This window comes from Aeromonas sp. 600282, from assembly GCF_049175755.1.
GTDB classification, from domain to species: Bacteria; Pseudomonadota; Gammaproteobacteria; order Enterobacterales; family Aeromonadaceae; genus Aeromonas; species Aeromonas veronii_A.
In genome coordinates this window covers 1-170,239 of the sequence record NZ_JAAKVR010000008.1, presented here as the reverse complement: position 1 = coordinate 170,239, position 170,239 = coordinate 1, and the positions used below count along the sequence as shown (strand labels likewise).

The following is a 170,239-nucleotide window of genomic DNA, read 5'->3' as shown; positions in this document are numbered from 1 at the left end:
CCGAGCGGCCAAAGGGATCAGACTGTAAATCTGACGGCTCTGCCTTCGAAGGTTCGAATCCTTCTCCCTCCACCATCATTCAGAAAACCCGGCCTAGTGCCGGGTTTTCGCATTTTTGGCCCATCGCAATTCATTCTCCCTCTGCACTGCCAACCTTTATCACGGCTTGCCCGCGGCCGATCGAGCAATACAAAACGGGAGGCCTGCGCCTCCCGTTTAGATTCATATCAGCCCTGTTACGGGATGAAGCGTTACAGAGTAAAGCGATAGAAGATATCGACCGCCTGAGCCACCCCGCTCATCGCCTGCAGATAGAGCCGTGGCAATACCTCGTAGCGCAGCTTGAACTCGGCGATGGGGCTGAAGACCCCGACCCCGTACTGGAACTGCAGGCCCGGCAGCAGATATGCAGACAGAGTCACCTGGGTGTTGTCACCACTGCCCGCCGTATCGAGGGAGACATCGCTCATCCCCAGCGACTCGCCGATGCTCGACACCACGCCGTTGGCCTGACTCACCGCGCCGGCTACCAGCAGGCCGTTGAAACCGCCATCCTCACCGCCGGTCTGCAACCCTTTGCCGCGCAGCAGATAGGAGAGCTGTTCCGACTGCGCCATCTGCGGTTCGGAGTAGACAGTGATCTCCGGCTTGCTGGCAGGGCCGGTCACCCGCACCCCGACCGTCACCTGACCTTCTATGGTATCGGGATCCCGGTTGGCCTCGATGTTGAGGAAGGGCCGATCCAGCGGACCGGAGAAGAGGATCCGCCCCTCCTTGATGATGAGGTTCTGACCATAGGCCTTGAAGCGGCCGTTGGTCAGCACCAGCTGGCCGTTGCCTGCCAGCGGTTTCTCGGGATCCTGACGGATATTGAGACCGCCGGAGACATCGGTCTTCAGTCCCATGGCATCAAGCTTCACATCGTTGCCAAGGCGGATCGCCACCTTCATCGCCAGCGGCAGACTTGCCTGCTTGGGAGCAGGGGGCAGATCGTCATAGACCACAGTCACATCGTCGGAGACCGCCACCGCCGAATCCGGCAGACTCTTGACCAGAATGCGCGCCCAGGGAATATCCACCTGACCGGTAATCCGGGTCTCCTCCCCCAGCGACACCGCGATATCGGGCGAGACTCTGACCCGGCCCATGCCCGGATATTGCGCCTCCAGATCCTTACCCTGAATGGTGAGACTGCCGCTGACCGGCATCTTGGCCCAGCTGAGCCAGCCGCCCAACGCCAGCGGCCCCTTGCCCACCAGCATGGAGCCATCGAGCTCGGCGCGGTTGCCCTCGATCTTGAGGCGGGTCACCAGCTTGGTCAGGGTCACCATGTCGGAGTGAGTCTGCACTTCACCGTCACGCAGGTTGAGCTGGCCAAACAGCAGGGGCGCCGCCAGGGTGCCGTCGAAGCGGGCATCGGCGGAGATGATCCCTTGCAGGGAGCGCACCTCAGGGATGAGCGGCGCAAAGGTATTAAGCTTGAGGTCGTCAAACTTGAGCTGACCGCCGAGCAGACCGCGACCGGCAGGCTCCCTGATCAGCAGATCGGTATCGATATTGCCGATCTGCTTGGAGGCAAAATCGAGGCGAATGGCCGCCTGCTGCCGCTCGAAATCCAGGGCCAGAGCCAGCTGCTGATAATCAGTCTTGAGACCATCTGCCACAAAAGTGCCCGGTGTGGTACGCACCACCGCATGCAGGGTCGGCTGATTGCCACGCCAGCTGGCGCGGCCATCGGCCGAGAGCATCGCCTGCCAGCGGAAGTTGTCAGGCAACCAGGGGCGCAGCCGCTTGAGATCAAACTCGCTCAGGGCAAACTCCAGAGTCCCCTGGGAAGCGGAAACCTGACTCCCCTTGACGCAGAGGCTGGCCCCCTGGGAGCCGAGGCAGAGATCCCCCATCGCCAGCCGCTGACGCGGCAGATCGAGATCCAGTGCCCAGGGGGAGCTCAAGTCCCAACGGCGCAGCGGGGTTTTCAGCCGCAACTCGGAGAGCGCCCCGCGCCAGTGATCCCCGCGCACGCCGCCACCCAGTTTGAGGTTGGCGGCAACAGGGTCACCCTTCATGGTCAGGGTCAACAGATGCTGACTGATATCGCCGCTGAGGTTCAGGGCAAGCTGGCTGAGCTTGGTATCCCCCTGTTTCAGCTGCGCCACCAACAACGCGAGCTCACCGGCCGGTTTGGCGCCGATCACCGCATTGCCCTTGAGACTAATGCCCTTCAGGTCGGTGCCGGCATAGTAGAGCCGGTCGGAGGCCAGATCCGCATCGATTTTTGGCGTCTGCTGATTGCCACTGACCTTCACCTGTCCCTTGATATCCCCTTTCAGGCCAGGATAGATGCCCCCCAGCTGGGGAGCCTGCAGGTTGGCATCGAGCCTCCACTGGGCGCTGCTGATACTGCCCTTGGCCTGCAACTGGTTGGGGCCACTTTGCAGCGAGAGCGCCGGGATCAGCCACTCCATCTTGTCGTTGCCGCTAAGCTCCCCCTTGAGGGCCAGCGGGTACTGGTTGAGTTTGCCATCCACCTTGAGCTTGGGCAGTTTCAGCTCCCAGTGGCCCGCTTCGTTCATCACGAAACGGCTCTCCAGCTCACCGGCCAGCGTCCCTTTCAGCTCGGGCAGCAGCTCGGCCGGATTGATCCCCTTGAACATGGTGGTTCCCTGCCACTCGATCCCCTTGTTCCAGGCGAGCTTGCCATCGAGCTTGAGCTCCCCCTTGAGGGCATTGAGCTGCAAGGCGATCTTGCTGAGCCGCTCCAGATCCCCCTTCCCGTCCAGCGCAAGCTTGAAGGGGGGCACATCGGTCCCCTTGCCGGAGGTATTGAGGGCAAACTGGTAGCCGGAGAGCTTGCCCTTGGCAGTCAGGCTCCCTTTGTCCAGCCGATAGCTCGGCTCATCTTTGGCAGGCTTATGAAATGGCCAGCCGAGGCTCTTCCAGTCGAGGGCCAGATCAAAAGGGAGATCCGGGTCGAGGGCGGCCAGCGAGCCCCTGAGATTGGCGGCGACCGGCCCCTTGGCCGACAACGCCAACCCCAGCTTGCCGACCGAACCGCTCAGCGCCAGCGTGGCCTGCTCCCCTTGCAGCTCGCCATCCAGCAGTCCCTTGCGGGCCTTGGCATCCAGGGTCACCGCCAGCGGGTAGTCATCACTTAGCTGAATGTGGCCATTGAGCGCCAGATCGGCCATGGCGTGGCGCAGCGAGAGCTCGCGCACCTCGATGCGATCGTCGGCAGCAGTGGCCGACAGCAGCAACCTGTCGAGCCCTTCGATCAACTCGCCCTGCTTATATTGCACCCGGGTCGCGCTGACCCCTTCCAGCTTGATGGGGAAAGGAAGATGAATGGCGGGCAGGAGAATGGGGGCAGCCTTTGCCGTATTTGCAGCTGGCGCCCCTTTGCCCTGTTTGGCTGTCTCGGCGCTGGCCTTGTCGTTGCGCGCCACCGCAGCACCGGCTTGCTTCTCGTTAGCGGCTGGCTGCTTGGCAGATTTGGCTGCGCTGGCGGGTGCCGCGTCATCCAGCGTCACCGTCAGGTTATCAAGCACCGGGCCGCGTACAATCAGCCCCTTGCGGTTGAGGGTGGCGCCGATATCGAGGGACCCCAGGGTCACGGCAACACCGGGCACCGCCAGATCGAGATCGGCCACCTTGAGGCTGTCGACCTGGATCTTGAGTGGCAGCGGGTGCCAGACAAAGGGTTCGGAAGGCTCTTCCGGCGCAGGCTCGGAGTCGGCTACCTTGACCACCGGATGGTTCACCGCCAGGGATTTTATCCAGAGCTTGCCCTGCAGCAACTTGCCCAGATCCCAGTCGAGCACGGCGCGATCCACCGTGACATCCACCAGCTCATCCTGCCAGCCGGCCCCTTCCAGGGTCCAGCCATAGCCAAGCTGACCGGCAACCAGCTCCCCCTTGAGGGAAGGCAGCGCCCCCTTGGCCTGTTGCCACAACCACTTGTTGCCCTGATGGGTAAAGCCCAGCAGGCTGACGCCGATGAGCAGCAGGAACACCAGCCCCATCAGCCAGAGAAAGATGCGTTTTAGCCAGATCACAATGCAGACCCCCGCGAAAGATACAGCCGCAGCGGCCAAAGAAAAAAGCGTTTAGACAACATCATAATTCAGGCCCCAGTGCGAAATGCAGCCGCAAGGGCTTGTCCTCCTCCGATACCCCGACCGCCAGATCCAGCCTGACCTGGCCGATGGGGGTGACCCAGCGCACACCGACGCCGGTACCTATTTTCCAAGGCTCGCTGTAATCGGTGGTTGAGGTGCCGCCATCCACAAACATGGCCCCCAGCCACTTCTCGCTGAAGCGGTAGTTGTATTCCAGACTGGCCACGCTGGTGTAGCGGCCACCGGTCAGCTTGCCATCCGGCCCGGTGGGGGAGATGCTCTCATAACCAAAGCCGCGCACTGTCTGATCGCCACCGGTAAAGAAGCGCAAGGACGGCGGCACCAGCGAGAAGCTGTCACCTATAATGGCCCCCTGCTCGGCCCGCATCAGGAATCTGTGGTTATCGCCAAGAGTTCGCAGCCACTTGCTGCGTCCCCACACCCGCATAAAGCTGATGTCGGAGCCCCATCTGGGATCGGAGAACTCCAGCGTCAGCTGCTGGCGATCCCCCCAATCGGGCACCAGAGTGCCGCGCACCCGCAGTCGGGACCAGGAGACCCCGGGGATCAGCAGCAAGCTGTTCCCCTCGTCGGCGCCCTGGGTATAGATCTCGTTCTCCAGCCGGATAAAGACGTCCCGATCCCAGCTCTCCGGCCGTCGCGTCCAGCGGTGCACACCGATGGTAGTGAGATCGGAGCGGGTATCGTTGTTGTCCTTGTACTGGTAGCCGGTCTGGATGGAGTAGTAGTCCCGCAGCGGGTTACCCACCGGGATCTGGTAGTCGAAGCTGAGCTCTGCCTCCGGCGCCGACACCTTGGCGGTGGCAAACAGACGGTGGCCATAGCGGTTGACCCAGGGCTTCTCCCAGGTGGCACTCATCCGCGGCCCTACGTCGGTGGCGTAACCGATACCTGTCTCGATTTCGTGATCGACCCGGTTATCCAGCGTCACCGCGATGGGTACCCGATAGTTGCTCGCCTCGCTCAATACCGGCTTGATATCGACCTGACGGAACAGCTTGGTGGAGGAGACATCCTGCGACATCTCGGCCAGACGGATGGCGAGATAGGGATCGCCGCTCTTGATGTTGATAAGCGGGCGAATAAGGTGAAGCGCTTCGGGAGTGGCATCGTAGCGGATCTCGCCAAAACGGTAGCGATGGCCCGATTCGAACAGAATAAAGATCTCCGCCGTCCCCTTGTCCGGGAACACCTTGACCTGACTCTTGCTCAGCTTGGCATCAAAGTAACCACGGGCCAGCCCGAGGCTGCCCAGATCCGCCTTGATGGATTCATATTTGGCGTGATTGAGGGGCTCCCCCTCTTTGAGGGGCAACTTGTCCAGCAGGGCGCTGTAAAGCTCGTCGCTGCCCGCATCCCCCTCCAGCAGAATATCGAGGCGGGAGACGATGACCGGCTCCCCCTTGTCCACCTCAATCACCACTTTGGACGGGGTTTTCTTGTCGCGACTCAGGGTGATTTTCGGCTGGTAGTAGCCATAAACCTGCAGCGCCTTTTGCACGCTCTCGGTAATTTTTGCACGGGCCGGGCGGTATTGCCGCTCCTGATAGACCGGCAGGGCATTGAGGTAGGCTTCAACGTTATCCTTGTTCTCCCCTTTCAACCCCTTGACCTGATAGGTGAGCTTGGCGGCAAACGCGGGCGAAGCCAGCAGCGACAGCAACAGGCCCACACCCAGTACCCGCAGGCCGCGGCGAAACGCAGGGCCGGACAGTGAACGCCCTGCCAGCAGGGATGAAATGCATCCTGTCAAAGGTCAATATTCCTGAATCTGTGGTGAAGGAAACCAGCGCCCTTTCGGGCCAACCCCGAATGCGGCGCAGCACGCCATGCCGTGCATGGCCGTGACACAAAAATGCGCGCCAGAAAAATGGCGAACCTTATCCTAACATAGGCATCGGCCAGCGACAGCGCGGCGCCATTGGCAAATTCACCATATCTTTTAAGAGGTTGACCACAAATCACACATTTTGCTGGCAATGACGCCGCCCGCTTTCCCGATGGAAGCGAATTGATCTGCCCTGAATAAGGCTCACCCCACCATCAGGCACCATTTGTCACCTCTCCTCCTCTCTTTGCAACCAGAAACCCACCACGACAGAGTTTGTCGGCATAGCCCCACCCTCACCGTTTAACAGGCCCGGCACACGCCAAAGCCCGCCGTAGCGGATGATTAAGAATTGCTCGTTCAGCACAATCGAATTATCCCGCTGCCTTTGCGAACGTCCCTCCCTCACACTTGAACCATCAACTGAAGGAGACACATCATGCATGCACGTAGCGAACAGATGGCTGACTATATTGCCGATCGTCTCGAGTTCATCACCTTCCTCGCCTGTTGCAGCGCCCTGCTGGCCCTGCTGACCGGCATGAGTGGCCAGCAGGCGCTGGCCTTTACCGCCCTGAACCTGCCGTTTGGCCTCGGCATTTTGCTGGCGATGGCGCTGCTGGCCCCCCTGCCCGTCCACTTGCGGCTGCCGGGCATCACCTTGCTGCTGGCAGGTTGCGCCCTGATGACCCTGCAACTGGGGGGTGAATGGCTCAATCCGCTGGCCATCTGGAGCCTCTACGCCCTGCTCGGGCTGGAGATCATCTGGCAAGCGCGCCCCCGCGCCATGCTGGCCACCCGCGCTCGCCAATAACAGGGCTGACGAGCGCCGGTAAATGGCGGGCTGTGATGGCTGACGCCGGTGGCAAATTGGGGTACTCTTGCGCCCCGATTTGCTACCACCCTTGGCGTTAACAACCTTCGCCATCACTCCCAGGAGCGCCCCGATGAAAAAAGCCTGTGCCCAGCACATTCTGGTCAAGACCGAAAAACAGTGTCTGGAGATCAAGGAGAAGATCGAGAAGGGAGCCGACTTCGGCCAGATGGCCAAGCGCTTCTCTACCTGTCCCTCAGGCAAGCGTTTTGGCGATTTGGGAGAATTTTCCAAGGGAGATATGGTGAAAGCATTTGACGATGCCGTCTTCAAGGGTGAACTGCTCAAGGTGCTGGGGCCGGTGCGCACCAAGTTCGGCTTTCATCTGATCAAAGTGCTCTATCGCAACTAAGTCATCGCAACTGACCATCTTCTCGGTGAAGCTCACCTCAGGCGGGCTTCACCGACCTCTGCATCTCCCTCGCAAAACTGACCAAAACCACGCCAAACTCTCATCAATTTACTAACGTTATCAGGTAATTAAGTTTATCCTTCTCGGCATTGTCCACATTCGACGATGGATCCCGTGCTATGCCCCGCTCTTGCTTGTGGCCCCTGCTGGCCTGGTTACTCCCGCTCGCTGGCGCCCTCGGCAGCCGCTTTCATCTCTGGCCCTGGTGGATCGGTTTTGCGATCTGTCTCGTCGGAGCCCTTGTCTCCCTGATCTTGCTGGTGCGCCTGCCCTGGAGCCGCAACCGCTTCGCCAGCGGCCTTGGCGTCTTGCCACTGCTGCTGCCGCTGACATTTGTGGCACAGGCGCTGCGCATGCCGCTGATCAACGATGTGAGCACAGATCCCTACAATCCCCCCCAGCTACGCTGGGCGGCAGAGCTCAGAACAGCGCAGGAGCTGCCAATTAATAACGCCCCGCTGAAAGCATTTGAAAGAAATCCCGGTCCTCTCTTTACCCATACCGCCCCCGAAGAGGTGGTCATCGAGGCTGAGGAGCTGATGCAGGAGCTGGGCTGGCAGGTACGACCCAGCCCGGATGGCCTGGATGCAGTGGTCACCACCGGCTGGTTCGGCTTTCAGGATGATGTGGCGCTGCGGGTCTTTGCCGGCCCCAAAGAGACTCGCATCGATATGCGATCAGCCTCCCGTCAGGGACAAAGCGATCTGGGCACCAACCGGGAGCGGATCGAGGATTTCCTGACCCGCCTGAACGAGCGGTTGGGCCAAGCCTACAAACCCAATTTGAAACCGTAAGTGTGAAACAACAAGAAGGTAACTGATGCGCGTTGAGGTCAAACCCGACCGGGAATATGCCTGGTTTATCCGCCCCTTTTTCTGGCTGCAAAAGCGCAACTATGGTCAGGTGCTTATTCCGGGCAAGTGCTGGGGCCGTTCGCCGCGCCTCTTTGCCGCCGTCGCCACCCTCTATGGCGTCATCAACCGCAAGCGCTCCCCCATCGATCCCGTGCTGCGCTCGCTGGTGACGGTGCGGGTCTCCCAGCTCAACTGGTGTCGTTTTTGCGTCGACATCAACGCCATGACCCTGGTAAAGAGAGCAGGTTCAAGCGAGAAGGTGGAGGCGCTAGCCAAGTGGCGCGAAAGCCCCTTGTTCGACGAGCGGGAGAAAGCAGTGCTCGACTACACCGAAGCGATGACTGGCCTCGATGGGGTGAGCGATGAACAGGCAGCCCGCCTCAAGCCCTGGTTCGATGACGATGCCATGGTGGAACTGACCGGCCTTATCGCCTTCCAGAACATGTCGGCCAAGTTCAACGCCGCCCTCGATATCGCGCCGCAGGGCTTCTGCCAGCTGCCGGTGCAGCCGGAACGCCCCGCCAAGCCCGACAGCAAGGACGCCTGATGAACCGGACCCGCCTGCTGCTTGCACTGGTGATGGGGGGCCTTATCGGCGCCTTTTTTGCCCTCGATCTCGGCCGTTACCTCACTCTGGACGCCTTGCAGGCCCAGCAGGCGGCAGTGGCGCAATGGGTCGACAGCCACTTTGTCTCGGCCAGCCTGCTGTTCGTGCTTATCTATGTGCTGAGCACAGCCCTCTCCCTGCCCGGCGCCAGCTTGCTCACCCTGGGTGGCAGCGCTGTGTTCGGCGTCGCCTGGGGGCTGCTGCTGGTCTCCTTCGCCAGCACCATAGGCGCGACCCTGGCCTTTCTCAGCGCCCGTTTTCTTCTGCGCGACTGGGTCACCGCCCGCTTTGGCGACAAGCTGGCCACCTTTCAGTCCGGCATGGCGAAGGAGGGGGCCTTCTATCTGCTCAGCCTGCGCCTCATCCCCATCTTCCCCTTCTTTCTGGTCAATCTGCTGATGGGGCTCACCCCCATCAGAGTCAGCACCTACTACTGGGTGAGCCAGCTTGGCATGCTGCCCGGCACCTTCGTCTATGTGCTGGCGGGCAGTGAGCTTGGCCAGTTAACCAGCACCGGCAATATCCTCTCCCCCGGCCTGATGGTCGCGTTGACCCTGCTGGGGCTGATGCCCTGGCTGGTCAAGAAATTGACCACACACCTCGCCCAACGGCGCCTGCTCGCCCCTTACCGTAAACCCGCTCGCTATGACTACAACCTGCTGGTGATCGGTGCAGGTGCAGGTGGGTTGGTCACCAGCTATATCGCGGCAGCGGTGAAGGCCAAGGTGGCGCTCATCGAGAAGCACAAGATGGGGGGCGATTGCCTCAACAGCGGCTGCGTCCCCTCCAAGGCATTGATCCGAAGCGCCCGCTTTGCCGCAGAGCAGCGTAAAGCCGACGAGCTGGGCTTTAGCCCAAGCCACTCCCGCGCCGATTTTGCCGCCGTGATGGAGCGGGTGGCTGAAGTTATCAAGGAGGTCGAGCCACACGACTCCATCGAACGCTATCAGGGGCTTGGAGTGGAGTGCATCGAAGGAGAGGCGCGGCTGGTCTCACCCTGGGAGGTAGAAGTGAACGGCCAGCGCCTTGCCAGCCGCCATATCGTCATCGCCACCGGCGCCCGGCCGCTGGTGCCCAAGCTGCCGGGGCTGGATCAGGTGCCTTACCTCACCTCGGATAGCCTCTGGCAGCTGCGCACCCCGCCGCGTCGCCTGCTGGTGCTGGGCGGTGGTCCTATCGGCTGCGAGCTGGCTCAGAGCTTCGCCCTGCTCGGCATTCCCGTGACCTTAGTGGAACTCTCGGAGCAACTGCTGCCCCGCGAAGACCGGGAGGTAGCCGACGCCCTGGCCGGCCAGATGAGCCGAGATGGCGTGCAGCTACTCACCGACTGGCGCGCCGAACGAGCCGACTATCTGCCCGCAGCCGAGGGGGATCTCCCCATCCAGCTGCAACTGCGCCGGGGCGATGAGACACAGGTGGTGGAAGGGGATCAACTGCTGCTGGCACTGGGACGGGTCGCCAATGTGAGCGGCTTCGGGCTCGAAGCGTTAGGGGTCGAGCTTGCCCCCCGCGGCACCCTAGCGGTCGATGGCTTCCTCACCACCAACTTCCCCAGCATACTGGCGGTGGGAGACGTAGCGGGCCCTTACCAGTTCACCCACTTCGCCGCCCATCAGGCCTGGTATGCGGCAGTAAATGCCCTGTTTGGCCAGTTCAAGCGCTTTCGGGCCGACTATCGGGTTATTCCGGCGGCCACCTACACCACGCCGGAGATTGCCCGGGTCGGCCTCAATCGCAAGGAAGCCGAAGCGCAGAGGATCCCCTTCGAGGCGACCCGCTTCGAGCTGGCCGAGCTGGATCGCGCCATCGCCGATGGAGAGCGCCACGGTTTTGTCGAGGTGCTGACCGTGCCGGGCAAAGATACTATCCTTGGCGCCACCATAGTAGGCACTCACGCCGGTGAACGGATCGCCGAATTTGTGCTCGCCATGCGTCACCGCCTCGGCCTAGGCAAGATCCTCGGCACCATTCACGCCTACCCCACCCTGATGGAGGGGAACAAATACGTGGCGGGTGAATGGAAACGGGCCCACCAGCCTACCCGGGGGCTGGCGTTGCTGGCCCGTTATCACCGCTGGCGCCGTGGCGCCTGACAATCAGGGAAACGTTTATGCTCAAGCCATTCTCACAACTCTGCTCACACCTCAACTCACACTGCAGATCTCGGCTCAAACAGCGGCTAAACGCCCTGCTGTGCGCCCTGCCACTGCTGGCCAGCGGCCCGCTGTTAGCCAGCCCTGATGACAACTGGCAACGGACCCTTGAGGAGGCGAAGGGACAGACCGTCTACTTCAACGCCTGGGGCGGCAGCCCGGAGATCAACGCCTATCTGGTGTGGGCCGGGCAGGAGCTGGCGCGCGACTATCAGGTCAAACTGGTGCAGGTGAAGGTGGATGACATTGCCCAGAGCGTCAGCCAGTTGCTGGCCAACAAGCAGGCGGGCAAGCAAGCTGGCGGCCCCATCGATCTGCTCTGGGTCAACGGCGAGAACTTCAAGGCGCTCAAGGAGCAGGGGCTGCTCGGCGCTCCCTTTACCGCCGAGCTGCCCAACATGGCGCATGTAGATAGCACTCTGCCGGTGAGTGAGGACTTCACCCTGCCGGTGGAAGGGCTTGAAGCCCCCTGGGGCATTGGCCAGCTCAATCTGATGGTCGACACCGAGGAGGTCGCCAGAGCGCCCACCTCGGCAACAGCCCTGCTGGCGTGGGTCAAGGCCCATCCCGGTCGCTTCACCTATCCCAAGCCGCCCCAGTTCCATGGCTCCAGTTTTCTCAAGCAGATCCTGCTGGAGTTGACGCCAGACCCGGCCCCCCTCTATCGGGAAGCGACCGAGAGCGAGTTTACCCAACTCACCGCCCCGCTCTGGGCCTGGCTCGATGAGCTGCATCCGGCACTCTGGCGCAAGGGAAAACTGTTCCCTACCAGCGCTGCCGAGACCCGCCAACTGCTCGATGATGGCGAACTGGCCATGGCTATCAGCTTCAATCCGCAGGAGGCGCAGAGCGCTGCCCAGATTGGCGCCCTGCCCCCCAGTGTGGAAGCGGTCGCCATGGAGAAAGGGGCGCTCACCAACAGCCATTTTCTCGCCATCCCCTTCAACGCCAGTGCCCGTGCGGGTGCCAAGGTGGTGGCCAACTTCCTGCTGAGCCCGGCGGCGCAGGCACGAAAAGCCAATCCGGCCTTCTGGGGTGATCCCAGCGTGCTGCGGGCCGATGCCCTGCCTGACTCCGCCAAGGGGCAACCGGCACTGCGCTTCAAAGCGGTGGCCGAGCCTCACCCCAGCTGGCAGCTCAAGCTGGAAGCGGCCTGGGCCGAGCGTTACGGCCACTGATGAGTGCCACTGGTCACCCGCTTTCCCGCTCCCGACCGTGGCGCCGGTTGACACGCCACCCCAGTATGAATGTGGGGATGGCGGTCATTTATCTGGCGATCTTCGTCATCCCATTGCTGGCGGGACTGTGGCAACTGCTGGCGGAGGGGATGACCGCCTCTCATCTTGCCTTGCTGCTGGCCCAGCCTGGCCTATGGCACTCAGCAGCGCTGAGTCTGTGGATTGGCACCGCCTCCACCCTCGGCAGCCTGCTGATGACCGCCCTGCTGCTGGCCCACAGCGACAGTCGCGCTTTCGGCCTGCTCCGCCGCCTGCTCTCGCCCATGCTGGCCATGCCCCACGTCGCCTTTGCCATCGGTTTTGCCTTTCTGCTCGCCCCCTCCGGCTGGCTGCTGCGGCTCGTCTCGCCAGCTCTGACGGGTTTTGATTTCCCCCCCGACTGGCAGACCATTCGCGACCCTCTGGGGCTTGGGCTGATTGCACTGCTCGTTTTCAAGGAGACCCCCTTTTTGCTGCTGATGGCGATGGCCGCACAGCAACCCATCCAGCTGGCACGCCAGCAGTGGCTGGGAGCAAGCCTCGGTTTCAGTGCCCCCCAGATCTGGTGGCGCCTGCTGCTGCCCGCCCTCTGGCCTGCCCTGCGCCTGCCCATCTATGCGGTGGCAGCCTATGGAGTGGCGGTGGTGGATCTCGCCCAGCTGCTCGGGCCCGATGCCCCCGCCCCGCTGGTGGTGCGGTTGTGGCTCTGGTATCAGGACCCGGACCTGCTCTGGCGCGGCGCCACCGCCAGCGGCGCCCTGCTGCTGCTCGCCATCACGGCGCTGCTCATCGCCCTGCTCAGATTACTGGAGTGGCTTCATAAAGAGGTGGGCAAAGGCTGCTGGCTCAATGGCAAACGGGCGGCGCCCCACTCCTTTGCCAACCGGCTCGCAGCAGGCTTTGCATTGACCCTGATCACCCTCAATCTGGTGGTGCTGGCGGCCCTGCTACTCTGGTCACTGGCGCGCCGATGGCCCTTTCCCGCCCTCTGGCCCAGCCAATGGAGCGGTCACTACTGGCTGGATCTGCTGCCAACCCTGCTGCCGCTGCTGACAACCAGCGCGCTGCTGGCGCTGGCGAGCGGCTTGCTGGCACTGGGAATGGCGGTGTGCAGTCTGGAGGCACAAGCCGGCCGCCGCCCCTGGCCGCTCTGGCTTATCTGCCTGCCGCTGTTGCTGCCACAGGCGAGCCTGCTGTTTGGTATCCGGCTCGGGCTGGACTGGCTTGCACATGACTCGATAAGCAGCATTGGCTGGGGCTGGGTGCTCTGGAGCCAGCTGCTGTTTGTCTTTCCCTATGTCTATCTCTGCCTGCACGGTCCCTATCGCCAGTTCGATCCTCGGATCACCCAAAGCGCTCTGCTGCTGGGGGCTACGCCATGGCGAGCCTGGTGGCAGGTGAAAGCGCCGCTGCTGGCGCGCCCGCTGCTGTTTGCCTTCGGCGTCGGGGCGGCGGTGAGTTTGGCCCAATACCTGCCGACCCTGCTGTTTGGCGCTGGCAGAGTGGTCACCATCACCACCGAAGCGGTGGCCATCGGCAGCGGCCTCAACCGGCGGCTGGCGGGGCTCTACGGCCTGCTGCAACTGCTGCTGCCGCTCGTTATCTACCTGCTGGCACTCTGGCTGCCAGCGCGGATCAATCCGGCGCTCAAGGGGGGCGGCTGACGATGAACTCTCATAATGGAAACAACCATATGCTGAGCACCACGCCTCTTCGACTTTACCTTGATGAAAATCTGCTGCTTTCGCTGCCCCCCCTGCAGGTGGCCCCCGGCGAGGTATTGACCCTGATGGGGCCAAGCGGCTGCGGCAAAAGCTCCCTGCTGGCGGGGCTGGCCGGGGTACTACCGAGCGCGCAGACAGAAAATGGCCCGATCCGGCTGGAGGGGGAGATAAGGCTCGGCGAGCGGCCACTCAACACCTTGCCTGCGCAAGCGCGGCGCATCGGCATGCTGTTTCAGGATGACCTGCTGTTCGACCATCTGACAGTGGCGGAGAACCTGATGTTCGGCATGCCTGCGATCATCAAGGGAAAACGTGCGCGGCGGGAAAAGGCGCTGACCGCATTGGCACAGGTCGCACTGGCGGATCAGGCTGACAAGCTGCCACAACTGTTGTCAGGGGGTCAGCGAGCGCGGGTCAGTCTGCTGCGGGCGCTGTTGGCGGAACCCGACGCCCTGCTGCTGGACGAGCCCTTCTCCCGCCTCGACAAGCCGCTGCGGACCGCCTTTCGCGAGCTGGTGTTCGCGCAGATCAAGGCGCTGGCCATCCCCGCCATCCTGGTGACCCACGATGCGGAAGACGCACCGGGCACCATACTCAACCTCACCGAATGCCACTGTTAACCGAGGAGTGTTCACCTTGTTTGATCGCCATCTGATCCCCGTGATCCGCAGCCCCCTCACCCAGCTTGCCAAACCGCTCTGCCGCGCCGGGCTCAGTGCCAATCAGGTGAGCCTCACCGGCTTTGCCATCGGCATGTTGGCGCTGCCGCTACTGGCCTTTGGCTGCTATCAATGGGCGCTCGCAGCCATTCTGCTCAACCGGCTGCTGGACGGGCTCGATGGCGCCGTGGCGCGGGAAACCGGCATCACCGATTGCGGTGGCTTTCTCGACATCACCCTCGACTTTATTTTCTACGCCGCCGTGGTGCTGGGCTTTGCCCTCGCCGCCCCCGCCAATGCGCTGCCCGCCGCCACCCTGCTGTTTGCCTTTATGGGCACCGGCTCGAGCTTTCTGGCGTTTGCCATCATGGCGGGCAAGCGGGGCATCGACAATCCGGTCTACCACCACAAATCCCTCTACTATCTGGGCGGCCTCACCGAGGGGAGCGAGACCATCGCCCTCTTTGTGCTGATGTGCCTGTGGCCCGCCGCCTTCGCCCCGCTCGCCTACGGCTTTGCCCTGCTCTGCGCCATCACCACCCTGACCCGACTCTGGAGCGGCTACCACACTCTACGTCCCCCCCAGCCATAAACAGCACAGCCCTCACCGGAGGGCTAATCCATCGCACGATGAATTGGCGGCAAACAAGGCACACGGAACACTTGCACGGGGATGACAATGTTTTACCATGACGGCACTTTTATCAGTCTCTTTGAGAACCCTATGCGTCGCCTTGCCTCTCTTCTCACTCTGTCGTTATTCCCCCTGCTCGGTGGCTGCAGCAGCGCCCCCGCGCCAAAGCCCGTGGTCGTCCCCCAACCCAAGAGCGCCTTTATCAATCAGGCGCCATCCAGCAAACCCGTTTATACACAAGGGGTTAGCAAGGGGGACTTCGCCAATCGCCCCAACGTGGACCGGTTCGTCCAGAAAATGGTCGAGAAGCACGGTTTTGACAACGCCCAGCTGCATCAGGTGCTGGCACAGGCAGAGCGTTACGACTGGATCATCCGCCTGATGGATGCCCAGGCACCGACCACCGCCAAGCCCACTGGCCCGACCGGCGCCTGGAACCGCTATCGCGCCAAGTTCATCACCCCCGACAACGTACAGAACGGCGTCAACTTCTGGCGTGAATACGCAAGCGAGCTGAACCGGGCGGAGCAGATCTACGGGGTGCCGCCGGAGATCATCGTCGGCATTATCGGGGTCGAGACCCGCTGGGGCCGGGTTATGGGCAAGACCCGCATTCTGGATGCACTGGCCACCCTGGCGTTTGATTACCCGCGCCGCGCCGAATTCTTCACGAGCGAATTGGAAGCCTTCCTGGTGATGACCCGCGATGAGGGGATGGATCCCACCGAACCCAAGGGCTCCTATGCAGGCGCCATGGGCTACGGCCAGTTTATGCCCTCCAGCTTCCAGCGCTATGCGGTGGACTTTGACGGCAACGGCCACACCAACCTGTGGGATCCGGTAGATGCCATCGGCAGCGTCGCCAACTACTTCAAAGCCCACGGCTGGGAGAAAGGCCAACCGGTAGCGGTGCGCGGTCAGGGCCAGCTGCCCGGCTATGAGCATGGCTTCCAGACCCGCTACCCGGTCGCCACCCTGCGCCGCGCAGGGCTCACCCCCACCAGCACCCTCGGCAACCACAGCGAAGCGAGCCTGCTGCGCCTCGATGTGGGCACCGGCTACCAATACTGGTACGGTCTGCCCAACTTCTACACCATCACCCGCTATAACCACAGCACCCACTACGCCATGGCGGTATGGCAGTTGGGGCTGGCGGTGAAGGCGGCGCGCTGACAACTCGCTGGCATAAAACAGACAATGAAAAAGGAGCCATTATGGCTCCTTTGTTATATCCAACGTTCCACCCCATTAAGGGCTCAAGGATGGCTACCTGATTTAGACACCTGCCTTGGCCAGCGCAGCAGAGACGATCTGCTGGGCTTCCTGCTGGATGAGGTCGAGGTGCGCATCGCCCTTGAAGCTCTCCATATAGATCTTGTAGATGGACTCGGTGCCGGAGGGGCGCGCCGCGAACCAGCCGTTCTCGGTGACAACCTTGAGACCACCGATGGCGGCATCGTTGCCCGGCGCCTTGGTCAGCTTGGCGATGATGGGCTCACCGGCAAGCGTTGAGGCTTCCACCAGTGCCGGATCCAGCTTGGAGAGCACCGCTTTCTGGGCGCTGTTGGCCGGGGCGTCGATACGGCGATAGCTGGAGCGGCCAAACTTGGCTTCCAGTGCATCGTAATGAGCCTGCGGGTCCTTGCCGGTCACCGCCAGAATTTCCGCCGCCAGCAGCGCCAGAATGAAACCATCCTTGTCGGTGGTCCAGACGGTACCATCTTTGCGCAGGAAGGAGGCGCCCGCGCTCTCCTCGCCGCCAAAGCCGAACTCGCCGCTGTAGAGGCCATCCACGAACCACTTGAAGCCGACCGGCACTTCTTTCAGGGTGCGGCCAATCTCGCCGGCAACCCGGTCAATCATGGACGAGGAGACCAGCGTCTTGCCGACGGCTGCATCGGCAGACCAGCCGGTGCGATGGGTAAACAGATACTGGATCGCCACCGCCAGATAGTGGTTCGGGTTCATCAGGCCGGACTTGGTGACGATGCCGTGACGGTCGTAGTCAGGATCGTTGCCAAGGGCGATGTCGAACTTGTCTTTGAGGGCAATCAGGCTCGCCATGGCGAACGGGCTGGAGCAGTCCATCCGGATCTTGCCGTCTTTATCCAGGGTCATGAAGGAGAAGGTCGGGTCGACCTTGTAGTTCACCACCTCGATGTTCAGGTCATAGGTCTTGGCGATGACGTCCCAGTAGGCGACGCCGGAGCCACCCAGCGGATCGACACCGATCTTGATGCCTGCGTTCTTGATGGCGTCCATGTCCAGCACGTTCTTCAGATCATCCACATAGGGGGTGACATAGTCGTGCAGGGCCACGAACGGGCTCTTGAGCGCCTCGGCGAACGGCATCCGTTTCACACCGGCCAGACCCGCTTCCAGAATGGCGTTGGCGCGATCCTCCACCCACTTGGTGATCTCCCCTTCGGCGGGGCCACCGTGGGGCGGGTTGTACTTGAAGCCACCATCTTCCGGCGGGTTGTGAGACGGGGTGATCACCACACCGTCAGCGCGGGCAGCAGGCTTGCTGGCCCCTTCTTTGCCAGAGTTGTAGCGCAGGATGGCGTGAGAGATGACCGGGGTCGGGGTAAAGCCGAGGCCAGCCTGAATGCGGGTTTCAACGCCGTTGGCGGCCAGCACTTCGACGGCGCTGGCAAAGGCGGATTCGGACAGGGCGTGAGTATCCATGCCCACAAACAGCGGGCCAGTGATGCCGGCCTGCTGGCGATACTCCACCAGGGCCTGAGTCACCGCCAGAATATGGGATTCGGTAAAGGCACTGTGCAGGGCGCTGCCGCGGTGGCCTGAGGTACCGAAGGCAACTCGCTGCTCGGGGCGGCTCATGTCCGGCTTGTTGAGGTAGTAGGCGCTGACCAGACGGGGAATATTGGTCAGGTCGCTTAAACGGGCCGGCTGACCGGCGTGGGAATGCTGAGCCATGGCGTTTTCCTTGCGTAATGGCGGCCTTGCCGGGCAAGGCCTGAGTCTTGAAGAATCGTTAAATTGCGCCACACACTTGCGCGATCACCTCTTCGCCATAGCCCATGCTGGCCATCAGCTGGGCCACCATGTTCTGCTTGCGGCTGGTGTTGGTGTTGGTGATCACCCAGAACGGGGTCTCCGGTACCGGCTTGGGCTTGGTGGTGCTGCCACTGGCACGCAGAGCCTCGGGATCCTGCGAGAAATAGACGCGCTTGCGCCCCTTGATTTCGGTGGCTTGGGTAAACCCGACCGGATCGTCCCGGTAGAGGGTACTGAGCACCTGCATGAAGCGGTTGATGGACTTCTCTTCCTTTTGCAGCTCACCGGAATCGAGCAGGGCTTGCAGCCCTTGTTGGGTGGCTACCGCACTGGGCTGCGCGACGGCAACGGGCTCGGCAACCGGCACACCTTGGTGAGCAGGCTGTTCCAGCAGACGGCGCAGGATATCGGAGGCACTCTCACCAATGTGCCGGGTCTGGCTGGCGATATAGAAGTAGAGATCGTCATCAAGCTCGATGGTTTTCATAGGGATGCGCTGGACTCGTCGAAATTCGGATGCGGCGATTATACATAGGCAAACCCGACAGCCCAAGCAAGGGGCTGGCAGATGTACATGAATCTCATCGAGAATACGGCATAATAGCGGGCCAAGTGTGTGATCAGCCGCACTGATAGCCGATCCGGACGGGATTTTTTAGAAAAAAAACCACATAAAATCCCAATCCATTGGACGAAATCCTTTTCTTTCCAGTGCGTTAAATAAAACAGCGATACGCACCCACGACCGACAAGGTGTCATTTTGCAACAAAACAGCATATTGAACTTCAAGGAACAGGGTCAGGGCCCGGCGGTCATTCTGATCCACGGCCTGTTTGGCAGCCTCGACAACCTCGGCCTGCTGGCCCGTGCCCTCGGCGAACACTATCGGGTGGTCAGCGTCGATCTGCGCAACCACGGAGCCTCCTTTCATAGCAGCGAGATGAGCTATCCGGCGCAAGCGGCCGACATCCTGACCCTGATGGATCGGCTGGAGATTGCCGAAGCCACCCTGATTGGCCACTCGATGGGTGGCAAGGTGGCGATGCAGGTCGCCAAGCTGGCGCCAGAGCGGGTGACCAAACTGGTGGTGGCCGACATGGCGCCGGTCGCCTATCCCCACTCCCGCCACCAGAATGTCTTTGCCGGACTCAACGCCACACGACGCACGCCGCCGCAAAGCCGCAGTGAAGCAGAAGCCATGCTGGCGCAGCATATCGAGATCGCCGGGGTACGCCAGTTCCTGCTCAAATCGTTCGCCAGAGGCGAGCATGGCTGGGGATGGCGCTTCAATGTGCCCGCCCTTGAGCAAAACTACGCCAACATCATGGGCTGGCCAGAGGATGAACGCCGCTTCGAGGGGCCGGTGCTCTTTATCAAAGGGGGGGATTCTGACTATATGCAGCCGCAATACAGCGAGACGGCACTGGCCCAATTCCCGGCGGCAAAGGTGCGTGTCATCGCGGGTACCGGCCACTGGCTGCATGCGGAAAAACCGGCTCTGTTCAACAAATTGGTTGTGGATTTCCTGTCGACAGGCGGTTAACAGTTTCAAATCCTTTGTGATATAGTGCGCCCGTCATAAGGAGTGTGCGCAATCCATGCTAAGTGAACATATCGACCTGATCGAAAGTTTGGGCCTCAAGTTATTCTTTGTGGCCATTTTCATATTGATTGGCCTGGCCATTCAGGACGTGCTCAAGCGCGGCAACGTGCCCCGTTTCGGTCGTTTTATCGTCTGGTTGGTACTGTTTCTGGGTTGTGCGGGTTTTGTCGCCAAGGGGCTGATCGAACTGGGCTGGGAAGGCTCAGGACTCGGCTAACTTATTTTCATCTGTGATGTATGGCCAAACAGCAAACTGATCGAACAACACTGGATCTGTTCGCAAATGAGAAGCGCCCCGGCAGGCCAAAGACCAATCCACTCCCCCGCGAGACCCAGCTCAAGATCAACAAGCGTAACCAGCTTAAGCGCGATCGGGAAAATGGGCTGAAGCGGGTAGAGTTAAAGGTGGAGGCCGAGTTGCTGGAGCGCCTGAACCAACTTGCGTTACAACAGAACATCAGCCGAGCCGAGCTGATCCAATCTATCCTGAAACAACAGATTGAGTCCGCCTTTGCGGTGGACATTGCAGTCTGAGCGTTGAGCATTAACACCAAATACGGGTAACTAAACACTATGGCAAGTGTAGGTCTGTTTTTTGGCAGCGATACCGGTAACACCGAAGCTGTCGCCAAGATGATCCAGAAAGAGCTGGGCAAAAACCTGATTGAAGTCCGTGACATCGCCAAGAGCAGCAAGGCCGACATCGAGAGCTTTGATCTGCTGATGTTCGGCATCCCGACTTGGTACTACGGCGAAGCCCAGGCCGACTGGGACGACTTCTTCCCCGATCTGGGCGAAATCGACTTCACCAACAAGCTGGTCGCCATCTTCGGTTGCGGTGATCAGGAAGACTATTCCGAGTACTTCCTCGACGCCATGGGCACCCTGCGCGACATCGTCGAAGCCAAAGGCGCCATCATCATCGGTCACTGGCCGACTGCCGGCTACGAGTTCGAAGCCTCCAAGGCACTGGTCGATGACAAGCACTTTGTCGGTCTGGGTATCGATGAAGATCGCCAGCCGGAGCTGACCGCCGAGCGCGTCAAGGGCTGGTGCAAGCAGCTGCACGAAGAGATGTGCCTGGGCGAGCTGGAGTAATCCGCTTCCCCTCATACCTCTGACAACAAGGGCCCCGACGGGGCCCTTGTTGTATCTGCAAGTGGCGATGCTTGCCTTTATTCTCCCTTGTTATTCACCTCTGTGCTCCGGTTTGGCTCGCACATAGAGGGTGCGCTTGACCTGCGCCACCAGCTCGCCGCTCTTGTCCTGTACCGTGACCTCGAATTCGGGGAAGTGCTTGTTGCCACCTTCAGTCGCCGCCACGATTTCGGCCAGCTTGCCCTCGGTCAGGTTGAACTCGGCCACCAGCTTGCCCTTGCCCGGCTTGATATAGTTGATGCTGCCCGCCTTGTCCCAGACGTAGTAGCGATTCTTGAAGTAGCCCATCAGCATCAGAGGATAGATGGGGTCAGTCATGGCAAACATGCTGCCGCCAAACTGGGTGCGGTTGGCATTCTTGTTCCACCAGCGGGATTTCAGGGTAACCCGACAGTAGCGAAAGTCATCGCTCAGGGTCTCTATCTTGATACCGGCGCCCCAGAAAGGGGGCCAGGCGTTGAGTGCGCGGCGCACCCAGGCCGCATTGTCAAAAAGCCAATCCATGGATCTCATCCGACCAGAATATGAAAGTTACATCTTATCAACATCTGCCATGCCAGCAAGTCGGACGACACGATTGATTATTTCAATCCAACCGGCCATTTATGGCTAAACCCCTTGAATTGCTGGGTTTATTTTTAGGGAGGCTACGACCTATAATGACAGGCCAAGCGAGTTCAAGGTTGCCATTCCTGCGGCAGTCCATCAGAATAACCCCACCTTCGAGAATGCGAATAAGTAGAATATGGCAGACAACAACCAAGCGTTAAAAAAGGCCGGGCTCAAGATCACCTTGCCCCGGGTCAAAATCCTGGAAATCCTGCAACAGCCGGACTGCCAGCACACCAGCGCCGAAGATCTCTATAAACGACTGATCGACCTGGGTGAAGAGATTGGTCTCGCTACCGTCTATCGCGTTCTCAACCAGTTTGATGATGCCGGTATCGTTACCCGTCACCACTTCGAAGGTGGCAAGTCGGTATTCGAGCTGGCCACTCAGGAGCACCACGACCACCTGGTTTGCCTTGACTGCGGCAAGGTGATCGAGTTCTCCGACGAAGTGATCGAACAGCGCCAGCGCGAGATCGCCAAGAAATTCAATATCCGTCTCACCAACCACAGCCTCTACCTCTACGGTCACTGTGCAACAGGTGAGTGCAAGCACGACGAATAAGTCGCCCGTGACTTGCAGATAACGGACAATAAAAAGCCAGCATCAGCTGGCTTTTTATTGTCCGGCGCAGGCCGTTGGCATCGCACAGGGCAGGGTCTCCCCTGCCCCATCGGCTTAGCCTTCGACTTTGCCCCAGGAGTCACGCAGGGCAACGGTGCGGTTGAACACCAGATGCTCCGGGCTGGAGAGCTTGTTGTCGGCGCAGAAGTAACCTTCACGCTCGAACTGGTAAGCCTGCTCCGGCTTGGCGTTCTTCAGGGATGCCTCGACACGGGCCCCCTCGATGATCACCAGGGATTCCGGGTTCAGCGCAGCTTCAAAGTCATCCTCGGCGCCCGGGTTCGGCACCTTGAACAGACGGTCGTAAAGACGCACTTCCGCTGGCAGGGAGTGAGTGGCGCTGACCCAGTGGATCACCCCTTTCACCTTGCGGCCATCGGCCGGATCCTTGCCCAGAGTCTCGGGGTCGTAGGAGCAGTAGATGCAGGTGACCTTGCCATCGGCATCTTTCTCGATGCGCTCGGCCTTGATCACATAGGCATTGCGCAGACGCACTTCCTTGCCCAGCACCAGACGCTTGAACTGCTTGTTCGCCTCTTCTTTGAAGTCCGCTTCATCGATGAAGATCTCGCGTGTGAAGTTCAGCTCGCGGGTACCCATCTCAGCATTGCTCGGGTGGGCCGGGGCAGTCAGCACTTCGTCGGCAACCAGATTCTCGATGACCACTTTCACCGGATGCAGCACGGCCATGGCGCGCGGCGCATGCTCGTTGAGGTCTTCACGGATGCAGGCTTCCAGCATGCTCATCTCGACGATATTGTCCTGCTTGGTGACGCCAATGCGCTTGCAGAACTCGCGGATGGAGGCCGGGGTGTAACCACGACGACGCAGACCGGAGACGGTCAGCATGCGCGGGTCATCCCAACCATCGACGTGCTTCTCGGTCACCAGCAGGTTCAGCTTGCGCTTGGACATGACGGTGTATTCGAGGTTCAGACGAGAGAACTCGTACTGACGCGGGTGGCAGTCGATGGTGATGTTGTCCAGCACCCAGTCGTACAGACGACGGTTGTCCTGGAACTCCAGGGTACAGATGGAGTGGGTGATCCCTTCCAGCGCGTCCGAGATGCAGTGAGTGAAGTCATACATCGGGTAGATGCACCACTTGTCACCGGTCTGGTGGTGGTGGGCAAACTTGATACGGTAGATAACCGGATCACGCATCACCATGAAGGGAGATGCCATGTCGATCTTGGCGCGCAGGCAGGCGGTGCCTTCGGCGAACTCGCCGTTCTTCATCTTGGCAAACAGCGCCAGGTTCTCTTCCACGCTGCGATCGCGGAACGGGCTGTTCTTGCCGGCTTCAGTCAGGGTGCCACGGTACTCGCGCATCTGCTCGGGCGTCAGCTCGTCCACATAGGCCAAACCCTTTTCAATCAGCTCGATGGCGTAGCCGTGCAGCTTGTCGAAATAGTCGGAGGAGTAGCAGATCTCGCCGTTCCACTGGAAGCCGAGCCACTGTACGTCCTGCTTGATGGACTCTACGTACTCGATATCTTCCTTCACCGGGTTGGTGTCATCGAAACGCAGGTTGCACTGGCCCTGATAGTCGCGGGCGATGCCGAAGTTCAGGCAGATGGACTTGGCGTGGCCGATATGGAGATAACCGTTCGGCTCGGGCGGAAAACGGGTATGCACGCTGCTGTGCTTACCGCTGGCCAGATCTTCATCAATGATCTGACGAATAAAGTTAGTTGGGCTGTTCGCCTGACTCATGGCTCACCTCAAAAAAGCGTCACTGGCGGAAGTTGTGCCGGCTGGCACCCTCATCCCCCCGCCGTCAAGCCGGGTATGATCCCTTATTACGGGCGCTGTCTCAACCTGAATTTGGCACTTCCGGGCCATTTCCCGACCATTGCGCCACTAAAAACGGCTTGGCTTGGCACATTGCGCACCAAATGCATAAAAAAGCCCCGCACAAGGCGGGGCTGAAAGTGATGAAAAACACAAAACAGACAATTACACACAACAAAGGCTCACACGCACAGTCAACCTTTCCCAAACCCGATGCGCCATCGCCCTTGGGAAAGGCGGGTCTTTCGACCCACCTCATGTTAACGGTTGACTGCTATCAGTTCAGTTCGGTGACGCGGCTGGTGCGCTTGCCATCGAAGCTGGTGGTACGCAGGTAGACCTTGCCATTCACGCTCGGCTTGGCCGCTGCGTCATAGGCACTCCAGTTGGTACCGTCCAGGCTGTACTGGATGGGCAGGCCCGGCAGGTCCACGTTCGCTTCCAGCACACCGTTCACTACCTTGGCGCCCGGTACGGAGAGGCGGTATTCAACACCGGCCTGATCCAGTTTCGGCAGCACGCGCTGACCCAGTACGTTGGCAAACTGGTTCCACTCTTTGTTGAGGGTGGCCTTGTTGACGAACTTGGTCTCGCCGGAGAACTCGCGACCCTTCACATAGTTCAGCTCGAAGCCACCTTTGTGCCAGGCACGCTCGGCCACGGAGAAGATACGCGGGTAGACCATGTACTCGTACTGAGCATCGGTACGCACGGTTTCACTCCACTGCTGACCGGAGATCCCCTTGAACTTGACCGGATCCTGGTCACCCTTGGCCACGAAGGCGTTGCCGTCGCGGTCAACCGAGGTCTCGGCGTTCTGCGGCAGGTTTTCCGGGGCAAAGGCGAACACCTTGCGGGTGTCGTTGAAACGGGTTGCCCAGTAGTAGCCACGCTCAGCCGGGTGTACCTCGTTCGGGAAGTCGAAGTAGAGGTAATCCGGGTTGGACAGCACCACTTGGTAACCCTTGTGCGCCCACTTCATCGCTTCGTTGAAGCCACCCCAGTAGAGGGTTTCCCAGAAGTTGACACGGGTGTTGTCGGTGGCGAAGTCCTTGGCACCGCTGGCGTACTTCAGACCATCTTCCCACGCCTGCAGGGTAGAGAAGCCGCGGTCTTTGACCATCTGGCCCACTTCCTTGGCAAAGTAAACCGGCAGCTCGCCAACTTCCTTGATCTTGCCTTCGTCGATCATCTTCTGGCACATCGGGGACTTGCCAAACGGCTTGTCCTGCTTGCTGGAGTCGACGTTGCCTTTCCAGGCGACCAGCTCTTCTTTCTTGGTGACGGCCGGATCCTGATAGCCACCGCCCTGCATGATGTTCTTCGCCTCATCACCACCGTAGTGCCATGCGGTCAGCGGCTGACCGGCGGCCTGGTGCATCTGGGCAACTTCATCCATTACCTTGGCCACGAAGGTGGCAGCACCCGGCTGGCAAGGGTTGATGAAGGACATCTTGTCGTAGAACTGGACGGAGGTGACGTTGGAGGTGTCAGCCGGATCAGTCAGACGGAACTGGTTGGCTTCCGCTTCTTTGCCTTCCGCCATCAGACGCTTGTAGCGCGCTTCCATGGAGACCACGGCAGCACGGGCGTGGGCCGGCATGTTGATCTCGGGGATCACGGTCACACCGCGGGCCTTGGCATAACGCACCAGATCCACGTAGTCAGACTTGCTGTAGAAACCGGAACCCTGGTTGTCGCTGGTCGGGCCGGAACCCAGTTGCGGCATCAGGCACTTGGTTTCGGACTCGTCGTGGCAACGCTGGCTACCGACCTGGGTCAGCTCCGGCAGACCCGGGATCTCCAGACGCCAGCCTTCATCGTTGGTCAGGCCAAGGTGCAGCACGTTGAGCTTCATGGCAGACATCTGGTCAACCAGCTTCTTCATGGTATCCAGACTGCGGAAGTGGCGGGCCACGTCGGTCTGCATGCCACGGTATTCAAAGCGCGGCGCATCCTCGACGGTCATCGGGCTCACCAGCTTGTCATCAACACCCAGCAGGGAGATCAGGGATTGTGCCCCCCAGAAGGCGCCATCGATGTCGCGACCCTGGATCACTGTGCCCTTCTGACCGATGGTCATGTCATAGCCTTCAGCCTGCTTGAGCTTGCTGCCGAGCTTGATGGTCACCGGGTAGCCGGTGTCGGAGAGGGTAACACCCAGCTTGGTCAGTTGAGCCTTCAGAGCCTCGGCGCGATCGCTCGGCAAGTCCAGGGCATTGAGTTTGATGGTGGAGAAGTCAACCTGCGGGCCAGCTTTGACTACCTGCTTCATCGGGGTCGGCAGGATCTGGTTGTCAATCTTGCCAGCAGGCAGCAGGGTGCTGGTCTGGTTGGCCGCGAAACGGGTCTCGCTGTTCATCAGGATGTTCTTGTCATCCTTGGTACGCTTCCAGCCATCAGCCGGCATCGGCTTCTCGTAGGTGCTGGCATCATTGATGTTGCTCATGCTGGCCAGTACTTTCGGCTCGGCACCTTCGCTGGCGACATACCAGTTCGGCATGATGTCAGATTCGAACAGTACCCAGTATTCCACCACCAGCGGCACTTCGACCGTGGCATCCTTGGCAAAGCCCTGGAACTTCTCGGTTGGCGTCAAACGATAGAGATCGCCGGTCAGGTGAGTGATGGTGAACTGGTCGTTATCCACACGCTGGATACGACGGATGGAGGAGACGTAGATGCTCCAGTCTTTGGAGGTGACGTCCGCACCGGTATTGGTCAGGTGCAGCTTGGCAACGCCACAGCTCGCCCACTCGGAACCCAGCGCCTGGCAATCGAGGCCGGCACCTGCACCGTCGTTGGTGACCACTTCATACTTGACCACCAGGTTGTTGGCGAGGGAGTCGACCACAGCCTGCTTGGCGGCATCGGCTGCCTGGACCTGGCTGACAAAAACGGTAGACATGGCAATGGCTAACAGAGAATGTTTCAAGTTCATAACTGCTGCTCTCATTTGAAGTAAAGGTTGGATTTTCTTGGCTTTTTTATATAGGGCCCCTGAGCGGGGCCCTTAGTTATGTCAACAATGGACTTAGACTTGAGGTGAGCGAGTCGCTCGATTAACGCAGGGCTTTCATCTCACCGGCGATGATTTCGGCCAATGGGCCCAGAATCACCTGCAGGTTCTGCTCACCGAGTTTGACCACACCGGCCGCACCCAGGGCTTTCAGCTTGCGCTCATCGACGATGCTGCGGTCTTTCAGAGTCAGACGCAGACGGGTGATGCAGGCATCGATGGAGACCAGGTTCTCTTGACCACCCAGCACTTCCAGGTATTGCTTGGCCAGCTCGGTACGGTTGGTAGATTGAGCGGCAGCCGGAGCAGTCTCTTCGTCATCTTCACGACCCGGGGTTTTCAGGTTCAGCTTGGCAATCACTACGCGGAACACTGTGTAGTAGAGGCCGAAGAAGACCAGACCCTGAGGGATCAGCATGTACCAGTTGGTCGCCAGCGGGTTACGGCTGGAGAGCACCATATCCACCAGACCGGCACTGAAGCCGAAACCGGCCATCCACTGCATGGAGGCAGCGATGAACACGGAGATACCAGTCAGTACGGCGTGAATGACATACAGTACCGGCGCCACGAACATGAAGGAGAACTCGAGCGGCTCGGTTACACCGGTGAAGAAGGAGGCAAAGGCAGCTGCGATCATGATGGAGGCAACTTTCTCTTTGTTCTCTTTCTTGGCGGAGTGGTAGATGGCCAGAGCGGCACCCGGCAGACCGAACATCATGATGGGGAAGAAGCCAGCCTGGTACATACCGACCACGCCTTTCACCTGCTCCAGGCTCTTGCCAGCGGCCAGAGCGGCATCGATGGTAGCCTGACCACCCAGGAAGTTCGGGATGTCGTTGATACCGGCCACGTTGAACCAGAACACGGAGTTCAGGGCGTGGTGCAGACCGATCGGGATCAGCAGACGGTTGAAGAAGGCGTAGATACCGGCACCGGTTGAGCCCAGGCTCACGATGGACTCACCGAAGGAGACCAGACCACCGTAGATTGCCGGCCATACGGCCATCAGGATGAAAGATACGACGATCATCACCACGGAGGTTACGATCGGTACCAGACGACGACCGGAGAAGAAGGAGAGTGCCTTGTGCAGTTCGACGCTGCTGAAGCGGTTGTACAGCTCAGCGGCGATAACACCACACAGGATACCCACGAACTGGTTGCTGATCTTGGCAAACGCGGCAGGAACCTGCTCCACCGGGATGCTCTTGATCTGGGCCACAGCGCCCGGGCTCAGCAGGGTGGTAACGACCAGGAAGCCGACCAGACCTGCCAGAGCAGCAGAACCGTCTTTATCCTTGGACATACCGTAAGCAACACCGACTGCGAACAGTACGGACATGTTATCGATAATGGCTGCGCCCGCTTTAATCAGGAAGGCAGCCAGCGCACTGTCACCACCCCAACCATTCGGGTCAATCCAGTAGCCAACCCCCATCAGGATCGCTGCGGCAGGCAATACCGCTACCGGCACCATCAGGGCACGGCCGATCTTTTGCAAATAACCGAGAATGTTCACGGTTCCTCTCCTTAGTTAATGTTTTTCTAGAAATTAAGTGCTTATCACGTTTGACGCATAAGCCAACAAGGCTTGATTGGCAGTCTAGGGCTTTTATTTCGCTGCGCAAATTAATAAACCGATAATCGTGATCGTTATCACCCAAACAAGATAAAGGTGGTGGATAGATGTGGCTTAGTTCGCAATCTTTATTTACGCTATAAAACAACTTGAATCCGTCTTAGCCAATTGCCACCGCCAAACCGGTCGCAACCCGACACAGAGGTATCCCATATGCGCCTGATCCCGTTGAAATCTGCCAGCCAAGTAGGCCTGTGGTCTGCTCGTTACATCGTTGACCGCATCAACGCGTTCAAGCCGACCAGCGATCGCCCTTTCGTACTGGGCCTGCCCACCGGTGGCACCCCGCTCAACACCTACAAGCGCCTGATCGAGTTGCACAAAGCCGGTGAAGTGAGCTTCCAGAACGTGGTCACCTTCAACATGGACGAGTACGTCGGCCTGCCGGAAGATCACCCGGAGAGCTACCACAGCTTCATGCACAACAACTTCTTCAGCCACATCGACATTCGTCCCGAGAACATCAACATCCTCAACGGCAATGCCGAGGATCTGGTGGCCGAGTGCAAGCGCTACGAAGACAAGATCAAGTCCTACGGCAAGATCCACCTGTTCATGGGTGGCGTGGGCAACGACGGCCACATCGCGTTCAACGAGCCGGCCTCTTCCCTCTCCTCCCGCACCCGGGTCAAGACCCTGACCGAAGACACCCGTATCGCCAACTCCCGCTTCTTCGGTGGCGACATGGAGCAGGTGCCCAAACTGGCCCTGACCGTGGGTGTCGGCACCCTGATGGATGCGGAAGAGATCATGATCCTGGTCACCGGTCACGGCAAGGCACTGGCCCTGCAGGCCGCCGTGGAAGGCAGCGTCAACCACATGTGGACCATCTCCACCCTGCAACTGCATCCGAAGGGAATGATGGTGTGCGACGAGCCCTCCACCATGGAGCTCAAGGTCAAGACCGTTCGTTACTTCCAGCAGCTGGAAGCCGCCAACATCGGCCGTCTGTAAGGAGTCGTCATGTACGCATTGACCAACTGCACCCTCTACACCGGCAGCTGCGTGCTGACCGGCTACGGGGTGCTTATCGAGGGCGACAAAATTGTCGCCATCTCTCACCTGGCTGAACTGCCTGCGGGCATCGAGCAGATTGATCTCAAAGGCGCCAACCTGACCGCCGGTTTTATCGATGTGCAGCTCAACGGCTGTGGCGGTGTGATGTTCAACACCGACATCACGGTCGAGACCCTGGCAACCATGCAGGCGGCCAACCTCAAATCCGGTACCACCAGCTTCCTGCCGACCCTGATCACCAGTCCGGATGCGGATATGAAGCAGGCCGTTGCGGTTACCCGCGACTACATGGCGGCACACCCCAACGAGGTGCTGGGCGTCCATCTGGAAGGGCCTTATACCAACCTCAAGCGCAAGGGGATCCACCCTGCCGCGCAAATTCGCCAGCCAGCGGACGAGATGATCGACTTCTTCTGCGCCAACGCGGATGCCATCACCAAGATCACCCTGGCACCGGAGCGCAACGAGCCGGCCCATATCCGCCGTCTGGTGGAAGCGGGCATTCTGGTCTCGGCCGGTCACACTGCCGCCAGTTATGACCAGGCTATGGCTGGTTTTGACAACGGCATTCGTTTTGCCACCCACCTCTACAACGCCATGACTCCGACCCTCAATGGTCGCGAGCCGGGCGTCGTGGGCGCCATCTACGATCGCAAAGATGTCTACGCGGGCATCATCGTCGATGGCCACCATGTGCACTGGGCCAACGTGCGTCTGGCTCACAAGGCGCTGGGGGAGCGACTGGTGCTGGTCACCGATGCCACCGCAGCAGCGGGTGCACCGGAAGGCTTTGAGAAATTTGATTTTTGTGGCACCACCGTCTTTTTACGCGATGGTCAGTGTGTCGACGAGAATGGTACACTCGGCGGTTCCTCCCTCACCATGATTGAGGGGGTGGAAAATCTGGTCAAGCAGGTCGGATTACCGCTCGATGAAGCACTGAGAATGGCCAGCCTCTACCCCGCTCGCGCCATTGGATGGGACTCACGTCTCGGTAGTATCCAGGTCGGTAAAGTAGCCAACCTCACTGTCTTCGATCAGGACTTCACGGTCCGTGGGACCGTGGTTAACGGACACTACACACAACAGTGACATCATGACTGGCGGACAAATAGCAAACGTAGATCTTATCAAGCAGGTCAACAGTGCAGCCGTGTATCGGCTCATCGACCTGCAAGGCCCCATCTCCCGGGTCAAGATTGCCGAGTTGAGTCAGCTGGCCCCGGCCAGCGTGACCAAAATAACCCGGCAACTGATCGAGCATGGCCTGATCAAGGAGACCTCTCCGCAAGCCTCAACCGGCGGGCGGCGTGCCATCTCCCTGACCACCATCAAACATCGCTTTCAGTTTGTCTCTGCCAAGCTGGGCCGCGGCTATCTGCAACTGAGTCTCTATGACCTCGATGGCAAGGAGCTCGACCAGCACGTCATTCAGGTGACCGAGATCGACCAGCAACCCGTGGTCGACATGCTGCTGCGGGAGATTGGCGCCTTTATCGATGCCAACCGCGAACGTTGTCGCAACCTCATCAGCATCGCGCTGACCATGCCGGGTCTGGTCAACCCGGAATCCGGCATGGTCATCTACACCCCCAAGTACCAGATCCGCAATCTGGGGCTGGCGAAGCTGCTTGAGAACCACTTCAACCTCCCCTGCTACGTGGGCAACGACACCCGCTCTCTGGCACTGGCCGAACACTTCTTCGGCGAGTCCCGCGACTGCATGGACTCCATTCTGGTGAGTGTCCATCAGGGGACGGGCTCCGGGATCATCACCAAGGGTCAGGTGTTCCTCGGTCAGAACCGCAACGTCGGCGAGATCGGCCATATTCAGGTCGAGCCGCTCGGCAAGCGCTGCCACTGTGGCAACTTCGGCTGCCTCGAAACCATCGCCTCCAACGAAGCGATCATCGACAAGGTGAAGGAGCTTATCAGCCGCGGTCACCAGAGCGTGCTGCAAGAGAAGCACATCACCATTCAGGAGGTGTGCAAGGCGGCGCTGGCGGGCGATGAACTGGCCCGCAGCGTCATCGAGAACGTGGGTGAGCATCTGGGACGGGCGGTGGCGATTACGGTCAACCTGTTCAACCCGCAGAAGGTGCTGATCGCCGGAGAAATCACCGCCGCCGAAGAGCTCCTCTTCCCGGCCATTCGTCGCTGTGTCGAGCATCAATCCCTGCCGAGCTTCCACCGTGGCCTGCCCATCGTGAAGGCCCGCTTCCAGAACCAGCCGACCTATGGCGGCTTTGCGCTGGTCAAGCGCGCCCTGCTGGAGGGAGATCTGCTGCAGATCATCATGGAGCAGAAGTAAGACACTGATCTTGCGAGATAACAAAACGGCAGCCAGTGGCTGCCGTTTTCTATTGTGTGCTTGCTAGCGGTTTAGCCCGCCCGACATGGCTTGAACAGATCCAGCTTGTTGTCGTAAACACTCGTCTGCACATCCATGATCCCAAGCATGGAGTGAAAGAGGTTGTCATGGGAGAAGCGCTGGCTGCTCGCCTCCGCCGCCAGGCAACCCATATCAAGCTGGCGATCGGCCTGTAACTGGGGCGAGAACCAGGTCAGCAGCGGCACCCGGGTCTGATCATCCGGCGCAAACTTGTAGGGCGTGCCGTGCAGATAGAGCCCCATAGCCCCAAGGGATTCGCCGTGATCGGAGAGATAGACCAGTCCCACATCATACTGGCTCTCCAGCGACTTGAGCTTGTCTATCAGCAGTCCCACCACCTTGTCGGTGTAGCGGATGGTGTTGTCATAGGTGTTGACCAGCTCTTCGTTGCTGCAGTTTTCAATGTCGCTACGCGGGCAGTCCGGCATAAAGACGCGCTCGCTGGCAGGGTAACGACGAAAATAGGTCGGGCCATGGCTGCCCATCAGGTGAAAAGCCACCAGCTTGTTGCCCTTCATGCCGGCAATCTGCTGATCCAGCCCCTCCAGCAGCACCTCGTCATAGCAAGACTCCCCCTGACAGAGCGCAGGATAGGATTTGGGGAGGATCTCGATGGTCGGCACATTGCGGCACACCCCTTTACAGCCGCCATCGTTCTCTTTCCACAACACCGAGACCCCGGCATGTTGCAGCACATCGAGCAGGCCGTCACGGGAGCTGGCAAGCTGGTCATCGTAACCGCGGCGAGTGAGGTTGGAGAACATGCAGGGCACCGAGACGGCGGTGGCTGTACCGCAGGAGCGCACATTCCTGAACGACACCACCCCCTGCTCTTTTGCTGTAAAGCTGTTGGTCGCCTTGCCATACCCGTTAAGGGAGTAGTTCTGGCTGCGCGCCGTCTCCCCCACCACCAGGAACATCAAAGTCGGCTTGCTTCCCCGCGCCACCACCCTGGCATCTGTCCCCAGATGCTGGTAGGGGATCGGCGTGGCAAACAGCACATCCCGCCCATATTTGTAGAGGCCGTGCACATAGTTGGCGGGCACAATCTCTTTGGCCAGCGACTTGTTGTTGCGCCCGACCGAGGCGTAATCCTGATAGTAAAGTGACGCGACGCCCCCGATAAACAGCAGAGAGATAGCCAGTGCACCAGCCCGCCACGCCAACCCCTGATACCAGCGAGCCGGATAGCGGATCCGCAGTGACCAGAGCACCAGAACAGGCAGCAGCCCGGTCAGCAGAAACCAGAGCGCAACCGAGCCATTCAAATAGGCACCCGCCTCACCACTGTTGGTCTCCACTATGTTCTGGATCATGCCGGCATCAAAGATGACACCGTATTTGAGCATGGCGTAGCTGACGATGGAGCCAGTCAGAATGAGCACGGTAAAAAAGGGCTTGAGCACAAACCGGAACGTGAAGGGAATAAACACGGCATTGAGCGCAGCGATCAGCACCAGCGGGATCGAGATGGCAAATCCGGCTTTGACATGGGTCAGGGCGCTGAGCACCGTATAGAAATGCAAAAAGATTGGCCAGTTCAGTACCAGCGCGAAAAAGAGCACCAGCAACAGATTGGTCTGCAGTACACCGAGAGTTACACGCATAAACAACTCCTACATACCGGCCTGCAGCGCAGCGGGCCGGCCAAGCCAACAAAAACGACGGGGCCAGCGTAGGAAGTAAAACTTAAGAGCAAATTAAGAACCCTCTGATGCTAGTGCGCTTTATCACAGCGCGGGGGGATCCCACTCCCCTTAATGGTTTTTTAGTTGTCTATCCATCGGATTTTGCTAGCTTGTTGAGTAGGCATTCCAGAAATGCAGGTTAACCGATGGCACTGATCCAAGCCTCCATAGAACAGTTGCGGGTAGGCCACTATATCCATCTCCCCACCGGATGGACCAACCACCCGTTTATGTTCAATGCCTTCAAAATCAAAGATCAGCAGCAGCTGGATATCATCCGCCACCTTGATCTGAGCCTGATGATGGTGGATCCGGACAAGAGCGATCTGCCTATCGAGCCACTGTTGCGTGGCGATATCCCCGATGCCGGGCCCGATCTCGAAGAGCTGGAGTCCCTGATTGATGCCGGCCCGCCCCCTTTTGACGAAAAAGCCTTTCGCCGCTCCATGCGCGCCGCCGACAAGGCCTTTGGCCAGTCCATGAGCGAGCTGCGCGATGCGCTCGGGGCACTCAACCTCAAACCGGATGAAGGGCTGGCCAATACCGCCCAGATCGTCCGCAATGCCGCCTTCACCCTCAGTCAGCACGAGGGCCCCCTCGGGCTCCACCTGATCCGCAGTCCCCACACCGATGTCCTGCTGCAGCACAGTCTCAACGTGGCTTTCATTGCCATGTTGATGGCGCGCGAACTGGGGATGAATCCCATCGAGCTGGAAGAGACCGGGCTTGCGGGACTTATCCACGATATAGGTGAACTGAAAATTCCCAGCCAGATCACCCAAAAGCGTGGTGAGCTAAACAAGGCCGAGCAGAACTTCCTCAAGATGCATCCCCAGTACGGATTTGACATGCTGAACCAACTCAATGCCTTTGAGCCCAAAATTCGTCAGGTAGCCCATCTGCACCACGAACGGCTCGACGGTAGCGGTTATCCGCTGGGGATCAAGGGGGGGGAGATCCCGCCGCTGGCGCGGCTGATCGGACTGGTCGACTTCTACGACGAGCTGCTTCATCCCCGCAACAGCGGCACGCCGGCGGCACCGAGTCAGGCCATCAGCCAGCTCTACAAGTTATCCCAGAAGAAGTTCGACCAGAATCTGGTCAAGTTGCTGGTCAAGGTGCTGGGGGTCTACCCGCCGGGATCCCTGGTGAAACTCTCCGACGAGAGCATTGCGCTGGTACTCTCTACCGAACCCACCATGCCCCTCAAGCCGAAGATCCTGCCCTATATCAAGGCCCAGCGGCCGGAAGCGGTCGCCATGATCGATCTGCGGGAAGATGAACGCACCATCAGTGCCTTTATCAAACAGGAGGAGCTGGATGAGGGACAGCGGCAGTTCTTCAATCTGACCCGCCGCTTCTGTTACTACTTTGCATTCTGAGTTATCCCCAGAAGCTGGGGATAACTCATTGGACAAACCGGAATAATTGCACGAATCCCCACCAACAGGTTGCCATCTGATCATGTATAAAAAACGCCCAGCCAGGGGGCCGGGCGGAGCATGCCACTTCCATGTGGCGTATCCGACGGATACATTCATGCTCTATCCATCAATAGCAATCTGTCGCCTCTTACACAAATATCAATTTAACATGCTGATTTAATGTAGTTTTATCCATTTGTTCTGGCAAACTGGCGGTCCGTTGCGACCCGCAGGGCCAACCGAACAAGATCTTGATCACACTTATTCACGGGCTGGTTGTTTTTTAGGCTGGCTGATGAGGCGCGTTTTTTATGCAGTTGGTTCTCTCTTTGTTACAGCAGATGAGCGTCAGCCTGGTGATCGCCTATCTCTTCTCGAAAAGCCCGCTGCTTCGCCCGCTTGCCAACTATTCAGTGAGGATTCCTCACAAGGTACTGATATACATAATATTTTCATGTTTTTGCATCCTCGGAACCTATGTGGGCCTAGATATCGACGATGCCATCGCCAACACCCGGGCTGTCGGCGCCGTCTTGGGGGGATTATTGGGGGGACCGCTGGTGGGCTTTCTGGTGGGGCTGACCGGCGGTCTGCACCGCTATACGCTGGGGGGATTTACCGATCTCGCCTGCGCCATCTCCACCACCTGCGAGGGGTTGCTCGGGGGCATAGTGCACTGGCGACTGATGCGCTCGGGGCGAACGGATGCCCTGTTTGAACCACGCATCGCCTTCTTTACCACTCTCTATGCCGAGATCATGCAGATGGTCATCATCCTGCTGGTGGCGACCCCGTTCGACAAATCCCTGCTGTTGGTACGCACCATCGCCACCCCGATGATTCTGGCCAACTCCTGTGGCGCGGCGCTCTTTATCAGCATGATCCGCGACCAGCAGCGGATGTATGAGAAGTTCTCCCGGGTCTTCTCCGCCAAGGCGCTCAATATCGCCAACCGTACAGTGGGGATCATGAGTCAGGGCTTTACCCCACAGGCAAGCAACAAGATTGCCCGCATCATTCAGGAGGAGACCGGCGTTGGGGCGGTCGCCATCACGGACACCGAGCAGATCCTCGCCTTTATCGGCACCGGCGAAGATCACCATCTGCCGGGCACCCCCATCGCGTCAGCCATCACCATGCAGGCCATCGCCCAGAACAAGGTGCTGTTTGCCGATGGCAACAGCCAGCCCTATCGCTGCAGCCTCTCCTCCGCCTGCCAGCTGGGCTCGGTGCTGGTGATCCCGCTGCAGGGGGACAAGGGGGTGATCGGCACCATCAAGCTCTACGAGCCGAAGAAGCGGCTGTTTCTCAAGATCAACCACACCCTGGGGGAAGGGATTGCCAACCTGCTGTCACAGCAGTTGCTGGCCGGTCGGCTGGAGCAGCATCAGCGGCTGCTGGTGCAGTCCGAACTCAAGCTGATCCAAGCCCAGATCAACCCCCACTTTCTGTTCAACACCCTCAACACCATCAGTGCCATCACCCGGCGCGATCCGGACAAGGCGCGGGATCTGCTGCTGCATCTGTCGCTGTTCTTTCGCAAGAACCTCAAACGCCAAAGCGGCCTTGCGACTCTGCAGGAGGAGCAGGAGCACTGCCAATCCTATCTGGAGATCGAGCTGGCCCGTTTTGGCGATCGGCTGACGGTGATAAACGAGATCCCGCCCCATCTGGCCACACTGCGACTGCCCAGCTTCACCCTGCAACCGTTGATCGAGAATGCCATCAAGCACGGCATCTCGACTCTGCTGGAGCAGGGGCGCATTCGCCTCTGGACCGATGAGCATCCCACCAGCGTCACCATCCATGTGGAAGATAATGCAGGCACCTGGCAAGCACATCCCGCTGGCGACGGTCTGGGCATGACCATCGTAGACCGGCGACTGAAAAGCGCCTTTGGCGAGCGCTATGGCGTGACTATTGCGTGCGAGCCGGAACAGTGGACCCGGGTGTCGTTCACCATCCCCAAGGAGCAACCATGATCCGCACTCTGATAGTCGATGACGAACACTACGCCCGCGAAGAGCTGAGGCAGCAGCTGGCCTGCGATCCTGCCATCGAGATCGTGGGGGAAGCGGCCAACGCCATCGAGGCGCTGCCGCTTATTCAGCGCCTCAAGCCTGATGTGGTGTTCCTCGATATCCAGATGCCCAAGCTGAGCGGTATGGAGCTGGTCGCCATGCTCGACCCCCTGCCCCGCATCGTCTTTGTCACCGCCTTTGACGAATATGCCATTCAGGCCTTTGAAGAGAACGCCTTCGACTACCTGCTCAAGCCGGTGGAGCCCGCCCGGCTCGCCAAGACGCTGACTCGCCTCAAGCAGGATATCTCCCCGCAGCCCATCGAGCGGCTGGCCCCCACCATCGCACATATTCCGGGCTATCTGCACAACCGGGTCAGGCTGCTGCCCGTCGAGCAGGTGGAGTATGCCTTCTCCGATCTGGGCGGGGTCCATGTGGCCTGTCAGGGCGAGCTGTTCCACACCCAGCTCACCCTCAAATCACTTGAGGAGAAGAGCCCGCTGCTGCGCTGCCACCGCCAATATCTGGTCTCTCCCTACGCCATCTTCGAGATCCGGCTGCTGGATAACCAGCTGGCAGAGATTGTCACTCCGAGCGGCGCCCGGGTGCCGGTCAGTCGTCGCTATCTCAAGGAGCTCAAAGATCAGCTGGGGCTGGACTGAACCGCGGAGTGTGCGCCTGATCACAGCCGCCGACCGCTCGGCGCGCCAAAGCGCCGCTCGGGGAGTTTCACCTGCCAGACAGGCGCAACCGTTTTAGACTCGCTCTGCACACTAAAAAATAACAATGCAGGAGCGTAGCAATGATCTGGTTCTTCCTCTGTGTCGGCTTACTTGTGGCCGGCTACTTCATATACGGCAAATTCATCGAACGGATATTCAGCCCGAAACCCGAGCTGAAAACCCCCGCCATCACCATGGCTGACGGGGTGGACTATGTCCCCATGTCGGACAAGAAAGTCTATCTGGTTCAACTGCTCAACATCGCAGGTGTCGGCCCCATCTTCGGCCCCATCCTGGGTGCCCTCTACGGCCCGGTCGCCATGCTGTGGATCGTCTTTGGCTGCATCTTCGCCGGTGCGGTACATGACTACTTCTCCGGCATGCTGTCGGTGCGCGCCAAGGGGGCCTCGGTGCCAACCGTGGTCGGTGAGCATCTGGGCACCGCCGCCAAGCACTTCATGAACCTGTTTGCCGTGGTGCTGCTGATGCTGGTGGGCGTGGTATTCGTGCTGAGCCCGGCAGGGCTGCTCGCCAACCTCACCTCCACCGATCTGGTCTACTGGATTGTGGCAATCTTTGCCTACTACATCCTCGCGACCATAGTCCCCATCGACAAGGTCATCGGCCGCTTCTACCCCATCTTCGGCGCCCTGCTGGTCTTCATGTCGGTCGGCCTCATCGTTGGCCTGATCGCCTCCGGCAAAGGCTTCTACAACACCGGGATGGACTTCTCCAACCTGCACCCGACCGAACTGCCGCTCTGGCCGCTGCTCTTCATCACCATCGCCTGTGGCGCGGTATCAGGCTTCCACGCCACCCAGTCACCGCTGATGGCGCGCTGCATGCAGAACGAAAAATCCGGCCGCTTCATCTTCTACGGCGCAATGATCGGTGAAGGGATCATCGCCCTTATCTGGTGCACCCTGGGTCTCTCCTTCTACGACAGCACCGAAGCGCTCAACGCTACTATGGCCAACGGCGGCCCGGCGGCCGTGGTACACGAAGTCTCCACCAGCCTGCTCGGCACAGTCGGCGGTATTCTGGCCATCCTCGGCGTGGTGATCCTGCCCATCACCTCCGGTGACACAGCGTTTCGCAGTGCTCGCCTGATCGTGGCGGACTTCCTGAAGATGACCCAGAAACCGCTGGCCAAGCGTCTGCTGATCGCCATCCCCATGTTTATCCTTGGCTTCATCATCTCCAAGGCTGAATTCGGGGTGATCTGGCGCTACTTCGGCTGGGCCAACCAGACCACCGCCGTCATCATGTTGTGGGCTGCGGCTGCCTACCTCATCAAAGAGGGCAAGCTGCACTGGATATGCACCATTCCCGCCATGTTCATGACCGCTGTGGTGATCACCTATCTGGCCAACGCCCCCATCGGGTTCGGGCTGGAGATGGGGACCTCCACCATCATCGGCCTGACTGCAACGGCGGCCATTACCGTGGCCTTCCTGATGAAGTTCCGCCAGCCCTTGGTCAGCAGTACCAGCGAAGGGTAAAACAGCAAAAAATTGCTGCGAAAGCAGTACAAAAAAGGCGCCTGATGGCGCCTTTTTTAATGACAAAAAGACTAATAAGACAACTGTCGAACGGCTTCAGCTTCAATACAGCAAATAGCTTTAAGATTCCGGGCAAACTGACGATAAATGTGTGATTCTTAATTGCTTTAGTGCTTGTTGGAACCCATGATTAAGCTGTGCGTCATGCCAGTGGAGGTTATAAATGGCCCTTGATTATTTTGCCCTTGGTCTGCTCGTCTTTGTCGGGCTGGTCATTTTTTATGGCGTCATCGTTATCCACGATATTCCTTACGAGATTGCCAAACATCGGAATCACCCTCATCAGGATGCCATTCATGTGGCAGGTTGGGTCAGCCTGTTTACCCTGCACGTGCTGTGGCCCTTCCTCTGGATCTGGGCAACCCTCTATCGGCCGGATCGCGGCTGGGGCTTTAGCCAGCGGCTGCAAGAAGATGAAGAGGAGCTGGCGGCCCTCAAGCAGGAGTTGGCGGATCTGAAGAGCCGTATCAACACTATCGAACAGAGTGAGCAACAGGGATAAACCATGGACCTGCTACTGATCCTGACCTACACGGCACTGTGTGTCGCCATATTCAAAATCTTCCGCATCCCGCTCAACAAGTGGACCGTCCCCACCGCAGCACTGGGCGGCGTGCTGCTCATCGGCACCCTCATCATGCTGATGAACTACAACCACCCCTACTCCGAGATGGCGCGCAACTACTACGTCTCCACCCCCATAGTGCCGCTGGTCAAGGGCCGGGTGGTTGAGGTGCCGGTACAGGCCAACCAGCCGGTGAAAAAAGGGGATGTGCTGTTTCGCATCGATGACGAGCCGTTCCGCCTGAAAGTGGAGAGCCTCACCGCACGGGTCGAATCCAACCGCGAACACCTCAAGTCCATCGAGGCGAGACTGCGCTCCGCCAGGCTGGATCGGGATCGCGCCAGCGACCTGATGCGCCGTGGCGTGGGCAAGCAGCGCGATCTCGACGTCACCCAGGCCAACGTGGACGACATCGTGGCCCAGATTGACCAGCAGAAAGCCACCCTGAACGATCTGCAGGCCCAGCTGATGGAAGCCAAGTACCAGCAGTCACAAACCGTGGTCTATGCCCCGAGCGATGGTCATGTGGTGCAATTGGCCCTACGCCCCGGCATGATCGCCACCCCCTTCATGTATCGTCCGGTGATGACCTTCATCCACAAGGATGACACCGCCTACGTCGGCTGGTTCTGGCAGAACAGCATGCAGAGACTGGCGGTGGGCGATGAGGCCGAAGTGGTGATCGATGGCGTACCCGGCAAGATCTTCAAAGGCAAGGTGACAGCCGTGGTTCCGGCCATTGCCGCCGGTAACGTGCAGGCCAACGCCGGTCTGCTGGATCAAACCACTGCGGTGCGCCCGGGTCGTCTGCCGGTGGTTATCTCCATCACCGACCCCGAGTGGGCCAAGTATCAGGTAATTGCAGGCTCCAGCGGGCAGGCTGCCATCTATACCCACTACTTCCACCATGTATCTGTGATGCGCAAAGTGCTGCTGCGCATGGCAAGCTGGATGAACTACATCTTCCCGTTCCATTGATCAGCACCCAAGCACCCTGCGGGCCGGCATCATGCCGGCCCGCTGTTTTTGTGACGGCAAGCACCCTATAATGGCGCCATCTTGCACCACCCCACATCGACATACCCAAGCCTGCATGTTCGTTCTCAGACCCTATCAGACCGACGCCGTCAACGCCGTTATCAGCCACTTTCGCAAACACCCGGATCCCGCCGTGGTGGTGCTGCCCACCGGGGCCGGCAAGAGTCTGGTGATCGCCGAGCTGGCCCGCAAAGCGCGCGGTCGGGTGCTGGTGCTGGCCCACGTCAAGGAGCTGGTGGAGCAGAACCACGCTAAATACGAGGCGTGGGGGCTCAAGGCCGATATTTTCGCTGCCGGCCTGGATCGCAAGGAGGCGAGCGCCCAGGTGGTGTTCGGCTCGGTGCAGTCGGTTGCCCGCAATCTGGATGCCTTTGACGGAGCGTTTTCGCTGCTGATCATCGACGAGTGCCACCGGGTCTCGCTGGATGACGACAGTCAATACCATCAGGTGATCGACCATCTCAAGGCTGCCAATCCGGCCCTCAAGATCCTCGGCCTCACCGCCACCCCCTATCGACTCGGGCTGGGCTGGATCTACCGGCGCCACTACTACGGCATGGTCAAGAGCCACGGCGAGCGCCTGTTTGGCGACTGCGTGTTCGAGCTGCCGCTGCGCTTCATGGTGAAAAACGGCTACCTGACGCCGCCGCGCATGGTGGATGCCCCCATAGTCCACTACGACTTCAGCAAGCTGGTGGCGAGGGAGAACGGCCTCTTTAGCGAGGCAGATCTCAACGGAGAGCTCAAGCGCCAGCAGCGGGTCACCCCCCATATCCTGAGTCAGGTGCTGGAGTATGCCGCCGACCGGCAGGGGGTGATGATCTTCGCCGCCACCGTCGAGCATGCCCGCGAAATTCACGGTCTGCTGGGCGCCCGAGGCCAGCAGGCAGCCCTTATCACCGGCGAGACGCCGGGGCCGGAGCGCGATGCCCTCATCAGCGCCTTCAAGGCACGCGAGCTCAAGTTTCTGGTCAACGTGGCGGTACTCACCACCGGCTTCGACGCCCCCCATGTCGATCTTATCGTGATGCTCAGGCCCACTGAGTCGGTCTCCCTCTACCAGCAGATCGTGGGGCGGGGCCTGCGCCTCTCGCCGGGCAAGAGCGATTGTCTGGTGCTCGACTATGCGGGCAACAACTTCAACCTGTTCGCCCCCGAAGTGGGGGAGCCTCGCCCCCACGCCGGTACCGAGCCGGTACAAGTACCCTGCCCCGCCTGCGGTTTTGCCAACACCTTCTGGGGCAAGACCGACGAGGATGGCAAGGTGATCGAGCACTACGGACGCCGCTGTCAGGGGCTGTTTGAAGATGACGAGGGCAACCGTGAAGAGTGCGACTACCGCTTTCGCGCCAAGATCTGCCCCGGCTGTGGCGCGGAGAACGACATCGCCGCCCGCCGCTGCCAGAGCTGCGATCAGCTGCTGGTGGACCCTGACGACAAGCTCAAAGAGGCGCTCAATCTCAAGGATTGTATGGTGATCCGCTGTGCGGGGCTAACCCTCACAGCAGGGCGCGGCAAACAGGGGGAGCGGCTGGAGGTGACCTACCACGATGAGGATGGATTGACCCTCAGTGAATACTTCGGATTTCACTCCCCGGGCGCACGGCGCTTGTTTCAACAGCACTTTGTGCGTCATCATTGGCCCGCCCCGGGGCTGGAGCCCGAATTTGCCACCCTGGCGAGCGTGCTGGCCGCGCAAAGCCAGTTCCGTCATCCCGATTTTGTCATCGCCCGCAAATCGGGTCGCTTCTGGCAGATAAAAGAGAAAATTTTTGATTATGAGGGTCGCTATCGTACCGCCAACTCGATGACATGATGGCGACCGGCATACATGGCATGAATTGCGTTATCCCGTCGATCCCGCATCGGCGGGTTGAATTATCAGGGTCGGCACCACTGCCGGGCCCTTCGTCACGTTAGAGGATGTTATGCAGCGGCTGTTGATTGGTTTTTGTGCTCTCTTTTCTTCTCTGGCGGCTCATGCCGCCCCGCTGACGCCCCCTCAGGGTGGCCAGTACGCCATCATGGTGCAGGGCAATAACGGCGTCGAGTTCGCCCGCCATGCGGATCAGATGATCGCCCCCGCCTCCACCATGAAGGTGCTCACCGCGCTGGCGGCCCGCCTCGAGCTGGGTGCCGATTTCCGCTTCGCCACTGACATTCAGGCCCAACCCGGTGCCAAACAGGGTGACACCATCAACGGCGATATCTGGATTAACTTCGTCGGCGACCCCACCCTCTCCCGCATGGATCTGCTCGCCCTGTTCAAACAGCTCGGCGTCACCAGCATCAAGGGCAATGTCTACGTCAACACCGGCGCCTACAACGGCTACGAGCGCGGCAACGGCTGGTCGTGGGGAGATCAGACCCTCTGCTTCGCAGCACCTGTCTCCTCGGTCATCATCGACAAGAACTGCGCCTACGCCACCATCACCGCCACCCAGATCGGCAAACCAGCTGTGGGCAATGTGGCCACCGGCGTCCCCATCGGGGTCGGGGCCGACAACGTGGAGGTGATGAGCTATGGCGACATGGCGCGCCAGTTCTGCGCACTGGAAGTGGACATGGCCAAGGGCAACTTCTACGAGCTCAAGGGCTGCATCACCCCGAATAAAGAGCCGCAGGGGCTGCGTTTCGCCATCCACGACGTGGAAGCCTGGGGCTGGGACAATATCCGCTGGGCGATGAACCGGGCCGGTATCAAGCATGATGGCCTGCTGCGGGTCACCCACAAGGCCCCTGAAGGGGCAGAGACGCTGGGCACCCACTACTCGGTCTCCCTGCCGGTGATGCTCGCCAAGATGCTGAAGAAATCGGACAACCTCTACGCCGATACCTTCCTCAAAACCGTGGGCCGTCACTACTACAACAAGCCGGGCAGCTATCGCAGCGGCACCATGGCGGTGCGCGCCATTCTGACCAAGAACGGTATCGATCTGGGCAACGCCACTCTGGCTGACGGCTCCGGTCTCTCCGCTCACAATCTCATCAGCGCCCGTCAGATGATGTCGGTGCTGAACTTCATCCAGAAAAATGATGCCGAGCTTGGCCTGATCAAGCTGCTGCCGAGCTCTCAGGTAGATGGCACCCTGGCGTGGCGCCGCAGTGTCACCGCCCCCATGATGAAGAACAAGGTCCACGCCAAGACCGGCACCATCACCGGCACCTCCAATCTGGTGGGCTTTATCGACACTGCGGGCGGCCAGCGCAAGGCGTTCGTGATGTTCCAGCGCGGCCTGTCCCAAGATCCGGCCACCCATGAGCGCTACCGTGCCAGCAAGGCGCCGTGGCCCTGGACTGTATTCGAGAAGGGGGTGCTGGAGAGCATCTATCAGCAGCAGCCGATCCAGATCGCCGATGAGAGCTGAGCCAATAGGCCCACTCGAATCACGGTATCGATAATTTCGGCTTCAAGTCGCCACGAGGCAGGGCTATGCTGTTGCCTGCCTCATATCAACGGCCATACATAAACGGCTTAAAAAACGGAGAGAAAATATGTTTGCAGTGATTTTTGGTCGCCCGGGTTGCCCCTACTGTGTCCGTGCCGTACAGATCGCCGAGCAGCTGACCGAACAGCGCGATGACTTCAAATTCCGCTACGTGGATATCCATGCCGAAGGGATCACCAAAGAAGATCTGGCCAAGAGCGCCGGCAAGCCGGTCAATACCGTGCCGCAGATCTTCCTGGATGAGCAGCACATCGGCGGCTGCACCGATTTCGAAGCCTACGCCAAAGCGAATCTGGGTCTCTACCAGTAATGCCTGCGGGTCATCCCGAGCGGGTTGACCGCCAGAACGTATAAAAAATCCGGCGCCATCAGGCGCCGGATTTTTTATTAGCGGAACTCGCACCATCCCTTGTCAGGAAGTCACAGACTGGGGTCAGGGAGTCACAGACTGGGCGGCAAAGCGCGCAATGATGGGGTTGTGATCCGAACTGTCGGTCGCCGGTGAGCTCACCTCGACCAAATCCAGATTGCGGTAGTAGAGGTGATCCAGCGGGCGACCGAAGGCGGTTCGGCGCAAGTCAGGCACCGGCACGGCCTCTTGCAGACCCAGCTCGTCCACCAATTTATTCAGCCAGAACTGGCGCTTGTCGCTCCAGGTGTTGAAATCACCGGCCAGGATCACCGGCCCCTGATGGCGGCGCACCAGCGCAGTCAGATCGTTGAGCTGCTCGCGGAAGGTAGCCATCCCCAGTTCGAAGTTGACCGCATGGATATTGATGACCATGACGCCATCAGGATCGCCCTGCAGCGGATAGAGGCTCACCAGCCCGGATTTGGGGATGCGCAGCAAAGGTTCGGGGGAGCGCACGCCACAGACGAACGCCTGCGGGGTCTTGGCCACCGTCATCACCCCGAACGAGACGCCGCCCTGGGTGAAGGCTTGCAGCTGTTGCCACTGGAAATCACCGGCGCGCAGCCAGTCGAGCATATCGGGACGGGTGGCCGACTCTTGCAGCAGCACCAGATCCTGCCCCTTGGCATAACTGTCCATCCCTTCGCGCCAGTTTTTGCGCTGGCCCTTGTAGAGATTCCACACCGTCACCCCGAATTCACGGGGCAGCGCCGTGGTCGCCAACGCTACCAGCGGCGGACGCTGGCAGTCGAGTCCCGGCACAATCCCTTGAGCTGTGACCAGATGGTTCTGATCCGGCACCTCAAAACAGCCTACCAACCCCAGGGTCAGCAGGGAGGTGCCAAGAATGCGATAACTATTTTTCATTGGCTAACAACCGCCCGCCTTTGCTTTTTGTTGCGACCATCACAAACGTCATTCACGCCGACTAAGCTGATAGTCCCTGTTCCACCCAACCAGAAGGAGCTTGTCTCATGGCGAAAGAACTTCGGTACAACGTGACGTTTTATGATCAACAAGGAAATTGTCATCAAGTGGAGCTGGCCACCGTCTATCAGATAAGACGGGACCCTCAATGCGATCTCTGCCTGTTTGACACCCTGCAATATGTGGGCTCGGAAGAGATGCTGGAACGCATGATACGGCAAAAAACCGGGCTTGAGCAGGAAATATCCATCATCAATGCCCGGCTGATTTAATCAGGCACTCACCGGAACCGGACGGGATTTGCCCTGTTCGTCGATGGCGACATAGGTGAAGATCCCCTCGGTCACACAGTAACGCTGGGCGTCGTTTTCCCGCAGTACCGGCTTGACCCACACCTCCAGTTTGAGCTTCATGGAGCTGCGGCCGATCTTCATGCAGCGGCCGTAGCAGCAGACCACATCGCCCACCTTGACCGGACTGTGAAAGGTCATGCCTTCGACGGATACGGTACAAATACGTCCTTTTGCCAGCTCCTTGGCCATAATGCCCCCACCTATATCCATCTGGGACATGATCCAGCCACCAAAGATGTCGCCATTGGGGTTGGTATCGGCTGGCATTGCCAGGGTTCTCAGCAACAACTCCCCATCGGGGTGACGTTTTGTATCTACCATCATTACCGCCTCTCTCTCATGGATGGCGGCATGATAGGGGGCGATCACCCCCTTGGCAAACCTCAATTACCCGAGGCGGCGAGCTCGGCAAACCAGTGGGCCGGATCGGGCCAGCGATAGTTGAATCCCATCTGCTGGCAAATCAGCTGACCGTCGATGGGCTGAAATTCACCGGCAGGCTCGATAAAGACCGGCACGGGCAGCCCCTGCTGGCGCGCCGCAAAGGGGTAGAACTGCTCGCGGCGCGGATGCACAGGCGCACTCAGATTGAAAACATTCCCGTCCTTGCCCCGCTCCAGCAGCAGCATGCAAGCCGCCACCACATCGTCCAGATGAACCAGATTGACCGACTGGGCGCCGCCATCGAGAGTCTTGCCCGCGAGGAAACGGCCGGGATGGCGATCCGGGCCATAAAGGCCGGAGGGGCGCACTATCATCACCGTCTCGAAACCGGCCGCCAGCACCGCCTGCTCCGCTGCCAGCATCCGCTCGCCACGGGCATGGCGCGGTTTGGGCTGCTCACCCTCTTCTTGACCCGCCCCCCATACCGAGGTGGCGCTGACAAACAGCACCCGCCGGGTGCCATTCGCTTTGGCCAACGCGCAGGCCTTTGCCACCGCTTGCGGGTAGTCATCGGTCTTGCTGGGTGGTACGCAGATCACCAGACTCTCGCAGGGGATGGGCCATGCATCCGACATATGGGCAGAAATCGTCAGCGGATAGGCAGCGATCCCCTCCCCCTGCAGACGGGCCGCCTTCTCGGCGCTGCTGACTGTCACCGCCACCGACTTGCCTGCCGCCAGCAGGGCCCGCGCCAGCGGCAGCCCCAGCCACCCCGCTCCCAGAATGCCGATCGTCCCGGCGAAATGTTGTTCTGTCATCATCCCTTCTCCTGCTTGACACTATTTGCCCCGCAGCTTACCTGCCTTGGCATAAAAAGAAAGCTTTGACCTGCTAATAGATAAATATTGTTGAGTAAGTAATATTTGTTATTCGGATATTTCACCAAATCACTTTCGCTGTCACACCATTCTATTGTCATTCATCAATAACATATATTTATGTGGCAATATCGGCAAAGGAACACTTTACCATCAATAGAATGACCATATCTTGTACAGCTAGCTAGTGCTATTTATTAAAGCGTTTTGTATATTCAGTAAACACCCAGCCTTCTAACGCTTCACCTTGTTTTTGAGGTATTGCAACTTTTATCCAACTACGATTCTTTTCAATAACGTATACAGATTGCCCAAAATTTAGAGTCGTAATTACCTCTGATTTTATAGATGGTGAAGCTCTCAATCTAACCTCATCTCCGCTAATAAATCTGTTTAGAGGTGTCACATCTAAACCAATACTTTTAGGGATTTTTTTAATCGTATTAGACTGAACCCTGCGAGATTCATCATTGTTCCTAAGAAACTCTTCAATAGCAGGTTTAACATATATATCAAGACTTATCGGAATCATTACTTCAGTTATAAACAACAGTATGATAAATCTAAAAGCAACCGGAAGTTTCTGAAATGCCTCTAATAATGAATTTAGAGATAAATTACTTTCCCTAAGTGTTTCGTTTACCTCAGATAATACACTGGAAATATCAGAGACATCTTCATATTCAACTGATTCGGTTGAGCAAGCATCAAAATCAATACTTTGAACCAAAGCCAGATGTTGTTTTAACAAGTTTAATGTCAAAATAAACTCGTTAGGGAGGTGCGGGAAATTATTGAACGCTGGAAAATTTCGCTCAATAGACCTCAAGTGTTTTTGTATTCCCAATTGGGAAAATCCATCCAACCAAGTCAGATTAGAGCTGTATGTATTTATGGTTTGATAAAGCTGTGCAACTTCAGGCCTAAGAATCGACTTTTGAATAGCATTAATACGTTCAAGTTCCGTCATCCATGCAGGATTTAGAATCGATTGAATTCTGTCCATATGTTTCATCCACGGTTGATTCGATAACGAATAAACCTTTTCGACACCCTCCATATACTTGCTCACTTTTCAGGTTTCCTTTAATTTTACTTGCACGTAGATTATCCATAAATTTCATTTTTATCAATACGCTATCACTGATGTCTCTCTACATGAAACTAAAATTTTATTTCGGAAAAATGTATATGTTTACTCAACAGAGAACTCACTTTTTATACACACAAAAAGCGGGCCACCGGCCCGCTTCTTCATACTGATTTCCCCCCATCCTCACACCGGCGGATGGAAATGGCTGGCCTCGCGGGTGGCCATCTCCTCGTAGGTGGCCCACTTCTGCCACGCCACTTTTTGCGCTACCTGCATCAGCCGCTCGGCCTCCTCCGGATGGCTCTGGGCCAGCACCCGATAACGGGTCTCCTCCTGCCGATATTCAGCAAGGGGGATCGATGGGCGCAGGCTGTCGAGGCTGAAGGGGTTCTGCCCCGATCTGCGCAATACCGGGTTGTAGCGCATCAACGGCCAGTGACCGGAGGCCACGGCGCGTTTTTGCTGGGTCAGGCCAAACTCCATATCGATGCCATGGGCGATGCAGTGGCTGTAGGCGATGATAAGCGACGGGCCCGGATAGGCTTCGGCTTCACGCAAGGCCTGCAGCGCCTGCTGCGGGTTGGCACCAAAGGCGATGCGGGCAACATAGACGTTGCCGTAGGAGATGGCTTGCAACGCCACATCCTTCTTGGCCAGCGTCTTGCCCCCCGCCGCGAATTTGGCGACGGCACCGAGCGGGGTCGATTTCGACATCTGGCCGCCGGTGTTGGAGTAGACCTCGGTATCCATCACCAGCACGTTCACATCGCGCCCGGAGGCGAGCACATGATCGAGCCCCGCCGAGCCGATGTCATAGGCCCAGCCATCGCCGCCGATGATCCAGACCGAGCGGCGCACCAGCTGATCAATCAAGGAGAGCAGCTCGCGAGCCTTGCCGGATTTCACCTCTTCCAGCCGCTCGCGCACTTGCGCCACCCGGGTCCGCTGGGCACGGATCTCCGACTCCAGCCGTTGCGGGGCGTTGATAAGCGACTCGACCAATGCCTCACCCAACTCCCCCTTCATCGCTTCGAGGGCCGCCACCGCCTGACCGTGATGCTGATCGGCAGTGAGACGAAAACCAAAGCCAAACTCGGCGTTGTCCTCAAACAGGGAGTTCGACCAGGCTGGCCCCTTCCCTTCGCCGTTCTTGGCCCACGGCGTAGTCGGCAGGTTGCCGCCGTAGATGGAGGAGCATCCGGTGGCGTTGGCCACCAGCATGCGATCGCCAAACAGCTGGGTCAGCAGCTTGAGGTACGGGGTCTCACCACAACCGGCGCAGGCGCCGGAGAACTCGAACAGGGGTTCGAGGAACTGGGCACCGCGCACCGTAGAGAAGTCCACCCGCTCGCGGGCAGGCCACGGCAGACTCTCGAACCAGCGCAGCGCCTGTTTCTGGCCAGCCAGATGCGGCGCCTTGTCCATCATGGTGATGGCGCGCTCGCCTTCAAAGTTTTCATCGGCCCCGGCCCGCACCGGACAGGCCTGCACGCACTGGCCGCAGCCGGTGCAATCTTCCGGATAGAGCTGCAATGTGTAGCGGCTGTCGGGGAAGCCCTTGGCGGTGACGGGCACCGATTGGGCCGCCTCGGGGGCGGTCGCCAGCCAGTCCTGATGGTAGAACTTGGCCCGCAGCGCCGCGTGGGGGCAGACAAAGACGCAGTTGCCGCACTGGATGCAGATATCCGAATGCCAGATCGGGATCTCGCGGGCGATATCCCGCTTCTCGAAACGGCTGGTGGCGGTGGGGTAAGTGCCATCCACCGGCAGCATGGAGACGGGGATCAGATCGCCGCGCCCCGCCAGCATCTCGCCAGTGACCCGCTGGACAAACTCGCTGCCACCCGGTGCCAGCGGCAGCGGATAGTCGCTGATCTGCTCGTCACCGGCCGGGATGGCCACCTGATGGAGATGAGCCAGGGTGTCATCCACCGCCGCGAAGTTGCGCTCGACCACTTCGGGCCCCTTGCGGGCATAGCTCTTCTCGATGCTCTCCTTGATCAGCGCGATCGCTTCGCCCCGCGGCAAGATGCCAGCCAACGCGAAGAAGCAGGTCTGCATAATGGTGTTGATGCGATTGCCCATACCGTTGCGCTCGGCCACCCGATCCCCATCGATGCAGTAGAGGCGGATATCGAGGGCGCGAATACGGGCGCGCAGCCGCTCGGGCAGCTGGCCCCACACCTTGTCCGCCTCATAGGGAGCATTAAGCAGCAGGGTCGCCCCTTCGGCGGCGTGCTCCAGCAGATCGACCGACTCGACAAAACCCCACTGGTGGCAGCCGATAAAGCTCGCCTGCTCGATGAGCCAGGGGGCGTCGATGGGCTCGGGGCCAAAGCGCAGGTGGGAGACAGTGCGCGAGCCCGACTTCTTGGAGTCGTAGACGAAGTAGCCCTGAGCGTGGAACCCCTCCAGCTCGCCGATGATCTTGATGCTGTTCTTGTTGGCGCCGACTGTGCCGTCGGCACCAAGGCCGAAGAAGAGCGCCCGTACCCGACTGGCGGGCTCCAGATCGCCGATAGGGTGCCAGGCCAGACTGAGGCCCGACACATCATCGACGATCCCCACGGTAAAGCGGGGGCGCGGCGCATCGGATGCCAGCTCCTCGAATACCGCCGCGCACATGGCGGGGGTGAACTCTTTGGAAGAGAGGCCATAGCGACCGCCACTGAGCCACGGCAGCCGCTTGATAAGGCCGCGCTGCAAGCCATCGATCAGCGCGCTCTGCACATCCAGCAGCAGCGGCTCGCCACCGGCGCCCGGCTCCTTGGTGCGATCCAGCACCGCCATGCGCCGCACGCTCTGCGGTAGCGCATCGAGCAGCGCCTGTACCGGGAAGGGACGATAGAGGCGAATGACCAGCACCCCGGTCTTGCGATCCTGCCGGTTGAGCCAATCCACGGTGGTGCGGGCGGTGGCCGCCCCCGAGCCCATCAGCACGATGACGTCGGTGGCATCAGGCGCGCCGTGGTACTCCACCAGCCGGTAGTGGCGGCCGGTCAGCTCGCCCAAGTTATCCATGCACTGCTGCACCCGCGCTGGCACCGCTTCGTAGAAGGGGTTGACGCTCTCGCGGGACTGGAAGTAGGTATCCGGGTTCTGGGCGGTGCCGCGCATCACCGGATGATCCGGGTTGAGCGCCCGCGCACGGTGGGCGCGCACCCAGTCGTTGTCGATAAGAGCGCGAATTTCATCCCGATGTAGGGCGGTGATCTTGTTCACCTCGTGGGAGGTGCGAAAGCCGTCGAAGAAGTGGATAAAGGGCACCCGGCACTGCAGGGTGACGCTATGGGCAACCAAGGCCAGGTCCTGCGCCTCCTGCACCGAGCCGGAGGCAAGCATGGCAAAACCGGTGCTGCGCGCCGCCATCACGTCCTGATGGTCGCCAAAAATCGACAGCCCCTGCGCCGCGAGCGATCTGGCCGCCACATGGAACACCGCCGAGGTCAATTCACCGGCGATCTTGTACATGTTGGGCAGCATCAGCATCAGCCCCTGACTGGCGGTGAAGGTGGTGGCGAGCGCCCCCGCCTGCAGGGCGCCGTGTACCGTACCGGCTGCTCCTCCTTCACTCTGCATCTCCACCACGGTGGGGATGTTGCCCCACAGGTTGGTCTGCCCCTCCGCCGCCCAGGCGTCGGCCAGTTCGGCCATGGTCGAGCTCGGGGTAATGGGATAGATGGCACACACTTCACTCAGCTGGTACGCCACCCGGGCCGCGGCTTCGTTGCCATCGACCATGATCAGTTCATGTTTCATTGGGACTCCTCCGGTTGGCGCAGCTCGATGGCGTGACAAGGGCACTGGTCGTGACAGGCACCGCAGCCGGTGCAGCGCTCGGCATCCACCTGATAGCCTTTGCCCGGCCCCAGCTTGGCGATGGCCTGCTCGGGGCAACTGCCATAGCAGCCGTCGCACTCGAAGCAATTGCCGCAGGAGTAACAACGCGCCGCCTCGTAACGGGCGGCCACCTCATCCAGCCCGCCGATGATCTCGCCAAAGTCATCCCGCGCCCACGCCGGTTTGACCGGCTGACTGCTGGCTGGGGCGTGGGTCTGGAACCAGAGTTGCAACTGCTCCGGCCCCACCAGCGGGTAGGAGAGCGGCTTGTGGTAGTGGCGACCGCGCAGCCAGGCATCCATATGGCGCGCCGCCTTCTTGCCGTGGCCGGTGGCGATGGTGACGGTGCGCTCGGAGGGCACCATATCGCCGCCCGCAAACAGACCCGGCACATCCGTCATCAGGTTGCCCGCCACCTGTACGACCCCCTCCTTGTTGACCCGCACGCCGGGGATGCTCTCCAGCACCGAAAGGTCTACCTCCTGACCGAGCGCCAGAATAAGGGAGTCCGCTTCGAGAGTTTCAAACTTGCCGGTGGGCACCGGCTTGCCCTCGGCATCCAGCGCCATCACCTCCACTTCGATATTGGTGCTATCGAGCTGGCGGATGCTGCGCAGCCAGTTGATCTTGATCCCCTCCTCCTCGGCCTCATCGGCTTCAAAGGCGTGGGCCGGCATATGGTCCCGGTCGCGGCGGTAGATAATCATTGCCTCTTCAACGCCCAAACGGCGGGCGGTACGGGCCGCATCCATGGCGGTATTGCCGCCGCCGTAGATGGCCACCCGCCGTCCCAGTTTGGGGGGCGGCAAGCCCTGCTCTTCGGCCAGACTGGCCTGTTCGAGGAAGCTCACCGCATCGAGGATCTTGCCCGCTTCCCGGGCCGGAATATCGACCCGCTTGGCCAGATGGGCGCCGATGGCCATAAAGACGGCATCAAAGCCCCCCTCGTCGCGCTCGCGCAGCACATCCTCCACCTTGTGGTTGAGGGTCAGGGTGACACCAGCCGCCACGATGCGGGCCACCTCCCGATCCAGCACGTCGCGGGGCAAGCGGTAAGCGGGAATGCCAAAACGCAGCATGCCGCCGGCAAGCGGCCCCGCTTCGCGGATCTCCACCTGATGGCCAAGCCGGTTGAGGTGCCAGGCGCAGGAGAGGCCGGAGGGACCGGCACCGATCACCAGCACCTTCTTGCCGCTGGCTGGGGCCGGTGGCGCAGGCAGCCAACCACGGGCCAGCGCCTCGTCGCCGAGGAAGCGCTCGATGGCATGGATGGAGACGGATTCATCCACCTGCCCGCGGTTGCAGGCACTCTCGCAGGGGTGATAGCAGACCCGGCCATGAATGGCGGGCAAGGGGTTCTCTTCGATCAGGGTCTGCCAGGCCGCCTCAAAACGGCCGGCCTGCGCTAAAGAGAGCCAGGCTTGGATATTTTCTCCGGCCGGGCAGGCGTGATTGCAGGGTGGCAGGGCCGGCCGCCAAACGGGTAGCCGGGTACGCACCGGGCCTGTTCCCGTTTTCAGGGAGAGATCCGGCAATGGGGTCATGTCCAGTTGTTTGCTCATACATTGCTTTCTTCTTTTTGTGTGACAGGCCCCACCCGATGGCGCTTGATACCGTGTAGCCGAGGCGGACGGTGGCCGGATGGGGAAGAAGCGAAAGCGTTAGAAACTGGGAACTGAGTCGATAATGGCCGCTTTTTTGTACTGATTAGCGAATCAGGATCAAAAAATGTTGCACTTTATGGTTCATAGAGACCAGAACGTGACTCAAGTAACATCTTCTCCAGCTGACCGCTGGCTTTCAGTTTGGCGAGGCCCCGATTGAAGGTTTTGATCAGCTCGTCAGCGTTGGCACGCTTGCGGCTGATCAACAGGTGACCTTCAACTTTCATCACGGGTTTTGAATGGGTTGCAAAGAGATCGACCGTGCTGGCCGGGTAGAACTGACGCAGGGAGTAGTAGCCGACATCTATGTTCTCCAGGGTCAGGTCGGCGCGGCCGGAGAGCAGCAGATCAAAGCTCTGGCGCAGCCGGGTGACGAACTGCACCTGCAGCGGAACCTGTGCGATGGCTGCAAAAAAATCTGCATTGTAGGTATAGCCACTGACCGCAGCCAGCTTGCGATCCGCCAGATCCTGATAGCCACGCCATTCCAGCGGATCTGACTTGAGATAGAACCAGACGTAGGTTTCGCTCAGGATGGGATCGCTGTAGAGATGGGTTTTGCGCCGCTCGCTCGACTCATACCAGTGGACTGTGCCATCCACCACTCCCTCCTCCGACAAGCGAAAGGCCCGTTTCCAGGGAAGAAACTGGAACTTGACGCTCACCCCTTCACTCTTGAATGCCTCGCTCACCACATGAGGGATCAGCCCCTGATATTTGAGCGTCTCGGAACAGTAAGGAGGATACTCTCCCGTGGTCAGGGTCAGCTCCTGCGCCCAGAGCCCGTGGCAAAAAAGGCTCCCCGCCAGCAACCAGCTTATTTTCATCCCGATGCCCTCTTGTTCTGTTTTCCCAACTATAGACCGCCCCCTTGAAAGGATTGCCGGATCGTCGGGGAACCGTTATGTTCCCCTTTTTCCAGGCGATCGCGCCGCGTCACAAGGATATGAAGATGCCCAGGCTAGACAGCATTCACCTCTACCCCATCAAATCGACTGCAGGTATGCCGCTGGCTCGCGCCCGGGTGACCGAAGAGGGACTGGCAGGGGATCGCCGCTACATGGTGGTCAAACCGGACGGCACCTTTATCACCGCCCGTACCCATCCCCAGCTGCAACAGGTCGTGGCCACCCCCATCGAAGGAGGCTTGCAACTGCGCTATCCGGGCTTTGAACCCCTCACCCTGCAAGAGGTCGACTTCAGCCGCACCCCGCAAGCTACCGGAGTCTGGAGCGACCGCTTTACCGCCCTGCACACCGACACCAAAGCCGATGGGTGGCTGAGCCGGGTGGCAGGGGAACCAGTGCAGCTGCTCTGGCTGGGTGAAACCTCTGATCGCTTTCGCGAGAAGACCGGCACCCGGGTCAGCTTTGCCGACGGTTATCCGCTGCTGCTGATAAGCCAGGCCTCCCTTGAGGATCTCAATCTGCGCTCCGATGCGCTGCACCAGATGAGCCAGTTCCGCACCAATCTGGTGGCAAGCAATACCCAGCCCTTCGAGGAGGACAGCTGGGTGCGTATCCGCATCGGCGAGGTGGAATTCAAGGTGGTCAAGCCCTGCAGCCGCTGCATCATGACCACGGTGGAAGCGGGCACCGATCGTTTCAACGCCCTGAAAGAGCCGCTGGCCACCCTTACCCGCTACCGCCGTGGCGAGGATGGCGAGGTCTACTTCGGCCAGAACCTGATCGCCCTGAACGAGGGATGGATTGAGGCAGGCAGCGAGATAGAAGTGCTGGAGCGCACCCGTCCGGTGGTCTATCCCGCCGCCGCTCCGAAGAAGCGGGAGCTGGTCTGCGTGGCCCGCGAACCGCTGGCGCGGGATCTGGAGACCTTCTGGTTCGAAGCCGCCGATGGCGAGCCTCTGCCCGACTACCTGCCGGGCCAGCATCTGCCCATCAGCCTCGATATCAAAAATGAACGGATCCAGCGCCGCTATACCCTGAGCTCTACGCCGGATCACCCGGAGCGTTACAGCATCAGCGTCAAAAAGGTGGAGGGGGGTCGCATCTCCCACTGGCTGCACCAGCAGTTGCAGGTGGGTGATCGGCTGCTGGCCGCCAACCCCGCTGGCGAGTTTCACTTAGGGGCCGAGCGCAACCTCCTGTTGCTCTCCGCAGGCTCCGGCGTCACCCCCATGCTGGCGATAGCCCGCACCCTGGCCCTTCGCGGGGAGCTGGAAGAGGTTCACTTTATGCACCTGTGCCGCAGCGAAGCGGACATTCCCGCCGCCAGCGAACTGCATGCCATGGCGCAGCAGGGCATGACCCTCACCATTATCCTGAGCCAGCCGGGCAATCACTGGCAGGGGCTGCAAGGGCGACTCAATGATGAGCATCTGCGACTGGTCAAAGGGTTGGCCGAAAAAGAGGTCTTTATCTGCGGCCCCCACGGTTTTATGGCCGACGCGGCGTCGAAAGTAGCGGCCCTCGGCGTTCCGGCCGCACGGATCAAACAGGAGAGTTTTGGCGGCGCCATTCTCTCGGTGGCCCGCCCCCATCAGGCGGTACAACTGCGTATCGGCGCCCAAGCCTTTACCGGCAACAATCAGGGCACTGTGCTGGATCAGGCCAACAAGCAAGGCGTAGAGCTGCCCTGGAGCTGCCGCGCCGGGATCTGCGGCAGTTGCAAACAGACGCTGATCTCGGGCGAGGTGGATCACCCCGACGCCCCCGCCATCAGTGCCGCCGAGCGGGCAGAGGGCAAAATCCTCACCTGCTGCGCCGTACCGCTCACAGACATCGTCATCAAATAAGGTGATCGAGCCACGAAAAGGCTGGCTGGGCCCCGATCCTGGCCGACCTTTTCCCCCCTGTCGACCCGCGGTTCCTCCATTCTCGTCTCTTTCTCGCCCCGCCTGCGCAACCATGCCGACGATGACTTCTATACTCACAGCAATAACAACAAAACCCCTCCGACGTAGCGGCCTTTGCCGTCTGACCAAGGGGGTTACCCGGTGAGAATAAGGACGCTCAAACCATGGAACAGAACAAACCCGCCTTTCAACTCAACCTCTTGCTCTCCGTGATCACCCTGATCCTGCTGTCACTGGTGTTTTTCGCCTACAGCTGGGCGGGTAAACAACTGGAAGAGAGTTATCGACAACAATATCTCTCCTACCTGCTGGCCGACGAGCTGCGCCAATCCTCCGATGACCTGACCCGACTCGGTCGCACCTACGTCATCACCAAGGATCCAGCCTACGAGCAGCAGTACATGCGGATACTGGCCATTCGCAACGGCGAACAGCCGAGACCGGATGGCTACAACCGTATCTATTGGGATTTTGTCGCGGCCAACGGCCAGAATCCTCGCCCCGACAGCAATGTTCGCCGCGGCCTGATCGATCTGATGAAGGATGCTGGTTTCACCGATGCTGAACTCGCCAAGCTCAACGAGGCCAAGAACAACTCGGATGCACTGGTCAACACCGAGGTGGCTGCCTTCAAACTGGTGCAGCAGACGGACGGTGATGTGGCCGCCAACCAGCAGAAGGCCATCGCCATGATGCATGACAAGGCCTATCACCAGAACAAGGGTCGCATCATGTCACCCATCGACGATTTCTACGTGATGATGGAGGGGCGCAACCAGGAGGCGGTCGAGAGTGCCACCGCCAATACCGACATGCTGCGCTACCTTTTTATCGCTCTGGGCCTGGTATTGATGTTCTTCCTCTGGCGCACCTATCGCTCCCTGCTCGATCTGGTGGGCACCTCGGTCGAACAGCTCAAGACCGATCTCCATCTGCTGGCGGAAGGGGATTTCTCCCGCCCCATCAAGGTGCCCCAAGGCTCGAAAGAGAGTCTTATCGGCCTGCTTGGCACCACACAGAGCACCCTCAAGGGGATCATCGGCAAGGTATCCCACTCCACCGAGGAGTTGTCCAATTCGGCCGACAGCATCGCCCAGATAGCGGAGCAGACCGCCCAGTTCGCCACCGATCAGCAAACCAGTACCCAGACCATGGCCGCCGCCATCGAAGAGCTGGTGGTGAGCATCAGCCACCTCTCCGACAATGCCAGCCATGCAGACGAGCTCAGCAAGGTCTCAGCCGACACGCTGGAGGAGGGCTCCGGGGTCATCAAGGAGACGCTTGGCAGCATCGAGAATATCTCCACCACGGTCGGTGAAGCAGCCAGCACCATCGCAGAACTCAACAGCCATACCCAGCAGATCTCGGAGATCATCGGCGTGATCCGCGGCATCGCCGATCAGACCAACCTGCTGGCCCTCAACGCGGCTATCGAGGCGGCGCGGGCCGGTGAGCAGGGACGTGGCTTTGCGGTGGTTGCCGACGAAGTACGCAATCTGGCCAGCCGCTCGGCGGCCTCGACCCAGCAGATCACCGGGATGATCAGCAAGATCCAGAGCGGGGCGGATGCCTCTATCCGCAGCATGGAGAACACGGTCAACAACGTCTCCCGCGGGGTCACACTGGCCAACCAGACCGGGCAGGCAATCGCCAGCATCCAGAGCCACGCCTCCAATCTCACCGGTCTGATGGGAGAGATCAGCCACACCCTGCGCGAGCAGTCCACCGCCGCCAACGAGGTGGTCTCTACCGTCGGCAACATCACCTCCCTCTCGGAACAATCGGGGGATGCCGCCCGCCACGTGTCCCAAGAGGCAGCCAAGCTCAAGCAGCTGTCACGGGTGCTGCGCCAGGAGATGGGGCACTTCAAGCTTTAAAGAAGGCTGCAAAACAAAACGGCTGCCCCAAGGCAGCCGTTTTTTATTCGGGGTTATCCCCTGTCATTCAGTATCTATCAACCACGCAGGGCGGCGATACGCTGCTCAATGGGCGGGTGGCTCATGAACAGTTCGCTCATGGAGCGCTTGCCGTTGATGCCAAAGGCCATCATGGAGCCTTCCAGCTGCGGCTCGGCACCACGGGAGAGGCGCTCAAGGGCGGCAATCATCTTGTCGCGACCTGCCAGCTTGGCGGCACCGGCATCGGCACGGAACTCGCGCTGACGGCTGAACCACATGACGATGATGGAGGCCAGAATGCCGAACAACATCTCCAGCACAAACACGGTGATCATGTAGGCAAAACCACCGGTGCTGCTGCTCTCTTCCTCGTTGTTGGAACTGAAGAAGTTGCTGATGACGCCAGCCACGATGCGGGCGAAGAACATCACGAAGGTGTTCACCACCCCCTGGATCAGGGTCAGGGTCACCATGTCGCCGTTGGCAACGTGGCTCACCTCGTGGGCCAGTACCGCTTCCGCCTCGTCACGGCTCATGCTGTAGAGCAGGCCGGAGGAGACCGCCACCAGCGAATCATCTCGGCGGGCGCCGGTCGCAAAGGCGTTCATCTCGGGAGAGTCGTAGATCCCCACTTCCGGCATCTTGATACCCGCTTCGCGGGCCTGACGGGCAACAGTGCTCACCAGCCAGTGCTCGGTCTCGTTACGGGGTTGCTCGATGACCTGGACGCCATAGCTGCGCTTGGCCATCCACTTGGACATCAGCAAGGAGATAAAGGAACCCCCAAAACCGAACACGGCACAGAACATCAACAGCCCGGAAATGCTGGACTTGTTGATCCCCAGAACCGAGAACAGGATATTGAGTACCACCCCCAGCACCAGCATGACGGCCAGGTTGGTCACCAGGAATAGCATAATTCGCTTCATATAGACTCCTTGTGAGAATTAAAGACACGGAGAGAGATCACTCGACCTCCCTATCTCCATGTTATGGATGAATTTTAGGGAGACTCGATGAATGTTCGCTGAATGTGACGTCACAAGAGCGGAGAGATATCAAGCCGCCCCTGCAAATCAGCCTCAAATGGATTGTTTATAAAGGGAATTTCCCCCAGAAACGGGGCCGGTAACATCCCCCTCAGGGTGTCTAGATTTTCCTGATAGTGGCTCATGGCACTGTGAAGGCGATTAATAACCCATCCCGCCACTGGCAACCGATCGTTGCGAATGGCAGCAAAGGTGAGCAGTGCATGGTTGAGACAGCCCAGCTTGGCCCCCACCACCAAAATCACCGGCATGTTCTCCTGCTTCACCCAATCCGACAGCAGATGCTTGCGATCCAGCGGCAGATACCAGCCCCCCGCCCCTTCCACTACTGCAAGCTCGGCCCCTGCCTGTTCAATCTTGCGCAGCCCCTCGCTCAGCCCCTGCATGGTAATGGGCTGGCGCGCCTCGCTGGCAGCGATATGGGGCGCAATCGGCGGCTCATAGGCAAAGGGATTGACCACCTCATAAGGCAGCTGAACACTCGCCGCCTCCTGCAACAGAACAGCGTCGAGGTTGCGCAATCCATCGGGTGTTCGGGCACACCCTGCCGAGATAGGCTTGTAGCCGGCACAGCGGATCCCCTGTGCGCTGAATTCGCGCAGCAGAGTGCGTGCCACCAGCGTCTTGCCCACATCGGTATCTGTGCCGGTGATAAAGAATGATTTCATACGGTTCTCTCCTTGGCAGGGCCCGTTGACTACCCTGCACACAATACGATTCCCGGCGCTCAGCGAGGCTTGCTGAGGCGACCGAGGCACACCCGATAACTGGCGACCAGCCTGCCATCGGGCTGGCGAAACGCCTCATATGCCTGCGCCAGCTGCTGCAATCTGGCGCGACCGCTCAGACCAGCCGGGGCGGCGCGCCCCTGATTGTCATTGACCTGATTGGCCCCAATCCCCTTGAGATCGCGCAACAGCTGCGGCAATTCAAGATAGGCGAGATCCCAGGTGATACAACGCAGCTCGGGAGCAGATACCCCGGCGCTAGCCAGCGCCTGCTCCAATTGTGGCAGGCTGAGGAAGCGATTGACATGGGCGCGACCATCAAGCTGCTGCCAGGCGGCTCGCAACTGCCAGAGCGACTCATCGAGCAGGGTCGAGAAAAAGATCTGGCCGCCCGGTTTGACCACCCGCAGCAGCTCGCCGAAAGCCTGGGCCGGACGCTCGCACCACTGCAGCGCCAGACTGGAGAAAACCCAGTCGAACGCGTTATCGGCGAAAGGAAGCTGCTCCGCATCGCCGCAGAGCAGGCGAGCACCGCTGTCACGCAAGGCGGCCTGCGCCAGCATGCCGGGGGCGAGATCAAGCCCCACCAGCTGGTGACAACGGTTCGCCAGTTGGGGCAAGAAAAAGCCGGTACCGCAGCCCAGATCCAGCCCGCTCACCGTCAGATCAGTGCCAACCGGCCTGCTCGGCATCCATTCCAGCAACGCCTGCCCCACCTCCTGCTGAAAGCGGGCATGGGCATCGTAATGACGAGCGGCGGCGCCGAAACGGCGAGCAAGCTGCGCCTTGTCAACCGTTTGAAAACGCTCAGCCATGGTGAGCCTCCCCAACCGTTATCGCTGCAGGGCAGACCCCCAAGACATCGAGCAGGCGATCCACATCCTGCTCGCGGTGAGCCGCGCTCAGGGTAATACGCAGCCGGGCCGTACCGACTGGCACAGTGGGCGGGCGAATGGCGCTCACCCAGACGCCGCGATCCCGCAGCCGTTCAGCCAGTTGCAGGGCAACACTGCTCTCCCCCACCAGCAGCGGCTGGATCGGGGTGTCGCTCGCCCTCAGTTGCCAACCCAGCGCCTGCGCCCCTTGCCGGAAGCGGGCGATCAGCTGACCAAGATGAGCACGAGCATCATCGGCGGCACGCACCAGCTCGATACTCTTGCTCACCGCACCAGCCTGCGCGGCGGGCATATGGGTGCTGTAGACATAGTGGCGAGCGAAGTTGACCAGATACTCCACCAGCTCGCGGCTGCCGCCGACAAAGGCCCCTGCGACGCCAAGCGCCTTGCCAAAAGTGCCCATCTGGATATGCACGTTGGCAGGATTTACTCCCTGCGCCGCCAGGGTGCCGCGCCCCTCAGGCCCCAGCACACCGAGGCCGTGGGCATCGTCGATCATCAGCCAGTTGCCGCTCCGGGCGGCGAGGATTGCGAGCTCACCCCAGGGGGCCTGATCCCCGTCCATGCTGAACACCCCTTCCGAAACAATCAGTCCGCGATTGGGCTCAAGCTGTCGTTCAAGGGCCGCCATATCGTTGTGGGCAAAACGCTTCATCTTGCAAGGGAGCTGGCTGCCCATCTCCTGCAAAGAGGCGTGGTTGAGTTTGTCCTGCCACAGCAGATGCTCCTTGCCGAGCAGGGCTCTCAGCACCGCCTGATTGGCGGAAAAACCGCAGTTGAACAGCAACACCGCCTCCACCCCGAGCCACTCGGCCAGGGTCTCCTCAAGCTGTTGGTGGGCATGACTGTAACCGGTCACCAGCGGCGAGGCGCCGGAGCCCGCACCATAGCGCTCAATCCCCGCGTTGAAGGCGGTCTTGATGGCGCCGTGTTCTGCCAGTCCCAGATAGTCGTTGGCGGAAAAGTTGAGGTAGTCGCGCCCTGCAACCCTGAGCTGCCCGCCACTCGCCCCGTCGGTCGCGATGCGGTTGCGCAGCAGACCCACCTGCTCGCGCTCGGCCAGCGCCGCGCCCAATGCAAAGGGGCCTGTTACTGCTGGGCCAGTCATGACCGCACGACCCCTGCTCGGGGACGGGTGGCGTCATAAAACATTTCGGCAGGTTCGCTCTGGCGGCTCACCTCGGCCAGCAGCTCCTCTTCTTGAACCTGATCTGGCTTCTGGGCGCGCTGGGCGGGACGAATACCGAGTCGCTTGAACAGCTGCATATCGCTGTTCTCGTCCGGGTTGGGGGTGGTCAGCAACTTGCAGCCATAGAAAATGGAGTTGGCCCCGGCCATAAAGCACATCGCCTGCATCTGCTCGTTCATCTTCTCCCGCCCGGCGGAGAGACGCACATGGGAGGCGGGCATCATGATCCGCGCTACCGCGATGGTGCGGATAAATTCGAACGGATCGAGGTTCTCCTGATCCTCCAGCGGCGTTCCCTTCACCTTGACCAGCATATTGATGGGCACACTTTCGGGGTGACGCGGCAGGTTGGCGAGCGCCATCAAGAGGCCCGCCCGATCTTTCGCCTGCTCGCCCATGCCGACGATGCCGCCGGAGCAGACCTTCATGCCGGCGCTGCGCACATGCTCCAGGGTATCGAGCCGATCCTGATAGGTGCGGGTGGAGATGATCTCGCCGTAGAACTCCGGCGAGGTGTCGAGGTTGTGGTTGTAGTAATCGAGCCCCGCAGCGCCAAGACGGGCCGCCTGATCGGCGGTGAGCATCCCTAGCGTCATGCAGGTCTCCATCCCCAGCCCGCGCACCTCCTCGATCATCCGGATGATGTAGGGCATGTCCTTCTCTTTGGGGTTGCGCCAGGCGGCCCCCATGCAGAACCGGGACGAGCCGTTGGCCTTGGCTTCGCGGGCCCGCTCCAGCACCTTCTCCACCTCCATCAGCCGCTCGGCTTCGAGCCCGGTGTGGTAACGGGCGCTCTGGGGGCAGTATTTGCAATCTTCCGGGCAGGCGCCGGTCTTGATGGAGAGCAAGGTGCTCACCTGCACTTCATTCGGGTCAAAGTGGGCGCGGTGGACGGTCTGGGCCTGAAACAGCAGATCGTTGAACGGCAGGGCAAACAGGGCCTGAACCTCGGCGAAGGTCCAGTCATAACGAAGGGCGTGACCGCCCGCGGTGAGAGCATTCATACATGGCTTCCGGTTGTTATTAGTGGGATCCTCCGCCCGCCATCTTGGGATGGACGGCCACAGAACCCGCCGCCGGGCCTGCGCGCTCAGGGTGATGCGCAGTGCCAAGTGGCTGAAATTGTTGGCTAGTGTAGAGAGCACGCGTAGACTGTCAACACCGACCAGATCAAACCAATTGACAACAGAACAACAAATGACCAATCAAGAATTCGACCTGCACCACATCTGGCACCCCTATACCTCCCTCACTCACCCCCTACCCTGCTATGAAGTGGCCAGCGCCAAAGGGGTGACCATCACCCTCAGCGATGGCCGCAAACTGGTGGATGGCATGAGCTCCTGGTGGGCTTGCGTGCACGGCTATCAGGTGCCGGAGTTGGACGCCGCCGCCACCGCCCAGCTCGGCAAGATGTCCCACGTGATGTTTGGCGGCCTCACCCACGCCCCGGCGGTCGAGCTCTGCCGCAAGCTGGTGGAGATCACTCCGAAGGGGCTTGATCGGGTATTTCTGGCCGATTCCGGCTCGGTGGCAGTGGAAGTGGCGCTCAAGATGGCGCAGCAGTACTGGCACGCCAAGGGGACGCCCAGAGCCAAATTTGTCGCCCTGCGCAGCGGCTATCACGGCGACACCTTTGGCGCCATGAGCGTCTGCGATCCCGATGGCGGCATGCATGAGCTCTACAAGGGATTCCTGCCGGAACACTATTTTGTCGAAGCACCCAGCTGTCGCTTCCACGCCGAGTGGGACGAGCAGTGCGTGGTGGAGCTGGCCACACTCATGGCGGATCATCACGAAGAGATCGCCGCCATCGTGCTTGAGCCCATAGTGCAGGGCGCTGGCGGCATGCGCTTCTATCACCCCCGCTACCTGCAGTGGGTGCGCGCCCTGTGCGACGAGTTCGGCGTGCTGCTGATTGCCGACGAGATCGCCACCGGCTTTGGCCGTACCGGTCAGCTGTTTGCCTGCGACTGGGCGGGGATCAGCCCCGACATCATGTGTCTGGGCAAGGCGCTCACCGGCGGCTACCTCACCCTCTCGGCGACCCTGACCACCGAGCATGTCGCCCGCACCATCTGTGACGGCAAGGCGGGCGTCTTTATGCACGGCCCCACCTTTATGGGCAATCCCCTCGCCTGCGCGGTGGCCAACGCCTCCATCGATCTGCTGCTGGCCTCACCGTGGCAGGAGCGGGTGCGCGCCATCGAGCATCAGCTGCGTACCGAGCTGGTAGAGCTGACCCTGCACCCGGCGGTCGTGGATGTGCGGGTACTCGGCGCCATCGGGGTGGTGGAGATGAAAGAGCGGGTGGATGTAGCGCGCATGCAGCGCAAGTTTGTCGAACTGGGCGCCTGGATCCGCCCCTTTGGCAAGCTGGTCTACCTGATGCCCCCCTTCGTCATCCCCCCTGAAGAGCTGCGGGTATTGACCGGCGCCATCCGTCAGGCCATCACCGAAGGCGAGTTTTAATGCATGCAGCGGGCGGCCATCGCAGCCGCCCGTTTGACTACCGGCATTTGATATATAAAGAGGACAACTTTATCCACTTCAGTGCAGTTTCACTTGCCGTAATGTGAGCAAAACACCAGACCTGAGGCCCCAAGAGGGGTAAACTGCTGCGGTTTTACCATCAAGAAAGACTGCTCATGCGCCTCTCCATTGCTGCCAAAATCAACTTTTTCCTGCTCTTCATCTTCTCCATGGTACTGGTCTTCTCCGCAGCCTATCAGGCGGTGCGCGAGCGCGATCTCATCCTGACCCTGATCAAGGAGCAGAGCCGCGAGCAGACCGAAGCCTATTTCGACGGCCTCAACATGCTGATGCTGACCGGCAAGATGGATGCCCGCGATACCCTGCGCGGCAAATTTCTCGACCATGCCCATGTGGAGGATGCCCGCATCGTCCGTGGCGACGCGGTGAGCAAACAGTTCGGGCCGGGACGGGAGACAGAACAGGTAAAGGATGAGTTTGATGAGCTGGCACTGGCGGGCAAAGGGAGCCTGGAGGTGGTGCACAACGGCATGCACAGCCGTCTGGTGGTGACCCGACCGCTGCTGGCCAAGAAGGATTTTCGCGGCACCGACTGCACCAGCTGTCATCTGGTGCCGGAAAATACCGTGCTTGGTGCGGTGCGCTTTGACTACTCCCTCGATTCGCTGTTTACCCGGGTCGAGCAGAATATCCTCACCTCAGCGCTGATCCTCACCGGCATCTTCGGGATGGGACTGCTGCTGACCCTCTGGGTCATCCGCACCTGGATCGTGCGCCCTCTCAACCAGTTGACCCGCTCCATGGAAGAGGCAACTGACTTGCACGACTTCGGCCACCGGCTGGAGGGTGATGACGGCGACGAGATTGGCCGGGTGGCGGTGGCCTACAACCAGATGCTCGACAGTGTGGAGCGCCAGCTCGGCAAGCGACCGCTCGGCGGCAAGCCGGGAGCTCGCCCTGGCGAATAGCGGACCACACCGCCCGGCATCGGCTAACCGGTGTAATAGAACAGCAGACAAGCAATAAGGATCAGCAGCAGGATCGCCAGATTGACGTGATAGGCATCATCCCTGCGCCGACTGCGCCGCCGCTCCAGCAGCAGTACAGCCAGGGTCAGCAAGCTGCAACCCCACAGGCCATGCACCAACCAGGGAGTGAGTGCGGGATCCCAGTAATCGCGTACCTTGATGCCGCCGTAAACCAGAAAACCATATGCAATCTCCGGCCTAGCATAGTGATAGAGCGCAAGCAGCACGATAAAACCGCACCAGCAGATCAGCACCATTGCTCGCAACAGTCGTGTCAGCCAATCCGGCCCTTGTCGCCGCTCTTTCACTCGCATCTCCTGTCCCGAGGGAACCCTGCTTGGGTGAACCATGCTGAAAACCCCACCAGAGTCCGACATTTTTGCTTGTTTATCAAACCCGCGCGGGTAAGATTGACGGCTTAGTCTGCCATGGTGGGCCATCTGTGCCCGGGCCAGACTCCCTAGTGTTGCAAATAGCGCTGCAAGAACAAGCTGGAGACAATATTTCGATGACGCACGCATCCGTAGTTGATGTGCTGACCGGTAAATATGCGGTTGGCACCACCCTGACTGTACGAGGGTGGATCCGGACTCGCCGTGATTCCAAGGCGGGGATCTCATTTTTGGCCATTTCCGATGGCTCCTGTTTCCATCCGGTACAGGCCGTCGTCCCCAATACCCTGGCCAATTACGAGAATGAAGTGCTGCGTCTGACCACCGCCTGCTCCGTGGAAGTGACTGGCATCATCGCCGAATCCCAGGGCAGCGGCCAGGCTTTCGAACTGCAGGCCACCGATGTGAAGGTCGTCGGCTGGGTCGAAGATCCCGATACCTACCCGATGGCCGCCAAGCGCCACAGCATCGAGTACCTGCGTGAACAGGCTCACCTGCGCCCGCGCACCAACATCGTGGGTGCCGTGACCCGGGTTCGCCACTGCCTGGCGCAAGCTATCCACCGCTTCTTCCACGAAGAGGGCTTTGTCTGGGTTGCGACCCCGCTCATCACCGCCTCTGATACCGAAGGGGCCGGCGAGATGTTCCGTGTCTCTACCCTGGATCTGGAAAACCTGCCGCGTACCGACGCCGGCAAGGTGAACTACAACGAAGATTTCTTCGGCAAAGAGGCCTTCCTGACCGTATCCGGCCAGCTGAACGCCGAAACCTATGCCTGCGCCCTCTCCAAGGTCTATACCTTCGGGCCGACCTTCCGCGCTGAAAACTCCAACACCAGCCGTCACCTGGCCGAGTTCTGGATGGTTGAGCCGGAAGTGGCCTTCAACAATCTGGAAGATAACGCCGCCCTGGCCGAAGCCATGCTGAAGTATGTCTTCAACGCCGTCCTGACCGAACGTCGCGACGATCTGGAGTTCTTTGCCCAGCACGTAGACAAGGATGCCATCGGCCGTCTGGAGCGTTTCGTCGCCTCCGACTTCGCCCAGATTGATTACACAGATGCCATCGAAGTGCTGAAAAACTGCGGCAAGAAGTTCGAGTTCCCGGTCTCCTGGGGCATCGATCTCTCCTCCGAGCACGAACGCTATCTGGCCGAGGAGCACTTCAAGTCTCCGGTGGTGGTGAAGAACTATCCGAAAGATATCAAGGCCTTCTACATGCGCCTCAACGACGACGGCAAGACCGTTGCCGCGATGGACGTACTGGCACCGGGCATCGGCGAGATCATCGGTGGCTCCCAGCGTGAAGAGCGTCTGGAGGTACTGGATGCCCGCCTGGCCGAGATGGGCCTGAAGCAGGAAGATTACTGGTGGTATCGCGATCTGCGCCGCTACGGCACAGTCCCGCACTCCGGCTTCGGTCTGGGCTTCGAGCGTCTGGTGGTTTACGTGACCGGTATGGGCAACGTCCGCGACGTGATCCCGTTCCCGCGAACTCCGCGTACCGCCGAGTTCTGATCAGCGGCATATTGCCACTACATTGCAAAAGCCGTCCTCAGGGTCGGCTTTTTTATTACCCCCGTTATGGGTAATACTCAGAACCAATCGACACAAGGAATGGGTCGTTCATGGGATATCGTCGGCTTCTGACACTCTTGCTGCTCTGGCTCCCCCTGCAATTGCGGGCAGAACCCGTGCACCTGACCACCCTGGAGTGGCCCCCCTATACCAGCCAGCATCTCCCTGATGGTGGCCTTACCGGCCATATCGTCAAGCGTGCATTTGCCGAAGCGGGGCTGGAGGTTCAGTTTGACTTCTACCCCTGGCATCGAGCCATGTTGCTGGCATCCGATCCCGCCCAGCACTACAGCGGCTACTTCCCCAAATACTTCGCCGATGATCTGGATAAACGGTGGCATATTTCCACCAGCGTGGGCAGTAGTGTGCTGGGCATGGCGCAGCAAGCCGGCCCCCCTATCCACTGGCAGCGACTCGAAGATCTCGCTTCCTACCGGATTGGGGTCGTCGCAGGTTATATCAATACCCGTGAATTTGATGCCCTGATGGCCAGCAAGCGCCTCAACACCTTTGCCGTGGACGACGATCACCTCAACCTGCGAAAATTGCAGCGCGACCGGCTCGATCTGGCCGTGATCGACCGGGATGTTTTCTACTGGCTCACCTATCACGATGACAAACTCCACCCCGAACAGCTGCAGTTCAACCCGAAGATCCTCGGGTACAAGAGCCTGCACATCATGTTCCGTCCCGATCAACAGCAACTGCAACAGCGAGTGAACAATGCGCTAGCCAGACTCGATATCAAGCAGCTGAGCGAACAGTATCAGCGTCGCTATCTGCTATCAGCACCCGCCCCCCGATGAGCAGAGTCGCAGAACACCCCATTTGTCAAAAAAGATATCTTTAACCCGTGTTTTTACAGCCTCTTCTCCCCTGACCCGGGCCTTTTTCCACAACTTCCTTACCAACGCATTCCCCATCACAACGCCTCTGGTTGCACTCTGATGGGCTGGCCCCGAGTGATACCACTTGGTGACAAAAATGATGTTTTTGTTAGTACGTGGTTTTTAAGTGGTTTAATCAAAAATTCATCGAGTTATTGAAGTAACTCAATTTTTTCACTTTTTCAGGGGAGCAGAATAGCAACTAACCCTTTCGGGCTAAATAAAACAGACAATGACAATTCATGGTTCAGGCTACCCGCGGCAATATGGGTTGAATCACACGAGGTAACGGAATGATCTTGATGGAATTTTTAGTGGTACTCGGCTGCTTGCTGCTGGGTACCCGCTTTGGGGGCATGGGACTCGGTCTCATCAGTGGTATCGGTCTCTTCCTGCTGACCTTCGTCTTCGGTCTGGTTCCGGGCGAACCGCCTGTTCAGGTAATGCTGACCATTCTGGCGGTGATCGGCTGTGCCGCCACCCTGCAGACTGCCGGTGGCCTTAACCTGATGATGCAAGTGGCCGAGCGTCTGCTGCGCCGTCACCCGCAATACATCACTATCCTGGCGCCGCTCACCACCTGGACCCTCACCTTCCTGTGCGGTACCGGCCACGTGGTCTACACCATGTTCCCCATCATCGCTGACATCGCGCTGCAAAAGAACATCCGTCCCGAGCGCCCGATGGCTGTCGCCTCCGTTGCCTCCCAGATGGCCATCTGCGCCTCCCCGGTCTCCGTTGCTGTGGTCTCCATGGTCTCCATTCTGGCGGCTGGTCACGGTATCGGTCAGGCTTACGGCCTGCTCGACATCCTGATGATCGCCATCCCCTCCTCCCTGACCGGTGTCATCGTGGCAGCCCTGTGGAGCCTGCGTCGCGGCAAGGATCTGGACAAGGACGAAGAGTTCCAGGCCAAGATCAAAGACCCGGAGCAGCGCGCCTTCATCTACGGCGGTGGTGAAACCCTGCTCAACACCAAGTTCCCGAAAGAGGCCTACTGGTCTACCTGGATCTTCTTCGCCGCCATCGCCGCCGTGGTATTGCTCGGTGCCAACGAAGGTCTGCGTCCGGTGTTCACCATCAAGGACAAAACTGGCCCGCTCTCCATGAACCTGGTGATCCAGATGATGATGCTGATCGCCGGTGCCATCATACTGATGCGCTGCAAGGTCAAGCCGGGCGAGATCGCCAACGGTGCCGTCTTCAAGGCGGGTATGGTCGCCATCTTCTCCGTATTCGGGGTGGCATGGATGAGTGAGACCTTCTTCCAGGCTCACATGCCGCTGCTCAAAGAAACCCTGGCCCACGTGGTACAGGCCCAGCCCTGGACCTACGCCCTGGTGCTGTTCCTCATCTCCAAGCTGGTGAACAGCCAAGCCGCAGCCCTCACCGCTATCGCCCCCATGGGTCTGGCGCTGGGTGTCGAGCCCAAGCTGCTGATTGCCTTCCTGCCAGCGAGCTACGGCTACTTCGTGCTGCCGACCTACCCGAGCGATCTGGCCTGTATCGGTTTCGACCGCTCCGGCACCACCCGCATCGGCAAGTTCATCATCAACCACAGCTTCATCATTCCAGGGCTGATCGGGGTGGTGACCTCCTGCTCGCTGGGCTTTATCCTCACCAGCATCCTGCTCTAATCGCAGCGGTGTTTACCACGCTATTGCAATACAGGCCCCCGCTTCGGGGGCCTGCTTTTTTCCAGCTCCGTTACCTCAACCACTTCCCCGCCGCCATTTCCGGACACTATGCCTTTACCTCTGCCCCCGCCGCTGGGTAGCATGCCCCCTCGTTCACCACCGGAATCTCATCCATGTCTCGCGTCATCCTGCTCTGGAGCGGTGGCAAAGATGCCATGCTGGCTCTCTGTCATGCCCGTCAAGCGGGCCATCAGGTGGTGGCACTGGCCACCTTTGCGCCGCCAGAGCCCCGATTTCTCGCTCACCCCTTGCCGCTGGTGCGCCGTCAGGCGGAAGCCCTCGGGCTGCCCCATCTGCTGGTCACCATCGAAGCGCCGTTCGAGCAGAGCTATGAGACGGCGCTGAGCCACTTGCAGCAGGAGTGGAACCTCGACGGGGTAGTGACCGGCGATATCGACAGCGTGGGGGCGCACCAAACTGGATCCGCGAACGCTGCCGCCCGCTCGGGCTCACCGTCCATACCCCGCTCTGGCAGCAATCTCGCCAAGCCTTGCTGGCGGATATGCTGGCCCGCGGCATCGTCGCCCACCTCTCCTGCATCGATACCCGGGTGCTGGCCCCCGAGTGGACTGGACGCCCCCTCGATGCCGCCACCCTCTGCGAGCTACAACAACTGGCCGAGCGCGAGGGCTTCGATGCCTGCGGCGAGCAGGGGGAGTACCACACCATGGTGACTGACGGCCCGGGCTTTGCCGCCCCGCTGCGCCTCGATGGCTGGCAGGTAGCACGGCAGGATCATCTGGCCTATCTGGCTGAGCCACAGGGGTAACGGCCTCAAGCCATCTGGCGCGCTCGTTCAGGGACGCGCGAAAAATCGAGATAAAAAAAGGGAGGCAACAGCCTCCCGTTTGGAGTGGAGCGGACCAATTTTGAGCGGGCCATGATGACCCGAACAAGGGATAAACCGGCTTATTTCGCCAGCTTGCCCAGCACCCGCTGCAGCAGGCGGATGCGCGGCTCGATGCTGTCCAGCAGCAGGAATTCCGCCTCCGAGTGAAAACCGCCCCCCATGGGGCCGAAACCATCGAGGGACGGCACCCCCGCGGCGGCGGTAAAGTTGGCATCCGAACCGCCACCGGCCTCCAGCCAGTTGAAGGAGATCCCCTCCTCTTTCGCAGCCGCCTCCACCAGCGCCATCACAGCTTCTGTATCGCCGCTCGGGCGCATCGCCGGCTTGAAGGTCTGGCGATCCACCTCGACCCGACAGCCCGCAAGGAAGGGGTTGTTGGCCATAAAGGTGAGCCGCTCGTGCACCGCAGCGGCCTCTTCGTTACTCCAGAAACGCAGATCGACGATTGCCTCGGCAAAGTCGGGCACCACGTTAACGCCGGTGCCGCCCTGTACCACGCCGACGTTCATGGTGGTGCCCGTGGTCATGTTGACCTGCTCGTTAATGGCCAGCACCCAATGAGCGAGTTCTGTGATGGCAGAGACCCCTTCGGTCAGAGCCGAACCGGCATGGGACGCCTTGCCGTGAAAGGTGATGCGGTACTTGGCATTGCCCTTGCGGGCGCTGATGAGATCCCCGTTGGGGCGCGCCGCTTCGGCCACCAGCACGCAGCCGCTCTGTTTGGCCTTCTCCACCAGCCAATCTTTCGACCAGGGGGAGCCAATCTCTTCGTCGCAGTTGCAGCAGACCAGCACCTTGAGCTTGGCCAGCTGCACCGGATCCATCTCTTTAAGTGCATACCAGATAGAGAGCAGGCCACTCTTCATGTCCGAGACACCGGGGCCAAAGGCTTGATTGCCTTCGATTTTCAACGGGCGCTTGGCCGCTGTTCCCTCGGGGAAGACGGTGTCCATGTGGCCCACCAGCATCACGTCGTAGTGAGCGGCACCCGGTGCATTGGTTGCCTCGAGGCAGGGGCCGCACTCGGCAGCAAACTGGTGGCGGGTCACCTGCCAGCCGATGGCCTCATATTTCTCGGTCATGATGTCGGCCACTTTGGCCACCCCGGCCGGGGTGCGAGTACCGCAATCGAGGTTGATGAGCGGGGCCAGATCTGCCAGGTAGGCATCCAGAGAAAAAGCGTTGCGAGAGTCTGTCATTGTCATCTCCTGGGACGGGAGGGCAGGCCTCCCGTCCGACAGCCGAGTGAAAGGGGCGGACAGCTCGTGCCGTCCGCCACCCGCTTACATAAACAGCAGATAGTTGAGGGTCAGCGCCGTCACCAGCGCCCCCGCCATCGGCACGCTGGTGCGTTTGACCACGGTAAAGGGCGACACCTTGGCAATCCCCGCACAAGCGATCAGCACCGCCGCGATGGGAGAGATGGTGCGGCCGATACTGGAAGCGAGCTGCATCGGCAGCAACATGGTCACCGCAGGCACGCCAAACTTGGCCGCCACCGCCGGTGCCAGGGTCGAGAAGCTCAGGAACGCCGCGTTGCCGGAGCCCATGATGACCGCCGCCACCATGATGAGGCCCACCATCACCAGGGTCATCAGGCCGCTGCCGATACCGGCATTGCTGGCAGAGTGCAGCAGGGTATCGATGGCGCCGATGGCCTTGAGAGATTCGGCAAACAGCTCGGCACAGACGATGAGCGCCACCACAGGGCCAAACACCTTGCCCATGCCATCGAGGAAGCTCGACAGCCCCGCGAATGCGGTTCGCACCGAGCGGCTACGCAGCAGCTCGCACAGCATGCCGATAAAGACCGACAGCAGCATGGCCACCTCCACGCTCATCTTGATGTCGCTCACCAGCAGCTTGGAGAAGGTCATCATCAGCACGAAGGGGATTATCGGCAGCAGGGCATACCAGGTGGGCGCCTGCACGCTCTCGGTGCCCTGCTCGTCCAGCTCGGCGTGATCGCCGCGATGGAGCGCAGGATCCCAGCCATCCTTGCGATCGCAGTGACGCTGCCAGAAGAAGTGCAGCACCATGGTCACCAGCAGCATGGGGGCCACCAGCCAGATCTGGTAGTCGACGAAATAGCTGGTCGGATCCATGCCGGATTGACCGGCGGAGAAGATGGCGTTGGTCTGGGTCGGGCCAATTTCAAACGCCTGGGAGGTGGCGATGACACCACAGGCGGAGGCCGGGCTGATGCCGAGGTTGCGCATCACCGGATACATGGTGACCATCAACAACAGGCCAAGGCCGGTGGCGGAGGTGACGAACAGGGAGACAAAGACCGCCACCAGATAACAGATGGCGAGCATCAGGTAGCTGGACTGGATGCCCGCCACCGGCTTGACCGCCACCCGCACCAGCGCCTGAGAGGCCCCGATATGGGACATGTAAGTGGCAAAACCCGCCACCGCCATGATGGTGAGGCCGAGGCCCGCCGCGCGGTAGGAGAAGATCCCCTTGAACACTTCGAACAGGTCGAACAGGGCGAAGCCGGTGCTCTTGTCAGCGGGGAGAATGGGGTGCAGCCCCAACCAGTAGGCCACTGCAAAAATGGCCATGCCCGCCAGCGCCAGCACCGCCTGCGGGTTGTAATCCTTGATGATGCCGTAGACCACGGCGACCAGAACGAGCAAGACGAATAAAAGTTCCAATATTCACTCCTGATAAATTTATCGAGGAGCGAAATCTAGTGATCTGACTACTGTTTGCCTTTGATCCCCATCAATAAAGGTGACGACATTGGGCTTTGACAGCACAATATGTTAGCCAAGTGCCAAATTTTCGTTTTTTCACCCACAGAAAAACCTTTACCATTCTCGGAAAGAGAATTGTGTGACGCGACTCCCCTCTTTTTTGCGTTGGATCAACATATGACGGCGCCGAACTGGCGAAGATGCGCTTCGACATATAGCGACCATTTCGCGCCGGAGAGAGTTATGACAAGCCAAGCCACCGCAGGTGCTTCGACCTGTGACTACAAGCTGTGGGACATCCTCGTCGAGTCTGCAAAGGAACGCACTACCATTCGTTACTCCAAACTGGCCAAGCAGGCCGGGCTGGAGCAGTGCCAGGATGAACTGCGCACCCTGCTGCAACGCATCCGCATGTACTGCACCGAAAACAACCTGCCGATCCTCTCCGCCATCGTGGTGGACGACGTGGGCAAATACACTGGCCTCTCTTCCAGCCTGCCTGATGCACCCTGGGAACGGGCCCGGGTCTTTGACCATGAGTGGACCACCCTGCACTGATTGAGGTGCTTGATGATGCCGACCAAAACGCGCCCACTGGCGCGTTTTGGCTATCTGGCGTTTGCCCCCTTCTCATTTTCTCCTGCAATAGTCGATCTTCTCCCGCAATACCCAACCCCATCGGGCACGCCAGCCCCACAGCTTCTGACCTTGTGCTCAAAATCGCCGTTCAGGTGTGACCAGTCCCGGTAAAACCCGCGAGCCTGACCATCGGCGTTGCCATGGGATTGCCACAATGCCAGAATCGGGCCCTTGCACTCTGTTGATTCGGATTTTCGGGCGCGGCCACGGCCAGCGCCCACAAGAGAAGGACTCCCCATGGCCATCACCCTCTATGGCATCAAGAACTGCGACACCATCAAGAAAGCCCGCAAGTGGCTGGATGAGGCCGGTATCGACTACCGCTTTCACGACCACCGCGCCGACGGCCTGAACCCGGACGATCTGGACAGCTGGCTGGCAAAACTCGGCTGGGAAGCCCTGCTCAACAGCCGCGGCACCACCTTCCGCGCCCTGCCGGATGAGGCCAAACAGGGGCTCGACACCGCCAAGGCGCGCGCCCTGCTGCTGGAACATCCGGCCATGATCAAGCGCCCGCTGCTCGACCGTGACGGCGAACTGACCCTGGGTTTCAAGGCTGATCACTACCAATCCCTCTTTTCCCGTTAAGGACAACTAAGGACAACTGATGTCGGATGTCATCGCACTGGCCAAGGATCTGATCCGCCGCCCCTCCGTTACCCCCCTCGATGAAGGGTGCCAGACCCTGATGGCGGAGCGCCTCGCCAAGCTCGGGTTTGTCATCGAGCCCATGGTGTTTGAGGACACCACCAACCTCTGGGCCCGTCGTGGCAGCGAGGGGCCACTGTTCTGCTTCGCCGGTCACACCGACGTGGTGCCCGCCGGGCCGCTGGACAAATGGCACACCCCGCCGTTCGAGCCGACCATCAAGGATGGCGTGCTCTACGGACGCGGCGCCGCCGACATGAAGGGCTCGCTGGCTGCCATGGTGGTGGCGGTAGAGCGCTTCGTGGCCGAGCATCCGGATCACACCGGGTCCATCGCCTTTCTCATCACCTCCGATGAGGAGGGGCCCTTTATCAATGGCACCACCCGGGTGATCGACACCCTGGAGGCCCGCAACGAGAAGATCCGCTGGTGCATCGTCGGCGAGCCCTCCTCTACCGCCGTGGTAGGGGATGTAGTGAAGAACGGCCGCCGCGGCTCCATCACCGGCGATCTGCTGGTACGCGGGGTGCAGGGCCATGTGGCTTATCCCCATCTGGCTGACAACCCGATCCACAAGGCGGCGCCAGCGCTGGCCGAACTTGCCGCCACCGTGTGGGATGAGGGCAACGCCTACTTCCCCCCCACCAGCTTCCAGATTGCCAACATCTCGGCCGGCACCGGCGCTTCCAACGTCATTCCGGGCGAATTGCACGTCCAGTTCAACTTCCGCTTCAGCACCGAACTGACCGACCTGGATATCCGCGAGCGGGTCGAGGCGCTGCTGGATAAACATGGCCTCGATTATCAGCTGAGCTGGACCCTCTCCGGCCAACCTTTCCTCACCGATACCGGCGCGCTGCTTGATGCGGCCGTGGCGGCCATCGAGGCGGTGAACGGTCAGCGACCGGCCCTGCTCACCACTGGTGGCACCTCCGACGGGCGCTTTATCGCCCCCACCGGCGCCGAGGTGATTGAGCTCGGGCCGGTCAACGCCACCATTCACAAGGTGAACGAGTGCGTGAAGGCGGACGATCTGGATCTGCTGGCCGACATGTACCAAGGGGTGCTCGAGAGATTGCTGGCATGACGCAGGAACAACTGCTGGGGCTCGACGAGAGCCACCTTATTCTGGTGGGGCGCGGCCCCCATCGGCTGACCGCCGCCACCGCGGCGGCCTTCAACGACATGCAGGTGGCGGCCGCCTACGAGGGGTTCAACCTGCAGGCGGCCTCCAGCTGGCGCAGCTTCGAGCGCCAACTCGCCATCTGGAATGGCAAGTGGCGCGGCGAACGGCCACTGCTCGATGCCCACAGCCAGCCCATCGACGCCCTGCAACTGAGCGACGAGGAGCGCCTCCACGCTATCCTGCGCTGGAGCGCCCTGCCCGGCACCAGCCGTCACCACTGGGGGACCGATCTCGATATCTACGACCCGGACTGCCTGCCCGCCAATACCAAACTGGCACTGGAGCCGTGGGAGTATGAAGCCGGGGGCTGGTTTGCAGGCTTGAGCGAGTGGCTCAGCGACCATATGAGCGACTTCGGCTTCTTCCTCCCTTATGCCAAGCCGGTCGGGGCAGAGAGCGGGGTCGCCTACGAGCCCTGGCATATTAGCTTCTCGCTGGAGTCCGACGAGCAGCGACTTGATCCCGCGGCACTGGCGCTTTGCCTGCAACAGGCGGATATTGAAGGCAAGTCGACCATATTGGCCAACCTTGATGAAATTTTGGCCCGTTATGTCACCACCTGTCCTGACGAAAGGAAAATCCCATGAATCTCTGGCTGTGGATAGGGTTGCCGCTGCTGTTCCTGCTCGGGCTGTTTCTCAATGCCATCAAAGACATGAAACGGCTGGAGAAGCAGTTGCCCAACTACAAGGACAAGATCCGCGAAGTAAAGGATGACGAGGACGACTGAATCCCGCCCCCATCCCGTGGGGAGCGCCCTTGTGCTCCCCTCTCCCTCTGCTGTGCCGTTTCGCTTTTCCCCGCCCTCTCCTCCCTGCGCATCCTGAAATCGACGATCCTTTGACTCCGCTTTCGTTAACCCCGTCACAGTCAGAATATGGCGCGGCCATGCTGAAAAAAGGGATGAAAAATGTAAGAAAGTGAAAATTGATGCACAAATAAGCCACACAAGGGGGGCCTAACTGCATATAATGTGCCTACTTTGCACATTACCAGGAAGGAGTTCGCCCTTGGATGCCGCTACCATCAACAGTTTCTTTTTTGTCGCTGCCCTGTTGGTGGGAGCCAGCGTACTGTTGAGCGCCCTCTCTTCCCGCCTCGGTATTCCCATTCTGGTTATCTTCCTCGCCGTCGGCATGCTGGCCGGTGAGGATGGCCCTGGTGGCATCCACTTCGCCGACTACTCCATCGCCTATCTGGTGGGCAACCTGGCGCTTGCCATCATTCTGCTCGACGGTGGCATGCGCACCCGGGTCTCCTCGTTTCGGGTTGCACTCTGGCCTGCCTTGTCGCTGGCGACAGTCGGGGTGGCTATCACCACCGGCCTGACGGGGCTTGCCGCAGCCTGGCTGTTTGACCTCAACCTGATGCAGGGGATGCTGATCGGCGCCATTGTCGGCTCCACCGATGCGGCGGCGGTCTTCTCCCTGCTCGGCGGGCGCAGCCTCAACGAGCGGGTGAGCGCGACGCTGGAGATAGAGTCGGGCAGCAACGATCCTATGGCAGTGTTTCTTACCGTCACCCTGATCGAGGTGCTCGCCACCGCCCAGCAAGGGCTGGATGGGGGCTTCCTGCTGCTGCAACTGGTCAAGCAGTTTGGTCTTGGCTCCGGGATCGGCCTTGGCGGCGGCTGGCTGCTGTGGCGCCTCATCAACACAGCCCGCTTGGCGCCGGGGCTCTATCCGCTGCTCACCGTCAGCGGCGGTCTGCTGATCTTCGCCCTCACCACGGCGGTCGGTGGCAGCGGCATTCTCGCCATCTATCTCACCGGTCTGTTGCTCGGTAACCTCGCCCTGCGCAGCCGCAGCACCACATTGTCGGTGCTGGACGGTCTGACCTGGCTCAGCCAAATCGGCATGTTTCTGGTGCTGGGGCTGCTTGCCTCCCCCCACAAGCTGCTGCCCATCGCCCTGCCCGCGCTGGCGCTGGCGATGTGGATGATCCTGTTTGCCCGCCCGGTGTCGGTCTGGATCGGGCTGCTACCGTTCAAGAACTTCGCCCCCCGCGAGCGCTGGTTTATCTCCTGGGTTGGCCTGCGCGGCGCCGTGCCCATCATTCTGGCGGTGTTCCCCATGATGGCGGGGCTGCCCAACGCCCAGCTCTACTTCAACGTCGCCTTCTTTGTAGTACTGGTCTCGCTGATTTTGCAGGGCAGCTCGCTACCGCTGGCCTCAAAACTGGCGCGGGTGGAGGTACCGGCACCGCCGTCGCCCATCAACCGCTCGGGGCTCGAAATCGATCTCGACAGCCAGTGGGAGACCTTCGTCTACCAGCTGGGGGAAGAGAAGTGGTGCATCGGCTCGCCACTGCGGGATCTGCAGATGCCCACCGGCACCCGGATCTGCGCCCTGTTTCGTGGCCGCGAGCTGCTCCACCCCTCGGGTAGTACCTGTCTGCAGGCCGATGACATCCTCTGCGTCATCGGTCACGAACGTGACCTCCCCGCCCTCGGTCAGCTCTTTAGTCAGGCACCGGAGCAAGATCTCGGCCCCCGCTTCTTCGGTGACTTCCTGCTGGAAGCGGCGGCACGGCTGGTGGATCTCGCCCCTCTTTACGGGCTGGATGTGAGCGAGGTGGCGGATCAGACACTGGGCGATTTTATTGCCAGTCAGTTGGGCGATAATCTGGTGGTCGGTGACAACATCGAATGGCAGGGCCTGATCTGGACCGTGGCCGAAATGGACGAGAGCGTGCCGAGCAAGATCGGGGTGCGCTTTCAGGAAGAGGACCCGGTCTGACTGACCGTCCCGTATCAAGTCCCCAGCAAGAAGGGAGAGAGTTATGCCATATCAAAGTTTGCTGTCCGGCCCCCTGCCCCCCGCTGCCAATCTGGGGGTCATTGAAGGCTTTTTTGGCAAGGGATGGAGCTGGCAGGCCCGCGCCCGCTACGCCCAGTGGCTGCCACGCCACGGTTACGGTTTCTATATCTATGCACCGAAAGAGGATGGCTATCTGCGCAAGCACTGGGCCCTCCCCTGGCCCGAGCAGCAGCAGGCCGATCTCGCCGAACTGGCGCGCCAGTGCCGCGCCAACGGCCTCGCCTTCGGGGTGGGCTTGAGCCCCATGGGGGCTCATCACGACTACGATCGCAAACGCTCGGCGCTGCTTGAGAAAGTGCGCCTCATCGACGAGATGCTCCAGCCCGATATCCTGGCGGTGCTGTTTGACGACATGAAGGGGGATACCCCGGATCTGGCCCGTCACCAGCTCACCATCGCCCACGATATCGCGGCCCACAGCAAGGCGACCCGCCTCATCTTCTGTCCCAGCTACTACTCGACCGATCCGGTGCTGGAGAAGGTGTTTGGCGCCATGCCTCCCCGCTATCTGGAGGAGCTTGGCGAGCAACTCGACCGCCGTTTCGAGATCTTCTGGACCGGCCCCAAGGTCTGCTCCAGCGAATATCCGGCCAGCCACCTCAAGCAGGTGACCGACCTGCTCGGCCGCAAGCCCTTCCTTTGGGACAACTACCCGGTTAACGATGGCAGCAAGGCGAGCAGCTACCTGCACCTGCGCGCTTTCGAGAACCGCCCCACCGAGCTGGCGGAGCTGGTCTCTGGCCATGCGGTCAACCCGATGAAGCAGGCGGCGCTCTCCGCCCTGCCCCTCGCCACCCTGCCAATGAGCTACCGACTCGGCAAGCAGTACGACCCCGGCAAGGCGCTGCACGCCGCCCTCAACGCCACCTGTGGCCCGCAGATCTCGGCGATGATCGAGGCCGACCTGCCGCTGTTTCAGGACATAGGGCTGGCCCAGCTGACCCCTGAGCAGGTGGCCCATCTCAAGGCCCGCTACCTGCCGTTTCGCGACCAATCCTGTGTCGACGAAATCGTGCGCTGGCTGGATGGGGAGTATGTGTTCGACCCCGACTGTCTGACCGATTGATCTGCCTCGGCAGGCGTGATGGGCATAGCCACTCTGGACAAGGTGTGCGCACAGTTACGGCAACGAAGAGTTAATCACTGAGAATATCGGGCATAACCCGGGGCCAGGATGGCAGTTAAACAGCCCTGACAAGATGGTTTCAAGGGAGCTTGTATGGATACACATCTGCTTTACCAGAATCTGGCGGTGATCGCCGCCTTCTTGCTGATCTACAGCCTGATCGCGGGGCGCTTCGAATCAAAACTGGTCAACGGCCCCCTGCTCTTTCTGCTGACCGGCTGGTTGCTGGGGCCTGGCGGGCTGGAGCTACTCTCCCTCTCTATCGACAGTGACGGCATCAAGCTGCTGGCCGAGCTGACTCTGGTTATCGTGCTGTTCAACGATGCCGCCAACACCAACTGGCAAGTATTGCTGGCCAACCGGCAGCTCCCCATCCGGCTGCTGATGATCGGCCTGCCTCTTACCCTGCTCTGTGGCGCCCTGTTTGGTCACTGGATCTTCCCCGACCTGCCACTGCTGGAGATGGCTATCCTCTCCACCATTCTTGCCCCCACGGATGCGGCGCTCGGCAAGGCGGTGGTAAGCAACCCGGCCGTACCGGCACCGGTGCGTGAAGGGCTCAATCAGGAGAGTGGCCTCAACGACGGCATCTGCGTGCCTGTGCTGCTTCTGCTGCTGGCTCTTATTGCCCCCACCGAACAGCATGCAGGCACCGCCACTCTGGCCCTCACCCTGATGCTGGAGGAGATCGGCATTGGCCTCCTGGTCGCTTATGTACTGACCAGCCTCACTATCCGGCTGCTGAAAATCTCCTATCTCAACGGCTGGCAACTGCCGCTCTGGCGCCAGCTCACCATGCCGGGGCTGGCCCTGCTCTGCTTTGCAATGGCCCAGACTCTCGGAGGGAGCGGCTTTATCGCCGCCTTCGTTGGTGGCCTGCTAATGGGACGCCGCCTGGGCGAGCACAAGCACGCCTATATGGACAGCTGCGAAGGCTACGGCGACCTGCTCTCCGTGGTGATCTGGATGGTGTTTGGTGCCACCCTGATGCCTATCCTGCCCGAGCTGCTGCACTGGCAATACTGGCTCTATGCCATTGCCAGCCTCACCCTGCTGCGGATGGTGCCGGTCTGGCTGAGCCTCATCGGCACCGGCCTCAAGCCCGAGCTCAAGCTCTTTATCGGCTGGTTCGGGCCGCGGGGCCTTGCCAGCATCGTCTTTGCAGTGATGGTACTGCAAAACCAGCCTGCCCTTATCGGCCAGCGGCCCATCATCGCCACTGTGCTCTGCACCATCATATTGAGCGTCGTCCTGCACGGCCTCACCGCCAACCCCTGGGTCGAGCGTTTCAAATCCCGCTGAGCTACTCGCCCATAAAAAATGCCACCGACCGGTGGCATTTTTCTTTGGTGGCATGGGTCACTGACGGCTCTTAACCGAGCGCCAGCCAGACCCCCACTCCCAACATCAGGGTACCGGCGATGCGGTTCATCAGGGTGACGTTGCCGCTCTTGGCGAGGAAGTGGCGCAGGGTGCGACCGCCGCTGGCGTAGAGCAGCAGGCAGGAGAATTCGATGACCAGGATCAGCGCCACCAGCGCGCTGATCTGCGGCGCCATCGGCTTGTCGGCGGAGATAAAGGGGGGCAGCAAGGAGATCATAAAGGCCCATCCCTTTGGGTTGGCAATGGCGGTGACAAAGCCCTGCACCGCCAGCCCCATGGCGCTGGTCTGCTGACCGGCCGAGAGATCCGCCGGAATGGCCATCTTCCCCTTGGCCTGCCACATCTGGATACCTAGCCACACCAGATAGGCGCCACCTACGTATTTAAAGGCGGCGAAGATCCCCGGATAGTTGAGCATGATGGCAGCGACCCCGATCACCGACAGCACCGAGACCAGGCCGACGCCGATCAGCTCCCCCCACATCATGTGCAGGGTGCGACGCACACCCAGGCTCATCCCCAGCGTCATCGACAGGGTCATGCACATGCCGGGGGTCACCGAGACAAAGAAAAAGGTCGGAATAAACAGAGCCAGAATGGCCGGATCGATCCAGCTGGACACAGCACACCTCCATATGACGAGAGCGAGAAATCACGAAAACGGGACAGGGTTGACGCAACCCGGCCAGTTGTACCACATATTCAGGGGATTAAGCGCTCAATCATGCCTATATGGCGCCTTTCGCACAAGGAAAAACCTTTTCTTCAGCAAATTTCAGCAATAAAAGACTGTGACAGCTCCTGACGTAGATGTGTAATATGTCAGCTCCTCCCATTTCGGATTAGAGCCATTTATGTCATTGAATAATCTATCAATACGTGTCCAGGTCCTGATACCGCTGCTGCTGGCCAGCCTGCTGATGATGGTAATGATCGCCATCAGTAAACAGGGGCTGGACGATGCCATCCGTGACATAGATGAGACGACCCAGAGCGTAGTCCGGCACAAGGACGATATTGCCACATTGATCCACACCACCTACCGGCTGCGCACCAGCGCCATCTATGGCCTCTACGATGCCAAGCTGTTTGCCGCACTGCCCGCGAACCTCAACAGCGCCGAGCAGGAGATCAATGCCATTCTCGGTCGCTTGGTTGTCCCCGGTGCCGAGCAGGATAACCGTCAGGTTGCTGCCGCCCTGCAGGCCTACCTCAGCCACACCCGAAATAATATGCTGCCGTTACTGGCAGAAAAGCATCAGGGAGGTGGCGATCCGGTCGCCTACGAGGCGGCCCGCCTCCATTTCCGCGAACTGGGTGAGCAGCTGATCAAACAGATCGACAGTATGTCCGCCCACATCAACCAATTGATCCAGCAAGAGCTGGCCGAAGAGCAGGCTCACTATGACGCCACCCTGCTACGTACCCTGCTGCTCACCGCTGGTACCCTGCTGGCGGCGCTGATCTGCGGCTGGGTCCTCTCCGGTCGCATCGTCAGCCCCATCGGTCAGCTGCAAGAGGTGATGCACGCCGTGGCGCAAGGGCGCTTCAACGTGCGCGCCAAAGCGGAGGGCAACAACGAGCTGACCCGTCTGGCCAAAGATATCAACCTCACTCTGGGGCAACTTGGTAGCACCATCGAGAACCTGACCGGGATCAGCAACAGCGTCGCCTCCGCCGCCACCGAGCTGGCCGCCGTGATGACCCAGGCTGAAGCCAACGCCCAGCAGCAGCACAGCGAGATCGAACAGGTCGCCTCCGCCGTGACCGAACTCTCCAGCACAGCAGACAACGTCAACCACAACGCCGCCATCGCCGACGAGCTGGCGCGGGATGCCAATGGCCGGGTCGAACAGGGGCTCGCCCTCTTTACCGAAAGCATCGCCGCCAATAGCCGGATGGCAGGCAGTCTGGAAGATGCTGCCGCCATCGTGGCTCAGCTCAAATCCCAGTCCGAGCAGATCGGCAAGGTAATTGAAGTGATCCAGGGGATCTCCGAGCAGACCAACCTGCTGGCGCTCAATGCCGCCATCGAAGCGGCCCGTGCCGGCGAAACGGGTCGTGGTTTTGCGGTGGTGGCCGACGAGGTGAGAATGCTGGCAGCCCGTACCCAGGACTCCACCAAGGAGATCCAGGCCATCATCGAGCGGCTGCAGAGCCAGTCCCAATCCGCCAACAACGGCGTGCAGGAGACCCTGGAGATCCTCGGTCATAACCAACGCCTGTCAGCTCAGGTGCAGGATCTGCTGAGTGGCATTACCGGTGCCGTACGCCAGATCAACGACGCCAACGCCCAGGTCGCCACCGCAGCCGAGGAGCAGTCCTGCGTCACTGCCGACATCAATCGCAACATCACCAATATTCACGAGATCGTGAGCCAGAGTTCCGCCGGCATCAGCCAGAGCGCCAGTGCCAGCAACGAACTCTCCCAGCTCGCCGAGCAGCAACGCAAACAGCTGGCCCAATTCCAGCTGTAAGCGCACGACGTGAACCAGACAAAAAGGCCCGCAAGGGCCTTTCTTGTTGATGGAGCAATGGCTTTGTCTCTGTTTTAAACGCCATTTTTTGGCCGTTGGTGCCATAAGGGGCTGGGCTGCCCTGTCAAATATCGGTATGGTAGAGGCACGTTACTCCCCCCTCACGTGAGCACACCATGAGCCTGAGATTCAAGAAACCCGCTTTTATCGCCCTGGGGCTCATCGCCCTCATTTCCGCCGCCTGGCTCGACTACTACCTGCCGGAGCACACCATCGCCACCATCACCGGGGTGGAGGTGAAGCGCACCGACAAGGATGGCCCCATCAGCCAGAAGAACCCGGCTGACGGCCCCACCACCGACGTCTATTACATCTACACCGAGCGCCCCGGCGAGAAGATCCGGGTGTTTCGCAATGAAGATACCGAGTGGGGCTGGCCCTTCTACTTCAAGTTCAACGCCGCCGACGTCCAGGCCAAGGCCAAGTCCATGGAGTTCGAGAAACGCCTGGCCATCATTACCTCCTACGGATGGCGCGTGAACATGTTCTCCATGTTCCCCAACGTCACCAAGATTGAGAGTACCGAGCCTGACGCCTCCACCTGGAGCTTCTTCCGCTGGTTCTGGTTCGGCCTCTGGGCGCTGGTGATGGGCAAAGCCGCCATCGCGACCTGGCGCTACTTCGATCGCCTCGAGGACGAGCTATGAGTGAGCCGAGCAAGACCCGCACCAGCTTCTACCGGCGGCTCTACGTGGCCTGGCTGATCAGCCAGGGCACAGATACGGTGCCTGCCATTATGGAGGCGACCGGCATGCCGCGCCGCACAGCGCAGGATACCCTGAGCGCGCTGGCCGAGCTCGACATCAGCTGCGCCTTCGAGCAGACCGAGGGGGCTCGCCACCTGCAGGGACACTACCGCATCAGCGACTGGGGCCCCATCAACCCAGCGTGGATCAAGGCTCAACTGCCGCTTATCAAAGAGACTTTGAGCTATCCCTGAAATGATGTCGAGTCAGGCCTGCGACTGGGGAACCTATTGCAATCCGGCATGGATCAAGGCCCAGCTGCCTCTTATCAAGGAGACGCTGAGCTATCCCTGATCAGGGCGCTAAGCAACAATAAAAAAGAGGGGCCAGCCGGCAAGGCTGGCCCCTCTATTTCAGGCCGATAGCATGACAGGTAGTCCTACTCAGGCATGGCCGAATCCTCAAGTTCCCCATCAGACTCGCCGCGGGTGCAATCGATGATGGAGCGCTTGGGGTTGTTGGGATCGCGCAAAAGCAGAGGGGCTGAGCCCTCGTCATGCTTCTGCTCGTCGCCAAACTCGCTGCCGTAGGCGTTGTGGGTCAAGCGGCGGGCATTGGCGATGGGGGTATCGACAAACAGGGCGTGCACTTCGAAGCTGGAAGCGGGCACGATAAAGCCGACCACCGGCAGGCCGTGCAGCTCCTCGTGCACCTTGTACCAGGCAAAGCCGTCGCTCACCTTGTAGGGGGTGTAGTTGGCCAGTTGTAGATTGGCGGGCCTGCCCGTCTCATCCACATAGAGATCGGTAAATTCACAGGTCGCCAGCCCCTGCCACATCCGCTCGAATGGCGTTGCACACCCTGTCAGTTGCAACCCGGCCAGCAGCACCAAGCCTCTCTTCCACATTCCCCGCCCCTTCTTGCAAAAATGAACCGGCGCTCAGTCAAACGCCCGCAGCCGCGTCACCAGCAGATCGATAAAGCCCGGACGATCCAGCCCCAACAATACCAGCGTATTGGCTGGCTTGCCGGTCAGACCATAACGATCCACCACCGTCATCCCCACGGTATGCTCCCCGCTGGTCTCGATATCGACCCGGCACTCGACCCCATGGAACAGCTCGGGAGCCAGCAACCAGGCAATGGTACAGGGGTCGTGGAGCGGTGCACCAGCAAATCCCCACTTGGGATCCCGGTGGTAAATCATGAAAAAGTCGAGCAGCCTGGCCACGCACTGGGCCACCGGATTGGTGATGGCGCGCACCCGCTCGATATCCTCGTCCATCACCTGCGCCTCATGAGTCACATCGAGGCCACACATGGTAATTGGGATGCCCGACTTAAAGACCATATCGGCCGCTTCCGGGTCCACATAAATATTGAATTCCGCCGCAGGCGTCCAGTTGCCAGCCCCTGCGGCGCCCCCCATCAATACGATGCGGGCAATCTTGGGTTTGAGCTCGGGATGAGCCGCCAGCAGCAGGGCGATATTGGTCATCGGCCCAGTCGGCACCAGAGTCACGGGCTCCGGGCTCTCGCGCAGGCACTTAGCCATCAATTCAAGCCCAGTCATGGCCTGCGGCGCAAAGGCAGGATCAGGCAGTTTGGGGCCATCGAGCCCAGATTCGCCATGGACGTTGTCGGCAATGATCAGCTCGCGGGCCAGTGGTTTCGGCGCCCCGGCCGCCACCGGAATATCGTCCCGTCCCAGCAGGGTGAGAATGCGCAGGGCATTGTTGAGGGTCTTGTCCGGCGTCTGGTTGCCCGCGCTGGTGGTAACCGCCAACACCTTCAGTTCAGGGCTGGCCAGCGCCAGAATCAGGGCGATGGCGTCGTCGTGGCCGGGATCACAATCGAGAATAACGGGCAGTGCCATGGGATGAGTCCTTACAACATAACAGGGAGCCATACCTTAACAAGCAAGCCTCGGATGAACTCGGGAAGGGGTCACAAAACGGGGCCTTGTTGCTGACCTGGGCGGTTTGCACTGTACACCGCCTCGCTCAACACGGCTCATTATCAATAGGTTGCATGACGTCATTCCGTTCATTTTCCGAGGCTGCGCACCACCCATTCGCCCGGCCGAGCCGGTTCGGGTATGATCGCACCCCGTTTCCAGCCTGTGCCACCTATGTCCGTTATCGTCGACACCTTTATCGCCCCGCCCTGCAAGGCCGCCATCGAGATCCTGTTCGAGGATGAACACCTGCTGCTCATCAACAAGCCAAGCGGCCTGCTGAGTCTGTCGGGCAAAAATCCGCAGAATCTCGACTCGGTTCATTATCGACTGGTGCAGGATTTCCCCGGCTGCACCCTGGTGCATCGCCTAGATTTTGGCACCTCAGGCATCATGGTGGTCGCCAGAAAAAAGGCCATCAATGCCCTGCTCTGCCAGCAGTTCAGCCAGCGGGCGGTGAGCAAAGCCTACAGCGCCCTGCTCTGCGGTCATCTGATTGACGACGAAGGAGTTATCGACGCCCCTATCGCCAAGGATCCGGCCCTCTTTCCGCTGATGAAGATCTGCGCCGCCAGCGGCAAACCCGCCCGCTCCCGCTATCGGGTGATTGAGCGGCTGGCGCAGCAGATACAGGGGCAGACCGTGCCACTGACCCGGGTACGACTGGTGCCGGAGACCGGCCGCACCCATCAGCTGCGCATCCACAGTCAGCTGCTGGGTCACCCCATCCTCGGCTGCGATCTCTATGGTGGCCTGCTGCCAGCCAGCTGCGAACAGGCGCCGCGGCTGATGCTGCACGCCAGCGAGCTGGATTTTACTCATCCGATGAGCGGCGAGCCGATGCAGATCCGCTGTGCAGCGCCTTTTTAGGGGCAATAGGTAGAGGCAGCCAGCAGAGACAACCAGCGCAAGTGCGACGGGATCAGTGAAAGGCGTGACGGGAGAGGAAAAGCGGTAAACGGCGGATAAAGATAGGGGCCGCGCTTTCGCAACGGCCCCCACCCCCCACTCTTTGTGGTGCTATCAGATCAGCTTGCGGGCAGCGCCCAGTACGATCTTGATGGCATCAGATTCGGTCTTCGCCATGGTCTCGGCGTTCGGGATCTCTTGCTGGGTGCGGTTGACGATAACGCCAGCCACCATACCGGCACGCAGGCCCTGGCTGGAGCACATGGTCAGCAGGGTTGCAGATTCCATTTCATAGTTCAGCACGCCCATGGCTTGCCACTCTTTCATGGAACCCTGGAAACGGCTCACTACGCGGCCGGATACGGTATCGTAACGCTCCTGACCCGGGTAGAAGGTGTCAGAGGAGGCAGTCACACCGATGTGCAGCTTGGAGCCCATCTCTTTGGCGGTGTTGACCAGCGCGGTGGTGCAGTCGAAGTCGGCAACAGCCGGGAACTCCATCGGTGCGAAGTGCAGGCTGGCACCGTCGAGGCGCACGGAACCGGTGGTCACGATCACGTCACCCACGTTCAGGTGCGGCTGGATGGCGCCGGTGGTGCCGATACGCAGGAAGGTGCGGATACCCAGCTGGGCCAGCTCTTCTACCGCGATGGAGGTGGACGGGCCACCAATACCGGTAGAGCAGATGATCACGGCCTTGCCGTCCATCTCGCCGCGCCAGGTAGTGAATTCACGATGGCTGGCCAGGTGCACCGGGTTATCCAACAGCTCTGCGATACGCTTCACGCGCTCGGGGTCACCGGGGACGATCGCCAGGGTGGCGCCTTGCAGATCCGCTTTCTTCAAACCCAAGTGAAATACATCAGACATATTGGACTCCTGGTTGCCCCCTGCCAGCATGGTCAGGGCACAAGTTAAGATGATTCTTTATGATACTTTCAAGCCTTTACCCCCCTCTTCGGGGAGGCGCCAACTATGGTCGAAAGCGCTTTCCAATTCCTTGAAGCGCCTCACACTTCCACGCATTGACAGTGACAAACATTGTGCAAAACGTTTGCTAACTCAATGAAATAATTGACAAACGTTTTTCTGCCAATCGAGTCAGATGCGGGAAAGTCAAGCCTGGTTCAGCGCTTAATTAACGACTCGTGATCGACCCCGTAAAGTTGTAAACAAGATGCTTTTGTATCCCTTTCTAGATGGTAGCCTAGCTCTCAACTACCACTTAATGGCTAACTACAGGAAGTCCATCATGGCTACATTCAAATTCTATATTCCCGCAATCAACCTGATGGGTGCCGGCTGTCTGCAAGAGGCTGCCGCCGATATCAAGGGTTACGGCTATCGCAAGGCGCTGATCGTCACCGACAAAATCCTCAACCAGATCGGCGTGGTCGCCAAGCTCACCACCCTGTTGGCTGAACATGGCATTGAAAGCGCTGTTTTCGATGAGACCAAACCCAACCCCACTACCAGCAACGTCGAAGCGGGTCTGGCCATGATCAAGGCCAACGGCTGCGATTGCGTCATCTCGCTGGGTGGCGGCTCGCCCCACGACTGCGCCAAGGGTATCGCGCTGGTCGCCGCCAACGGTGGCAGCATCAAGGATTACGAAGGGGTGGATCGCTCCGCCAAGCCACAGTTGCCGCTTATCGCCATCAACACCACCGCCGGTACCGCCTCCGAGATGACCCGCTTCTGCATCATTACCGACGAAGCGCGCCACGTGAAAATGGCCATCATCGACAAACACGTTACCCCGCTGATGTCGGTCAACGACCCCGAGCTGATGCTGGCCAAGCCAGCCGGTCTCACCGCCGCCACCGGTATGGATGCCCTGACCCACGCCATCGAGGCCTATGTCTCCACCATCGCCACCCCGGTAACCGATGCCAGCGCCGTGATGGCCATCGAGCTGATTGCCAAGCACCTGCGCACCGCCGTTCACCATGGCGATGACCTGCATGCCCGCGAGCAGATGGCCTACGCCCAGTTCCTGGCCGGCATGGCCTTCAACAACGCAAGTCTCGGCTACGTGCACGCCATGGCCCACCAGCTGGGCGGCTTCTATGACCTGCCCCACGGTGTCTGCAACGCCGTGCTGCTGCCCCACGTTCAGGCGTTCAACGCCCAGGTAAGCGCCGCTCGTCTGAAGGATGTGGCCCGCTACATGGGGGTGGACGTGAGTGCCATGAGCGATGAGCAGGGCGCTGCCGCTGCCATTGCCGCCATCAAGCAGCTGGCGCTGGATGTGAAGATCCCGGCCGGTCTGGAGCAGCTCGGCGTCAAGGCCGATGACTTCGATACCCTGGCCAGCAACGCCCTGAAAGATGCCTGCGGCTTCACCAACCCGAAACAGGCGAGCCACGAAGAGATCGTCGCCATCTTCCGCGCTGCAATGTGATTGTTGCCTGATTGCCAGAAAGGGTCGCAGTGCGACCCTTTTTATTGGCTGATGGATCAATGGCTTTTTACTTCCGTGGAGGGAGTCGGTATGATTTGCCGAGCCAAAAAAGACTGTATGGATGATCTGAACTCGATATGCGGATGAAACACCTGATTGCCGCGGCCTTGACCGCCCTCACCCTCTCCGGTTGCAGCCTGGTCTATCGTATCGATATTCCCCAGGGCAACTATGTGGAACAAAAACAGGTCGACAAACTGCGCCAGGGGATGACCCGCGAGCAGGTCAGCTATGTACTGGGAACCCCCATGCTGCGTGACGGCTTTGATCCCAACACCTGGTACTACCTCTATGAGTTCCAGCCGGGCCACGGCGACAAGGAGCGCAAGGAGCTCACCGTCACCTTCGCCAATGACAGGCTGACCACAGTGACGGGTGACTTCCCGCTGCCAGCAGCTTTCAATACCCCGCTCTGATATACCGCAAAACCGGCCTCGTGCCGGTTTTGTTTTATCCAGCCTCCGCACTATGTATCCCGCCCGTTATCCTGTCAGGGAATGTCGTGTCATATCCTCCCATTGCAGCTGCCTGCAAATTGGCTGATGCTGATCAGAACCATCATCGAATGAAACCGGGAGAACACCATGAGCCGGATCCTGATTGCCGGAGCCAGCGGCCTGATCGGTCGCGAACTGGTGCAGCAACTGCCTGCCGAACATGAACTGACCCTGCTCTGTCGCAAGCCGGGCAAGGAAGCGCACCACTGGCTACCGGTCAATTTTGATGATCTGGCCAGCGTCACACTCTCCAGCCCGGTCGATATTGCCTTCTGTGCCCTCGGCACCACCCGCAAGGAGGCGGGCTCTGCCGAGGCGTTTCGCCGGGTCGATCTCGACTATGTGATAGCCTTTGCCGAACTGGCCCGCCGCCACGGTTGTCAACGGCTCATCGTGGTCTCGAGTATGGGGGCCAACGCATCCTCCCCAGCTCTCTATCCGCGTACCAAGGGGGAGATGGAGCAGGCCCTGCTGGCCCAATCCTGGCCACGGCTCGCCATCGTGCGGCCCGCCATGCTGCTCGGAGATCGCCAGCCACCGCGCCTCTCCGAGCAGATTTTTCAAACTATCTACCCGCTGTTTCGGCCGCTGCTGGTGGGCAAACTCGCCCGCTGGCGCGCCATCGAGGCCCGTCAGGTGGCCCGCGCCATGATCGCCCTCTCGAAACTGCCCGCCGGGTGCGAGATTGTCGAGAACGAGCAACTGCTGACCCTCTGAACTAGGCCTTCCCTACTACTTACGCACAGTGCTGCAAAAACAGAGCCGCAAAAACAGCAGGGCAAGCCAATTGGCTTGCCCTGCTGTTTATCTGTTGGCGAGGTTCCCTGACAGCCTCTTGCCGTCACAGGCCGCGCTCGGCTGTCAGGGCAATATCCATCAACCGCGAATATGGTCGATAAAGGCGTCGATCTGCTCGCGAGTGCAGGCGGGGTTCATAAAGACCGCCTTCTCCCCAGCGATGTAGGAGTACTTGCCACGGGCGTCATAGTCGGAATGGGCCACCGCCTCCACCCAGTTGGTGTAGAGCCCCACCTTGCCGCGCCCCTTGAACAGGCTGCGGTGGTAATCGGTATTGCGCTGCAGTCGCGCCTTGTAGGCAGGGTCACTGGAGCGGGCCAGCTCGAAGGCAAATTCGGCCTCCGGATCGCTCACCCACTCGGGGTTGTAGATCTTGAAGCCGACACTCGGCCCCTGATTCTCCTGCGCCACCAGCTTGACGTTGCCAAGCTGACTCAGGCGATAGCGGAAGTAGTTGGCATTTTGCAGGCAGTGGGCCAGCACGATGCGATACCCCTCCACCCCCATATAGTTGAGCGCCGCATAGGCACCAAACAGACCGCTCGCGCCGCGGGAGCACTCGATGGTGGATTGCAGGTGGGTCTGGCCCTGAATGTCCCGCTCGAAGTAGGAGAAATTCTCCGGGTCATTCTCCATCGCCTTGAGGTCATCCTGCTCTTTAATCATCACCAGACTGGAGGTGTAGGGTACATAGCCCCACTTCTGGAAGTCGACGGTGAAGGAGTCGGCATATTTGAGCTCGGCAAAGCGCGCCACGTTGCGCTCGATCCCCGCCAGAGTGGCACTGTTGATGGCGAGCGGGTTGGCGGCAAAGTCGTAACCGAGGAAGAAGATCATCGACCAGCCGATGGCGGCATCGACGTGGATATGGGGCTTGACCGTCACTTCGAACTGCTCGCAGAGGCGATTGCGCAGCTCGAACACGGGTTTCACCTGATCCACCCCGAAGGTGTCGGTGGTGCCCATGGTGAGCATGATGGTAGGCACCACGTGTTTCAGGGCAAAACAGGCGGTCAGGGTGCGTTCGAGGTGGTCGAGATCGATGTCATTGTTCTCCCCCACCTGAATGCGGATGGTCTTGTTCTCGATGTCGACCCCGAGCAGGGAGAGGTTGGTGATGTTGGAGTAGTGACCGCCCTGGGAGTTGATGATGCGGTAATCCTGATAGTGGCCGAGCCCCTTGTGCTTGGCTTCGGGCAAGGTTTTGCGAATGCCGAGCAGGTAGCCGTAGAGGTTACAGAAGGTCCCCCCCTGGGTGAAGATGCCGGTGGCACGCTCGGGGTCATAACCCGCCAGCAGGGCAATCTGGCGCACCACCTTCTTCTCCAGCTCCTCGGCGACCCCGGCATATTCGGAGTAGACCAGATTGGGGTTGGCCAGAATGCCCAACTGGGCACCGTAAATGGCGGGATCCGCCGACATGGTGATGACGTTCTCGACGCTGGAGGGGTTCTCCCAATCCTTCGATAGAGCAGCGGCAAACAGCAACTCGGCCATCGGCTCGCCCGGGGTGCGCATGGTGGCGGGCACCGGCATGGTCTCGCAGAGATCGGCCAGGCGGGCACGGCCATCAGGCCAGGCGTTCAGGCGGGCATCCGGCGCCAGGCCACGGGCCCGAAATTCGTTGAGGGTGGCAAATCCGGGTTCGCGAAAAACGGGCCAGAGATCGGGATTACGCGAGAAAAAGTTGGCTTTGACGGTGGCGAAACGGGCGGAGAAATCGGGGTGGACGGCATTGACGCTGTCGTCTTTAAGATAAACTAAGTCACTCATTTTTATACCATTAGTACAGCAAATGTGCGGCCGTTATAACCCTGTGTCAGCGGGGCCAACAGTGACAATATCTAATGGCCTACCCTACTTTTTATCATGTATCAGCCATCACAAGGGCTGGCAAAAAGGCGCCTTTGAGGCGCCTCTTTATATTTCGTGATCTTGCTCCCATCCTGGCTGACAGCGCCCTCACTACCGGACCGCCATCAGCGCAGCCCTCAACGCAGGGAGGCCAACAGCCACTCGGCAAACTCCGTCAGCTCACTCTGCTGCTGCGGAAAGGCCGCCAGCCAGGGCTGCAGGCGCGCGGAAACAGCCTCCGCTCGATAGCCGCAACCCGCCAGTTCGGCCGCCAGCCGATCAAACGGGGCCGGCTCCAGAGTATCGCTAAAGAGCTGCGCCCGGGTGATGACCCCTTTCTCCACATCAAAGTGCAGCTCCACCCCGCCCCAGCTGAACCGCTCCTCCAGCAGATGGGTGAAGGCGGGCGCGTGGCCATAGTTCCACTCCCAACTGCGCTGGCGAGCGAAGGTCTCGGCAAAGCCCGGCAGATCCGGCATCTGCTCCGGGGAGATATGCTCGGGCTCAACTCGCGCGCCGTAATGATGGAAAAAGGCCTCCTGCAGCGCCTCGCTCACCTGTTGATGGTCGATCCCCGGCAGCAGTTCGCACAGATTGGCCACCCGGCTGCGCACCGAGGTGATCCCCTTGGCCGCCAGCTTCTTGGGGTCGGGGTTGAGGTAGTTGGCAAGGCGGCCGAGATCGGCGTCCAGCAGCAGGGTGCCGTGGTGAAACCCGCGATCCAGAGTCTCCCGATAGGCCGACCCCGATACCTTGCGCTCCCCGTCCGGGGTCGCCACCAGCAGATCGTTGCGACCGGAGGCAAACGCCTCGATCCCCAATCGCTTAAGCCCATCCAGCACGATGGCGGTGGAGACGCTCTTGTCATACTCCGGCTTGCCCGCCATGAAGGTGAAGCAGCTGTTGCCAAGGTCGTGGAACACGGCGCCGCCACCGCTGCTGCGACGCGCCAGGGTCACCCCGTCCTCTTCCATGCGGCGGGTATTGCACTCCTTCCACGGATTCTGGGCACGGCCAATCACCACGGTATTGGCATTGCGCCAGAGGAACAGCACCCGCTGGCCGGGGTCCATCTGGCGGAAGATGCACTCCTCAACGGCCAGATTGAACAGGGGATCGTGAGAGTCGGAGACAAGCAGACGCAAGCGGGACATAAAAAGACCTTATCCGGAACTGGGGACAGCATGATAACACTGACGGGCTACCATCACTGAACCGTTGCACATTAACCAGTGCGCAGCAGCCACGACACATTTGCGTCACACCTGACCGCCCCATAAAAGTATCTATTGATATAACGACACAGCTTGACGTGCAACCACGGAAAAAATGCAGTCAAGCCACAATGACAACGATAAAAACGGGAAAAAGTGGCTAGAATGCGACCACTTCGATAGGCCATATGACTCTCTTATTGGTCACATAACTTGCAAAAAAACGGCATGTATCCATCACGTGTGATGAACGACACAAAAATGACTTTCCAACCCCCCTATACCCTATTGCAAACGCCTTTTCTCCCCTTGCAGGTGACACAAAATTGCTTGAATCTAGCCTAGACATCGCTCCCGAGAGAAACGTTGTATGACGGAGAACGCAGCCCCCCGCCAGCCCCTCAGCTGGTTTATGCCAATGCTGGTCAGTATGGTCATCGCGACCCTGACCTCTCCCCCCGTGCGAGCCGGCGAGCAGGTCATCGTCCAGTTGCCGTGGCAACACCAGTTCCAGTTTGCCGGTTACTACGCGGCCATCGCCAAAGGGTTTTATCGGGAGGCCGGTCTGCATGTCACCCTGCGCGAAGCGGACTCCCGCACCGATGTGGTCAGCGAGGTGATCTCGGGAAAGGCCCATTTTGGCATCAGCGGCAGTGATCTGCTGCTGGATCGGGCTGCCGGTCGTCCGGTGGTGGTGCTCGCCGCCCTGCTGCAGCACTCGCCGCTGGTTCTGCTCACGCTGGATAGGCCAGATATTCGCAACCCGGCCGATCTGGCCAACAAGCGACTGATGCTGGAGCCTGGCTCCAACGAGCTGCTGACCTACCTTTCTCACCAGACCCGCAGCCGCAACTGGGTCACCCTCCCCTACAAACAGGGGATAGAGGCACTGCTGGCGGGCAAGGTGGATGCCATCAGCGCCTACAGCACTACCGAGCCCTTCTATCTGCAACAAAAAGGGATCCCCTATCGGGTCTTCAGTCCGCGCACCATCGACTTCGACTTCTACGGCGACAACCTGTTTACCTCCGAGCGGGAGCTGATCACCCGACAGGATCGGGTCTACGCCTTCCAGCAGGCCAGCCTCAAGGGGTGGCGCTATGCGATGGACCACCCCGAAGAGATGATCAACCTCATCATGGAGCAGTACCCGACCGGGGCTGGCCGTGAACAGCTGGAGTTCGAGGCTCGCGAAACCAGAGAGCTGATGCAGCCCGACCTTATCGAACCTGGCTACATGCAGCAGGAGCGCTGGCTGCAGATCGCCAAAACCTATCTGGAGGCGGGCATGCTCACTGTATTGCCCAACCTCGACCGCTTTATCTACGACCCGGCGCAGGAGCGGCTGCGCCAGCAACGGCAACTGCTCGACAAGAGCGTGGCGGTGGCCATGCTCATCACCTTTACCCTGATGACCCTGCTCGGCATCTTCTTGCACCTCTATCTGCGCCTGCGCCAGGAGGCGCGGGATCGCCAGCGGCTGACCCGTGAATTGGCCCAGAGCGAGCAGCACTATCGCTTCGTGGCGGAGAACAGCGCCGATGTGATCTGGACCATGGATGCAGCCAGCTTGCGCTTTCGCTATGTCAGCCCGGCCATCACTCCTCTAAGCGGCTACGAGGCTCCAGAGCTGTTTGCCCTGCCCCTCAAACAGCTGCTGCCGGATGCCTCAAGGCAACTGCTGCGTGAGGAGATCTCCGCCACCCTGGAGGCATGGCAGCGGGGAGAGCATGACCAGACCCGCCGGGTCATTCGCACCCAACTGCGCCACAAGGATGGCCATCTGGTGGCGACCGAGACCATCACCACCCTCCATGGCAACCACAATGCCCAGCCGGAGGCGATCCTCGGGGTCACCCGGGATATCACCGAGCGGGCAGCACGGGAGGAGATGATGCGCCGCCTCGCCTTCTACGATCCCCTCACCGGGTTGCCCAATCGCCGCTTGCTGCAGCAACGGCTCAAGGAGCTGATGGAGCAGGAGACACCCCGTCCGCTGGCATTGATGTTTATCGATCTCGATCACTTCAAGCCGATCAACGACACCTTCGGCCATGAGACCGGGGATATTCTGCTCAATATGGTGGCCGAGCGGATGAGCCACTGCGTGCGCAAACAGGATCTGGTGGCACGGCTGGGGGGCGACGAGTTCGTTATCTTGCTGCCGGAGAGTGGCGACGAAGTGCTGGCGGTGGCCGACAAGCTGCACCAGCAGCTGCGCCATCCGTTTCAGCTGGAGGGGCAGGAATTGCTCATCTCCAGCAGTATCGGGCTGGCGCTCTATCCCGAGCACGGAGAGGATGCCAAAACCCTGATGCACCACGCCGATCAGGCCATGTATCAGGCTAAGAATCGCGGCCGCGGCCGGGTCTGCCTCTTTACCGAAGGCCTTGATCCCGAGCAGGGCGCCCTGCTGTGGCAACCCGGCCACGAGTGCGGTCACCCGCGCATCGATGCCGAGCATCGCCAGCTTTTCGTATTGACCAACCGGCTGCTGGAGCGGATGAAAGATCAGCACGAGGATCCGGCCCCGTTTCTGGAGAGTCTGGAGAGCCTGTTCGACATGGCCCGCCATCATTTCGCCTTTGAAGAGCAGATGCTGGCGGAGATCGACTATCGGGAACTCGTCAGCCACCGTCAGGATCACCAGCGCCTGCTCAACAAGGCTGGCCAGCTGCTGCACGCCGCCAAAGCGGGGAGACTGGGCAACGACGAGCTGCTCAACTTCATCATTCAGGAGCTGGTGGTCGGCCACATGAGTCAGGCGGATCGCCGCTACTTTCCTCTGTTCAGATCTGAGCGCAGCGTGCCGGTTGCAGAGGGGGTCACCTAGTCCCCCTCTGCTAAGACCCGAGCGTAACGCGCCTCTTGCGAAAGGGGCGACCTAGTCACCGCGCAGGGCAACCACGGGATCGAGACGCACAGCTCGTAGCGCAGGAGCAACCCCGGCCAATAGACCAACCAGAGCGCTGCAACCGAGCGCCAGCAGCAGATAGAGAGGATGGAGGGTGAGCGGCAAGCCGGCCGCCAGCAGAGTGAGCAGCAGCTTGAGCCCGCCGAGCAGGGCCAGTCCCATGGCTCCGCCCAGCAGCGCCAGCACCACGGCTTCGAGCAGGAACAGCAATAGAATGCGCCGCCGCGGACAGCCCAACGCCATCAGCAAGCCTACCTCGGGGATCCGCTCCTGCTGGGCGATGCTCATGATACTGAAGATGCCGACCGCCCCGATCAGCAGCGAGATAATGCCGAGCCCGCCAACCGCCAGCTTGATGATGGAGAGTATTTTGTCGAGGCTGGCTAGCATGTCCTGCTGGGAGGTGAGGGTGAAGTCCTCGGCGCCGTGGCGGGCGATCAGCACCCGCCGGATCTGGGCGGTGATATCGGCTTCCGTCTGTCCGGAGCGATAGATGACGTCGATCTCCTGCAGCCCCTCCTTGTTGAACAGCGCCTGGGCGTGAGCGGCGGGCAGATAAATCATGTCATCCAGATCAAAGCCGAGAAATTGCCCCTTGGGCGCCAGCACCCCGGCCACCCGAAAACGGCGATCACCGGCCCGCAGCAGACTGCCCGGCGCATCGCCACCGGGAAACAGCTCAGCCGCCACCTTGGCCCCCAGCACCGCATAGGCGCGGGGCATGGCACTGTCATCCGCAGGCAGAAAACGCCCCTGCTCCAGGGTGAGCCGCCAGCCTGAGAGCGCAGCCGGACCGGTGCCCAGAATGGCGGTGCTGCGGGTCAATCCGCGGCTGCGCACCTCCCCTTGCCCCTGCACCACAGGGAGCGCCGCCTCTACCCCTGCCAATCTGGCGAGGGCATCGGCATCCTCCAGCAGCAGGGGACGGCTGCTGGAGAGGATGCCGGGCGGGCCGCCTGCGGTTTCGGTCTTGCCCGGGGTCACTGCGATCAACCGGGTGCCAAATTGGGAGAAGCTGTCGAGCAGATAGAGCCTGAGCCCCTCGCCGATGCCGGTAAGCAGGGTCACCGAAGCGATCCCGATGGCAATGCCGAGCGCCGACAGCAGACTGCGACTGCGCCCCGCCAGCAAGGCACGCCAGAGCCAGAACAGCAGATCGACAGCGCGCATCAGCCACCGCTCCACTGCCCGCTGCGCAGGCTGTTGACCGGATCTTGCCGTGCCGCCCGGGAGGCGGGCAACCAGCTAAAAAACAGCCCGGTCAGCAGGGCCGCCGGTATGGTGCAGAAAGTAGCGAGCAGAGGGACCGCCGCCGGAAATCCGGGCCAAATCACTCCGACGAGGCCAACCAGGGCATAGCCCAACACAGTGCCAAACAGCGCGCCACTGCCGCTCAGCAGCAGTGCCTCCCACAAAAACAGCTGGCGGATCTGGCAACTGTCGGCCCCCAGCGCCTTGAGCAGGCCGATCTCGCCAGTGCGCTGGCGGGTGCTGATCAGCGCCAGATTCATCATCATGATGCCGGAGACCAGCAGGCTGATGGCGCCGATGCCGGCAACCGCCAAGGTGAGGGTCGAGAGAATGGTGGAGAAGGTGGCCAGCATGGCGTCACGGCGCACCACGGTCACATCGAGCACCCCGTGGCGCCCCTGCATCAGCTGCTCCAGTCGCTTGACCAGCGGCGGCACCGCTTGCCCCGCCAGCGGCTGGATCAGCAGCCGAAACAGCCCCTCGGTATTAAACAGCCGCATGGCGCTACCGACCGGGATCAGCGCGGCTTCGGCCATGTCCATCCCCAGATTGCTGCTCTGGCTGGTGAAGACCCCTACCACCCGAAAGCGGCGATTGTCAAAACGCAGCCACTGTCCGACCGGATCGACCTGACCGAACAGCTCACGGGCCACCTTGGCCCCGAGCAGAACGGCCGGGCGATCCTCTGCGGCATCCCCCGGCAGCCAGCGGCCGGAGAGCAGCTCCAGCCCGTGGGTATCGCGCAGCCCGTTGCTGCTGCCAAGCAGCATGGTCTGACGCAACCGCGCCCCCTGTTTGGCCTCGGCAAAGCCCATCACCAGCGGCACCAGCCGCACGTTTGGCTGGTGCTGGCCAAGGTAGTGCATGTCATCGAGGGTGATCTGCCGCAGACTGTTGCCGGTGACCGGCGGCAGCCCGCCGGTGGTCTCCTTGCGGCCCGGGAACATCACCAGCAGATCCTTGCCAAGGGAGCTGAACTGGTCCGCCACATAGCGCCTCGCCCCCTCCCCCAGCGCGGTGAGCAGCAGCACCGAGGTGACACTCAGACTCACCGCCAGGATCAAGACCAGCGCCCGTGAACGCTGACGCAGCAAGGCCACGGCGGCAAAGCGGATCACATCGGGGCGCCGCATTCAGCTACCGCCGCTATCAATGTTGATACGGCCATCGTTCATCAGGATACGTCTGCCCGCCCGCTCACCGAGGCGCGGGTCGTGAGTCACCACCACCAGCGTGATCCCCTGCTCCCGGTTGAGCCCCTCCAGCAGGGTAATCACCTCCTCCCCGGAACGGGAGTCGAGATTGCCGGTGGGCTCGTCGGCCAGGATCAGCCGCGGCGCCATCGCCATGGCCCGGGCGATGGCCACCCGCTGACGCTGACCGCCGGAGAGCTCGGCAGGGCGGTGTCCGGCCCGGTTCTCCAGCCCCAGCTCCCCCAGCAGTCGTTGGCTGCGACGATGGCGCTCGGCGGGGGCGATCCCGCACAACATCAGCGGCAGCTCGACGTTTTCACGGGCGGTGAGGCGGGAGATAAGGTGAAACGACTGGAACACGAAACCGATGCGATGGCCGCGCAGCTGGGCCAGCGCTGGCTCTGACAGGGTGGCGGTGTCCTCCCCTCCCAGCCAGTAGCGCCCCTCGTCTGGCCGATCCAGCAGCCCCAGCACATTGAGCAGGGTCGATTTGCCGGAGCCAGAGGGGCCCATCACCGCCAGATACTCCCCCTCGGCAACCTGCAGGGATACGCGGTCGAGGGCAGCCACCTCGCTCCCCCCCAGAGTGAAACGTCGGCTGACGGCCTCAAGGCGAATGAGATCACTCATCCGTCTGCTCCGTGGCGGCGCTGAAAGGGCCCTCCCCGACAATCTGTCCGGGCTGGGCTGCCAGCCGATCACCGGCAGCGAGCCCCTCGGCCACCTCAATCCAGTTCCAGTTTTCCACGCCCCAGCGGGGTACCACCCGCACCAGCTTATCCCCTTCCAGCCGCAGCACGCTGCCATCGTCGGCCCGGCTGCTGGCCGCTACCCGCAGCACATCGGTGGCGCGGGTCACCTCGACCTCAAGATCGGCGCTGTAGCCGATAAGCAGGGGCACATCGGTGGGCAGGGCAGTGAGCGATGCCTCCACCTCGACGGTGCGGGCCTGCTTCTCCAGCTCCTTCACATAGGGGGCGATGCGGGTGACGGTGGCGGCAAAATCGCGCCCGGGCATGGCGTCGAGCAGTACCCGGGCAGACTGCCCCACCTTGAGGCGGGCGGCATCCACCTCATCGATGGGGGCTGAGACATACAGACAGCGATCGTCGATGAGATCGATAACGGGGGGCATGGCCACTCCGGGCGGTGAGGGGGTCATGTATTCGCCCAGCTTGCTGTTGACCTCCGCCACCACTCCGGCAAACGGCGCCAGCAAGCGGCGCTCGCTCAAGCGTGCCTCCACCTGGGCGACCTGCGCCTCGTCAACCCGCTCCTGCTGGCGGGATGCGCGGCAGACATAGCGGCGGGTATCGGCCAGATTCTGGGCCTGCTCGGCGAGGGTGCGGGAGGTGAGGTTTTTGGCCAGTAAGGTGGCCAGCCGGTTGGCCTCCCGCTCGTAGTAGGCCGCCTCGCAGCAACGCTCCTCGCGCTGGGTCTTGCCAAGGGCCTGCTGGGCACGGGCACGGGCAAGATCGGCGTGAATATCGTCACTCCAGAGGGTCAGCAGCAGATCTCCCCGGGCCACCCGCTCCCCGGCCTTGACGGCGATCTGCTCCACCACGCCGCCACCGGGCAGACTGAGCCCGGCCCGCTGGCACGACTTGATGGTGCCAGCCCGGGTGTTGACCACGGTGACCAGCACATCCCCCCGCGCGACCTCTGCCAGCCTGATCGGCGTCGGCTGCGGTCGCCACCACCATGCTGCCGCAGCCACCGCTACCACGGCGCCACTTCCCCACCACAACCAACCTCTCTTCATCGCGCATCCTTTCGCTAGTGACTCCCGTCATGAGCGTCGGGAGAGCAGGGCATAATAGAGCAAGGGTATCACCACCAGGGTGAGCAAAGTGGAGACCAGGATCCCGAAAATCAGGCTGATGGCCAGTCCGTTGAAGATGGGATCATCGAGGATAAACAGAGCCCCGATCATCGCCGCCAGCGCCGTCAGCATGATGGGTTTGGCCCGCACCTGCGCCGCTTCGATCACCGCCTGCTCGAACGCCACTCCGGCGCTGCGCTGCTGTTCGATAAAGTCCACCAGCAGGATGCTGTTGCGTACGATGATCCCGGCCAGGGCGATCATCCCGATCATCGAGGTAGCGGTAAACTGGGCTCCCAGCAGGGCGTGGCCCGGCATCACCCCTATGATGGTGAGCGGAATGGGAGCCATGATGATGAGTGGCACCAGATAGGAGCGGAACTGGGCCACCACCAGCAGGTAGATGAGGATCATTCCCACCCCGTAGGCAATCCCCATGTCGCGGAAGGTCTCGTAGGTGATCTTCCACTCCCCGTCCCACAACAGCGCCACCTCCCCCAGCTTGTCGGGCTGCTGCACGTAATATTGGGGCAGGTCGATGTCGGCACCGGCGGCAAACATGCCGTAGAGCGGGCTGTCGGTATGGCCACCCATGTCGGCCACCACCATCACCATGGGCTGCATGTTCTTGTGCATGATATAGCTGGGGGCCACCTCATCACGGCGACTCACCAGCTCGGAGACCCGCACCAGCTGACCGCTCTGGCTGCGCACCTTGAGGGCCAGCACACCCGCCAGCTCCCGTTTGTCACCGGGTGCCAGTTCGATGCGGATCGGCACCGGATACTTGGCGCCTTGCCCCTGCAGCCAGCTGGCATCCTGATAACCCACCTCGCCATTGAGGGTGTTCACCAGATCCCCGAGATCGACCCCGAGCAGGGCCGCCTTGCTGCGATCCACCACCAGCCGCCACTTGGGCTGCGGGTCAGTCAGATAGATATCCACATCCACCAGATCCGCCGTGGCCACAAAACGGGCCTGTACAGCGCGAGCGGCCGCTTCGCGGGCGGCCTGAGTCGGGCCATACACTTCCGCAACGATGGGGGACCAGACCGGCGGGCCGGGCGGCACCTCAACGACTTTCAAGTTGCCCCCTGCCGCACTGGCGATGGCCTGCAGCGGCTCCCGAACCGACTGGGCAATCTGGTGGCTGCTGCGATCCCGTTCATGCTTGTCCACCAGATTGACCTGAATATCCCCCACGTTGGCGCCGCTGCGGATAAAGTAGTGGCGTACCAGCCCGTTGAAATTGATGGGGGCGGCTGTGCCGGCGTAGATCTGGTAATCCTTCACCTCCTCCACCTTGGCAAGCTCCCGCCCGACCGCCAGCAAGGTGCGCTCGGTCTGCTCCAGGGTCGCCCCCTCCGGCATATCGAGCACCAGCTGAAATTCCGACTTGTTGTCAAAGGGGAGCATCTTGAGCACCACCCACTGCACCACCGGCATGGCGGTGGCGGCCCCGACCAGCAGCAACACCGCCAGCCAGAGCTTGCGTCTGGCGCGCTTGGCGCCATCACCGATCAGGAAAGGGGTCATCAGCCGGTGAAAAAGACCTGCCTTGGCCTCGTCGTGGGCACCGTGCGCCTCCTCCTTGAGCAAATGGCTCGCCAGCCAGGGTGAGAAGATAAAGGCTACCAGCAGGGAGATGAGCATCCCCATACTAGCGTTGATGGGGATGGGGCTCATGTAGGGGCCCATCAGACCGCTGACAAAGGCCATCGGCAGCAGGGCCGCAATGACGGTCAGGGTCGCCAGTATAGTCGGCCCCCCTACCTCGTCCACCGCCCCCGGAATCAGATCCTTGAGCGCCCCCTTGCCCAAACCGCGATGGCGGTGGATGTTCTCCACCACCACGATAGCGTCATCCACCAGAATGCCGATGGAGAAGATCAGCGCAAACAGCGACACTCGGTTGAGGGTAAAGCCCCAGGCCCAGCTGGCAAACAGGGTCAGTGCCAGGGTGATGACGATGGCCACACCCACCACCAGCGCCTCGCGCCAACCCATGCTCACCAGTACCAGCAGCACCACCGCCGTGGTGGCAAAAATCAGCTTGCCGATCAGGGTGTTGGATTTGGTCTCGGCGGTGACGCCGTAGTCCCGGGTCACCGTCACCTCGACCCCGGCAGGAATAAGCCGATTCTTGAGACTCTCGACCCGCGCCTCCACCCGCTTGGCCACATCGACCGCGTTCTGGCCCGGCTGCTTGCCGATGGCCAGGGTCACCGCCGGATAACTGGCATGTCCCAATCCCATCCAGCTGCGTTTGGTCGGAGTCTCCTGACCCAGAGAGACCCTGGCCACCTCCCCCAGATAGACCGGCTTGCCGTCGTGCAGCCCCACCACCAGCTCTCTAGCCTCCTGCTCACTTTGCAGGAACTGCCCCACCTGCACCTTGATCTCACTGTTGTCTTGCTCGATAGCCTGTGTCGGGCCCACCTGATTGGCGGCAGCAAGTCGCTGGCTCAGCTCGCCCCAGCTGATGTCGTGGGCGCTGAGGGCCACCGGATCCGGCATCACCCGCAACACGGCACTCTGGCTGCCCAGCGTGTAAATATCGCGGGTACCGGGAATGCGCTTGAGTTCGGTCTCCAGCTCATGGGCGCCCCGGGTCAGTTCGGGAGCCCCCAGTTGCTTGCTCCCCTCTTTGCTCCATAAGGTCAAACTGACGATGGGGACATCATCGATCCCCCTCGGTTTCACCAGTGGCTGACCGACTCCGATCCCCTGTGGCAACCAGTCGCGGTGGGAGTCGAGCTGGTTGTTGAGATCGACGATGGCCTGCTCGCGGCTCACCCCTACCTTGAACACCACCACCAGCAGGGCGCCATCGGGTTGGGAAAAAGAGTAGAGAGTATCAATCCCCTTTATCTGGGAGACCACCTGCTCGGCAGGAGTGGTGACGAGAGAGGCCACTTCAGCCGGAGTGGCTCCCGGGAAGGGAATGTAGACATCAGCGAAGGTGACATCGATCTGCGGCTCCTCCTCCTTGGGGGTCACCAGCACAGCAAACAAGCCGAGCAACAGCCCCACCAGTGCCAGCAGCGGGGTGATGGCCGAGCCCTGAAACAGCGCAGCCAGCCGACCGGCAGGCCCCAGCCTCTCCTTGTTGCCATTCAGCTCGCTACTCATGGGCCACCTCCTGCTGCTGCGCCCAGGCATCGGGAGCCAGCTTGTCACCGGCTTGCAGCCCGGCCAGGATCTCGCACTGCCCTTCAAAGCAATGGCCTACCCGCACCGGCGTCAGGGCCCAGCCAGCGGGTTGCTGCAGATAGACGCCGTTGAACTCCCCTTGCCGCAGCAGGGCGCGATCCGGCACTTGCAACACCTGACGTTCACCCTGCTTGAGCTGCACCTTGAGCCACATGCCGGGCAGCACACCTGCGGTTTGCGGCGGCAAGTCGAGGCGCAACCTGAAGGCGTGGCTCTGGCTGTCGGCATAGTTGAAGCGGGTCAATTTGACCGGGATAACAGACTTGCCATCGGGCAGCAGCACCTGCACATCAGCAGGTGACCGAGCGAGCGTCAGGGCGGATTGGGGCAACTCCACCTCCACCCGCAAGGTGTCGAGGGAGAAACCGGAGAGCAATGGGGTACCGGGGGCAACAGTCTCCCCCAGCTCTACCAGCCGTTTGGTCACCACTCCGGCGTAGGGAGCCAGAATGCGGGTATAACCGTAGGCCTCGCGGGCCTGAGTGAGAGCCGCATCGGCAGCGTTCACCTCGGCGCGGGCGGCGCGATCAGTCGCCTGGGCATTGTCGAGCTGGGCGCGGGTGATCACGCCCTTGGCAATCAGCGCCTGAAAGCGGGCGAGCTGGCGCTCGGCTTCCACTTGCTGGGCCTGCGCCCGCGCCAGCCGCGCCTCGGCACCCGTGACGGCGGCAAACTGCTCCTTGCCACTGATCTCCAGCAGCGGTTGCCCCGCTTGCACCTGATCGTTCACATCCACCAGCATACGGGAGACCCGGCCGCTGGTCTGGGCCGCCACTGTCCCCTGATTGATGGCACTGACGGTGCCATCCAGCGTCAGCCAGTCGGTCACCGCCTGCGGCGCCGCTGTCAACAGGGGCACTGTCAGTGGGGCAATAGGCTCCCCGTCCGCGGCAAAGGCCAGGGGGGATGTCATGGCCTGCGATGTCATCACCAACAAGGTGATCCCCAGCAACCGGATCTTTTCCATCATTACTCTCCTTCCCTGGCGTAATCTGTCACTTCACGGGATCAGGCGGTATGGGACTGGCGCACCTTATCCACTCCCCGAGCTGGCGCCTTGGTCAGCACCCTGGCCAGTCCTTTGTCAAACAGCAAGATCCCGGCCACCATGGCCGCTATAAACAACATTATCATGGGCTGCCCGCTGGAAATGAGACTCAGAGCAGGCCCCGGGCAGATACCCACCAATCCCCAGCCGATGCCAAACAGCGCCGCCCCGCCGATCAGCCGGCGATCCAGCCTGGGGGCCGGTACGGCGACGATGGGCTCCCCCAGCACACTCTGGCGGCGGGGTTTCACCAGCAGGAAGTAACCCGGCATAAAGACCAGCAGGGCGCCCCCCATCACGAAGACGAGGCTGGGATCCCAGGCCCCGGCCAGATCGAGAAAACCGGTGACCCGGGCGGGATCCATCATGCCGGAGATGGCCATCCCCAGTCCGAACAACACACCCGCAAACAAACTTGTCAGCAACTTCATGGCAATCAGCCCCTTACAGCAGATGATGAGTGACGAAGACGGTGATAAAGCCTGCCGCCATAAAGGTCAGGGTGGCGACGATGGAGCGCAGGGAGAGCCGCCCCATACCGCAGATGCCGTGGCCGCTGGTGCAGCCATTGCCAAGACGGGTACCGATGCCGACCAGCAGACCGGCCAGCAGCACTACAGGCCAGCCGGGCAAGGTGGTGAATGCGGGCATGGTGGACCAACCCAGAGTCAGCGCCAACCAGGCGCCCGCCCCGAGCCCCAGCAGAAATAGCACCCGCCACGGCGTACGGTGTTGCAGCGCACCGGCCAGAATGCCGCTGATCCCGGCAACCCGGCCGTTGAACAACATCAGGATCAGGGCCGACAGCCCCGCCAGCATGCCACCGCCCAAAGAGAGCAGCCATTGGCTTTCCATCATCAAGATTCCTTATTTTCTGAGTGACAAAAATGGGTTTGCAGCGCCCCCAGCACATCGGCAGCCGCCTCGCTCACCAGCGAGTAGTAGATCTGCTGGGAGACCTTGCGCGAACGGATCAGGCCGTAGCGCTTGAGCACCGACAACTGCTGGGAAAACGCCGACTGCCCGAGTTGGCTATGGGCCAGCAGCTCCCCGACCCCCTTCTCCCCCTCCACCAGCTGGCAGAGCACCATCAGGCGTTCGGGATGAGCCAACGCCTTGAGCAGGGAGGCGGCGGCTGTCGCATGTCTGTTCATCTCGTCGAATTGGCTCATAAGAGTAAATTAGCAATTGCTGATATTTGTTCTATTGTATAAAACAACACTAAATTAGCAATATCTAAAGTAGATAAGGAGAAAGACCATGACAGTAGATAACGGAGTCAGAATCGTCGCGGGTTGCATGTTGCTGCTCTCGCTTATCCTTACCACCTGGGTTCATCCGGGCTTTGTCTGGTTGAGTGCCTTTGTCGGGGTCAACCTGATCCAGAGCGCATTCACCGGTTTCTGCCCGGCCGCCATGCTCCTCAAGCGCCTGGGGCTGAAGTAACAGGTCGCGCAAGACAGGGGCGGTCCTGCTAGCGGGGCGTCATCGCGCGGCGATGGCTATCGTCGCTCCCTGATGCTTATGGAGGTAGCCAGTCGGCCCCATTATTGACAAACTTGTATCTAAATGTTGCTGGAAGGTCGATAAGGCTTTACCTCACCGCTCTGGATGAGTACCATTTTGCCGTTCTTAACACAGCGGAGACCATCAGTGGGCAACTCATCAAGTGACAGTTGTAGACCGACCCTCATCGTCGGTACCAAGGTCGCGAGCTAGCCGCAGGTCTTTCTCTGCCGCATGCTCGCAACCCTGCGAGAAGCGGAAATCCACTCCCCTCTTCTCTTTTTTCACACTTGACGTCAGGTGATCTGGCTTTGCCATGACACCTTGCCTGCATAGTTTCTGCTTCCCACAAGGAGGCTGCTATGCGTTTTATCTCAATCAAACCGGCTGCGGATCGCGTGGTCGCAACAGGTTCTGTTGCACCCCGGGCTCACCCCCTGCTGAGCAAGCTGGGGCGCGGCATATTGCCACGCTGGCTGGGCGGCAAACCGCGCCAGCACCACTATAGGCTGCAGATCCGTTGCGAGGATCGCGCCGATATGGAGCAAGTGCTGGATATGGTGAGCCACACCCTGCAACCGGCCGGACTGCAACCGATGCAATCGATGAAACCGGGTCGCAGCGGCGGGCGAGAGCTGGTGCTCAATGTGCACTGCACTCCACCCCAGCGCCGCTATCTGGTGCAGTTTGTTCATCAGGTCGGAGTAGCGCATCCGGTGCGCTGGGAGCTGCGTCCGCGCATCGACACGGCTCCCGAACTCAACTGACGCGCATCCTGCTGCACTAACGACCGTTCAGGGGGCCAGCCACGCTGGCCCCACTTGTTGCGTCCTCTCCGAGCGTCAGGGCATCTGATGATGCTCGCGCCCCGGAAGCTAAACCCGGGACGCTGCGTTTTTCTGCTGGCCATCCGCTCAATCCCCCTCTGATCCATCCGCCACCCGGCGTTTCATCATGGATTGTGCCAAGCCAGCTTTCATAAGAAGGAGTACGCCATGAAGATGTGGCAACAACTAGACATGCTCTCACTGCTCGACACTCTGGCTAGCCTGCTGCTCGCCTTTGTGCTCGGCAGTCTGGTCGGGCTGGAGCGCCAGTACCGCCAACGTACCGCGGGCCTGCGCACCAACGTGCTGGTCGCCGTGGGAGCCGCCCTGTTCGTCAGCCTGGCCCAGCGAATCTATGACCTGCACGGCGGCAACTACAACGTGGTCCATGTGGTGGCCTATATTGTCTCCGGCATCGGCTTTCTCGGCGCTGGCGTCATCATGCGCGAGTCGGGCAATATCCGTGGCATCAACACCGCCGCCACCCTGTGGGGTGTCGCTGCGGTCGGCGCCGCCTGTGGCGCCGGGCTCGCCATGGAGGCCATTCTGGGCGCCCTGTTCGTGCTGGCCGCCAACACCCTGCTGAGACCGCTGGTCAACCAGATCAACCGTCGCCCGGTAGACAATCTGGACACAGAAGTTACCTACAAGGTGACAGCCCTGACCCCGCGCGAGCATCAGAAGGAGGTGCTGCACTGGCTCGAGGAGATGCTGGAGCAGGCCAACTATCCCATGAGCGAGCTCGACATCGAGCCGTTTGGCGAGAGGGATCTGGAGATCTCGGCGGTGCTGCTGGCTACCTCCATCGATGGTGACGAGCTCGACGCCCTGATGGTGAAACTCGGCATTCATCCCCATATCAAGCAGATATTCTGGCGCGCCAGCACCACGGATTGAGTTGTCGATCAGAGTCATGGCTCCATCCACCAACGGCAAAAAGCCCCGCCAGCAATGGCGGGGCTTTCTCATATGGGATGGGCGAAGAGTGGCTAGCGGCGGCTGCGCCAGCGCACCCTGGGGGTGATCACCTGGGCAGTCTGCGCCGGGGGATTGCCCGCAATCAGTTGCTGCATCAGCTCGAAAGCGGCGAGGGCCAGCGCCGGACAATCCTGCGCCACCGAGTCGATTCGCATGGGAATGCAGTCGAGCAGGTCGTGATCGTCGAAGGTGCACAGCCGCATCCCTGTCTCCATCAACCCCGCCTCGTTGAGGTAGCGCAGTACCCCTTCCAGCAGGGTAAAGGAGGCGGTAAAGAGCCCCTTGGGGGGCGCTCCCAGCTCGGCCACCAGCTCAGCCATCAGCTGATAACCGGAGCTCGGCTGGTAGTCGCGATGGCGCACCCGGGCGGCATCGGCTTCAAAACCGGCGCGATGGAGCCCCAGCTCATAGCCCGCCAGCCGGTGACGACTAGGGGAGAGATCCAGCAGGCCACCGAAGTAGTAGATCTGCTCGCCGCACTCGCTGGTCATGTCCCGCACCAGCTCGGCGGTGGCCTTGCAGGCATCGGAGATCACCATGGGCAGGCGCGACTCGCCAATATGGCGGTCGAGCTGCACCACCGGCAGGCGGTCGTGGATGCGGGCATAGATGTCATCGCTGTGGCCGCTGGAGGCGACAATCAGCCCATCCACCTGGCGGCTGATGAGGTTGTCCACCACCCGCTGCTCGAGGGCGGGATCATCCTCGGAGCAGGCGATCAGCAGCTGGATGCCCGCCTCCCGACAATGCGCCTCGAGGGCACGGGCGATGCGGGCAAAACCGAAGTTGGTGAGATCGGGGATCACCAGCCCCCAGGTGTAGCTGCGGGTCTCGCGCAGGGAGCGGGCGTGAAAGCTCGGCAGGTAGTGACACTCCTCCGCCACCGCCTGAATGCGCTTGCGGGTATCGTCGGCAATCCGGTACTCCGCACTCTTCCCGTTGAGCACCAGACTGGCGGTCGCCTTGGACACCCCCGCCAGTTCGGCGATCTGGGCAATCGTGATCCGTTTCTTCTTCTCCACCTGGCCTCCCGGCTGACTAGAACCGGGCTATTGTACTAGGCACGCCGACAGCGGCCAGTGATTGAGGCAAATTTTGCTGCCATCATCGCCGTTACCTGATGAAAGTTGCGGCTTTTCCCCGGGGAAGTAGCGCACCGACAGGCTGTGACGACCCTCATCGATAAAACACTCCAGACTGGAGCGATCGAACAGCACGGTGATCCGCCCGCCAGCCCATGGGCTGCTGCGGGTCTCCCACGCTCCGCTCTGCCAGTTCTGGCGCCGCAAGGTGAGGCGCCCCGGCTGCCACACCAGCTCGGCCACGGCGCCGAACCAGAGACTCCCCTCACCGCAGAGCTCCATATCGAGCCAGGCCGAGTCGATGGCCAGCCCCGGAAACTCGCCAAGCGTCCCCTCGAAACGGGTCAACTCTCCCTTCAATGCCGCGAGCTCGGCCACCGGCCGCTGGCAGAGCCACTCATCCTGCCAGAACAGCTCCCGCGGGCAGCTCATCTGGTGGATCCAGCCGTAAGCGACTGTGGGCTGGCTCATCTCGTTCTCCTCCGGCAGCCCCAGCCAACCAAACAAGAGGCGGCGCCCCTGACTGTCTCGGGTGGTTTGCGGCGCATAGAACTCGAAGCCCCGATCCAGCTCGTGGAAAGCCCCGTGCTCGAAGCGCTCGCCGTCGAAGTCACCCGCCAGCCAGCCGCACTGGTAGAGGTTGAGATAATCCTCTCCCTGTGGGGCAATCCCCTGCGGGCAGCTGATCAGCACATGGCGCTCCCCCAGCGGGAAGAGATCCGGGCACTCCCACATATAGCCAAACTCACCCAGCCCCCCTCGCCCGCTACCGGCGATGGGGCCCACCCGCTGCCAGCTTTGCAGGGTGTCGCCGCGATAGAGCAGCACTTCGCCCTTGTCATCCAGGGTGCGGGCCCCCAGCACCATCAGCCACTGCTGGCCGTCATGCCACACCTTGGGGTCGCGCACGTGGCCGCTGTAGCCTTCGGGCAGATCCAGCACAGGCCCCAGCTTGGCAAAACTACCCTCACCGTCGGCGCGGGCCAGACACTGATAGGCGGTGCGGCTGCCATCCGGGTATTTGACATTGCCGGTGTAGATAAGGGTCAGATGCCCCTGCTCGTCGCTCACCGCAGAGCCCGAATAGCAGCCGTGGCTCTCATAGGCTTCGGTGGGCAACAGCGCCACCGGCTCGTGCTGCCAATGCAGCAGATCGGTGGAAGTGACATGGCCCCAGCCCTTGTTGCGGTGCTCGCAACCGAGCGGGTTCCACTGGTAGAAGAGGTGGTAGCGCCCGCCGTGCTCGATGAAGCCGTTGGGATCGTTGAGCAGCCCCACCGGGGCTGCCAGGTGCCAGCGCGGCCGATGGGGATCGGCCGCCGCCTTGAGCTGTCCGGCCAGCAGCGACCGGACAATCTGGTTGAGAAGATCGCTTTCCTTCATCACTCCACCTTGTACTTGAGCAGGTAGGAAGCGGCGAAAGCGGCACCAAAGGCGATCACCAGCCCGATGATGTAATGAATAAGGCTCATGGGCTGGACGATGGCCATGCCGGGAATACCGGTCAGCCCCACCGCCGTCATCCCCACCTTGGCCGCCACCACGTAGGCGCCGCCGCAGGCCCCGCCAAACAGACCGGCGAGGAAGGGTTTGATGTAGCGCAGGTTCACCCCGAAGATGGCAGCCTCGGTGATGCCCAGCAGGCAGGACATGGCAGCCGGCACGGTAATGGCCTTGATCTTCACATCACGGGTCTTGAAGTAGACCGCGAGGCAAGCCCCGCCCTGCGCCACGTTGGCCATAGCCCAGATGGGCAGCAGGAAGTTGACGCCAATTTGCGGATTCGCCAGCAGCCCCGCCTCGATGGCGTGGAAGCTGTGGTGGATGCCGGTGATGACGATAAGCGAGTAAGTGCCGCCAAATACCAGCCCCGCCAGCCAGCCCGCCTGCTCATAGAGGGCGCTCAGACCGAACGAGATGCCATCCCCCAATACCCGACCCGCCGGGCCGATAAAGAGCAGTGCCACGAAACCGGTGATGATGACGGTCAAAAACGGGGTGAGGATCAGATCCAGCGCATCCGGAATGCGCTTGCGCAGCTGTTTCTCCAGATGGGACATAAACCAGACCGCCAAGAGCACCGGGAAGACGGTGCCCTGATAGCCGATCATCGCAACATCCAGCCCGAAGAAGTCCATGGTCTTGAAGCCACCGGCCACGCCCCAGGCGTTGGTCAGCGCCGGGTGGGTGAGGATGCCACCGAGGGTCGCCCCGAGATACGGATTGCCGCCAAACTCCCGCGCCGCCGTAAAGCCGATGAGGATCGGCAGTATGATAAAGGCCGCCGAGCTGAACATGTCGAGCATCACAAACAGGGCGCTGTCGGCATTGACCCAACCGTAGGTGCGCACCATGCCGAGCAGCCCCATCAGCAGGCCCGAGGCGACGATGGCCGGAATGATCGGCACGAAGATGTTGGAGAGGGTTCGCGCCAACCGCTGGGCCACGTTGAGCTTGGCCGCCGCCATGTCGGTCAGCTCCGCCTTGCTGGCGGTGCCGGTACCGGTCTGCGCCACAAACTCGGCATACACCTTGTTGACCAGACCGGTGCCGAAGATCACCTGAATTTGGCCCGCGTTGCTAAAGCACCCCTTGACCCCCTCCAGCTTGTCGATGGCGGCCTTGTTTACCTTGCTGTCATCGGCCAGCACCAGCCGCAACCGGGTGGCGCAGTGGGCAGCGCTGACGATGTTCTCCTTGCCCCCCAGCAGGGGCACCAGATCCTTGGCTATCGCACTGATATTCATATTCTTCCTCTTATGACCCGCCACGCTGGCGGGCCCTTGTCACATGAGAGTAGGGGCTGTCGAGCCGGGCTTCTAGCCTCAGCTCAACAGCCATCTGCGCTTGATCGCAAAAAGGCATCCAGTTCGGAGCGGGTCGGCAGCGCCGTCATCGCCCCCTTGGCGGTGGTGGCGAGCGCCCCGCAGCCGTGAGCCTGAGCCAGAATGGCGGGCAACTCGGCCAGCGTCGGCAGCGACGAACGCCCGGCCAGGGCCGCCAGCAGACCGGCGACGAAGGCATCCCCCGCCCCCGTGGTGTCGATGGGCGTAACTTTCTGCCCCACCCACTCCAGCAGCTCGCCACCCAGACGCGCCACCATACCGGCCGCCCCTCTGGTCACCAGCACCAGCGCCGGGCCAGAGAGAGTGGCGAGCCCGGCGGCCAGATCATCCTCACCGCTCAGCAGTTGCAGCTCCTCGATGGAGAGCTTGACCACATCCGCCTGTGCAATGGCCTGACGCACCAGCGGCAGCATCTCGGCGGGGTTGCCCCACACCTCGGGGCGCAGGTTGGGGTCGAAACAGACCCGCCCTCCTGCCGCCTTGATGTCCGCCATGGCCTGCAGGCAGCTGGTGCGTACCGGCTCGTTGGCGAGCGCGATGGAGCAGGTGAGCAGCCACTGACCGGCATCGAAGCGGGGCAACTCATTTGGGGTGAGGAACTGGTCGGCACTGGGGCGCACCATAAAGGTGAAGCTGCGCTCCCCCTCATCATCCAGTGCCACCAGCACGGTAGAGGTGCGATGGTCTGGATCGAGCCGCAGCGCGGCCACATCCACCCCCTCCCCGCTCAGGGTGTCGGCCATAAAGCGGCCGAACGGATCGGCACCGACCCGGCCGATAAAGGCCGCATCGCCACCCAGCCGTACCACACCAACCGCCACATTGGCGGGCGCGCCACCCGGACACTTGAGGTAGTGCAACGCCCCTTCCGGGATCAAGTCCACCACCGCATCCCCCATTACCCACACTCGATTCGTCACCTTGCTACTCCACTGCTGCATCGGATCCACGGTCAAACCCGAACTCTGTTCTGTTGGCTGGCATTATCAGCTAAACCGTTTTAGCCAACCAGCAGATCTCGGCACCGGTTGCCATTTTTGTGATCGGGATAACGAACTAGAACCAGGTTTCCATCTGCACACCAAAGTTCCACTCGCCACCGGCGGTGAAGTTGCTCTGGCCCATGGCATCGTCGCTGGCGTAGTTGTCGAGCTCGGAGGACCAGTCCATCCAGCTGGCGAACACCCTAAGCTCGGGACGTTCGAAGAAACCGGCGGTTTGCGCCTTGAAGGTGGGGGCGAAGGTGAGCTTGGTGAAGTTGCCGTTCACCGCCTGGCGTCCCTTGTAGCCCTTGGGATCGAGATCCATGTACTGCCAGGCCGCCTCGTAGACCAGCTCGACGTTCTGGCTCAGCACCTGCGCCACCCGGGTATTGAAGGTGAGCCAGCGGTACTCGTCCCCTTTCACGTAGCGATCCTGACTCTGCTCGGCCAGCAGGGCCGGGGCAAAACGCCAGCGCGGATTAAGATCGGTAGCGCCAAACACGGCGACCCGCACTGCATCGGCGTCCGGCAACAGCTCGCTGTCAGAGCCCAGCCCCTTGACCTCGGCCCCCAGCCCATGACCGTACAGCACCGCCGCCTTGGCAAAACCGGGGTTGAGGCCAAAGAAGCTCTCGCCGTGGTAGGCCAGCAGGGTGTGTGCCCCCTTGTCCGCCGCCTCGCTGCCCGCCCCCTTGTCATTGATGCGGGCGTCATTGTCCTTTGCCGAGAGACCGTTCACCATCCACTGCCAGTTACCGACGCGGTTGTTCATGGTGAGGATGTAGCTCTCGATATCGGAGAGACCGCTGGCGCTGATGTCGCCGTAATCGCGGCCATAGAGAGAGAAGTTGGCCTTCCAGCTATCGGCCAGCTGCACGTCGTAGACACCGCCGCCGGTACCGGCCAGGAACACCACGTCGGAATCGAGCCAGTGGATGTCAAAGTTGTCGCGATCAAAGCGCTTGCCCGCCCACAGCACCGCATTCTTGAAGGGGCCGTCGAAGCTCGCCAGATTGCCGATCTCGGCAAACACCTGACGGGTATTGAGGCTCGAATCGCTGGCGGTCCAGTCGTTGCTGGTCTCCACCCCGTCTGCCAGCATCAGCTTGTAGCGGGCCCAGCTGCCATCCTCGAAGGTCTGGGTTTTCAGCAGGTTGGCCTCCATATAGGTGTCATCCTCATTGCCAAGGCGACCGACGGCCCCGCCCACCGAACCGGCTGGCGTGATGTAGGGGCCGCCGCGCCCGCCGTTGCCATTGCCGTTGACCAACAGGCCCGAGCGGGCGTAGCCGTGAAACTCGAAGCCCTGGGCACCTGCTGTCTTCTCATCCATCTTCTGGCTGCGGTTGTCGGCCGCCTGCGCCTGCTCACTCGCCGCGCTCGCCTTCACTTCCGCCTGACTGGCACGGCTCTCTGCCGCCTCGGCTCTCGCTTCGGCTGCCTGTACCCGCGCCTCCAGCGCCGCCAATCTGGCCTCGACACTCTCACCTGCAATACTCGCCTGCGCCGCCCACAGCGGGCTGCTCATCCCCAATCCCAGCGCTACCGCCAGCGCCAACTTGCTCTTGAACATCATCATCTTCCTCACCTGTCATCTGTGGCCCGGACGGGCGCTGTTGTTATCGACAGCCAGAGCATAGCTAAACCAATTTAGCTAACTCAATATGACAACTAAACCGTTTCAGCAATAGTGTGAGCGGGATAACATTTGTACAGCAGGAATTGGCGGGAGTTGTGAGGAGGATCCCTCATCAGGATCCACTCAATAAGGCGGATCCCGATTCTGCGAGCAGCGACCCTGACAATGTGAATAGGAAGGGGGGCACCTCACCACCAACCGGATCAGGGTGCTGGCGATGGGTCTGCCAGGTATCGGCATACCCTATACGTCATTCTGTTGGTGGAGATTGTTACACGCATTACACCATCAGGTTCGGCTACAAAGCAGCGTAAATAATACCGATCACGCATGCGATATGGCTGAATACGCGACATTCCTGTCGTTCAATTACCAAAATATCAATAAAGATGTTTCTAAATGTTTCTGGCGGTGGATTAATTATTTACCAATAAGAACCATTCCAGTAGCATCGCAGCATTGATTAATAACGGAGACCATCAGTGGGCAATTCATCAGATGACAGTAGGTTGTTGAGCTCGTCAGCCAATACCTGAGTCGCGAGATCCCCGCAGATTGTTCTGCCGCTATCTCGCACTATGCGGAGAGCGGTTTATTTGCACCTGAGTGCAATTCCTTCCCTGTATTCACTCGATGTCTGTTACTGACGCCATCCAATGCTACAGACTGGATGCGTAAATAATGCCTGCATGGGTCTTCTCCTGATATCAGGGTCACCATGTCATTACCACTGTTACCTCATCACGCCATGTTTTTCCGCCTCTGGCGTGCGTCAACGATGGCGAACCTCTATCGCTGCAGGTCAGTAGCCACAAGGCTTTTGACAAGGTGGCATGGGAGATGGCAACAGCCGCTAGCCGGGCGACGACCGTCCCGCGATCCGCTCCACCTTCATTTACTTGTGCCGAGTGCAACACCTGTTCATTCCCCATGCGTGGCTATTGACGGGTAAGCATATGACGATTCTTTACATCAATCAGGAGGTGTGTCATGGACCCTGACCCTGGAGCCGGTATCGGCGACTAGTCCGGATTAATTTTCGGGCGTTATTTCCTTATCTATTTTTGCTGATGTGATGTCAGTCGGAATTCTATTTTCTATTTTCCAGGCTGATGTATTAAAGGATATATAAATGCAATACCAAGATATTCACCAACAACTGTATGTACTGCTGCAAAACAAGGATCGTATGGGGATCCAGAGCCTCAGCCTGAATATTCATGAGGTCGATCTGGCACAAGCGATAAACCGCCTGACAGATAAACATATTCATACCTTTCTCAATCTGGTTCCTGCATTGCGTGCCGCACGCATCTTCCGCCATCTGCCCAGCGATATTCAGGCCAGCCTGGTACGTTCCATGGCCAAGCCCCAATTGGAGGAGTTGTGTACCCGCCTATCCCCCGATGACAGAGCCGATCTCTACAATCGTCTGCCCGCAGCCTTGCGCCAGACCCTGCTCGATGCGATGACAGATGAAGAACGTGAGGATACGCAACGGTTGGCCTCTTACCCGGAAAACCTCGTCGGCTCCATCATGAGCTCGGATTGTGCCAGCCTGACGGCTGACATCACTGTGGGAGAGGGGCTGCAACGGCTGCGCAGCACTGCTGCCGACAGGGAGAGTATTTATACCCTGTATGTCGTGGATGAAATGCGCCGCCTCATCGGGGTTGTCTCCCTGCGCGAACTGTTTCTCGCCGACAGCAAAACCCCCATCTCGGCCATTATGCAGCGCGAGCTGGTGAGTATTCAGGCCGATGCCCCCAAAGGCGAAGCCGCGGAGATGATCGCCCGTTACAACCTGCTGGCCCTCCCCGTATTGAATCAGGATCAGCAGTTGCTCGGCATGGTGACCGTGGATGATGCAATGGATGTTGCCGAAGAGGAAGATGCCAACCGGATTGCCCGCTTCGGTGGTACGGCTGCGCTGGGAGGTCCCGAACTTGATCTTCGCGCATCCAGCACCTTTAACATGTTCAGCGCCCGATTCTTCTGGCTGGCGGTCTTGACCGTATTCGGCATACTGACCAGCAATCTGGTCGCCGCTCAGGAAGAACTCATCAGCGAAGTACTGATCCTCGCAGCCTTTATTGCCCCTATTATCGACATGGGGGGCAACTCGGGCAGCCAGTCGGCCACCTTGGTGATCCGGGCAATGGGCATGGGTCAGATCAAGCTGAGCATGCGTGACTTCTTTTTCGTGCTGCGGCGCGATCTGCCCGTCGCAATGGCTCTGGGGCTGGGTGTCGCCCTGCTGGAAGGGGTGATGGCATTCTGGAGCAAGAGCATCGGCTGGGACATCGTCATGATTGTCAGCCTCTCTGCCATGACGGTGACTGTGGTTGGCAGCCTGCTTGGTCTGGTCCTGCCGTTTGCCGCACGGAAGATGGGGACTGATCCGGCAACCCTCAGCTCCCCCATGCTCACCTCGATCATGGATCTGTTGGGCGTGCTGATCTATTTTGGTTTCGCCTATGCCTTCCTCGGTGGGTCACTGGCTGCTGCCTGACAGCGCACAGCAGATGGGGGCAGCCAAACCACCGCCATCTCCGATAGTTCAAGATAAGAGAGAGAGGGAGGCATCACGCCTCCCTCTCTCTTTATATCGACACGGGTCTATGCCATCACTTGGTCAGATCGTCGAAGAAGCGTTTCACCCCTTCGAAGAAGCCTTCCGATTTCGGCTTGTGGGTCTTGGCAGCGGCGCCGCTGAAGGATTCGTCCAGCTGGCGCAGCAGCTCTTTCTGCTGCTCGGTGAGGTTGACCGGCGTCTCGATCACCACCTTGCACATCAGATCCCCTACCTGACCGGAGCGCACGGACTTCACGCCCTTGCCGCGCATGCGGAACATCTTGCCAGTCTGGGTCTCCGGAGTGACCTTGAGCTTGACGCGGCCATCCAGGGTCGGTACTTCAATCTCGCCACCCAGCGCAGCTGCGGTGAAGCTGATGGGCACTTCGCAGTAGAGGTTGTTGCCGTCACGCACGAAAATTTCGTGCTCTTTGACGTGCACCTGTACGTAGAGATCCCCTGCCGGAGCTCCTGCTTCCCCCGCTTCCCCTTCGCCGGAGAGACGGATGCGATCGCCGGTATCGACGCCCGCCGGAATTTTTACCGACAGGGTCTTGGTGCGCTGGTAGCGACCTTCACCGTGACACTTGCGGCACGGATCCTTGATGATCTTGCCGCGGCCGTGACAGTGCGGACATGCCTGCTGTACCGCGAAGAAGCCCTGACGCATCTGCACCTGGCCGGAGCCGTGGCAGGTCGGGCAGGTCTGGGCACTGCTGCCGGTGTGGGCACCGGAGCCGTTACAGACTTCGCAGTGAACCAGAGTCGGCACCTTGATCTCCTTGGAGACCCCGCGTACCGCCTCTTCCAGCGTCAGCTCCATGGTGTAACGCAGGTCGGAGCCACGGGCCGGGCCACGACGAGCACCACCACGGCCACCGCCGAAGATGTCACCGAATACGTCACCAAACATGTCGGCGAAGTCGGCACCGCCGCCAAAGCCACCGTGGCCACCGCCACCCTGGCTCGGGTCGACACCGGCATGACCGTACTGGTCGTAACGGGCACGCAGGTTGGCATCGGTCAGGACCTCGTAGGCTTCCTTGACCTCTTTGAACTTCTCTTCGGATGCGGCATCACCCTGGTTACGATCCGGGTGATACTTCATGGCCAGGCGCTTGTACGCCTTCTTGATCTCGCGATCGTCGGCATCTTTCGCCACACCCAGTACTTCGTAGAAATCGCGCTTCGACATACTCATCCTGTGGTTACGCAGACGGGCGTTGGTTACCCAACGCCCGTGAATTCATTGACCAAGCCGATGGGCGAAGCGGACTCCGCCCATCTGGGTAGGGCTTACTTCTTGTCGTCTTTCACTTCTTCGAACTCGGCGTCGACTACGTCGTCGTCAGCCTTGGCAGAAGAGGAGGACTGACCGGCATCAGCACCGGCTGCACCCTGGGCCTGAGCCTGCTGCTGGGCAATTTCCATCAGCTTCTGGGACGCTTCCAGCAGAGCCTGCTGTTTGGCTTCGATGGCAGCCTTGTCGTCACCCTTGATGGCAACTTCCAGCTCGCTCAGAGCAGCTTCGATCTTGGTCTTGTCGTCGGCAGGCAGGGCTTCACCGGCTTCGGTGATCTGCTTGCGCACGGAGTGGACCAGACCATCAGCCTGGTTGCGAGCCTGTACCAGCTCTTCAAACTTCTTGTCTTCGGCCGCGTTGGCTTCAGCTTCGCGTACCATGCGCTCGATCTCGTCATCAGACAGACCAGAGGAGGCCTGGATGGTGATCTTCTGCTCTTTGTTGGTCTCTTTGTCTTTCGCAGAGACGTGCAGGATACCGTTGGCATCGATGTCGAAGGTCACTTCGATCTGCGGCAGACCACGCGGTGCCGGACGGATGCCTTCCAGGTTGAACTGGCCCAGAGACTTGTTGTCGCTGGCGCGCTTGCGCTCACCCTGCAGCACGTGAATGGTCACGGCAGACTGGTTGTCTTCGGCAGTGGAGAACACCTGGGACTTCTTGGTCGGGATAGTGGTGTTCTTCTCGATCAGCGCAGTCATCACGCTGCCCATGGTTTCGATACCCAGAGAGAGCGGGGTAACGTCCAGCAACAGTACGTCGGTCTTGTCACCGGACAGTACGGCGCCCTGGATGGCAGCACCCATGGCCACGGCTTCGTCCGGGTTGACGTCTTTACGCGGCTCTTTGCCAAAGAACTCGGCAACGGTCTTCTGAACCAGCGGCATACGGGTCTGACCACCGACCAGAATCACGTCGTCGATCTCGCCAACTGCCAGACCGGAGTCTTTCAGGGCGACACGAACCGGCTCCAGAGAGTCTTTCACCATGTCTTCTACCAGGGATTCCAGCTTGGCGCGGGTCACCTTGATGTTCATGTGCTTCGGACCGGTGGCATCTGCAGTGATGTACGGCAGGTTGACGTCGGTCTGCTGGGCAGAAGAGAGCTCGATCTTGGCTTTCTCGGCGGCATCTTTCAGACGCTGCAGAGCCAGCTGGTCGTTGCGCAGGTCGATGCCCTGCTCACGCTTGAACTCGTCTACCAGATAGTTGATGACGCGGTTGTCGAAGTCTTCACCACCCAGGTGGGTGTTACCGTTGGTCGCCAGTACTTCGAAGGTGGTTTCGCCTTCAACTTCGTCGATCTCGATAATGGAGATATCGAAAGTACCGCCACCCAGGTCATATACGGCAACCTTGCGCTCACCCTTGACCTTGTTCACGCCGTAAGCGAAAGCCGCTGCTGTCGGCTCGTTGATGATGCGTTTTACATCCAGACCGGCGATGCGACCGGCATCCTTGGTAGCCTGACGCTGGGCGTCGTTGAAGTAGGCCGGAACAGTGATAACGGCTTCGGTTACCGGCTCACCCAGATAGTCTTCGGCGGTCTTCTTCATCTTTTTCAGCACTTCGGCAGAGATCTGCGGCGGTGCCATTTTCTTGCCCTTCACCTCAACCCAGGCGTCACCGTTGTCGGCCTTGGCTATGGCGTACGGCATGATTTTCAGGTCACGCTGTACTTCGTCATCTTCAAAACGACGGCCGATCAGACGCTTGATGGCGAACAGGGTGTTTTTCGGGTTGGTGATGGCCTGACGCTTGGCCGGCTGACCAACCAGGATCTCGCCATCATCGGCATAGGCAATGATGGACGGAGTAGTACGATCGCCTTCTGCGTTCTCGATCACGCGAGCAGTGTCGCCGTCCAGAATGGCAACGCAGGAGTTGGTAGTACCCAGGTCAATACCGATGATTTTACCCATTTGAGAAATCTCCAAATACTTTGAATAAACTGGCGAGGAACTCGCCTTAATGCGTTAACGGCTAGGTGGGGCCTGCCAATCTGGCTTTCAAGCTCCCGGCATCAAAATTTTTGTGCCGCCGTGGCCTTGCATCCTATATGGGGTCGCAAGCGGCCACTTCAAGCCCTGCCCCGCAAAAACCCTACCTTTTGTCGTGATCAGTCCATGACAGACCAGACAGATAAACAAAAAGCCCGCCAAGCGGCGGGCCTGGGCATCAAGTGCCGACTCAGTCGGCGGCCTTGGATACCATGACCATGGCCGGACGGATCACGCGACCGTTCAGCTCATAGCCTTTCTGCATCACGGCAATCACGGTGTTCGGCGCCACATCGGCACTCGGCACCATGCTCATCGCCTGATGGGCATTCGGATCAAACGGCTGGTTGGTCGGATCCAGCGCAACCAGACCGAACTTGGCCACACCGCTCTGCATGGATTTGAGGGTCAGCTCGACACCTTCCACCATCGGCTTGAGGGCGTCGTTCTCCTTGTCGGCGAGCTCGATGGCGCGCTCCAGGTTGTCCAGCACCGGCAGCAGTTCATTGGCGAACTTCTCCAGAGCGAATTTGTGCGCCTTCTCCACATCCAGCTCGGTACGACGGCGCAGGTTCTCCATCTCGGCGGCGGTACGCAGGGCGCGTTCACGCTCTTCCGCCGCTTTTTGGATGGCGGTTTCCAGCTGCGCTTCCAGTTCGGCAATGCGGGCCTGCTCGGCTGTCACTTCACTGTCTACATCGGTCGGCTCGACTGGCTGGGCTTCCACTTGCTCCATCGCTTCAACCTTTTGCTCTTCGTGGTTCATGACATCTCCAATTCCGGGGTTACTTATGAGGGCCCTGACGTCTGGTTGAGCGACCGGACGACAACAGACCGACTATGTTGGCGCTATTATGGGGATGCATCCCCGGCTTTCAAGGGGTAAAGGGCAATCAGGGTTGCTGAATAGCCGCAACCGTCGGTTTATCCGGGTTACCGCTCACCGTTTAACCAGTAGCCTCAAGGGGATAGCCGGCCCCGTCACACGGGATAGCGTCACAAGCGGAGCAAAGCACTGTATACTGGCCCGCAATACCCATCCCAGATCTGACTGACTATGGATTCTCCGTTCAAAACCATCGCCCTGATTGGCAAACCCCACCATGAGGGGGCCAACCAGACGCTGACCGGCCTGCATCAATACCTGACCGCCCGCGGCTTTCGGGTACTGGTGGAGAGCCGGGTCGCCCAGACCCTGAGCATCCTCGATGAAAACGTGATGGATCTGGTACAACTGGGCCAGCAGGCCGATCTCGCCATCGTGGTCGGCGGTGACGGCAACATGCTGGGGGCGGCGCGGGTACTGTCACGCTTCGATGTGGCAGTGATCGGGGTCAACCGGGGTAACCTCGGCTTTCTGACCGATCTCTCGCCGCAGGATTACCTGCTGCCATTGGAGCAGGTGCTCTCCGGCCACTACAAGAGCGAACACCGCTTCCTGCTTGAGGCCTCGGTCTATCGCCACGGCGAGCGCAAGTCGAGCAATCTGGCGGTGAATGAAGCAGTGCTGCACCCGGGCAAGATCGCCCATATGATCGAGTTCGAGGTCTATATCGATGGCAGCTTTATGTATAGCCAGCGCTCGGACGGCATCATAGTCGCCACCCCGACCGGCTCCACCGCCTACTCCCTGTCAGCAGGTGGCGCCATCCTCACCCCCAAGCTCAACGCCATCACGCTGGTGCCCATGTTCCCGCACACCCTGAGCAGTCGCCCCATCGTACTCGATGCCGACAGCGAAGTACGGCTTCTGGTCTCGCCGGATAATCAGGACGATGCGATGCAGGTCAGCTGTGACGGTCAGGTGACCCTGGCGGTCCACCCGGGGGATGAGATCCTGATCAAGAAGAGCCACCATCAGCTTCATCTGGTGCATCCCCTCGACTACAGCTACTTCCACGTGCTGCGCAACAAGCTCGGCTGGGGCAGCAAGCTGTTTTAATCGGCGCTGACCGACAGCGGCATTGCCACAGAGGGCGCCTGAATTGGCGCCCTTCTCTTTTCTTTCGTGGCAACGTCCCCTGCACTCTCATATCCGTACCGCGCGTCAATGGTCCGTACCGCATTCTCATAGCCATACCACACAGGCTCCCCCTTCCTGTGTTAAAAATGGCGGCGCCCTCTTTACTGTATATAAGACCAGTATATACTGGATGCATACACAGTAATGTTGACCTATACAGGATGAGACCATGCTGACCCAGCTGACCGTCAACAACTTCGCCATCGTCAAGTTTCTCGAACTCGATCTGCAACCGGGCATGACCTGCATCACAGGTGAGACCGGCGCCGGTAAATCCATCGCCATCGATGCTCTCGGTCTCTGCCTTGGAGAGCGGGCCGAAGCCGGCATGGTGCGACCCGATAGCGACAAAAGCGAGGTCAGCGCCCGCTTCCTGCTGGACAACAACCCGGCCGCCCGCGCCTGGCTCGCCACCAACGAACTGGAAAACGAAAGTGAATGTATCGTGCGGCGAGTCATCTCAGCCGAGGGCCGCTCCCGCAGCTATATCAACGGCGTGCCCGTGCCCCTCACCCAGCTCAAGAATCTGGGCCAGCTGCTGGTCAACGTACATGGTCAGCATGCCCACCAGATGCTGCTCAAACCCGACTACCAGCTCGCCCTGCTCGACGGCTATGCCGGTCACCATCTGCTGCTCGACGAGGTGCGCCAGCACTATCAGCAGTGGCGCCAACTACAAAACGAACTGAACCGGCTCAAAGCCGAGCAGCAGCAGCGAGAGGCTCGTCGCCAGCTGATCGAGTATCAGGTGCAGGAGCTGGACGAATTCGCCCTGCAGCCGGGGGAGTTTGAAGATATAGAAGAGGAGCACCAGCGTCTGGCCAACGGCACCGAGCTGATGCAGGAGTGCGGCGCTTGCCTCGATCTGCTCTATGACAACGAAGAGACCACTATCGCAGGGCTGCTGCAATCGGCCGTCGATCGGGCCGAGGGGCTGGTCAGCATGGACAGCCGCCTCACCCCGGTACTGGAGATGCTGAACGAAGCACTGATCGGGGTGCAGGAGAGTCACAGCGAACTACGTAGCTACCTCGATCGGCTGGAACTGGATCCCGAACGTTTTAACGAGCTGGAGGCCCGCCTCTCCAAGGCGATCAATCTGGCCCGCAAGCACCACGTCAAACCGGCGGATCTGGCCCTGCACCATCAGGAGCTGGCCTCGGATCTCGCCCGCCTCAACTCTGACGAAGAGCGGCTAGAGGGGATGGAAGATGAGCTGGCCGAGGCCCGTCAGGCTTTTGTCCAGGCCGCCGAAGCCCTGAGCCAGAGCCGTCAGCGTTACGCCCAGGAGCTGGGCGCCAAGGTAACCAGCAGCATGCACGAACTGGCAATGCCCGATGGCCGCTTTGCCATCGAGGTGCGCCCCGATGCCCAGAGCAGTCTGTCACCACTGGGTATAGATCGGGTGGAGTTCATGGTCACCACCAACCCGGGCCAACCGATCCAGCCCCTTGGCAAGGTAGCCTCAGGCGGTGAGCTGTCGCGCATCAGCCTTGCCATCGTGGTGATCAGTGCTCGCAAGGTCTCAACCCCGACCCTGATTTTCGACGAAGTGGATGTGGGGATCAGCGGCCCAACTGCCGCTGTGGTCGGTCGCCTGCTGCGCCAGCTCGGCGAGTCCACTCAGGTGATGGTGGTCACTCACTTGCCTCAGGTGGCAGGCAACGGCCACCAGCATATGGTGGTGAGCAAGCATACCGATGGCAAAACCACCGAAACCCAAATGAGTGCCCTTGATGAGACCGCCCGTCTCAACGAGCTGGCACGCCTGCTCGGTGGCGACCAGATCACCGACAACACCTTGGCCAATGCCCGCGAGCTGCTGCGTCGATGAATCAGGTGATAAAGCCAATTTGCAGCGATGGCGACTGATAGCGCTGACCGAACATGCTGACTGCGCAGGCACAGGCGAGAGCTATGGCCTGCGCAGCCAGTAATAGCCAATAGCCAATAGCCAATAGCCAATAGCCAATAGCCAACTGTGAGCACCGAACTCGCGTCAGGATTACCGACCCAGATCAATAAAATGGCGAGTTAGGCGAAGCTGGCAGCAACATGGGCGTGGATCCGGTTGCCTTCATGTGGCGGATTTCGCATAGTGTTGCCCCCCTTTATGGGTATCCAATTGTGAGGCTTTGTCTATGATCCACGTTTTTGGTCACAAGAATCCTGATAGCGACAGTATCTGCAGTGCGCTGGTTATCACCGACTGGCTCAATGGCCAGGGCCGTCAGGCCACCCCATGGCGTCTGGGTGACCTGCGCACCGAAACCCGTTTTATTCTGGAGCAGGCTGGCGTCAGCGAACCCGAGTTGCTGACCAAAGATCTGACCGGTGAAGATGTCTGGCTGGTGGATTTCAGTGATCTGGAACAGGGCCCTGCCACACTGGCACAAGCCAATGTACTGGGTCTGGTGGATCACCACCGTCTCGGCACTCTGGTCACCCAGTCTCCGCTGGATGCGTGGATCCGGGCTGTCGGCTGCACCTGCACCATCGCCTTCGATCTGCTGAGCCAGCAAGGTACCGTGACCCGCAGCCAGGCTCGCCTGATGCTGGGTGCCATCATGAGCGACACCCTCTGTCTCACCTCGCCGACCACCACCGAGCAGGACAAGATCGCCTGCGAGCGTCTGGCACCGCTGGCCGAAGTATCGCTGGCCGAGTTCGGTCAACAGCTGCTGATGGCAAAAACCGACCTGCGCGGCCTCACTCCTGCGCAGTTGCTGCAGCAGGATGAGAAAGCATTCCAGGCCGAAAGTCTGAGCTTCATCATGAGCCAAATTGAAGTGGGCAGCGAACAACAGCTTGCCGACCAGATTGACACTCTGCTGCAAGAGATGGCACACCGTGTTGAAGGCGAAGGGCTCGACTTCTTCGTGCTGATGGTGACTGACCTGACGGCCGCAGCCAGCCGTATCTACTTTACCGAGCACCCGAAAGTACCGGCAGAGTCCAGCTACCACCCGGGCTTTGTCAGCCGCAAGAAGCAGGGTCTGCCCTGGGTGATGGACCTGCTGGCCAAGGCCTGATCCTACCTCGCCATCACCTATTCCAAAGCCCTGCCTCTGCGCAGGGCTTTCTCATCGCCACCGCCAGCCGCACTCCCCCTCTTGCTGATCATCTTGCTCACCACTGCGGCCTCTCGCTTACTCCTTTCTCGGCTTATTGACAGTTAACCCCATAACTTTGCTTACATATTTGCGGCTGTTATTTATCAGGGCTTTGCTGCAGGATAATCGCCGCGCACAACCTTTTCCGTTTCCATTCAGGTGACCGATGAACATAACCCCCAAGCAGAGAACCCTGGCCATCACAATTCTGATCGCCGTGGTGCTCCTCGGCTGGCTGCTCTGGCCCAGTCAACCACCCAAGGCGATGCTGACCGCTCAAGTGACCCGCGAGGATATCGCCCAGACCGTACTGGCCAGTGGCGTGCTGCAGGCCGTAGAGCAGGTGGATGTGGGGGCCCAGGTCTCCGGTCAGGTTACCAAGCTGGCCGTAGAGGCCGGTGATCAAGTCAAGCAGGGAGACCTGCTGGCCGAGATCGATCCCCTGATTGCCCAGAACAACCTCAAGACGGCCGAGGCGGAGCTTGCCAGCAACCGCGCCCAGCTCAAGATCAAGCAGGCGCAACTCAAACAGAACGAGCTCGCCTGGCGGCGCCAGCAGCAGATGTTCAAGCAGGAGGCGAGCTCACGGGCCGATCTGGAGAGTGCCGAGGCACTGCTGGCAGTCACCCGCGCCGAACTGCAAAACAGCCAGGCCAATATCGACAACGCCCTGATCAAGGTTGATAGGGCCAAGACCGAGCTGGGCTACACCAAGATCCTGGCGCCGATGGATGGCACCGTCATCAGCATTGTGACCCGTCAGGGCCAGACCCTGGCAGCCAGCCAGACGGTGCCGACCGTGCTCAAGCTGGCCAACCTCGAGACCATGACGGTCAAGGCGCAGATCTCCGAAGCTGATGTCACCAAGGTCAAAGCCGGCATGCCGGTTTACTTCACCCTGATCGGCGACCCGGATACCCGCTATCAGGGTACGCTTCGCGCCGTGGAGTTAGCGCCTACCAACATCAACGATCAGGCCACCACCGGCACCACCACCAGCAATGCGGCTGTCTACTACTACGCCCTGTTCGATGTACCCAATCCCGACCATACCCTGCGGGTTGCAATGACCACCCAGGTGACCATAGTGCTCGGCGAACGCAAGCAGGTGCTCACTGTGCCGCAAACCGCCCTCGGCAAGTCGCTGGGTGATAACGAGTATGAAGTCACCCTGATCAAGGACGATGAAACAACCGAAACCCGCCATATCAAGACTGGTATGAAGGATGAGATCCGCATTGAGGTGATCAGCGGGCTGAGTGAGAAGGAGGAGGTGCAGCTCAATCACGGTGCCCCCGCCGACAATGATGAGATGGCGGTGATGCTATGAGTGAGCCCCTGAACCAGCTGCCGTTGATCCAGCTGAAAGGGGTCGAGCGACGCTACCAGAGCGGCGACAGCGAAGTCACCGTGCTCCACCCTCTTGACCTCACCATCACGGCAGGAGAGATGATCGCCATTGTCGGCGCGTCCGGCTCCGGCAAGTCGACCCTGATGAACCTGCTGGGTTGTCTGGATAGCCCGAGCGGCGGCCAGTACCTGTTTCGCGGACAGGACACCGCCACCATGGATGCGTTGGCGCTGGCCCGACTACGCTGCCACCACTTCGGCTTTATCTTTCAGCGCTACCACCTGCTGCCCCACCTCGATGCCGCCGCCAACGTGGAGATCCCAGCCGTCTATGCCGGCACCAATCGCCCGGATCGCCAGGCACGTGCGCGTCAGCTGCTGGGCAGACTGGGTCTGGCCGATCGCAGCCACCATACCCCGGGCCAACTCTCTGGCGGTCAGCAGCAGCGGGTCAGTATCGCCCGGGCGCTGGCCAATGGCGGCGAAGTGATCCTCGCCGATGAACCGACCGGCGCACTGGATAGCCAGAGCGGCAAGGAGGTGATGGCGATCCTCAAGGAGCTGCACGCTCAGGGCCATACCATCATTCTGGTCACCCACGATATGAACGTGGCCAGCCATGCCGACCGGATCATCACTCTCAAGGATGGTCGGATTGAACAAGATAGCGGCCCCTGCCAAACGGCGGTGTTGGCTCCAGCCACCGCTGTAGCCCCTCAAAAAATAGCGCCCACTAAAGGCGCCATGGGCCACGATTGGGATCGTTATCGGGAAGCGGGACGGATGGCAATCCATGCCATGCTAGCCCACCGGATGCGCACCTTCCTCACCATGCTCGGCATCATCATCGGCATCGCCGCCGTGGTGAGTGTGGTGGCGCTGGGGCAAGGGGCGCGCGCCAAGGTGATCGACCAGATCAATGCGATGGGCACCAACACCATCGAAATCTTCCCGGGTAAAGGATGGGGCGATGAGAAGATGGCCAGCATCCAGACCCTCAACAAGGGGGATCTCGATGCCCTGTTGGGGCAACCCTATCTTGCGGGCGCCAGCCCCGAGATCGGCAGCTCAGGGCAGTTGCGCTATCGCAACAAGACCAACAGCGGCAATGTGACCGGGGTCGGTAACGACTATTTCAAGGTAAAGGGGATGACGCTGGTCAGTGGTCGCTTACTGGAGTGGCAAGATATCCAGCAGCGTGCCGCCGTTGCCGTGGTGGACAAGAAGAGCATCACCAGCCTGCTTGGCAAGGAGGAGCCGGTCGGCAAGGTGGTACTGGTCGGCACCTTGCCGGTGCGGATTGTCGGTGTGGTTTCGCAGGAGACCGGCTTCGGCCCCACCAGCCAGTCGGTCAATATCTGGCTGCCCTACAGCGCGGTGATGAGTCGCCTCATCTCGCAGCACCACTTCAGCCAGATCACCATCCGGGTCAAGGACGGGGTACAACCGGCGCTGGCCGAGCAGGCGGTGATCGAGCTGATCACCAAGCGCCACGGGGTGAAGGATTTCTTCACCTTCAGCAGCGACAGCATCATCAAATCGGTGGAGAAAACCACCGCCACCATGACCCTGATGGTCTCGGCCATCGCGGTGATCTCGCTGATCGTCGGCGGGGTGGGCGTGATGAACATCATGCTGGTGTCAGTGGTCGAGCGCACCCGCGAGATCGGCATTCGCATGGCCGTGGGCGCCCGCCAGTCGGATATTTTGCAGCAGTTCCTGATTGAAGCTGTGATGGTGAGCCTGCTGGGGGGTATCTTCGGCGTCGGCCTCTCGCTAGGCATTGGTGCGCTCTTTGCACTGCTGGTGGACTCCATCAAGATGCAGTTCTCGCTCTTCTCCATCCTGATGGCCTTTGGCTGCTCGTCACTCATCGGGATCCTGTTTGGTTACCTGCCGGCACGCAATGCGGCGCGGCTCGACCCTGTTGTCGCACTGGCGAGGGAATAACAATGCACAAACTCTCCTGGCTGGCTCTCTCTATGGCCCTCAGCGGCTGTAGTCAGCACAGCACCTATCAAAGACCCGAGTTGGCGATCGCCCCCACATGGCAACAAGCAGAGGGCGCCCAACTGGCTGCGCAGGCTGGCCTCTGGTGGCGGGAATTTCATGATCCCCAACTCGACAAATTGGTCGAGGCGGTTCTAGCCGCCAACCCGGACATGCATGTGGCGGCCCTCAAGCTCAAAAGCGCCAGACTGGGCGCCGAGCAGGCCGATACCAACCTCACCCCCTCGGTCAATGGCACTATCGCAGCCAGTGGCAACAAGGATCTGAAAAGCGGCAAAGGCACCAACAGTCTGGGCCCCTCGCTGAGCCTCAGTTACGAAGTGGATTTGTGGGGCAAGCTTGCCTCGGTGCGAGATCAGGCAAGCTGGGAGGCGGCGGCAAGCGAGCAGGATCTCGCCAGCACCCGACTCCTGCTGATTGGCAATACTCTGGAGCAGTATTGGCAGCTCGGCTATCTCGGCTCTGCCATCGCACTCGGAGAACAGCAGCTGGCCAACCTGACGCGAACCGAGCAGCTGACCCAAACCAAATACCAGGCAGGCGCCATCACCCGACTCGATCTGGCGCAGGCACGCCAGCAACTGGCAGGCAAGCAGGCTGAGCTGGCCTCCCTCAAGGCGCAGCAGGAGCAGGCTCGCAATGCCCTGCGTCTGTTGCTGGGCCGCAGCAGCGGGCCGCTGGAGTATGCACCCGCTTCCCTTGCAAAGCAGGCCATTCCTGAACTTGCGGTGGGTATTCCGGCCGATGTGCTGGCCCGCCGCCCCGATGTCAAAGCGGCCGAATTGCGGCTGCGCAAGACGCTGGCTAAAGGGGATGAGATCCGCACCAGCTTCTACCCCAGCCTGACCCTGACCGGCAGCGCCAGCACCGCATCCGATAGATTGGCGCAAGTGCTGCAAAATCCGGTCGGTACGCTGGGAGCCAGCCTTGCCCTCCCCTTCCTTGAATACAACCGCACCCAGCTCGCCATTGAAAGCTCGGAGCTGGATTACCAGATCGCCGAAACCGAGTTTCGCAAGCAGCTCTACACTGCACTGGTGGAAGTGGAAGACAATCTGGCCGCCCGCCACTATGGCCAGCAGCGACTCGATTATCTGCAGGAGCAGCTGAGTTATGCCCGGGAGGCCGAACGACTGGCCAAGGCTCGCTTCCAGGCGGGTGCGACCGGCGTGCAAGCTTGGCTTGATGAGCAGAACCGACTGTGGGATGCCCAGCAGAGCCTGCTGGCACAGCAAAAAGAGCAGCTCACCACCACAGCCAAAATCTATCGCGCCCTGGGTGGCAGCGATAGCGTGACGCCCCGATAGCGCTTCACCTGGCTATCCCCCACTCTGCCTACAGAGTGGGGAATATCATCGCCATAGACCATACAGAATTTCCTCTCCCACACTGCAGCCGAACTTCATTGCCCATTATCAGGGGCAGTCATGGCAGCGCAGCCAATTACATGCATCGGCGACCCTGAATATACCGGCCATACCTTGCGGCTCTCTCTATACCTAACGCCCCCTGACCGGAGATAACGATTACCGGATATTCCATCAGCAGAGAGCTCTACTCTTGCCGAACGACGCACCGTGAATCGTGAATCGTGAATCGTGAATCGTGAATCGTGAATCGTGAGAAACATATCCGAAGCTCGTATCAGCACAACGCATACAAATAGCGATATCGCTTTGGTGAGCCACAGGACAAAATTAATCGTAAACAACGAATGATATTGAGTAAAGGAACTGCGGGTAAGGCGAGAGAGAAAGGATACAAACGAGGAATGCAGATAACAATGAGGTGGAAATACTGGTTGGATAACCACGAGTAAAACGGCAAAAATAATGCCGCCCGAGGGCGGCATTATTCAATCTCTGAACCTGACGAATTAGATCAGGAAATCGTTCAGGTCTTTACCCAATGCGACTTGAGCAGCAATGGCTTTCGGCATACGGCCTTGACCGGTCCAGGTTTTTTCCTGGCCATCTTCTTCGTACTTGTATTTAGCCGGACGCGGAGCTCGCTTGCTCTTGGCAGCGCCAGTTGCAGCAGCCGGAGCAGCGGCAGTCGCCAGTAGCTCACGAGGATCAATACCAGCCTGCTGCAGCATTTCGGTGAATTCATTCAGCTTGCGCTGACGCTCTTCCTGTTCAGCACGCTCCTGTTCAACAGAATCGGCGCGCTCTTGGTAAACCAGGTCAAACTTCTCTTTAGCTTCCAGCAGTTGCTCAAACGGCAGCTCACGAACAGCCGCACGCAGACTGCGAATGTTCAGCAGAACTTTCAGAAACTCGTTCATTATTTCCTCACAAAAAGTCGGTCACAGGGATTACCGTGTCAGAATAGCATGGACAATTGATAACAACATACCGTTTTCTGTATTTACACTCCTTTTTTTTTATTTTTCACTCACCATACTCTCTTGACGCGAAGCGTGATAACAAATCAATGCTCAGTTGTGATTGCTATACAATCTGACAGATGATGATCTCAGATATTACAGGGCTCATTAATATCCCACTGCATGCAGTCAGAAGATTCTCTTTATAGTGACACCCGATATGCCCTCCCCCCCCCGCCCAGTTACCCATCAAGGTGAAATAAAAAAGCCACAAAGCAATTCCTCAGCAACGACGACTTAAAAGGCCATAACTTTTATCCATAAAAATCATGAGCTTACAACACCAACCCATATATCTAAAGACAAATAAACAATCTGTTTTTTAACATAACCGATCTTACCCGGTTGTTAAATTACGCTAATTTGCGCGAGCATTACTTTGTGCAGATTGATCAACACCACTGATCACCGGTATAGCTACAGAGCCACTCAGCAGAGGTTCCGCAGGATAGAGTCTGAGCGCTTCCAGACGCATCGTATCGGCTGCCTCTTTGCGACCCAGAGCGTTAAGTGCTGTCACCATATTGGCGTATATATTAGCTCGTGGTGTATGAAGTACGAAGTCCTGCCCCCACTCCAGATAAGCTTCCAGTTCATCCTTGTTGTTTGTCTGCAAACCGACCATCAGACGAACCGAGTTCACATCAAATTCAACTCGTGTCAGCCATGCCATAGGATTGATAATCTCCAGCAAGAGCGTCGGCTCCTTATAACCTCCCCGCTCGTATTTGGTGACGACCCAGGCAGTATGAAGGGCTGTCAGCATAAATGGGACAATCAATAGAGGGATAGCTATTGCCATAAATCGGAGCAACAACCAGGGGCGATACTCAATGTCCAACCACGATGGGCTACCGCAACTCACGAAACGGGTTTCTTCAATCTCGGTGTCAACGACATAGATCAGCGTCAGCAACAACCACCACAACACGATTGCATGGTAAAGGGGATATTCCGTCTGAGTATGGAGCAATATCGGTGTCACCAGGGCAAGCAGTGCCATGGCATTTACCCAACGCACCTTCGTCAGGCGCCACAATAATGCGCCCCCCATAATCACCATACCAACCATGGGAGCCACCCCTCCCTCAACAGCCCAATAAAGGAATTCGTTGTGGGGATGGTCAAGATTGTACTCAATCTGCACCATAGATGGATTCAGCGCCTTATCAGCCATGTAGTGATGGAGAAAAACAGATTCAAAACTGCCGTATCCCCAACCACTCCATGGTGCTTCGGCAATCAGCTTGGCTGCATAAGGCCAATAAATAGATCGCATACCACCAGATTGATAAATCTCCAACCCGCGCTTTGCTCCTGCCATCCAGTACTGTGATAGCAGGCCAAGGGCCACCGCAAAAATAACCAGTGCCAACATACGCCATAGCACTCGATGGCGATGGAGTTGCGGTATCAATAAAAACAGAGCTAGCAGACCGCCAAGTTGACCCACTCGGGATTGCAAAACAACCAGCAACAGTGTTGCTGATAGAATGACGCCATAGCGCAGAGCCATCAGCAAACGACCACCCTCTCGGCGTAATTCCAGCCAAATAGCAAGGGCAAGACCAGTTGCCATAAAGGTTGCCATCACGTTTGGCTGTTGAAAGATCCCGTAAGGACGATTGGTTTTAGTGTCGTAGCCAATCCAGTTACCGGGTGTCAACAGATAGAACTGTATCAGACCGAGCAAAGCCTCCATCGCGATCGCTATCAGGACGATATAGAGCAAGCGATCACGCTGCAACCGATTGAAGCGCCATTGATAGAGCCCGAATAAAAACAGCAGACCAGCAAAAAGCCCCAATAATCTTGGAATGGCATAATCCCTGAGTGCAAAACCTGGATAGAACATCGGCAGCAGTAGCAAGAGTGCCCCTATCCATAAGCCCGCTTGTAATGGAGAAAAGAGCAGACGCTGGCGTAACGTCACTTGCCACAATCCTAATCCAATAGCCAGCGAGGCAAACACCCATCCCCATGCGTTAAAGGGCAGATATAGCCCTGCTCCTCCCGGGTTGTGCATAAAAAAATGCACTCCAAGTAACCAGTATAATGAAGATAAAATCCAATACAAGCTGCTCATATATTATTTCCGTATACTCAACGAGCCCCAAACCCTGTCAGCATTGTTTTAATAGTTTTGATTACTATTAATAGATCAAGCCAAAGCGAAAAGTTTCTAATATAATAAAAATCATATTCTAATTTTATACGAGTACTATCTGTATCAGCTGAGTAGCCATGCATCACCTGAGCCCATCCACTTATACCAGGACGAACCATATGACGATACATATAGAATGGTAATTCAAACTCAAACCTCTCCACAAAAAAACGCTGTTCAGGCCGTGGACCAATCAAGCTCATATCCCCTTTAAGAACATTAAAGAATTGCGGGAGCTCATCAATTCTATATTTACGAATAAAATTACCAACACGAGTAATCCGTTTGTCAACCTCCTGAGCAAAATATGCATTGTCTGATGATGAACTGTCATGCATACTACGAAATTTATATATTACAAAATCTTTATTACCCAGCCCAACTCTCTTTTGCTTAAAGAAAACAGGGCCAGGGCTTTCCAGCTTTATTAATATTGCTGTTATAAGTAACACCGGCATAAAAAAGGGGAGTGCAATTATAACAACCAAAAGATCAGCTAGTCTTTTTAAAAAGAAATAAAACAACGAGGGAATAGCGGAACCCAAGTCATTTTCATATAATTGCTCAACGCTCACTCGGCCTGTTAATGATGCATATATAGTTTTGCTGTGATAGATTGGTATCCCTAACAAAACGAAATCAGTTAATAACCTTTGCCATTCACTCGTCAAATCAGATGAGTGAAGGTCAGCAACTACGGCATTACCACAAAACAGAGAAAAATCTGGTTTGTGAAGAATATTCCATTCAACAGCAGTCAAGGCACACAGTTTCTGATAATTACCAACCGGGATGATGGAATACTTAACCTTGCCAGATCGTGCCCCTAAGTAATAAATAAGCCAGCAAGATACTAAAACCAATATATACGAGCTTATAATTACTGGCCTACTATACTCAAGACGAAACAGCAGCAACACACCGAATAATATTCCATACACAGCGGTTACTGTTGGAATCATATAAGATAAAGCATTAACTCCAGGATAGCAAAGCACTCGACTCAGGAAAAAACCAGCAGTAATACATGTTATAAAGATTCCTAAAAGTGAATTTATTTTTACATCATCAAGGAAATTCCAAAAGTCCTCGCCCCAAAACAAAAATGCAGGTAATAATGTTGACACCAAGGATGTAAAAAAGAACATTATTGTATAATTAAACCGTACAAGGTCATACCAACGACCACCATATGGATAATAGCTATTATTTATCATGAAATACTCATTTAGTTATCAACCACAGGGGTGAGCGCCATCGATATGCTGAGCCAATATGTCAAAATATATGCCAATGATTTTTTTCTCATCGAATCTGGCACTAACTAATTGCCTCCCAGCATTACCCATCAAGGTTCTTTGAGCTGTAGTCATTCGTATGAATGTCATCATCGCATCAGCCAATGATGAAACATTTCTAGCTTGACAGAGTAACCCGGTTTTCTCATGTAGCAGTACATCTCTACATCCAGGAACATCGGTAACAATAATTGGCTTTGCCATTGCAGCAGCTTCGATCATAGTTCTTGGCAATCCTTCGCGATAAGAAGGTAACACAATACAATCACTTTCCATTATGATAGGCCTAACATCATGTGTAGTACCGAGATATTCCAGCACACCGTCATTGATCCATTCATGCAACTGTGCATATCCGATCGCTCGTGGGTTATCAGCCTGAACATCGCCTAGCAATTTAAACTTTATGTTTGGATGACGAATATGAATCTGCTTTGCGGCTGCTGCATATTCTCCAATCCCCTTATCCCATAACAACCGCGCAATGAGCAAAAAACTAACCGAGTCATCTTCAGCAAATTTTTCTGAAGGATAAAAAAAACTCAAATCAACGCCCTCGCCAGGCAGTAACAGAGTCTTTCTTTCATCTACCAACTGTCTTGATACAAATTCAAGGCGATCATCTTCATTTAAGAAAATGACTAGCTTAGGATATTTAAAAGCGAATTTATAAAGCAACCTTACTACTTTGGGCACCCAACCATCATTCATAAAGGCATATCCTAACCCAGTGGTTATAGCCAAGGCAGGTGTGCGACAAAGATGTGCAGCAAAAGAACCATATATATTTGGTTTTACCGTATAATGGATAATTAAATCCGCATTAATTTTTCTATATATTTTTACGAAATCAAATATTAATTTTAGTTCAACAATTGGGTTGACTCCTTTAGGGGATAGTGCCAACGGTATAAATGAACACCCCAAATCACAGAGCGAAAAAACTGTATTATCAGGTGGAGCAACAATGGTTATGCGATATCCATGTTGTATAAGTGCAGATAATAATCCGCGGCGAAAATTCCACATTGACCACGCTGTATTGCTCACCATACAAAGATGTTTGCTCATGTGTAGTCCTGGTACAAATTTAACCAACGCAGACAGATAGTCTCTATTGAATAATGGCTAATAACCCGAATCCGAGCCTCCCTAGTCATCACCTCTCTCTCAAGCGGCGAAAGCATCATAGCCTGCTCAATCGCGGTAAATAGCTGCTGACTATTTTTAGAGGGGACAAGCAATCCAGCAGAGCCAACCACTTCCCTCACTCCACCACAATCGGTAGCAACCACTACCCGCTCAGTAGCCATAGCCTCAGCCACAACTAAACCAAACCCCTCCCAAGCTGATGACAACACAAATATATCTGCTGCACTCATCCAATCTTCAACATCATAGCGCAGCCCCAAGAAATGAACTCGCTCGCTAATCCCTTGTGCGCTAGCGATTGTGGTTAAGTATTCTTTTTCCTCACCCTCACCTATGATGACCAACTTAACATTATTGGATCTCGAAGATAACATCGCAAATGCAACAAGCAAATTTGTATAGTCCTTGGCAGCGGTCAGTCTGCCTACTGAAATTAACAATATGTTATTGTCATCAATCCCAAGCTGAGAGCGTAATTTATTTCTGACTGTGGCGTTAAAATAAAAACGCTCCGTATCAATACCATTATACATGACTTTCATTCGCCCGGCAGATACCGCACCTTGTTTAATAAAAGCCTCAACTGCTTCTTGGCTTACGTTTGTGTTAAGATCACATAACCTTTCGGTAAGCCGGTATGCCAATATCCGCCACCCTCTTCCCTCATTAACACTATGTGCAGAGCAGATAAGCTTCGGAAATGATACAAACAATCGTAATAACCGAGCAAAAATATTTGCATGCACCATATGGCTATGCACCACATCCGGTTTATATTGATTAAGTAACCTGATCGCCTGCCAGTATGCTTTGAAAACACTAAATGGAGTTTTCCTCATCTGCAGTGAAACGATGTTTGCTGCAGTCGAATGTGGGCGATTGCTAATTTCACCGGTCATCGAGATAATTAATATATGGTGGCCCAACCTAATAAATTGATCTGCCAAATCGCACACTTGTCGTTCAGCGCCCCCCATACCAAGGCCTGTGATTACCATCGCAATTTTCATGCTATTTCTTCAACCAACAGTAAAGAATGCACTGGAGACTTCTGACACATGCTTTGACCTTGCCGAACAATCGAGTATCTCGGATCACCTGGTCTCGATAAAACAAACCAAAACCACATGGATTACTTCTTAGATTTTTTTTAAAATTTGAGGTGTAGCCATCAGGAAGATATTCACACAAGTATATTACTTGGTCTACATAAAAAACTATCTTACCTATATCGGCAATTTTATTCCATATATATAACTCTGGTACAAACTTTTCGCCCGGGAACTGAGGAAAAGGAAACTCACGCATAACATTAGTGCGAAAAACATAAGCCAGGTCACCTTGTAATATATGCCCTGCCATGATGGGCTGCATTACCATTGACTTGCTCCATGCGGTGTCGGAGATACCAATTATATGACCAGATAATGTTGCTTTTCTAAAACACATCCCAACAAATTCCGAGCCAATATGATTCATAACATCATATAGCTTGGCAACAGCATCACCAGTTAATAAGTCATCACTATCCACAATGATAATCCAATCACCGGTCGCATGAACCACACCTTCATTTATAGCGCGATGCTTCCCTCCATTTTCTTTATAAAAATAATTGATTGGAAAGTCAGATTTAACTCTATAATCAAAAATAAGCTCGGCGGTACCATCAGTGCTACCGTCATCGATTACAAGCCATTCAAAGTCCCGCCTTGTCTGCTGACACAAACTGTCATACAACCTTGGTAAAACATATGCTCTGTTATAAGTTGGCGTCATTATTGTTATCATTGCACGACCTTACACACGCAACCTTTATATTGATGAATGAAGTATATCGACATCGTCGCAGCCATCATCAAAAAAGCATTAGTTATGTAAACGATGTAAATGTCACCGGAACGAAATACTTTTAGCAACAACCAATAGTTGAACATGCTTATAATTAAGAGAAAGAACCACTTGCACATTATCAAAAAATATTTTTTGTCACGGTATAACCGTTGCATTAAAACGCTATCCACAGCGAAAAAAGAAAGCGCAGGCAACATCATAATGGCTAATTCTGCTGCTAACTCATAATCTTTTCCAAAGATAAAATAGACAATTTCATGTAGCCATAACCAACCCATTAATTGCAAGATACATGCAACTAATAACAGCCCTAAACAGACCGTATGTATTTTTTTTACTCTGCGCCCATATAACATCATTGGGGCTATAGACTGCACAACTATACCAAGTACAAGTACGCCCTGCTCTAGCATTTGACTAGCTACACCATACATGGCTAGTTGTTCATACCCTAAGTAATGCTCGATGAAAAAGCGATCAATTCTCATATAAATCAGCATCAGCATTAATGGGACCCAGAGCGCCCCACCTCGACTTAACATTACCACTGCCACTTTTTTATGCCAGTCCCAGATGCCACCTCTAAAATAAATAACACAACACAGTGACATAGCTAAAAACATTGCTTCTATTGCCCTGCTTGAATAGATGATGAAATAAGATGAAAGTAAAAGAGCGAGGCTTACCAAAAGCACCCTTAATAATAAAATTGCAAGACGAATCGCTACAACAATACCTATATTTGTGGTGGCTTGATAGTAGTTGGCTATTACTGAAAATGGTTCATTAAAAATGAGCGCCAGTGCCAATAGCATCAGCATTAATCTTACATCTTGATCTGCGACAATAAAATTTGCGTAGACTAATGTGACAAGCAAAGCAACCAAAGCGAAAAGTAGACGAAAAACAAATACTGAAGATAGTATCTTCCAACGCAAATGAGGATGCCGAACTAATGCCGGAACAACAACTTCCGAGCCGGCAATCAATGTAACTGATGACAATAAAATGACGGCATTGAGCGAATATAGCCATTTTCCATATAATGACACACCGAGTAGATGACTAATTACCCCCTCGCAAAAAAAAACCAACCCAATGGTCACCATTTTTTCAAATAATAGAATACTAACATTAGTAATAATTGCGGCATATTCTCGATAAAATGCCACAACCAGGCCTAATCGCATCCAAGTTGCCTCATTATAGAAACAGGTAACTCAATTTCTAGCCAGCAAAAAATTAACATTGTGTACTGGTAGCTTCACGATGTTCTCCGTTATTGTATGCTGCTGCTTCGCTAGCCACACCAGATCACAGATACCATCCGTCGGTTCGAATGCAGCAGGAGCATGCATCAGGATCTCGCGCACTTGCTGTTGATCAAAACGGTGACAAGCATCATCCAGCGAGGCCAGCAAGGGGCGCAGTCGGGACCAGGGCAGCCAGCTCTCTTGTGCCACCATGATCCTGGGGTGTTCGGTTCCTCTGGCATCATCACCAATCAGTAACTCTTCGTAGAGCTTTTCGCCCGGCCGCAACCCCGTCACCTCTATGGCGATATCACCATCGGGACGCTGCTCATCACGCAGTGTCAGGCCGCTGAGGCGTATCATGCGCTTGGCCAGCTCCATGATCCGTACCGGTTGCCCCATATCGAGCACAAAGACGTCGCCCCCCTCCCCCATGGCGCCGGCCTGGATCACCAACTGGGCAGCCTCAGGTATCGTCATGAAGTAACGGATGATATCGGGGTGAGTCAGGGTGATAGGCCCCCCCTTATCTATCTGCTGTCTGAATAACGGCACCACTGAGCCGGAAGATCCAAGAACATTGCCAAAGCGCACCATACAAAAACGGGTGCTGTGCTTCTCGCGGGTCAAGGCTTGCAAGATCAATTCGGCCAGACGCTTGCTGGCCCCCATGGTATTGGTTGGCCGCACAGCTTTATCGGTAGAGATCAGCACGAATGTTTCCACCCCTGCCTCAATGGCCGCCTGTGCCGCATAAAGAGTGCCGAATACGTTGTTACGTACTCCTTCAATGATATTGAACTCGACCAGCGGGACATGTTTGTAAGCCGCGGTATGGTAGACGGTCTGGATCCTGAAGCTCTGCATCACCGTTTTTAGACGATGCTGGCGCTGTACTGAACCCAATAACGGCACCAGCTCTGTTTCGATCTGCTCGCGCTGACACTGTTCACGCAGATTCTTATTTAAGGCATAGAGAGCATATTCAGATAGCTCGAACAGAACCAAGGTGGACGGTCGGCACCGCAAGATCTGGCGACATAACTCAGAACCAATGGAGCCACCGGCACCGGTTACCATGACCGCTTTGCCTGTGATATTGGCTTCCATTAATTTTGTCACCGGCTCTACCGGATCTCTGCCCAACAGATCGTCGATGGAAACCTCATTGAGCTGATCTATGCGAGCCGAGCCATTGACCAGATCGGCCATTCCCGGGATAGAGAGTACTTCGCAAGAGAGGGGCTCAAGTGCATTGATCACCTCCTGACGACGCGCTCTGGTGCTGCTCGGCATAGCCAGCAAGATCTTCTGTACCCCATGGTGGTCAATCAGGGCTGGCAACTGAGCACTGTGATAAACGGTACAGCCCTGGATCACGCATCCCTGTTTGGCGGGATCGTCATCAATAAAGGCGACGGGATAAAACTCATTACCTTGCAACAAGGCCATTTGAAGCTGTCGACCCGAAGAACCCGCGCCATAGATCAACACCTGGGTACGAGCCAGACGGGTGGTATTGAGCAGCGCCCGGAAAAACAGCCGCACACCACCAACCAGCAGCACCAAAAAGGAGAGATAGATAACAGATACCGTTCTGGGCAGAAAGATATCAAAGTAAAATGCAGAGAGAACAAAGAAACAGGTTGAAAGAAATGCGCCTAGCGAGATTGTCCATAAGACCCGAAAGCTGACATATCGGAGTACTGCGCGATAGAGCCCCAGCCGTACAAACAAACTGATGCTGACAACGATAATTGCGCCAAGGAGTGCCCAGTGATGAGGGCTATCGATGGGCCAGTTATGTTCAAGCCGGATCCAGTACGCTCCCCAATAGGTCATGGTGATCAAGAGCATATCAACGGCGACAGAGATGACACGCTTACTGGCTCGTGATAGGGAGCCCAGGCAACTCAGTAGCCAGCCCCCTCCGGGTAAAAGCTCATTTCTCATTCTGGTACTCCTGCATTCAGGTGATACGCAAGAAAGGCTAACGGCAAGTAGGCAATGACCAGACCGATCACACCATCGAGCTGGCCCAATACAATCATGACAGCGATCGGCGCAAGCCAGAGGCTATTTAAAACAAGCACAGCCAAGGTCACGTTTCGATGACTTTGCCAACGTCTCGCCAGATATTGATAGCCATGAGTACGATGCGCCTCGCTCAGACGACATTTCAGACGATAGCGATTCAGTAACGTCCAGGTCGCATCAACCACAAAGACTCCGAGCATGACGAGCCATGCCCACAGGAATTGAGGCGCAGAAGCGGCATCCAGCAGCATCAGGGAAGCCAGCATCAAGCCAAGAAAACCGCTGCCACCATCCCCCATAAAGATCCTGGCGGGCGGAAAATTCCAGCACAAGAAGCCAGCCGCCGAAATCCCCAGTAGCAGGATCAAACTGGCAGACGACCACTCCCCCCCAACCAGATAGTGAAATAACGTCATGAACAGACAGACGACAACGGCTTCACCTGCCGCCAAGCCATCGATGCCATCCATAAAGTTGTAGAGATTGATAAACCAGATCACCCCCAGCCAGACCAGCAGGTAACCAAACCAGGCCAGATCGAGCTGCCAACCAAAGAAGGTCAGCGCTGGCAAACCATTAACCGCAGAAACCACCAAAGCGGCCGCCATGCTCTGCACAATCAGGCGGGTTCGAGGCTTGAGAGAGATGTGGTCATCGATAAAACCAACCAATGCAATGCCCAGCGCCGCAGCCCATATCAATGCAAAGCTGCTCTGGGATATGCCGGCGGGCAGTGGGATCAGGGTAACAAACAACGGGGCTGCCAGCAGAAAGGTCGCCACGATAGCCATGCCACCGCCTCTCGGGGTAGGCACCTGATGCGAACTGCGATGATTGGGTTGGTCAAGCAAGCGGGTCTGGGCGTAGCGCCTGAGCAGGCCGGTCATGGTAATTGAAAGAAAAAGACAAAATATCGACAACAAAACAAATGCCAGCATCAAGACGACTCACTATGGATTGACGCCATCAGAGATAAGGTCTGAGAGAGCGAATAGGGTGCCGACCATTGTAATCGGCTCTGAGCCTTGCGGGTATTCATTTCCAGAGAGCCATAAATCCGTTGTAGCTTGGCATCAATCCCCAAACAGCGTCCAAGCACTCTTATTACTCCTGGTGGGAGATAAAAGAGCCGACAGCTAACGCCTTCTGCTTCTGCAATCGCCGCCAACAACTGAGACGTCGACACTGCGACAGGATCTGCGACTAAAAAGACCTGATTCACTGCAGCCGGGTGCGCCATCGCATGGGCAATAAAGTCACACAGATTAGGTAACGCCAACAGGCTACGCGCATTGGTCAAACGGGCAAAAGGGAGCGGGATCCCTTTGCGCACCCAGGTCATCATGCTGGCAAAGTTAGCCTTCACTCCTTCTCCATAGATAAGAGGAGGACGAATGATGGTTACAGCCATACCACACTCTTTCGCGAGTGCCATCAGCCCCTGTTCCGCCTCATACTTCGAGCGTCCATAGGGATCTTCTGGCGGACTTTGCACATTCTCATCAAATGGATTGCCAGGCTCGGTCTGCTCGCCATTCACTTTTATCGAACTGATAAAGATGAAGCGCTTCACCCCTGCCTCAGCCGCTTGTCGAGCAAGAGCGAGGGTGCCCTCTGTATTCACCGCTCGAAAAGCCGCCAAAGGATCTGTCGCGGTTTCCGACATCACATGCACCCTGGCTGCACAGTGAACAACCACATCCACCTGTTGCAATTGGGCTGTCCAGTTTGCATCGGCAGTCAGAGAGGGAGCCTGAACATGGTAAGAAGCCAGCGGGTGACTTCGCACCGCTCCTTTAACATTCGCCCCCAGCGCCAGCAAGTGTTCACAGACCGCCTTGCCTACAAATCCGTTGGCACCTGTGACAAGAATTCTAGGTATGGACATACAGTTTGAGATAGGCATTTCAAGATGAATAATAATTTGAGATAACCTTTTCATATAACGTCATATATTTATCAATCATGACGTCGGCAGTAAAGTTATGTTCAAATCTAGCCTTTGCATTTTTCCCCATACGCTCAGCTTCATCTTGATCATCCCATAACTTTTTCATTGCAGATGAGAGAGCCTCACTATTTGCAGGCTCAACTGCCAAGCCGGTTTCACCATGCAGATTTATATATGTAGTGCCTGTACCAATTTCGCAAGTAATCATTGGCTTACCATACATTGATGCCTCTAACAAAGTCATACCAAACGCTTCAGAACGCAGATGAGATGGAAATACCACAGCGTAACATAACTCCAGTAAAATATTTTTTTCAGCGTCACTTACTGGACCAACAAACAACGTATTTTTTAATCCTAACTTATCCGCCTGAGACTTCAACTCCTTTTCACATGGGCCTTCACCAATTATTATCAAAGGATAATCAAGTCCACGCATAGCATCAAGGACAAATGACAACCCCTTATAATATCGTAAAAATCCGATAAAAAGAAAAAAACGCCCTTTTATTTTATCATTCCATTTATTCGATAACGATAGTTCTGCATAACTTGGAGATACCTTTTCCAGACCGAATGGTATCACCTCAACATCCTTTTTTAGGCTAGAGAGAACAGGGCTGGTCTTGACATAATTGGGTGAAGAAGCGACCACAGCATCAACTTTATTTAGAAAAGACATCATCAATGGCTTATAAAGTTGTAGCAGGTATTTTTGTTTGACAATGTCAGAATGGTAACTGACCACTGTCGGCTTTTTAGGATTAACCCAAAAATGAACGAGATCCATATAGGGCCACGGAAAATGATAATGAATAATATCAGCTTTCTCAGCCAGTCGCCTGAATTCGACAATCGCAGACCATGAAAAACCAGTCGAAGCTATATAAAAATCTTCTTTTGCAGCATGCACACTATGATTAGCGATGTTAAAATTTCGACCAGCATTCTCAGCACTTAAGCATAATACATCAACCTCATGCCCTCTTTTTACTGCACCTTCCGCAAGCTGATATATGACTTGTTGCACACCACCGTAAGCATCTGGATAATATGTTTTAAAAAAATGAAGAATTTTCATTATCTTCCAAGCCCTTATCTAAAAAATAGTTCTTTGTGTATTGATGAACATCTGGTGATGCAAGAAGGTCTACTATATCAAACCATTTATACTTTGAATGCTGAGCAACAGAGAATGAATTTATATCATGGTCTAGTTCTATTGAATACGCTAAAACAACATAGTGAGTTGGAGTCATAACGTCATAAAAAGAATCTTTATAAAAATGCTCGTAGACTCCAATAAATTTAGCTTTCGAACTCTGTAACGTCACACCAAGCTCATTCTCAGCAACTCTTTTAAAGGCATCTAATATAGCTTCTCCCTTTTTTATCCTGCCCCCCAAAACAAACCAATGATCGGCTGCAGGTCTATTTCTTCTGAGACCGAGAAGATATCGCCCTGAACTATCAGAAATCACCAGATCAATCGAGATTAAGGGGGTGTTTTTTATTGTTTTTAAAAAATCATCATCCGTAAGATGCATATCTCGCCCCAAGATGTTATTTATATTTCTTTGCTGGCACACCCAAATAAATTCCGGGCTGATCTATAGTGTTTACAACACACGCACCGGCACCAACAGTAATCTCGTCGCGAACAGTAATATTGTTGATTATAGTCGCGCCAGCACCTATAAAACATAACGTCCCAATATTAACTGAACCTGCCACTGTACTGTTGACCGATACATGCGTAAATTCCTCAACACAGACGTCATGTTCAATTATTGCACCTGAATTGATAATGCATCCCTCACCAATTTTAACTGAAGGACCAATGTGCCCATGATGACCGACGAATGTTCCTTTACCTATGATAGAGTTAATACCAATCGTGGCTGTGGCAGAAATCAAGGTGGCAACTTGCCACCCCATTTTCCCCAATATCTCTAACTGTAACTTTCTTTTATGATTATCACCTACTGCAGAAAAAAAAATCCACTCATCGGGAGAGATTACATCCCATGAAGGAAAAACTGGATAACCCAAAATACTCTCGCCAGGTTTTGCATTATCATCAATAAAGCATAACGTTGAAAATCCTAACGACAATGCTACATCAGCCACACTTCTTGCATGTCCACCACATCCTAAAATGGCCAACTTCTTTGAATCTACCACATTATTTCTCCAAGCAACTAATACGCTCAAGTATATCGATATGCTCATTTACAACATCAGACCATGTACGCATTGATAACTGATCGTATATCTGCAACTGTTTTCGTAGTAAGATGTCCTTATGGTGGAGTGCCCATTCTATTCTCTTAGCCATATCTCTCCAATCATATGGATCAAAAAATGTCATTTCCTGTAACTCAGGGTCAGTAAGAATTTCTTCAGTTACAGGAATACGAGCCATAACAACTGGTGTATTAACAGATAACGCCTCAGTAAATGTAAATGGACACCCACCTTCACTTAGACTTGGATTAACTGCCAAACTTGCCAATTTATAACAAGCTGCGAGCTCTTGCATTGTTAGTCCATGCAGAAATAAAATTTCGTGTTGCAGATTGTGACTAATAACAAATTCTTTTACTTCAGGCATAACACTAACACTGCCGGTAACGATCAGTTTGTGCTGAACGAATTTTTTTCGTAAAAGATACTCATACGCTTTGAATAAACTTATTATGTTTTTATTTGGCCTGATCTGGCTAGCATAAAAAACAAACTCTACATCTTTATTTTTAAATATTGAAACATAATTCTGCTCATTCGATTTGCGAATAGCGGACATGAGTAACGACTTGGCATAATGGGTAGTTGCCTCTTCATTATCTGGTAGACCAGTAATATTAATGAAGCTATCAACTTTATTAGCGGCGTGATGTACTACAGACACCTTGTCCATTGATACTTGATAGCCATCAATAAGTGTATTCCATTTTACCACTTCACTATAAGTTACAAAGTGATCCCCTGTTCTGATAGCCTCTTCTAACAATTTAAACGTCGATAGAGTTCTATCACCACCAATTTGAGAAAAGGCCACGGGAAACTCTCGTAAAACAACATCAGGTACACACATTAATCGAGGGGAATCGATCTTGTTAAACTCAGGCCAATAGGCTGTTGGACAATACCATGCAGATATATCATGCATACTATCGATTAATGCGCTTATACGCTTCCCTTCCACCAACTCCATGTTACGGTAGAGACGCAATACAAATCCATCATCTTTAGGCGAGTAAATCATTTTCATGAAACGGCCTATGTACTTGGAAAACCTGCCCAGCACAATTAGTTTCAATCTACGAATAAAAAAGAACGCCAATAAAAAAGGAAACGAAAAAATAAAAAATAATGGGGAAATGATTAAAGCCAGCAGAAATAACAAACTCCCTTCAATGCCTAAAAGGATCAGATCCAATTTTGTGTATGCATTTAACAAACGCTTTTCCACATAATGGAAAATATTTTCCTTCAAGCTAGCAACCAACTCCAGTAAAAACGATTTGAGTGTTTTTCTTTTTTGTCTTTTCGTTTTACGGTTAATGTACCAATGGTAAAGATCCAGTAAAAGTGGTCTTTTATCTGGCGAGCGAATCGAAAAACTGTCATGTGGTACATTCTCACTATCAAAAAGGTCATATAGATCTTTCGTAGACCAACTAGGACAAACCAAGGTAAACTTTACATCATCACGTGCTGCAGCACCTTTAAGAAAGGCAGCCAAGTAACGACCAAGTCCCTCCTTTCGTAAATCAACAGATGGGGCATAGCAAAGATAAATTCCAAATTTTCTCACAGACATTCGCGTATTACCCCCCAATAATGCTTAGCCAGATTTTTCGCTCGTTGTTCTTTCAGTATATCTTTACTAGGCAAATTTTTTCGAAGATGCAAAGCTTGCTCTTCTATATATTTTAGCTGCCAAGCCATTTGCTCCGGCGAGTTTGCATCAGACCATGTTAAATTAAGTGAAAACTGTCTATCTATTTCACGCATTGCCGGATAATCAGAGGAGAGTGCAGGTATATTCAGATAGGCAGCCTCAATAACCGAAAAGGTACCATTATCAATGCGCGCAGGATGCCATATAAATGCTGCTTTTTTTAGTGCTTTTTTATATTCTAAATCGGATAACTCACCACATAATTTTATCTTACGTTTCAATGACTCACTATTATCAACAGTTCTCACAAACTCGCTCAAATATGAAAGTTTACTTTCCATTATACTCTGAGTATTAACTCCAGTAATAAAGCATGTAAGAGAACCGGCTAGCTGATTATAATAAATTTCTAATGCTTTGACAGCATTGAGATGATTCTTATGTGGACTGAGATTAGTTGTCCAAATGAAATAATCGCCAACAGCTTTTTGCTGCTCATCTGAAAACGAAAAGTCAGGTGCCAACATAGGTAACCTAGCAATTCTGTCAGACTCAATACCAGCATATTGTTGCGCATCTCGGCAAGTAAACTCAGTAGTAACCAAGACTCGCTCAGCTTGTGTTGCTGCTTTCAAGTAGGGATGATCAGCACCTCCTTGCAAAATTGAAACATATCGCTGCAAATAATCGTATACCATCAATACTATCGGTCTTACTGGAAGCAGCGTTTTGTCCAGCCTGTCGGAAACGAAAACCCAAATATCACAATCATAGAAATTACTGATGCTGTCATTGGGCACCATATATGATTCATCTACGGCACACCAGCCATCATGACCAGCATACTGCATAGCACGTGTAGCATCATCTTTAGAAAGATGTTGCCAATAGAAGCTTCTCCTTTGAATTTTTGGATTTAAATCCCGCAATTCATTAGCATGCTCTAATTCATCAATTGTTGGATGCGCAAAAACGACCTCACATTCTTCATTAGCCTGTTGACTACCAAGTAATATGGCATCAGCTAAAAGCTTAGCGCCTCGCAGACTCCCCCCTCGATACTCAATCGGAACAATTACAGCAATTCGCTTTTTTCTAGTAATATATGTAGGGCGAGCTTTCTGCTGGAGGCGATGCTCTTTTAATCCATCAACGACAAGGCTAAAGTTTCTTTTCCATATTGAAGCACAATACTCTGGCATCATTTGCTCAAGAAGCACATGCTGTGTTTTTCTAATATCATTGATTAACTGTTCATCGCCATTTAAAATTTTTCTAATCTTAGCCTTAGCCTCTGCAATTGTTTCACATCTGCCAGGTAAATCCCCGCCACCCATCAAATCCAGCATTCCCCCAGCCATATATATTAATGGCATACCAGCTTGTATAGCTTCAAAGGGATGATAATGTATATGATTTAGTTCAGTGGAATGATAAAACATAACGCTGCATTGTTGCATGTTATCAGAGTGCTCTTCTTTAGATACAAAGCCGAGTACTTTCTTATCATTAACAGCTATTGGCTGCGCACCACCAATGATATAATCAAACTCTTTAAAATCACGAACAAAGGATTCATAAATACTTTTAAAGTATGGAGATGTTCCTATTCTAGGACAGACAAATAGTATCGTCTTTCTTTTTCCAGTCCAATTATTAGGTTGATATTTACCTTTTAAACCAACAGGCAAATAGCATGAGCGCTTTGCTAAATATGGCATTTCTACATCGGAAATATGCTCATAGCCACAACCAAACCAGAATCTTTTCCCCATCGATTTAATCGTTGATACTACATTATCTCCACACTCACTTCTTAGTAAAGAAGAATAATTGTATCCCTTAGATAATCCAAATACACGAAGAATGACGGCACCATTAAAATTTTTAATGGTTGACTTAATTTGCTTTGGGAAGAAGCCAATTATCGCATAATCAAAATATTTATTGACAATATCCCAAGCGTTTTTACTGGGCGACTCATACCAATTTTGTTCATTTAAAATATCAAGTTCATGCCTAGGGATAGTCAATTTATCGTCAAAATCGAATGTAATACTTGCCGATAAATTTCCCTCATCATATGGAAACTTTTTTGGAAGATATATTTCTTCAATACCAAACTCTATTAGCTGAGGTATTTCAAAGTTTCTTAATGTTGAATGGTTAAGCAGCCACAACACTCGATTTTTCATGCTAAATCCAGATTATTGACTCGTTTATAGGCAATGATCGCATCATCAATGGGGCCATCAAAAATGTATTCACCATGATGAAATACAATCCCTCTTGAACAAATATTTTTCAATGCGCTGAAATCATGTGATGCTAAAACTAGTATTTCAGCATTCTCAATCAAACTCATTATTCTGCTTTTAGCCTTTGCCATAAACTGAGCATCACCAGCACCAATCACTTCATCTAGGAGCAAAATATCGCCACCAACTGCTGTGGATATAGCAAATGCTAGTCTTACCTGCATGCCTGCAGAGTAAGTTTTAATTGGATAATCAATAAACTCACCCAAACCAGCAAACTCAACGATCTCATTTTCTTTCTCTTTCATAAAAGTCGGAGAGAGGCCAAGCAGAAGACCACGATAGAGAATATTCTCTCGGCCTGTTGCATCAGGTTCAAAACCTAGACTCAAATCAAAAAGAGAACGAACTTGCCCTTCAACAATTAATTTACCACTAGATATAGGATAGAGACCTGCCACCGTTTTAAGAAATGTACTTTTTCCTGCACCATTATGCCCTAAGAGCCCGACCCTCTCTCCATTATTTATTTCTAGCGTAATATTTTTTAATGCATGAATATCAGAGACAGAACGCTCTGCTTTTCCTTTTTTAAAAGCAGCAGAGAAAAGAGACTTTAGTGACCGCTCTTTGTAAGCTACTGATGCATAATGAAGGTTAACATTCTCAAGTTTAATTTTATTCTTTTTCATAGGTAGAAGATCACTTTTTTCTCTGCATTTCGGCCAATCAGCCACGCAAGCAAAAATAGGAAAGCAGCAGTTATCAGACTAAATGTATAGTTCTCCAGACTCGGCCACTCACCTTTTAGTAGTGGTGCTCTTATAATTTGTAATACATGATACACAGGATTGTAATCGACTAGCCAATCCAATCCGCCAGAACGGAACATACGTTCTTCGAAATATACCGGAGAGATAAACCATATCGCTTGCATGACTAATCCCATCGCATGTGGTACATCTCTAAATCTAACCCCGATATAGGCTAGTAATGTTGATAATGGCCATGCAATAAGTGCCAATATTGGGAAAACAGTTAAGGTGGCTAGCCAGGTTATATTTATATTTTGTGGCAATACAACTATTGACCAAGCAAATAGAGCCAAACTGGCAAGTGCAAGTACTATAATGCTGCTCAAGACAGTTCGTAATGTATATATTGCTAATGGATGCTTGCATTGTTTAATGTAGGCATCTGCTTGCACAAACGCAAGTGAACCACCAATGGTATTGGCTACTACAAAATCCCAGACTATAATTCCTGACAAAATATAGGGTGCATACGTCACTATGTCCGTATTAAACATTTTACTAAAAACTATAGATATTAATAATGTCATACCTAAAGGTTGAATAAATGACCATAATACACCGAAAAAAGACCGCCGCCAACGAGAGCGTAGATCCGATAAAGCGAGATGCTGCCAAAAATATCTAGCATCCCAAATACCCCTAACATAATAAAGACTCATAGAACTCCCACCAACTTAAAATAACCCTTCACCAACGAAAGATGAAGGGTTATTTATTTAACATTACTTATTTAAATAAAAATCAGAAATTACGCTGCAGATATAATCAACATCTTTTTCCAATAATTCAGGGTAGCTTGGTAAATTCATTCCTCTTGAGCTGATATTTTCAGCAACAGGAAATTTATGTTCCGTAAATACATGTGGCATCGTATTAGCTAAAGGAAACAATGGCCTTGTCTCAACATCATGACTCTTTAGAACAGTTCTGAGCAAGTCTCTATCTTGTGCATTCTCGACTAGGATCGAGCACATCCAAAATGAATGCCTGGTATTCTCAATCTCTTTGTGGAATGTTATCGGCAAATGGTTTAATCGACGCTGATACCAACTGGCAATCTCTCTTTTTTTTGCAATTATCTCGTCTGCTTGCTCTAATTGTGCCAGGCCAATCGCAGCACATATATTTGTCATGCGATAATTAAATGCCAACGCATCATGCCAATACTCTTTAACCTTCGAAACACCTTGGCTCTTCAAGTGGCATGCCAAGTCATGGACATTTTTATCCTTTGAAACAACCATGCCACCTTCGCCGGTAGTTATTGTCTTATTTCCAAAGAAACTGAATGTTGCCACATCACCAAATGTACCAACATGCTTATTCTTATAAAGAGTACCGAACGCCTCCGCACAGTCTTCTATCAAAAACAAGTTATGTTTCTTACAAACATCGACTAACGCATCCATATCACATGGTAAACCATAAAGATGCACAGCCATGACAGCCTTGGTCTTTGTTGTGATTTTTGCTATTACATCATTGACATCGATGTTCCATGTATCTGGTAGCGAGTCAACATAGACTGCTTTTGCACCGGTCTGAATGATTGTATTCACTGAGGCAATATATGTGAATGAAGGAACAATAACCTCATCACCAGGACCAATACCTAAAGCAGCCAACGCCAAATGAAGTGCTACAGTACCATTACTCACTGTTGTACAATTTTCTGCACCAATATACTTTGAAAATGCAGATTCAAATCTGTTAATAAACTCACCTTTTGAAGAGATCCATGTTGAATCAAGGCATTCATTAACATATTTTTTTTCATTACCAGATAATCTTGGTTGATATACTGGAATCATAGTCACTCCACACTGACATTAACATCAAAGCCATGAGATTTCAGCAAGGCATGCTGGCGAGCTTGCTGCAAATCATATGCAACCATCTCACTTACCATTTCTGCGAGTGTCGTTTCCGGCTCCCACCCCAGCTTATTTTTTGCATTAGATGGATCACCAAGAAGAGTCTCTACCTCGGCCGGTCTGAAATAACGTGGATCAACACATACGATAATATCACCAACCTTCAATGCCGGCGCCTTATCTCCATAAATCGCCGAAACGACAGCTTTTTCCTCGACGCCGCTTCCAACAAAGTTCAATTCAATACCTAACTCAGCAGCGGCCATTTTTATAAATTCACGGACACTATATTGCACTCCAGTTGCAATGACAAAGTCCTCTGGCTGCTCTTGTTGCAACATCATCCATTGCATCTTGACATAGTCTCTTGCATGTCCCCAATCACGCAATGAGTCCATGTTTCCCATATACAGGCACTTTTCGAGGCCTTGAGCAATATTTGACAAACCTCGAGTAATTTTTCTAGTAACAAATGTTTCTCCACGACGGGGTGACTCATGATTAAACAAAATACCATTACAAGCATACATACCATATGCCTCACGATAATTCACCGTAATCCAGTACGCATACATTTTTGCAACAGCATAAGGGCTGCGCGGATAAAAAGGTGTTGTCTCTCGCTGCGGAATTTCTTGCACGAGGCCGTATAGTTCGGATGTCGATGCCTGATAAAAACGAGTTTTTTTTGTCAGTCCCAAGAAACGAATAGCTTCCAATAAGCGTAAAGTACCTATCGCATCAACATCCGCAGTATATTCTGGGGAATCAAAACTAACAGCGACATGAGATTGAGCACCAAGATTATAAACTTCATCTGGTTGAACTTCGGCTATAATTCTCGTTAGATTTGATGAATCCGTTAAGTCACCATAATGTAGTTTAAAATCAACGTTCTCTTCATGAGGGTCTTTATAAATGTGGTCTACACGTTGTGTATTAAACTGAGATGCACGGCGCTTAATACCATGGACTTCATACCCCTTCTCTAATAGAAACTCAGCCAGATATGAACCATCCTGACCAGTCACCCCAGTAATTAACGCTACTTTCTTGGACATTTTCAGAACTCTCCTTATAAGTTGTTGATCATTTTATGTAATGAATTCAAACCAGACGTTAACTTGCTTATATCGTTTTTGCTTTCAACATTAAGCCTTAGTAATGGTTCTGTGTTTGAAATGCGAACATTAAATCGCCAATCATTCATTTCAATACTAAGACCATCTACATATTCTACCTTGACAGCAAGTGGCGCATAGACCTCTTCCAGCTTCTTTATTATCTCAAGAGCATTATCAACTCTATAATTTATCTCACCACTGCATGGATAGGCTTTAACACGTTCAGCAACTAAACTAGACAATGTGGATTTTTTTAGTGATAGCAAGTTAATTACTAGTAACCAAGGAATCATACCGCTATCACAGTAGCCAAAGTCACGGAAATAGTGATGGGCACTCATTTCACCACCATATATTGCATTCTCACTGCGCATCCGTTCTTTAATAAAGGCGTGACCAGTTTTGCTTTGTACTGGTGTACCACCAGACTTTTCAACGATATCAATAGTATTCCATGTCAAGCGTGGATCATGGATAATTTTCTCATGAGGATTATCTACTAAAAATGCCTCTGCTAATAATCCAACAATATAGTATCCTTCGATGAAATCACCATTTTCATCAAACAGAAAACAGCGATCAAAATCACCATCCCAAGCAATACCCATATCAGCATGATAGAACTTTACCGCTTCCGATGTAGCACTTCTATTTTCAGGAAGCAATGGGTTAGGAATACCATTGGGAAAGTTACCATCTTCCTCATGATGAATTTTTATAAACTCAACAGGAACATTGAGGGTATTGAAACGTCGCTCGATAACATCAAGCACATGCCCTGCTGCCCCGTTACCGGCATTCACAACTAGCTTGAGTGGACGTAATTGATGCGGCTTTATATACGTCAGCAAATGATCGACATAAGCATCTAGTATCGATTTTTTAATCAATGTTCCTTGCCGGGAGGATGCAATGAAGTCACCCTTTTCAGCCAATGCTCGAATATCATTCAAACCACTATCACCACTAATTGGACAAGCATCACGACCAACCAGTTTCATGCCATTGTAATCCATAGGATTATGACTGGCCGTCACTTCTATAGCACCATCAATGTCTAACGTAAATGCTGCAAAATAGGTTTCTTCAGTCCCCGTAGTCCCTAAGTCGATGACATCACAACCGGCATCAAGAATCCCTCTTGCAAGTGCTTGCTTTAGGCTTTCGCTCGTGAGTCTAACATCGCCTCCAACAGCAATTGTCGTTGCATTTAGATACTGTGCAGTTGCACGGCCAATACGGTATGCAATCTCAGTGTTCAGCTCATCACCCAGTTTTCCGCGAATATCGTAAGCTTTAAAACAAGTAAGATTCATGATGCCCCCTAAATTAAATTCCTTTTCAATAATCAATGATGTCATCTTCACCTAAATATTCACCCGTTTGCACCTCTAGCATAACTAAATCGATGAGACCTGGATTTTTTAATTGGTGACGATGCCCAGCAGGAATATATGTAGATTGGTTAGCAGTTAGCAAGGCAATTTGATCTTCATAGAAAACCTCTGCAACACCAGATAATACCACCCAGTGTTCATTTCTATGATGATGCATTTGCATCGTTAAGCTAGCCCCAGGTTTAACTTCAAGTCTTTTTATTTTAAAACGATCTCCCACCTCAAGTAACGTATAACGTCCCCATGGACAATAGACTGTACGATGTATTTTATATGCATCATTGTTTATCGTCTTAAGGTGATTATAAATTAATTTTACATCCTGACTACTTTCTTTGTGAGCGACCAATAGAGCATCAGCAGTATCAACAATTACTAGGTTTTCTACACCTACAGCACCAATAACCCGATCCTCGCTCGAAATATAACAATTTGAGGTAGCATGTAAAATTGCATGCCCCTGAACGGTGTTTCCATCGTCATCAGCTTGATGTAGTTCACTTATTGCAGCCCAAGACCCAATATCACTCCAGCCTATGTCACATGGAACTACTGAAACATTTCCTGATTTTTCCATCACGGCATAATCTATCGAGATGTCTGGAACATGGATAAATGTGTCAGGGTCCAGATCAATATGCTTGACCTTTTTACTTTGAACCGAATCGGACTTGTCAAGGCAAGCTTTTGTTGCTATCAATACTTCCGGACAATGCAAGTCCATCTCTGCAATCATTGTACTTGCTTTAAAGCAAAACATACCTGAATTCCAGAAGAAGCGACCGCTTTCAACGTACTCAATTGCCTTATCCAATGTTGGCTTTTCAACAAAGCGCAAAACCTCTGTACCAAGAGCTTCAATGTAACCATAACCTGTTTCAGGTATTGTGGGTTTAATACCAAATGTGACTAACCGTCCTGCTTTTGCTAATTCAATAGCGCAGGAAACAGCATCATCGAATGCAACTTGCTCTGTGATCAAGTGATCAGCAGCCAAGACCAACAAGACCGCATCATCGCCATATGTATCGCGAGCATAAATTGCTGCAGATGCTACTGCTGCTGCAGTGTTACGGCCATAAGGTTCAAGAATAAATGAAGTCTGAATTTCATTACTATTAACTTCTTTAAATGAATCTAGTGTTTTGAAATAAAGGTCTCGATTAGTAATAGTTAATACTTCACTGACATCTGATAATTTTGCTCCACGTAAAAATGCTTTTTGTAAAAAACTTTGATTATCCGATAGTTTAATGAATGGCTTGGGATGTTGTTCACGTGAAACAGGCCATAATCTTGAACCGCTTCCACCACACATAATAGCAGGAATTAAGACAGTCATAGATACACCATAATGTATTTAATGTGTTGATATGATTTTCAGAAATGTTTAGCTGCCATAAATGGCTTTGCATTTTTATCTTTAAGAGATAATATAGGGAGCATATCACTCTCCCACTCTATTCCTAGTTGCTGGTCATTCCAACATATTGTATGTTCAAAGTCAGGTCTATAATAATTGGTTGCTTTATATAAAACTTCTGCTGTTTCTGTTCTAGTTATAAAACCATGGGCGAACCCTTTCGGAATCCACAATTGCCGCTTATTCTCAGCTGATAGATGAACACCGACCCATTTTCCAAAGGTCGGCGAATTTTCACGAATATCCACTGCTACATCAAATACTTCTCCCACAACACATCGCACCAGCTTTCCCTGGGCGTGTGGTGATGATTGATAATGCAGTCCACGCAACACGTTTTTCGAGGATTTAGAATGATTATCTTGAACAAAAGTAACAGGGTATCCTACTGCTTCTTCGAACAGTTTATGGTTGAAACTCTCAAAGAAAAAGCCACGCTCATCACCAAATATTTTTGGCTCAAAAATAAGTACATCAGGTATCGTGGTCTCGATTACATTCATCTTCATATCCATATATTATTTAGTTTATTTTACAGGAACCGGTGCACACCCTTAACTCCAACTCATACTTTCGAAACCATCTTTAACAGGTATTGTCCATAAGCATTTTTCGCAAGTGGTGTCGCCAACGTTTTTACTTGCTCTGCATCAATGAATTTCTTGCGATAGGCGATCTCTTCAGGACAAGCGACTTTCAACCCCTGACGGGTCTCGATGGTCTGAATAAAGTTGCTCGCTTCAATCATGCTCTCGTGGGTACCGGTATCAAGCCAAGCATAACCACGGCCCATCATGGCCACCGACAGATTACCTTGTTCCAGGTAGATACGGTTTACATCGGTTATCTCCAGCTCGCCACGGGGCGACGGCGTCAGACTCTTGGCGATCTTGACCACGCTGTTGTCGTAGAAATAGAGGCCGGTTACCGCATAGTTGCTCTTGGGCTCCAGTGGCTTCTCCTCCAGAGAGATCGCGGTGCCCTCTTTATCAAATTCAACCACCCCATAACGCTCGGGGTCATGCACATGGTAGGCAAAGACGGTAGCACCGCTCTCTTTGGCCACTGCCGCCTCCAACTGTTTCTGCAAGTCGTGGCCGTAGAAGATGTTGTCCCCCAACACCAGTGCACAGGGGTCTGAACCGATAAACTCTGCACCCAGAATAAAGGCTTGTGCCAACCCGTCCGGGCTTGGTTGAACCTTGTATTGCAAACTCAGGCCCCACTGACTGCCATCACCTAGCAATTGCTCAAAACGGGGGGTATCTTGCGGCGTGCTGATGATCAAAATATCGCGAATTCCCGCCAGCATCAGGGTGCTGAGAGGATAGTAGATCATCGGCTTGTCATAGATAGGCAACAGCTGCTTGCTCACTGCCATGGTTACCGGATAGAGACGGGTGCCTGAGCCGCCGGCCAGAATAATGCCTTTACGTTTAGTCATGATGCTTGTTTCTTATATAGAGGAAGCATGGCTTTAGGCCACCTTTCCGTTTTATCCCTGCCAGCCAGGGAGGCAGTCACTACATCCCTGGCCAGTAATTTACTTGCCAAGGATCTCGGTCAACATCCGCTCCACACCGACTGTCCACTCCGGCAGCACCAGATCGAAGGTGCGCTGGAATTTGCCGGTATCCAGGCGGGAGTTATGGGGGCGTTTGGCCGGAGTAGGGAAGGCGCTGGTCGGCACCGCATTGAGTTGTGTCACCGCCAGTTCAACGCCAGCCTCTCTGGCTTTGGCAAACACCAGCTGGGCGTAGTCAAACCAGGTGGTGGTACCGGAGGCAATCAGATGGTACAGCCCGGCGACCTCGGGTTTGCGCTGCGCCACGCGGAGAGCATGGGCGGTGCAATCGGCCAGCAACTCGGCGCCGGTCGGAGCGCCAAACTGGTCATTGATCACTGACATCTCGCTACGCTCTTTGCCAAAGCGCAGCATGGTCTTGGCAAAATTGGCTCCGCGGGCGGCGTAAACCCAGCTGGTACGGAAGATCAGGTGACGGGAACAAAGTGCGGCCCCTTGCTCACCCGCAAGCTTGGTTTCGCCATAGACGTTGAGCGGGGCGGTTGCATCGGTTTCCACCCAGGGGCGCTCACCGCTGCCATCAAATACATAATCGGTGGAGTAATGCACCAACCAGGCACCCAATGCTTCCGCTTCTTTGGCTATCGCTGCCACGCTGGTCGCGTTGAGCAGCTCGGCAAATTCACGCTCGCTCTCCGCCTTGTCGACTGCGGTGTGGGCCGCAGCGTTGACAATCACATCCGGCTTGACCAGACGTACAGTGTCGGCCACCCCTGCCGGGTTTCTGAAATCGCCGCAATAATCGGTGGAGTCAAAATCAACGGCAGTGATGCGCCCCAGCGGCGCCAGTGCGCGTTGCAGCTCCCAGCCTACCTGGCCGTTTTTGCCAAACAGCAGAATATGCATCAGGCACGCTCCCCATCATTCTGTGCAATCGAGGAATAGTGTTGCTCAATCCAGGACTGGTAGGCACCGCTCTTGACGTTGCTGACCCACTGCTGGTTATCCAGATACCACTGCACAGTTTTGCGAATACCGGATTCAAAGGTCTCTTGCGGTTGCCAATCCAGCTCTGCGCTCATCTTGGTCGCATCGATGGCATAGCGGCGATCGTGGCCAGGGCGATCCGCCACATAGGTGATTTGCTCACGATAAGAGCCCACCTTCGGCACCATCTCGTCCAGCAGATCGCAGATGGTGTGTACCACCTCCAGATTCTGCTTCTCGTTATGACCGCCGATGTTGTAGGTCTCACCGACCACGCCTGTGGTCGCTACCTTGTAGAGCGCACGCGCGTGATCTTCCACGTAGAGCCAGTCACGGACCTGGTCGCCCTTGCCATAGACCGGTAACGGCTTGCCATCCAGCGCGTTAAGAATGACCAACGGGATTAGCTTCTCGGGGAAGTGGTACGGGCCGTAGTTGTTGGAGCAGTTGGTGACCATGGTCGGCAGACCGTAGGTGCGGCGCCAAGCGCGCACCAGATGGTCGCTGGAAGCCTTGGAGGCAGAATAGGGGCTGCTGGGGGCGTAGGGGGTGGTCTCGGTAAAGAGCGGCAATGGCTCACCGGCAGCCACTTCATCCGGATGAGGCAGATCACCATACACCTCGTCGGTGGAGATATGGTGGAAGCGGAAGGCCGCCTTGCGTACCTCGTCCAGACCGTTCCAGTAAGCGCGAGCCGCTTCCAGCAACATATAGGTGCCGACGATATTGGTCTCGATAAAGTCAGCCGGCCCTGTAATGGAGCGGTCAACATGGCTCTCGGCGGCCAGATGCATCACGGCATCCGGCTGGTGCAAGGCAAACACCCGATCCAGCTCGGCGCGATTGCAAATATCCACCTGCTCAAACACATAACGCTCGCTTGACGATACATCGGCCAAGGATTCCAGATTGCCGGCATAGGTGAGTTTATCGAGATTGATAACGGAATCTTGGGTATCACGGATAATATGGCGCACCACGGCAGAGCCGATAAAGCCGGCACCACCGGTCACGAGGATTTTCATAAATATGTATCTCTTGCGAGGCGTTGATATGATATCAGAGAGAGGCTGGCTATCCACTGATGCGTTATTGAAACACCCAATAGACTGCAATTTAACCAGCGCAAACAGCAGCAAAACAATAAATGAACATTATTTGTGCAAATTGCTGAATAATCTCAAGGCTACCGCCCTTGGGTTACAGCCCCCAGTTTGCTGCTTTTAACCAAATTAGGTCTGCTGTTGGTCATCATGTCCTCCAGCATTTTGCTGTCTTGATGGTGTGTAGCACAGCTTTATGGCCCAAGACCAAGAAAGAGCGGACACTACCTATCCAACCCTATAAGACGCAGATTCTATCTTGTTTCCAGCCGAGCTGCACAGCAGAAACTGACTTGCCCCTCACCGCTGAAAAGGAGTCGATAGAAAACCACCTCACGGCGACATAATTTCTCGAAAAGCAGCAGTATTAACTTAATAATTACGCTTAAGTTACCGTTTTTACGGAAAAAAAATAGAGCGACTTTCCAAGTCGCTCTATTTATTACTCAGTCATACCTGATGTATTTGTCTTATTGTGATCTGCCACCCAGAACTTCAGGGGTTACTTTGCTCAGTCACCTTTTGACTCAACTGCTGCAACCATGCGCGCCTCTTTACTCTTGTGGCTAGTGAAGTAACGCATCACCAGCACGAAGAAGAGCGGGACGAAGAAGATGGCCAGCACGGTGGCGCTGATCATCCCCCCCATTACGCCGGTACCGATTGCATTACGGCTGCTGGCACCGGCGCCGGAGCTGATCACCAGCGGCAGCACCCCGAGGATAAAGGCGAGCGAGGTCATCAGGATCGGACGCAGACGCAGGCGTGCCGCCTCCACCACCGCCTCACCCAACCCCATCCCTTTGTCATAAAGCTCTTTGGCAAATTCCACGATCAAAATCGCGTTTTTCGCCGACAAGCCTATGGTGGTGAGCAGACCGACCTGGAAGTAGACGTCGTTCTCCAGCCCGCGCAGGGTGGCAGCCACAATGGCCCCCAGTACCCCGAGCGGCACCACCAGCATCACCGAGAACGGAATGCTCCAGCTCTCGTAGAGGGCCGCCAGACAGAGGAACACCACCAACAAGGAGATGGCGTAGAGCGCAGGCGCCTGTGAACCGGCCTGCCGCTCCTGGAAGGAGAGCCCGGTCCACTCGATGCCCACCCCTTCCGGCAGCTGTTTCACCATCTGTTCGATGGCGGCCATCGCATCACCGGTACTCTTGCCGGGCGCCGCTTCACCGACGATCTCCATCGCCGGCACGCCGTTATAACGCTCCAGACGCGGCGAGCCGAAGCTCCACTCGGTGCTGGCAAAGGCAGAGAAGGGCACCATCTGACCGGCACTGTTGCGCACATACCAGAGTTTCAGATCTTCCGGGTTCATCCGGAAGGGGGCATCCGCCTGCATGTAGACCTTCTTGATCCGGCCACGGTCAACGAAATCATTGACGTAGGAGGAACCCCAGGCAGTAGCCAGGGTGTTGTTGATATCCGCGATGGATAGCCCCTGCGCCAGCGCCTTCTCGTAGTCGATCTTGATATCGAGTTGCGGCGTATCTTCCATCCCGTTCGGGCGTACCCGCACCAGAGTGGGATCCTGCGCCGCCATGCCGAGCAGCTGGTTACGCGCCGCCATCAGCTTGTCGTGACCGATACCGCCGCGATCCTGCAGGAAGAAGTCAAAACCGGTCGCCGTCCCCAGCTCCGGGATCGGAGGCAAGTTAAAGGCGAACACTTGCGCCTCCTTGATGCTGAACAGGTAACCCATGGCACGGCCGATGATGGCATTGGCGCTGCGATCCGGGCTCTTGCGCTCGCTCCAGTCCTTGAGCTTGATAAAGGCCATACCCGCGTTCTGGCCACTACCGGCGAAGCTGAAGCCGGATACGGTCAGAACGGAGTCAACGTTATCCTTCTCGTTTTTCAGGAAGTAGTCGCGCATATCCGCCAGTACCACCTCGGTGCGCTGCTTGGTCGCCCCCACCGGCAGTTGCACCATGGACATGATGACCCCCTGATCCTCTTCCGGCAGGAAGGAGGTGGGCATCCGCATAAAGAGCACTGCCAACACCGCCAGCATGGCACCGTAGATCAGGCTGTAGCGCACACCCTGCTTGATCACCTTGCGCACGCCGCTCTGATAGCGATTGGTACCGGCATCAAAGGCGCGGTTGAACCAGCCAAAGAAGCCACGCTTGGCACCAAACTCGCCATGTTTCATCGGCTTGAGCAGGGTGGCACAGAGCGCCGGAGTCAGGATCAACGCCACCAGCACCGACAGCACCATGGCCGAGACGATGGTCAATGAGAACTGGCGATAGATGGCACCGGTCGAGCCGCCGAAGAAGGCCATCGGCACGAACACGGCGGAGAGTACCAGGGCGATCCCCACCAGCGCGCCGGTGATCTGGGTCATCGACTTGCGGGTCGCTTCCAGCGGGGAGAGATCCTCCTCGCTCATCAGCCGCTCCACGTTCTCAACTACCACGATGGCGTCATCCACCAGCAACCCGATAGCCAGCACCATACCAAACATGGTGAGGGTATTGATGGAGAAGCCGAACGCCGCCATCACCCCGAAGGTACCGAGCAGTACCACAGGCACCGCAATGGTCGGGATCAGGGTGGCGCGGAAGTTCTGCAGGAACAGATACATGACGCAGAACACCAGGAAGATCGCCTCGATCAGGGTCTGCACCACCTCCTCGATGGAGATCTTCACAAACGGCGTGGTGTCGTAGGGGTAGACGATCTCCATGTTGGCCGGGAAGTAATCCGACAGCTCATTGAGCTTGGCACGTACCTTCTCGGCGGTATCCAGCGCATTGGCGCCGGTCGCCAGCTTGATGGCAACCGCGGCGGTAGACTGGCCGTTGTAGAGCGCATCGGCATCATAGCTTTCGCCTGCCAGCTCGACCCGGGCCACATCTTTCAGCCGTACCTTGGAGCCATCCTGATTCACCCGCAGCAGGATGTCGTTGAACTGCTCCACGGTAGAGAGACGGGTCTGCCCCATGATGGTGGCGGTGAACTGCTGAGCTTCCACCGACGGGGTACCACCCAGCTTGCCGAACGCTACCTGGGCGTTCTGCGCCTTGATGGCCGCCTGCACATCCCCCGGGGTCATCTGCACCCGGTTGAGTTTGTTGGGATCGAGCCAGACCCGCATGGAGTACTGGCTGCCGAACAAGGTGATATCCCCTACCCCGTCCAGACGGCTCAGGGGCTCCTTGATGTTGGAGACCACATAGTCCGCCAGATCGTCGTTGTTCATCGAGCCATCGCTGGAGATGAAGGCCGCGACCATCAGGAAGCTGCTGGAGGTCTTCTGTACCCGGATCCCCTGCTGCTGAACTTCTTGCGGCAGCAGCGACATCGCTTGCTGCAGCTTGTTCTGCACCTGCACCTGGGCAATATCGGGATCGGTCCCCGGCTGGAAGGTGAGGGTCACCGACACCCGCCCCGCGGAGTCAGACTGAGAGGACATGTAGAGCAGGTGATCCAGCCCGGTCATGTTCTGTTCGATGATCTGGGTCACCGAGTCTTCCACCGTTTTGGCGGATGCGCCCGGATAGCTGGCAGAAATACCGACAGCGGGCGGCGCAATGCTCGGATACTGGGCGACCGGCAGTTTGATGATGGCCAGGCTGCCCGCCAGCATGATCACCAGTGCGATCACCCAGGCAAAAATGGGTCTGTCTATAAAAAATCGAGCCATGAAGCGACTACTCCATCCTACTTGTTGGCCGGGGGGTTGGACGCAGCTTGAGTAGACGGTGCATCAGCACCCTGCTCGGCGGGATTGACCACGGCGCCCGGTCGTACTTTCTGCAAGCCAGCCACGATCACCCGCTCGCCGGAGGTGAGCCCTGACTCCACCACCCAGTTGCTGCCGACGACCCGGCTCAGCTGCACGTTGCGCAGCTCCACCTTGTTGTCAGCGGTTACCACCATCACGGTGGCGCCACCATTGGGGGTGCGAGTCACGGCAGTTTGCGGCACCAGCAGCCCTTGCGCCCGCTCACCCTCTTGCAGGGTGGCGCGCATAAACATGCCGGGCAGCAGCAGTTGGTGAGGGTTGGGCACAATCACCCGCAGGGTCACCATGCCGGAGGTCTCATCCACGGTCACATCGGAGAACTGCAGCGAGCCCTCTTCGCCATAGGTACTGCCATCTTCCAGCTGGAAGGTCACCTTGGCTCCCTTCTGCTCGTCCTGGGTCAGCTTGCCCTCGGCGACCAGTCGCTTGAGGCGCAGCAGATCGGCGGTGGACTGACGCACATCCACATACATGGGATCGAGCTGCTGGATGGCGGTCAGGCTGTCAGCCTGCTGGGCAGTCACCAACGCCCCCTCAGTCACCGCGGATTTACCGATGCGGCCGCTGATGGGGGCGGTGATGCGGGTGTAACCGAGATTGATCTCGGCAGTGCGCAGGGCTGCCTTGCTCGCCATGATCTCCGCTTTGGCCTGCTTCCAGCTGGCGTCGGCGTCGTCATAGTCCTGACGGCTGATGGATTTGACCTTGAGCAGCTCCTGATAGCGCTGCGCCTTGAGGCGGGCACTCTGCTCGTTGGCCTCGGCCTTGGCCAGATTGGCTTTGGCGCTGGCGACTGCAGCCTGATAAACAGCTGGATCGATCTGATAGAGCAGATCGCCCGCCTTCACATCGCTTCCCTCGGTAAAGAGGCGCTTGAGGATGATGCCGCTCACCTGCGGACGCACTTCGGCCACCCGCAACGGGGCGCTGCGGCCGGTCAACTCGGTGGTCAACATCAGCGGACCGCTCTGCAGGGTCACCACGTTGACCGCCGCGGGGGGCATGCTGCCCTGTCCATGGGATGCCCCCCCCTTGTCACCACAACCTGCCAGCAAGCCTGTAGCCAGCAAGGCAAGACCAACTGAACGAGCAAGAATATGTTTATGCATGAAACACCTGAGCCTTTGCCAGTCAATGAACAATCAGGGCCGCATGGGCCCTGTTGGTAAATAGTCGAAAGATGAGGCAATATACATACATTCATAAATGTATGTAAGTGACTTTTTGCTTGCATGAGGCACAAATTTCGATGGCCAGACGAACCAAAGAAGAGGCGCAGCAAACCCGCTGCCACATCATGAGCACGGCGCTGGATCTGTTCTGCTCCCAGGGCCTGGCCAAGACCAGCCTGACCGACATCGCCAGGGCGGCAGACCTGACCCGCGGGGCCATCTATTGGCACTTCAAGAACAAGGATGAACTCTTCATTTCGCTCTGGCAGGAGCTCTGCAGCCCCCTCGCCCACCAGCTCGATGCCTGCCTCAATCCAGATGAGCCGGATCCGCTGGGGCAACTGCGCCTCTTCTTCGAAGGGGTGCTCCACAGCTTCATTCACAATCCGGCCCAGCGGCAGATGTTCACCATCCTGTTCAATCTCGAATCGCTGGAGGGGGAAGCCATTTCCCTGCGCGAGCATATCCGCAGCCAGTCCGCCAACTTCTTCCGGGACCTGGAGACCACCCTGGCCAATGCGGTACGGCGGGGCCAACTGCCCGCCAACCTCAACCTGCAGCGCGCCGCCACCCTGCTCCACTGCACTCTGGATGGCTACATCATCAACTGGCTCCACTTTCCGGGGCGGATCGACCTGCAGGGCGAATCCGCCTTTATGATAGAGAGCATGTTCACCATGCTGGCCCAGCCCCACGGGCCTGCCTGCGTCCGCTAACCGGCTCCGGCAACTTCATCACATCCAAATCGGGGCCTGACCGCGCGCTTTGGCAGCCAGGCCCCGATTTGTTACCCTGTGCGCCCCCTGCTTGAGGTAACCCCTGTGCCACACTCTGACGCCATCCCCGCTTCCCGGCCATTTAACGACCAGCACGCCCACGTTCGAGCTGCCTTTGTGGCGCGTCTCAAACCCGGTGCTCACCTGCTCAATGGTCAATGCGGTACGGGGGAGGATCTCTGCTGGCTGCGTGCAGAAGGGTATGTGGTCACCGCCTGTGAAGCGGTACTGGCCGACGCCAAAGTCGCCTCGCAGCAATCCGGACAAGCAGTGCGGGTCTGCCCGCTGGCGAAGATGCACTCGGTGCTCCCTTACGATGGCATCTGGCTGAACCGCCCGCTTGATGGCGACGCGGCCACCCTTGTCCCCCTGTTGCAACAGCTGGCGACCCTGCTCAAAGCGGGCGCTCCGCTCTGCTTCCCCCTGCCCCCAAGCGGCAAGATAAGTCACGCTCAGCTACAGCAACTGGTCACCACATCCGGGATAGCACTGCAACTGGCGCCGATGGAAGCCGTATCAGCCAGTACGTCAGATTCCTCAAGTCAAAACGCCACCCAGTACGTCATGTTGCTGCGTGGCGATCATCAGGCCACCTAACGGGCTAATTCATCACGGATTTTCCCGTTCAACGCCAAGCCGACAGCTAGTCGGCGATCCTGGCTTTCGACAATATTTAACTCGGCGTTAACGCAGAAAAGGCAGACATAACACGGCTTACGTGTTAAAAAGTGTGATTAATATCAAATTTTAATAACAAAACAGACAATACAACCAACTCCGGATTTCCTTATGAAACTTGTCCTGAAACTCATTGCTGGCATCCTTGCCGGTCTCTTGCTCGGTCTCTACGCCCCTGAGTGGGTGGCGCGCGTACTGTTTACGGCCAAGACAGTGATAGGTCAGCTGATCACCTTCACCATTCCGCTCATCATTCTGTTCTTTATCATGAGCGGCATCGCCAGCCTGCCGAAAAACTCCGGCAAGCTGCTGGGCAAAACCGTGGCCCTCTCCTACTGCTCCACCATTCTGGCGGGGCTGTTCGCCTTTACCGTGGCTAGCCACCTGATCCCGCAGTTCACCACCGCCGCCGAGCCCACCACGGCCACGGCCATCAAGCTCGCCTCCTACGTCAATCTGGAGATCCCGCCGCTGTTTGGCGTGATGTCGGCACTGGCCGCCGCCTTCGTGTTCGGCATCGGCATCAGCGCCACCCAGGCCACCGATCTGCGCCGGGTCGCCGATCAGGGCCGTGACATCATCGACCGCCTGCTGGCCAAGGTGATCATCCCGCTGCTGCCGTTTTATATCGCCGGGGTCTTTGTCGAAATGACGGTAGAAGGCACCGTATTCGCTACCCTGAAAACTTTCGGCGTGGTGCTGGTGATGGCGATCCTGATGCACTGGATCTGGCTCTCCGTGCTGTTCGTGGGTACCGGTCTGGCCCTTGGCCGCTCACCGGCCCAGCTCATCAAGAACATGCTGCCCGCCTACTTCACCGCGCTGGGGACCATGTCGAGCGCAGCCACCATTCCGGTCGCTCTGCAATCGAGCAAGAACAACGGGGTGAGCGACGGCATCGCCAACTTTACCGTACCGCTATGTGCCACCATTCACCTCTGTGGCTCCACCATTACCCTGGTCACCTGCGCCACCGCGGTGATGTTCCTCTCCGAGCATCTGGCCATTCCAGGCATCGAGACCATGCTCCCCTTCATCATGATGCTGGGGGTGATCATGATCGCCGCACCTGGCGCGCCGGGTGGTGGCGTGATGTCGGCGCTGGGCCTGCTCACCTCCATGCTCGGTTTCGGTGAAGCCTCCATCGCCCTGATGATCGCCCTCTATCTGGCGCAGGACAGCTTCGGCACCGCCTGCAACGTCACCGGTGACGGCGTGATCGCCCTGTGGGCGGATCGCTTCGCCAACGGTAGCGAGAGCACAGTTCCAGTGGCCGAGGCCGAACAGGCGTAAGCTCGCCGGGATAGCTCGACCATCCTCTGCAAAACCGCAGGCCCGAACCTCTGTTCGGGCCTGCATCGTTTCTGCCACCTTCCCTGCTTTTGTACGTATTCCGCCTCCCCCTCTTTACCCCCCTCTGCCGTAAACAGCACTGGCGCTACCCTCTGCATCAGACAAATTATTGGCATATGCCACATATTAGCGTATAAATGGCTTATGCCAATTAGGAGCCACCATGCCAAGACCCAAGATTGCCCGCCAGATCTGTGGCCGCCCCGCCAACAGCTGCTTCAAACCCAACGGCCGCCCCATGCATCAGCTGGAACAGGTCACGCTGGCCCCTGACGAGTTCGAGGCACTGCGCCTCGTCGACCTTCAAGGAATGCAACAGCAGGAGGCCGCCCTGGTGATGGGGGTTTCCCGCCAGACCCTGGCCAATATCCTGAAAAAAGGGCGCTACAAGGTGGTGGAGTGTCTGAGTCTGGGTAAAGCATTGATGATGCAACCCGCCGAGCCCAACCACCCAACCAGTGGAGAAGAGCCGACATGAATGCTGTCACAACCATGACCACCAACCCCAGCAACAGCGCCATGATGCTGAGTCAGGGGCTGCTGGCTGGCCACTTTACCCGTGCCGAGCAGCTGCAAATTCTTAACCCCGAAGGGAACGTCATCGCCACCCTGACCAACCCGGCCGCAGCCGAAGGCTGCCACGGCAAGCAAGCGCTGCTCGATGCCCTCACCCACTATCAGGTGGGTCAGGTGGTGGTGCGCAATATCGGCGAGCGGATGCTGGGGCGCCTGCTGGCGGTCAATATCCGGGTGCTGCAGTGCCGCTCTGCCCGCCTGCCGCTGCACGCGCTGCTGGCCCCCGCCAATCTGCAACCTCTAACCGAGGCCAGTCAGGGCCGTCCGTCTCGCCGTCATCAGAGCAAGGCGACTATCCGTGCCATCCAGCCCGTCGGCGCAGGCCAGAGTCATAGCCATTGTCATGGTGTTTGCAACAGTGGCTCCGATCACTGTTGCGCCAGTAGTGGCAATCAGGCAGAGAGCCCACTGCAAGGCCATACTTGTTGCCACGGCAGTGAAGGCGCCAACCAGCAGGGCGGTTGCTGCCATCATCACTGATGCCATCACAGTGCATGTCATCACCATCTAAGGAGAAGAGATCATGTCCATCTGGTTGTTGAGCCTGCTCGCCTCGTTCGTACTGATCCTGGCCATGGGCACCATCATCTGGTGGCGCCAATACCAGCTTGCCCAGAAGCGGGAAGATAAAGAGGTACGTCCCTGTGGCTGCTCCAGCGCCTGCGCGGATCACCTCTACCAGATCAGCGAACCGACTCCCAAAAAGTAACCTGAGCGCAAACGCCATAGCCGCAGTTTGTAGTGGTCTAATCATCCCGGACACCATTTTAGGTGGTACAGTCGCCACCATGACCTGAGGTGTTCAATGACAAGA

141 protein-coding genes and 1 pseudogene are annotated in these 170,239 nt (G+C 57.5%); 68 read left to right on the top strand and 74 right to left on the bottom strand.

Translation table 11 applies throughout. The features are described 5' to 3' along the window. Positions 1 to 251 precede the first annotated feature (251 nt). The gene (locus G5137_RS10050; RefSeq protein WP_421255325.1) at positions 252 to 4,052 is read right to left on the bottom strand and encodes a translocation/assembly module TamB domain-containing protein; all 3,801 of its coding nucleotides are present in this window, start codon (positions 4,050 to 4,052) and stop codon (positions 252 to 254) included. Positions 4,053 to 4,113: 61 nt separating this feature from the next. Continuing rightward, positions 4,114 to 5,889, bottom strand: a complete 1,776-nt coding sequence (locus G5137_RS10045; protein ID WP_005334265.1) for an autotransporter assembly complex protein TamA — start codon at positions 5,887 to 5,889, stop codon at positions 4,114 to 4,116. A gap of 514 nt (positions 5,890 to 6,403) precedes the next feature. Between G5137_RS10045 and G5137_RS10040 the strand changes: the two genes are divergently transcribed. From G5137_RS10040 to mltB, 10 genes are all read left to right on the top strand, one after another. Further along, positions 6,404 to 6,778, top strand: coding sequence for a hypothetical protein (locus G5137_RS10040; RefSeq protein WP_042052698.1), 375 nt, complete (start codon positions 6,404 to 6,406; stop codon positions 6,776 to 6,778). A 133-nt stretch (positions 6,779 to 6,911) separates the two neighbouring features. Next, positions 6,912 to 7,190: a peptidylprolyl isomerase gene (locus G5137_RS10035; RefSeq protein WP_040066119.1), complete on the top strand. Its 279-nt coding sequence runs from the start codon at positions 6,912 to 6,914 to the stop codon at positions 7,188 to 7,190. 179 nt (positions 7,191 to 7,369) lie between these two features. Then, a complete protein-coding gene (locus tag G5137_RS10030) occupies positions 7,370 to 8,044 on the top strand; it encodes a DUF1499 domain-containing protein (RefSeq protein ID WP_042052697.1) in 675 nt (224 codons plus the stop codon). 25 nt (positions 8,045 to 8,069) lie between these two features. Continuing rightward, on the top strand, positions 8,070 to 8,651 hold the full coding sequence (locus tag G5137_RS10025; protein WP_042052696.1) for a carboxymuconolactone decarboxylase family protein: 582 nt from the start codon (positions 8,070 to 8,072) through the stop codon (positions 8,649 to 8,651). Further along, complete coding sequence (locus G5137_RS10020; RefSeq protein WP_421255324.1) at positions 8,651 to 10,804, top strand: FAD-dependent oxidoreductase; 2,154 nt, start codon at positions 8,651 to 8,653, stop codon at positions 10,802 to 10,804. The genes G5137_RS10025 and G5137_RS10020 overlap by 1 nt, the downstream gene beginning before the upstream one ends. A 17-nt stretch (positions 10,805 to 10,821) precedes the next feature. Next, a complete protein-coding gene (locus tag G5137_RS10015) occupies positions 10,822 to 12,042 on the top strand; it encodes an ABC transporter substrate-binding protein (RefSeq protein ID WP_421255323.1) in 1,221 nt (406 codons plus the stop codon). A gap of 77 nt (positions 12,043 to 12,119) precedes the next feature. Next, entirely contained in the window at positions 12,120 to 13,745 is a 1,626-nt protein-coding gene (locus G5137_RS10010) for an ABC transporter permease (protein WP_421255322.1), read from the top strand. Between the two features lie 29 nt (positions 13,746 to 13,774). After that, entirely contained in the window at positions 13,775 to 14,425 is a 651-nt protein-coding gene (locus G5137_RS10005; protein ID WP_158113229.1) for an ATP-binding cassette domain-containing protein, read from the top strand. A 16-nt stretch (positions 14,426 to 14,441) separates the two neighbouring features. Beyond that, positions 14,442 to 15,056 carry a CDP-alcohol phosphatidyltransferase family protein gene (locus tag G5137_RS10000; protein WP_421255321.1) on the top strand — a complete coding sequence of 205 codons (615 nt, stop codon included), beginning with the start codon at positions 14,442 to 14,444 and terminating at the stop codon, positions 15,054 to 15,056. A 132-nt stretch (positions 15,057 to 15,188) separates the two neighbouring features. Beyond that, positions 15,189 to 16,271, top strand: coding sequence for a lytic murein transglycosylase B (gene mltB, locus G5137_RS09995; RefSeq protein WP_227340870.1), 1,083 nt, complete (start codon positions 15,189 to 15,191; stop codon positions 16,269 to 16,271). Between the two features lie 102 nt (positions 16,272 to 16,373). Here the strand turns inward: mltB and pgm are convergent, their stop codons facing one another. Together pgm and seqA are read right to left on the bottom strand one after the other, a co-directional pair. After that, on the bottom strand, positions 16,374 to 18,038 hold the full coding sequence (gene pgm, locus G5137_RS09990; RefSeq protein WP_421255320.1) for a phosphoglucomutase (alpha-D-glucose-1,6-bisphosphate-dependent): 1,665 nt from the start codon (positions 18,036 to 18,038) through the stop codon (positions 16,374 to 16,376). A 58-nt stretch (positions 18,039 to 18,096) separates the two neighbouring features. Beyond that, positions 18,097 to 18,606 (bottom strand): replication initiation negative regulator SeqA, encoded by a 510-nt coding sequence (gene seqA / locus G5137_RS09985; RefSeq protein WP_058056013.1) that lies wholly within the window; start codon positions 18,604 to 18,606, stop codon positions 18,097 to 18,099. 274 nt (positions 18,607 to 18,880) lie between these two features. Between seqA and G5137_RS09980 the strand changes: the two genes are divergently transcribed. The 4 genes from G5137_RS09980 to fldA are packed head-to-tail and all read left to right on the top strand — an operon-like array spanning position 18,881 to position 20,821. Further along, positions 18,881 to 19,663, top strand: coding sequence for an alpha/beta fold hydrolase (locus G5137_RS09980; RefSeq protein WP_421255319.1), 783 nt, complete (start codon positions 18,881 to 18,883; stop codon positions 19,661 to 19,663). A 55-nt stretch (positions 19,664 to 19,718) separates the two neighbouring features. Beyond that, complete coding sequence (locus G5137_RS09975; protein ID WP_005334296.1) at positions 19,719 to 19,940, top strand: DUF2788 domain-containing protein; 222 nt, start codon at positions 19,719 to 19,721, stop codon at positions 19,938 to 19,940. A 20-nt stretch (positions 19,941 to 19,960) separates the two neighbouring features. Further along, a complete protein-coding gene (gene ybfE, locus G5137_RS09970; RefSeq protein WP_005334297.1) occupies positions 19,961 to 20,257 on the top strand; it encodes a LexA regulated protein in 297 nt (98 codons plus the stop codon). Between the two features lie 39 nt (positions 20,258 to 20,296). After that, the gene (gene fldA / locus G5137_RS09965) at positions 20,297 to 20,821 is read left to right on the top strand and encodes a flavodoxin FldA (protein ID WP_005334298.1); all 525 of its coding nucleotides are present in this window, start codon (positions 20,297 to 20,299) and stop codon (positions 20,819 to 20,821) included. A 90-nt stretch (positions 20,822 to 20,911) separates the two neighbouring features. On the opposite strand, the gene G5137_RS09960 is transcribed toward fldA, so the two are convergent. After that, positions 20,912 to 21,385 (bottom strand): DUF4442 domain-containing protein, encoded by a 474-nt coding sequence (locus G5137_RS09960; RefSeq protein ID WP_005334300.1) that lies wholly within the window; start codon positions 21,383 to 21,385, stop codon positions 20,912 to 20,914. Between the two features lie 241 nt (positions 21,386 to 21,626). Between G5137_RS09960 and fur the strand changes: the two genes are divergently transcribed. Then, positions 21,627 to 22,055 carry a ferric iron uptake transcriptional regulator gene (fur, locus tag G5137_RS09955; protein WP_005334301.1) on the top strand — a complete coding sequence of 143 codons (429 nt, stop codon included), beginning with the start codon at positions 21,627 to 21,629 and terminating at the stop codon, positions 22,053 to 22,055. Between the two features lie 114 nt (positions 22,056 to 22,169). On the opposite strand, the gene glnS is transcribed toward fur, so the two are convergent. From glnS to nagE, 3 genes are all read right to left on the bottom strand, one after another. Continuing rightward, entirely contained in the window at positions 22,170 to 23,831 is a 1,662-nt protein-coding gene (gene glnS / locus G5137_RS09950; RefSeq protein ID WP_236357299.1) for a glutamine--tRNA ligase, read from the bottom strand. 355 nt (positions 23,832 to 24,186) lie between these two features. Next, positions 24,187 to 26,850: a beta-N-acetylhexosaminidase gene (locus G5137_RS09945; RefSeq protein WP_005334304.1), complete on the bottom strand. Its 2,664-nt coding sequence runs from the start codon at positions 26,848 to 26,850 to the stop codon at positions 24,187 to 24,189. Positions 26,851 to 26,971: 121 nt separating this feature from the next. Beyond that, entirely contained in the window at positions 26,972 to 28,450 is a 1,479-nt protein-coding gene (nagE, locus tag G5137_RS09940; RefSeq protein ID WP_088869457.1) for an N-acetylglucosamine-specific PTS transporter subunit IIBC, read from the bottom strand. Between the two features lie 273 nt (positions 28,451 to 28,723). Between nagE and nagB the strand changes: the two genes are divergently transcribed. The 3 genes from nagB to nagC are packed head-to-tail and all read left to right on the top strand — an operon-like array spanning position 28,724 to position 31,898. Continuing rightward, a complete protein-coding gene (nagB, locus tag G5137_RS09935; protein WP_005334308.1) occupies positions 28,724 to 29,524 on the top strand; it encodes a glucosamine-6-phosphate deaminase in 801 nt (266 codons plus the stop codon). Between the two features lie 9 nt (positions 29,525 to 29,533). Beyond that, the gene (gene nagA, locus G5137_RS09930; RefSeq protein ID WP_021231107.1) at positions 29,534 to 30,679 is read left to right on the top strand and encodes an N-acetylglucosamine-6-phosphate deacetylase; all 1,146 of its coding nucleotides are present in this window, start codon (positions 29,534 to 29,536) and stop codon (positions 30,677 to 30,679) included. A 4-nt stretch (positions 30,680 to 30,683) separates the two neighbouring features. Beyond that, complete coding sequence (nagC, locus tag G5137_RS09925; protein WP_421255318.1) at positions 30,684 to 31,898, top strand: DNA-binding transcriptional regulator NagC; 1,215 nt, start codon at positions 30,684 to 30,686, stop codon at positions 31,896 to 31,898. A gap of 71 nt (positions 31,899 to 31,969) precedes the next feature. Here nagC and G5137_RS09920 read toward each other — a convergent pair whose 3' ends face one another. Next, positions 31,970 to 33,586, bottom strand: coding sequence for a phosphoethanolamine transferase (locus G5137_RS09920; protein WP_421230653.1), 1,617 nt, complete (start codon positions 33,584 to 33,586; stop codon positions 31,970 to 31,972). Between the two features lie 227 nt (positions 33,587 to 33,813). On the opposite strand from G5137_RS09920, the gene G5137_RS09915 reads away from it, so the two are divergent. The 9 genes from G5137_RS09915 (at position 33,814) to G5137_RS09875 (ending at position 44,758) form a co-directional block, all read left to right on the top strand. After that, positions 33,814 to 35,049 carry an HD-GYP domain-containing protein gene (locus tag G5137_RS09915; protein ID WP_216954168.1) on the top strand — a complete coding sequence of 412 codons (1,236 nt, stop codon included), beginning with the start codon at positions 33,814 to 33,816 and terminating at the stop codon, positions 35,047 to 35,049. Between the two features lie 353 nt (positions 35,050 to 35,402). Continuing rightward, on the top strand, positions 35,403 to 37,073 hold the full coding sequence (locus tag G5137_RS09910) for a sensor histidine kinase (protein WP_216954170.1): 1,671 nt from the start codon (positions 35,403 to 35,405) through the stop codon (positions 37,071 to 37,073). Beyond that, positions 37,070 to 37,774: a two-component system response regulator BtsR gene (btsR, locus tag G5137_RS09905; protein ID WP_421255317.1), complete on the top strand. Its 705-nt coding sequence runs from the start codon at positions 37,070 to 37,072 to the stop codon at positions 37,772 to 37,774. The genes G5137_RS09910 and btsR overlap by 4 nt, the downstream gene beginning before the upstream one ends. A 140-nt stretch (positions 37,775 to 37,914) precedes the next feature. Beyond that, complete coding sequence (locus G5137_RS09900) at positions 37,915 to 39,336, top strand: carbon starvation protein A (protein WP_421255316.1); 1,422 nt, start codon at positions 37,915 to 37,917, stop codon at positions 39,334 to 39,336. A gap of 223 nt (positions 39,337 to 39,559) precedes the next feature. Further along, positions 39,560 to 39,898 (top strand): DUF3302 domain-containing protein, encoded by a 339-nt coding sequence (locus G5137_RS09895; protein WP_257124649.1) that lies wholly within the window; start codon positions 39,560 to 39,562, stop codon positions 39,896 to 39,898. 3 nt (positions 39,899 to 39,901) lie between these two features. Continuing rightward, a complete protein-coding gene (locus G5137_RS09890) occupies positions 39,902 to 40,939 on the top strand; it encodes an HlyD family secretion protein (RefSeq protein ID WP_075115488.1) in 1,038 nt (345 codons plus the stop codon). A gap of 115 nt (positions 40,940 to 41,054) precedes the next feature. Further along, entirely contained in the window at positions 41,055 to 42,815 is a 1,761-nt protein-coding gene (locus G5137_RS09885; protein WP_421255315.1) for a DEAD/DEAH box helicase, read from the top strand. A 112-nt stretch (positions 42,816 to 42,927) separates the two neighbouring features. After that, entirely contained in the window at positions 42,928 to 44,367 is a 1,440-nt protein-coding gene (gene dacB, locus G5137_RS09880; protein ID WP_421255314.1) for a D-alanyl-D-alanine carboxypeptidase/D-alanyl-D-alanine endopeptidase, read from the top strand. Between the two features lie 94 nt (positions 44,368 to 44,461). Next, positions 44,462 to 44,758, top strand: a complete 297-nt coding sequence (locus G5137_RS09875; protein ID WP_223849348.1) for a GrxA family glutaredoxin — start codon at positions 44,462 to 44,464, stop codon at positions 44,756 to 44,758. Positions 44,759 to 44,881: 123 nt separating this feature from the next. Here the strand turns inward: G5137_RS09875 and G5137_RS09870 are convergent, their stop codons facing one another. Continuing rightward, positions 44,882 to 45,727 (bottom strand): endonuclease/exonuclease/phosphatase family protein, encoded by an 846-nt coding sequence (locus G5137_RS09870; protein WP_005337873.1) that lies wholly within the window; start codon positions 45,725 to 45,727, stop codon positions 44,882 to 44,884. Between the two features lie 107 nt (positions 45,728 to 45,834). Here G5137_RS09870 and G5137_RS09865 point away from each other — a divergent pair, with 107 nt between their 5' ends. Beyond that, positions 45,835 to 46,059, top strand: coding sequence for a hypothetical protein (locus G5137_RS09865; RefSeq protein ID WP_005337874.1), 225 nt, complete (start codon positions 45,835 to 45,837; stop codon positions 46,057 to 46,059). Here the strand turns inward: G5137_RS09865 and yciA are convergent, their stop codons facing one another. The 6 genes from yciA to G5137_RS09835 form a co-directional block, all read right to left on the bottom strand. Beyond that, a complete protein-coding gene (gene yciA, locus G5137_RS09860) occupies positions 46,060 to 46,464 on the bottom strand; it encodes an acyl-CoA thioester hydrolase YciA (RefSeq protein ID WP_005337875.1) in 405 nt (134 codons plus the stop codon). Between the two features lie 59 nt (positions 46,465 to 46,523). Further along, positions 46,524 to 47,345, bottom strand: coding sequence for an NAD-dependent epimerase/dehydratase family protein (locus G5137_RS09855; protein WP_421255313.1), 822 nt, complete (start codon positions 47,343 to 47,345; stop codon positions 46,524 to 46,526). A gap of 247 nt (positions 47,346 to 47,592) precedes the next feature. Continuing rightward, positions 47,593 to 48,474, bottom strand: a complete 882-nt coding sequence (locus tag G5137_RS09850) for an SH3 domain-containing protein (RefSeq protein WP_421255312.1) — start codon at positions 48,472 to 48,474, stop codon at positions 47,593 to 47,595. Between the two features lie 204 nt (positions 48,475 to 48,678). Then, positions 48,679 to 52,254: a pyruvate:ferredoxin (flavodoxin) oxidoreductase gene (nifJ, locus tag G5137_RS09845; protein WP_421255311.1), complete on the bottom strand. Its 3,576-nt coding sequence runs from the start codon at positions 52,252 to 52,254 to the stop codon at positions 48,679 to 48,681. Next, a complete protein-coding gene (locus G5137_RS09840; RefSeq protein ID WP_421255310.1) occupies positions 52,251 to 53,897 on the bottom strand; it encodes an NAD(P)-binding protein in 1,647 nt (548 codons plus the stop codon). The genes nifJ and G5137_RS09840 overlap by 4 nt, the downstream gene beginning before the upstream one ends. Before the next feature lie 176 nt (positions 53,898 to 54,073). Next, positions 54,074 to 54,826 carry a substrate-binding periplasmic protein gene (locus tag G5137_RS09835; protein WP_005337880.1) on the bottom strand — a complete coding sequence of 251 codons (753 nt, stop codon included), beginning with the start codon at positions 54,824 to 54,826 and terminating at the stop codon, positions 54,074 to 54,076. Positions 54,827 to 54,903: 77 nt separating this feature from the next. Between G5137_RS09835 and G5137_RS09830 the strand changes: the two genes are divergently transcribed. After that, complete coding sequence (locus G5137_RS09830) at positions 54,904 to 56,754, top strand: MOSC N-terminal beta barrel domain-containing protein (protein ID WP_216979121.1); 1,851 nt, start codon at positions 54,904 to 54,906, stop codon at positions 56,752 to 56,754. Positions 56,755 to 56,978: 224 nt separating this feature from the next. Then, on the top strand, positions 56,979 to 58,691 hold the full coding sequence (locus tag G5137_RS09825; protein ID WP_421255309.1) for a methyl-accepting chemotaxis protein: 1,713 nt from the start codon (positions 56,979 to 56,981) through the stop codon (positions 58,689 to 58,691). A 77-nt stretch (positions 58,692 to 58,768) separates the two neighbouring features. On the opposite strand, the gene htpX is transcribed toward G5137_RS09825, so the two are convergent. From htpX to bioB, 5 genes are all read right to left on the bottom strand, one after another. Beyond that, on the bottom strand, positions 58,769 to 59,641 hold the full coding sequence (htpX, locus tag G5137_RS09820; RefSeq protein WP_069527876.1) for a protease HtpX: 873 nt from the start codon (positions 59,639 to 59,641) through the stop codon (positions 58,769 to 58,771). A 110-nt stretch (positions 59,642 to 59,751) separates the two neighbouring features. Beyond that, positions 59,752 to 60,429, bottom strand: coding sequence for a dethiobiotin synthase (bioD, locus tag G5137_RS09815; protein WP_421255308.1), 678 nt, complete (start codon positions 60,427 to 60,429; stop codon positions 59,752 to 59,754). 59 nt (positions 60,430 to 60,488) lie between these two features. Next, the gene (gene bioC / locus G5137_RS09810) at positions 60,489 to 61,304 is read right to left on the bottom strand and encodes a malonyl-ACP O-methyltransferase BioC (protein WP_421255307.1); all 816 of its coding nucleotides are present in this window, start codon (positions 61,302 to 61,304) and stop codon (positions 60,489 to 60,491) included. Continuing rightward, the gene (bioF, locus tag G5137_RS09805) at positions 61,297 to 62,493 is read right to left on the bottom strand and encodes an 8-amino-7-oxononanoate synthase (RefSeq protein ID WP_421255306.1); all 1,197 of its coding nucleotides are present in this window, start codon (positions 62,491 to 62,493) and stop codon (positions 61,297 to 61,299) included. The genes bioC and bioF overlap by 8 nt, the downstream gene beginning before the upstream one ends. Beyond that, complete coding sequence (gene bioB / locus G5137_RS09800; RefSeq protein WP_421255305.1) at positions 62,490 to 63,578, bottom strand: biotin synthase BioB; 1,089 nt, start codon at positions 63,576 to 63,578, stop codon at positions 62,490 to 62,492. The genes bioF and bioB overlap by 4 nt, the downstream gene beginning before the upstream one ends. Positions 63,579 to 63,771: 193 nt before the next feature. On the opposite strand from bioB, the gene bioA reads away from it, so the two are divergent. Together bioA and G5137_RS09790 are read left to right on the top strand one after the other, a co-directional pair. Beyond that, positions 63,772 to 65,046: an adenosylmethionine--8-amino-7-oxononanoate transaminase gene (gene bioA / locus G5137_RS09795; RefSeq protein WP_421255304.1), complete on the top strand. Its 1,275-nt coding sequence runs from the start codon at positions 63,772 to 63,774 to the stop codon at positions 65,044 to 65,046. A gap of 176 nt (positions 65,047 to 65,222) precedes the next feature. Then, positions 65,223 to 66,035, top strand: coding sequence for a HAMP domain-containing protein (locus G5137_RS09790; RefSeq protein ID WP_216979127.1), 813 nt, complete (start codon positions 65,223 to 65,225; stop codon positions 66,033 to 66,035). A 23-nt stretch (positions 66,036 to 66,058) separates the two neighbouring features. Here the strand turns inward: G5137_RS09790 and G5137_RS09785 are convergent, their stop codons facing one another. Further along, the gene (locus G5137_RS09785; RefSeq protein WP_216979128.1) at positions 66,059 to 66,409 is read right to left on the bottom strand and encodes a hypothetical protein; all 351 of its coding nucleotides are present in this window, start codon (positions 66,407 to 66,409) and stop codon (positions 66,059 to 66,061) included. Between the two features lie 194 nt (positions 66,410 to 66,603). Between G5137_RS09785 and asnS the strand changes: the two genes are divergently transcribed. The 4 genes and pseudogenes from asnS (at position 66,604) to G5137_RS09765 (ending at position 71,417) form a co-directional block, all read left to right on the top strand. Further along, complete coding sequence (gene asnS / locus G5137_RS09780; RefSeq protein WP_421255303.1) at positions 66,604 to 68,004, top strand: asparagine--tRNA ligase; 1,401 nt, start codon at positions 66,604 to 66,606, stop codon at positions 68,002 to 68,004. A 110-nt stretch (positions 68,005 to 68,114) separates the two neighbouring features. Beyond that, positions 68,115 to 68,870 carry a substrate-binding periplasmic protein gene (locus G5137_RS09775; protein WP_216979130.1) on the top strand — a complete coding sequence of 252 codons (756 nt, stop codon included), beginning with the start codon at positions 68,115 to 68,117 and terminating at the stop codon, positions 68,868 to 68,870. Positions 68,871 to 69,244: 374 nt separating this feature from the next. After that, complete coding sequence (locus tag G5137_RS09770) at positions 69,245 to 70,588, top strand: anaerobic C4-dicarboxylate transporter (protein ID WP_005337916.1); 1,344 nt, start codon at positions 69,245 to 69,247, stop codon at positions 70,586 to 70,588. 173 nt (positions 70,589 to 70,761) lie between these two features. After that, a pseudogene (locus G5137_RS09765) lies at positions 70,762 to 71,417 on the top strand (hypothetical protein). A 140-nt stretch (positions 71,418 to 71,557) separates the two neighbouring features. Here G5137_RS09765 and G5137_RS09760 read toward each other — a convergent pair. Together G5137_RS09760 and dcuC are read right to left on the bottom strand one after the other, a co-directional pair. Then, positions 71,558 to 72,697 (bottom strand): M20 family metallopeptidase, encoded by a 1,140-nt coding sequence (locus tag G5137_RS09760; RefSeq protein WP_216954207.1) that lies wholly within the window; start codon positions 72,695 to 72,697, stop codon positions 71,558 to 71,560. A gap of 84 nt (positions 72,698 to 72,781) precedes the next feature. Continuing rightward, on the bottom strand, positions 72,782 to 74,158 hold the full coding sequence (dcuC, locus tag G5137_RS09755) for a C4-dicarboxylate transporter DcuC (RefSeq protein WP_216954209.1): 1,377 nt from the start codon (positions 74,156 to 74,158) through the stop codon (positions 72,782 to 72,784). A 285-nt stretch (positions 74,159 to 74,443) separates the two neighbouring features. Here dcuC and G5137_RS09750 point away from each other — a divergent pair, with 285 nt between their 5' ends. The 8 genes from G5137_RS09750 (at position 74,444) to G5137_RS09715 (ending at position 81,920) form a co-directional block, all read left to right on the top strand. After that, positions 74,444 to 74,758 (top strand): hypothetical protein, encoded by a 315-nt coding sequence (locus G5137_RS09750; RefSeq protein ID WP_005337929.1) that lies wholly within the window; start codon positions 74,444 to 74,446, stop codon positions 74,756 to 74,758. 318 nt (positions 74,759 to 75,076) lie between these two features. Further along, on the top strand, positions 75,077 to 75,427 hold the full coding sequence (locus tag G5137_RS09745; protein ID WP_005337930.1) for an ArsC family reductase: 351 nt from the start codon (positions 75,077 to 75,079) through the stop codon (positions 75,425 to 75,427). Positions 75,428 to 75,446: 19 nt separating this feature from the next. Beyond that, positions 75,447 to 76,574 (top strand): succinyl-diaminopimelate desuccinylase, encoded by a 1,128-nt coding sequence (gene dapE, locus G5137_RS09740; RefSeq protein WP_266134435.1) that lies wholly within the window; start codon positions 75,447 to 75,449, stop codon positions 76,572 to 76,574. Next, on the top strand, positions 76,571 to 77,260 hold the full coding sequence (locus G5137_RS09735) for a M15 family metallopeptidase (RefSeq protein WP_421255302.1): 690 nt from the start codon (positions 76,571 to 76,573) through the stop codon (positions 77,258 to 77,260). Before dapE ends, G5137_RS09735 begins: the two co-directional genes overlap by 4 nt. Then, positions 77,257 to 77,403, top strand: a complete 147-nt coding sequence (locus G5137_RS09730; protein ID WP_005337933.1) for a hypothetical protein — start codon at positions 77,257 to 77,259, stop codon at positions 77,401 to 77,403. The genes G5137_RS09735 and G5137_RS09730 overlap by 4 nt, the downstream gene beginning before the upstream one ends. A gap of 280 nt (positions 77,404 to 77,683) precedes the next feature. Next, positions 77,684 to 79,411: a potassium/proton antiporter gene (locus tag G5137_RS09725; protein ID WP_421255301.1), complete on the top strand. Its 1,728-nt coding sequence runs from the start codon at positions 77,684 to 77,686 to the stop codon at positions 79,409 to 79,411. A gap of 43 nt (positions 79,412 to 79,454) precedes the next feature. Further along, positions 79,455 to 80,558 (top strand): beta-N-acetylglucosaminidase domain-containing protein, encoded by a 1,104-nt coding sequence (locus tag G5137_RS09720; RefSeq protein WP_421255300.1) that lies wholly within the window; start codon positions 79,455 to 79,457, stop codon positions 80,556 to 80,558. Between the two features lie 153 nt (positions 80,559 to 80,711). Next, the gene (locus G5137_RS09715; RefSeq protein ID WP_236346475.1) at positions 80,712 to 81,920 is read left to right on the top strand and encodes a cation:proton antiporter; all 1,209 of its coding nucleotides are present in this window, start codon (positions 80,712 to 80,714) and stop codon (positions 81,918 to 81,920) included. A 70-nt stretch (positions 81,921 to 81,990) separates the two neighbouring features. Here G5137_RS09715 and G5137_RS09710 read toward each other — a convergent pair whose 3' ends face one another. Continuing rightward, the gene (locus tag G5137_RS09710) at positions 81,991 to 82,623 is read right to left on the bottom strand and encodes a LysE family translocator (protein ID WP_069554739.1); all 633 of its coding nucleotides are present in this window, start codon (positions 82,621 to 82,623) and stop codon (positions 81,991 to 81,993) included. A 232-nt stretch (positions 82,624 to 82,855) separates the two neighbouring features. On the opposite strand from G5137_RS09710, the gene G5137_RS09705 reads away from it, so the two are divergent. The 3 genes from G5137_RS09705 (at position 82,856) to G5137_RS09695 (ending at position 85,478) form a co-directional block, all read left to right on the top strand. Continuing rightward, positions 82,856 to 84,478: a methyl-accepting chemotaxis protein gene (locus G5137_RS09705; protein WP_421255299.1), complete on the top strand. Its 1,623-nt coding sequence runs from the start codon at positions 82,856 to 82,858 to the stop codon at positions 84,476 to 84,478. A 176-nt stretch (positions 84,479 to 84,654) separates the two neighbouring features. Further along, complete coding sequence (locus G5137_RS09700; RefSeq protein ID WP_005350438.1) at positions 84,655 to 85,185, top strand: DUF1523 family protein; 531 nt, start codon at positions 84,655 to 84,657, stop codon at positions 85,183 to 85,185. Further along, on the top strand, positions 85,182 to 85,478 hold the full coding sequence (locus G5137_RS09695) for a winged helix-turn-helix domain-containing protein (RefSeq protein WP_005344341.1): 297 nt from the start codon (positions 85,182 to 85,184) through the stop codon (positions 85,476 to 85,478). The genes G5137_RS09700 and G5137_RS09695 overlap by 4 nt, the downstream gene beginning before the upstream one ends. A 185-nt stretch (positions 85,479 to 85,663) precedes the next feature. Here G5137_RS09695 and G5137_RS09690 read toward each other — a convergent pair whose 3' ends face one another. Further along, the gene (locus tag G5137_RS09690) at positions 85,664 to 86,131 is read right to left on the bottom strand and encodes a hypothetical protein (protein ID WP_005350434.1); all 468 of its coding nucleotides are present in this window, start codon (positions 86,129 to 86,131) and stop codon (positions 85,664 to 85,666) included. A 33-nt stretch (positions 86,132 to 86,164) separates the two neighbouring features. After that, entirely contained in the window at positions 86,165 to 87,100 is a 936-nt protein-coding gene (gene rihA, locus G5137_RS09685; RefSeq protein WP_421255298.1) for a pyrimidine-specific ribonucleoside hydrolase RihA, read from the bottom strand. Between the two features lie 222 nt (positions 87,101 to 87,322). Here rihA and G5137_RS09680 point away from each other — a divergent pair, with 222 nt between their 5' ends. Then, a complete protein-coding gene (locus G5137_RS09680) occupies positions 87,323 to 88,051 on the top strand; it encodes an RluA family pseudouridine synthase (protein ID WP_421255297.1) in 729 nt (242 codons plus the stop codon). A 153-nt stretch (positions 88,052 to 88,204) separates the two neighbouring features. On the opposite strand, the gene udp is transcribed toward G5137_RS09680, so the two are convergent. Then, positions 88,205 to 88,960: a uridine phosphorylase gene (gene udp / locus G5137_RS09675; protein WP_005337975.1), complete on the bottom strand. Its 756-nt coding sequence runs from the start codon at positions 88,958 to 88,960 to the stop codon at positions 88,205 to 88,207. 382 nt (positions 88,961 to 89,342) lie between these two features. Between udp and yiaY the strand changes: the two genes are divergently transcribed. The 3 genes from yiaY to G5137_RS09660 all read left to right on the top strand — a co-directional run bounded on the left by yiaY (position 89,343) and on the right by G5137_RS09660 (position 91,768). Next, the gene (gene yiaY / locus G5137_RS09670) at positions 89,343 to 90,494 is read left to right on the top strand and encodes an L-threonine dehydrogenase (protein ID WP_005359322.1); all 1,152 of its coding nucleotides are present in this window, start codon (positions 89,343 to 89,345) and stop codon (positions 90,492 to 90,494) included. A gap of 137 nt (positions 90,495 to 90,631) precedes the next feature. After that, a complete protein-coding gene (gene bamE, locus G5137_RS09665; protein WP_005337980.1) occupies positions 90,632 to 90,970 on the top strand; it encodes an outer membrane protein assembly factor BamE in 339 nt (112 codons plus the stop codon). A gap of 168 nt (positions 90,971 to 91,138) precedes the next feature. Next, positions 91,139 to 91,768, top strand: a complete 630-nt coding sequence (locus G5137_RS09660; RefSeq protein WP_421255296.1) for an NAD(P)H-binding protein — start codon at positions 91,139 to 91,141, stop codon at positions 91,766 to 91,768. Positions 91,769 to 91,927: 159 nt separating this feature from the next. Here the strand turns inward: G5137_RS09660 and G5137_RS09655 are convergent, their stop codons facing one another. Beyond that, entirely contained in the window at positions 91,928 to 93,622 is a 1,695-nt protein-coding gene (locus tag G5137_RS09655; protein WP_421255295.1) for a pyridoxal phosphate-dependent decarboxylase family protein, read from the bottom strand. Between the two features lie 218 nt (positions 93,623 to 93,840). After that, entirely contained in the window at positions 93,841 to 94,857 is a 1,017-nt protein-coding gene (locus G5137_RS09650; RefSeq protein ID WP_421255294.1) for a lipoate--protein ligase A, read from the bottom strand. A gap of 430 nt (positions 94,858 to 95,287) precedes the next feature. On the opposite strand from G5137_RS09650, the gene G5137_RS09645 reads away from it, so the two are divergent. Beyond that, positions 95,288 to 97,750 (top strand): diguanylate cyclase domain-containing protein, encoded by a 2,463-nt coding sequence (locus G5137_RS09645; protein ID WP_421255293.1) that lies wholly within the window; start codon positions 95,288 to 95,290, stop codon positions 97,748 to 97,750. 51 nt (positions 97,751 to 97,801) lie between these two features. Here G5137_RS09645 and G5137_RS09640 read toward each other — a convergent pair whose 3' ends face one another. Genes G5137_RS09640 through G5137_RS09600 form a run of 9 tightly spaced genes read right to left on the bottom strand, consistent with a single transcriptional unit; the run spans position 97,802 to position 107,530 of the window. Continuing rightward, positions 97,802 to 99,001, bottom strand: a complete 1,200-nt coding sequence (locus G5137_RS09640; RefSeq protein ID WP_421255292.1) for an ABC transporter permease — start codon at positions 98,999 to 99,001, stop codon at positions 97,802 to 97,804. Continuing rightward, positions 99,001 to 100,215: an ABC transporter permease gene (locus G5137_RS09635; RefSeq protein WP_421255291.1), complete on the bottom strand. Its 1,215-nt coding sequence runs from the start codon at positions 100,213 to 100,215 to the stop codon at positions 99,001 to 99,003. The genes G5137_RS09640 and G5137_RS09635 overlap by 1 nt, the downstream gene beginning before the upstream one ends. Beyond that, entirely contained in the window at positions 100,216 to 100,905 is a 690-nt protein-coding gene (locus G5137_RS09630; RefSeq protein WP_421255290.1) for an ABC transporter ATP-binding protein, read from the bottom strand. It abuts the gene before it with no gap. Further along, positions 100,898 to 102,037 carry an efflux RND transporter periplasmic adaptor subunit gene (locus G5137_RS09625; protein WP_421255289.1) on the bottom strand — a complete coding sequence of 380 codons (1,140 nt, stop codon included), beginning with the start codon at positions 102,035 to 102,037 and terminating at the stop codon, positions 100,898 to 100,900. Before G5137_RS09625 ends, G5137_RS09630 begins: the two co-directional genes overlap by 8 nt. Before the next feature lie 27 nt (positions 102,038 to 102,064). After that, entirely contained in the window at positions 102,065 to 105,229 is a 3,165-nt protein-coding gene (locus G5137_RS09620) for an efflux RND transporter permease subunit (RefSeq protein ID WP_421255288.1), read from the bottom strand. Next, positions 105,222 to 106,277: an efflux RND transporter periplasmic adaptor subunit gene (locus G5137_RS09615; RefSeq protein WP_421255327.1), complete on the bottom strand. Its 1,056-nt coding sequence runs from the start codon at positions 106,275 to 106,277 to the stop codon at positions 105,222 to 105,224. Before G5137_RS09615 ends, G5137_RS09620 begins: the two co-directional genes overlap by 8 nt. Positions 106,278 to 106,318: 41 nt before the next feature. Next, positions 106,319 to 106,789, bottom strand: coding sequence for a DUF6691 family protein (locus tag G5137_RS09610; RefSeq protein ID WP_421255287.1), 471 nt, complete (start codon positions 106,787 to 106,789; stop codon positions 106,319 to 106,321). Positions 106,790 to 106,802: 13 nt separating this feature from the next. After that, complete coding sequence (locus G5137_RS09605; protein ID WP_168176940.1) at positions 106,803 to 107,216, bottom strand: YeeE/YedE family protein; 414 nt, start codon at positions 107,214 to 107,216, stop codon at positions 106,803 to 106,805. Further along, on the bottom strand, positions 107,216 to 107,530 hold the full coding sequence (locus G5137_RS09600; RefSeq protein WP_005338008.1) for an ArsR/SmtB family transcription factor: 315 nt from the start codon (positions 107,528 to 107,530) through the stop codon (positions 107,216 to 107,218). Before G5137_RS09600 ends, G5137_RS09605 begins: the two co-directional genes overlap by 1 nt. An 88-nt stretch (positions 107,531 to 107,618) precedes the next feature. On the opposite strand from G5137_RS09600, the gene G5137_RS09595 reads away from it, so the two are divergent. The 3 genes from G5137_RS09595 (at position 107,619) to G5137_RS09585 (ending at position 109,588) form a co-directional block, all read left to right on the top strand. Further along, entirely contained in the window at positions 107,619 to 107,804 is a 186-nt protein-coding gene (locus G5137_RS09595; protein WP_201990468.1) for a YgaP family membrane protein, read from the top strand. 422 nt (positions 107,805 to 108,226) lie between these two features. Then, positions 108,227 to 108,631 carry a hypothetical protein gene (locus G5137_RS09590; RefSeq protein WP_201990470.1) on the top strand — a complete coding sequence of 135 codons (405 nt, stop codon included), beginning with the start codon at positions 108,227 to 108,229 and terminating at the stop codon, positions 108,629 to 108,631. Between the two features lie 228 nt (positions 108,632 to 108,859). Next, complete coding sequence (locus G5137_RS09585) at positions 108,860 to 109,588, top strand: MgtC/SapB family protein (protein ID WP_201990472.1); 729 nt, start codon at positions 108,860 to 108,862, stop codon at positions 109,586 to 109,588. 92 nt (positions 109,589 to 109,680) lie between these two features. Here the strand turns inward: G5137_RS09585 and G5137_RS09580 are convergent, their stop codons facing one another. The 5 genes from G5137_RS09580 to G5137_RS09560 all read right to left on the bottom strand — a co-directional run bounded on the left by G5137_RS09580 (position 109,681) and on the right by G5137_RS09560 (position 116,159). Further along, the gene (locus G5137_RS09580; protein WP_227094968.1) at positions 109,681 to 110,691 is read right to left on the bottom strand and encodes a substrate-binding domain-containing protein; all 1,011 of its coding nucleotides are present in this window, start codon (positions 110,689 to 110,691) and stop codon (positions 109,681 to 109,683) included. Positions 110,692 to 110,718: 27 nt separating this feature from the next. Further along, entirely contained in the window at positions 110,719 to 112,134 is a 1,416-nt protein-coding gene (locus G5137_RS09575) for a glycoside hydrolase family 32 protein (RefSeq protein ID WP_421255286.1), read from the bottom strand. Beyond that, positions 112,134 to 113,498: a sucrose-specific PTS transporter subunit IIBC gene (locus G5137_RS09570; RefSeq protein WP_421255285.1), complete on the bottom strand. Its 1,365-nt coding sequence runs from the start codon at positions 113,496 to 113,498 to the stop codon at positions 112,134 to 112,136. Before G5137_RS09570 ends, G5137_RS09575 begins: the two co-directional genes overlap by 1 nt. Before the next feature lie 83 nt (positions 113,499 to 113,581). Next, on the bottom strand, positions 113,582 to 114,538 hold the full coding sequence (locus G5137_RS09565; RefSeq protein WP_421255284.1) for an aminoimidazole riboside kinase: 957 nt from the start codon (positions 114,536 to 114,538) through the stop codon (positions 113,582 to 113,584). A gap of 115 nt (positions 114,539 to 114,653) precedes the next feature. Further along, positions 114,654 to 116,159, bottom strand: coding sequence for a carbohydrate porin (locus G5137_RS09560; RefSeq protein WP_216954255.1), 1,506 nt, complete (start codon positions 116,157 to 116,159; stop codon positions 114,654 to 114,656). Between the two features lie 1,192 nt (positions 116,160 to 117,351). Here G5137_RS09560 and mgtE point away from each other — a divergent pair. Continuing rightward, positions 117,352 to 118,731, top strand: coding sequence for a magnesium transporter (mgtE, locus tag G5137_RS09555; protein WP_216954257.1), 1,380 nt, complete (start codon positions 117,352 to 117,354; stop codon positions 118,729 to 118,731). Between the two features lie 115 nt (positions 118,732 to 118,846). Here the strand turns inward: mgtE and dnaJ are convergent, their stop codons facing one another. From dnaJ to grpE, 3 genes are all read right to left on the bottom strand, one after another. Beyond that, the gene (gene dnaJ, locus G5137_RS09550) at positions 118,847 to 119,989 is read right to left on the bottom strand and encodes a molecular chaperone DnaJ (protein ID WP_216954258.1); all 1,143 of its coding nucleotides are present in this window, start codon (positions 119,987 to 119,989) and stop codon (positions 118,847 to 118,849) included. A gap of 101 nt (positions 119,990 to 120,090) precedes the next feature. Beyond that, positions 120,091 to 122,019: a molecular chaperone DnaK gene (gene dnaK / locus G5137_RS09545; protein WP_128836140.1), complete on the bottom strand. Its 1,929-nt coding sequence runs from the start codon at positions 122,017 to 122,019 to the stop codon at positions 120,091 to 120,093. 268 nt (positions 122,020 to 122,287) lie between these two features. Next, positions 122,288 to 122,863: a nucleotide exchange factor GrpE gene (grpE, locus tag G5137_RS09540; RefSeq protein ID WP_164536416.1), complete on the bottom strand. Its 576-nt coding sequence runs from the start codon at positions 122,861 to 122,863 to the stop codon at positions 122,288 to 122,290. A 291-nt stretch (positions 122,864 to 123,154) separates the two neighbouring features. Between grpE and nadK the strand changes: the two genes are divergently transcribed. The 6 genes from nadK (at position 123,155) to G5137_RS09510 (ending at position 131,900) form a co-directional block, all read left to right on the top strand. Further along, on the top strand, positions 123,155 to 124,039 hold the full coding sequence (gene nadK, locus G5137_RS09535) for an NAD(+) kinase (protein WP_005338038.1): 885 nt from the start codon (positions 123,155 to 123,157) through the stop codon (positions 124,037 to 124,039). A 250-nt stretch (positions 124,040 to 124,289) separates the two neighbouring features. Next, positions 124,290 to 125,954 carry a DNA repair protein RecN gene (gene recN / locus G5137_RS09530; protein ID WP_376901386.1) on the top strand — a complete coding sequence of 555 codons (1,665 nt, stop codon included), beginning with the start codon at positions 124,290 to 124,292 and terminating at the stop codon, positions 125,952 to 125,954. Between the two features lie 307 nt (positions 125,955 to 126,261). Then, positions 126,262 to 127,152 carry a manganese-dependent inorganic pyrophosphatase gene (locus G5137_RS09525; protein WP_376901387.1) on the top strand — a complete coding sequence of 297 codons (891 nt, stop codon included), beginning with the start codon at positions 126,262 to 126,264 and terminating at the stop codon, positions 127,150 to 127,152. Positions 127,153 to 127,399: 247 nt separating this feature from the next. Continuing rightward, on the top strand, positions 127,400 to 128,563 hold the full coding sequence (gene macA, locus G5137_RS09520) for a macrolide transporter subunit MacA (RefSeq protein ID WP_421205812.1): 1,164 nt from the start codon (positions 127,400 to 127,402) through the stop codon (positions 128,561 to 128,563). Next, positions 128,560 to 130,533 carry a MacB family efflux pump subunit gene (locus G5137_RS09515; RefSeq protein WP_216979164.1) on the top strand — a complete coding sequence of 658 codons (1,974 nt, stop codon included), beginning with the start codon at positions 128,560 to 128,562 and terminating at the stop codon, positions 130,531 to 130,533. The genes macA and G5137_RS09515 overlap by 4 nt, the downstream gene beginning before the upstream one ends. A 2-nt stretch (positions 130,534 to 130,535) precedes the next feature. After that, on the top strand, positions 130,536 to 131,900 hold the full coding sequence (locus G5137_RS09510; protein ID WP_323912944.1) for an efflux transporter outer membrane subunit: 1,365 nt from the start codon (positions 130,536 to 130,538) through the stop codon (positions 131,898 to 131,900). Positions 131,901 to 132,469: 569 nt separating this feature from the next. On the opposite strand, the gene G5137_RS09505 is transcribed toward G5137_RS09510, so the two are convergent. The 27 genes from G5137_RS09505 to G5137_RS09375 all read right to left on the bottom strand — a co-directional run bounded on the left by G5137_RS09505 (position 132,470) and on the right by G5137_RS09375 (position 165,979). Next, the gene (locus G5137_RS09505) at positions 132,470 to 132,880 is read right to left on the bottom strand and encodes an H-NS family nucleoid-associated regulatory protein (protein ID WP_216954269.1); all 411 of its coding nucleotides are present in this window, start codon (positions 132,878 to 132,880) and stop codon (positions 132,470 to 132,472) included. 460 nt (positions 132,881 to 133,340) lie between these two features. Further along, positions 133,341 to 135,068: a PglL family O-oligosaccharyltransferase gene (locus G5137_RS09500; protein ID WP_323912946.1), complete on the bottom strand. Its 1,728-nt coding sequence runs from the start codon at positions 135,066 to 135,068 to the stop codon at positions 133,341 to 133,343. A gap of 17 nt (positions 135,069 to 135,085) precedes the next feature. Further along, positions 135,086 to 136,366 (bottom strand): sugar transferase, encoded by a 1,281-nt coding sequence (locus G5137_RS09495; RefSeq protein ID WP_323912947.1) that lies wholly within the window; start codon positions 136,364 to 136,366, stop codon positions 135,086 to 135,088. 18 nt (positions 136,367 to 136,384) lie between these two features. Further along, a complete protein-coding gene (locus G5137_RS09490; RefSeq protein ID WP_421255283.1) occupies positions 136,385 to 137,518 on the bottom strand; it encodes a glycosyltransferase family 4 protein in 1,134 nt (377 codons plus the stop codon). Beyond that, entirely contained in the window at positions 137,515 to 138,609 is a 1,095-nt protein-coding gene (locus tag G5137_RS09485; RefSeq protein WP_227340921.1) for a glycosyltransferase, read from the bottom strand. Before G5137_RS09485 ends, G5137_RS09490 begins: the two co-directional genes overlap by 4 nt. A 1-nt stretch (position 138,610) precedes the next feature. Further along, positions 138,611 to 139,378: a glycosyltransferase family A protein gene (locus tag G5137_RS09480; protein WP_323912953.1), complete on the bottom strand. Its 768-nt coding sequence runs from the start codon at positions 139,376 to 139,378 to the stop codon at positions 138,611 to 138,613. Positions 139,379 to 139,386: 8 nt separating this feature from the next. After that, positions 139,387 to 140,643, bottom strand: a complete 1,257-nt coding sequence (locus G5137_RS09475; RefSeq protein WP_323912956.1) for a lipopolysaccharide biosynthesis protein — start codon at positions 140,641 to 140,643, stop codon at positions 139,387 to 139,389. 30 nt (positions 140,644 to 140,673) lie between these two features. Further along, positions 140,674 to 142,659, bottom strand: a complete 1,986-nt coding sequence (locus G5137_RS09470) for a polysaccharide biosynthesis protein (RefSeq protein WP_421208014.1) — start codon at positions 142,657 to 142,659, stop codon at positions 140,674 to 140,676. After that, the gene (locus G5137_RS09465; RefSeq protein ID WP_216954282.1) at positions 142,656 to 143,681 is read right to left on the bottom strand and encodes an MraY family glycosyltransferase; all 1,026 of its coding nucleotides are present in this window, start codon (positions 143,679 to 143,681) and stop codon (positions 142,656 to 142,658) included. Before G5137_RS09465 ends, G5137_RS09470 begins: the two co-directional genes overlap by 4 nt. Continuing rightward, positions 143,681 to 144,631, bottom strand: a complete 951-nt coding sequence (locus G5137_RS09460; RefSeq protein WP_421255326.1) for a UDP-glucose 4-epimerase family protein — start codon at positions 144,629 to 144,631, stop codon at positions 143,681 to 143,683. Before G5137_RS09460 ends, G5137_RS09465 begins: the two co-directional genes overlap by 1 nt. Positions 144,632 to 144,650: 19 nt before the next feature. Then, positions 144,651 to 145,775, bottom strand: a complete 1,125-nt coding sequence (locus G5137_RS09455) for a glycosyltransferase family 4 protein (RefSeq protein ID WP_421208013.1) — start codon at positions 145,773 to 145,775, stop codon at positions 144,651 to 144,653. Further along, positions 145,753 to 146,241 carry a GDP-mannose mannosyl hydrolase gene (locus G5137_RS09450; protein ID WP_421255282.1) on the bottom strand — a complete coding sequence of 163 codons (489 nt, stop codon included), beginning with the start codon at positions 146,239 to 146,241 and terminating at the stop codon, positions 145,753 to 145,755. Before G5137_RS09450 ends, G5137_RS09455 begins: the two co-directional genes overlap by 23 nt. 16 nt (positions 146,242 to 146,257) lie before the next feature. Beyond that, positions 146,258 to 146,908 carry an acetyltransferase gene (locus G5137_RS09445; RefSeq protein ID WP_421255281.1) on the bottom strand — a complete coding sequence of 217 codons (651 nt, stop codon included), beginning with the start codon at positions 146,906 to 146,908 and terminating at the stop codon, positions 146,258 to 146,260. Beyond that, positions 146,880 to 148,520, bottom strand: coding sequence for a glycosyltransferase (locus G5137_RS09440; RefSeq protein WP_421255280.1), 1,641 nt, complete (start codon positions 148,518 to 148,520; stop codon positions 146,880 to 146,882). Before G5137_RS09440 ends, G5137_RS09445 begins: the two co-directional genes overlap by 29 nt. Beyond that, on the bottom strand, positions 148,511 to 150,796 hold the full coding sequence (locus G5137_RS09435) for a glycosyltransferase (protein WP_421255279.1): 2,286 nt from the start codon (positions 150,794 to 150,796) through the stop codon (positions 148,511 to 148,513). Before G5137_RS09435 ends, G5137_RS09440 begins: the two co-directional genes overlap by 10 nt. Then, positions 150,793 to 151,551 (bottom strand): ABC transporter ATP-binding protein, encoded by a 759-nt coding sequence (locus G5137_RS09430; RefSeq protein ID WP_108539993.1) that lies wholly within the window; start codon positions 151,549 to 151,551, stop codon positions 150,793 to 150,795. Before G5137_RS09430 ends, G5137_RS09435 begins: the two co-directional genes overlap by 4 nt. Beyond that, the gene (locus G5137_RS09425) at positions 151,548 to 152,333 is read right to left on the bottom strand and encodes an ABC transporter permease (RefSeq protein WP_108539995.1); all 786 of its coding nucleotides are present in this window, start codon (positions 152,331 to 152,333) and stop codon (positions 151,548 to 151,550) included. Before G5137_RS09425 ends, G5137_RS09430 begins: the two co-directional genes overlap by 4 nt. 63 nt (positions 152,334 to 152,396) lie before the next feature. Next, positions 152,397 to 153,485: a DegT/DnrJ/EryC1/StrS family aminotransferase gene (locus G5137_RS09420; RefSeq protein ID WP_421205821.1), complete on the bottom strand. Its 1,089-nt coding sequence runs from the start codon at positions 153,483 to 153,485 to the stop codon at positions 152,397 to 152,399. A gap of 2 nt (positions 153,486 to 153,487) precedes the next feature. Then, positions 153,488 to 154,609: a GDP-mannose 4,6-dehydratase gene (gene gmd / locus G5137_RS09415; RefSeq protein ID WP_108540000.1), complete on the bottom strand. Its 1,122-nt coding sequence runs from the start codon at positions 154,607 to 154,609 to the stop codon at positions 153,488 to 153,490. A 14-nt stretch (positions 154,610 to 154,623) separates the two neighbouring features. Continuing rightward, a complete protein-coding gene (locus tag G5137_RS09410; protein ID WP_302055988.1) occupies positions 154,624 to 156,033 on the bottom strand; it encodes a phosphomannomutase CpsG in 1,410 nt (469 codons plus the stop codon). Continuing rightward, positions 156,014 to 157,411, bottom strand: coding sequence for a mannose-1-phosphate guanylyltransferase/mannose-6-phosphate isomerase (locus tag G5137_RS09405; RefSeq protein WP_421205822.1), 1,398 nt, complete (start codon positions 157,409 to 157,411; stop codon positions 156,014 to 156,016). The genes G5137_RS09410 and G5137_RS09405 overlap by 20 nt, the downstream gene beginning before the upstream one ends. 38 nt (positions 157,412 to 157,449) lie before the next feature. Beyond that, the gene (gene rfbC, locus G5137_RS09400) at positions 157,450 to 157,995 is read right to left on the bottom strand and encodes a dTDP-4-dehydrorhamnose 3,5-epimerase (protein WP_216954296.1); all 546 of its coding nucleotides are present in this window, start codon (positions 157,993 to 157,995) and stop codon (positions 157,450 to 157,452) included. Between the two features lie 62 nt (positions 157,996 to 158,057). Further along, positions 158,058 to 158,936 (bottom strand): glucose-1-phosphate thymidylyltransferase RfbA, encoded by an 879-nt coding sequence (gene rfbA / locus G5137_RS09395; RefSeq protein ID WP_216954298.1) that lies wholly within the window; start codon positions 158,934 to 158,936, stop codon positions 158,058 to 158,060. A 99-nt stretch (positions 158,937 to 159,035) separates the two neighbouring features. Then, on the bottom strand, positions 159,036 to 159,923 hold the full coding sequence (gene rfbD, locus G5137_RS09390) for a dTDP-4-dehydrorhamnose reductase (protein WP_421205823.1): 888 nt from the start codon (positions 159,921 to 159,923) through the stop codon (positions 159,036 to 159,038). Next, positions 159,923 to 161,029: a dTDP-glucose 4,6-dehydratase gene (gene rfbB / locus G5137_RS09385; RefSeq protein ID WP_421205824.1), complete on the bottom strand. Its 1,107-nt coding sequence runs from the start codon at positions 161,027 to 161,029 to the stop codon at positions 159,923 to 159,925. Before rfbB ends, rfbD begins: the two co-directional genes overlap by 1 nt. A 589-nt stretch (positions 161,030 to 161,618) precedes the next feature. Further along, on the bottom strand, positions 161,619 to 164,768 hold the full coding sequence (locus G5137_RS09380) for an efflux RND transporter permease subunit (RefSeq protein ID WP_421255278.1): 3,150 nt from the start codon (positions 164,766 to 164,768) through the stop codon (positions 161,619 to 161,621). 17 nt (positions 164,769 to 164,785) lie between these two features. Next, positions 164,786 to 165,979 (bottom strand): efflux RND transporter periplasmic adaptor subunit, encoded by a 1,194-nt coding sequence (locus G5137_RS09375; protein WP_204483894.1) that lies wholly within the window; start codon positions 165,977 to 165,979, stop codon positions 164,786 to 164,788. 140 nt (positions 165,980 to 166,119) lie between these two features. Between G5137_RS09375 and G5137_RS09370 the strand changes: the two genes are divergently transcribed. The 6 genes from G5137_RS09370 (at position 166,120) to G5137_RS09345 (ending at position 170,134) form a co-directional block, all read left to right on the top strand. Then, positions 166,120 to 166,758: a TetR family transcriptional regulator gene (locus tag G5137_RS09370; protein WP_193859840.1), complete on the top strand. Its 639-nt coding sequence runs from the start codon at positions 166,120 to 166,122 to the stop codon at positions 166,756 to 166,758. Positions 166,759 to 166,863: 105 nt separating this feature from the next. Next, on the top strand, positions 166,864 to 167,415 hold the full coding sequence (locus G5137_RS09365) for a class I SAM-dependent methyltransferase (protein ID WP_421222158.1): 552 nt from the start codon (positions 166,864 to 166,866) through the stop codon (positions 167,413 to 167,415). A 192-nt stretch (positions 167,416 to 167,607) separates the two neighbouring features. Further along, on the top strand, positions 167,608 to 168,789 hold the full coding sequence (locus tag G5137_RS09360; RefSeq protein ID WP_376869679.1) for a dicarboxylate/amino acid:cation symporter: 1,182 nt from the start codon (positions 167,608 to 167,610) through the stop codon (positions 168,787 to 168,789). Between the two features lie 223 nt (positions 168,790 to 169,012). Further along, positions 169,013 to 169,327: a DUF134 domain-containing protein gene (locus tag G5137_RS09355; RefSeq protein ID WP_421205827.1), complete on the top strand. Its 315-nt coding sequence runs from the start codon at positions 169,013 to 169,015 to the stop codon at positions 169,325 to 169,327. Continuing rightward, a complete protein-coding gene (locus G5137_RS09350; RefSeq protein ID WP_421205828.1) occupies positions 169,324 to 169,905 on the top strand; it encodes a NifB/NifX family molybdenum-iron cluster-binding protein in 582 nt (193 codons plus the stop codon). Before G5137_RS09355 ends, G5137_RS09350 begins: the two co-directional genes overlap by 4 nt. Before the next feature lie 43 nt (positions 169,906 to 169,948). Beyond that, positions 169,949 to 170,134 carry a hypothetical protein gene (locus G5137_RS09345; RefSeq protein ID WP_005338109.1) on the top strand — a complete coding sequence of 62 codons (186 nt, stop codon included), beginning with the start codon at positions 169,949 to 169,951 and terminating at the stop codon, positions 170,132 to 170,134. Positions 170,135 to 170,239 lie beyond the last annotated feature (105 nt).

What these genes read in the sequence shown, in the direction of transcription:
- ybfE (WP_005334297.1), top strand. Translation starts at nt 19,961, where the DNA reads ATGGCCAAACAGCAAACTGATCGAACAACACTGGATCTGTTCGCAAAT.
- yiaY (WP_005359322.1), top strand. Translation starts at nt 89,343, where the DNA reads ATGGCTACATTCAAATTCTATATTCCCGCAATCAACCTGATGGGTGCC.
- G5137_RS09635 (WP_421255291.1), bottom strand. Translation starts at nt 100,215, where the DNA reads ATGCGGCGCCCCGATGTGATCCGCTTTGCCGCCGTGGCCTTGCTGCGT.
- rfbD (WP_421205823.1), bottom strand. Translation starts at nt 159,923, where the DNA reads ATGCATATTCTGCTGTTTGGCAAAAACGGCCAGGTAGGCTGGGAGCTG.
- G5137_RS09405 (WP_421205822.1), bottom strand. Translation starts at nt 157,411, where the DNA reads ATGACTGTCTTAATTCCTGCTATTATGTGTGGTGGAAGCGGTTCAAGA.
- G5137_RS10035 (WP_040066119.1), top strand. Translation starts at nt 6,912, where the DNA reads ATGAAAAAAGCCTGTGCCCAGCACATTCTGGTCAAGACCGAAAAACAG.
- gmd (WP_108540000.1), bottom strand. Translation starts at nt 154,609, where the DNA reads ATGTCCAAGAAAGTAGCGTTAATTACTGGGGTGACTGGTCAGGATGGT.
- G5137_RS10025 (WP_042052696.1), top strand. Translation starts at nt 8,070, where the DNA reads ATGCGCGTTGAGGTCAAACCCGACCGGGAATATGCCTGGTTTATCCGC.
- G5137_RS09775 (WP_216979130.1), top strand. Translation starts at nt 68,115, where the DNA reads ATGGGATATCGTCGGCTTCTGACACTCTTGCTGCTCTGGCTCCCCCTG.
- glnS (WP_236357299.1), bottom strand. Translation starts at nt 23,831, where the DNA reads ATGAGTCAGGCGAACAGCCCAACTAACTTTATTCGTCAGATCATTGAT.
- G5137_RS09595 (WP_201990468.1), top strand. Translation starts at nt 107,619, where the DNA reads ATGACAGTAGATAACGGAGTCAGAATCGTCGCGGGTTGCATGTTGCTG.
- G5137_RS09605 (WP_168176940.1), bottom strand. Translation starts at nt 107,216, where the DNA reads ATGATGGAAAGCCAATGGCTGCTCTCTTTGGGCGGTGGCATGCTGGCG.
- G5137_RS09625 (WP_421255289.1), bottom strand. Translation starts at nt 102,037, where the DNA reads ATGAAGAGAGGTTGGTTGTGGTGGGGAAGTGGCGCCGTGGTAGCGGTG.
- G5137_RS09870 (WP_005337873.1), bottom strand. Translation starts at nt 45,727, where the DNA reads ATGAAAAATAGTTATCGCATTCTTGGCACCTCCCTGCTGACCCTGGGG.
- G5137_RS09840 (WP_421255310.1), bottom strand. Translation starts at nt 53,897, where the DNA reads ATGAGCAAACAACTGGACATGACCCCATTGCCGGATCTCTCCCTGAAA.
- udp (WP_005337975.1), bottom strand. Translation starts at nt 88,960, where the DNA reads ATGTCTGATGTATTTCACTTGGGTTTGAAGAAAGCGGATCTGCAAGGC.
- bioC (WP_421255307.1), bottom strand. Translation starts at nt 61,304, where the DNA reads ATGGCTGAGCGTTTTCAAACGGTTGACAAGGCGCAGCTTGCTCGCCGT.
- G5137_RS09490 (WP_421255283.1), bottom strand. Translation starts at nt 137,518, where the DNA reads ATGAGCAAACATCTTTGTATGGTGAGCAATACAGCGTGGTCAATGTGG.
- G5137_RS10020 (WP_421255324.1), top strand. Translation starts at nt 8,651, where the DNA reads ATGAACCGGACCCGCCTGCTGCTTGCACTGGTGATGGGGGGCCTTATC.
- rfbC (WP_216954296.1), bottom strand. Translation starts at nt 157,995, where the DNA reads ATGAATGTAATCGAGACCACGATACCTGATGTACTTATTTTTGAGCCA.
- G5137_RS09745 (WP_005337930.1), top strand. Translation starts at nt 75,077, where the DNA reads ATGGCCATCACCCTCTATGGCATCAAGAACTGCGACACCATCAAGAAA.
- G5137_RS09785 (WP_216979128.1), bottom strand. Translation starts at nt 66,409, where the DNA reads ATGCGAGTGAAAGAGCGGCGACAAGGGCCGGATTGGCTGACACGACTG.
- G5137_RS09660 (WP_421255296.1), top strand. Translation starts at nt 91,139, where the DNA reads ATGAGCCGGATCCTGATTGCCGGAGCCAGCGGCCTGATCGGTCGCGAA.
- G5137_RS09620 (WP_421255288.1), bottom strand. Translation starts at nt 105,229, where the DNA reads ATGAGTAGCGAGCTGAATGGCAACAAGGAGAGGCTGGGGCCTGCCGGT.
- dacB (WP_421255314.1), top strand. Translation starts at nt 42,928, where the DNA reads ATGCAGCGGCTGTTGATTGGTTTTTGTGCTCTCTTTTCTTCTCTGGCG.
- G5137_RS09590 (WP_201990470.1), top strand. Translation starts at nt 108,227, where the DNA reads ATGCGTTTTATCTCAATCAAACCGGCTGCGGATCGCGTGGTCGCAACA.
- mgtE (WP_216954257.1), top strand. Translation starts at nt 117,352, where the DNA reads ATGCAATACCAAGATATTCACCAACAACTGTATGTACTGCTGCAAAAC.
- G5137_RS09435 (WP_421255279.1), bottom strand. Translation starts at nt 150,796, where the DNA reads ATGAAAAATCGAGTGTTGTGGCTGCTTAACCATTCAACATTAAGAAAC.
- G5137_RS09465 (WP_216954282.1), bottom strand. Translation starts at nt 143,681, where the DNA reads ATGCTGGCATTTGTTTTGTTGTCGATATTTTGTCTTTTTCTTTCAATT.
- G5137_RS09680 (WP_421255297.1), top strand. Translation starts at nt 87,323, where the DNA reads ATGATCGCACCCCGTTTCCAGCCTGTGCCACCTATGTCCGTTATCGTC.
- recN (WP_376901386.1), top strand. Translation starts at nt 124,290, where the DNA reads ATGCTGACCCAGCTGACCGTCAACAACTTCGCCATCGTCAAGTTTCTC.
- G5137_RS10010 (WP_421255322.1), top strand. Translation starts at nt 12,120, where the DNA reads ATGGCGGTCATTTATCTGGCGATCTTCGTCATCCCATTGCTGGCGGGA.
- nagC (WP_421255318.1), top strand. Translation starts at nt 30,684, where the DNA reads ATGACTGGCGGACAAATAGCAAACGTAGATCTTATCAAGCAGGTCAAC.
- G5137_RS09900 (WP_421255316.1), top strand. Translation starts at nt 37,915, where the DNA reads ATGATCTGGTTCTTCCTCTGTGTCGGCTTACTTGTGGCCGGCTACTTC.
- G5137_RS09735 (WP_421255302.1), top strand. Translation starts at nt 76,571, where the DNA reads ATGACGCAGGAACAACTGCTGGGGCTCGACGAGAGCCACCTTATTCTG.
- G5137_RS09375 (WP_204483894.1), bottom strand. Translation starts at nt 165,979, where the DNA reads ATGCATAAACATATTCTTGCTCGTTCAGTTGGTCTTGCCTTGCTGGCT.
- G5137_RS09700 (WP_005350438.1), top strand. Translation starts at nt 84,655, where the DNA reads ATGAGCCTGAGATTCAAGAAACCCGCTTTTATCGCCCTGGGGCTCATC.
- bioF (WP_421255306.1), bottom strand. Translation starts at nt 62,493, where the DNA reads ATGACTGGCCCAGCAGTAACAGGCCCCTTTGCATTGGGCGCGGCGCTG.
- G5137_RS09360 (WP_376869679.1), top strand. Translation starts at nt 167,608, where the DNA reads ATGAAACTTGTCCTGAAACTCATTGCTGGCATCCTTGCCGGTCTCTTG.
- bamE (WP_005337980.1), top strand. Translation starts at nt 90,632, where the DNA reads ATGCGGATGAAACACCTGATTGCCGCGGCCTTGACCGCCCTCACCCTC.
- G5137_RS09505 (WP_216954269.1), bottom strand. Translation starts at nt 132,880, where the DNA reads ATGAACGAGTTTCTGAAAGTTCTGCTGAACATTCGCAGTCTGCGTGCG.
- rfbB (WP_421205824.1), bottom strand. Translation starts at nt 161,029, where the DNA reads ATGAAAATCCTCGTGACCGGTGGTGCCGGCTTTATCGGCTCTGCCGTG.
- G5137_RS09825 (WP_421255309.1), top strand. Translation starts at nt 56,979, where the DNA reads ATGGAACAGAACAAACCCGCCTTTCAACTCAACCTCTTGCTCTCCGTG.
- G5137_RS09640 (WP_421255292.1), bottom strand. Translation starts at nt 99,001, where the DNA reads ATGCGCGCTGTCGATCTGCTGTTCTGGCTCTGGCGTGCCTTGCTGGCG.
- G5137_RS09560 (WP_216954255.1), bottom strand. Translation starts at nt 116,159, where the DNA reads ATGATGATGTTCAAGAGCAAGTTGGCGCTGGCGGTAGCGCTGGGATTG.
- rfbA (WP_216954298.1), bottom strand. Translation starts at nt 158,936, where the DNA reads ATGACTAAACGTAAAGGCATTATTCTGGCCGGCGGCTCAGGCACCCGT.
- G5137_RS09655 (WP_421255295.1), bottom strand. Translation starts at nt 93,622, where the DNA reads ATGAGTGACTTAGTTTATCTTAAAGACGACAGCGTCAATGCCGTCCAC.
- dapE (WP_266134435.1), top strand. Translation starts at nt 75,447, where the DNA reads ATGTCGGATGTCATCGCACTGGCCAAGGATCTGATCCGCCGCCCCTCC.
- G5137_RS09885 (WP_421255315.1), top strand. Translation starts at nt 41,055, where the DNA reads ATGTTCGTTCTCAGACCCTATCAGACCGACGCCGTCAACGCCGTTATC.
- G5137_RS09910 (WP_216954170.1), top strand. Translation starts at nt 35,403, where the DNA reads ATGCAGTTGGTTCTCTCTTTGTTACAGCAGATGAGCGTCAGCCTGGTG.
- nagB (WP_005334308.1), top strand. Translation starts at nt 28,724, where the DNA reads ATGCGCCTGATCCCGTTGAAATCTGCCAGCCAAGTAGGCCTGTGGTCT.
- fldA (WP_005334298.1), top strand. Translation starts at nt 20,297, where the DNA reads ATGGCAAGTGTAGGTCTGTTTTTTGGCAGCGATACCGGTAACACCGAA.
- dnaJ (WP_216954258.1), bottom strand. Translation starts at nt 119,989, where the DNA reads ATGTCGAAGCGCGATTTCTACGAAGTACTGGGTGTGGCGAAAGATGCC.
- G5137_RS09495 (WP_323912947.1), bottom strand. Translation starts at nt 136,366, where the DNA reads ATGATAAATAATAGCTATTATCCATATGGTGGTCGTTGGTATGACCTT.
- G5137_RS09915 (WP_216954168.1), top strand. Translation starts at nt 33,814, where the DNA reads ATGGCACTGATCCAAGCCTCCATAGAACAGTTGCGGGTAGGCCACTAT.
- G5137_RS09450 (WP_421255282.1), bottom strand. Translation starts at nt 146,241, where the DNA reads ATGCATCTTACGGATGATGATTTTTTAAAAACAATAAAAAACACCCCC.
- G5137_RS09460 (WP_421255326.1), bottom strand. Translation starts at nt 144,631, where the DNA reads ATGTCCATACCTAGAATTCTTGTCACAGGTGCCAACGGATTTGTAGGC.
- G5137_RS09715 (WP_236346475.1), top strand. Translation starts at nt 80,712, where the DNA reads ATGGATACACATCTGCTTTACCAGAATCTGGCGGTGATCGCCGCCTTC.
- G5137_RS09770 (WP_005337916.1), top strand. Translation starts at nt 69,245, where the DNA reads ATGATCTTGATGGAATTTTTAGTGGTACTCGGCTGCTTGCTGCTGGGT.
- G5137_RS09835 (WP_005337880.1), bottom strand. Translation starts at nt 54,826, where the DNA reads ATGAAAATAAGCTGGTTGCTGGCGGGGAGCCTTTTTTGCCACGGGCTC.
- mltB (WP_227340870.1), top strand. Translation starts at nt 15,189, where the DNA reads ATGCGTCGCCTTGCCTCTCTTCTCACTCTGTCGTTATTCCCCCTGCTC.
- btsR (WP_421255317.1), top strand. Translation starts at nt 37,070, where the DNA reads ATGATCCGCACTCTGATAGTCGATGACGAACACTACGCCCGCGAAGAG.
- G5137_RS09355 (WP_421205827.1), top strand. Translation starts at nt 169,013, where the DNA reads ATGCCAAGACCCAAGATTGCCCGCCAGATCTGTGGCCGCCCCGCCAAC.
- G5137_RS09630 (WP_421255290.1), bottom strand. Translation starts at nt 100,905, where the DNA reads ATGAGTGATCTCATTCGCCTTGAGGCCGTCAGCCGACGTTTCACTCTG.
- G5137_RS09760 (WP_216954207.1), bottom strand. Translation starts at nt 72,697, where the DNA reads ATGACAGACTCTCGCAACGCTTTTTCTCTGGATGCCTACCTGGCAGAT.
- G5137_RS09485 (WP_227340921.1), bottom strand. Translation starts at nt 138,609, where the DNA reads ATGAAAATTGCGATGGTAATCACAGGCCTTGGTATGGGGGGCGCTGAA.
- G5137_RS09350 (WP_421205828.1), top strand. Translation starts at nt 169,324, where the DNA reads ATGAATGCTGTCACAACCATGACCACCAACCCCAGCAACAGCGCCATG.
- nifJ (WP_421255311.1), bottom strand. Translation starts at nt 52,254, where the DNA reads ATGAAACATGAACTGATCATGGTCGATGGCAACGAAGCCGCGGCCCGG.
- G5137_RS09650 (WP_421255294.1), bottom strand. Translation starts at nt 94,857, where the DNA reads ATGTCCCGCTTGCGTCTGCTTGTCTCCGACTCTCACGATCCCCTGTTC.
- nagA (WP_021231107.1), top strand. Translation starts at nt 29,534, where the DNA reads ATGTACGCATTGACCAACTGCACCCTCTACACCGGCAGCTGCGTGCTG.
- G5137_RS09565 (WP_421255284.1), bottom strand. Translation starts at nt 114,538, where the DNA reads ATGCAGCAGTGGAGTAGCAAGGTGACGAATCGAGTGTGGGTAATGGGG.
- G5137_RS10005 (WP_158113229.1), top strand. Translation starts at nt 13,775, where the DNA reads ATGCTGAGCACCACGCCTCTTCGACTTTACCTTGATGAAAATCTGCTG.
- G5137_RS09480 (WP_323912953.1), bottom strand. Translation starts at nt 139,378, where the DNA reads ATGACGCCAACTTATAACAGAGCATATGTTTTACCAAGGTTGTATGAC.
- G5137_RS09645 (WP_421255293.1), top strand. Translation starts at nt 95,288, where the DNA reads ATGACGGAGAACGCAGCCCCCCGCCAGCCCCTCAGCTGGTTTATGCCA.
- G5137_RS09470 (WP_421208014.1), bottom strand. Translation starts at nt 142,659, where the DNA reads ATGAGAAATGAGCTTTTACCCGGAGGGGGCTGGCTACTGAGTTGCCTG.
- G5137_RS09615 (WP_421255327.1), bottom strand. Translation starts at nt 106,277, where the DNA reads ATGGAAAAGATCCGGTTGCTGGGGATCACCTTGTTGGTGATGACATCG.
- nadK (WP_005338038.1), top strand. Translation starts at nt 123,155, where the DNA reads ATGGATTCTCCGTTCAAAACCATCGCCCTGATTGGCAAACCCCACCAT.
- bioD (WP_421255308.1), bottom strand. Translation starts at nt 60,429, where the DNA reads ATGAAATCATTCTTTATCACCGGCACAGATACCGATGTGGGCAAGACG.
- fur (WP_005334301.1), top strand. Translation starts at nt 21,627, where the DNA reads ATGGCAGACAACAACCAAGCGTTAAAAAAGGCCGGGCTCAAGATCACC.
- G5137_RS09750 (WP_005337929.1), top strand. Translation starts at nt 74,444, where the DNA reads ATGACAAGCCAAGCCACCGCAGGTGCTTCGACCTGTGACTACAAGCTG.
- G5137_RS09410 (WP_302055988.1), bottom strand. Translation starts at nt 156,033, where the DNA reads ATGACATCATTGATTATTGAAAAGGAATTTAATTTAGGGGGCATCATG.
- G5137_RS10030 (WP_042052697.1), top strand. Translation starts at nt 7,370, where the DNA reads ATGCCCCGCTCTTGCTTGTGGCCCCTGCTGGCCTGGTTACTCCCGCTC.
- rihA (WP_421255298.1), bottom strand. Translation starts at nt 87,100, where the DNA reads ATGGCACTGCCCGTTATTCTCGATTGTGATCCCGGCCACGACGACGCC.
- G5137_RS09425 (WP_108539995.1), bottom strand. Translation starts at nt 152,333, where the DNA reads ATGAGTCTTTATTATGTTAGGGGTATTTGGGATGCTAGATATTTTTGG.
- G5137_RS09370 (WP_193859840.1), top strand. Translation starts at nt 166,120, where the DNA reads ATGGCCAGACGAACCAAAGAAGAGGCGCAGCAAACCCGCTGCCACATC.
- G5137_RS09865 (WP_005337874.1), top strand. Translation starts at nt 45,835, where the DNA reads ATGGCGAAAGAACTTCGGTACAACGTGACGTTTTATGATCAACAAGGA.
- G5137_RS09575 (WP_421255286.1), bottom strand. Translation starts at nt 112,134, where the DNA reads ATGAAGGAAAGCGATCTTCTCAACCAGATTGTCCGGTCGCTGCTGGCC.
- G5137_RS09790 (WP_216979127.1), top strand. Translation starts at nt 65,223, where the DNA reads ATGCGCCTCTCCATTGCTGCCAAAATCAACTTTTTCCTGCTCTTCATC.
- G5137_RS09475 (WP_323912956.1), bottom strand. Translation starts at nt 140,643, where the DNA reads ATGCGATTAGGCCTGGTTGTGGCATTTTATCGAGAATATGCCGCAATT.
- G5137_RS09720 (WP_421255300.1), top strand. Translation starts at nt 79,455, where the DNA reads ATGCCATATCAAAGTTTGCTGTCCGGCCCCCTGCCCCCCGCTGCCAAT.
- G5137_RS09975 (WP_005334296.1), top strand. Translation starts at nt 19,719, where the DNA reads ATGCTAAGTGAACATATCGACCTGATCGAAAGTTTGGGCCTCAAGTTA.
- G5137_RS09855 (WP_421255313.1), bottom strand. Translation starts at nt 47,345, where the DNA reads ATGATGACAGAACAACATTTCGCCGGGACGATCGGCATTCTGGGAGCG.
- dnaK (WP_128836140.1), bottom strand. Translation starts at nt 122,019, where the DNA reads ATGGGTAAAATCATCGGTATTGACCTGGGTACTACCAACTCCTGCGTT.
- G5137_RS09830 (WP_216979121.1), top strand. Translation starts at nt 54,904, where the DNA reads ATGTTCCCCTTTTTCCAGGCGATCGCGCCGCGTCACAAGGATATGAAG.
- yciA (WP_005337875.1), bottom strand. Translation starts at nt 46,464, where the DNA reads ATGATGGTAGATACAAAACGTCACCCCGATGGGGAGTTGTTGCTGAGA.
- G5137_RS09945 (WP_005334304.1), bottom strand. Translation starts at nt 26,850, where the DNA reads ATGAACTTGAAACATTCTCTGTTAGCCATTGCCATGTCTACCGTTTTT.
- htpX (WP_069527876.1), bottom strand. Translation starts at nt 59,641, where the DNA reads ATGAAGCGAATTATGCTATTCCTGGTGACCAACCTGGCCGTCATGCTG.
- G5137_RS09380 (WP_421255278.1), bottom strand. Translation starts at nt 164,768, where the DNA reads ATGGCTCGATTTTTTATAGACAGACCCATTTTTGCCTGGGTGATCGCA.
- G5137_RS09440 (WP_421255280.1), bottom strand. Translation starts at nt 148,520, where the DNA reads ATGTCTGTGAGAAAATTTGGAATTTATCTTTGCTATGCCCCATCTGTT.
- G5137_RS09500 (WP_323912946.1), bottom strand. Translation starts at nt 135,068, where the DNA reads ATGAGCAGCTTGTATTGGATTTTATCTTCATTATACTGGTTACTTGGA.
- asnS (WP_421255303.1), top strand. Translation starts at nt 66,604, where the DNA reads ATGACGCACGCATCCGTAGTTGATGTGCTGACCGGTAAATATGCGGTT.
- G5137_RS09610 (WP_421255287.1), bottom strand. Translation starts at nt 106,789, where the DNA reads ATGAAGTTGCTGACAAGTTTGTTTGCGGGTGTGTTGTTCGGACTGGGG.
- G5137_RS09510 (WP_323912944.1), top strand. Translation starts at nt 130,536, where the DNA reads ATGCACAAACTCTCCTGGCTGGCTCTCTCTATGGCCCTCAGCGGCTGT.
- G5137_RS09600 (WP_005338008.1), bottom strand. Translation starts at nt 107,530, where the DNA reads ATGAGCCAATTCGACGAGATGAACAGACATGCGACAGCCGCCGCCTCC.
- G5137_RS09695 (WP_005344341.1), top strand. Translation starts at nt 85,182, where the DNA reads ATGAGTGAGCCGAGCAAGACCCGCACCAGCTTCTACCGGCGGCTCTAC.
- G5137_RS09890 (WP_075115488.1), top strand. Translation starts at nt 39,902, where the DNA reads ATGGACCTGCTACTGATCCTGACCTACACGGCACTGTGTGTCGCCATA.
- G5137_RS09455 (WP_421208013.1), bottom strand. Translation starts at nt 145,775, where the DNA reads ATGAAAATTCTTCATTTTTTTAAAACATATTATCCAGATGCTTACGGT.
- G5137_RS09690 (WP_005350434.1), bottom strand. Translation starts at nt 86,131, where the DNA reads ATGTGGAAGAGAGGCTTGGTGCTGCTGGCCGGGTTGCAACTGACAGGG.
- seqA (WP_058056013.1), bottom strand. Translation starts at nt 18,606, where the DNA reads ATGAAAACCATCGAGCTTGATGACGATCTCTACTTCTATATCGCCAGC.
- G5137_RS09345 (WP_005338109.1), top strand. Translation starts at nt 169,949, where the DNA reads ATGTCCATCTGGTTGTTGAGCCTGCTCGCCTCGTTCGTACTGATCCTG.
- G5137_RS10040 (WP_042052698.1), top strand. Translation starts at nt 6,404, where the DNA reads ATGCATGCACGTAGCGAACAGATGGCTGACTATATTGCCGATCGTCTC.
- G5137_RS09430 (WP_108539993.1), bottom strand. Translation starts at nt 151,551, where the DNA reads ATGAAAAAGAATAAAATTAAACTTGAGAATGTTAACCTTCATTATGCA.
- G5137_RS10015 (WP_421255323.1), top strand. Translation starts at nt 10,822, where the DNA reads ATGCTCAAGCCATTCTCACAACTCTGCTCACACCTCAACTCACACTGC.
- G5137_RS09920 (WP_421230653.1), bottom strand. Translation starts at nt 33,586, where the DNA reads ATGCGTGTAACTCTCGGTGTACTGCAGACCAATCTGTTGCTGGTGCTC.
- G5137_RS09515 (WP_216979164.1), top strand. Translation starts at nt 128,560, where the DNA reads ATGAGTGAGCCCCTGAACCAGCTGCCGTTGATCCAGCTGAAAGGGGTC.
- macA (WP_421205812.1), top strand. Translation starts at nt 127,400, where the DNA reads ATGAACATAACCCCCAAGCAGAGAACCCTGGCCATCACAATTCTGATC.
- G5137_RS09705 (WP_421255299.1), top strand. Translation starts at nt 82,856, where the DNA reads ATGTCATTGAATAATCTATCAATACGTGTCCAGGTCCTGATACCGCTG.
- pgm (WP_421255320.1), bottom strand. Translation starts at nt 18,038, where the DNA reads ATGGCTCAGCATTCCCACGCCGGTCAGCCGGCCCGTTTAAGCGACCTG.
- grpE (WP_164536416.1), bottom strand. Translation starts at nt 122,863, where the DNA reads ATGAACCACGAAGAGCAAAAGGTTGAAGCGATGGAGCAAGTGGAAGCC.
- G5137_RS09960 (WP_005334300.1), bottom strand. Translation starts at nt 21,385, where the DNA reads ATGGATTGGCTTTTTGACAATGCGGCCTGGGTGCGCCGCGCACTCAAC.
- G5137_RS09525 (WP_376901387.1), top strand. Translation starts at nt 126,262, where the DNA reads ATGATCCACGTTTTTGGTCACAAGAATCCTGATAGCGACAGTATCTGC.
- G5137_RS09895 (WP_257124649.1), top strand. Translation starts at nt 39,560, where the DNA reads ATGGCCCTTGATTATTTTGCCCTTGGTCTGCTCGTCTTTGTCGGGCTG.
- bioB (WP_421255305.1), bottom strand. Translation starts at nt 63,578, where the DNA reads ATGAATGCTCTCACCGCGGGCGGTCACGCCCTTCGTTATGACTGGACC.
- G5137_RS09420 (WP_421205821.1), bottom strand. Translation starts at nt 153,485, where the DNA reads ATGATTCCAGTATATCAACCAAGATTATCTGGTAATGAAAAAAAATAT.
- G5137_RS09570 (WP_421255285.1), bottom strand. Translation starts at nt 113,498, where the DNA reads ATGAATATCAGTGCGATAGCCAAGGATCTGGTGCCCCTGCTGGGGGGC.
- bioA (WP_421255304.1), top strand. Translation starts at nt 63,772, where the DNA reads ATGACCAATCAAGAATTCGACCTGCACCACATCTGGCACCCCTATACC.
- G5137_RS09585 (WP_201990472.1), top strand. Translation starts at nt 108,860, where the DNA reads ATGAAGATGTGGCAACAACTAGACATGCTCTCACTGCTCGACACTCTG.
- G5137_RS09730 (WP_005337933.1), top strand. Translation starts at nt 77,257, where the DNA reads ATGAATCTCTGGCTGTGGATAGGGTTGCCGCTGCTGTTCCTGCTCGGG.